Source organism: Mucilaginibacter gossypii (assembly GCF_900100945.1).
Taxonomy (GTDB): Bacteria; Bacteroidota; Bacteroidia; order Sphingobacteriales; family Sphingobacteriaceae; genus Mucilaginibacter; species Mucilaginibacter gossypii.
Genome location: NZ_FNCG01000001.1, coordinates 345,523 through 576,208, shown reverse-complemented (window position 1 = coordinate 576,208; position 230,686 = coordinate 345,523). Strand labels below are relative to the sequence as shown.

190 protein-coding genes and 1 other RNA gene (2 of these 191 running past the window's edge) are annotated in these 230,686 nt (G+C 42.5%); 101 read left to right on the top strand and 90 right to left on the bottom strand.

Annotated features, from left to right (window positions below):
* The 6 genes from BLS28_RS02510 to BLS28_RS02485 form a co-directional block, all read right to left on the bottom strand.
* Positions 1 to 1,886, bottom strand: partial view of an efflux RND transporter permease subunit gene (locus tag BLS28_RS02510; RefSeq protein WP_091162718.1) — the 5' portion only. The gene continues 1,285 nt to the left of window position 1, outside the view; the window shows 1,886 of its 3,171 coding nt (coding positions 1–1,886); the start codon lies at positions 1,884 to 1,886; the stop codon falls past the left edge of the window.
* A 51-nt stretch (positions 1,887 to 1,937) separates the two neighbouring features.
* Positions 1,938 to 3,110, bottom strand: a complete 1,173-nt coding sequence (locus BLS28_RS02505) for an efflux RND transporter periplasmic adaptor subunit (RefSeq protein WP_091162717.1) — start codon at positions 3,108 to 3,110, stop codon at positions 1,938 to 1,940.
* 102 nt (positions 3,111 to 3,212) lie between these two features.
* A complete protein-coding gene (locus BLS28_RS02500; protein ID WP_091162716.1) occupies positions 3,213 to 3,800 on the bottom strand; it encodes a TetR/AcrR family transcriptional regulator in 588 nt (195 codons plus the stop codon).
* Positions 3,801 to 4,257: 457 nt separating this feature from the next.
* Positions 4,258 to 5,157 (bottom strand): helix-turn-helix domain-containing protein, encoded by a 900-nt coding sequence (locus BLS28_RS02495; RefSeq protein ID WP_091162715.1) that lies wholly within the window; start codon positions 5,155 to 5,157, stop codon positions 4,258 to 4,260.
* 62 nt (positions 5,158 to 5,219) lie between these two features.
* Positions 5,220 to 6,563, bottom strand: coding sequence for a deoxyguanosinetriphosphate triphosphohydrolase (locus BLS28_RS02490; RefSeq protein ID WP_176844346.1), 1,344 nt, complete (start codon positions 6,561 to 6,563; stop codon positions 5,220 to 5,222).
* 59 nt (positions 6,564 to 6,622) lie between these two features.
* Positions 6,623 to 8,236, bottom strand: a complete 1,614-nt coding sequence (locus BLS28_RS02485; protein ID WP_176844345.1) for a Na+/H+ antiporter — start codon at positions 8,234 to 8,236, stop codon at positions 6,623 to 6,625.
* 251 nt (positions 8,237 to 8,487) lie between these two features.
* On the opposite strand from BLS28_RS02485, the gene BLS28_RS02480 reads away from it, so the two are divergent.
* From BLS28_RS02480 to BLS28_RS02455, 6 genes are all read left to right on the top strand, one after another.
* Positions 8,488 to 8,889, top strand: coding sequence for a hypothetical protein (locus tag BLS28_RS02480; RefSeq protein ID WP_091162714.1), 402 nt, complete (start codon positions 8,488 to 8,490; stop codon positions 8,887 to 8,889).
* 117 nt (positions 8,890 to 9,006) lie between these two features.
* A complete protein-coding gene (locus tag BLS28_RS02475; RefSeq protein ID WP_091162713.1) occupies positions 9,007 to 10,149 on the top strand; it encodes an efflux RND transporter periplasmic adaptor subunit in 1,143 nt (380 codons plus the stop codon).
* Between the two features lie 76 nt (positions 10,150 to 10,225).
* A complete protein-coding gene (locus BLS28_RS02470; RefSeq protein ID WP_091162712.1) occupies positions 10,226 to 13,390 on the top strand; it encodes an efflux RND transporter permease subunit in 3,165 nt (1,054 codons plus the stop codon).
* A 12-nt stretch (positions 13,391 to 13,402) separates the two neighbouring features.
* On the top strand, positions 13,403 to 14,848 hold the full coding sequence (locus BLS28_RS31295) for a TolC family protein (protein ID WP_091162711.1): 1,446 nt from the start codon (positions 13,403 to 13,405) through the stop codon (positions 14,846 to 14,848).
* A 640-nt stretch (positions 14,849 to 15,488) separates the two neighbouring features.
* On the top strand, positions 15,489 to 18,347 hold the full coding sequence (locus tag BLS28_RS02460; protein ID WP_091162710.1) for a M16 family metallopeptidase: 2,859 nt from the start codon (positions 15,489 to 15,491) through the stop codon (positions 18,345 to 18,347).
* 436 nt (positions 18,348 to 18,783) lie between these two features.
* The gene (locus tag BLS28_RS02455; protein WP_091162709.1) at positions 18,784 to 20,226 is read left to right on the top strand and encodes a DNA/RNA non-specific endonuclease; all 1,443 of its coding nucleotides are present in this window, start codon (positions 18,784 to 18,786) and stop codon (positions 20,224 to 20,226) included.
* Between the two features lie 860 nt (positions 20,227 to 21,086).
* Here BLS28_RS02455 and BLS28_RS02445 read toward each other — a convergent pair.
* A complete protein-coding gene (locus BLS28_RS02445) occupies positions 21,087 to 21,980 on the bottom strand; it encodes an SMP-30/gluconolactonase/LRE family protein (protein ID WP_091162707.1) in 894 nt (297 codons plus the stop codon).
* Between the two features lie 213 nt (positions 21,981 to 22,193).
* On the opposite strand from BLS28_RS02445, the gene lysS reads away from it, so the two are divergent.
* Both lysS and BLS28_RS02435 read left to right on the top strand, forming a co-directional pair.
* Positions 22,194 to 23,915: a lysine--tRNA ligase gene (gene lysS / locus BLS28_RS02440; RefSeq protein ID WP_091162706.1), complete on the top strand. Its 1,722-nt coding sequence runs from the start codon at positions 22,194 to 22,196 to the stop codon at positions 23,913 to 23,915.
* Between the two features lie 234 nt (positions 23,916 to 24,149).
* Positions 24,150 to 24,368, top strand: a complete 219-nt coding sequence (locus BLS28_RS02435; RefSeq protein ID WP_090527160.1) for a hypothetical protein — start codon at positions 24,150 to 24,152, stop codon at positions 24,366 to 24,368.
* A gap of 60 nt (positions 24,369 to 24,428) precedes the next feature.
* Here BLS28_RS02435 and BLS28_RS02430 read toward each other — a convergent pair whose 3' ends face one another.
* Positions 24,429 to 24,977, bottom strand: coding sequence for a hypothetical protein (locus tag BLS28_RS02430; RefSeq protein ID WP_091162705.1), 549 nt, complete (start codon positions 24,975 to 24,977; stop codon positions 24,429 to 24,431).
* Between the two features lie 71 nt (positions 24,978 to 25,048).
* On the opposite strand from BLS28_RS02430, the gene ung reads away from it, so the two are divergent.
* On the top strand, positions 25,049 to 25,726 hold the full coding sequence (gene ung, locus BLS28_RS02425; protein ID WP_091162704.1) for a uracil-DNA glycosylase: 678 nt from the start codon (positions 25,049 to 25,051) through the stop codon (positions 25,724 to 25,726).
* Positions 25,727 to 25,852: 126 nt separating this feature from the next.
* Here ung and BLS28_RS02420 read toward each other — a convergent pair whose 3' ends face one another.
* Positions 25,853 to 26,323, bottom strand: coding sequence for an Lrp/AsnC family transcriptional regulator (locus BLS28_RS02420; RefSeq protein ID WP_022832833.1), 471 nt, complete (start codon positions 26,321 to 26,323; stop codon positions 25,853 to 25,855).
* A 130-nt stretch (positions 26,324 to 26,453) separates the two neighbouring features.
* Here BLS28_RS02420 and BLS28_RS02415 point away from each other — a divergent pair, with 130 nt between their 5' ends.
* From BLS28_RS02415 to smpB, 3 genes are read left to right on the top strand one after another with little or no spacing between them, the layout of a single operon-like run.
* On the top strand, positions 26,454 to 27,104 hold the full coding sequence (locus BLS28_RS02415; protein ID WP_091162703.1) for a metal-dependent transcriptional regulator: 651 nt from the start codon (positions 26,454 to 26,456) through the stop codon (positions 27,102 to 27,104).
* On the top strand, positions 27,101 to 29,002 hold the full coding sequence (locus BLS28_RS02410) for an Nramp family divalent metal transporter (RefSeq protein WP_091162702.1): 1,902 nt from the start codon (positions 27,101 to 27,103) through the stop codon (positions 29,000 to 29,002). Before BLS28_RS02415 ends, BLS28_RS02410 begins: the two co-directional genes overlap by 4 nt.
* 26 nt (positions 29,003 to 29,028) lie before the next feature.
* Complete coding sequence (gene smpB / locus BLS28_RS02405) at positions 29,029 to 29,481, top strand: SsrA-binding protein SmpB (protein ID WP_090527145.1); 453 nt, start codon at positions 29,029 to 29,031, stop codon at positions 29,479 to 29,481.
* 97 nt (positions 29,482 to 29,578) lie between these two features.
* Here the strand turns inward: smpB and BLS28_RS02400 are convergent, their stop codons facing one another.
* The 4 genes from BLS28_RS02400 to BLS28_RS02385 form a co-directional block, all read right to left on the bottom strand.
* Entirely contained in the window at positions 29,579 to 30,238 is a 660-nt protein-coding gene (locus BLS28_RS02400; RefSeq protein ID WP_091162701.1) for a protein-L-isoaspartate(D-aspartate) O-methyltransferase, read from the bottom strand.
* Between the two features lie 202 nt (positions 30,239 to 30,440).
* Positions 30,441 to 31,985 (bottom strand): dihydrolipoamide acetyltransferase family protein, encoded by a 1,545-nt coding sequence (locus BLS28_RS02395; RefSeq protein WP_091162700.1) that lies wholly within the window; start codon positions 31,983 to 31,985, stop codon positions 30,441 to 30,443.
* A gap of 43 nt (positions 31,986 to 32,028) precedes the next feature.
* Entirely contained in the window at positions 32,029 to 33,276 is a 1,248-nt protein-coding gene (locus tag BLS28_RS02390; RefSeq protein ID WP_091162699.1) for a competence/damage-inducible protein A, read from the bottom strand.
* A gap of 7 nt (positions 33,277 to 33,283) precedes the next feature.
* A complete protein-coding gene (locus BLS28_RS02385) occupies positions 33,284 to 36,025 on the bottom strand; it encodes a putative LPS assembly protein LptD (protein WP_091162698.1) in 2,742 nt (913 codons plus the stop codon).
* Positions 36,026 to 36,077: 52 nt separating this feature from the next.
* On the opposite strand from BLS28_RS02385, the gene BLS28_RS02380 reads away from it, so the two are divergent.
* Together BLS28_RS02380 and BLS28_RS02375 are read left to right on the top strand one after the other, a co-directional pair.
* Positions 36,078 to 37,010, top strand: coding sequence for an N-acetylmuramoyl-L-alanine amidase family protein (locus BLS28_RS02380; protein ID WP_091162697.1), 933 nt, complete (start codon positions 36,078 to 36,080; stop codon positions 37,008 to 37,010).
* A gap of 111 nt (positions 37,011 to 37,121) precedes the next feature.
* Entirely contained in the window at positions 37,122 to 38,066 is a 945-nt protein-coding gene (locus tag BLS28_RS02375) for an MlaD family protein (RefSeq protein WP_090527134.1), read from the top strand.
* 47 nt (positions 38,067 to 38,113) lie between these two features.
* Here BLS28_RS02375 and BLS28_RS02370 read toward each other — a convergent pair whose 3' ends face one another.
* The 4 genes from BLS28_RS02370 to BLS28_RS02355 form a co-directional block, all read right to left on the bottom strand.
* Positions 38,114 to 39,028, bottom strand: a complete 915-nt coding sequence (locus tag BLS28_RS02370) for a ribonuclease Z (protein WP_091162696.1) — start codon at positions 39,026 to 39,028, stop codon at positions 38,114 to 38,116.
* A gap of 22 nt (positions 39,029 to 39,050) precedes the next feature.
* Positions 39,051 to 39,428 (bottom strand): STAS domain-containing protein, encoded by a 378-nt coding sequence (locus BLS28_RS02365; RefSeq protein WP_090527130.1) that lies wholly within the window; start codon positions 39,426 to 39,428, stop codon positions 39,051 to 39,053.
* A 50-nt stretch (positions 39,429 to 39,478) separates the two neighbouring features.
* The gene (locus tag BLS28_RS02360; RefSeq protein ID WP_091162695.1) at positions 39,479 to 40,423 is read right to left on the bottom strand and encodes a phosphoribosylaminoimidazolesuccinocarboxamide synthase; all 945 of its coding nucleotides are present in this window, start codon (positions 40,421 to 40,423) and stop codon (positions 39,479 to 39,481) included.
* A gap of 156 nt (positions 40,424 to 40,579) precedes the next feature.
* Positions 40,580 to 41,542 (bottom strand): PhoH family protein, encoded by a 963-nt coding sequence (locus BLS28_RS02355; RefSeq protein ID WP_091162694.1) that lies wholly within the window; start codon positions 41,540 to 41,542, stop codon positions 40,580 to 40,582.
* Between the two features lie 103 nt (positions 41,543 to 41,645).
* Between BLS28_RS02355 and BLS28_RS02350 the strand changes: the two genes are divergently transcribed.
* The 4 genes from BLS28_RS02350 to BLS28_RS02335 all read left to right on the top strand — a co-directional run bounded on the left by BLS28_RS02350 (position 41,646) and on the right by BLS28_RS02335 (position 46,391).
* Positions 41,646 to 42,422 carry an SAM hydrolase/SAM-dependent halogenase family protein gene (locus BLS28_RS02350; RefSeq protein ID WP_091162693.1) on the top strand — a complete coding sequence of 259 codons (777 nt, stop codon included), beginning with the start codon at positions 41,646 to 41,648 and terminating at the stop codon, positions 42,420 to 42,422.
* A 13-nt stretch (positions 42,423 to 42,435) separates the two neighbouring features.
* Entirely contained in the window at positions 42,436 to 42,963 is a 528-nt protein-coding gene (locus BLS28_RS02345) for a hypothetical protein (protein WP_256337322.1), read from the top strand.
* A 30-nt stretch (positions 42,964 to 42,993) separates the two neighbouring features.
* Positions 42,994 to 44,826 (top strand): ABC transporter ATP-binding protein, encoded by a 1,833-nt coding sequence (locus BLS28_RS02340; RefSeq protein ID WP_091162692.1) that lies wholly within the window; start codon positions 42,994 to 42,996, stop codon positions 44,824 to 44,826.
* Between the two features lie 164 nt (positions 44,827 to 44,990).
* The gene (locus BLS28_RS02335; protein ID WP_091162691.1) at positions 44,991 to 46,391 is read left to right on the top strand and encodes an MBL fold metallo-hydrolase; all 1,401 of its coding nucleotides are present in this window, start codon (positions 44,991 to 44,993) and stop codon (positions 46,389 to 46,391) included.
* A 195-nt stretch (positions 46,392 to 46,586) separates the two neighbouring features.
* Here the strand turns inward: BLS28_RS02335 and BLS28_RS02330 are convergent, their stop codons facing one another.
* The 8 genes from BLS28_RS02330 to dinB form a co-directional block, all read right to left on the bottom strand.
* Positions 46,587 to 47,540: a D-2-hydroxyacid dehydrogenase gene (locus BLS28_RS02330; RefSeq protein WP_176844344.1), complete on the bottom strand. Its 954-nt coding sequence runs from the start codon at positions 47,538 to 47,540 to the stop codon at positions 46,587 to 46,589.
* A 110-nt stretch (positions 47,541 to 47,650) separates the two neighbouring features.
* A complete protein-coding gene (gene serC, locus BLS28_RS02325) occupies positions 47,651 to 48,718 on the bottom strand; it encodes a 3-phosphoserine/phosphohydroxythreonine transaminase (RefSeq protein ID WP_091162690.1) in 1,068 nt (355 codons plus the stop codon).
* Between the two features lie 202 nt (positions 48,719 to 48,920).
* Positions 48,921 to 49,571, bottom strand: a complete 651-nt coding sequence (rpe, locus tag BLS28_RS02320) for a ribulose-phosphate 3-epimerase (RefSeq protein ID WP_091162689.1) — start codon at positions 49,569 to 49,571, stop codon at positions 48,921 to 48,923.
* Positions 49,572 to 50,043: 472 nt separating this feature from the next.
* A complete protein-coding gene (locus BLS28_RS02315) occupies positions 50,044 to 52,629 on the bottom strand; it encodes a BamA/TamA family outer membrane protein (protein WP_256337321.1) in 2,586 nt (861 codons plus the stop codon).
* Positions 52,630 to 53,093: 464 nt separating this feature from the next.
* Entirely contained in the window at positions 53,094 to 53,792 is a 699-nt protein-coding gene (locus tag BLS28_RS02310; protein ID WP_091162688.1) for a LytR/AlgR family response regulator transcription factor, read from the bottom strand.
* A gap of 3 nt (positions 53,793 to 53,795) precedes the next feature.
* The gene (locus tag BLS28_RS02305; protein ID WP_091162687.1) at positions 53,796 to 54,839 is read right to left on the bottom strand and encodes a sensor histidine kinase; all 1,044 of its coding nucleotides are present in this window, start codon (positions 54,837 to 54,839) and stop codon (positions 53,796 to 53,798) included.
* Between the two features lie 9 nt (positions 54,840 to 54,848).
* Positions 54,849 to 56,072 carry an acyltransferase family protein gene (locus BLS28_RS02300; RefSeq protein WP_091162686.1) on the bottom strand — a complete coding sequence of 408 codons (1,224 nt, stop codon included), beginning with the start codon at positions 56,070 to 56,072 and terminating at the stop codon, positions 54,849 to 54,851.
* A 313-nt stretch (positions 56,073 to 56,385) separates the two neighbouring features.
* Complete coding sequence (gene dinB, locus BLS28_RS02295; RefSeq protein ID WP_091162685.1) at positions 56,386 to 57,570, bottom strand: DNA polymerase IV; 1,185 nt, start codon at positions 57,568 to 57,570, stop codon at positions 56,386 to 56,388.
* Positions 57,571 to 57,645: 75 nt separating this feature from the next.
* Between dinB and BLS28_RS02290 the strand changes: the two genes are divergently transcribed.
* From BLS28_RS02290 to BLS28_RS02240, 11 genes are all read left to right on the top strand, one after another.
* On the top strand, positions 57,646 to 58,266 hold the full coding sequence (locus BLS28_RS02290) for a 2'-5' RNA ligase family protein (protein WP_091162684.1): 621 nt from the start codon (positions 57,646 to 57,648) through the stop codon (positions 58,264 to 58,266).
* 12 nt (positions 58,267 to 58,278) lie between these two features.
* Positions 58,279 to 58,908, top strand: coding sequence for a 2'-5' RNA ligase family protein (locus tag BLS28_RS02285; protein ID WP_091162683.1), 630 nt, complete (start codon positions 58,279 to 58,281; stop codon positions 58,906 to 58,908).
* A 44-nt stretch (positions 58,909 to 58,952) separates the two neighbouring features.
* Positions 58,953 to 59,051: signal recognition particle sRNA small type (ffs, locus tag BLS28_RS02280), an RNA gene on the top strand.
* An 86-nt stretch (positions 59,052 to 59,137) separates the two neighbouring features.
* A complete protein-coding gene (locus tag BLS28_RS02275; protein WP_091162682.1) occupies positions 59,138 to 60,094 on the top strand; it encodes a YpdA family putative bacillithiol disulfide reductase in 957 nt (318 codons plus the stop codon).
* A 432-nt stretch (positions 60,095 to 60,526) separates the two neighbouring features.
* Positions 60,527 to 61,171 (top strand): N-acetyltransferase, encoded by a 645-nt coding sequence (locus tag BLS28_RS02270; protein ID WP_090527097.1) that lies wholly within the window; start codon positions 60,527 to 60,529, stop codon positions 61,169 to 61,171.
* A 104-nt stretch (positions 61,172 to 61,275) separates the two neighbouring features.
* Positions 61,276 to 62,472, top strand: coding sequence for an argininosuccinate synthase (gene argG / locus BLS28_RS02265; RefSeq protein WP_091162681.1), 1,197 nt, complete (start codon positions 61,276 to 61,278; stop codon positions 62,470 to 62,472).
* Positions 62,465 to 62,818, top strand: coding sequence for a cupin domain-containing protein (locus BLS28_RS02260; RefSeq protein WP_091162680.1), 354 nt, complete (start codon positions 62,465 to 62,467; stop codon positions 62,816 to 62,818). Before argG ends, BLS28_RS02260 begins: the two co-directional genes overlap by 8 nt.
* Positions 62,796 to 63,794, top strand: a complete 999-nt coding sequence (gene argC / locus BLS28_RS02255) for an N-acetyl-gamma-glutamyl-phosphate reductase (RefSeq protein WP_091162679.1) — start codon at positions 62,796 to 62,798, stop codon at positions 63,792 to 63,794. The genes BLS28_RS02260 and argC overlap by 23 nt, the downstream gene beginning before the upstream one ends.
* 69 nt (positions 63,795 to 63,863) lie before the next feature.
* Positions 63,864 to 64,991, top strand: coding sequence for an aspartate aminotransferase family protein (locus BLS28_RS02250; protein WP_091162678.1), 1,128 nt, complete (start codon positions 63,864 to 63,866; stop codon positions 64,989 to 64,991).
* A gap of 79 nt (positions 64,992 to 65,070) precedes the next feature.
* Complete coding sequence (locus tag BLS28_RS02245) at positions 65,071 to 66,018, top strand: N-acetylornithine carbamoyltransferase (RefSeq protein ID WP_091162677.1); 948 nt, start codon at positions 65,071 to 65,073, stop codon at positions 66,016 to 66,018.
* 83 nt (positions 66,019 to 66,101) lie between these two features.
* Complete coding sequence (locus BLS28_RS02240; protein ID WP_091162676.1) at positions 66,102 to 66,710, top strand: FMN-binding negative transcriptional regulator; 609 nt, start codon at positions 66,102 to 66,104, stop codon at positions 66,708 to 66,710.
* Between the two features lie 42 nt (positions 66,711 to 66,752).
* Here the strand turns inward: BLS28_RS02240 and BLS28_RS02235 are convergent, their stop codons facing one another.
* Positions 66,753 to 68,000, bottom strand: coding sequence for a cation:proton antiporter (locus tag BLS28_RS02235; RefSeq protein ID WP_091162675.1), 1,248 nt, complete (start codon positions 67,998 to 68,000; stop codon positions 66,753 to 66,755).
* 42 nt (positions 68,001 to 68,042) lie between these two features.
* Positions 68,043 to 69,341 carry an NAD(P)/FAD-dependent oxidoreductase gene (locus tag BLS28_RS02230; RefSeq protein ID WP_143020676.1) on the bottom strand — a complete coding sequence of 433 codons (1,299 nt, stop codon included), beginning with the start codon at positions 69,339 to 69,341 and terminating at the stop codon, positions 68,043 to 68,045.
* 204 nt (positions 69,342 to 69,545) lie between these two features.
* Here BLS28_RS02230 and argB point away from each other — a divergent pair, with 204 nt between their 5' ends.
* The 4 genes from argB to BLS28_RS02210 all read left to right on the top strand — a co-directional run bounded on the left by argB (position 69,546) and on the right by BLS28_RS02210 (position 75,803).
* Entirely contained in the window at positions 69,546 to 70,391 is an 846-nt protein-coding gene (gene argB, locus BLS28_RS02225) for an acetylglutamate kinase (protein ID WP_091162674.1), read from the top strand.
* Positions 70,388 to 71,206 (top strand): pyrroline-5-carboxylate reductase, encoded by an 819-nt coding sequence (gene proC, locus BLS28_RS02220; RefSeq protein WP_090527080.1) that lies wholly within the window; start codon positions 70,388 to 70,390, stop codon positions 71,204 to 71,206. Before argB ends, proC begins: the two co-directional genes overlap by 4 nt.
* A gap of 195 nt (positions 71,207 to 71,401) precedes the next feature.
* On the top strand, positions 71,402 to 72,778 hold the full coding sequence (locus BLS28_RS02215; RefSeq protein WP_091162673.1) for an aspartate kinase: 1,377 nt from the start codon (positions 71,402 to 71,404) through the stop codon (positions 72,776 to 72,778).
* A gap of 214 nt (positions 72,779 to 72,992) precedes the next feature.
* A complete protein-coding gene (locus tag BLS28_RS02210; RefSeq protein ID WP_091162672.1) occupies positions 72,993 to 75,803 on the top strand; it encodes a S9 family peptidase in 2,811 nt (936 codons plus the stop codon).
* A 47-nt stretch (positions 75,804 to 75,850) separates the two neighbouring features.
* On the opposite strand, the gene BLS28_RS02205 is transcribed toward BLS28_RS02210, so the two are convergent.
* Both BLS28_RS02205 and BLS28_RS02200 read right to left on the bottom strand, forming a co-directional pair.
* Entirely contained in the window at positions 75,851 to 76,567 is a 717-nt protein-coding gene (locus BLS28_RS02205; protein ID WP_091162671.1) for a ZIP family metal transporter, read from the bottom strand.
* Positions 76,567 to 77,130, bottom strand: a complete 564-nt coding sequence (locus BLS28_RS02200) for a phosphatase PAP2 family protein (protein ID WP_091162670.1) — start codon at positions 77,128 to 77,130, stop codon at positions 76,567 to 76,569. The genes BLS28_RS02205 and BLS28_RS02200 overlap by 1 nt, the downstream gene beginning before the upstream one ends.
* Before the next feature lie 264 nt (positions 77,131 to 77,394).
* Here BLS28_RS02200 and glmM point away from each other — a divergent pair, with 264 nt between their 5' ends.
* Complete coding sequence (gene glmM / locus BLS28_RS02195) at positions 77,395 to 78,786, top strand: phosphoglucosamine mutase (RefSeq protein ID WP_090527070.1); 1,392 nt, start codon at positions 77,395 to 77,397, stop codon at positions 78,784 to 78,786.
* Positions 78,787 to 78,908: 122 nt separating this feature from the next.
* Positions 78,909 to 80,045: a cysteine desulfurase family protein gene (locus tag BLS28_RS02190; RefSeq protein ID WP_091162669.1), complete on the top strand. Its 1,137-nt coding sequence runs from the start codon at positions 78,909 to 78,911 to the stop codon at positions 80,043 to 80,045.
* A 309-nt stretch (positions 80,046 to 80,354) separates the two neighbouring features.
* Here the strand turns inward: BLS28_RS02190 and rpoN are convergent, their stop codons facing one another.
* On the bottom strand, positions 80,355 to 81,830 hold the full coding sequence (gene rpoN, locus BLS28_RS02185; protein WP_091162668.1) for an RNA polymerase factor sigma-54: 1,476 nt from the start codon (positions 81,828 to 81,830) through the stop codon (positions 80,355 to 80,357).
* A 176-nt stretch (positions 81,831 to 82,006) separates the two neighbouring features.
* On the opposite strand from rpoN, the gene mscL reads away from it, so the two are divergent.
* Entirely contained in the window at positions 82,007 to 82,411 is a 405-nt protein-coding gene (mscL, locus tag BLS28_RS02180; RefSeq protein WP_090527064.1) for a large-conductance mechanosensitive channel protein MscL, read from the top strand.
* 176 nt (positions 82,412 to 82,587) lie between these two features.
* Here the strand turns inward: mscL and BLS28_RS02175 are convergent, their stop codons facing one another.
* The gene (locus BLS28_RS02175; protein ID WP_091162667.1) at positions 82,588 to 83,466 is read right to left on the bottom strand and encodes a ChaN family lipoprotein; all 879 of its coding nucleotides are present in this window, start codon (positions 83,464 to 83,466) and stop codon (positions 82,588 to 82,590) included.
* A 384-nt stretch (positions 83,467 to 83,850) separates the two neighbouring features.
* On the opposite strand from BLS28_RS02175, the gene rpmH reads away from it, so the two are divergent.
* The 4 genes from rpmH (at position 83,851) to tsaB (ending at position 85,448) form a co-directional block, all read left to right on the top strand.
* Complete coding sequence (gene rpmH / locus BLS28_RS02170) at positions 83,851 to 84,009, top strand: 50S ribosomal protein L34 (RefSeq protein WP_083878950.1); 159 nt, start codon at positions 83,851 to 83,853, stop codon at positions 84,007 to 84,009.
* A gap of 76 nt (positions 84,010 to 84,085) precedes the next feature.
* The gene (locus BLS28_RS02165; protein ID WP_091162666.1) at positions 84,086 to 84,490 is read left to right on the top strand and encodes a ribonuclease P protein component; all 405 of its coding nucleotides are present in this window, start codon (positions 84,086 to 84,088) and stop codon (positions 84,488 to 84,490) included.
* Between the two features lie 13 nt (positions 84,491 to 84,503).
* Positions 84,504 to 84,746: a membrane protein insertion efficiency factor YidD gene (gene yidD / locus BLS28_RS02160; RefSeq protein WP_167516103.1), complete on the top strand. Its 243-nt coding sequence runs from the start codon at positions 84,504 to 84,506 to the stop codon at positions 84,744 to 84,746.
* A gap of 9 nt (positions 84,747 to 84,755) precedes the next feature.
* Positions 84,756 to 85,448, top strand: coding sequence for a tRNA (adenosine(37)-N6)-threonylcarbamoyltransferase complex dimerization subunit type 1 TsaB (gene tsaB / locus BLS28_RS02155; protein ID WP_091162664.1), 693 nt, complete (start codon positions 84,756 to 84,758; stop codon positions 85,446 to 85,448).
* On the opposite strand, the gene BLS28_RS02150 is transcribed toward tsaB, so the two are convergent.
* Positions 85,445 to 86,899, bottom strand: coding sequence for a DUF5723 family protein (locus BLS28_RS02150; RefSeq protein ID WP_091162663.1), 1,455 nt, complete (start codon positions 86,897 to 86,899; stop codon positions 85,445 to 85,447). The two genes, tsaB and BLS28_RS02150, sit on opposite strands and share 4 nt — an antisense overlap.
* 136 nt (positions 86,900 to 87,035) lie before the next feature.
* Entirely contained in the window at positions 87,036 to 88,625 is a 1,590-nt protein-coding gene (locus BLS28_RS02145; RefSeq protein ID WP_091162662.1) for a hypothetical protein, read from the bottom strand.
* A gap of 85 nt (positions 88,626 to 88,710) precedes the next feature.
* Between BLS28_RS02145 and BLS28_RS02140 the strand changes: the two genes are divergently transcribed.
* The 6 genes from BLS28_RS02140 (at position 88,711) to ctlX (ending at position 95,410) form a co-directional block, all read left to right on the top strand.
* A complete protein-coding gene (locus BLS28_RS02140; protein ID WP_090527050.1) occupies positions 88,711 to 89,100 on the top strand; it encodes a DUF423 domain-containing protein in 390 nt (129 codons plus the stop codon).
* Between the two features lie 6 nt (positions 89,101 to 89,106).
* Positions 89,107 to 91,596, top strand: coding sequence for a replication restart helicase PriA (gene priA / locus BLS28_RS02135; protein WP_091162661.1), 2,490 nt, complete (start codon positions 89,107 to 89,109; stop codon positions 91,594 to 91,596).
* A 61-nt stretch (positions 91,597 to 91,657) separates the two neighbouring features.
* The gene (locus BLS28_RS02130; RefSeq protein ID WP_091162660.1) at positions 91,658 to 92,431 is read left to right on the top strand and encodes a helix-turn-helix transcriptional regulator; all 774 of its coding nucleotides are present in this window, start codon (positions 91,658 to 91,660) and stop codon (positions 92,429 to 92,431) included.
* A 66-nt stretch (positions 92,432 to 92,497) separates the two neighbouring features.
* Positions 92,498 to 92,812 (top strand): hypothetical protein, encoded by a 315-nt coding sequence (locus BLS28_RS02125; protein WP_091162659.1) that lies wholly within the window; start codon positions 92,498 to 92,500, stop codon positions 92,810 to 92,812.
* A gap of 142 nt (positions 92,813 to 92,954) precedes the next feature.
* Positions 92,955 to 94,400, top strand: a complete 1,446-nt coding sequence (locus tag BLS28_RS02120; protein ID WP_091162658.1) for an arginine deiminase family protein — start codon at positions 92,955 to 92,957, stop codon at positions 94,398 to 94,400.
* A 92-nt stretch (positions 94,401 to 94,492) separates the two neighbouring features.
* The gene (gene ctlX / locus BLS28_RS02115; protein ID WP_256337320.1) at positions 94,493 to 95,410 is read left to right on the top strand and encodes a citrulline utilization hydrolase CtlX; all 918 of its coding nucleotides are present in this window, start codon (positions 94,493 to 94,495) and stop codon (positions 95,408 to 95,410) included.
* A 328-nt stretch (positions 95,411 to 95,738) separates the two neighbouring features.
* Here ctlX and BLS28_RS02110 read toward each other — a convergent pair whose 3' ends face one another.
* From BLS28_RS02110 to BLS28_RS02085, 6 genes are all read right to left on the bottom strand, one after another.
* Positions 95,739 to 96,260, bottom strand: coding sequence for a tetratricopeptide repeat protein (locus tag BLS28_RS02110; RefSeq protein ID WP_091162657.1), 522 nt, complete (start codon positions 96,258 to 96,260; stop codon positions 95,739 to 95,741).
* A 340-nt stretch (positions 96,261 to 96,600) separates the two neighbouring features.
* A complete protein-coding gene (locus BLS28_RS02105) occupies positions 96,601 to 96,846 on the bottom strand; it encodes a hypothetical protein (protein ID WP_091162656.1) in 246 nt (81 codons plus the stop codon).
* A 34-nt stretch (positions 96,847 to 96,880) separates the two neighbouring features.
* Positions 96,881 to 97,630 carry an ABC transporter ATP-binding protein gene (locus tag BLS28_RS02100; protein WP_091162655.1) on the bottom strand — a complete coding sequence of 250 codons (750 nt, stop codon included), beginning with the start codon at positions 97,628 to 97,630 and terminating at the stop codon, positions 96,881 to 96,883.
* Positions 97,627 to 98,496 (bottom strand): ABC transporter permease, encoded by an 870-nt coding sequence (locus tag BLS28_RS02095; RefSeq protein ID WP_091162654.1) that lies wholly within the window; start codon positions 98,494 to 98,496, stop codon positions 97,627 to 97,629. Before BLS28_RS02095 ends, BLS28_RS02100 begins: the two co-directional genes overlap by 4 nt.
* Entirely contained in the window at positions 98,497 to 99,471 is a 975-nt protein-coding gene (locus BLS28_RS02090) for an ABC transporter substrate-binding protein (protein ID WP_091162653.1), read from the bottom strand. It abuts the gene before it with no gap.
* Positions 99,472 to 99,700: 229 nt separating this feature from the next.
* Entirely contained in the window at positions 99,701 to 100,345 is a 645-nt protein-coding gene (locus tag BLS28_RS02085; RefSeq protein ID WP_091162652.1) for an HAD family hydrolase, read from the bottom strand.
* Between the two features lie 79 nt (positions 100,346 to 100,424).
* On the opposite strand from BLS28_RS02085, the gene BLS28_RS02080 reads away from it, so the two are divergent.
* The gene (locus BLS28_RS02080) at positions 100,425 to 100,925 is read left to right on the top strand and encodes a hypothetical protein (RefSeq protein WP_091162651.1); all 501 of its coding nucleotides are present in this window, start codon (positions 100,425 to 100,427) and stop codon (positions 100,923 to 100,925) included.
* A gap of 254 nt (positions 100,926 to 101,179) precedes the next feature.
* On the top strand, positions 101,180 to 101,482 hold the full coding sequence (locus BLS28_RS02075; protein WP_091162650.1) for a hypothetical protein: 303 nt from the start codon (positions 101,180 to 101,182) through the stop codon (positions 101,480 to 101,482).
* A gap of 74 nt (positions 101,483 to 101,556) precedes the next feature.
* Here the strand turns inward: BLS28_RS02075 and BLS28_RS30715 are convergent, their stop codons facing one another.
* From BLS28_RS30715 to BLS28_RS02055, 5 genes are all read right to left on the bottom strand, one after another.
* Positions 101,557 to 101,709 carry a hypothetical protein gene (locus BLS28_RS30715; RefSeq protein WP_167516102.1) on the bottom strand — a complete coding sequence of 51 codons (153 nt, stop codon included), beginning with the start codon at positions 101,707 to 101,709 and terminating at the stop codon, positions 101,557 to 101,559.
* Between the two features lie 165 nt (positions 101,710 to 101,874).
* Positions 101,875 to 102,282, bottom strand: a complete 408-nt coding sequence (locus tag BLS28_RS02070; protein WP_091162649.1) for a DUF983 domain-containing protein — start codon at positions 102,280 to 102,282, stop codon at positions 101,875 to 101,877.
* Between the two features lie 4 nt (positions 102,283 to 102,286).
* Complete coding sequence (locus BLS28_RS02065) at positions 102,287 to 103,171, bottom strand: helix-turn-helix domain-containing protein (RefSeq protein ID WP_091162648.1); 885 nt, start codon at positions 103,169 to 103,171, stop codon at positions 102,287 to 102,289.
* 90 nt (positions 103,172 to 103,261) lie between these two features.
* A complete protein-coding gene (locus BLS28_RS02060) occupies positions 103,262 to 105,019 on the bottom strand; it encodes an ATP-binding protein (protein WP_091162647.1) in 1,758 nt (585 codons plus the stop codon).
* Between the two features lie 275 nt (positions 105,020 to 105,294).
* Complete coding sequence (locus BLS28_RS02055; protein WP_091162646.1) at positions 105,295 to 106,245, bottom strand: aldo/keto reductase; 951 nt, start codon at positions 106,243 to 106,245, stop codon at positions 105,295 to 105,297.
* A gap of 183 nt (positions 106,246 to 106,428) precedes the next feature.
* On the opposite strand from BLS28_RS02055, the gene hscA reads away from it, so the two are divergent.
* The 3 genes from hscA (at position 106,429) to BLS28_RS02040 (ending at position 110,139) form a co-directional block, all read left to right on the top strand.
* The gene (gene hscA / locus BLS28_RS02050) at positions 106,429 to 108,285 is read left to right on the top strand and encodes a Fe-S protein assembly chaperone HscA (protein ID WP_091162645.1); all 1,857 of its coding nucleotides are present in this window, start codon (positions 106,429 to 106,431) and stop codon (positions 108,283 to 108,285) included.
* 37 nt (positions 108,286 to 108,322) lie between these two features.
* Positions 108,323 to 109,315, top strand: coding sequence for a hypothetical protein (locus BLS28_RS02045; RefSeq protein ID WP_090527015.1), 993 nt, complete (start codon positions 108,323 to 108,325; stop codon positions 109,313 to 109,315).
* A 233-nt stretch (positions 109,316 to 109,548) separates the two neighbouring features.
* Entirely contained in the window at positions 109,549 to 110,139 is a 591-nt protein-coding gene (locus tag BLS28_RS02040; RefSeq protein ID WP_176844343.1) for a hypothetical protein, read from the top strand.
* A 65-nt stretch (positions 110,140 to 110,204) separates the two neighbouring features.
* Here the strand turns inward: BLS28_RS02040 and BLS28_RS02035 are convergent, their stop codons facing one another.
* Positions 110,205 to 110,492 (bottom strand): hypothetical protein, encoded by a 288-nt coding sequence (locus BLS28_RS02035; protein WP_091162643.1) that lies wholly within the window; start codon positions 110,490 to 110,492, stop codon positions 110,205 to 110,207.
* A gap of 111 nt (positions 110,493 to 110,603) precedes the next feature.
* Between BLS28_RS02035 and BLS28_RS02030 the strand changes: the two genes are divergently transcribed.
* Positions 110,604 to 111,746, top strand: a complete 1,143-nt coding sequence (locus BLS28_RS02030) for a tetratricopeptide repeat protein (RefSeq protein ID WP_091162642.1) — start codon at positions 110,604 to 110,606, stop codon at positions 111,744 to 111,746.
* Here BLS28_RS02030 and BLS28_RS02025 read toward each other — a convergent pair.
* Entirely contained in the window at positions 111,743 to 112,327 is a 585-nt protein-coding gene (locus BLS28_RS02025; RefSeq protein ID WP_091162641.1) for a riboflavin synthase, read from the bottom strand. The two genes, BLS28_RS02030 and BLS28_RS02025, sit on opposite strands and share 4 nt — an antisense overlap.
* 86 nt (positions 112,328 to 112,413) lie before the next feature.
* Positions 112,414 to 112,911 carry an SRPBCC family protein gene (locus tag BLS28_RS02020; protein WP_175489979.1) on the bottom strand — a complete coding sequence of 166 codons (498 nt, stop codon included), beginning with the start codon at positions 112,909 to 112,911 and terminating at the stop codon, positions 112,414 to 112,416.
* An 86-nt stretch (positions 112,912 to 112,997) separates the two neighbouring features.
* On the opposite strand from BLS28_RS02020, the gene BLS28_RS02015 reads away from it, so the two are divergent.
* Positions 112,998 to 113,459: an NUDIX hydrolase gene (locus BLS28_RS02015; RefSeq protein WP_091162640.1), complete on the top strand. Its 462-nt coding sequence runs from the start codon at positions 112,998 to 113,000 to the stop codon at positions 113,457 to 113,459.
* Here BLS28_RS02015 and accC read toward each other — a convergent pair.
* The 5 genes from accC to BLS28_RS01990 form a co-directional block, all read right to left on the bottom strand.
* Positions 113,456 to 114,940 carry an acetyl-CoA carboxylase biotin carboxylase subunit gene (gene accC, locus BLS28_RS02010; protein WP_091162639.1) on the bottom strand — a complete coding sequence of 495 codons (1,485 nt, stop codon included), beginning with the start codon at positions 114,938 to 114,940 and terminating at the stop codon, positions 113,456 to 113,458. The genes BLS28_RS02015 and accC overlap by 4 nt on opposite strands.
* Before the next feature lie 598 nt (positions 114,941 to 115,538).
* The gene (locus BLS28_RS02005; RefSeq protein ID WP_091162920.1) at positions 115,539 to 116,024 is read right to left on the bottom strand and encodes a c-type cytochrome; all 486 of its coding nucleotides are present in this window, start codon (positions 116,022 to 116,024) and stop codon (positions 115,539 to 115,541) included.
* 253 nt (positions 116,025 to 116,277) lie between these two features.
* A complete protein-coding gene (locus BLS28_RS02000) occupies positions 116,278 to 117,270 on the bottom strand; it encodes a Hint domain-containing protein (RefSeq protein WP_143020674.1) in 993 nt (330 codons plus the stop codon).
* 118 nt (positions 117,271 to 117,388) lie between these two features.
* The gene (locus BLS28_RS01995; RefSeq protein WP_091162637.1) at positions 117,389 to 118,555 is read right to left on the bottom strand and encodes a pyridoxal phosphate-dependent aminotransferase; all 1,167 of its coding nucleotides are present in this window, start codon (positions 118,553 to 118,555) and stop codon (positions 117,389 to 117,391) included.
* A 32-nt stretch (positions 118,556 to 118,587) separates the two neighbouring features.
* Complete coding sequence (locus BLS28_RS01990; protein ID WP_218134330.1) at positions 118,588 to 120,171, bottom strand: flavin monoamine oxidase family protein; 1,584 nt, start codon at positions 120,169 to 120,171, stop codon at positions 118,588 to 118,590.
* A gap of 679 nt (positions 120,172 to 120,850) precedes the next feature.
* Between BLS28_RS01990 and BLS28_RS01985 the strand changes: the two genes are divergently transcribed.
* Together BLS28_RS01985 and BLS28_RS01980 are read left to right on the top strand one after the other, a co-directional pair.
* On the top strand, positions 120,851 to 121,207 hold the full coding sequence (locus BLS28_RS01985; protein ID WP_091162636.1) for a BlaI/MecI/CopY family transcriptional regulator: 357 nt from the start codon (positions 120,851 to 120,853) through the stop codon (positions 121,205 to 121,207).
* Between the two features lie 11 nt (positions 121,208 to 121,218).
* Positions 121,219 to 123,096 (top strand): M56 family metallopeptidase, encoded by a 1,878-nt coding sequence (locus tag BLS28_RS01980; RefSeq protein ID WP_091162635.1) that lies wholly within the window; start codon positions 121,219 to 121,221, stop codon positions 123,094 to 123,096.
* A gap of 95 nt (positions 123,097 to 123,191) precedes the next feature.
* On the opposite strand, the gene BLS28_RS01975 is transcribed toward BLS28_RS01980, so the two are convergent.
* The 6 genes from BLS28_RS01975 to BLS28_RS01950 form a co-directional block, all read right to left on the bottom strand.
* Positions 123,192 to 124,277 (bottom strand): DNA topoisomerase IB, encoded by a 1,086-nt coding sequence (locus BLS28_RS01975; protein ID WP_091162634.1) that lies wholly within the window; start codon positions 124,275 to 124,277, stop codon positions 123,192 to 123,194.
* Between the two features lie 490 nt (positions 124,278 to 124,767).
* Positions 124,768 to 127,044 (bottom strand): GH92 family glycosyl hydrolase, encoded by a 2,277-nt coding sequence (locus tag BLS28_RS01970; RefSeq protein ID WP_091162633.1) that lies wholly within the window; start codon positions 127,042 to 127,044, stop codon positions 124,768 to 124,770.
* Positions 127,045 to 127,111: 67 nt separating this feature from the next.
* Complete coding sequence (locus tag BLS28_RS01965) at positions 127,112 to 129,229, bottom strand: alpha-L-fucosidase (RefSeq protein ID WP_091162632.1); 2,118 nt, start codon at positions 129,227 to 129,229, stop codon at positions 127,112 to 127,114.
* Between the two features lie 16 nt (positions 129,230 to 129,245).
* Positions 129,246 to 131,540 carry a family 20 glycosylhydrolase gene (locus BLS28_RS01960; RefSeq protein ID WP_091162631.1) on the bottom strand — a complete coding sequence of 765 codons (2,295 nt, stop codon included), beginning with the start codon at positions 131,538 to 131,540 and terminating at the stop codon, positions 129,246 to 129,248.
* Between the two features lie 13 nt (positions 131,541 to 131,553).
* Entirely contained in the window at positions 131,554 to 134,226 is a 2,673-nt protein-coding gene (locus BLS28_RS01955) for a glycoside hydrolase family 2 protein (protein WP_091162630.1), read from the bottom strand.
* Positions 134,227 to 134,482: 256 nt separating this feature from the next.
* Positions 134,483 to 135,922, bottom strand: coding sequence for an alpha-L-fucosidase (locus BLS28_RS01950; RefSeq protein ID WP_091162629.1), 1,440 nt, complete (start codon positions 135,920 to 135,922; stop codon positions 134,483 to 134,485).
* 181 nt (positions 135,923 to 136,103) lie between these two features.
* On the opposite strand from BLS28_RS01950, the gene BLS28_RS01945 reads away from it, so the two are divergent.
* The 4 genes from BLS28_RS01945 to BLS28_RS01930 all read left to right on the top strand — a co-directional run bounded on the left by BLS28_RS01945 (position 136,104) and on the right by BLS28_RS01930 (position 143,589).
* A complete protein-coding gene (locus BLS28_RS01945; RefSeq protein ID WP_091162628.1) occupies positions 136,104 to 136,703 on the top strand; it encodes an RNA polymerase sigma-70 factor in 600 nt (199 codons plus the stop codon).
* 94 nt (positions 136,704 to 136,797) lie between these two features.
* Positions 136,798 to 137,895, top strand: coding sequence for a FecR family protein (locus tag BLS28_RS01940; protein WP_091162627.1), 1,098 nt, complete (start codon positions 136,798 to 136,800; stop codon positions 137,893 to 137,895).
* A 184-nt stretch (positions 137,896 to 138,079) separates the two neighbouring features.
* A complete protein-coding gene (locus BLS28_RS01935) occupies positions 138,080 to 141,400 on the top strand; it encodes a SusC/RagA family TonB-linked outer membrane protein (RefSeq protein WP_091162626.1) in 3,321 nt (1,106 codons plus the stop codon).
* Between the two features lie 11 nt (positions 141,401 to 141,411).
* A complete protein-coding gene (locus tag BLS28_RS01930; protein WP_256337319.1) occupies positions 141,412 to 143,589 on the top strand; it encodes a glycoside hydrolase family 3 protein in 2,178 nt (725 codons plus the stop codon).
* A 192-nt stretch (positions 143,590 to 143,781) separates the two neighbouring features.
* Here BLS28_RS01930 and BLS28_RS01925 read toward each other — a convergent pair whose 3' ends face one another.
* The 4 genes from BLS28_RS01925 to BLS28_RS01910 form a co-directional block, all read right to left on the bottom strand.
* Positions 143,782 to 144,249, bottom strand: a complete 468-nt coding sequence (locus BLS28_RS01925; protein WP_091162624.1) for a nuclear transport factor 2 family protein — start codon at positions 144,247 to 144,249, stop codon at positions 143,782 to 143,784.
* Positions 144,250 to 144,261: 12 nt separating this feature from the next.
* Complete coding sequence (locus BLS28_RS01920) at positions 144,262 to 145,380, bottom strand: serine hydrolase domain-containing protein (RefSeq protein WP_143020673.1); 1,119 nt, start codon at positions 145,378 to 145,380, stop codon at positions 144,262 to 144,264.
* Positions 145,381 to 145,658: 278 nt separating this feature from the next.
* Entirely contained in the window at positions 145,659 to 146,885 is a 1,227-nt protein-coding gene (locus tag BLS28_RS01915) for an RNA polymerase sigma factor (RefSeq protein ID WP_091162622.1), read from the bottom strand.
* Positions 146,886 to 146,925: 40 nt separating this feature from the next.
* The gene (locus BLS28_RS01910) at positions 146,926 to 147,276 is read right to left on the bottom strand and encodes a YciI family protein (protein WP_091162621.1); all 351 of its coding nucleotides are present in this window, start codon (positions 147,274 to 147,276) and stop codon (positions 146,926 to 146,928) included.
* A gap of 192 nt (positions 147,277 to 147,468) precedes the next feature.
* On the opposite strand from BLS28_RS01910, the gene BLS28_RS01905 reads away from it, so the two are divergent.
* Positions 147,469 to 148,455, top strand: coding sequence for an aldo/keto reductase (locus tag BLS28_RS01905; RefSeq protein ID WP_091162620.1), 987 nt, complete (start codon positions 147,469 to 147,471; stop codon positions 148,453 to 148,455).
* Positions 148,456 to 148,540: 85 nt separating this feature from the next.
* Complete coding sequence (locus BLS28_RS01900; RefSeq protein ID WP_091162619.1) at positions 148,541 to 148,891, top strand: TfoX/Sxy family protein; 351 nt, start codon at positions 148,541 to 148,543, stop codon at positions 148,889 to 148,891.
* 195 nt (positions 148,892 to 149,086) lie between these two features.
* Here BLS28_RS01900 and BLS28_RS01895 read toward each other — a convergent pair whose 3' ends face one another.
* From BLS28_RS01895 to fbaA, 3 genes are all read right to left on the bottom strand, one after another.
* The gene (locus tag BLS28_RS01895; RefSeq protein WP_091162618.1) at positions 149,087 to 149,512 is read right to left on the bottom strand and encodes a GNAT family N-acetyltransferase; all 426 of its coding nucleotides are present in this window, start codon (positions 149,510 to 149,512) and stop codon (positions 149,087 to 149,089) included.
* Complete coding sequence (locus tag BLS28_RS01890) at positions 149,469 to 149,987, bottom strand: low affinity iron permease family protein (protein ID WP_091162918.1); 519 nt, start codon at positions 149,985 to 149,987, stop codon at positions 149,469 to 149,471. Before BLS28_RS01890 ends, BLS28_RS01895 begins: the two co-directional genes overlap by 44 nt.
* 108 nt (positions 149,988 to 150,095) lie before the next feature.
* The gene (gene fbaA / locus BLS28_RS01885; RefSeq protein WP_091162617.1) at positions 150,096 to 151,175 is read right to left on the bottom strand and encodes a class II fructose-bisphosphate aldolase; all 1,080 of its coding nucleotides are present in this window, start codon (positions 151,173 to 151,175) and stop codon (positions 150,096 to 150,098) included.
* A gap of 268 nt (positions 151,176 to 151,443) precedes the next feature.
* Here fbaA and accD point away from each other — a divergent pair, with 268 nt between their 5' ends.
* The 3 genes from accD (at position 151,444) to BLS28_RS01870 (ending at position 155,458) form a co-directional block, all read left to right on the top strand.
* On the top strand, positions 151,444 to 152,289 hold the full coding sequence (gene accD / locus BLS28_RS01880) for an acetyl-CoA carboxylase, carboxyltransferase subunit beta (RefSeq protein WP_091162616.1): 846 nt from the start codon (positions 151,444 to 151,446) through the stop codon (positions 152,287 to 152,289).
* A 608-nt stretch (positions 152,290 to 152,897) separates the two neighbouring features.
* Entirely contained in the window at positions 152,898 to 154,781 is a 1,884-nt protein-coding gene (gene htpG / locus BLS28_RS01875; RefSeq protein WP_091162917.1) for a molecular chaperone HtpG, read from the top strand.
* A gap of 164 nt (positions 154,782 to 154,945) precedes the next feature.
* Positions 154,946 to 155,458 (top strand): DUF4251 domain-containing protein, encoded by a 513-nt coding sequence (locus tag BLS28_RS01870; RefSeq protein WP_176844341.1) that lies wholly within the window; start codon positions 154,946 to 154,948, stop codon positions 155,456 to 155,458.
* A 76-nt stretch (positions 155,459 to 155,534) separates the two neighbouring features.
* Here BLS28_RS01870 and eutC read toward each other — a convergent pair whose 3' ends face one another.
* The 14 genes from eutC to BLS28_RS01795 all read right to left on the bottom strand — a co-directional run bounded on the left by eutC (position 155,535) and on the right by BLS28_RS01795 (position 173,358).
* Complete coding sequence (gene eutC, locus BLS28_RS01865; protein ID WP_091162614.1) at positions 155,535 to 156,293, bottom strand: ethanolamine ammonia-lyase subunit EutC; 759 nt, start codon at positions 156,291 to 156,293, stop codon at positions 155,535 to 155,537.
* A gap of 213 nt (positions 156,294 to 156,506) precedes the next feature.
* The gene (locus BLS28_RS01860) at positions 156,507 to 157,874 is read right to left on the bottom strand and encodes an ethanolamine ammonia-lyase subunit EutB (protein ID WP_091162613.1); all 1,368 of its coding nucleotides are present in this window, start codon (positions 157,872 to 157,874) and stop codon (positions 156,507 to 156,509) included.
* A gap of 101 nt (positions 157,875 to 157,975) precedes the next feature.
* A complete protein-coding gene (gene eat / locus BLS28_RS01855) occupies positions 157,976 to 159,328 on the bottom strand; it encodes an ethanolamine permease (protein ID WP_091162612.1) in 1,353 nt (450 codons plus the stop codon).
* Between the two features lie 270 nt (positions 159,329 to 159,598).
* On the bottom strand, positions 159,599 to 160,528 hold the full coding sequence (locus BLS28_RS01850; protein WP_091162611.1) for a sugar phosphate isomerase/epimerase family protein: 930 nt from the start codon (positions 160,526 to 160,528) through the stop codon (positions 159,599 to 159,601).
* Between the two features lie 223 nt (positions 160,529 to 160,751).
* Positions 160,752 to 163,352 (bottom strand): MGH1-like glycoside hydrolase domain-containing protein, encoded by a 2,601-nt coding sequence (locus BLS28_RS01845; RefSeq protein ID WP_091162610.1) that lies wholly within the window; start codon positions 163,350 to 163,352, stop codon positions 160,752 to 160,754.
* Positions 163,353 to 163,744: 392 nt separating this feature from the next.
* Positions 163,745 to 164,815: a dipeptidase gene (locus tag BLS28_RS01840; protein WP_091162609.1), complete on the bottom strand. Its 1,071-nt coding sequence runs from the start codon at positions 164,813 to 164,815 to the stop codon at positions 163,745 to 163,747.
* A gap of 14 nt (positions 164,816 to 164,829) precedes the next feature.
* Positions 164,830 to 165,942, bottom strand: a complete 1,113-nt coding sequence (locus BLS28_RS01835; protein WP_091162608.1) for a D-TA family PLP-dependent enzyme — start codon at positions 165,940 to 165,942, stop codon at positions 164,830 to 164,832.
* 124 nt (positions 165,943 to 166,066) lie between these two features.
* Positions 166,067 to 166,570 (bottom strand): RidA family protein, encoded by a 504-nt coding sequence (locus BLS28_RS01830; RefSeq protein WP_223266270.1) that lies wholly within the window; start codon positions 166,568 to 166,570, stop codon positions 166,067 to 166,069.
* Positions 166,571 to 166,805: 235 nt separating this feature from the next.
* On the bottom strand, positions 166,806 to 167,882 hold the full coding sequence (locus tag BLS28_RS01820; protein WP_091162916.1) for a hypothetical protein: 1,077 nt from the start codon (positions 167,880 to 167,882) through the stop codon (positions 166,806 to 166,808).
* A gap of 93 nt (positions 167,883 to 167,975) precedes the next feature.
* Positions 167,976 to 169,082: a hypothetical protein gene (locus BLS28_RS01815; RefSeq protein ID WP_091162606.1), complete on the bottom strand. Its 1,107-nt coding sequence runs from the start codon at positions 169,080 to 169,082 to the stop codon at positions 167,976 to 167,978.
* A gap of 101 nt (positions 169,083 to 169,183) precedes the next feature.
* A complete protein-coding gene (locus tag BLS28_RS01810) occupies positions 169,184 to 169,999 on the bottom strand; it encodes a hypothetical protein (RefSeq protein WP_091162605.1) in 816 nt (271 codons plus the stop codon).
* Positions 170,000 to 170,028: 29 nt separating this feature from the next.
* The gene (locus tag BLS28_RS01805) at positions 170,029 to 171,585 is read right to left on the bottom strand and encodes a vanadium-dependent haloperoxidase (RefSeq protein ID WP_091162915.1); all 1,557 of its coding nucleotides are present in this window, start codon (positions 171,583 to 171,585) and stop codon (positions 170,029 to 170,031) included.
* A gap of 30 nt (positions 171,586 to 171,615) precedes the next feature.
* A complete protein-coding gene (locus BLS28_RS01800) occupies positions 171,616 to 172,548 on the bottom strand; it encodes a transporter (protein ID WP_208102495.1) in 933 nt (310 codons plus the stop codon).
* Between the two features lie 258 nt (positions 172,549 to 172,806).
* Positions 172,807 to 173,358 carry a hypothetical protein gene (locus BLS28_RS01795; protein ID WP_129571264.1) on the bottom strand — a complete coding sequence of 184 codons (552 nt, stop codon included), beginning with the start codon at positions 173,356 to 173,358 and terminating at the stop codon, positions 172,807 to 172,809.
* Between the two features lie 162 nt (positions 173,359 to 173,520).
* Here BLS28_RS01795 and BLS28_RS01790 point away from each other — a divergent pair, with 162 nt between their 5' ends.
* The 4 genes from BLS28_RS01790 (at position 173,521) to BLS28_RS01775 (ending at position 176,941) form a co-directional block, all read left to right on the top strand.
* Complete coding sequence (locus BLS28_RS01790) at positions 173,521 to 174,081, top strand: YeeE/YedE family protein (protein WP_091162603.1); 561 nt, start codon at positions 173,521 to 173,523, stop codon at positions 174,079 to 174,081.
* Between the two features lies 1 nt (position 174,082).
* Entirely contained in the window at positions 174,083 to 174,499 is a 417-nt protein-coding gene (locus BLS28_RS01785; protein WP_091162602.1) for a DUF6691 family protein, read from the top strand.
* A gap of 60 nt (positions 174,500 to 174,559) precedes the next feature.
* Positions 174,560 to 175,144 (top strand): TlpA family protein disulfide reductase, encoded by a 585-nt coding sequence (locus BLS28_RS01780; protein ID WP_176844340.1) that lies wholly within the window; start codon positions 174,560 to 174,562, stop codon positions 175,142 to 175,144.
* A gap of 246 nt (positions 175,145 to 175,390) precedes the next feature.
* Complete coding sequence (locus BLS28_RS01775; RefSeq protein ID WP_091162600.1) at positions 175,391 to 176,941, top strand: alpha-N-arabinofuranosidase; 1,551 nt, start codon at positions 175,391 to 175,393, stop codon at positions 176,939 to 176,941.
* Positions 176,942 to 177,249: 308 nt separating this feature from the next.
* Here the strand turns inward: BLS28_RS01775 and BLS28_RS01770 are convergent, their stop codons facing one another.
* Complete coding sequence (locus BLS28_RS01770) at positions 177,250 to 179,826, bottom strand: phosphoenolpyruvate carboxylase (RefSeq protein ID WP_091162599.1); 2,577 nt, start codon at positions 179,824 to 179,826, stop codon at positions 177,250 to 177,252.
* Between the two features lie 274 nt (positions 179,827 to 180,100).
* Here BLS28_RS01770 and BLS28_RS01765 point away from each other — a divergent pair, with 274 nt between their 5' ends.
* The 8 genes from BLS28_RS01765 to BLS28_RS01730 all read left to right on the top strand — a co-directional run bounded on the left by BLS28_RS01765 (position 180,101) and on the right by BLS28_RS01730 (position 194,079).
* Positions 180,101 to 182,257, top strand: coding sequence for an FUSC family membrane protein (locus tag BLS28_RS01765; RefSeq protein ID WP_091162598.1), 2,157 nt, complete (start codon positions 180,101 to 180,103; stop codon positions 182,255 to 182,257).
* Positions 182,258 to 182,453: 196 nt separating this feature from the next.
* The gene (locus BLS28_RS01760; RefSeq protein ID WP_091162597.1) at positions 182,454 to 183,599 is read left to right on the top strand and encodes a methionine aminotransferase; all 1,146 of its coding nucleotides are present in this window, start codon (positions 182,454 to 182,456) and stop codon (positions 183,597 to 183,599) included.
* A 176-nt stretch (positions 183,600 to 183,775) separates the two neighbouring features.
* Positions 183,776 to 184,561, top strand: a complete 786-nt coding sequence (locus BLS28_RS01755; protein ID WP_091162596.1) for a nitrilase family protein — start codon at positions 183,776 to 183,778, stop codon at positions 184,559 to 184,561.
* 173 nt (positions 184,562 to 184,734) lie between these two features.
* Positions 184,735 to 186,009, top strand: a complete 1,275-nt coding sequence (locus BLS28_RS01750) for a TolC family protein (protein ID WP_091162595.1) — start codon at positions 184,735 to 184,737, stop codon at positions 186,007 to 186,009.
* A 20-nt stretch (positions 186,010 to 186,029) separates the two neighbouring features.
* Complete coding sequence (locus BLS28_RS01745; RefSeq protein ID WP_223266271.1) at positions 186,030 to 187,133, top strand: efflux RND transporter periplasmic adaptor subunit; 1,104 nt, start codon at positions 186,030 to 186,032, stop codon at positions 187,131 to 187,133.
* A gap of 69 nt (positions 187,134 to 187,202) precedes the next feature.
* On the top strand, positions 187,203 to 190,340 hold the full coding sequence (locus BLS28_RS01740) for an efflux RND transporter permease subunit (RefSeq protein ID WP_091162593.1): 3,138 nt from the start codon (positions 187,203 to 187,205) through the stop codon (positions 190,338 to 190,340).
* Between the two features lie 208 nt (positions 190,341 to 190,548).
* Entirely contained in the window at positions 190,549 to 193,596 is a 3,048-nt protein-coding gene (locus BLS28_RS01735; RefSeq protein WP_091162592.1) for a GH92 family glycosyl hydrolase, read from the top strand.
* 231 nt (positions 193,597 to 193,827) lie between these two features.
* The gene (locus BLS28_RS01730) at positions 193,828 to 194,079 is read left to right on the top strand and encodes a hypothetical protein (RefSeq protein ID WP_501037390.1); all 252 of its coding nucleotides are present in this window, start codon (positions 193,828 to 193,830) and stop codon (positions 194,077 to 194,079) included.
* Between the two features lie 62 nt (positions 194,080 to 194,141).
* Here BLS28_RS01730 and BLS28_RS01725 read toward each other — a convergent pair whose 3' ends face one another.
* The gene (locus BLS28_RS01725) at positions 194,142 to 195,020 is read right to left on the bottom strand and encodes a polyphosphate kinase 2 family protein (RefSeq protein ID WP_091162913.1); all 879 of its coding nucleotides are present in this window, start codon (positions 195,018 to 195,020) and stop codon (positions 194,142 to 194,144) included.
* 251 nt (positions 195,021 to 195,271) lie between these two features.
* Between BLS28_RS01725 and BLS28_RS01720 the strand changes: the two genes are divergently transcribed.
* Positions 195,272 to 197,602: a penicillin-binding protein 1A gene (locus BLS28_RS01720; RefSeq protein ID WP_091162590.1), complete on the top strand. Its 2,331-nt coding sequence runs from the start codon at positions 195,272 to 195,274 to the stop codon at positions 197,600 to 197,602.
* A gap of 114 nt (positions 197,603 to 197,716) precedes the next feature.
* Positions 197,717 to 200,932: a DPP IV N-terminal domain-containing protein gene (locus tag BLS28_RS01715; RefSeq protein ID WP_091162589.1), complete on the top strand. Its 3,216-nt coding sequence runs from the start codon at positions 197,717 to 197,719 to the stop codon at positions 200,930 to 200,932.
* A 75-nt stretch (positions 200,933 to 201,007) separates the two neighbouring features.
* On the opposite strand, the gene BLS28_RS01710 is transcribed toward BLS28_RS01715, so the two are convergent.
* Entirely contained in the window at positions 201,008 to 202,009 is a 1,002-nt protein-coding gene (locus BLS28_RS01710) for a phosphotransferase enzyme family protein (RefSeq protein ID WP_091162588.1), read from the bottom strand.
* A 91-nt stretch (positions 202,010 to 202,100) separates the two neighbouring features.
* Here BLS28_RS01710 and BLS28_RS01705 point away from each other — a divergent pair, with 91 nt between their 5' ends.
* Together BLS28_RS01705 and msrB are read left to right on the top strand one after the other, a co-directional pair.
* Positions 202,101 to 202,661, top strand: coding sequence for a fasciclin domain-containing protein (locus BLS28_RS01705; RefSeq protein ID WP_091162587.1), 561 nt, complete (start codon positions 202,101 to 202,103; stop codon positions 202,659 to 202,661).
* Between the two features lie 122 nt (positions 202,662 to 202,783).
* The gene (msrB, locus tag BLS28_RS01700) at positions 202,784 to 203,263 is read left to right on the top strand and encodes a peptide-methionine (R)-S-oxide reductase MsrB (protein WP_091162586.1); all 480 of its coding nucleotides are present in this window, start codon (positions 202,784 to 202,786) and stop codon (positions 203,261 to 203,263) included.
* On the opposite strand, the gene BLS28_RS01695 is transcribed toward msrB, so the two are convergent.
* Complete coding sequence (locus BLS28_RS01695) at positions 203,250 to 203,606, bottom strand: GIY-YIG nuclease family protein (protein ID WP_091162585.1); 357 nt, start codon at positions 203,604 to 203,606, stop codon at positions 203,250 to 203,252. The two genes, msrB and BLS28_RS01695, sit on opposite strands and share 14 nt — an antisense overlap.
* A gap of 86 nt (positions 203,607 to 203,692) precedes the next feature.
* Here BLS28_RS01695 and BLS28_RS01690 point away from each other — a divergent pair, with 86 nt between their 5' ends.
* The 6 genes from BLS28_RS01690 to BLS28_RS01665 all read left to right on the top strand — a co-directional run bounded on the left by BLS28_RS01690 (position 203,693) and on the right by BLS28_RS01665 (position 208,014).
* Entirely contained in the window at positions 203,693 to 204,469 is a 777-nt protein-coding gene (locus tag BLS28_RS01690) for an XRE family transcriptional regulator (RefSeq protein WP_090527624.1), read from the top strand.
* 74 nt (positions 204,470 to 204,543) lie between these two features.
* Positions 204,544 to 204,903 (top strand): DUF4890 domain-containing protein, encoded by a 360-nt coding sequence (locus BLS28_RS01685; protein WP_091162584.1) that lies wholly within the window; start codon positions 204,544 to 204,546, stop codon positions 204,901 to 204,903.
* 65 nt (positions 204,904 to 204,968) lie between these two features.
* On the top strand, positions 204,969 to 206,102 hold the full coding sequence (locus tag BLS28_RS01680) for an aminotransferase class I/II-fold pyridoxal phosphate-dependent enzyme (RefSeq protein ID WP_091162583.1): 1,134 nt from the start codon (positions 204,969 to 204,971) through the stop codon (positions 206,100 to 206,102).
* Positions 206,095 to 206,712, top strand: coding sequence for a dethiobiotin synthase (bioD, locus tag BLS28_RS01675; protein WP_091162582.1), 618 nt, complete (start codon positions 206,095 to 206,097; stop codon positions 206,710 to 206,712). Before BLS28_RS01680 ends, bioD begins: the two co-directional genes overlap by 8 nt.
* Positions 206,713 to 206,763: 51 nt before the next feature.
* Positions 206,764 to 207,654 (top strand): 3-hydroxybutyryl-CoA dehydrogenase, encoded by an 891-nt coding sequence (locus BLS28_RS01670; RefSeq protein ID WP_091162581.1) that lies wholly within the window; start codon positions 206,764 to 206,766, stop codon positions 207,652 to 207,654.
* Between the two features lie 69 nt (positions 207,655 to 207,723).
* Complete coding sequence (locus BLS28_RS01665) at positions 207,724 to 208,014, top strand: YXWGXW repeat-containing protein (RefSeq protein WP_091162580.1); 291 nt, start codon at positions 207,724 to 207,726, stop codon at positions 208,012 to 208,014.
* A 118-nt stretch (positions 208,015 to 208,132) separates the two neighbouring features.
* On the opposite strand, the gene argS is transcribed toward BLS28_RS01665, so the two are convergent.
* The 3 genes from argS to BLS28_RS01650 all read right to left on the bottom strand — a co-directional run bounded on the left by argS (position 208,133) and on the right by BLS28_RS01650 (position 211,465).
* Positions 208,133 to 210,061, bottom strand: coding sequence for an arginine--tRNA ligase (gene argS, locus BLS28_RS01660; protein WP_091162579.1), 1,929 nt, complete (start codon positions 210,059 to 210,061; stop codon positions 208,133 to 208,135).
* A gap of 267 nt (positions 210,062 to 210,328) precedes the next feature.
* Positions 210,329 to 211,024, bottom strand: a complete 696-nt coding sequence (locus BLS28_RS01655; RefSeq protein WP_091162578.1) for an ankyrin repeat domain-containing protein — start codon at positions 211,022 to 211,024, stop codon at positions 210,329 to 210,331.
* A gap of 12 nt (positions 211,025 to 211,036) precedes the next feature.
* Positions 211,037 to 211,465, bottom strand: a complete 429-nt coding sequence (locus tag BLS28_RS01650) for a DUF1801 domain-containing protein (protein ID WP_091162577.1) — start codon at positions 211,463 to 211,465, stop codon at positions 211,037 to 211,039.
* A gap of 141 nt (positions 211,466 to 211,606) precedes the next feature.
* Between BLS28_RS01650 and BLS28_RS01645 the strand changes: the two genes are divergently transcribed.
* The 3 genes from BLS28_RS01645 to BLS28_RS01635 all read left to right on the top strand — a co-directional run bounded on the left by BLS28_RS01645 (position 211,607) and on the right by BLS28_RS01635 (position 213,959).
* Positions 211,607 to 212,017: a nuclear transport factor 2 family protein gene (locus BLS28_RS01645; RefSeq protein WP_091162576.1), complete on the top strand. Its 411-nt coding sequence runs from the start codon at positions 211,607 to 211,609 to the stop codon at positions 212,015 to 212,017.
* Between the two features lie 356 nt (positions 212,018 to 212,373).
* Complete coding sequence (locus BLS28_RS01640; protein ID WP_091162575.1) at positions 212,374 to 213,039, top strand: response regulator transcription factor; 666 nt, start codon at positions 212,374 to 212,376, stop codon at positions 213,037 to 213,039.
* 413 nt (positions 213,040 to 213,452) lie between these two features.
* Positions 213,453 to 213,959 (top strand): hypothetical protein, encoded by a 507-nt coding sequence (locus BLS28_RS01635; RefSeq protein ID WP_091162574.1) that lies wholly within the window; start codon positions 213,453 to 213,455, stop codon positions 213,957 to 213,959.
* Between the two features lie 126 nt (positions 213,960 to 214,085).
* Here BLS28_RS01635 and BLS28_RS01630 read toward each other — a convergent pair whose 3' ends face one another.
* The 3 genes from BLS28_RS01630 to BLS28_RS01620 form a co-directional block, all read right to left on the bottom strand.
* Positions 214,086 to 214,559: a hypothetical protein gene (locus BLS28_RS01630; RefSeq protein WP_091162573.1), complete on the bottom strand. Its 474-nt coding sequence runs from the start codon at positions 214,557 to 214,559 to the stop codon at positions 214,086 to 214,088.
* Positions 214,560 to 214,672: 113 nt separating this feature from the next.
* Positions 214,673 to 215,371: a head GIN domain-containing protein gene (locus tag BLS28_RS01625; RefSeq protein ID WP_143020672.1), complete on the bottom strand. Its 699-nt coding sequence runs from the start codon at positions 215,369 to 215,371 to the stop codon at positions 214,673 to 214,675.
* 90 nt (positions 215,372 to 215,461) lie between these two features.
* The gene (locus BLS28_RS01620) at positions 215,462 to 218,035 is read right to left on the bottom strand and encodes a BamA/TamA family outer membrane protein (RefSeq protein WP_091162571.1); all 2,574 of its coding nucleotides are present in this window, start codon (positions 218,033 to 218,035) and stop codon (positions 215,462 to 215,464) included.
* Positions 218,036 to 218,377: 342 nt separating this feature from the next.
* Here BLS28_RS01620 and BLS28_RS01615 point away from each other — a divergent pair, with 342 nt between their 5' ends.
* The 10 genes from BLS28_RS01615 (at position 218,378) to BLS28_RS01570 (ending at position 227,990) form a co-directional block, all read left to right on the top strand.
* Entirely contained in the window at positions 218,378 to 218,677 is a 300-nt protein-coding gene (locus tag BLS28_RS01615; protein WP_091162570.1) for a hypothetical protein, read from the top strand.
* Positions 218,678 to 219,309: 632 nt separating this feature from the next.
* The gene (locus tag BLS28_RS01610; protein WP_091162569.1) at positions 219,310 to 220,374 is read left to right on the top strand and encodes a UDP-N-acetyl glucosamine 2-epimerase; all 1,065 of its coding nucleotides are present in this window, start codon (positions 219,310 to 219,312) and stop codon (positions 220,372 to 220,374) included.
* 9 nt (positions 220,375 to 220,383) lie between these two features.
* Entirely contained in the window at positions 220,384 to 221,211 is an 828-nt protein-coding gene (locus tag BLS28_RS01605) for a cytidylyltransferase domain-containing protein (protein WP_256337318.1), read from the top strand.
* Between the two features lie 7 nt (positions 221,212 to 221,218).
* Positions 221,219 to 222,085 (top strand): transketolase, encoded by an 867-nt coding sequence (locus BLS28_RS01600; protein WP_091162568.1) that lies wholly within the window; start codon positions 221,219 to 221,221, stop codon positions 222,083 to 222,085.
* A 1-nt stretch (position 222,086) separates the two neighbouring features.
* Positions 222,087 to 223,025 carry a transketolase family protein gene (locus BLS28_RS01595; protein WP_091162567.1) on the top strand — a complete coding sequence of 313 codons (939 nt, stop codon included), beginning with the start codon at positions 222,087 to 222,089 and terminating at the stop codon, positions 223,023 to 223,025.
* A gap of 11 nt (positions 223,026 to 223,036) precedes the next feature.
* Complete coding sequence (locus BLS28_RS01590; RefSeq protein WP_091162566.1) at positions 223,037 to 224,377, top strand: aminotransferase class III-fold pyridoxal phosphate-dependent enzyme; 1,341 nt, start codon at positions 223,037 to 223,039, stop codon at positions 224,375 to 224,377.
* 3 nt (positions 224,378 to 224,380) lie between these two features.
* On the top strand, positions 224,381 to 225,184 hold the full coding sequence (locus BLS28_RS01585; RefSeq protein WP_091162565.1) for an SDR family oxidoreductase: 804 nt from the start codon (positions 224,381 to 224,383) through the stop codon (positions 225,182 to 225,184).
* 15 nt (positions 225,185 to 225,199) lie between these two features.
* The gene (locus BLS28_RS01580) at positions 225,200 to 226,639 is read left to right on the top strand and encodes an N-acetylneuraminate synthase family protein (RefSeq protein WP_091162564.1); all 1,440 of its coding nucleotides are present in this window, start codon (positions 225,200 to 225,202) and stop codon (positions 226,637 to 226,639) included.
* Positions 226,640 to 226,645: 6 nt separating this feature from the next.
* Positions 226,646 to 227,605: a sterol desaturase family protein gene (locus BLS28_RS01575; RefSeq protein WP_091162563.1), complete on the top strand. Its 960-nt coding sequence runs from the start codon at positions 226,646 to 226,648 to the stop codon at positions 227,603 to 227,605.
* 73 nt (positions 227,606 to 227,678) lie between these two features.
* On the top strand, positions 227,679 to 227,990 hold the full coding sequence (locus BLS28_RS01570) for a DMT family transporter (RefSeq protein ID WP_256337317.1): 312 nt from the start codon (positions 227,679 to 227,681) through the stop codon (positions 227,988 to 227,990).
* A 9-nt stretch (positions 227,991 to 227,999) separates the two neighbouring features.
* Here BLS28_RS01570 and BLS28_RS01565 read toward each other — a convergent pair whose 3' ends face one another.
* Positions 228,000 to 228,920 (bottom strand): PD40 domain-containing protein, encoded by a 921-nt coding sequence (locus BLS28_RS01565; protein ID WP_091162561.1) that lies wholly within the window; start codon positions 228,918 to 228,920, stop codon positions 228,000 to 228,002.
* Positions 228,921 to 229,102: 182 nt separating this feature from the next.
* On the opposite strand from BLS28_RS01565, the gene BLS28_RS01560 reads away from it, so the two are divergent.
* Together BLS28_RS01560 and BLS28_RS01555 are read left to right on the top strand one after the other, a co-directional pair.
* Entirely contained in the window at positions 229,103 to 229,531 is a 429-nt protein-coding gene (locus BLS28_RS01560) for a PepSY-like domain-containing protein (protein ID WP_091162560.1), read from the top strand.
* Between the two features lie 249 nt (positions 229,532 to 229,780).
* Positions 229,781 to 230,686 carry the 5' end (the start) of a DUF5686 and carboxypeptidase-like regulatory domain-containing protein gene (locus BLS28_RS01555; protein WP_176844339.1) on the top strand. It continues 1,632 nt past the right edge of the window, so only the first 906 of its 2,538 coding nucleotides appear in the window; it begins with the start codon at positions 229,781 to 229,783; the stop codon falls past the right edge of the window.

Below are 230,686 nucleotides of genomic sequence, written 5' to 3'. Positions count from 1 at the left end.
TTAACCATGATTAAGCCATATGAACCACCCGCGCCGCTCAGTATGCCCTGGCCGGCAACCCTGATAGTCGACTCCACTTCGGGCAGGGACCTTACCATACCTGATACCTTGTCGATAACCTCGGTAGTACGCTCCAGTGACGCGGCAGGCGGCAATGAGATATCGCCAATAATAAAACCCTGATCTTCATTAGGCACAAAGCCCGATGGCGTTGTTTTTAGCAGGAACCAAAATATCAACCCAAAAACCGCAATACCGGCAATCGAGAGCCATTTTTTGGCCGCAAGAAAGCTTACAGATTTTTTGTATTTGCGGGTAATTGTATCAAAACTGGTATTAAAGGCTGTATAAAATCTTTGTAACAGGCCTGTTTTATGATGCTCGCCTTCGGGATGCGGTTTCAATAACAGCGCGCACAATGCCGGGCTTAATGTTAAAGCGTTTACTGCAGATATAAAAATCGCGACAGCAAGCGTTAAACCAAACTGTTTATAAAACACCCCGGTTGAACCGGTAATGAATGTTACCGGGATAAACACGGCAGCCATTACCAAAGTGATGGATACTATAGCGCCGCTGATGTCATTCATGGCGCTGATTGTAGCCGCTTTTGCCGATTTAGCCCCATGATCAAGCTTAGCGTGTACGGCCTCAACCACCACAATGGCATCATCCACCACAATACCAATGGCCAGCACCATGGCAAATAGCGTAAGCAGGTTAATGGTAAAACCAAACAGTTGCAGAAAGAAAAAAGTACCCACAATAGCCACAGGCACCGCGATAGCCGGGATCAGCGTGGAACGGAAATCCTGAAGGAATACGAACACCACGATAAACACCAGTACAAATGCTTCAATCAGGGTGTGCACAACTTTTTCTATCGAGGCATCTAAAAAGTCATTAACACTAAAAAGGGAAGTATAACTAATGCCAGCGGGGAACGTTTTCGACGCGGCCTCAATAGTCTGCTCGCAGTTTTTAATTAACTCATGCGCGTTTGAACCAGCAGTTTGATAAATGGCTATAGCTACTGCAGGTTTGCCATTCATGGTAGTAGCATTGGCGTAACTTTGCGCGCCAAGCTCAACCCGCGCTATATCTTTCAGGCGCAACAGCTGCCCCTTGGTTGATGAGCGGATCACGATGTTTTCAAACTCGGGCACACTGGTAAGCCTGCCTTTATATTTCAATACATACTGGAATGACTGATTATCGTTCTCTCCTACTTTACCCGGCGCTGCTTCAATGTTCTGCTCGGCCAGGGCGCTGTTCACATCATCTGGTACAAGGCCGTAGGTGGCCATTACATCGGGCTTTAACCAAATACGCATGGAATAATCCTGTATGCCAAATGATGACGCGTCACCTACACCGCTGATACGCTTGATCTGCGGCAGCACGTTAATGTTGGCATAGTTCTGCAAAAATTTCTCGTCGTAGCTTTTATTATCGCTCGACAGGGAAAATACCACCACCATACTGCTTTGCCGTTTACTGGTGGTAACACCCGCCTTTGTAACTTCGGCCGGTAATAAACTGGTGGCTTTTGACACCCTGTTCTGCACGTTTACCGCCGCCAGGTCGGGGTCGGTACCTTGTTTAAAATAAACAGTGATAACAGCGCTGCCGTCATTACTTGCAGTAGAGGTCATGTAGGTCATGTTCTCCACGGCGTTAATTTGCTCTTCGAGCGGTACGATAACACTTTTCATTACCACTTCGGCATTAGCGCCCTGGTATGATGCGGATACCTGCACGGTAGGCGGTGCTATATCGGGGTATTCTGATATGGGCAAGGTTGTAAGGCCCAGGATACCCAGTATGACTATAATTACCGATATTACGGTAGATAGTACTGGTCGTTCAATGAATGTACGTAACATATTGTTTATGTTGATGCCGGGTAAAAAGGAATCCGGCTGGTGTTGTGAAAATTATTTTAGATCTTTATATACCACGGCGTTCTCCTGTACTTCCGGTTTGATAACCATACCGTCTTTTAAACTGCCTGCGCCATCGGTAACAATGGTATCACCTGCTTTAAGGCCTTCGGTAACTACATAATATTGGCCTGTGGTGAGGTCCATAACGCTCACTTCTGTATTTTTAACCGCTCCTTTGCCGTCAACCACGTAAACAAAATGCTTTCCCTGCAGCTCATAAGCGGCCTTTTGAGGGATCAGCACGGCATCTTTTACAGTCTGGGGGATCTGTATAGTAGCACTTCCGCCGCTGCGGATCAGGCCAACAGGGTTTGGGAATGCGGCCCGGTAACTTGCCGATCCGGTTTCGGTATTAATTAAACCGCTGATGGTTTCCACTTTACCTTTTTCGGCATAGGTGCTGCCATCCGGCAATACCAGTGAAACAGGCGGCGTGTTAGCCAGCTTTTCATTCATGGTTTTTCCTTTTACCGTTCTCGAAAAATCAAGCAGCTGCTTTTCATTCAGCGCGAAGTAGGCATACACTTTACCAATATTGGATACTGTTGTTAATGGCTGCGCTGTTGAACCGGTGATGAGGCTACCTAATTTATAAGGGATGGCCCCTACCACGCCATCAACCGGGCTGGTTATTACCGTATAACCTAAATTGGTTTTGGCGTTTGCTAAACTGGCTTTTGCCTGGGCAAGGGTGGCCTTGCGGGCTTTTAACGTGTACTCGGCCGATTCAAGCTCATAATGGCTGATGATATCTTTTTCAACCAACGGCCTGGTTTTGTTAACCTGCAGTTGAGCAGCGCTTACATCAGCTTCGGCACTGGCTATGGCCGCGGTCGCGGTGTTTACGTCCTGGGCGTATTGCGGCGCGCTGAGCTTAAAAAGCAGCTGGCCCTTTTTTACAACACTGCCCTCGTCAATGTAGATCTTATCAACATAACCATCAACTTTAGGACGGATCTCTATATTTTGCTGCCCCTGAAGCGTGGCAGGATATTCGTTGTTCAGCGTAGCGTCATGTAAACTAATCTTAAAAACCGGGTAGCTTTGCGGTGGCTGGGGAGCTCCCGCAGCCATGGCACCGCCCTGGTTTTGGCTGCCGCCGCATGACGACAGTAGAATTAAGGCGGCCCCAAAGCCAGTTAGCAGTTGAACTGTATTTTTCATAAATATTAACTTGTAGTTATTAGAGTGAATTGATATTGAAGACATTGTGATGTGTGTTAAATTATTTTGTTTGACGATTGCGTTAATCACCGGATAAATTTTTTACTGGAAAATCATTTTACAGATCATCTTCTTTCGCTCATTAATGAGGCAGGTATAACTTTCATTGCTCAGGTTAAACGCCTTTTTATATATTGGCCCCATGATAAGCGGGTATGACATCAGCGAAAACAGGTTCAGCACAAAATGCATGGGGTCCATCTGTTCAATATTACCTGCCTCCATTTCGGCGCTGATCTGCTCCATGAACTTATTGATATGGTGCGGCCTGGCCTCGTTTGTGTACTTACAGATGTTTGAATTGATCTCGGTGATCAGGAAAGTTTCCTGGTAAGGATAATTGTTGGCCTCAGTTAAAAACAATTCTATAAAGCTTTCAACCTTGCTTTTAAATGGCATGTCAGATGCCATAACAGCGTCGAGACGGGTTGTTAAAGCAAGCATTGCTTCCTTAAACACCTGTTCAATTAAAACGTCCTTAGTGCGGAAATAGTAATTTAACAAGGTGCGGCTTACACCGGCCGCGTCGGCGATATCCTGGGTATTGGCATGGAGCCGGCCCTCAGCAAAAAAAATGTTTTTAGCGGTGTCCTTAATTAATTGTTCGGCACCTGTGTCCCTTATCGGCATAAACAAACCTGGCGTTTAACCGGGCACACTATTACGCCCGGCTGCATCAACAACTGATGACAGGGCAAAAGTGGCTCAATTATCGTTTTTGCAGAATGTTTAAAGGATGGCGCAATATGTCAAAAAGTCGTTTTCACTAAAAACATTGTAATGGAATGGTAATAATAATTACAGCGTTGCAACGATACTTATCATTTGCAATTAAAAGTATAACAGCAAGGATTATTTGATGGATCTTTGAGATTGGGCGAAGAGAACTCCTCCGGAGAGCTACAATGTGCCCACAAGTTTTCATGTAAAAAAATGTCATTTCGAACGAGCCAGCGCAGGGAAAAGCCGGGCGCGAGGAGAAATCTTATCCGCCATGTATAACCGCAGCGACGCTCGTAGAAGATTTCTCCTCACCGCCGGTGCACGATCCCACCCAAGGCTCGTTCGAAATGACAATCGTTTATTATCAGGGCGTTTGACGGTATTTACTGGGACTGGTACCGCATTGTTTTTTGAAAAACTTGCTAAAAAAGAACTGATCGGCAAAGTTGAGATAGGTAGCAATCTGGGCTATGGTTAACGAGGGGTCGTTAAGGGCGACTTTAGCTTCCAGGATCACAATCTCGTCAATGAACTCGCCCGCGGTTTTGCCGGTTATTTCCTTTACAGTTTGCGAAAGGTATTTAGGGGTGATATTAAGCATGGCAGCATAAGCCTGTACGCTTCTTTCTTCCTTAAAATGCTGCGGAAGGATTTTTAGAAACCGAAAAGTCAGTTCCTCCTTTCGTGTACCCTTTACTTCCGCTATTTTTTGTTGCTTTTGATATAGCGCGCCTATCTCATAAATAAAACCGGTAAAAATGCTTAGCACAACTTCATCCTGGAATGCCAGATCATTACGATTATCCATTTTACTTTCAAGGATTTTCATAATTGATATAAGGTTATCGGCCGGCTCCTGATCAATAACCAGTAACGGATTTACCTGCGATGATAAAAAATCAAACGCTTCTACATTTTTTGTGTGGATACTGGTAGCAGATAGATAAGCCGAGGTAAATATGATCGAGGTAAGCCTGCAATCTGGCGAAACATTCAGAAACTGGCGAACGGTATTGGGAGCTACCATCAGGATATTGTTCTTTTTTAAGTTATACTCCAAAAGGTTGGCATTAATTGATAACTCACCTTCATGAACAAGCGTTAAAAAAAAATGGTCTGACCGGAAGGGGTGCAAAATAGGCACCTCAATATCCCCCGGATTAAACGACATAATATGCAGGCCTTTATACTGATTGGTAACACCAAGCGGAGCAAGCAATTGCTCCATAGTATGCATCTGTACAGGTCGGATCTCTTTCGGCATAGTAAGCAATAATAACTATTATTTGCACGAATTATTACGCCTCGTCCGGGCATTCGTGTATATCAGTTCATCGACGGGAACGAAATCCCCTTGATTTTTCTGAACAACTCAACCGCATACAGATCGGTCATGCCCGAAACAAAGTCAAGAACGGTCTGGATCTTTGAATAATCGTCGTTGGCTTTGGTTAAAAACTGTTTAGGGATCAGTTCGATCAGTTTCTCGTGGTATTTTGAATTATTTTTTAAATAAGCAGGGACAAACTCTTCCAATAAACCACCCATTACCTTATAACCGGCAACTTCCTTTTGCACTACCGGGCTATAGTTGTAGATCTTTTTTACAGAAACCTTTTCGATCGCTTTCATGGCAGACCGGAGTGGTTCTTCAATTGCATCCATCAGTGCCGAATTAAAATCACCATTCATGATCTCTTCCTGTTTGTCGTAAAACAGATTTGAACATTGATTTACCAGGGTATTTATTGCTATTGCCCTCAAATAGCCAACTTTGGCGTCTGTATCATCAAACTCTTCCAGTCGCTCTTCCATCCTGGGAATAGTACACAATGGCATTAGCAATGCTTTCACTTCCTCATAGGAGAGTATTTTAAGGCGATGGGCATCTTCCAGATCAACGACATTGTAGCAAATATCATCAGCCGCCTCAACAAGGTATACTAATGGATGCCTTTTGTAAATAAGTTCATCGTCCTCTACCCTGATCAAACCCAAATCATTGGCTATCTTTTCAAAGTCCTGTTGCTCGGAAGCAAAGAAACCATATTTCTTTCGGTAGATGATACCCTTTTTATGCCCGGCGACAGATGAACACGGGTATTTTGCAATAGAAGCGATGGTTGAATAAGTTAATGCCAAACTCCCCCGGCCTTTACCGGCAAACGGATGCGTCAATAATCTCAGGGCATTGGCGTTGCCTTCAAAATGAGTGAGATCTTCCCATTGCTGCGCAGTAACAGTGTCTTTATAATCCTTACCTGCTCCTTCTGCAAAATAATGTGAAATGGCTGATTCGCCTGAATGGCCAAAGGCGGGATTACCCAAATCATGGGCTAAACAGGCTGCAGCCACCATATTACCGATCTCACTGATAAGCGGATATTTCTTTTCTACATCCGGATCTTCTTTAAGCATCCTGTTAAAATGCATCCGCCCTAACGAGCGGCCCACACTGGCTACCTCCAAACTATGGGTAAGCCGGTTATGTACAAAAATGCTTCCGGGTAAAGGGAATACCTGGGTTTTGTTTTGCAACCTCCTGAAGGGTGATGAAAAAATTATCCGGTCGTAATCCCGCTGAAACTCCGATCGTGCATCGATATGGTTTGCAATATATTTATCTTCGTAACCCCAGCGTTTTGCCGATAACAGTTGATCCCAGTTCATTATAGTTTGATGTATATAGAGCGGCAAAAGTAGCCATTATGCATGAAAGAAATAATAGGCTACACCACCTCAAAATGCTGCCTTAATTTCTCTTCTTCCAAATCAAGCAGATCCAATTGCTGCTTTACAATATCATCGCTGATGTTTTCTTTTTTATTCAGTGTAAGTAACAAGGCCCGCTGCTGATCCATTACATCATTTAAAATTACGCGGTAGTCATGATAAAAATTATCGGCGCGTTGTTCACTGCCATCTTTTTCCCAGTCTTTCAGCAGTTCCATATCAGCACTCAATCTTAACCTAAATGCCTTGATCATATCGTTACCGTCTAATCTGTCCGCATATTTATCTTCAAGTATTTGTAATGCCAACTTCGATAACTTTTTCCTGACTAATTGCTTTTGCTGCTCGTGCGAACCTATGTAATCACGATCGGGCATATTTACAAACCTCACCAATAAGGGCAACGTAAGGCCCTGAACCACCAGGGTAAACATGATCACCACGAATGTGATAAACAAGATGAGGTTGCGTTGAGGAAAGGCGGCGCCCGACGGCAAAAGTTCGGGGATACTCAAGGCAGCGGCAAGTGAAACCACGCCCCGCATACCTGCCCAGCCCAGCAATAACGGCCCCTTCCAGCCCGGGCTCGGATCGGCTGTAGTGATGTAACGGCTAATGAATACGGTAAATACAGAGGCCCCAAAAGTACTGGCTAAACGGGCCAGTATCAGTACACCGGTTATAATGAGGCTATAATTTATCGCCGGTTTCAGGCCTTCGGGCCCAAGCGCCTTGATAATTACCGGAAACTCTAATCCTATCAGGATAAACACAAACCCGTTTAAAACAAAAGCTACTGTTTCCCAAACATTAACTCCCTGCAACCGGCTGCGGTAACTTAATATCACGTGCCGTTGTGACGACAGGAACAACCCGCCGCTTACTACAGCCAGCACTCCCGAAAAGTGGAACTCTTCGGCTGCCATATACATAGCATACGGTGTAATAAACGTAAGGATAATATCAATATTGGCCGTAGTTGGCAACCATCGGTGTATGGTGTAAAAAACCAAACCTACTGCCAATCCTATAACGATACCCATTACAATCACCAGTACAAAACTTAGCGTGGCTTGTCCTAATGCAAATTTCCCGGTAACCACCGCGGCAAGCGCAAACCTGAATATTACTAAACTTGATGCATCGTTCAATAAGCTTTCACCCTCAACAATAGCAATAAACCGCTTAGGCACTTTTATATTTTTCAGGATAGTACTTGCCGACACCGCGTCGGGTGGGGAAATTATCCCCCCGAGCAAAAAACCCAGGGGCAGGGTAAAACCCGCTATCAGGCTGTTTGACACAACCGCGATTAAACATGACGTTAAAATAACGATCAAAAATGCAAAGCTGGAGATCACCCTGCGCCATTTCCAGAAATCCTTCCAGGAAGTGTTCCACGCCGATTCATACAACAAAGGCGGTAGAAAAATAACAAAGATCAGATCGGGCTGTATTTCGATACCTTTCAGAAAAGGAACAAAACCAAGAGGTAAACCGACTAAAACCAATAGTATGGGATAAGCTATTTTGATTTTTTGCCCAAGCATTACCACAAAAAGGATAACTACCAACAGGCAGGCACATTGAATAATAACGTGATGCAGCATGTAGCTAAAATACAATTATTCGTTGAGTAAAGCTTGCAAGTTATATTACTAGGTAGTATTAAGTAAGCATGAACAAATAACCGTTTTTGCTGTTATGAAATCATTAAATAAAAACTACCGAAGTAAAAATTGAGTTATAAAAAGATAAAATCCTAAAAAACAGCAACAAAAAATAAAAATAAAGTCATTTTATATCAAAAAAAATACAAACCTATTTCGATAGCTTCAAATATTTTAGTATTTTCGCAATCATGGCGCCGACAATAAAAAAAATATTCTTCGCATTATTTTTTTTCCAGCTTGCAATAGCTGTAGCCCCTGCTAACGCCGAATCAATTTTAACCCATTACAAAAAATCCGGCCAGGCTGCCGATTTAATTTCCCGTACCCATCAAAGGATCATCGGTCAAATTCAGCAGCAGGAGGTTCAGGACGATTCACCCGATTCGGATACTAACGAAGCTCATCATAACCGTACCATCATACGCTTTTTACCCAGTCGGGTAAATTATTCATCGGCACTAATGCCTGGTCAGCAGGCCTCACTTGCCGATATTATATCATTAGTCGAAAAACGACAAAACCAGAATAAATCCATCAAAGGCTTTTTGCCTGCATATTACAATTTCCTTTTCAGGCTCAGCCCGTTCTGATCCCTTTTCCGTTTCAGATGCCCTTTGCGGCAAATCCATGTTTTTATAAATCAAATTTTAACATTGGCTAACAGTACGTGATTAGCACTGCTATGCCTATAATCTATCCGGAAAAAAATGAAAAGGATCATCATTTATATACCCTTGCTGGCCATGGCCGCCGGCATACTTGTCACGGGTTGCTCAACCAAAGCCAAAACCAATAACGAAGCTGCCGCTTCCGATACGCTTCAGCTGCCTGTACTTACGTTAAATACGCAGGATACCGTTCTTCAAAAATCATACGTTGCCGATATCCAGGCACAAAAAAATATCGAGATCCGTTCACGCGTTCGCGGCTTCCTCGAAAAAATATATATCGATGAGGGAAAGCAGGTTAAAAAAGGCCAGCTTTTATTTAAACTTAACGACCAGGAATTTAAAGTAAACCTGTCAAAAGCTAAAGCCGCGTTAAGTAATGCCGTGGCCGCTGCCAAAGCAACCGAACTTGAGGTAGCAAGGGTTAAACTACTGGTTGACAAGAAAGTAATATCCAAGTCTGAACTGGAAGTTGCCGAATCAAAAATGAGCGCAGATCGGGCAACCATTGAAGAAGCACGCTCTATGGTACAAAGCGCCGAAGACCAACTGGCTTACACTTACATCCATGCGCCGTTTGATGGCATCATCGATAGGATCCCGCTTAAATCGGGCAGTTTGATTGATGAAGGCACATTGCTTACCAGTCTGTCGGATATCAGCTCCATGTACGCTTATTTTAGCTTTCCGGAAAATGAATACCTGCAATATATCCGCAAAAAGGAATCAGCACCGGGCCAAACAAGTGATAAGGTTAAGCTGGTATTAGCAGATGGCCTGGACTTCCCCTACCAGGGCGAAATAGAAACGGTAGAAGCTGAAATTGAGCAAAAAACGGGCTCAATCAATTTCAGGGCAAAATTCCCTAATCCGAACAAGCTATTGAGGCATGGTGCTACCGGTAAGCTTTTCATATCTACCAAAGCCAATAACGTAGTCATGGTGCCGCAGCAGTCGGTGTTTGATATCCAGGATAAAAGTTACGTGTACATAGTTGATAAGGATAATAAACTGCACATGCAGGCCTTTTCGCCGCAAACCCGTTTTTCTACCTATTATATAGTAAAAGACGGTCTAAAAGCGGGCGACAGGATCTTGTACCAGGGAGCGCAGAACGTACGTGACGGCATGATCATTAAACCAAGGAAAATGGCAAAAGATTCATTGCTGGCAATGAAATAATTATCGCCAAGGTTTCCTTTTTCCGGCCGCGTAAAACGCGCGGCGCGGGTTTATTGTACACTTACCCTAACAAACTATGTTCGAAACTTTTATAAAGCGACCAGTGCTGTCGCTTGTTATCTCATTGATAATTACCATGCTGGGTGTGCTGGCGTTGATAACGCTGCCTGTTACCCAGTTTCCTGATATTGTACCGCCATCGGTAACAGTAACGGCCAACTACACCGGTGCCAATGCCGAGGTATGTGCCAAAGCCGTAGCAACTCCGTTGGAGCGTGCCATTAACGGTGTGCCGGGGATGACCTACATGTCGACCGTTTGCAGTAACGATGGCTTAACGGTGATCCAGATCTACTTTAACGTTGGGGTTGACCCCGACCAGGCCGCGGTGAACGTTCAAAACCGCGTAGCCACCATTATTGACGAAATGCCGGAAGAAGTGATCAAAGCCGGTGTTACTACAGAAAAAGAAGTAAACAGTATGCTGATGTACCTGAACATCATGAGCCAGGACACCAGCATGGACGAAAAATTTATTTATAACTTCACCGATATCAACGTTTTACAGGAACTTAAACGAATTGATGGTGTAGGCCGTGCCGAGATCATGGGCGCTAAAGAATACTCTATGCGCGTATGGCTTAAACCCGACAGAATGATGGCCTACAAGGTATCAACCGATGAGGTGATAGATGCCATCCGTGCCCAGAACGTAGAGGCCGCGCCGGGCAAAACCGGCCAAAGCTCGGATAAAACCCCGCAAATGCTGCAATATGTATTGCGCTACCCGGGCAAATTTTTTGAGCCTAAACAATATGAAAATATTGTGATCCGCGCCGAGGAAGACGGTTCGGTATTAAGATTGAAAGAAATTGCTGATGTTGAATTCGGTTCCCTAACCTACAGTATGGTTTCCAATACTGACGGCAAGCCTTCGGCATCAATCATGATAAAACAACGCCCCGGTTCTAATGCCCGCGAGGTGATCAATAACATTAAAACCCGCATGGCCGAGCTTAAGGAAAGCTCATTTCCGGCCGGGATGACCTTCAACGTAAACTATGATGTATCGCGCTTTTTGGATGCATCAATACATGAAGTATTACGTACGCTGGTTGAGGCTTTCATCCTGGTTTTCATTGTAGTATTCATTTTCCTGCAGGATTTCCGGTCGACACTGATCCCGGCTTTGGCGGTCCCGGTAGCCCTCATCGGTTCGCTGTTTTTTATGCAGATGCTGGGGTTCTCCATCAACCTGCTCACGCTCTTCGCATTGGTGTTAGCCATCGGTATTGTGGTGGATAACGCAATTGTAGTAGTGGAAGCCGTACACGTAAAAATGACCGAAAACCACATGAACGCCATGGATGCCACCGTAAGCGCCATGCGCGAGATCAGCGGTGCTATTGTGGCTATTACGCTGGTCATGTCGGCGGTGTTTGTGCCGGTTGCCTTTATGTCGGGGCCTGTTGGGGTATTTTACCGGCAGTTTTCGCTTACGCTGGCTATTTCCATTGTGATATCGGGCGTCAATGCTTTGACGCTTACCCCCGCCCTTTGTGCTATCATGCTGAAACATAGCCCTGCTTCAAAAAAGAAAAGTTTGATGCAGCGCTTTTTTGGCGGTTTCAATAAACGGTATGATGGATTACAGAACAGGTATTCAACCTTCATGACCTATCTGTCGCCGCGCAAGGGTATTACTTTGATATTGCTGGCGGGTTTCTTTATCCTCACCTGGGGAACCAGCGCTATTTTGCCAACGGGCTTTATCCCAACTGAAGACCAGGGTATGCTTTACGTGAACGTAACCACCCCGGCAGGTGCTACAGTTGAGCGTACCGAACAGGTGCTGAAAGAGATCGAAGCCAAAACCAAATCGATGAAATCTATCGAATCGGTTTCAACCCTTTCAGGTTACAGTTTGGTGAATGAGATTGCCGGTGCCTCCTACGGTATGGCCATGATCAACCTTAAACCATGGGATGAGCGCAGTGAATCATTGGATGATATTATTGCCGAACTAACCGCAAAAACCAAGAATATCGGCGATGCTTCTATCCAGTTCTTCCCCCCGCCTACCGTGCCGGGCTTTGGTAACGCCAGCGGTTTCGAGATAAGGGTACTTGATAAAAGCGGCCAGGGCGATTTGCAGAAAGCTGCCGATGTAACCAAAAACTTTGTAAATGCGCTTAACGCCTCACCGGAGATTGCCGGAGCATTCACCAGCTTTGACCCCAACTTCCCGCAGTATATGATCTCTGTCGATCAGCAAACAGCGGCTCAAAAGGGCATTACGATTGATAAAGCCATGTCGACCCTGCAAACATTGATGGGGAGTTTCTATGCTTCCAATTTTATCCGTTTCGGGCAGATGTATAAAGTGATGGTACAGGCCTCGCCCGAATACAGGTCGCGCCCCGAGGATGTTTTAAACCTGCAGGTTAAGAACGATAAAGGCGAAATGGTGCCGTTCTCCACATTCATTAAAATGGAGAAGGTTTTCGGCCCCGAACAGCTCACCCGCTATAATATGTATACATCGGCCATGGTTACCGGCGATGCAGACAAAGGCTTCAGCAGCGGCGATGCCATTAAAGCCATTGAACGTATTGCTGCCGAAAAACTGCCGAAAGGCTATGCCTTTGAATGGTCGGGTATGACGCGTGAGCAGATCCTATCCGGTAACCAGGCTATTTACATTTTTGTGATCTGTTTGATCTTTGTTTACCTGTTGCTGGCTGCCCAGTATGAAAGCTTTTTGCTGCCGCTTCCGGTTATCCTTTCATTGCCTACCGGTATTTTCGGCGCGTTTTTCTTTCTGAAAATCACGGGACTCGAAAACAACATTTATGCCCAGGTGGCACTGGTAATGCTTATCGGCTTGTTAGGTAAAAACGCCATCCTGATAGTTGAGTTTGCTATCCAGCGGCAAAAAGAAGGATTGAGCGTGCTAAAAGCCGCTATTGAAGGTGCAGTATCCCGTTTACGGCCAATCCTCATGACCTCGCTGGCATTCATTGCCGGTTTGATACCGCTTTGCGTAGCAAGTGGCGCCGGTGCAATGGGTAACCGGTCGATAGGTACCGCTGCTGCCGGAGGTATGCTGATGGGAACTATTTTCGGATTGATCCTTATTCCGGGTTTATATGTCATCTTCGCGGGTTTGGCCGAACGCAATAAAAAGCAAAAACCAGCCACAGAAGTAGCTCACCATGAGCTCGATATCGTTAATAATTAATCAAGATCTGCAATGCTAAAAAAAGCAATTTTCCATATACTCTATACGGCACTTTTGATGGTAATCATGGCCGGCTGTAAAAGCTACAAACCGGTCACGGGGCAGGAAGTGGCCGCTAATCTGCCGTCGTCATTCAATAACAGTACTGATACGGCAACCATTGCGGCCTTACCAATAGGCCAGTTTTTTGCCGATCAGAGGCTCGTTAACCTCATTGACACAGCCCTTAAAGCAAACCCCGATTTGTTAAGCGCCCTGCAAAGGGTTGAAGCCGCGCGGGCCAATCTACGGTTCAACGCCTCAAAGCTTTTACCTACCATAAACCTCGCCGCCAACGCAGGGGTTGAAAAATATGGTGATTATACCCAAAACGGCGTAGGTAATTACGATACCAATTTTTCAAACAACATCAATAGCGATCAGCATATCCCCAATCCTGTACCTAACTATTTCCTGGGCTTTCAAAGCTCATGGGAGGTTGACCTTTGGGGCAAGCTGAATAACCAGAAAAAGGCCGCCTTTGCCCGTTTCCTGGCCAGTCAAAGCGGATACCACCTGGTAACAACCGCACTTACAGCCCAAATTGCCGGGCTTTATTACCAGTTACTGGCTTACGATACCGAATTAGGCATCATCAAAAAGAATATTAAGCTACAGGAGCATGCCCTGGAAATCGTTAAAATCCAAAAACTGGGCGGCCGCGCTACGGAATTGGCTGTACAGCAGTTTGAGGCTCAGCTGGCCCGAACCAAAGGTTTGGAATACACTACCCGGCAGCAGATTACCGAGACTGAAAACCAGCTTCGTTTTTTAACAGGAAGTTATACCGGAACGGTAACACGGGACACTTCTATCATGAAAACGAAACTACCATTGGTTGTTGGTACAGGAGTTCCATCGCAAATGTTACTGAACCGCCCGGATATCCGAAGCGCGGAGCTGGAGCTTACCGCCATGAACGCGGATATCAAAGCGGCAAGGGCAAACTTTTTCCCCACTTTAACTTTAACTCCTTATGTTGGCTATAATAGCTTCAGGGCAAACCTCTTGTTTGATCCGGCTTCATTTACCTATGGTATTTTAGGGGGTATCACCGCTCCTATTTTCAACCGCAAGGCTATCAAAGCCGAATATGAGCGGACTATAGCTGAACAGAAAATAGCGGTTTACAACTATCAAAAAAGTATCCTTTCAGGTTTCCAGGAAGTGAAAAATAATTTGAGCGGGATAGAGAATTTTAACCGCGCTTTTGAATTTAAACAACAGGAGCTGCAATCGCTAAACAATGCCTTGTCCGTAGCTAACGATTTATACCTTGTTGGCCGGGCCAATTACCTTGAAATTATCACCGCGCAACGCAGCGTACTTGATGCCGAGCTTGAACTGGCCGGTATTAAGCGGGATATTTTCTTAAGCTCGGTTAATTTATACCAGGCTGTGGGCGGCGGCTGGAGATAAATAGATAGTTAATGTTAATAGAAAAAGGGTACTTATTTAGGTACCTTTTTTTGTTTCTATGGGTCATCAAAAGCGTGGAAATGTGCGATTCCCCTCTTGAGAGGTTGTAGGGCGTGTTTCAGCATTTTTGCTAAACACGCAGCAGAAACACCCTTGCCGTCGCTCTTTTCCTGCGCGCCGCCTCTCTGCCCACAAAATTGTTGCGTATAATCAGCAAGGCGTTTGTTTTGCCCCTCTGGGGCAAAGGATATTTCTATTTTTCAGCTACAAACCTTTTGCACCTCTGGTGCACCTGTTTTTAAGCGCGTCTAAAGTAATACCGGTCTGTTAAATAGTAAAAGTCCCCCAGAGGGGGAAAAGGTTTGTAGAATAGCATCCTACCCTTATCCGAACCCCAGAGGGGTTCAACTAACCTGATTACTAAATTGGCAACAGCTATTTGACCATTATTTTGCGGGTGAGCTTAAACTTTCAGGGAGGGAATTGAAAAATACACGCCACACCCGTCACAAATCCGTTACACAAATCAAATTACATCGCAATAATATTAACCAGTAGTATATATTGCTTAATATAGTGGTTCCGGTGTTTACCAAACGAAGCACCGGTTGACTGACTAATACTTAAACAATTAACACAAATGATCAAACTTTTAAAGCATGCATTGATCACTCCATCAATTGCTGTACTGGCGTTTAACGCGGTTGCCCAAACCGCCGCGCAACCAAAGCTTATTGAAAAGGTTACCCGTAAGGGAACCGAGCTGGTGATCCCCTATGAAAAATATGTATTACCTAATGGCCTTACGGTTATTTTGGCCGAAGACCACTCCGATCCGCTGGTTCATGTGGATATCACCTATCACGTAGGTTCGGCGCGTGAGGAGATCGGTAAATCGGGCTTCGCTCACTTTTTTGAGCACATGATGTTCCAGGGATCAGATCATGTAGCCAATGGCGATCATTTTAAGATCATTACCGAAGCAGGCGGTACCCTAAACGGTTCAACTAACCGCGACCGTACCAACTATTATGAAACCGTACCCGCCAATCAGCTGGAAAAAATGCTTTGGCTGGAATCGGACAGGATGGGCTTCCTGCTCGACGCTGTTACCCAGCAAAAATTTGAGGTGCAGCGTGCAACCGTAAAAAACGAACGCGGGCAAAACTACGATAACCGCCCATACGGTTTAGTTAGCCAGTATGCATCAAAAACACTTTATCCATACGGCCACCCCTATTCATGGCTTACCATTGGCTATATTGAGGAGCTGAATAAAGTAGGCGTAAACGATCTTAAAAACTTTTTCCTGAGATGGTACGGCCCTAATAATGCCACGCTAACCATTGGCGGCGATCTTAACCCAAAACAAACCCTTGCCTGGGTGAGCAAATATTTCGGCAGCATCCCAAGAGGTCCTGTGGTAAAGAATATGTATTTACCTGCACCTGTGTTAAAGGCCGACAGGTATGTATCCTACACGGATAATTACGCCAAGTTCCCCTTGTTATCTGTAAGTTATCCCGGCGTAAAGATCTATGATAAAGACATGTCGCCGCTTGATGCTTTATCGGCCATCATCGGGCAGGGCCGTAACTCTATCTTTTACAAAAACTTTGTAAAAACCCGTAAGGCGGCACAGGCCACCATGAGTTCATCCAATACTGAACTGGCCGGTGAGATCAGCATGCGGGTTATACCTTTCCCTGGTCAAACTTTGGCTGATGCCAAAAAACTGGTAGACGAATCATTAGCCGAGTTTGAGAAAAAAGGTGTAAGTGACGATGACCTGGCCCGCTTTAAAGCCACCGCCGAAGCCGATTACATCAACAGCTTATCGAGCGTAAGCGGTAAAGTATCTGAACTGGCACAGGCGCAAACTTTTACCGGTAACCCTAACCAGATCGGCCGCGAACTGGCTGCTATCCGGGCGGTAACCAAAGAGGATGTAATGCGCGTTTATAACCAGTACATTAAAGGTAAACCGGCGGTAATATTAAGCGTATTGCCTAAAGGCGGTAACCTGCAACCTGTAGCACCCGATAATTTTACTGTTGATACCACAGGTTACAAAGCACCGGATTATGGCTATAATGGTTTAACCTATCACAAGCCTAAAGATAGTTTTGATCGTGCCGCAAAACCGGGCGTTGGCCCTAACCCGGCCATTAAAGTTCCGGCTATATGGTCGGCCAATACACCAAATGGCATCAATATCATCGGTACTCAAAATAACGAGATCCCATCGGTATCTATGTCGATCTCTATTAAAGGCGGTGGTTTGTTTGCCATCAACAACCCATCAAAAGCGGGTTTGGCAGGTATTGTCGGCCGTATGATGAATGAAGAAACCCAGAAATACACTGCCGAAGATTTCAACTCCGAACTGGATAAACTGGGCAGCAGTATCACTTTTTATGCCAGTTTAGATCAGATTGATGCTGAGGTATCGTCGCTTACCAAAAACCTGGGCAAGACAATGTCCCTGCTCGAAGAAAGGTTATATCACCCGAAATTTACCCAGGACGCGCTCGACAGGATCAAGAAGCAAACTTTGGAAGGCTTTAAACAAGCTAAAACCCAACCTGCAGGCGTAGCCAGCACAGTTTACAGCAAAATCCTTTATGGTACCGATAACGTACGCACTTACGCCGCGGGCGGTAATGAAGAAACTGTTGCAGGTATAACATTGCAGGATGTTCAGGACTATTACGATAAAAACTTTTCGCCATCGTTAACCAAAATTGTTGTGGTAGGCGATGTTAGCGAGGCATCTGCAAAAAGCGCGCTCGCTTTCCTCAATACCTGGAAGGATAAAAAGGTGACCATCCCGGCTCCTGCTGAGGGTAAAACATTTGATAAAACCACTTTATACCTGGTTGATATCCCAGGCGCGGCACAATCTGAGATCCGTATTGGGTATCTGGATAAACTAAACTATGATGCAACAGACGATTATTATAAGCTGAACATAGCTAACTACATTTTAGGAGGCGCTTTCAACAGTCACATCAATCTTAACCTGCGTGAGAAAAAAGGCTGGACATATGGAGCCCGTTCATCTTTCAGTTCGGGTAAATATGGCGGCGACTTCACCGCTTCGGCCGGCGTATTGGCTACGGCTACCGATAGCTCGGTGGTTGAGTTTATGAAGGAGATCACCAACTACCAAAAAACCGGGATTACACCCGAAGAATTGAAGTTCACCCAAACTTCTATCGGCCAGAGTGATGCCCGTCGTTATGAAACCAACGCGCAAAAAGCGGCGTTTTTATCGCGCATCCAGGAGTACAGCCTTAAACCTACTTTTGTTGACGAGCAAAGCAAGATACTATCGACCATTACTCCCGCCGAGATCAATGGGCTTGCTTCCAAATACCTCAATCCCGACAACATGATCATTTTGGTTGTTGGCGATAAGGCAAGGATCTATCCGGGCCTGCAAAAACTGGGCTACCCGATTGTTGAACTTGATGCCGATGGCAAGCCAAAACAATAAATTAACCTAACAACTGGCGGATAAAACCCTTATACCTTAACCGGTATAAGGGTTTTTATTTTAAAAATCAATCCTTTACAATCAAGCACCAACCCGGCTGGTGTTGTTTGTACCGCTGCTTTGCAACTGAAAAGTTACTATTCAAAACCTATTTACTAACATTGATTTAACCTAAATTGAATACACAAAGTTCAATTTTGAAAAGTTGATATAGTGCTTATGGCAACTGCCAAATGCGGTGACGGTAATATTTAAGTTTTAACTATTAGTGTGCAAGCACTGCACCGGCCTTGTAAAGCCACAATAATATCTCAAGAGGAGCATGTGAATGCCTACTCCTGTTTCTTTTAGTTCCCCTAAATCTTTCCGGTTTAAAAATTTACGCAGCGTAAACGCATTTGCTATGCATTATCTATCTATCATAAAAAACAACATTATGAAAATTAACAACCTACTTATTGGCCTGGGTTTAGCTTTAACCCTTGCCGGATGTTCCAAAGACCTTAAAAACTCGCCTATCCCGCCCAAAACCGGCGATACTACAGCAAGCCCTCCTGCCCCGGTTCCTTATTCCATTACCGAAGGTTTTGAACAGGGCAGTAAAACCGCCTACGCAGCAGCCGATGTAACCCTAAGCACCGGAAGCTGGAATTTTAGCGATGCCCTGATAGGCAATCTCGCTGCCGACCTTAAAGATGGCAGTAAATCTGTAAGGCTGCGTACCGGGGATATCGCGATGAATTTTGATATCAAAGGCCTTACTACTTTATACATTAAACACGGTAAATATGGCAGCGATGCCACATCGACCTGGCAGTTGCTAATGTCGACAGACGGCGGGGCGAATTACACGCAGGTAGGTACCGATATTACTGAAACCAATACCACACTGGTAACCGACTCATTTAAAGTGAGCGTTACGGGTAAAGTTAGGTTTGAGATCAAAAAAGCTGGCACAACCCGCATCAATATTGACGATATTACCTTTAAGGGTACCGGCGATCCGGGCATCACCGTTGGCATACCCGATACAGGCGGCGGCGATACTACCGGCACATCAAACTCAGCAACACCAAGGGACGTTACTGCCGGCGCCGACGCCCCGCCTGCAAGCGGCGATAATAGCAACCTGCTTTTTGGCAACCCCTCAAATGCCCTTTCAACACTGGCATCTAAGGATAACTACCTGATAGACCAGAAGTATTACGTAGAATCATACAACGCCACCAAAGGCGAACCAAACTGGGTAAGCTGGCACCTTGACGCGACCAATACCACCAATGCGACTGGTCGTTTGGATAATTTTGCAGGTTGGAGCGGGATTCCTGCTGGTTGGTACCAGGTAGAAAGCAACAGCTATTCGGGCAGCGGGTTCGACAGGGGGCATAACTGTCCCTCGGCCGATCGTACCAGTTCAACCAACGCTAACTCATCAACCTTCCTGATGACCAATATGATACCGCAGGCGCCTCAAAATAACCAGCAAACCTGGGCCAATCTTGAAAATTACCTACGCGAACAAGTGGCGGCCGGTAACGAGGTTTACATAATTATGGGCAGCTATGGTACAGGGGGAACAGGCTCAAACGGGACTGCCAGTACCATCAATAATGGCCACGTAAATGTACCCAGCAACGTTTGGAAAGTCGCCCTGATCATCCCCAAAGGTGACGGCGACGTTGCGAGGGTTACCGCTTCAACCAGGGTTATCGCGATAAACACCCCTAATGTTAACACCATCAACTCCGACTGGACCAAGTACATAACAACTATCAAGGATATTGAAAGAGCAACAGGTTATACCCTGCTCTCAAGCCTGCCAACTGCGGTTAGAACAGCGCTTGAAGTTAAGGTAGATACCGGAGCCTCGGGAACATAAGAAATTGGTAATTGAAAAAGGAAGCCGGGGGTATATAATATTTCCGGCTTTTTTATTGGCTTTTTCGCGGGTGTTCAATTTTTGAAAAAAGGGGTGTTCAACTTTCAGAAGCTCAATATCATAACACATTGACTATCAGCACCAAGATGTTCAAATTCTCTTATTGGGCGTTTCTTTATATTTATAAAACATTGATTATCAGCGGTTAAAATTTAGACAAAAACAACAAGTGTTCACACTTTTAAAAATTGAACACCTGGTGTTTGTCTTGCTAAATATTTAAATCCTGTGAACTCCAAAGGTGAAATGACAAAAGAGGCCTGTCAGTCTGAACTTGTCGAAGACTCGCGCGCAGAGTCCCGCCCACCATGCTTCGACAAGCTACCCATGACATAATTAAATTAAGGATGCTCCCGTCAGCAGGTAAGCTTCGGGTGAAAGCGGGCAGAACAATGGTGGTCTTGAGTGCAGGAAGGGGCATAGCAAGTTTTTGCAGAAGCATTGGGAAAGCGCGAGCGTAGCGGGGCAAAATAATTGCAGCCCGTGGTTCTGCCCGTTTTGCAGGGCAAAGGCCCGCGCGACGGGCTGTGGAGTGGGTGAGCGCAAAGAAGCCTCCCTGCTGACTTGATTTTTTGGGTACTTTTGTATCAAGACAAAAGTACCTGGCCCCGCGCGGCTAAGAGCGCGACAATGCAAGTTCAATACCACTAAGCACCTTGTCTGCCGATAAAGGGATTGCTTCGTAACTCAGCAATGACGTGGAAGAGATGTCATTGCCTTCAGACTCCAGCGGATTTAAATCACTCAGGATGACCCTTACTTTATTTTGTCATGGGTATACTGATAGTATAGTGACCGGATCAATCCACTCCTTTTACATTCATTTTAAAGGTATAAACTGCCTTTGATGCGGTTATAAATAATACATCTTTGTTTTTTCCGCCAAAACAGATGTTGGCAGTCCACGGTTCATCGATATCTATGTGGCCAATCTTTTCGCCTTTAGGGTTAACTATGGTAACTCCTTTGCCGCACATATAAATATTGCCATGCTCATCTATTGTCATACCATCGCAGCCCATAGCGATAAACAGGGTGCGGTTGGTTAATGTACCATCTTTATTGATATCGTAACGATAGGTTTTGTTATCGCCGATATCGGCTACATACAAAGTCTTACCATCCGGAGTTCCGATGATGCCGTTAGGACGCACAAACTTATCATCAACCATAACAGCCGGTGCCTTGCCTTTGGCCAGGAAGTATAATTTTTGTCCGTCGAGGTCGGGTTGTTTACGGGTCCAGTAATCACGCTGATAGTAGGGATCGGTTATATAGATGCCCTCGTCCGGGCGCACCCAAACATCATTAGGGCCGTTAAACTTATGCCCCTGGTAATCTTTCAGCAAAATAGTAACCTTTCCTTTAGGGCTGATAGACCAAAGCTGATCATCGGCATCGGCACAACTAATGAGATTCCCTTTTTTATCAAAATACATCCCGTTTGAGCGGCCAGCACTATCCAGGAAAACAGAAAGCTTGCCATTGGTATCATATTTCCAGATCTTGTTGTTGGGCTGATCTGTAAAAAACACATTGCCTTTTTTATCGACAGCCGGCCCCTCGGTAAAGGAGAATTGTTTGGCAACCAGTTGGGGTTTTGTATTGGGGTCGTACAAATTGGCATCGGTTTGTGCAAACACTTTAACAGAGAGCGCCGATATCAATAAAATGAAAGTAGAGACTTTTTTCATGGTTTACGGAATGTTATAATGGTTTTGCTAAAGTAATATGTTTTTGAGACCGATTATTTTAAAGGAGTAAAATATTTGATACAAGTGGTAGTTTTGTAGGATTGAAGATAAACCCACCTGACTACGCTTACCAAACACATTTTTGATCGGTGTGATAGCGTGATAACTTAAAAAACCTTACTTTTGCACCTTTATTAAAATACCGTACATCACATGAGTATTGCATTATCCGAACAGGAGATCATTCGCCGCAAATCTTTACAGGAGCTACGTGCACTGGGAATTAACCCTTACCCTGCCGAAGCTTTTAATGTTAACGCCTGGGCACAGGATATAGCCGATAATTTTAAGGATAAACCCGAGGCCTACCAGGATGTTGTAATTGCCGGCCGCATCATGACCCGTCGTATTATGGGCAGCGCTTCTTTTGCCGAACTGCAGGATTCAACCGGTCGTGTGCAGATCTACCTGAAACGCGATGATATTTGCCCTGGCGAGGATAAGACCTTATATAATACTGTATTCAAAAAACTGCTGGACATTGGTGACTACGTTGGCGTAAAAGGCTATGTGTTCCTCACTCAAACGGGCGAGATCTCGGTTCACGTACGTGAGCTCGTTGTGCTTTCAAAATCTCTGAAACCGCTGCCAGTTGTTAAGCGCGAAGAGGACGGAACTATCCATGATGGTTTTACCGACCCTGAACTGCGTTACCGCCAGCGTTACGTGGATTTAACCGTTAACCCGGATTACAAACAGATCTTTATCAATCGCTCGAAAGTGATCAGCGCTATGCGCGATTACTTTAATACCCAGGGATGGATGGAAGTGGAAACCCCAATCCTGCAGCCTGTGCATGGTGGTGCAGCGGCCCGTCCGTTTGCAACGCACCATAACACGCTGGATATGCCCTTGTTTTTACGTATTGCCAACGAGCTTTACTTAAAAAGACTTATCGTTGCCGGTTTTGACGGTGTTTATGAGTTTGGCAAAATGTTCCGTAATGAGGGCATGGACCGCACCCACAACCCGGAGTTTACCGCCATGGAAATTTATGTAGCCTATAAAGACTATATATGGATGATGGCCATGGTTGAGGAATGCCTGGAAACTGTTGCCAAAGCAGTTCACGGAATCCCGGTTGTACAGGTTGGCAGCAATGAAATTAACTTTGCAGGTCCGTACGAAAAATTATCGATGTATGACTCGATCCTGAAATACACCGGTATTGACGTATCTGCAATGGACGAAGCAGGCTTACGCGATGTTTGCGAAGAACTAAAAATAGAAGTAAACCCAAGCATGGGCAAAGGCAAACTGATCGACGAGATTTTCAGCGCTAAAGTTGAGCATCACCTGATCCAGCCTACTTATATTACCGACTACCCTATCGAAATGACCCCTCTTGCCAAAAAGCACCGTACTAAAGAAGGTTTGGTTGAGCGTTTTGAGTTATTCGTAAATGGTAAAGAGATAGCAAATGCTTACTCGGAGCTGAATGACCCTATCGACCAGCGTGAGCGTTTGGAAGAGCAGCTGATCCTGGCCGGTCGCGGTGATGACGAAGCTATGGCCATGGATGACGATTTTTTACGTGCGCTTGAATATGGCATGCCGCCAACATCTGGTTTAGGTATCGGTATCGACAGGCTGGTAATGCTGATGACCAATCAAAGCACCATCCAGGAAGTATTGTTCTTCCCGCAAATGCGCCCGGAGAAAAAAGCTAAAGTAGCTACCGCCGATGATTTTATAAATATTGGCGTACGAGCTGAATGGGTACCGGTATTGAATAAAATGGGCTTTAATACCGTTGAAGAATTAAAAGCAGCTAACCCCAACAAGGTATTTAATGATCTTGGCGGGATGCGTAAAAAACTAAAACTCGATATTACCATGCCAACCAAAGAAGAGGTAATGGCTTGGTTTGAATAATTAAACCTTGATTTGTAGGATTTTCGGATTACCCTGATATTTAATAATGGCCTGCTTCGTGCAGGCCATTTTAGTTTATAATCAATCGTAAAATCTTTCAATCAAGAAAATCAACGCAATCAGCGTAATCCCTCCATTCAGCGGTTATAATTTCTTAACAAAAGCTTAAAAAAAATAATACTTTCATTTAAAAAGAGTTAGCTATTATTGTAATAAACATATATTACAAATATCATGACCAACTCAATATTAGAGATCACCGAAAACGAATACCTGATCAAACTTAACAGGAGCAATTTTAACCTGTCGTTCATCAGGAGTTTATTGAAGCTTGTTGAAGTGGCCAACCCGTCTGAAGAATCTGAATATTCATCATACACAGACAGCTACGTTCAGCCTTATCAAAACCATTCAGCTACGCCTGATTATTTCAGCGCCATTGAAGAAAAATAAAAGGGACGCGGTTTTCGCGTCCCTTTTATTTTTTATACCTTTTCCTATCTGTTCTTTTTCTTAGAACTGACGATATCCACCTCTTACTACTTGCTTATCCATCTGGGCTAATTGGCCTTTCATCATTTTGATCTGTTCGGTAAGCAACTTGTTCTTGTCATCTTTTGAAGCTTCTGACAAATACATTTGCGCCTCGCGCTTGTTACGCTTAGCCATTGAAATGCCGGCCAGGCTCAACTTCGCCAAAGCTATATTGTGCGACATTTTCATACCCAGCGACAGAGCTTTCTTAAAGTATTTCTCTGATTTCATTGGCGCCTTGCGTGATTCGATCAAACCGATCAGCAAGTTGTAGTAACCGTGCTGGTTTTTGTGCAGCTGTTTTTCGTAATCGGTAATTTTCAACAACCATACTTCTGACTTTTCAGAATTTTCCTTACGCAAAAAATACTGGGCGATGATCATATTCTCGTTAAAGAAGAAGCTAAGCAGTATAATACCGCCCATTAACAGAACAAAAATACCCCATCCCCAAAAACCGAATGCACAAAGGGCAACCGCCGCACCCATCACTACACAAGCAATAACTAACCGAACAATATTTGACATAATTTGTGATACTAATATTAGCGCAAATATCTGTTTATTTGTACGCTAAACCAACTTCTATATAAATATTTATGGCGATTGCATTACCACCATCATGGCTTGAGGTTTTACAACAGGAATTTGACAAACCTTACATGATAAAACTTAAACAATTTTTAAAAGAAGAGCAGCAATCAGGGCAAGTTGTTTATCCCAAAAACGGCGAAATTTTCAACGCTTTCAATACTACACCTTTTGATGATGTTAAAGTAGTTATATTAGGGCAGGACCCGTATCATGGCGCTCACCAGGCCCATGGTCTTTCCTTTTCAGTACAAAAGGGCATTGCTATTCCCCGATCATTAATAAACATTTACAAAGAGCTGCAAAACGATATTCCCGGATTTAAAATCCCCGCACATGGCAACCTCGAAGAATGGGCTAAACAAGGTGTGTTGTTACTGAACGCTACACTAACCGTTAGGGCAGGCAATGCAGGTTCGCACCAAAAAAGAGGATGGGAAGAATTTACCGATGAAGTAATCAAAACCATTTCCGATAAAAAAGAAGGTATCGTGTTTATACTGTGGGGAGCTTTTGCCCAATCAAAAGCGGTTTTGATTGACGAGAAGAAACATTTTATTATTCGCTCTCCGCACCCCTCGCCTTTCTCAGCCGATCGTGGTTTTTTTGGCAGCAAACCATTTTCAAAAACTAATGAGATATTGAAAAAGGAAGGGAAAGAAGAGATTGACTGGCAAATACATTGAGCGAGAGACAAGACGCCAAGAGTCAAGAAACAAGATTTAAAAAAGTCTGAAAATAAAAAGAGTCAAGAAATAAAAGATATTTAATCCTTCTTCTTGACTCTTGATTCTTATAGTCTTGACTCTTACCTAATACTCCAGCGGCACTATAGGCTCTTTTTTACTGGTAGACATGATCATCATTGTTTGGAAAGTTTTCACCACAGTAATACGGCTAATCTTTTCCATGATGAGTTGCTCGTATGATTTGATGTCGCGTACGTATACCTTTAACAGAAAATCACACTGGCCAGTTACGTGATGACACTCGGTTACCTCTTTAATATTCTTAATTTCATCCAAAAAAGTTTGAATGGTGTTTTTCTGATGAAAATCAAGGGAGATCTGGATAAAGGTTTTGATTCCTAATCCTAACTTCTCTTCATCTACCAGCGCATGATAGCTTTTAATGTATTCTGCGTTCTCAAGTTTACGCACGCGTTCAAGAGTAGGTGCTGGCGAAAGCCCTATCTCGTTAGACAACTGGAGGTTGGTTATCCTTCCGTTTTCCTGTAAAATCTTGAGTATTTGTAGGTCTATTTTATCTAATTCGGCGGCCATAGTTGTATGCAAATATAGTATTTTCCTTGCTTCGCAAAATTTAATTTTTCGTTAAAGTACTTCAACGAAAACATATTTCCTAACGTTTATTTTTTTAGATTAGTCTAAATTTTTTATTAGATTTGTTTAAATGAACACTTTAGCCGAGGAAAACTACTTAAAATCCATCTATCATCTCTCTGTAAATGATGGAAATGCGAGTACAAATCAGATCGCATCCTCGCTAAATACCAAAGCGTCTTCGGTTACCGACATGCTTAAAAAACTTGCAGATAAAGCGCTCATCAATTACACCCCCTACCAGGGAGTAAGCCTCACCCCTTCCGGCGAGAAAATAGCGATAAGCATTATCCGCAAACACCGGCTGTGGGAGTACTTTCTGGTAGAGAAACTCAATTTTAAATGGGACCAGGTTCATGACCTTGCCGAAGAGATGGAACATATCTCGTCTGAAGAGTTAATTGACCGCCTTGACAAGTTTATGGGTTATCCAAAACATGACCCACACGGCGACCCTATACCTGACTGTAACGGCCGTTTTAACACGCACGAGTTAAAACCGGTTTCGGCAGTAACAGTTAACCAAAGCGGTATAATTTCAGGCGTCCGTGACCATAGTTCATCCTTTTTACAATACCTCGATAAAAAACAGCTTACTATCGGCTGCAAAATAATGATAACTGATATTATTGAATATGACCATTCGGTAGTGGTACAAACCGGCAATAAAGAAGTGCATATCAGCCGCGAAGTAGCCAACAACTTGCTTATAGCCCTATGAACAATACACACAACGAATCTTTAGGCAATGTACACGGATCAGTAACCACCGAAAACAAAAGCGGCTGGCGTAAGCTGATGGCTTTCCTGGGCCCGGCTTACCTGGTGAGCGTGGGCTATATGGATCCGGGAAATTGGGCAACGGATATCGCAGGAGGCAGTGCTTTTGGATATAAGCTGATCTGGGTATTGTTTATATCCAACATGATTGCCCTTCTGCTGCAATCACTGGCAGCCCGATTGGGGATAGTGCGCGGGCTCGACCTTGCACAGGCCTCCAAAAATGCCTATCCCCGTTTTGTAAACTTTTGCCTGTATATACTGGCACAAATAGCCATTATAGCATGTGACCTGGCCGAAATTATTGGCATGGCCATTGGGTTAAAGCTACTGTTTCACCTTCCGTTAATCTGGGGTGTATCGCTTACCATCACCGATACTGTACTGATGCTCTACCTCATGAATAAGGGTATGCGCAAGCTCGAAGGTTTTATTATTTCGATGATCTTTATAGTCGGGCTCTCTTTTTTGGTCGAAATGTTTATTGTTAAGCCCGATGTAATAGAAGTAGCAAAGGGTTTTATTCCCGGCAATCTGTTTAAAGGTGATAAAATAAGCCAGCAAATGCTTTATATAGCTATAGGCATTATTGGCGCTACAGTAATGCCGCATAACTTATACCTGCATTCATCACTGGTGCAAACCCGCCAAATAACCCGTAGCGAAGAAGGCTTCAGGGCGGCGATTAAGTTTAATCTTTTTGATACTGTTGTAGCCCTAAATCTTGCTTTTTTTGTGAATGCGGCTATTTTGATATTAGCAGCAAGCGCCTTTTTCAGGAACGGTTATTTTGAAGTAGCGGAGATCCAGGATGCATTCAAGCTGCTGGAGCATATTTTCGGTGCAATAGCGCCTACTTTATTTGCCATTGCGCTTATTGCCTCGGGTCAAAGCTCAACCATTACCGGTACACTTGCCGGCCAAATCATTATGGAAGGGCATATTAACCTGCGGATAGAGCCCTGGTTACGCCGCCTGCTTACCCGTGTATTGGCTATTGTACCGGCAGTGTTCACCATACTTTTTTATGGCGAGGAAGGTTTAGGAAAACTCCTGATCTTAAGCCAGGTTGTATTAAGCCTTCAGTTGGGTTTTGCGGTAATCCCCCTCATCCATTTCACCTCCGACCGAAAAAGAATGGGCAAGTTTACCATCAATTTCCAAACAAGAGCATTGGCCTGGGCAAGTGCTTTATTAATCGTTGCATTAAACGCCAAACTGGTATATGAACAAATTGGCGATTGGGTAAACGGAACCCCATCACCGGTATGGATTTATGCCGTAGTGGTTCCCATTGTTATCGGCATAGCGCTATTACTGATCTACGTTTTTATACGGCCATTATTATTTAAACATCATGACAGGCCGGCTATTGTACCACATGGGATAGCCAATGCCATTACCGAGCTTGATGCGATAACTTACAGCCACATAGCCATAACCATAGATTTTTCAAAGAATGATACCGATTGCCTCCGGCATGCTATTATGCAGGGAGGTAAAAAAGCCGATTATACATTGATACACGTTGTTGAAACTGCTGGTGCGCGTTACTATGGCGGCCAGGTGCTGGATAATGAAACCCAAATTGATTTTAACAACCTCGATAAATATGTTTGCACATTAAAAAACCTTGGCTACAATGCCCAGGGACAAATTGGTTACGGCAATCCGGCCAGTGCCATAGCCGAAATTGTAAAGAATGAAAAAATTGATTTCATTGTCATGGGCTCGCACGGACACAAAGCTTTGAAAGACCTCATATTTGGCACCACTGTAAACTCTGTAAGGCACAAGGTTAATGTGCCGGTACTAGTGGTAAAGCCACAGTCAAACTAATTTTGTAAGTTTGCGGCTGAATAATTATGAGCCAGGATAACATCTATATAAAAAATAAAAAAGCCTACTTTGAGTATCATATACTTGATAAGTATGTGGCAGGCATACAGTTGCTCGGCACCGAGATCAAGTCGATAAGGCAGGGGAAGGCTAACATTAATGACGCTTTTTGTACATTCATTAATAACCAGTTATATGTACGCAACCTGCATATCTCTGAATATTCATTCGGCTCGTTCTATAACCATGAGGCCAAGCGCGACCGCATCCTGCTGTTAAATAAAAAAGAGCTAAAAAAACTCCAGACCCGTGGCGAAGAACGGGGGTTGACCATAGTCCCCCTGGCGTTATTTATCAGCGAACGGGGATTTGCCAAACTTGAAATTGGCCTTGCACAAGGTAAAAAGACATACGATAAACGCGAAACCATGAAGGAACGCGATACCAAGATTGAACTGGACAGAGTGATGAAAAGGTAAATTGATTTCGGAATTGGGAATTTCGATTTAGGATTTATTTAAATGAAATCATGATAATTCTTAATTCCGAAATCGAAAATTCGAAATCCGAAATCTCCTACCAAGCCTTATCCCCTACCAATGGTACAAACCTAAAGGTGTCCAGCACAATCTTTTCATAATCGTTATCTCCCACTTTTAGTATTGTAACCATCTTTTGGGTTTCTTCATCCCCAACCGGGATAACCAGGATGCCGCCTATTTTTAGTTGCTTTAACAGCACTTCGGGCACGGTGGGTGCTCCGGCGGTAACAATGATCTTATCATAAGGTGCGTGTTCGGCTATTCCAACAGAGCCATCTCCCAGGAAAAAACGGGCATTGTAACCCATTTCATTTGGCAATACGTATTTGGTGCGGTGATAGAGCTTTTCCTGGCGTTCAATAGTGTAAACATTAGCTCCAAGTTCAAGCAGGACACAGGTTTGATATCCCGAGCCTGTGCCTATTTCAAGTACTTTATCTCCTTTTCGGATATGCAATAGCTCGGTCTGATAGGCCACAGTATAGGGCTGCGATATGGTTTGTCCTTCGCCTATCGGGAACGCAATATCCCTGTAAGCCTGGTTCCAGAAAGTTTCATCAAAAAAGCAATGACGTTTTACCTTGCCAATAGCCTCTAAAACGTGTTCGTCGCCAATCCCCTTCTTTCTCAAAACATCCACAAGCCTTTTACGGGCACCCTGTTCGCGGTAATTATCAGTATACTTGTAAGCCATTTTCAAAGGCAAAGTTAATACGAATTTTCACACAATTTACCCAATAAGCATCATTTACGGGGTTTTGGACCCTGGTGGTTATTTATGTGCTTCATTAGTACAAATTTAAAATTCAATTTTGTCAATAATGAAACGCATGGTCTAAAAACACGACACGCCGAACAGTTTGCCCGGCGTGTCATGTTTTTATGTAATTAAGAACCTATACCTCCCTGTTACTGTCCCACTTCTCTAAATAATCGGCCACACGCCTTACAAACGAGCCACCCAAAGCTCCATCTACAACGCGGTGATCATATGATAATGAAAGGAACATCATGTGGCGTATAGCGATCATATCGCCTTCTTTTGTTTCAATAACAGCAGGTTTTTTCTTGATAGCGCCAACAGCTAAAATGGCAACCTGCGGCTGGTTGATTATAGGTGTACCCATTACGTTACCAAATGAGCCAACGTTGGTAATCGTAAATGTGCCTTCTTTTACATCATCGGGCAATAACTTGCCATTGCGTGCACGGTTCGCAAGGTCATTAACGGCCTTTGTTAAACCAACAAGGTTAAGCTCATCTGCTTTTTTAATTACCGGTACAATCAGGTTACCGTTTGGTAAAGCCGTAGCCATGCTGATGTTGATTGCCGCTTTTTTTATGATCTGAGTACCGTTAACAGATACATTGATCATTGGAAAATCCTTGATCGCTTTCGCTACTGCCTCAATAAATATAGGCGTAAAGGTTATTTTTTCGCCTTCACGTTTTTCAAAGCTGTTCTTTACTTTTTCGCGCCATAACACCAGGTTAGTGACATCGGCTTCAACAAATGAGGTAACATGCGGCGATGTTTGTTTGCTCATCACCATATGATCGGCAATCAAACGGCGCATCCTGTCCATCTCTATGATCTCATCACTGCCGGTTACAGAAACAGCCGGAGCAGGCTGCTGCTCAACAGGGGCAGCTTTTGGCGTTTCCGTTTTTGCAGGTCCAGGAGCCGCAGTAATTATTGGTTGCGGCGCTGGTTCAGCAGCCGGTCGTGCTTCTTTAGCAGGCTCAACTGTTTTTACAGGTTGCCCGGCAGTTTGAGTAGTAAACGACTCAACATGAGCTAACTGATGCGTATTTTGAACTGATGGAGTTTTTGCCTGCAGATAGTTCAGCAGGTCATCTTTGGTTAAACGGCCATCCGACCCCGTCCCGGGGATGCTATCCAACTCCCCAATAGTGATACCTTCCTGTGTGGCAATATTTCTTACAAGGGGCGAATAAAAACGGCCTTCGGATTTAAATACCGAAGCAGCAGGCGAGCTTTTTTGCTCAAGCTGATCTATCCCGGGAATACCCGATAAATCTGAAGATTGAATTTCGTTTATTCCGGCTTCAGGAACTTTTTCGGCTTCATTTAACTGAACAGCTTCCTGGTATGTTGTTTCCGTTATTTGGGGTTCTTCGGCTGATTGAGGAACTGGAGTTTCTTCCGGCTGAACACTTATCTGGGCAGTTTCGGCTTCTTCAGTTTCAATGATCGCTATAACTGCGCCAACCTGTACCACATCGTTTTCCTGATACAGTTGTTCAACTAACTTACCGGCTACAGGCGAAGGCACATCCGAGTCAACTTTATCGGTAGCGATTTCCATTACAGCATCGTCGGCATTCACCTTATCACCCGGCTTTTTTATCCATTTGATAACGGTTGCTTCAGCAACACTTTCCCCCATTTTTGGCAATAACAGCTGGTATTTGGCCATACAGTAGAATATAGTTTAACTCCAAAATTAGGTATTTAAATCTTTACTTTTTAATTTGAGTAAGCAAAGTATTCAACATTGACAGGGCCATCACAGCACTTCGCTCAATGTTTTGCCTGCGTTTACTGCCAAATGTATATTTTTTTATTAATGATTTCTCTTTTGAGGCAACTGCAATCCACACAGTACCAACGGGTTTATCTTCCGTACCGCCCCCCGGGCCGGCAACGCCGGTTATAGCTACGGCCAAATCCGATTTGAAATTCAACAGTGCCCCCTCTACCATTTCTTTTACAGTTTCTTCACTAACGGCTCCATGTTGCCACAAAGTTTCGTTCTTTACTCCCAAAATACTTTCCTTTAACTCGTACGAATAAGAAACCGCGCCGCCTAAAAACACCTGCGATGACCCCGGATGTTGGGTAAACAAGTGCGAAAGATAACCGCCGGTACAGCTTTCGGCTACTGATAAAGTAAGGCCGTTACTTTCCATCAAATCAAGGATGGCTTTTTCAAGCGGGATGTCCTGATCAATAACAAACGGTGAACCTATGCGCTCAATAAACCTGGTGGCAAATGCATCAACTTCTTTTTGCAAAGCAGCTTCATCTTCGCCAAAAGCGCTTAATCGTAAACGCACCTGTCCTAACTTTGGCAGGTAGGCTAGTTTAATATGCGATGGCAAATCATTTTCGATATCTGCAATCCGTTCGGCCAAAAATGATTCACCCTCACCAACGGTTAGCAGCGTTTTATGAATGATCACGGGAAGCTTCAGGGTAGCCTTAATTTTAGGCAATACCTGCCCTTCCATCATGTACATCATCTCAAATGGCACACCTGGCATCGACATGTAGATAACTCCATTGTGATTAAACCACATACCCGGAGCAGTGCCGTTTTCATTAAGCACAACTTCGCAATTGGCAGGAACAAGCGCTTGTTGCCTGTTGATCTCCAGTAACGGGCGGTTATATTTGGCAAAAATGCGTTCTACATTAGCAAATGCATCCTCGTTTTCAACAAGTTCAACACCAAAGTATTCGGCTAATGTTTTTTTGGTGATATCATCTTTTGTAGGGCCAAGTCCACCGGTAATAAAAATGATACTGGCCCGGCTTGCAGCTTCGGCTAATGCCTTCAGGATATGTTCTTTATCGTCGCTTATTGATGAGATCTGCTTTACCCTTATCCCTATCTTGTTAAGTTCGGTGGCCATCCAGGCCGAATTGGTATCAACAATTTGTCCGATAAGTATCTCGTCGCCGATGGTAATTATTTCTGCCAGCATTATTATATTAATAAAAAGATGATTGTGGATTGTAATCGCTTTTCTTGCTTAGTTTCAAATCCTGCAAAATAGAAGCCTTCACTTTTAAAGTTACGTTATACATTTTGTATACACCGAAGGGGATCCATTGAAAGGCCAGATCCCAGCAATGCAGATCGCGGTATATTGAAAACGAGGTAGCGCTTGCAAATTTAGCCGCCTTTATATCATACGTAGTAGAATATTGGATCTTCCACTTTTGCGTAAGGTTCACATCGCCCGAAATCTGGAGCGTATTACTGGTTGTTTTGTTGTTTAAGTAGTTTTGATAGCTAAAACTGTAGTTGAGCGAGATATTCCACGGTACGTTAAAGTCAACATATGCGTTCGGATCGCTGTTTACCAGGGCCAATCTCTGAGCCTGGGTAGGATTCATGGTTGCAATAGTATTCAGGGCGGCATTTCCCGGAGTTGCTTTAGTTGAATTCAAGCTCCCACCCATAGAAATGTTTAAACCTGATAAAGTTGGAAATTTGCCGTCCTGCCAGGCATACCTGTTTATATAACGGCTTGTTCTTACAATCTGATTATTGGAGATTGAATCGCTTACCTTGGTTACATATGGGCTAAACACTCCCGAAAAACTGATACTTAATTTTTGATTAAAAATAGCGGTATGCCCCGAAAATGAGATATCCGAAAGTTTCATTGAGTCGGCTGCGAAATTATAAAAGGTGGAGAACGACAAACCTTGTAAAATCATGATTTTTCGGTCGGTGCCGGATGTATCCGTGCTTTTCGCTTTTACCTTAGCTTCTATCGTGTTATCTACCGAGAAATTTAAACCCGCCTGCTTACCCGCTGAGGGGCCGCCGTAAACTCCGTTCTGGAAAATAGAATATTTTTGATAGGTATACGGATAAGGTACCGTGGCTGTACTAACAGCTGTTTTGTAATAGCCAAAGCTTGGGTCGCTGAAGTCGGGACGATAGCTAAAACTTATTGACGGTGTAGCCACGTGCCTGATTGCTTTCAGGTTACCATGTTTAAAGTTTATGGTACCGTACAATTTAGTTGATATACCTGTACTGATACTATACTCGCCGGCACGCTTAAAACCAGGTATAGTATCAATAATTAATTGATTTGAACCGGCAATGCTTCCCCTTTCAAATCTTTCATTAATGCTTTGAAAATACCAGCGTTCGGTATAGTTAACACTGTTATTAAACTGAAAGTACTTTAATACGTTTAAGCCCAAACTAACCGGGATGGTATGCTGAAAACCATTTTGTAACCGTTTTGATAAAGTTTCGCCTTTAAATAACTGGGACTCGGGGATATCGTTAAGCTTGTTGGTACCTACCAAATTATAGCTCACGGTAATTTTTTGATACCATTTTTGTTCGCCAACCCTGTTTTTAGAGTCGAATGGGTTTATTGACGACATACCGAAGGCAATAGTCGGCAATTCGATATTCACCGTTTTACGGGCTATATCCTGGCTATGCGAAATGCCTACACTTAAGTTAAACGGTGTACCTGCCCAGGTTTTACCATAAGCGATACTTGAGCGTAAACTACTTTGGGCAATGGAGTTAACATTATAGTTACTTGCCGATGGCGTATTCCGGAAGAAACCGGAAGTACCTGCATCAACCGAAGCACTGAAAGTTGAACCTGGGTTAGCATTGGCATCCTGCACATGCGACCAGTAAATATGAGCGTCTTTAGTGGCCGGGTCGCCCTCAAGGCCATAGTTATGCGAGCCAAAGCTTAGCGTAACGTTGCCCGTATATTTATAACGTTTAAGATATCGTGCCGTGCTGCTTAGTTCATACGAGCCCTTTGAGTAGATAGACCCGGTGGTAGTCAAATCAACATAATCACTTATACCAATATAGTATCCAAGCCCTTTTAAATAGAACCCCAAGGTGTTGTCCTCACCAAAAGTTGGCAAAATAACACCTGATGTCCTGGTATCCGGCTTAGGGAAAAAACCGAACGGAATGGCAAGCGGTAAAGGGACCCCTTCAATCTCCAGGTAAGCGGGCCCGGATATAATACGTTTCTTTTCGCCGATGCCACGGGTAATCACTATACCAAAGTGGGTATCGGGATAAGGCAAATCGCAGGTACTAAAAATAACGTTACGGTATGCAACCTCATCATCATTGAGTTTTTTTGCCTGCCCGCCCGAAATAAAGTTGCCTTCCTGTTCGGATGCAGGATTATAGATCTTTACTTTTTTTGTTTGATAATTAAAAATCAGCGAATCGGATGCTACGGGCTTATCCGTTTTTTGCTTCATGATAGGCCTGCGGATATATTGGTGCGTACGAGGATCAATGCTTCCCCGAGCAAATATGAGGTGGTTTTTATCATCAACCCTGATATAATCTGCATCAAGCTCGAAATCTTCATAGGTTACACGGGCCTTGCCGTAAAAATAGGTAACCTGGTGCTCCCGGTCTGAGTGGGTCGAGTCCTCGGCAGTTGCCTTTACTTCTGATTGCAGGCCACCTTTATTCTTTTTAGTGGTATCATTTGCAGGTAAAGAATTTACAGGCTTACCGTTTCGTAGCGGCGTTATTGAGCCGGATTGTTTACCTTTAAGAAGTTTCTTATCACGAAGCGAATCAAGTTTGATAATAGTATCAGTTAAAGGCCTCCTGCCATGGCTGTTATTTAAAACAGTGCCGGCATTAGCAGCAAGTCCGTTTACTATTAATATAATTGCAAGCAGAAAAAAAAAGGTTATGAATTTCAAAATTGATTATGAATAGTATTTTTGCAGATATAGTTAACAGCGTTCAAAAATAATGAAAAATAAGGCATTGAAAAGATTGATTTATAGTTTGTGGGTGTTGCTGGTTCTCCTTTCATTTTTTCCTTTTAAATCATACAGTTCTGTTTTAACCAATAGTCTTCCCCGTCAAACCGACACTGTTGTCAACAGTACCGGTTTTAAGATCAAAACCATTATTATCGACCCCGGGCATGGCGGCAAACCATCAGCCTCTACAGGTCATTATTCACACGGTGCATCGGGCTCTTATTCGTCAGAAAGGAATGTAACGCTGGCTATTGGCTTTAAATTGCAAGCCGCTATAGAAAAAGAATTAAGCGGCGTGAAAGCTGTAATGACCCGTACTACCGAAGATGATGTTTCGTTTGAACGGAGGGCTGAAATAGCCAATGAAAACAAAGGGCAGCTCTTCATTTCCCTGCATTGCAATTCGCTATCCGACAGAACAATTCGCGAAAAGGTTGGTACCAAACGTCATAAAGCGGTGTACCGTACCGTTCGGGTACCGGACAGGTCGGGCAAAGGCGTACTGATTTTGGTTTATGGTTTACACCGTACCCGCGAAGAGGAAAACGCCATTCAAAAAAACCAGGTTGGCGAAGAGACCGAACTCGACGGCGGCGCACTGGACCCGAACGACCCCATGACCATTATTTTAACAAACGAGTACAAAAGAAAGTTCAGGCAGCAGAGTATCAAGCTGGCTACTTTAATTAACGGCGAGTTTGTTGATACCGATGGAAGGCGTAGCGAAGGGATCAGGGAGCAGGGCATTTACGTACTTTGCCACAGCGCAATGCCATCAGTATTGGTTGAAACCGGCTATATCAATAACCCCGACGATGAAAAGTACCTTAACTCGGAAGAAGGACAAAATGAGATTGTAGCTTCAATTATCCGTGCATTAACAACCTATAAAAAAGAAATGGAACAGATTTCTCAATAATTATAAAAGCCAGACTGTTACTTCCTGGCAAATAAAACGTACATCATAAAACATATAAGCCTGGTTGCAGGTTTATAGCCTTAAACACAATTAACGCATAAACTCTACTTAATGAAAATCTCTAACGAAACCAAAATTGGTGCACTTACGGCAATAGCAATTACCATACTCATATTAGGTTACAGTTATTTACGCGGTAATGATGTTTTTTCAGGATCAAATAAATACTATGCTATTTATAACAGCGTTGAAGGTTTAACCGTTTCAAAACCAGTATTGGTAAACGGTTACCAGATAGGCCGCATCTCTAAAATGAAGCTTCAGCCAGACGGGCGTACCGTGGTTGAATTTAAAATTGAGCCAGATGTGGTTGTGCCTAAAAACACCCTCGCCAAGCTCGAAAGTACCGATCTGCTGGGCAGTAAAGCCATTGTTTTTGAGTTAGGTAACAGCAATGTGCCCGCCGAAGACCAGGATACACTTAAAGCCGATATCCAGGGCAGCCTTGCGGAAAGCCTGCAGCCCATACAAAAAAAGGCAGAGATGCTGATGTCTAAACTCGATTCGTCACTGAGCGCTGTTAACAAGATCCTGAATCCTAACTTTCAGAAAAACATTGACCGCAGTTTCATGAGCATTGCGAACTCATTGCAAACGCTTGAAGGCACTACCAAAAAAATAGACCACCTGGTAGGTTCACAAACCGGACATATCGACGCCATACTTACCAATGCCGAGGAAGTATCAGGCAGCTTAAAGACAAGCACAGCACACCTAAACGGAATGACAGCTAACTTTGAAAAAGTAAGTAACGACGTTGCTGCTGCTAACCTGAAACAAACACTTGATAATGCAAATAAAGCTATGGCCGATTTGCAGGCAACTATTGCCAAAATCAACTCCGGTCAGGGTTCTTTGGGCCTTTTGCTTAATGACGATAAAATGTACAAAAACCTTACAGATGCATCAAACAATCTCAATAACCTGTTTATTGATCTGAAGGCACATCCAAAACGTTATGTGAGCTTCTCTGTTTTTGGTGGTAAGAAGGATTAAGGAAAGCTAAAAGCCTGCTTTTGGCTTTCTGCCTTAAGCTTTTAGCTTTATTCTATAAAAAAGGTTTTCCCCTCAATTGCAAGTTCAGTTGAGGGGAAATTTATTTTAGCCTCATCCAGTAACTCATTCAGGGTTTTATAACGGGCCGAAAAATGGCCTATGAGCAGTTTTTTGGCGTTGGTTTTCAGGGCTATCTCTCCGGCTTGTAACGCTGTGGTGTGATGGGTTATAGCTGCCCGGTCAAGCATATCGTTTAAAAAAGTAGCCTCGTGATAAAGCAACGTGGCGTTGGCGATTTGGCCAAAATAGTTTTCATTATACATCGTATCGGAGCAGTAGGCATAGGTTTTAGGCTCGGCCGAATCGATAGTTAGCTCCTCATTTTTGTAAACTTTGCCTTTTTCATCAGTATAATCCCCCCCCTTTTTCAATACCGAATAATAGGCAACCGGGATGTCGAGACTTTCTATTTTCTCCTTAATAAATTTACGAAGTCTTTTCTTTTCCTTAAACAAAAAGCCGGTACAGGCAATGCGGTGATCAAGCGGTATCGTTTCAACTACAACATCACTATTATTGATCACCACTTCACTTTGTTGGGCATTGGTAAATATATATTCAACAGGGAATTGCAGTTCGGTATCTGAATATCTTAATTGCAGATCAATTATTTCTTTCAACTGCACAGGGCATACCAGTTTAAGCGCCTTTTTACGACCGTTAAGATGCATGGATGATAATAAACCAACCAGGCCTAAATAATGATCGCCGTGAAGATGACTTATAAAAATATGATCAATGCGACTGGCTTTGATATCAAAACGGAGCATTTGTTGCTGAGTGCCTTCGCCGCAGTCTATTAAATACAGGCGCTCATTGATATTGAGCACCTGTGAAGTAGGATTTCTGTTAAAGATGGGGGTTGCGGAGCTGCTGCCAAGTATTGTTACCTCAAATTTCATAATAGGTAAACAATCAAATGGTTTATCTTGCTTCCTTTTTTAATTCTTTTTCAATCTCTTCCATAAAAATAAGATCGACACCCTCTTCGGCGGTTGGGACAATGGTTAATACATTATCCAATTGTGATATGGTTATTAAACGCGCAACCGCGTCATTTAAACCCGCCAAAATAAATGAACCCGTAGCATTTTTACACAAGCGATGACCAACCAGCAAACTGCTTAAGCCTGATGAATCGGCATATTTCACCTGCGACAAGTCGAGAATGATGTTGCGCTGCCCCTCTGTATTGATCAAAATCAGTTCTGATTTTAACTGAGGCGTTACTATTGAATTTAATTTTGATTCATTAAGTTTCAATAATATATATTTCTCATGTTTATCTACAGTAAATTTCATTCTTATTAAATTTAATAAGCTAAGATAAATATTTTATGGATATTTTAAAATTACATAACGCTCAACGCGTTATTAATTGCCGTTTCAACGCGGGCTAATACATTCCCTTCGGCAGGCTTAACAAATGCCTCGCCGATAATCTTTTCGTAAAGCTCTATATAACGCTCAGATATCGAATTAACAATCTCTTCGGTCATAACCGGCACTACTTGCCCCTCTTTACCCTGGAAGCCATTTTCGATAAGCCATTTGCGCACAAACTCTTTAGAAAGCTGTTTCTGCGGCTCACCTTTTTGCTGACGTTCCTCGTACCCTTCTTTATAAAAATATCTCGAAGAATCAGGCGTGTGGATCTCGTCGATCAGGTAAATCTGACCATCAACTTTACCAAACTCATATTTGGTATCTACCAATATTAAGCCTTGTTTGGCTGCAATCTCGGTACCACGTTTAAATAGCGCCTGGGTATAGGCCTCAAGCTTTACATAATCTTCTTCCGATACAATGCCTCTTGACAGGATCTCCTCGCGTGAAATATCTTCGTCATGTCCTACCGACGCCTTGGTTGTCGGCGTAATGATAGGCTCAGGCAATATGTCATTCTCCTTTAAGCCTTCAGGCAAAGCCACTCCACATACATGATGCCTGCCTGCGCTGTATTCGCGGGCAGCATGGCCGGCCAGGTAGCCGCGGATCACCATCTCTACCTTAAACGGCTCGCAAATACGACCAATGGTAACACTTGGGTCCGGAACAGAAATAACCCAGTTCGGAACAATATCGGTTGTAGCCTTTAAAAAACGGGCTGCTATCTGGTTAAGCACCTGTCCTTTAAACGGAATAGCTTCAGGTAATACAACATCAAAAGCCGAAATCCGGTCGGTAACAACCATGGCCAGGTATTTATTATCTATCGTATAAACATCGCGTACTTTCCCCTTGTAAAAAGCCGTTTGCCCCGGAAAGCTGAAATGTGTTTCTTTTATTGAGTTCATTGTTTTTAGTGATTAGAGATTGGAGGTTAGAGATTAGGATTTGCAAGTTTGCTTCCCTTTCAATAGCCTCAAATCACTTTATATTGAAGACTAAAGGTTGTTAGTTAGACATGAGCTTTGCAACTAATCTCTAACCACCAACCTCTAATCAACTAATTACTGTATATCCCCGTAAGCTTCTAATATCTTACGTACTAATTTGTGCCTTACTACGTCTTCGCCGCTTAAGTATACTATCTCGATACCTTTGATATCGGTCAGGATCCTTAAAGCAGTGTGCAGGCCGGATTGTTGTTTTTTTGGCAAATCAATCTGTGTTACGTCGCCGGTTACAATAAATTTAGCTGATGGCCCCATACGGGTCAGGAACATTTTGAGCTGCATATCCGTAGCGTTCTGGGCTTCATCCAAAATAACAAAACAGTTATCAAGGGTACGGCCACGCATAAAGGCAAGCGGTGCAATCTCAATGGTGCGGTTCTCCAGGTAAACCTTCAGTTTTTCGGCCGGGATCATATCATCAAGCGCATCATATAACGGCCTCAGGTATGGGTCGATCTTTTCTTTAAGGTCGCCGGGTAAAAAACCAAGGTTCTCCCCTGCTTCAACCGCCGGGCGGGTTAGTATAATGCGTTTAATCTCTTTGTTTTTAAGTGCCCTTACGGCCAATGCCACCGCGGTATACGTTTTACCGGTACCCGCAGGCCCGATTGCAAAAAGGATATCGCTTTTGTTAATACTATCAACCATGCGGCGCTGATTGGTGGTACGCGCCTTAACCATTACGCCGTTAGGCCCAAACACAATCACTTCACCACTCGCAAATTTATCTGCAGCAGCGGGTTCGGATGTGGTTGCATTATTAACCTTCGAACCAAGGATCCGCTCGAGATCAGTTATGTTGAGATTTTCAAATTTCTCAACATGATTTATCAGATGGGAAAATTTTTCCTGGAAAATATTCAGTTCGTTATCATCGCCCAAAACCTTCACTTCACTGCCGCGGGCAACTATTTTAAGCTTGGGGTATTGTTTCTTAATGATCTCAAAATGATCATTATTAGGCCCCCACAGTACTGCAGGGTTTACGTTTTCAATTGATAGCTTAAGTTCGTTCAATACTAATTTGATTTTTTTAGTTACGGATTTTTATGAATTAAAAATTGAATATTTGTAGCTTCAAATGCTACTACAAGATTAGCAATAAATATTTATAAAATTAATGGCAATTATAACATTAACTACTGATTTAGGCGATAAAGATATTTACCAGGCTGCGTTAAAAGGCAGTATCTACAAATTGTTGCCTACAGTAAATATTGTTGATATTACCAACAGTGTTGCAGCCTTTAATGTACAGCAGGCCGCTTTTATACTTAAAAACAGTTTTCATTATTTCCCTGAAGATACCGTACACCTTATCGGTATTGATACCGTTTATAATGACCATACCAAATACCTCGCTATCCGCTACAAAAAGCACTACTTTGTGGGGGCTGATAACGGTATTTTTTCGCTGATGTTTGACCAGGAGCCTGAAGAGATAGTTGAGATCAACATTATGCAGGACCTTAAATTCCTCCACTTCCCCCTGGCCGATATCTTTGTTAAAACGGCCTGCCATTTAGCCAAAGGCGGCAAGCTGGATGAAATAGGCCTGCCGGTGAGCGATATTGAAAACAAAATGAATTTGCAGCCTGTTATTGAAAAAAACATGATCAAAGGTGTTGTAATTTATATCGATTCATTTCAGAATGTGATAACCAATATAACCAAGGAGTTTTTTAACAGCGTGCAGCAAGGCAGGCGTTTTGTGCTCAATTTTAAGCGCAATGAAACCATAAACCATTTAAGCTGGCATTATAATGAAGTACCCGTTGGCGAAAAACTTTGTTTGTTTGGTATCAGTGACCATTTGGAAATTGCCATAAATAAAGGCAATGCAAGTGGCCTTCTGGGCCTGAACCTGAATGATAAGGTGATCATTGAATTTCAATAAGGTATTTATATAAATGAAAAAAACTGTACTGATTTTTTTATTTTGCTTGATAACAATCGGTTGGGCATCGGCCCAAATCCCCGTTAACTCCGATTCTGTAGCTTACCAGCTTCAGCGTAAAAAAATAAATAATATGCTGGCGGCCCGTAAACAAAAATTCGGGCAATATGACCAAAGCCTGGGCCAGCATACCGGCATTTTCGGCTTTCAAACCAAAGGTGATGTCCGACGTTCGGCCGGCATCCTGATGGATATCGCCAAAACAGACGATGCTATTTTTAAAGAGCTCAAGATCCTGCTTGAATACCGTGATTTTCAGCAAAGGCAGATCCAAAGTCACAGCAAGGAGGCAGAAACTACAGCTGCCGGTTATATACAGGTAATTAACAGGTTAAAGCAACAAAATGCGCATCTTAAACAACAGTTAAACAATTCAGAAGAGCACTTCAAAACCCGGCAAAACATATTTGTGTTAGTGATACTTTTCATGATTGCGTCAATTTTATTTCTGCTTGTTAAAAAGAACCGTGTTAAAGCGTAAATTCGCGGCTTATAACATTCAAACGCATACATGGCAAGAGGACGACTGAACAGTGGCAGCAAGGCCGAAGCAGAATTACCTAAAGCAAAAATAAACAGGAGCAGCCTGCGCAACGTAGCTAAACTGCTCACTTACTTAAAACCTTACCGGGTTAAATTCATAGCCGGATTAGTTTTCCTGTTTCTGTCAAGCCTGGTAGGCTTGGCATTCCCCGCCATTCTGGGCGCATTGATTGATGCAGCACAAGGCATTTATAAATACAAGTACCTGCCGCATGGCTTAAATGCCATTGCCATCATGGGTTTTATTATATTATTTGCACAGGCTTTTGTGTCGTTTTTCAGGGTGGTTTGGTTTGTACAGGTGGCCGAAAAATCTTTAGCCGATATCAGGCGTGATACCTATTTTAAGCTTATTACCTTGCCCATGAACTTTTTTGCCAATCGTAGGGTTGGTGAATTGAACAGCCGTATTTCTGCCGATCTTTCCCAAATCCAGGATACGTTGACCACCACTTTTGCCGAAATGATCCGCCAGTTGGTGATCATGATAGGCAGCACTACCTTACTGGCCATCGTGTCTATCAAACTTACACTTGCGCTATTAGCTATATTGCCATTCCTGGTTGCATTCGCTGTATTCTTTGGGCGATTTATCCGTAAGCTATCACGTGAGGCGCAGGACAAATTAGCCGAATCAAACACCATAGTTGAGGAAACACTGCAAGGCATTGCCAATGTAAAGGCATTTGTTAACGAGGCCTACGAAGCTAATCGGTACGACAAGATTTTACGCAAAGTGGTGAACATCGCCGTTCGCGGTGCAAAATTCAGGGGTACCTTTGCCTCATTCATCGTATTTTGCTTGTTTGGCACATTTGTAGGCGTAATTTGGTATGGCTCGGTGCTGGTAGCTAATCATGAAATATATGTAGGCGACCTTACTACTTTTATAATGTACTCGATATTTGTAGGCGCCGCTATGGGTAGCTTTCCAGATCTGTACGCCAATTTGCAAAAAGCGGTTGGCGCCAGCGAACGTGTACTGGAAATCCTTCACGAACAGGGCGAAGATATTTCGATTATTGAAAGCGAAAATGGCATTAAACAACCCATTAAAGGCGACCTTGCTTTTGACAATGTGGTATTCGCCTACCCATCCCGCCAGGAAATTACCGTTTTAAAAGGCATCTCTTTTAGTGCAGATGCCGGGCAGCGTGTAGCTATTGTTGGGCCAAGTGGTTCCGGTAAATCTACCATGGCATCATTGATCTTACAATTTTATCACCCACAAAACGGAAATATCTTATTTGATGGCAAGCCAGCCGACAATTACACCCTTACTGATATCCGTAACCAGGTAGCTATTGTTCCGCAGGATGTATTATTGTTTGGAGGCACCATAATGGAAAACATTGCCTACGGCAGGCTCAATGCATCAAAAGAGGATATCATACAAGCCGCCAAACGTGCCAACGCGCATCAATTTATCTCGTCCTTCCCCGAAGGTTATGAAACTATTGTTGGCGAGCGTGGTGTTAAATTATCAGGCGGACAAAGACAGCGGATTGCCATTGCAAGGGCGCTCCTTAAAAACCCATCTATACTGATACTTGATGAGGCTACATCTTCATTAGATTCAGAGTCAGAACGCCTGGTACAGGAGGCGCTGGAAGAGTTAATGAAAGACCGTACATCTATCATCATAGCCCACCGTCTGTCAACCATTCGCGAAGCAGATAAGATCATCGTACTTGAAAAAGGCCATATAGTTGAAAGCGGTAGCCACGTCGAACTCATTGGCAATGAACAAGGTCTTTATAAATACTTAAGCCAGCTCCAGTTTGAAAGCAATCAGGCTTAGCAACACTCCTTAAAACTTATTGGTTTATAACTAAACTTATAAAGCATTAATACGTTTACACTCGCAATAAAGCGGGTGTAAACCGTTATATTCACAAACTGAAGATTACTTACAACGTAATATAATTATCGATACCCGCTTTAGCACAGGTATCACTTATAAAAATGAAACTAACTATACACGGGGCGGCCCGGCAGGTAACCGGGAGCATGCATTTGCTCGAGGTTGGACAATATAAAATTTTAGTGGATTGCGGACTTGATTATGAAAAGGACCGCAGTATCATATCTAACGAAAACTTTCCTTTTCGGCCCGAAGACATTGACGTGGTAGTACTTACCCACGCTCATATCGACCATTCGGGCAACCTGCCTACCCTGATCCGCTTAGGTTTTGAGGGGCAGATCTTATGCACCCCTCCCACGGCAGACCTGACTGAATTATTGCTGCTCGATTCTGTAAACATATTCATGCGCAAAGCGGCAAGTAAGGGCGGTCACCACAAACGTGGCAGAGGCAAATTCAATACGCATGCCCAACCACTATACATGCAAAAGCATGTGATGGACACGGTTGAGCGCTTTGTTACCATAGGATTTAACAAACCGTTTAGGATTACCGGCGATATTGAGCTAACTTTTGTACCGGTAGGCCACCTGTTGGGCGCAGCAGCAGCTGTATTTAAAGTAAATGATAAAGGCGAAGAAAAATCCATCGCTTTTACCGGCGATATTGGCAGGAAGAATTACCCTGTTTTGAATGATCCGCAGCCCCTCCCTCCTGTTGATTTCCTGGTTTCGGAAGCAACTTATGGCGGCCGCTACCACAGTAAGGACAAATCCGTTGAGCAAACCCTGATAGAAGTTATTGAAAAAGCCTGTATTAAAGAGCAGGGCCGTTTAATTATCCCGGCATTCAGCATCGGGCGTACACAATCTTTGGTTTATACGTTGAACAAGATCTTTAGCACTGGTTTACTGCCGCCGGTTAAAGTTTTTGTTGATAGTCCGATGGCTACACAGGCTACCGAGGTATTCAGAAAATACCATAATCAGGTTAACCAGGAAGCACAGGAGTTTTACCAAAAACGTGGCGACGAATTTGAGTTTGATAACCTCACTTACGTAGAAACACTAAAGGATAGCCGGCAGATCTCCAATTATTGGGAACCCTGCATCATTATCTCATCTGCAGGAATGCTTGAAGGCGGCCGCATCCAGGACCATCTTTTTTATAACATCCAAAATTACTACGCCACCATCCTGTTCATTGGCTACTGCGCCAAAGGAACATTAGGCCATCGTTTGTTACGGGGAGATTCTATCGTCCACATTAAAGACCGTGAACTGGCCGTTTATGCCACCATCAAACAAACCGACGTACTAAGCGCCCACGGTGACCATGACGACCTGATGAATACCGTAAAAGCCATTGATAAAGCAAAGCTCAAACACATATTCCTGGTACATGGTGAAGGTGAAAGTATGCAGCTATTAGCCAATGACCTTGAAAAAGAAGGCTACGGAGTTACTTTGCCGGAGAAAGGTGTTAGTTATATAATTTAAATACATAATATTCGATGTCATTGCGAGAAACGAAGCAATCGCACGGAAGCATAGCTGCCCTGTAAAGCATGCGATTGCCACGCTACGCTCCTAATGACATAAGATATAAAACAAACGGCACGAATTGATGAAATTCGTGCTGTTTGTTTTATAGTTTGTATTCGTGTAATTCGCTCTAATTAGAGCAAATTCGTGTTATGCTTTTTTGAAATGCTCGATAATTAAGCTTGCAAGCTCTACACCGATCCTTTCCTGAGCCTCATTGGTAGCAGCACCAATGTGTGGGGTTAAGGAAATTTTTGGATGGGTTAAGATTTCAGCGCGAGGGGCTGGCTCATTGTCGAACACGTCAAGTGCTGCAAATGAAACCTGGCCGCTGTTTAGAGCGTCAACCAAAGCAAGTTCATCAATTAAACCACCGCGTGAGATGTTTACCAGGCCAACACCTTTTTTAGTTTTAGCCAATTCCTCAGCACCAAAAAGGGCTTTGTCGATAAATGGAGTATGTAGGGTAATGAAATCTGCAGTAGTGATGATTTCATCAAGAGTAGCTTTTTTAACAGATGCTTTAACAGTGATACCACCGCCTAAAACAAGATCCAGCTCGGGGTTAAAATCAAAAAGATCATAAGCTAAAACATCCATACCAACACCGATAGCTATTTTAGCTACTTCCCTGCCGATACGACCAAAACCTACGATACCTAAAGTTTTACCGCGAAGCTCAACGCCTTTAGCATAAGCTTTTTTCAGGTCGTTAAATTTGGTACCGCCATCAACAGGCATTTTACGGTTGCTATCAGGTAAAAAGCGTACAGCGCCAAATAAGCTGGCGAACACCAACTCAGCAACTGATAATGAAGAAGATGCTGGCGTGTTGTAAACACCAATGCCTTTTTCTTTGGCATAATCAACATCAATATTATCAACACCTACACCACCACGACCAATCAGTTTAAGATTAGGGGTAGCGTCGATCAATGCCTTACGTACTTTAGTAGCGCTACGTACGGTAATAGCATCATAGTTTTTCAATTTTTCAGGAAGCTCGTCCTGTGGGATATTGTTGGTATCAACGAAAAAGCCGGCATCTTCCAGCATTTTCTTACCTATCGGGTCGATACCGTCATTAGCTAATATTTTGATCATGTCTAAAGTTTTGCCCCCCGGCCCCCTAAAGGGGGAGTGATTATTCCATATCTTTAAGGGCCGGGGGTAATTATTTAAAATTGTTGTTCCCCCTTTAGGGGGTTAGGGGGCTACTTATTCTTTTCAGCAAATTCCTGCATTACGTCAATCAGCACATAGATGCTGCTTATTGGCAATGCGTTGTAAATTGAGGCGCGGAAACCACCTACGCTCCTGTGGCCTTTGATACCTACTATACCGCGTTCTTCGGCAAGTTTCAGGAATGGTTTTTCCAACTCAGGGTTTTCCATTACGAAGCATACATTCATTTTTGAACGGTCTTCAACGGCGGCCACTGCTTTGAACAATGGGTTGCGGTCAATTTCTTCGTAAAGTACACGTGCTTTGGTAATGTTTTCCTGCTCAATTGCCGGTACACCGCCTTTTGCTTTTAGCCACTTAAGGGTAAGCATTGATACGTAGATAGCAAATACCGGTGGGGTATTATACATTGAACCACCTTCAATTTGAGTTTGGTAGTTGAACATTGCGGGGATTTTGCGACCGGTTTTACCCAGCAGGTCGTCCTTAACAATAACCAAAGTAACACCTGCAGGACCCATGTTTTTCTGAGCACCGGCATAAATCAAACCAAAATCGGCAACGTTAACCACGCGGCTGAAAATATCTGACGACATATCGCAAACCACCGGAATTGGCGATTTAAAGAACTCCTGTAACTGCGTACCGTAAATGGTATTGTTAGAAGTAATGTGAATATAAGCAGCATCAGCCGGGATTTCAAAATCCTTAGGGATGTAAGTAAAGTTGGCCTCTTTTGATGAAGCTACAATTTGTACTTCGCCAAAATACTTGGCTTCTTTTAAAGCTTTGTTAGCCCAAACACCGGTTTCCACATAAGCAGCTTTGCCGCCTTCTGGTAACAGGTTGTAAGGAGCTAAAGCAAATTGGGTGCTGGCACCGCCTTGCAGAAACAATACCGAATAACCTTCAGGAACGTTGAACAATTCTTTTACCAGGGTAACAGCTTCGTCTAAAACGGCCTCAAACTCTTTTGATCGGTGCGAAATTTCAAGCAAAGAGAGTCCAGTACCATTAAAATCAATAACTGCTTCTGAAGCTTGCTTTAAAACTTCGTGTGGTAGAATGCCAGGTCCGGCACCAAAATTATGTTTCATAATATTAACGAATTGTAGGTTCTAAATACACTATTAGGAAGTTTGTATTTTGTTGGGCCGAAGTTAATTAATTTGACAAAATATATAGACATTATTTACATTTTTTGAAAAAATATACAATTAATCAACAAACGGGCCTTTGATTGCAAATAATTAAACCAACCCTACAGGGCTGGTTTAATTATTATCATTATAATAACTTTTAGGGATGTTTGAGTTTTGAAATTGCGGCCACCTGGTTGGCCGACGAGAACACTGAAGTGCCTGCAACAAACACATTTGCTCCTGCTTCTATCAGTTTGGTGATATTGTTGGCATCCACCCCACCGTCAATCTCAATTAACAGACCGGGATTTTTTTTGGCACTTAGTGTCCTGAGTTCTTTGATCTTTTTATAGGTATTTTCAATAAAATGCTGTCCGCCGAAGCCGGGGTTAACCGACATGATCAAAACCATGTCCAAATCCGCAAGGATATCTTCCAAAGTAGATACAGGTGTGGCCGGATTAATAGCCACGGCGGCTTTGCAACCTAATTGCTTAATAGCCTGAATGGTGCGGTGCAAATGCGGACAGGTTTCCTGGTGAACAGTAATACTATCGGCACCGGCATCTTTAAATGCCTTAAGATAACGATCGGGGTCAACTATCATCAGGTGAACATCGAGCGGTTTGGAAGCGTGTTTTTTTACTGCGCTTACAACCGGGAAGCCAAAAGAGATATTTGGAACAAACATGCCATCCATAATATCAACGTGGATCCAGTCGGCTTCGCTGTTATTGATCATTTCAATATCGCGTTGCAGGTTGGCAAAATCGGCCGCTAAGATAGATGGTGCTATGAGGTGATTCATATGCAAATATATAAAAGCAGGTAATCTATGGGACTGATAGTGTAATTATTTTTATGATATAATTGTAAAAAAGTGCCTGTCCCAAAATCGCCGTTCTCCATAAAAAAATGAAATCATGCAGACTCCGTTTTTTAACTGTTCCATTTTTTGAGTGTAAAAACATGAAACACATTGAAAATTAAACACACTGATAATCAATAATTTAATATTCCACCCGAAACACCACTAATAGCTGATAATCAAAGAATAAAACTTTTGAGAATAAAAACATGCGTTTCAAAAAGCACTTTCTTTACCCCCGCTTTTGGGTGATTTTTTGGTTGTTTTTCTGATTTTTTTCCTAAAACTTAAAATTGACCGAAAGGTGCTGACAGAACGCCGCCACCAAAAAATGCGGTTAATTTAGCTAAAGCTGAAGGCTTTTAACATACTCAACCACCGGTTACGCTGCGCTAAACCCGCGGCAGCTATTTTAAAATCTAAACCCAATAGATATATAAGGCAACGAGCCTTCTTTTGAAAAGCCCATTACGGCTTCAATCAGCACCAATTGCGCTGGAATAATATACAAACCGCCGCCATACCCATCGTGCCACCTGTCCGATGATTCGCCGGGGACCCATACCCTGCCTATATCATTAAAACCGATTAAACCCAATGAGCCCGGCAACAGGTATGAAGTAAAATCCAATACTTTTAACCGCATCTCCAGGTTGTTATAGGCTATAGTACGACCGGTAAACCTGTTGGTATGAAAGCCGCGGAAGTTTTGCGCCCCGCCTAATTTCATCTGCTGAAAATATGCTGCATTACCTACCGTAGTACCTAACCCGGTGCGGTTAGCAATTACCAATACCGAGTCCTTGTCGGGATTTAAATAGAAACTAAACTCCGATAACACCTGGCCGTAAGTATTGTGACTTCCCGAGCCGCCGCCGCTAAAGCCGCTTACAGTGGTTGTCCATAAAATGCCTTGTGTTGGGATGATCAGTTTATTCCGCGTATCAACCGTTGCATTAGCTGTTAAGCCGCCGTAGACCTTAGTGCCAAATACCTTCTCATCCGGAAACGCGGCATTATAGCCATTCAAAAATCTTTCGGTGTTGTTGGAGGCTTTGCTGTTGTAAAACTGCCCTGCAACGCCGGCGCTCACGTGTAGGTTTCCAAAACTGCGGTGCAGGGAAACGTCGCCGGTAACATAGTCGTAGCGATTACGATAATAGGAGATCTTCCTGTCGTCCTTATTCTCAAAAACAGTGTTATTTCCTATTCCGAAAAAATTGCTGAGGTTGCTTGGCCCGCGCGAAAGCAGGTTAATCTTCAGGTCGTTTTCACCGACGGCTTTTTTCCAGTCGGCGGTATAGGTAAACAAAAATGATTTACGCCCCAGTGAATAATTGGTCAAAAATTCTTCGCGGAAAGCATAGGGTTCCTTGCGAAACCCGTGCCGCTCGTATGAGAAACCTCCAATCAACAAAATGCCAATATCATTACTGTAATTAGCCAGGATAATAGGCTCAAACCTGTCGAACTTAAAGGCAGTTTTATCATAGCTATTTACCGCCGTGTCTGTTGATGTACGGTTTTTAGCCAGCGATGAAGGAGGAAGTACATTTTTTTGATCCGAACGATCATAAATATAGGTTTTGCCTTTATTATTTAAACTGCTGTCTACAGCAAACGTATCCATGCCCTGCCCCCCTATCATCCGCACAGTTATGGGTGATGGCGTTGAGCCCGTCACCTTAAATAAATCATCGCCATCAAAACCATACATCCTGATCTCTTTGGTAACATCGGGTTTAAAAGTACGCTGGTAGGTAACCTTATCAACGCTGCCGTCTTTCTTTATCTTATTTATAGTAAGCGTGATGTCACCATTAGTTTCATGAGCCACAGTAAATTTGTCCGTTTTATCACTCGCTGGTACATCTACATATGTGGAGATGAATTTATAATATTCGAGTGCCTGTTTTTGCAGGATGTTGCGCCTCGCTATCATTTTGCTGATGATCTCAGGCCCCGAAAGTTTGTAGATGGTATCGGGCATTAAATGCACCGCTTTTTTGATCAGGTCATCGGTCAGTTTGTTTTGTACATAGGCTATCTGTTCTTTCCAGTCGTCTTCGCTCAACTGGTTCAGGAAATAGCGGTCGAAATAGCGGGCATTGAAATTCCATCCATTGATATCCCTGATCTCGTCACTATAACCCTGAAATTTTGATTTAAGCCATTGATGTGCTACTATCCAGGGCAATACGCCCGAAGTTTTATAGTACACCTGGTCACGGTCGCGCGGAACGGGTTCATATACGGTTTCATGTTTTCCATCTATTTTTTCCCAGCGCCATTGGTCTTCGTGCCTGTCCCAATCGCCCAAAAGCATATCAAGCAAGCGGGCACGCAGCACAATCTTTTGGTCAACACGGTTATCATTGTCATCCTGCAGTTTGCGTTGTACCTTTTCGGTATTATCCGTTTTTTCGGCATCGAGCGGCTCACGCTCTTCAAATAAAAACACCTGATTAGCAAAATCCTTTTGATACTCACCAAAAGCAGGATCATCGGGTACATAAAAAATTTTAGGATTAGAATGCGGAACCCCAAGCGCTTCGGCCAGCGGCGGTACTGTGAGTGCCGAGAATGGATGTGCGGCCGATACCTGATCTTGCAGGATATCTTTGGCTACCGTTGGCCGCAGATCAACAGGCAGACCTTTTTCAGGATACTTTTGAATGGTGCGCAGTACCCATTGCTGGCCGGTAGGATCCTGCAGGCGTAATGATTTTGTTTGCTTCCCCCCGCCTCTTTGCAGTATTTTAAGTCCACCCTTTTCGGCGGTAAGGTGAAATACCGGCAAGGTGACGGGTGCCGCCCAAAGCTTGCGGTAATTATCGCCTAAAAAAAATTGGTGGGTACCGCTTACATTATTATAAGATGGCTCAATGGCCAGTTTAATACTATCGGCAGGGGTTTGAGCATATGAAATATTGCCGGCTAAGCACAAGCCTGCCGTTAAAAAAAAGGATAAAGCGTTGAACAGTTTTTTGCCGCCCATGAGGTTTTGTAAGTAATGCGTCAGTAGAATAATGCATATTACAAAATAGTTTTAATTATACACAGGGAAATTACTTTAAAATGCATGGTGAGCAGCTGTTTAAAAAAACAGAATATTCATTGCCGTTGGTTTTAACCAACGGAATAAAAAGCTAAAAAGTCTTGGCTTCAGCCTAATTATGCAAGCGAATTTGGGCTGAAGCCCTCATGTTGCTACTCATTATTCCGTTGGTTAAAACCAACGGCAATGAAGTTTTATCTACCTCTAAACGATATTCTTCAAGCTTTGACAGTTTCTAAGAAGAATCGAACAAATAAAAACTCCCGCACTATTTTTCCGAATTAACCTAATTACACTAATTTCAAATTTACGCCATTGAAAAATTCGTGTAATTCGATTAATTGAGACAAGTATGAAAAACAATTCGCGTAGAAATTTCTGATCCTATTGTTAAAACTTGATTACTATCTGCCCTGATTAATCAACGCATGCATCACCTGCTCTTTAAGCTGCCTGCTGATTGGCACCTCAAATGTGCCTATATGCAGCATATTTCCTTCTATCGATGTAATTTTATTATTGGCTACAATGTATGACTTATGGGTTTGCATGAATTTACGTGGAGGCAGTTTTTCGGCAAAGGCCCGCAGGGTACTGTGGGTTATAATCTTACGCGCCGGGGTATAAACCTCAACATAGTTTTCCATGCCTTTAATGAACAACACTTCGTCAAAAATTATCTTCTCGAGCTTACCATTGCTTTTAACAAACAGATAATCTACACTATCTGTATTGTTCCTCAAATCAAAGTAATCCTTAGCTTTAAAGGCTGCCTTCATAAAACGCTCAAAAGGTATAGGTTTAAGGAGATAGTCGAGCACATCCAGGTCGAAACCATCAGTAGCATATTCTTTAAAAGCAGTAGTGAAAATCACTTTTGGCGGGTTGGGCAGCGAACGAATAAATTCAACGCCGGTTAAATGCGGCATCTGGATATCCAGGAACAGCAGGTCTACAGGTTGCTGCGCTAACAACGCTCCTAATTCCATAGCATCTTCACATTGCGCTTTCAGGTCGAAAAAGCCAGCTTTTTTAACATAGCCTTCCAGGCCCTTACGGGCAAAGGGTTCATCGTCGGTAATAATGCAGCTGATTAATGCCATCTTCTAAATATTCAATTCAAGTATTGCTGTATAATGATCTTCTTCGCGGCCAGCAGTTAGTTTATGTTTATCCGGATAAAGCAATTGCAGCCTGCGGCTTAAGTTTTCCAAACCAATACCGCTGTAATTATCGGGGGCTTTCATATTCGCGGGTACATCATTATAAACTTTAAAAACAAATCTATTGTCAATAATGCAGCCTTCAATGGCTATTTTATATTCACCACCTATATATTTAAAGGCGTTTTCAACCAGTGGAAGCAAAAGCAGCGGAAAGATGAGCTGATCCGTTAAACATCCTTCAAAATTAACACTGAGCTGCATTTTGCTGCTCGCCCTGATCTGCTGCAGGCGGATATAATTTTCAAGATACTCCAGCTCCTGCTTAACGGGCACTTGCTGGTGTTGGTCATAAAGCTGATAGCGCAACAGGCTCGATAGTAACTCGGTACTCTTTTTTGCGCCGGGCACATCTTCATCCATCTGGAAATAAATAGTATTCAGGGCATTAAATAAAAAATGCGGATGATATTGAGCTTTTAGAAACTTCAATTCAGTTTCCAGCTGGTCGTTGGTTAACTTTTCCAGTTGCATCTTATTATTTACATAAGCCTTTAGCCAGGTACTGCTACGTGCAATTCCATAATAAACAATAGCGTACAAAGTGGGGATCATGTTAATATCAGCCACATCTGCCCAGGGTATTAGCTCATCTATGCCCTGGCTTACGTGCAGAGCCATGACCATCGGAACAAATACGACGTTCACTAATATCAAATTTGCTCCCACCAATATGGCCAACTCCCTAACTACAGCCCCGTAGGATAGCTGTACCGTCCGGTGCCTGTCATAGTACTTAAAAAGCCGTTCAAAAATATAGATTGCCAAATAGCCAACCAATATTGAACAGGCCATTTCAATGCCATTAACATAAAAATCTCTTTCCCAAAAATGCTGACCAATGTCAGTATCATGCAATAGCCTGATGGTAAAATAAACCAGTAGGCCATACAGTGCCGGAAAAATGTACTTCCTGAAAAATTTCATATCAGCAAATTACAAATTTAAGGCAGAAAGAATAGGTTCGGGTTTTGTCTCTACTATCTCCCGGATCGGCACAGTTTTGAGTTTTTCCTTTGGTTTCATACCGAATAAAAACCGGGTTAAAGCATAAGGGCGTACTAACAAATGATAGGTAAGCACCGTTACAAAAAAGGTAATACCCACCGTATAAATATATTTTGATAGGATGCTTTCATTTTGCGTTTGCACAATATAATAGGCAATTAATACAATAACGGTTTGGTGCAATATGTAAAACGGATATACCGCCTGGTTTAAATAATTGAGCGCGTTATGAGGCTTATTTAAATAATGTTTGCCATAGCCAACCAGCGCCAACACCCATCCCCAGGCAATAATTGGGCGCAATGCGGTAAAAGCATAGGAGAATGCGATATTTTGAAAAGGCCAGTGGGGATGCAAGGGTTCGATACCGTTCCAGCGCATTACTTCCCATGTCATCAGGCTTAAAAAACCGATGGTTAAAGCAAAACGGCGGTTGCGCTCAAGGCTATCCATCAGTTTAGATTGAAGGATACAGATAAAACCTGCCAGGAGGAACAATAACCAGTAAACAAAGTAACTGCCATCATGGATCAGGTCGTTGGTTTCGGGCAGGTCCCAACTGGTGAAGGTAAACCAAAGGATTCCGGGCAGCATTAATAGGTAAACCCATTTCCCCCGGGCCAAAATGGCAAGCTTTTGTTTAAAACCATTGCTTTTGGGCGAGATCATCCAGGCAAATAAAGGCGCGAAGATGAGGTCATAAAGAAACAGATAGGCAATAAACCAAAGATGGTGCCAGCTGAAATTGCCTTTGGGATATGGCTGAAAGTTAAATGTACTGGGATAAAAATCCAGGAATGAGCCTTTGTAGCCATTGGCCAATCGTTCCATGTAAATTTGCGGTGGCACAATGATGAACATGCCCACCAAAAGCGGAATAAAAAGACGGCGGAAACGCAAACCGATGAAACTGAGTGTAGAGCGCCGCTGCATCATGTAGTAACTCACGGTACCTGAAATAAAAAAGAGCAGCGGCATGCGAAAAAGGTGCAAAAAGTGATTTGATTCCATCATCAGGTTGCTGGTTTCGTGGTTTTTGATGTGCCAGCCATCCTCAGCAACAAAAGGCATTGCCGAATGAAAAAATAACACCCCCAATATGGATAAGATCCTCAACCAATCGAGGTAGGTTTGACGTTGTGTGGTTTCCATGATTTCTTTTTTTATCAAAAGAAGTCACAACCTACCGCCCCATAAAATTACTTTGACCAATGGTAAAAAGCCTTTGACCATTGGTTGAAAACAAGAACATTTCCCACGGCGGCCAGAGGCCGCGTGATAGTTGCCACCCGGCTGGAGCCGAGCGGCGGCGGAGTTTATCCGCTATTTCAAAGGAACAAGCGAGGCGATGAAACCCCTCCCTACACCCTCCCAAGGGAGGGAATCGCACAATCCGGCGCTTTTTCAAATAATCAACTCGTCACAAAAAGATCAACGTAATCAACGCAATCAAAACAGTCAACGGTCAGCCGCGCATAAACGGATTAAAATTCCTTGTACCAATTTCCATCCCTGCCGCCCGGCAGATGGTTTTATCGCCGAACTTGAAATTGATCTGGTCCATGGCCTGGTAAAGTTTGATGCGTTCCTCATTATCCTCAAACAGGTTGATCTGGTAACTGCCCGTACAAAGATCACTCAACCGCACACCTATCAACCTGATGGGCCGGTGCTGGTCCCAGGCCATTTTAAGCAGGTTTTTTACACCGGGAATCAGGATGTGTTCTGCCGCCGTAAGTGCTATTTTTTGCTGTTGGGTATGGGTTTCAAAATTACCGTATCGCAACTTAATAGCCATGCATGATGAAAGCTTATTTTCCCGTCGTAGTTTGGATGACAGCTCTTCGGTCATGGATACTAAAGTAGTTTCAAGTGTGCGGTGATCAGACACATTAGTATGGAAAGTATGCTCGGTGCTGATGGATTTCCTGTCGGAATGCGGAACGATTTCGCTATGATCGATACCATTGGCTTTTTCCCAAAGCGAATGCCCGTATTTACCAAAAACTGTTTCCAGGAAACGGATATTGGTACGTTGCAGATCACCTATTTTTTCGATGCCGTATTGATATAACTTATTGCGGGTACTTTCGCCCAGGCCGGGTATCTTACCAATGTTAAGCGGCGCCAGGAACTTCAGCTCATCACCATGCTTTACAAACATTTGTCCGTTAGGCTTGGCCTGGTTAGTGGCCATTTTGGCTATCGTTTTACCCGATGCCATACCGAAGGATATAGGCAGGCCCGTTTCTTTAATTACTTTCTGCCTAAGTTTGGTGGCTTCATGGTAACAATCAAAAAAACGGTCCATACCGGTGTAATCAATGTAAAACTCATCAACCGATGTTTTTTGATACAGGGGTACCGTATCGTGAATGATCTGCGTAACCTCGCGTGAGGCTTCGCCATAGCGCCCGTGCGAACCGCGAATAAGAATGGCATGCGGACAAAGCTTTAAAGCTTGCCGGGTAGGCATAGCCGAATGCACACCAAAAGCCCTCGCCTCATAACTGCAGGAAGCCACAACTCCCCTTTCGGCCGAGCCCCCTATGATCACAGGCTTACCGATCAGTTCAGGATGAAACTTCCGCTCTACTGAAACGAAGAACGAATCAAGATCGATATGAACAATATAACGTTTAGCTTCCACATACCAAAAATGCTAACATTTTTTGTATTTTGCTAATTTTATTAGCATATTTGACATATAGAAATTGTGAAGCAAATGAGTATATATGAAGACTACCTGCTGTTATTATCGCCTCCCGACACGGTGAAGCATGAGATTGCGCGTTACAAAAAGGCATCGGCGAGGCTTATTGGCAGTTACCAAAGCATGGATTCGCCTGCTCATATCTCTATACAACACCTGGAGAGGCAAAAGCCCTTTATGGCCGATAAAAACCTGGAATTGATGGAACAGGCCCTGAATACCATGCCACCGGTATTGCTGCATATGGATGGTTTTTATCATTTTACCCACTTGCACAGCCGCATGACCATTTATGCCAACATCCGCGCAACACCCGCTACCGACGAATGGTTTAACACCTTAAAAAAGAAGCTGCGCATTAAAAAAAATCTTATCCCACATGTAACGGTTGTGCGTGATATTGCCGAAAAAGATTTCGACACACTTTGGCCGCATTTTAAGCATAAAAAATTGGTGGAGCCTTTTTGGATCAAAGAACTTACCATATTGAAACGCGATACACTTGACGCCTTTGCCAAATGGGATAAGTTTAAAACTTTTGAATTTAAAAACATGACCGGCCCCGGCTATACCCGCGATGAACTGGAACTACTTAAAGCCGGCGACCCTGATCAGATCAATTTATTCATTTAAAATTTAACAATCATGGACTACGCATTTTATCATTTTATCCTCCCGATACCTGATCATGTAGATGTTATGATCCGGAAATTAAAAAGCGAAGCAAAACGTGTTATCGGTAATTATCCCAGCATGCATGCCCGGTCGCATATCACCATAAACAATTATCCGCGCAAACCGCTTGATGTAGACGTTCAGGGCTTCTCGTTTTTGAGCCGTAAACTTAGTTTGCTGCCTCCCGTTGTTTTTGAAACAGATGGATTTGATTGCTTTAATGAGAGTAATGACTATAACAAAACCATTTTTGCCAGGCTTAAGCTCACCGAACAAAATAAATATTGGATTAAACTATTGAAGGGTATTGTTGGCGATAGCAGTACCATACCTCATATTACCATAGCAAGGGCCATAACGCCCGAACAATTTAACCTGCTTTGGCCCTATTTTCAAAAAAGGGAAATGAAGGTAAAATTTGTTGTGAACCGGCTTACTATTTTAAAAAATTTGTTGCTTGATCTCGACCAACATGCCAAAACTTATCGGGAATTTGAATTTCGGGGAGATGAAAACGTGTTAACGAAGTATGATAACCTGGCAATAGCAAGGCAAATTAAAAATTATCCATCTATAAATCAACAGATAAGCCTTTTTTAACATTTTCTTAACCATAAACGCTACCTTTTTCTATATTTGCGCCGGGGTAAGTCTTTTACGGCCAGCTCCTCTTGAACTCCCCCAGGGTGGGAACACAGCAAGGGTAGAGAGTTGAGCGGCGCGATAAAAGTAGCTTACCCTTTTTTATTTTCTTATTTTTGCCGCACCGGCAAAAATGCCCCGAACCTGCACAGGTTCATGATTTCTTAAATTTCATAAAGTACATCAAATGCTTGATATATTTATTATTGGCGGTGGCCCGATAGGTTTAGCTTGCGGACTTGCTGCTCAAAAAGCCGGTTTAAGTTTCGTAATTGTCGAAAAAGGCACGCTTGTAAATTCATTGTACAACTATCCCGCTACCATGACGTTTTTCTCCACATCTGAGAAATTGGAGATCGGCGGCGTTCCCTTTGTTACTGTACATAACAAGCCTACCCGCAATGATGCTTTGGAATATTATCGCCGCGTAGCACTTTCAAATAACTTGCCCATTCATCTTTTTGAAGAAGTTACTGAAGTAAAGCCGGAAAATGGCTTTTACACCATCACCACAAAAAAGGCAACCTACCAGGCTAAAAACGTGATCCTTTCAACCGGCTTTTATGATATCGCGGTAAATCTTGATATCCCCGGCGAAAACCTTCCCAAAGTAAAACACTACTACCAAGACCCTCATTATTATACCCTGCAAAAAGTGGTGGTAGTTGGCTCAAGCAACTCGGCCATTGATGTGGCCCTGGAAACCTACCGTAAAGGTGCCGAGGTAACACTGGTGATCCGCGGCAGCGAGGTAAGCAACCGGGTTAAATATTGGGTAAGGCCGGATATTATTAACCGCATCAAAGAAGGAAGCATTAAAGCCTATTTCAATTCAAACCTCGAAGCCATCCGCGAAAATGAAGTCGATATTCAAACCCCGGAAGGCTTGATCACCATTCCCAACGATTTTGTAATGGCGATGACGGGCTACAAGCCCAATTTTGAGTTCCTGAAAAAGCTCGGTATTATTCTTTCTGAAGATAAATTTATTCCGCAATACAACCCCGAAACCATGGAAACAAATATGCCTGGTTTATACCTTGCAGGTGTGGTTTGCGGCGGCCTTGATACCCATCTTTGGTTCATCGAAAACTCGCGCATTCACGCTGATATGATCATCAATGATATTGTTGAAAAGAAATGAATGGTTGATTGGGTTGATTAGGTGAATGGTTATTGCTGTAAATCTGCGAGTTACAACAACAAACCAACCACTCGTTCAATAAACTTAATCAACCATTCACCAACCAACAAATAATCACATTTTTTTCTTGTATAAATAAAATTTTATAGCCTAATTTGCAGCAAATTAAAAACACAGTAATTCAACAAAAAAATGAATACACCAAGCTTAAATAAGCCCGCTACAAGAGCAAATTTTGCTCCGGTTGCTGCTGCCTTGGGTTCAACTGTTTTTTTAAACTGCCCTCTCCGACGAAGGACCTACATGCCACGGGTTTGAATTAATTTTTCTCCTGTCCACACAAAAAGAGTTTTTTAAACGTCTTTTTAAAAAAACCATCTAATTATTTAAGGCTTATAAAGCCAATTAATTTCACGGTAATTATCTATTTAAATGACAATACAAGATTTTGATATTCAGGTTGCTACTGCACAGCATGTAGATTATGCCACTATGATTTGCGATGAGATGGCCGAATCGGCCAAGGCGCGCGGAACTGGTATAGCTACACGCTCGCCCGAATACGTTGCTAATAAAATGCTGGAAGGCAAGGCTGTTATAGCCCTGCATAAAGACGGTACCTGGGCCGGTTTCTGCTATATTGAAACCTGGAGCCATGGCGACTTTGTTGCTAACTCGGGACTTATTGTTAATCCGCAGTTCCGTAAGGCGGGATTGGCAAAAGCCATCAAACACCGAATTTTCCAGTTATCGCGTACCAAATACCCTAATGCCAAAATATTTGGGTTAACAACCGGTTTGGCGGTAATGAAGATCAACTCGGAGCTTGGTTACGAGCCCGTTACCTATTCAGAACTAACCCAGGACGAAAACTTTTGGGCCGGCTGCAAAAGCTGCGTAAACTTTGACATTTTAACCAGCAAAAACCGCAAAAACTGCATGTGCACCGCCATGCTTTTTGATCCTGCCGAAAAACAAAAGGAATACGAGGAGAAAATGCAGCGCATTACGCACAAAGCGACTTTGCTTGAGCGTATTGAGAACGCCATAAAGAAACGTATAAAACATGATGTTTAGGATTTAGGTAAAAGGTTAACACCTGTAAATTAATAAAACAGATCACCATAATTGATAAGTAAAGCTTTAAGCCTTGTGCCTTTAGCTTTAAGCTCACCAAAAACATGAAGAAAAAAGTAGTATTAGCTTATAGCGGAGGTTTAGATACCTCTTTTTGCTGTATTTATTTAACACAGGACCTTGGTTATGAGGTTCACTCGGTTATTGTAAATACCGGCGGTTTTAGCGAGGAAGAGTTAAAAGGCGTTGAAGAACGCGCTTATAAAATGGGCGTTACTTCTCACCATGTGGTTGATGAAACCGAAAACTTTTACAATACCTGCGTACGCTTTTTAATTTACGGCAATGTATTAAAAAACAACACCTATCCGCTATCGGTAAGCGCCGAGCGCGTAAGCCAGGCTACAGCTATTGCTAACTACGCTAAAGAAATTGGTGCTGAATTTGTTGCCCATGGCAGTACAGGCGCAGGTAATGACCAGGTGCGTTTCGACATGATCTTTAACATCCTTGTACCTGAAGTAAAGATCATCACCCCTATCCGCGACCTGAAACTAAGCCGCGAAGAAGAGATAGAATACCTGAAAAAACATGGTGTTGATATGAACTTCGAGAAAGCCAAATACTCTATCAACAAAGGGATCTGGGGTACATCAGTAGGTGGTAAAGAAACTTTGACTTCAAACCTTGGCCTGCCAGAAGAAGCATGGCCTACACAGGTAACTGCTTCTGAAGTAAAAGATCTTGTGCTTACTTTTGAAAAAGGCGAGTTGGTAGCCATCGGTGATGAAAAATACGATCATCCAACAAAAGCTATCCAGGCCTTACAGGCTATTGCTCAGCCTTATGGCATTGGCAGGGATATTCACGTTGGTGATACCATTATCGGTATTAAAGGCCGTGTAGGCTTTGAGGCCGCCGCTCCTATGGTGATTATTAAAGCTCACCATACTTTAGAGAAACATGTGCTAACCAAATGGCAGCTTTCATGGAAAGATCAGTTATCATCTTTCTATGGCAACTGGCTGCATGAAGGTCAGTTTCATGACCCGATCATGCGCAATATCGAGGCCTTTTTAACCGATACTCAGAAAAACGTTACAGGTAAAGTATTTGTTCAGTTGCACCCATATCGCTTCCAGGTGGTAGGCATTGAATCACCATACGATCTGATGTCGAACAAGTTTGGCAGCTACGGCGAAATGAACAACGCCTGGAGCGGCGAAGACGTTAAAGGGTTCTCCAAAATATTTGGTAACCAGGTAATGATCTATCATAAAGTAAACAGCCAAAATGATTAATACGGCGTTTTCAAAAGGTGACTGCTTAAAGCACTATAACTGGGGCGATGATTGTCATGGCTGGACTTTCATTGATACAGACGCGTTATCTGTTAAACAGGAGTTAATGCCACCAGACACTGCCGAACAATTGCATTACCACGAGAAAGCCACGCAGGTATTTTTTATTTTAAAGGGCCGTGCTACATTTTCGATAGACGGCGAGGTTACGGTATTGAAGCCCGAACAGGGTATCGAGATCCATCCGGGTCAAAAGCATTTCATCAGCAATAACGACCGGAGCGACCTCGAGTTTATTTTATATTCATATCCATCTACAAATAATGACAGAATTGAAATCAAATAAGGTGCGTGCAGGCATAATTGGCGGAGCAGGGTACACCGGTGGCGAAATGCTCCGGATCCTGATCAACCATCCTCACGTGGAGATAGCTTTTGTTCATAGCAACAGCAACTCGGGTAACTATGTTTACCAGGTACATACCGACCTGTTTGGTGATACCGATCTGAAATTCGCTGCCGAATTATCTACAGATATTGACGTGTTATTCCTTTGCGTTGGTCACGGTGACGCCAAAAAGTTCCTGGAAGCAAACGTTATCCCCGATTCGGTTAAGATCATTGACTTAAGCCAGGATTTCAGGCTGAACCAAAACTCAACATTAAACGGTAAAAGCTTTGTTTACGGCTTGCCGGAGTTAAACCGTGAGGCTATTAAAACAGCCTCTAATATTGCTAACCCCGGTTGCTTTGCTACCTGTTTGCAATTGGGTTTACTTCCACTGGCTTCAAAAGGTTTGCTAAACAACGAAGTACACGTTACTGCTACAACAGGTTCAACCGGTGCAGGACAAAGTTTATCGCCGACCTCACACTTTACCTGGCGTAATGATAACCTTTCTGTTTACAAAGCATTCAGTCACCAGCATTTAAATGAGATCGGTCAGTCGTTAAGGCAGTTGCAAGCCGGTTTTGATAAGGCTATCAACTTTATTCCTTACCGTGGCGACTTTACCCGAGGCATTATTGCTTCAATTTATACTGAGAGCGATTTGAGCGAGGAAGAAGCATTAGCACTTTACCAAAGCTGCTACGATGGGCATCCTTTTACGCATGTCACCAATCGCAATATTGATTTAAAGCAAATTGTAAACACCAATAAATGCTTTATCCAGGTAAAAAAACACGACAACAAAATATTCATTATCAGCATAATGGACAACTTACTTAAGGGCGCTTCCGGCCAGGCAGTACAGAACATGAACTTATTGTTCGGGCTGGACGAACGCGCAGGCTTACGACTTAAGGCGATCGGCTTTTAGAAGAGCTGCTCGCCGAATTCTGAAAGTTCTGTTATTAATTAAGTACTAAATTTTTATACCATTTAAGAAATGAAATTATTTGATGTTTATCCTATAAATCCAATTAATATAGTTAGGGGCCAGGGCAGTTTAGTTTATGACGCTCACGATACTGAATACCTTGACATGTATGGTGGCCACGCCGTAATTTCTATCGGTCATACCCATCCAAACTACGTAAAACGTTTAGAAGATCAATTGCATAAACTTGGCTTTTATTCTAATTCTATCGAGATTCCTATTCAAAAAGAGTTAGCTCAAAAGTTGGGAAAAGTTTCAGGCAAGGAAGATTACCAGTTATTTCTGTGCAACTCCGGTGCCGAGGCTAATGAGAATGCTTTAAAACTGGCTTCTTTTTACAATGGAAAAAAGAAAGTAATTGCATTCAGCAAATCGTTCCACGGCCGTACCTCATTGGCTGTGGCGGTTACTGACAACCCGAAGATCGTCGCTCCTATCAACGAAACTGATAACGTGATTTTTTTGCCATGGGCCGATGAAGCAGCGCTGGAAGAAGCATTCAAAAACAACGAAATCACTTCAGTAATTATCGAAGGTATTCAGGGTGTTGGTGGTATCCAGGTTGCACCAGAGGGCTTCCTGCAAAAGATTCGCTCACTGTGCGATGAATATAATGCAGTATTCATTGCCGATTCTGTACAATGCGGTTACGGCCGTACAGGTAAATTCTTTTCGCATGATTTTGCCGGTGTTAATGCTGATATCTACAGTATGGCTAAAGGCATGGGTAATGGTTTCCCTGTGGGAGGTATCATCATTTCGCCTAAAATACAGCCGGTATATGGCATGTTAGGTACTACTTTTGGTGGGAACCATCTGGCTTGCGCTGCAGGTTTAGCCGTTCTTGAAACTATGGAACAGGATAACCTGTTGCAAAATGCTGCTGAAGTTGGCGGCTACTTAATAAAGGAGCTTAACAAGCTGGAACAGGTTAAAGAAGTTCGTGGCCGTGGTTTAATGATCGGTATAGAATTGCCCGAAGAATTGGCCCATGCCCGTAAAGAACTGTTAAACAAGCACCATATATTTACTGGTGAAGCTAAACCAAACGTGATCAGGTTATTACCTGCTTTGAACTTAACTAAAGCTCATGCCGATAGGTTCCTGGAAGCTTTTGTAAATGTATTGAATCAATAGACGCCCCTCTAAATCTCCCCTAAAGGGGAGACTTAAAAAAAATAGATGACAGAAAACACACCAATTAATTGTAAAGTTCATGAAACTATTCTCTTCTGTTAATGATGTTGCTGATGTTAACGCACTTGTAAAAGAGGCATTGGCGCTTAAGCAGGATCCCTTTGCCCACCAAAAGCTTGGTAAAAATAAAACACTTGCATTAGTGTTTTTAAATCCAAGTTTACGTACCCGAATGAGTACACAAAAAGCTGCTATCAATTTGGGCATGAATGTAATGGTGCTCAATATCGATAAAGAAGGCTGGGCACTTGAACTGCGCGACGGCGTGATCATGGATGGCACTACTGTTGAGCATATCCGTGAAGCCGCAGGCGTTATGGGCCAATACGCTGATATTATTGGCGTTCGTTCGTTCCCTGGCTTAAGGAACCGTGAGGAAGATTACAGCGAAATGATTTTCAATAAGTTTGTTGAATTTTGCAAAGTGCCGGTTGTGAGCCTGGAATCAGCTACCCGCCACCCGCTGCAAAGTTTGGCCGACTTGATCACTATTGAAGAGCTGAAAACAACAGCGCGTCCTAAAGTGGTTTTAACCTGGGCGCCGCATATCAAACCTTTGCCGCAGGCTGTTCCTAACTCATTCTCGGAGTGGATGTGCAAGGCGGATGTCGACTTTACTATCGTGCAGCCTAAAGGATATGAGCTTTGTACCGATTTTACCCAGGGTGCAAATATCTCTTATGATCAGGATGAGGCTTTAGCCGGCGCGGATTTCATCTACGTAAAAAACTGGTCGGCGTATGAGCCTTATGGCAATATATTAGGCAAACACGAAGAGTGGATGCTTACTAACAAAAAGCTGGAGCAAACCAACAATGCCAAAGTAATGCATTGCTTACCGGTGCGCCGTAACCTGGAGCTCTCTGACGAAATATTAGACGGGCCAAACTCAATCGTTGTACACGAAGCCGGCAACCGTGTTTGGGCTGCGCAAGCTGTGCTCAAACAGATGCTGGAAAGTTTGTAAGTAATTGTTGTTCATATAAAAGCAAGAATCAAAGCAAATCTGTCTTGGTTCTTGCTTCTTCTCGTCTTAAATCTTTCCTCCCGATGTATACGCCAAAACATTTCCAGTTAACGAATGAGCAGGAAGCAATCAGCTTTATGCAGCGCTATAGCTTTGCAACAATTGTAACAGCTACTGATAACGTTCCGTTTGCTACGCATCTTCCCTTCCTGGTAAGCAAACGCGATGATAAAATTGTTTTGTCGTCTCATTTCGCCAAGGCCAACCCGCAGGCTGCTGAAATTATTGGAAAGGAAATATTGGTGATCTTTACTGAGCCTCACGCTTATATCTCACCCAAACATTACGAAAAGGGAACCAACGTACCTACCTGGAATTATATCGCGGTACACGCTTACGGCAAAGCAACAATCCTGCCTGAAGGCGAACAAACAGCCAAGCTGTTAGCACAGATGATCGGTAATTATGAGGCCGATTATCTTACCCAATGGAACAATTTACCAGACGAATATAAGCAACGGATGATGAAAGGTCTAGTAGCCTTCGAAATCATAGTTGACGACCTGCAAGGCAAACAAAAACTTAGTCAAAACCGTAGCGAAACGGAACGGGAAAACATCATCAATGCATTAGGCAAAAGTACGGACACTACTGAAGCGGAGATTGGCAAATACATGTCGCGTCTTAAATAATATCCTACCGGGTTACGCTGCACCAAACCCGCGCAGCATGGTTTATTCTTCTATCTTTTTAGAAGCGCTGTTTATCATTCTGTTCAACGTCAATCCCTGAACTATTACCGAAAATATCACAATAAAATAACTGCCGGACAAAATCAGGTGCCGGTATGGCGTATTGGGTAAAGACAACGCAAGGGCTATAGATATAGCCCCGCGCAGACCGGCCCAGGTCATAATGTTGATATTGCTATAGTTCACTTTAAGAGTATGCCTTAAAAACGTTAGCGGCAGCATAATACTCAGCCAACGGGCTATTAAAACTGTAACTATAGAAAGGCTTCCCGTTACCCAGTAATTATTTACAAAAGGCAGGTTAACCAGTTGCAAGCCAATCATTACAAATAAAATGGTGTTCAGTATCTCATCAACCAGCTTCCAGAATTTCTCCAGCGCCTCGTGCGAACGTTCTTTATTATCCTGGTTAATAGATTGGCTCCCGGCAAACAGTCCAGCTGTAACAACTGATAATGGAATTGAAAAATCAAGCAAAACGGCCAATACGGATAAACCCATTACTAAGGCCAGCGAGATCAATACGATAGTTTGAAAATCCTTAACCGAGCGCATCAACCGGTGAGCGACATAACCTAAAATTCCCCCGGCTACTATCCCGCCAATAATTTCTTTAACAATAAGCGCTACAACCTTAGCCAGTTCAATTTTCTCTTCTCCTACCCGCGCCACCTCCAGGATGATCACAAACAGGATCAGCCCTATCCCATCATTAAAAAGCGATTCGCCCGAAATAATGGTTTCAAGATTGGCAGGTAACTTTGAATTACGGATAATGGCTGCAACCGCCACCGGATCGGTGGGTGAAATCAAAGCGCCGAACAACAGGCAATAGATCAGCGGCATATGGATATGAAAAAACGGGGCTACATAAAATAACAGGCATCCAAACACCGCAGTCGAAATAACAACCCCCAATGTGCTTAGTACAAATACGGGGCGCATTTCTCTCTTCAGCTTCCGGCCATCTAAGTTAAATGAGCTTGAAAAAAGCAGGAAACCAAGCAGCACATTCAATACCGCTTTTGAAAAGTTGATATTTTTGGCAAGTGTACCCAGGTAATCCGCTATCGACGAATCAATCTTATCTACAATAAGTATGGTGATAGAAGTAATGGTTGCCAGCAGCACAATGCCAATAGTGCCCGGCAGCTTAATAAAGCGGGCGTTAAGGTACGAAAATATCGCGCTGACAATAACCAGCAAAGCTATTACAACAAACAGATCCATAAATACTTACAAGTAAGGATTTAAAAGGATTATTGTTTGTTTTTATCTCGATTCGGGATCCGTCATTCGGGTTTCGGTATCAAAATAGCGTACGATGAGTCGGTTGTCGCTATTTTTGGTAAAATAGTTGATGGCCCAGCTAAAAAATATGATACCCTTATTGGTAAAGCCTGCAAGCGACATGATGTGTACAAATCCCCACACCAGCCAGGCAAAAAATCCCTGGAAATGAATTTTCCCCAAGTCGGCCACCGCTTTATTTCGGCCTATGGTTGCAAGCGAACCCTTGTCCTTGTATTTAAATGGCACCAACGGTTTACGGTCAAACATTCGGTACACGTTCTCACCCAGATTTTGTCCCTGCTGGATAGCTACCGGTGCAACACCCGGATGCCCGTTTGGATATTCATCCGTAATCATGGCAGCTACATCACCTATTGCATAAATATTTTCGTAACCTTTTACCTTGTTAAATTCATCAACCAGGATGCGGTTACCCCGCGCTATATTATCGGCAGAAATACCTTCAGGAAATTCCCCCTTTACTCCTGCCGCCCAAAGTACATTACGGGTTAACAGCGATGTGCCGTTATCTATCTTGAGTTCATAGCCATTATAGCTTTCCACGTGTGCGCTGTTATAAATGGTTACGTCCATATCCTGCAAAAACCTTTTCGCCTTGGCCCTCGCCCCCGGCGAAAACGCGGCCAGCAGTTCCGCTTTACCCTCAACAAGGTAAACACTCATGCTGTGTTTGCGCAAACCATGATAATCCTTCATTAATATCAGCTCGCGCATTTCGGCGAGTGCACCAGATAGCTCCACGCCGGTTGGCCCTCCTCCTACAACCACAAAGGTCATTAGCGCCGCTTTTTCTTCCGGATCTTTAGATACGAGCGACATTTCGAGGTTTTGCAGGATCAGGCTCCTTAAGTTTAATGCCTCAGGGATATTCTTCATCGGCATAGCAAAATGCTCTATCTCTTTGTTACCAAAAAAGTTGGTATTGGAGCCGGTAGCTATAGCAAGGTAATCGTAATAAATGGTACCGATGTCAGTATCAAGCGTATTAGTTTCGGGGTTGATCTTTTGCACCTCAGCAAGTGCGAATCGAAAATTCTTTTGCCTGGTAAAGATCCGGCGCAATGGAAAGCCAATTGAATCGGCAGCTATGGAGCCTCCTGCTACCTGGTACAACAAAGGCTGAAACGTGTGATAATTATGCTTGTCAATCATCAGTACATCAACGGGCGCATCTTTTAGTTTTTTAGCTAAATGGATCCCGCCAAATCCTCCGCCTATAATTGCCACCCGCGGCCTGGTATTCTTTTTTTGCTCCATAGATAGTTATAAGCAAGGATAATGCCTTAAAGTTTTCCAATATTACTAATTCTTTCATAATCAAATTGTAAACTTAAACTGCAAGTCCCATTATTCATTTTTAAATCAATTTTTGAAAAAACACGCTATATTTTCGTAATTTTAACAGTTTTCCGCTTAAAAAAGTGGAAATTTGGCACTAAAAGAGTTATATTAACAGCTGGAATGAATAAAATTGATACAGATCATATCAAAACGGGTAAATTACCATCAAAGAAGAGCCTTTATATAATCAAAATAGGTGGAAACGTTATTGATAACTCTGAAAACCTATATCATTTTTTAAAGGACTTTGAAGCGCTCGACGGCCTGAAGATCCTGGTACACGGCGGTGGAAAAGTGGCCACACAAATGGCCGAAGATTTAGGTATTGAATCGAAAATGGTTGATGGCAGGCGCATCACTGATATTGAAACGCTGAGGGTGGTCACCATGGTTTATGGAGGCCTCATCAATAAAAATATTGTAGCCCAGTTGCAGCGTTTTGGCAACAACGCCATAGGCCTGACCGGTGCCGATGGCAACTTTATTAAAGCGGTTAAACGGCCGGTAAAAACTATTGACTATGGTTTTGTGGGCGATATTGTTAAAGACTCTATCAACCCCGAAAATATAAGCCGGTTGATGGAAGCAGGCTTTACCCCCGTTTTCTGTGCTATAACGCATGACGGCGAAGGGCAGCTGCTAAATACAAATGCAGATACCATTGCTTCGGCATTGGCGGTATCGTTATCGGGATTATATGAAACCACCCTCATATACTGCTTTGAAAAAAAGGGTGTGCTAAAGGATATTAATGACGAAGAATCGCTGATCAGGGAAATTAACCCGCAGCACTACGAGGAACTAAAAGTGGAAAGGATAATACACAGTGGTATGCTACCTAAACTTGACAACGCTTTTACCGCAATTGCTTGTGGTGTGAAGGCAGTAATTATTGGCAAATCAGATGATCTGGGCCAATTGAAAGATAACAAACCATTTGGAACACGTTTAACAAAAAGCGCATGAACGCACAACAGCACATTTCAATATTAGGCTCCGGTAACATAGGGCTTTCATTAGCCAAAGGTTTGGTTAAAAAGGGTATTTGTAAACCCCAGCAAATATCATTAACCCGTCGTAACGTAGCTGCGCTGGCTCAATATGCCGAGCAGGGGTACCATGTGTCAGACAATAACCTGCGTGCCGTGCGCAAAGCCGATATTATTGTGCTGGCCGTACTGCCGCAACAACTCAATAAACTGTTAGACGAAATCAAACCTTCGTTAAAGCCGGATAAGCAATTATTGATCTCAGTTATCTCTGGCGTTAGCTGTGCCGATATCCGCCAGCACCTTGACCTAAATGTACAGGTGATCAGGGCAATGCCGAACACCGCGATTGCGATAGGCCACTCCATGACCTGTATCGCTACAGATAACGGCACCAATAAAAATATCAACATGACCAAATCATTGTTTGATACGGTTGGTGTAACTATCCAGATCAATGAAGAATTGATGACCTCGGCCACAGCTCTTTGTGCCTGTGGTATCGCTTTCTTTTTAAGGTCGATCCGCGCTGCTTCACAAGGCGGAACAGAGATTGGCTTTCATGCGCATGACGCCTTAAAGATGGCAGCCCAAACAGCCAAGGGAGCGGCCGACTTGTTACTACAACTGGCATCGCACCCCGAGCAGGAAATTGATAAGGTAACCTCGCCAAGCGGCTGTACTATTGCCGGCTTAAATGAAATGGAGCACCACGGTTTCAGTTCGGCCATGATCAAAGGCATCCGTCTGTCGGCCGAAAAAGCAGGTGATTTGTATAAAAAGGACAGTTAGTTTAAGCAGAAAGCTTAATGCCGAAGGTTTAAAGCTTTTAATCATTATATTTCAATCGTTTTGATAGCGTATATCAAAATGAGTTATTTTAAAAAAAGCAGTTCAGATACAAGCTATTTACATTCAACCAATTAATAAATAGCTACAACAATTGATATGGTTATGGTATTTGACTGCTGATCTTTTCAATATAAAATGTTAACAGTAGAAAAAATTGGCGGTACATCCATGACCGCTTTGGGTGATGTGATAAAAAACATTATCCTGTTTGAACGCAGCGGGGAACAACTTTACAACCGCATATTTGTAGTATCGGCATTTTCGGGGGTAACCAACCTCCTGCTCGAAAACAAAAAGACAGGCGCGCCGGGCGTATATCACAAGCTTGCCAATTATAAGGACTTCCATACGCCGTTAAAACAATTAATTACGCGTTTAAAGCAGATCAATAAAACTTATGAAGCCCTTGGCTTGAATATAGCCGAAGCCGATAAGTACATTGAAACAAGGATCAACGATGCTCAAACCTATCTGGAGAACCTGGCTAATATTCTGGCATCAGGGTATGTAGGTAAAGAAGGCATTTTACAGGCTGCGAGAGAGATCCTGGCATCTATAGGTGAAAGCCATTCGGCATTTAACTTTACCAATATCCTGCAAAATATGGGTATCAATGCTACTTTGGTTGACCTGAGCGGTTTTCATGACCACCGTGCATTAACCATTGATCAACGCATTAAGAAAGACCTTGCCCATATTGATTTTTCAAAAACCATTACCGTTGTTACCGGCTACGCCAAAGGCACGGAAGGTATTATGCGCGAGTTCGACCGCGGCTATTCGGAAGTTACTTTCAGTAAAATTGCCGTGGCTGTACAACCACAGGAAGCCATCATCCATAAAGAATACCACCTTTGCACTGCCGACCCTCAACTGGTTGGCGTTGAAAACTGTTTTCCGGTAGGTAACACCAACTATGATGTTGCCGATCAGCTGGCCGACGTGGGCATGGAAGCTATCCACCCAAAAGCGTCAAAACCGCTGGAAATAAATGATATCGACCTGCGGATCAAAAACACCTTTCAACCGGAACACCCGGGTACTCTGATTACCCGCGAATATATTTGTGATAAAAAGCGTGTTGAGGTTATCACCGGCACCGATAAGGTGATCATGATCGATATTTACGATCCCTCAATGGTTGGTAACGTAGGTACCGATTTTCATATCATGCAGTTGTTTTACAAGTTTGGCGTTAGCTATAGCTTCAAAGCCACCAGCGCTAACAGCATTTCTATAGTGATATGGGAGAAGGACTACAATAAAAAACTGATTGGCGAACTGGAAGATAATTACGAAAAAGTTGCTGTTGAAAAAATGGCGATGGTTTGCCTGATAGGCTCCAACATGGATCAGCCGGGTTTACTTGCCAAATCCGCAACAGCATTGGCCCAAAAAGGGATCAATATCAAAAGCTGTGGCTTTGCACTAAGAATGGTCAATATCCAGTTTTTGATAGCCCGCGAAGATTTCGATGAGGCGATCCGCGCTTTGAATAAAGCAATGTGCTAATTTTTGAGGTGTTTTTGAGGTGAAAGGCGAAAGCTAAAAGGCCAAAGGTTGTTTTTGGTTATTTAACATAATTCCTTTCACCTTTCACCTTTCACCTTTCACCTTTCACCTTTCACCTTTCACCTTTCACCTTTCACCTCAATTGTAACTTTACAGTAACTAATTTCTTTTAACCATAAGTTTTCAGCATATTTAGGTTTGACATCTTTCCTGTATGCGTAAACTTTTACTATCAGCCTGCCTGTTATTAGCTATTGGGTTTCATGTATCTGCTCAAAAAACAGCTAAAAAACCTTTAGATCATACTGTGTTTGACGGATGGCAAAGTATAGCAGGGCAACGCATCAGCAATGATGGTAAATGGATAGGTTATGTCATAAAGCCGCAGCAGGGCGATGCTGAACTGATTATAAAAGACGCCAGGAACGCTACTTTGGTAAAAATTCCGAGAGCTGACACAATTAAGATAAGCAGCGATTCAAAATTTGCTGTATGCCTTATCCGTCCGTTTTATAAGGATACCAGGCAGGCCAAAATAAAGAAGAAAAAACAATCGGATTTCCCTAAAGATACTTTAGGTATAATTACTTTAGGATCATCATCCGTAAGGAAAGTCCCGGCCATCCGTTCATTTAAAATAGCCGAAGATGCGGCTATTATTGCTTACCTCGCAACAGCCGATACGCTTAAAAAACCTGCATCAGGCGATACCACAAAAAAAGCGGTAGCTGCAACTGTAGCCCCGCCTACACATGAAGGTGCAGATTTAACTATTAAAAAGTTAAAAACCGCCGCCGAACGCTCTTTTAAATATGTTACCGAATACCAGGTCAGTAAAAATGGAAAATGGATTGCGTTTGCTGTAACAGCGCCGGCTAAACAAAAAGAGACTGTATCTGGTCTGTATTTATTTGATTCGGAAAAAAACACGGTTAAACAATTAAGCACCGGCAGGGGTAATTACCGTAACATCAGCATTGATGATGCCGGGCGCCAGGTAGCTTTTACTGCCGAAAAAAATCCGGAAAAGGCACTGGTAAAACCTTTTAAGCTTTATTACTACAACACGGCAAAAGATAGCGCGGAAGTTATTGCCGCTGCCGGAACTGCAGGCATATCCAATAACTGGGCGGTAAGTGGCGATGGCAAAGTGAGCTTTAGCAAAAGCGGCAATAGCCTTTTCTTTGGCACTGCGCCTATCCCCAAACCTGCCGATACCACCCTGGTTGATTTTGAGGTAGCCAAACTGGATATCTGGAACTACAAAGATGATTATCTGCAACCCCAGCAGCTCAAAAACCTGCAAACCGACCTAAAGCGTAGCTATCTTGCTGTGATAAAACCTGAAGAAACGAACGCCAAAACTGTTCAATTAGGTAACAAGGCCATCCCAGAAATATTAACTGCCGAAAATAAAGATGCCCGCTATGTTTTAGGACTTACGGATACCGGCGCACGCGTATCGGCCCAGTGGGAAGGAAGTACCCGGCAACAAGCCATTTTAATTGATACCCGGAGCGGCAATCACAGGTTTATTAATGCCTCTTTGGGCCGTTATTATGTCTCTCCGCAGGGCAATTATGTGCTGTGGTTTGATGTTAAAGATCAGGCATGGTACTGTTATACCATTGCAACAGGGCAAAAAATAAACCTGAGCAAAGCAACCGGCACCAAAATGGGCGACGAACTGAACGATGTGCCAGGGTATGCTTCGGCCTATGGTATGGCCGGCTGGTTAGCAGGAGACAAGGCGGTATTTATTTATGACCGGTACGACATATGGCGTTTTGACCCGGCAACGGGCGACGCGTTTAACTTTACCAAAGGCATCGGGCGCAAAAACAAACTGATCATGAGGTATGATCAAACTGACCCGGAGCAAAAATTCATCCCACTGAAAGAGCCGATGTGGCTGTTAACCCAAAACGAAGAAACCAAACAATGGGGATATTTCAGGAAGTTTCCTGAGGCTAACAACCTGCCTGAGAAAGTGACCATGGCCCCAATGAGTTATGATAACCTGCTGAAAGCTAAAAACGCCGATGCTTACATCTACACCAAGGCAAGCTATAAACAATCGCCTGACTTATACTTTTCATACGATTTAAAAAAGGAGATCAAGCTAAGCAATATCAACCCGCAGCAAAGTGAATATAACTGGGGCACTGCCGAGCTTGTGAGGTGGACGACACCTAAAGGCTATCAGTCGCAAGGCATCTTGTATAAGCCTGAAGACTTTGACCCGGCCAAAAAGTACCCGATGATAGTTTATTTTTATGAGAGACTTTCGGACGGGCTTTTTAACTATATAGCACCTGCTCCTACCCCTTCCCGCCTGCCTATCTCATTTTTTGTGAGCAACGGTTATCTTGTGTTCGCACCTGATATCAGCTATCAAACCGGCCATCCGGGGGCATCTGCGGTCGAGTTTGTAAATTCGGGTGTTGAGGCTTTAAAGAAACACACATGGGTTGATGCTGCACATATTGGCTTACAAGGCCAAAGCTGGGGCGGTTACCAGGTGGCTTACCTCATTACCCAAACCAATATGTATGCCGCAGCCTGGGCAGGCGCGCCTGTTGCCAACATGACTTCGGCCTATGGGGGGATCCGCTGGGAATCGGGCCTGAACAGGCAGTTTCAGTACGAAAAATCACAAAGCCGCATTGGCGCCACGCTTTGGGAAAAGCCTGAGCTGTATATCGAAAACTCGCCCTTGTTCCAGTTGCCCAAAGTAAAAACACCGGTAATGATCATGAGTAACGATGCCGATGGCGCTGTGCCCTGGTACCAGGGGATTGAAATGTTTACAGCTTTACGCCGTTTAGGTAAACCTGTTTGGTTACTGCAATACAATGGCGAGGCTCATAACCTGGTACTGCGCCAAAACCGCAAAGACATTACTATACGTGAGCAGCAATTCTTCGATCACTTTTTAAAAGGCGCGCCAATGCCGGTTTGGATGGATAAGGGAGTACCTGCAGTTGATAAAGGGAAAGACTGGGGCCTGGAGCTGGAAAAATAAAAACTTTATATAGAAATTATTTTACATAAAGTAATAGGATTAATAATCTACAACTCCTTCAAAAAACCCAGCAGCGCAATGGCTACACCAGCTAATACTGCCATCATTTTACGCATATTGAAACGGTGATCAGCACTCGATTCAAAGAGGATGGTAGTGGAGATATGCAGGAAGATGCCGATAACAACCCCCATGATCCTGTTAAAATAATGCTGCAGGTTACCAATGTTTCCGCTGCTTAACGCATCGCTGAAAAAATAACCTGCCGGCGCCATTACCGCGAATACCGCCACAAAAAGTATGGTTTTGTTTTTACCTTGTTTGTTAGTGAGCAACACTGTAGCCAACGCGAAGGCTGCCGGGATATGGTGTAAGGCAATGCCGTAAGCTAATTGATCCTGATTGCCCTGGGCAAGCGGCATTCCCTCCAAAAAAGCGTGCAGGCAAAGGCTTGCCATGATACCAATCGGGAAAACGGCCAGATCATGCGGGTGTTTGTGCATGTGGCCGTGCTCAATCCCGTCCGAAAATTGTTCAAGCACAATCTGGAACAGGAAGCCGACCAAGATGAATACGCCAACATAGTTATCATTACCATGATAGGCATCAGGAATCAGGTGCAAAACGGTAATACCAAACAGGTAAGCTCCACTAAACGACAGTACCAGTTTCAGCGTTTTATGGTTATCGCCCTTAAATAAAAATACAGAAGTACCGCCAAAAAAGGCGGCAAAAAAAAGCAGCAGAATTTTCCAATATCCCATTAAAAGGCAGGTTGTAATTTTTTAAACAATAATGAAAACAGCCATCCAACAAAGGCCCCATATAAAGCGCCGCACAATACATCTACCGGGAAATGAACCCCCACGTATACCTGTGCAAAGCAAATGCTGCCTGCCCAAAGTATCGCCCAAAGCCATACCCACCTCCATTTTCTGAAAAACACAAAGCCAAGGAATATCGCCATGGCAAAATGATCGGTGGCGTGGGTTGATGGAAAACTGTACCCGCTACCACAAGGCACACGGCTGATATCAGTTGCAGATACAACCGGATCACGGCAAGGGCGAAGCCGCTGAATATTGTGCTTGATAATAACTCCACTGGTGAAATCAGCAACGCCTGCCGATGCCGCCAGCAGCATTATAATAATAGCGCCTGTTTTTTTATATCGCCATAAACAAAAAACAATGATGAAAATATACAGCGGGATCCAGAATTTGGGGTTACGTAACAAGGGCATGATCCAGTCGAAAAACGAATTGGACAAGTCATGATTAATGAAATAAAATAAATGCCGGTCGAGGTTTAAAAGATAGTCGGGCATTGTTTTTTACTATAGGTGTTTGTTTGCTGTAATTTCCAAAGTTATCAAATAGCTTAAAAAAACCTTCAAATTTTAATACTTAGCAGCAGCATTATCCCGTTAAGCATAAAATAATGCGCAGGGATGACAATTAAAACCACCCTGCACCGTATTAAAAACAATAAATTAACCGTAACCTTATATGCAAGCGTTTGCGTAAATCCTTAAAACAATATCATTTGTAGCTTATATTTTTTACTTTTACCACACCAAAAACTTCGCATTTTGACATTAATAAAATCTATTTCAGGAATACGCGGCACCATAGGCGGTGCTGTTGGCGATGGTTTAACACCGCTTGATATTGTAAAATTCACTTCGGCCTACGGATCATGGGCTGTAAAAAAATCGGGGATTAAAAAGATTGTAGTAGGCCGTGATGCCCGTTTATCGGGTGCTATGGTGAACAATCTTGTTATTGGCACACTGCAGGGTTTGGGGATTGATGTTATTGATCTTGGTTTATCAACTACACCGACTGTTGAGGTTGCCGTTACGGGTGAGCAGGCAGCAGGTGGAATCATCCTAACCGCGAGCCACAACCCAAAACAATGGAACGCCCTTAAACTGCTCAATGCAAACGGCGAGTTCATCAGTGATGCCGATGGCAAGGAAGTGCTAACAATTGCCGAATACAGCGACTTTAATTATGCCGATGTAAACGATTTGGGTAAAGTTACTCATGATGATACCTGGCTTCAAAAACACATCGACCTTGTACTGGCCTTGCCGCTGGTTGATGTTGAGGCTATAAAGAAAGCCAACTTTAAAGTGGTAATAGATTGTGTTAACTCAACAGGCGGTATTTTTGTACCGGCCTTGCTGAAAGCTTTAGGCGTTGAAACCGTTCACGAACTGTATTGTGAGCCGGATGGCAATTTTCCGCATAATCCCGAGCCGCTTCCTGAAAACCTGATAGCTTTATCAAAAGAGGTTGTGGGTAAACGTGCCGATTTGGGTATTGCTGTTGATCCGGATGTAGACCGCCTTTGCTTTGTTTGCGAAGATGGTAACATGTTTGGCGAAGAATATACGCTGGTTGCCGTAGCCGATTATGTTTTGAAAAACAATGTGGGCAATACAGTATCTAACCTGTCATCAACCCGTGCGCTGCGCGACGTAACTGAAAAAGCAGGCGGCGAATACCATGCGGCTGCGGTTGGGGAGGTTAACGTGGTTAACAAAATGAAAGAAGTTAACGCTGTTATTGGCGGCGAAGGTAATGGCGGGGTTATTTACCCTGAGTTACATTATGGCCGTGACGCTTTAGTCGGTATCGCGTTGTTTTTAACTCATCTGGCTAAATATGGTAAATCGGTTTCGAGTTTGCGTGCGTCATATCCGGGTTATTTTATTTCAAAAAATAAGATAACGTTAACACCCGAAATGGACATAGACGCCCTTTTGGCGAAAGTTGAAGAAAAATACATCAAGCAGCCCCACTCAACAATTGATGGCCTGAAAATAGAATTTGATAAAGAATGGGTACATTTGCGGAGGTCAAACACCGAACCCATTATCAGGATCTACTCTGAAGGTAATTCTGAAACCGTGGCAAACGGTTTGGCCAATAAGATCATCATCGATATTAAGGAGATCTTACAACTGAAAGGTTAATTTTACTGGTATTAAAAATAGCAGGCAACCGGCGGTAAATACCGTTGGTTGCTTGCTTATATATAATTACCGGGCATGTGTTTTTGAAGTTACTGATCCATTAATTTATAAATTTAAAAAAAATGCGCGTTTATTTTGATAATGCCGCCACTACGCCGCTTGATCCGGATGTGATGAAGGAGATGTATAAGGTGATGGAAAGCCAGTTTGGTAATCCGTCGTCAATACATGCCCACGGCCGGGAAGCCCGTACTTTAATTGAGCGTTCGCGGAAAACGATTGCCGGTTTACTGCACACCTCGCCCGCCGAAATCTTTTTTACATCAAGCGGTACGGAGGCCGATAACACGGCTATCAGGTGTGGGATCATTGATCACAAAATTACCCATGCTATCACCAGCCCCACCGAGCATCACGCAGTGCTCCACACGCTGGAAGCAATGGAAAAATCGGGCATTATTAAATTGAGCCTGGTAAATATAGACAGCAAGGGTGTTATTGATTATGATCATCTGGAAACATTATTGAAAGAAAATGAACGCAGTTTTGTTTCATTAATGCATGCCAATAACGAAATAGGCACCCTATCGGACATGGAACGTATTGGTGACCTGTGCGAAGCATACAATGCCATTTATCATTGTGATACTGTGCAAACCATGGGCCATTACCAGCATGACCTGAGCAAGCTTAAAGCTCATTTTGTGGTATGTGCCGGCCATAAATTGCATGGGCCTAAGGGAGTGGGTTTCCTGCATATCAATCATAAAATCAAAATAAAACCTTTTATTTACGGTGGTGCCCAGGAACGCAATATGCGTGGCGGTACCGAAAATATTTACGGCATAGTTGGTTTGGCCAAAGCGCTTGAACTTGCTTACGGCGAAATGGAACAGCACCAAAACCACATTCAGGGCTTAAAATCATACATGATGGAGCAACTGATAGCCAACGTACCGGGCGTAAATTTTAACGGAGAAACCGCCCCTGACAAAAGTTTATATACAGTATTGAACGTGGCCTTCCCTGAGATGGAAATGAGCGATATGTTGCTGTTTAACCTTGATATTGCCGGGATCTCCGCTTCGGGTGGCAGCGCCTGCAGTTCGGGTAGCGATATTGGTTCGCACGTGTTAACTGCTATCGGAGCCAGCTCTTCACGGCCATCGGTACGTTTCTCGTTCTCAAAGTATAATACAAAAGAAGAAGTTGATTTTGTAGTAGCCAAAGTTCGTGAGCTTTGTGCTGTGAATGTATAAGCTTGAAAATACGCTAATATAAACGCCTTAAGAACTTGGTTCTTAAGGCGTTTTACTTTGGCAGGGGCATGCTAAGTAACTTAAATCCGGGGCCTCTGAAGGTGAAATAACAAAGAGGGCCTGTCAGTCTGAGCCTGTCGAAGACTCGTGCGCAGAGGCCCGCCCGCCATACTTCGACGGGCTCAGTATGACACCCCTTTTTTAAGTTGTCATGGGTAATTTGTTTCAGCGCCTCATACGCTAAGCACACTGCCAAGCAAATCTGATTTGCAACTAATCTCTAATCTCCGACCTCTAATCTCTAAAAAGCTACAACTCCTTCCTCAACCTTGCCACCGGGATGTTCATTTGTTCGCGGTATTTGGCTACGGTACGGCGGGCTATGTTGTAGCCGGCGTCTTTGAGTATTTCGGTCAATTTTTCATCAGCAAGCGGGTGACGTTTATCTTCTTTGCCGATATGCTCTTCCAAAATCTTTTTAACCTCTTTATTGGATACTTCCTCACCGCTTTCGGTTTGGATGGCTTCGGAGAAGAAAGATTTCAGCAGAAAGGTACCAAACTCGGTTTGTACATACTTGGAGTTGGCTACCCGGGATACCGTTGAAATATCCATTCCAATCCTGTCGGCAATGTCTTTCAGGATCATCGGCTTCAGGTTTTTATCATCACCGGTAAGAAAAAACTCATACTGGTACTGCATAATGGCATTCATGGTTTTAAGCAGCGTTTGCTGGCGCTGTTTAATAGCATCAATAAACCACTTGGCCGAATCAAGCTTTTGCTTTACAAACTGCACTGCTTCCTTCAGCTTTTTATCCTTTTGGGAAGCCTTGTCATAATGCTGAAACATTTCCTGGTATGAGCGGCTTACCCTAAGTTCGGGGGCGTTTTTTGAATTGAGGGTAAGGATGAGCACGCCATCATTGTTAGTGATATGAAAATCAGGGATCACCTGCATTTGCTTGGTGTTGATCTCGTTTGAATCGCCGGGTTTGGGATTGAGTTTTAAGATCTCATTGACCACCGCACGCAACTCAACGGAGTTCATATTCAATGATTTTTCAAGCTTATCGTAATGTTTACGGGTAAACTCATCCAAATAATGTTCAACAACCTGTATGGCTTTTTTTACGATCGGGTCGCTTGCATCTTTTTTGCGAAGCTGGATCAGCAGGCATTCCTGTAAGCTGCGCGCGCCTACCCCAGGGGGGTCAAAGCCCTGGATTACCTTGAGCATCTCTTCTACTTCGTCATCCTCAGCCAATACATTTTGTGAAAATGCAAGGTCGTCGGTTAGCGACATGATGGGGCGGCGCAGATAGCCGTCGTCATCAAGGCTGCCTATGATTTGCTTGCCGATCATGAAATCTTTATCACTTAGGGGAAGCAGGTCTAACTGGGCTTGCAGACTTTCAAAAAATGAGCTTTGCACAGCAATAGGGATCTCTTTACGCTCATCCTCATCGTCACCATTTTGATCATAGCGAGATCCGTAATCGTTTACGTTATCTTCCTGCAGGTAGTCGTCAATATTAAATTCATCCATCTCGCCCTTTTCCTCATCGTTGTTATAATTATCTTCGTCGGGGTCGCGGTCGGGATATTGTTCTTCGGGTTCGTTTAGGTTGGTAAGGCTCAGATCTTCAAGCGCGGGGTTTTCTTCCAGTTCTTCTTTTATCCGGGTATCAAGCGAAACAGTAGGCACCTGCAGCAATTTTATAAATTGTATTTGCTGGGGCGAAAGTTTTTGTAAAAGTTTTTGTTGAAGGTTCTGTTTAAGCATAATTAAGATGTAGCCAAAAATACATCAAATTAATATCAACTAAAAATTACTTGAGGTATCTGCTTTAAAGTTGTTAAATGTTTTAGGCATACCAATTGTTTTAGCGCTATCAAAAAAACTATATGAATTGATAGTTTATGTAATATTATTAACTTTAAGTAACCAAACTTTAATTTATGGCAATAGTAAAAGAGTTTAAAGAATTTGCAATGCGGGGCAACGTGGTTGACCTTGCTGTGGGTGTTATCATTGGCGCTGCTTTTGGTAAAATTGTTACCTCGCTGGTTGCAGATATTATTATGCCACCTATTGGCATGGCAACCGGGGGTATTGATTTTAAAGATTTAAAGTACGTACTTAAACCGGCTGTTGATAAAACACCCGAAACCGCGATTAATTACGGTTTATTTATCAATAATGTAATTGATTTTTTAATCGTTGCTTTTTGTATCTTTTTAATTGTTAAGGGTATCAACTCTTTGAAGAAAAAAGAAGAAGCAGCCCCGGCAGCGCCACCTGAACCAACTAAAGAAGAAGTTTTACTTACCGAAATCCGCGATTTACTGGCTAAGAAAGCTTAATGGAATTTAGTTCATAGTTGATGGTTCATAGTTCATAGCTATAAGAAAAACCGCGAACCATAAAATTTGGTAACCATGATTGATAGTTAGGAAATAGTTAATGGTTCATATATAGCCATATAGCACAAAAACCATGAACTATGGTCCATCGACTATGAACTATCAACCATGAACTATCAAAAAGTTTTCGGCAGCTTAGGATCAGTTAAAATGATATAGTCGGCCATGCCGGCTAATTTGCTCCAGTCGGGCTTGTCAAAACTATCATCCATGTAGGTTGATATGTTAAGCACGCGTAATTTGGGTGCGTATTTTTTAAGTTGGGCTACCGCGCCCAGTTTTTCTTCACTGTGAAAGCCGCCGTTAAGCTGCAATACTTTAAAGCCGGAGTGGTTTTTCAGGAATTTCGCTATCGACCAGCCCATGGTAGCATCCCAAAGGTTTTGCGATTGGTAAATCTGCATGCCCGGCATTGAGGCATGACCTCCCATTATTTTAGCAAATTTATCATAATAGGCCCCGGTAGCAGTATCGATAGGCAGCGGCGCAAGATAGCTTTTAGCCTGCGCATCAAGCTGCTTTAAAGCATCAAGGCCCCCGCGTGTAACCATGTTGGTATAGCGGGTTGGAGCGTTGGCTGCTATTACCGGCAGATGATTGGATTTGGCAAGTTCAACAAGCGGTTTGTAATCCTTATAGTTAGGCCAGGTACGTGCATCTGTTACCAGATTTTTTTCGCGAATAAGCCCCGCGAGATATTCATTCAGCACCAGCTGACAGTCAGTTTGAAACATCTCCATGGAAAGCGCCGTTTTCTGCGGATATTTTTCCGAAAGCTTTTTGAACAAGCTAAACTCCAGATAGTGCGCCGTTGAATCATTATGCTCTTCGCCAAAAAAAAGCGCATCAGCATTGGCCATGTCATTAACAATATCATCGGGCGTGATGATCTTTTGTGCCGATGTGCTGTAAATTTTATAATGTGTTGCAGGTAGTTCCTGCGCTATGGTAACAGCCGATAAGGAAATAAAAAGTATGGAGAGGATTAATTTCATTTGTTAGGACAACCTGTTGAATTTACACTTTGTTAATGATTCGGAACTATTTATTCAGCTTTTTTTAGCAAATGCCGTAGTTCGCGATTGCACATTGTTGCAAAATTGAATCTGTAACAAATAATTAATGTTAAATTTAACTTTTTATTTAATATGATTTGTAATGATAGCTTAGCGCTGTTATTTAGTTCAGACAATGAACAGGATTTCGAATTTAATTATTGCGTATACAATTAGTTTTCCGGAAAAAGTGCCACTGATTTGCAGCCACCGGGCGGCAGCACACATGTTATTATAAATAAGAAAAATAGTGTTTGAATTATTAAATAAAATAACTACATTTGCGCTCTTGTTTTAAAAAGACGAATAGAATAAAATATAGCCATGAAAAGAACGTTTCAGCCTTCTCAAAGAAAAAGAAGAAATAAACACGGTTTCCGTGAACGCATGTCAACTGCTAACGGTAGAAGAGTATTAGCAGCCAGAAGAGCTAAAGGCAGAAAAAGGTTAACTGTTTCTGACGAAGGCAGGCACAAAGCATAATTGAGGTTGCCCTACCCTATTTATAAGGGTTTGGAACCGCTTATCTGCTTTATCCTTCGGTTCAAAAATGGCAACTATGTATACTTTTAAAAAAGAAGAACGGTTATGTAACAAAAGGCTTATTGACAAGCTTTTTCATAACGGTTCTTCTTTTTTATGTTATCCCTTCCGGGTATCCTGGCTTGTCAATCCCGAGCCACAGCCCTATCCTGCGCAAATTCTTTTTTCCGTTCCTAAAAAGCGTTATAAACACGCCGTTGACCGTAATTTGGTAAAACGACTGATGCGCGAAGCGTACAGGCTCCACAAACAGCAGCATCTTTATGATATTCTGCAGCAAGCGGATAAAAAGATAATTATTTCGGTAGGCTATGTAGGCAAACAAATTGAACCATACCTTTTCATCGAAAAAAAAATGCTGAGGATGCTTGCCCAGCTTTCAGGTGAGTTAACTGCTGCAATACCAGTCACGGCTAATTAACATGAATGGGCTTATGGATACAATCACCAGGTTTTTAAAAGCAATAGTTGGGGGAGTTTTCATCATCCTTATCAAATTTTACCAATATTTTATATCGCCGCTTTCAGCTGCATCATGCCGGTATACACCCACCTGCTCGCAGTACGGTGTTGAAGCCATCAGGAAGTATGGCGCTTTTAAAGGTGGTTGGTTAACCATAAAGCGCATTGCCAGTTGTAATCCCTGGGGTGGTCATGGGCATGATCCGGTACCATAAATTTATAATATGAGCCTTATACTTCAAATAGAAACAGCAACAACATCCTGCTCGGTAGCACTTGCCCGCGATGGCAAGGTTTTGGACTTTAAACAAATAAATGTCCGTAATATCCATGCTGAAGTTATTACTTTATATATCGATGAATTGCTGAATAAATCGGGAGTAACTTATAACGAGCTTGATGCTATTGCTGTGAGCAGCGGTCCGGGGTCATACACCGGTTTACGAATAGGTGTATCTACCGCCAAAGGATTGTGCTTCGCCCTTGATAAACCTTTGATAGCGGTTGAAACACTTGAGGCTATGGCTTATGGCGTTATTAACAGCCTGGGGGATGCTGCTGATGGAAATATGCTGTTATGCCCGATGATAGATGCCCGCCGAATGGAGGTTTACACAGCATTATTTGATGCTGCCGGCAACAGAGTGCGTGAAACAGCTGCTGATATTATAGAAGGAAACAGTTTTGCCAACTATTTGAAAGACCATCAGATCCTGTTTTTGGGTGATGGTGCCGAAAAGTGCAAAGGTGTTTTAAGTGAAAGCCCAAATGCCTTGTTTTTGGATGATTTTGTAAACTCGGCAACATATCTTACCCAAAAAGCAGCTCAAAAATTTACTGATGGCGCATTTGAAGATGTAGCTTATTACGAGCCTTACTACCTTAAGGATTTTATAGCCGGGAAAAAAGCGCTTTAATTATTGGTTTTAAAAATACGGCCAAACAAACGGCCCAAAAATCCTTTTTCGCCCATAGGGATATAGCTGGAGTTCATGGGATGTTCAATTACCCGTCCAAATTTCAATGAAAAGCCCAGGAAGATATCCGCCCCGCTATAGTTGCCTACCCTATTTATTTGATTGGTATTATTTAAAGCGGCCAGAGTAAGGTGGCCCGTATTTAGTAAGCGTTCGGAACCTATAAAAAATTCGACATTAGGGGATTTTACCATAATTTGTGCGCCGAGATTAAATAATTTATAATCGTCATAAGTGGCCGTTAAGGTAGCTATCAGGTTGTTTTTCTGTACCGAGTTAACCATTGCTCCGGTAAAACCGGAAAAGAACATTTCTTTTTGGGCTACAACCGTTGGGAAATATCTGTATGTTTTTTCATCATCAAGCCAGTAGCTTTTGGATACGCTCAATTCGGCTTTGGCATTTGTTTTTGTGTTAAATGAGGTAACCATTCCGTTACCCCTGACCAATTCATATACAGCATTATATATATTCTCATCACGATGCTTGGATGTAATATCTGTTATATTTGTTGTGTTATTAAAATCAGTAATGGTTGAGCGCTTGTTCCAGTGAATAAAGCCAAGGTCTTTTATATTACCTTGTATCAGGATCCCATCCTCTGTTCGGTAAGTTGCACCCATTGATATCGCCGCACCTGGGTTGCGAAACGTTGGTAAAAAGTCACGCCCATCCAGTCTGCCGGGCACATAGCTCCTGTAATACCGTCCCCTCATATAAACGTCGGCATTGTCATTGTCAGGATTTGCCGGGACCCGGTTAATCTGCAGGCTCGACTCCTCCACATCTATTTTGTTATATTGAACACCAGACAGGTAGCTCAGCTTAAAACCTAAGGAGAGTTGTTTATTAACCTGCTCCCGGTAGATATAACTTAACTGGTCATACATCTGCATCCTATAATGGTTGTTGAATATATTATCATAATTATCACGCGCAAAATTTGACGGTCCATCAAGAAAAGCTATAGACTCATCGGTAACCAGGCCTTTACCTTCCACTTTGGTTTGGGCCGAAAAGCCCATTTCAACATTGCCGTTTAAGCTGGTGAAAAGTTTAACCATTACCGCATATGAATTGGCGTTTACATTGAAATGATTTAAAGCATTTCGGCCGATGCGCAATGATGAGGTATTATAATAAGAAGGGCTTGCAAATGCGCGGCTTTTCAGCGGCCGTTGTATATTGCCGGTTACATAAAAATTAGCATCGAAATTCGGGATGAAAAAATTGAATGCTACCCCCCGGCTCGAATCGGGGATAAAGGCTCTTTGTGAAGGATTTTCAAATGAATCGTAAAGCGTGCCGGTATTATATTGCGAAAACTGTTGAGCCGATACGGATAAAGAACAAAAAATAAAGAAAAGAATAGTAAAGAAGATTTTATTCATAATTGGCTCACATATCTTGCCCCGAATCTACTTAAAGAAAAGAACTCAAAGCTGATTGTCTGTAAATTTTTTACAAATTGCTATTTGTAATGTTTTACGAAATTTGGCGGGTATTGTTGTGTAAACGTAAATAAATTTATTTTTTAACTGCACTTGTATCCGGAACATTTAGGCGCATACAAAAATTGGTATAAAAGTTTCTGTCGGATGCAGTGAGTTGGAAGGCAGCACCATAATAATTTTTCCAACCGGGGTCGCTGTTTTCAAAAGCATCGTAAAAAGGCCTTTTTAAATCGCGTTTTAATAAAGGCTGCATGTTTTTAAAGTTAATAAAGAAGGCCACATTGCTCCTTTCGGCCAGCAAATTATCAAACTGGGTATACTGATCGGTTTTTCCTATGAATTTGCGGTTGAAGTAGGTGTCGTTATAACTTTCTAACTCGGATACCGAAGTGGCAAGTATGAGATAATTATCAATGATCATAAAGTAAGGTTTCCGGAAAATGCTGAATGCATCGCCCAATAAAAAGAAAGGCAATTTTTCATAATTAAACTGGCCAACTTTATCGGTAACCATATTACTGATGTTCATCATCACCGGAAAAAGCTTTGAGCCATCCTTAACAGAAATGATGGCAAATTTTTCAAAGTACCGCGTGGTAACTATCGCGAACTCGTTACCGAGCAGCTTTTCAAACTCGGGTTTTACAAACAGCCCTGCTTCTGATTTTACCTTATTCAAAAGTTCATTCTTTTCCTTGCCCACTCCCGCTTTATCATGCCACTGTGAAAGGTCGGTTTCAAACTTTTTAGGATCTGAAACGGCGAAGCTTGTGCTGTAGGCAGTTGTGGCCGGGAAAATATCTTTTAAATGATTCTCGACAGGTTGCTGGGCCGAAAAAATGTTTAAATAACTGGTTGCATTATTTCGTTTAGTGGTGAACCCGTTAAACATCAAAGCATCGCTTTTGTAATTTAAGTTTAATGCCGCATAGGCCGGCAGCATTCTAAAGCTCTTAAAAAGATCGGTAGTTTTATTAAGGAAGAGCTGATCAAAAAACTGATTAAGCTGGTTGTAATTAATATAAAGATTGGCAAGTGAATTGGCGTTTTGCTGCTCAGGCAACGGTACAAAGCCATTATGGCCTTTATCCTGCTGGTAGATGGCGCTATGATCAACCAAATCTTTTGAAAAACTGCCCGAAAATATATTGTCGCCGGTTTTAATGAGGTAAAAATGTTTATTGAGCGGCTTAACATATATATTATAACCCTGGCTTGCCGCTATTTGCATAGGCGCTATTTGTAAAGCGCTTTTGGCATTGCCTGTTAAATGATTAAACATAGTTGCCGAAAAAGCTTTTGATGCCGAGGTGGTTACGAGCAAATCTATATTATCATTATTTGTAGGATGAAGGGAAACGAAAATGTTTTGGCCTGTAAAAAATTGATCAAGCTGTGGAGAGGCAATAAGCAACTTGCGTAAGGTGTCAAGTTCATGTAATTTGCCGGGGCCAACAAAAGTGCTCAAGAGCTGGTTGCCGGCAAAAATATCATAAAATCCCTTTTCATTACCAAACTCAAATACTGCCACCGCATTATCAGGAATAGCGCGCATAACCTGCCCGGTACGCACTCCCGGCGGACTTAAATTTTTAAAATATAACACCGTTACCAACACGGTAGCTATAATCAAAAATATAGTGGTTACTATCAGTCGTTTCATAGCAGGGGCGTGCAGCAAATATAGAATTTTACCCCACGGCGTTAAAGTAATACTTTCAATTGGTTAACTTAGCTTTTTATATCGCATGAACAAACAAATAATTATTACCGCTTCGTTTTTAGGTATGCTGGCCGTTATCACCGGCGCTTTTGGAGCCCACGGTTTAAAAGCGTTGCTTGCCCCCGCCCAGCTTGAGGTTTGGCATACTGCTGTACAATACAACTTCTATCATGTATTTGCCCTGCTTTTTTTAGCAGTTTTTGCGCGCGAAAAGAGCGGGGGCTTAATATCGGCAGCTTACTACCTGTTCACTTTCGGCATTATATTCTTTTCAGGTTCGCTGTACCTGTTATCATGCCGCGATCTGCTTGGCTGGAACTGGCTTATAGCCATGGGGCCAATTACACCCATTGGTGGTTTGTTGTTCATTTTGGGCTGGCTGATGCTGGCATTAGCTGCTATCCGCAACAAATAATAAACGATGTTAGAGTTTGCCGAAATTGAACATACCGACCGTGAAACACTTTTTGCCGAAGTGATTTTGCCATTGGCTATTTCAAAAAACTACACCTACCGGGTTCCTTATGAGCAAAATGATGCTGTTGCCATTGGCAAAAGAGTGGTGGTGCAGTTCGGCAAAAGCAAGCTTTATACAGCCATTGTTAAAGAGATAGGGAAACTGGCGCCCGAAAAGTACGAAGCAAAATATATCATCGAGATCCTGGATGACCGCCCGGTTGTAACTCCTAAGCAGCTCGAATTTTGGCAGTGGCTGGCAGATTACTATATGTGCAACATAGGCGAAGTTATGAACGCCGCGCTGCCATCGGCACTGAAGCTGGCCAGCGAAACCCGCATCATGCTTAACCGGGAATATGAGATAGATAAAGCCACGCTTCACGATAAAGAGTTTTTAATTGTTGAAGCCCTCGAAATTCAGCTGGAGCTTACCATAAGCGATATTACCAAGCTTTTGGGACAGAAAACTGTAATGCCGATATTGAAGCTGATGTTTGAAAAAAACATCATCAACATATCCGAAGAAGTAAACGAACGTTATAAGCCCCGCAAACGCACTTTTATTACACTTAACCCGGTTTATAACAACCAGGATAATCTGCGGGAGCTATTCCCGATATTAGAAAAGCGCGCGCCTAAACAGGCCGATGCCCTATTAGCTTACATCAAGCTTTCCCGTCATCAAAAAAACATCACCAAAAACGAACTTATTGAAGAGAGCGGTGCAGGTGAATCAAGCATTAAATCGCTCATTGAAAAAGAGATCTTCTTTTCGGAGGACAGAAACGTTAGCCGCCTGCATTTTGAGGAAGAAGGAGAAGAAGGCAACAACTTTGAATTGAGCGAACAGCAAACGGAGGTACTTCAAAGCATCCGCGGGCAGTTTAAAGAAAAAGAAGTAACGTTGTTGCATGGCGTAACCTCATCAGGCAAAACACAATTATATGTAAGGCTGATAGAAGAGATTGTACGCAGCGGGAAACAGGTACTTTACCTTTTGCCTGAAATAGCCCTAACAACACATATTATTGAAAGGTTACGGACGTATTTTGGTGCGGATATCGGTGTTTATCATTCGCGTTTTAATGACAATGAGCGGGTTGAGGTTTGGCAGAAAGTTTTAAGCGGAGAGTATAAGATTGTGCTCGGCGCGCGGTCATCCGTGTTTTTACCTTTTGCCGATCTGGGATTGATCATTGTTGATGAAGAGCACGAAACATCATACAAGCAATTTGATCCGGCGCCGCGCTACAACGCACGCGACACCTCGATTTTTTTGGCTAACATGCACCAGGGTAAAGTGCTTTTGGGTTCGGCCACGCCATCCTTTGAAAGCTACTATAATGCCCGTACTCACAAATACGGTTTTGCAGAGCTCACTGAACGCTTTGGCGGCGTTGAGCTGCCCGATGTGCAGGTAGTAAGCATCGCTCATGAAACCAAACAAAAAACTATCCAGTCGCACTTTACCAGTGTGCTGATGGAGGGCATCAAGCAGGCACTTGAAAATAAAGAGCAGGTAATTTTATTCCAAAACCGCCGCGGATATGCCCCCATCCTGATGTGCAAAGTATGTGCTTATACTCCCAAATGTATCAACTGCGATGTAAGCCTTACTTATCATAAAAGCAGCGGCAAGCTGCATTGCCACTACTGCGGTTACAAGGAAGATACGCCATCCATTTGCCCCGCCTGCGGATCTACCCACCTGGAATATAAAGGCTTCGGTACCGAAAAAATTGAAGATGAACTGAGCGTTTTATTGCCCGAAGCCCGGATTGCCCGGATGGACCTTGATACTACACGATCACGGAATTCCCTGCAAACTATCCTCAACGATCTGGAAGAGAAAAGGATAGATATATTGGTTGGCACCCAGATGGTGGCCAAAGGGCTTGATTTTTCAGATGTGACACTGATTGGTATTATTAATGCTGATAGCCTGCTGAAATTCCCTGACTATAGGGCAAACGAGCGTGGTTATCAACTACTTGCACAGGTAAGCGGCAGGGCCGGCCGCCGGGGTAAGCAGGGCAAAGTAGTTGTGCAAACCTATGATATTTATCACAGGGTGTTAAAGCAGGTGATTGATAACAACTACGCCGATCTTTATTTTACCGAGATGGAAGAGCGGAAAAGCTTTAAATACCCTCCCTTCTACCGGATCATTAACCTCGATATCAAGCATAAAAATCCCGATGTGCTCCATAATCAGGCAGAGTACCTCGGCGCGCGGCTCCGGGAGCATTTTGGCGAGCGGGTGATTGGCCCGGAGCAACCGCTCATCAGCAGGATCCGCAATTATTACATTAAAAGCATTATGCTCAAATTTGAGAAGGATGGGATCTCTATCATAAAAGCAAAAACTGTTTTAAGGGATGTGATCACTCAATATTATACAACCAAACTTAGCACGGGCAGTATTGTACAGCCCGACGTTGATCCGTATTAATACGATCTTGAGTCGCGTCGGACGGGAATTTTCTGATTAACAAATTCTGTATCTTAGTTAAATGCATATTGAACGCTTTACGCCCGGCGAAATACTAAAGCCTTTTATACGGCAATACGTTTTTATCGAGACTGCAAATGATCTGGTTAATCGTATTTTGCCTGATACATCGCTGGTAATGGCGTTCAGATACGGTGGCAAGATTAGCGATATTACCGAGGCACATAGCGGTAAGCTCCCCTCCTCTTTAATCACCGGCTTAAAAAAATCGCCCAGGCTAATTAATTATGCACCGGGCACGGACAATATGTTGGTTTTATTTAAAGCAGCCGGCGCGGCAGCGTTGTTCAAAAATCCGCTTCATGAATTATTTGAGGCAACTCTGCCGCTTGATAACTTTATTGACCTGCGTGAATTATCCTTAACTGAAGAACAACTGGCAGAAGCACCCAATAATCAGCAACGGGTAATCATCACCGAACAATTTCTGCTTAAACATATTGAAAGCCACAAACGGGACCAGCTGATCATATCTGCCCTGCAAAAGATCCGCTTATCAAAAGGCATGATCAAAATTAAGGACCTTGCCGATACTCATTATATAAGCCAGGATGCATTTGAAAAACGCTTCAGGCGAGTGGTTGGTACTTCGCCAAAGCAGTTTTCCAATATTATTAAGATCAGGTCGATAGTTGATAGTAAACCTAAAAACGGTTCGCTCAGCCAGGTAGCTTTAGAAGCCGGGTACTTTGACCAGCCGCATTTCAATAAGGAATTTAAACTGTTTACCGGGTTAAATCCTACCGATTTCTTTAAAATACCGCAAGCCTGGTAAATCAATGATTTTTTACAAGTATTGAGCTTCCATTATCCCGATTTTTGAAAAAAAACAAGGATAATCATGAAACAGATATTTATAGATCAATTCATTGTTCCCGCAACAGCTCAACATGAATTTAAAGGACGTATGAAAGTCAACCGCGACTTTATAAAAAAGCTCGACGGATTTATTGAAGACCGTGCCTTTGAGCGCGATGATGACCAAGGCAACCTCATTTGCATTACAACCGCCATTTGGCAAAACGAAGATGTTTTACAAAAAGCTAAAGAGGCAGTGCAGCAGCTATATCAGCAACAGGGCTTTGATATGAAGGCTATGTTGCAAAGGCTAAACGTAAGCATGGAAAGGAACACTTACCGGGAGATTGCCGATTAGAAAGCAGCAACATATAATCGACACATAAAACGTTTTATATTGAATTAAAAGAACAGGCAAATATTACCCGGCCTAATTTTGCCGGGTAAGCCCGTTTTGTAATTTAATTTCTGATAGATTTGTGTTACGATTATAGTGTTTTATGACAATAACCAACTCCGATTTTAAAATAGATGTAACCTCCGAAATTGGCACACTCCGCACATTGCTTATTCATAGTCCGGATAGCGGTTTAGGCAAAGTTGTGCCTTCAAAGGCGCAGGACTGGCTTTTTGAAGATATAATTCACCTGGATACCGTGCGCCGGAATGAATACGATTATTATGTAAAGCTCCTGCTCTATTTTCTTGACCCCGACAAAATAAAAGGCAAGCTTAATCAAATTGATGATGAAGCAACCCGCCGTTCATTTTTTAAACCTGATAATCCAGGCTTCCATTCGTCAGATAAAGTTATCGAGATCCAAACCCTGCTGGCTGATATTTTACAGCAGCCGGATATCCGCAAAAAACTGGTAGCTGCAGTTTGTGCCGTTGAAAGCTGCAACTATCGCTTGCAGCAGCAACTTACAGACACGGATCCGGTTGAGCTGGCTAAAATCTTTATTTCGGGCTCGTTAACAACCGAAGAAATGATCTTTGCCCCTATCCCCAATCTTATTTTTTCGAGGGATTTGGGTATAGCGGTTAATAATCATATGCTGCTCAATAAGCCGGCAAAGAAAGCCCGTTTCCGCGAAACTTTGCTGATGCGTTACATATTTTTCAATCATCCGCTGTTTGAAGCTTATCGCGATAATATTTTGGAGATCCCTGAAACCGCGCAGCATTTTTTACGTCCGGGCGAAGACGCTGAAGGCCGCACAACTTTAGAAGGCGGCGATGTGATGATGGTAAGTCCTGATCATTTAGTGATTGGCTGCAGCGAGCGGACATCTGTCAGCGGTGCTAATGAAGCTATCAGGCTGTTGTTTGAATACGATGTTGTGAAGAAGGTAACCATCGTAAAAATTCCAAACAAGCGTGATTATATGCATATCGATACTGTTTTTACGCAGGTAAAGCGCGATACCTGGGTACTACTCCGCTCGCTTGCGGTGGCCGAAGCCCCTATTGAGGAGCGGGAGCCGATATCATGGTTTGCTGATAAAAAACAAAAAGAACGGGCGGAAATTGTTCAGTTTGAAAAAGATGAAAAACCAAGGCTATTTGGTTGTATTGAGGACCTGCTTTCCGACATCAGCGAGAACGACCTCAAAAGCGGTGTAAAAACCAAGTTTATTTACTCGGGCAACAACACCTTCCCCTTTGATGCCCGTGAACAGTGGACAGACTCCTGCAACCTGCTGGCCCTAAAAGAAGGCGTTGTTGTTGGATACGATCGGAATGATAAAACTGTAGAGGCTTTTAAAGAAGGTGGTTATAATGTGATCCGGGTAGCCGAACTGCTTCAAAAATTTGAAAATAATGAACTTGATCCACAAAGTTTAACTGATACGCTGATATTAATGCCGTCGGCCGAACTTTCCCGTGCCCGCGGTGGTTTCCATTGCATGAGCATGCCGGTATTCAGGGACACTGTAATTTAATTTGTCATTGAGTCGTCTGGTCATTAAGTCATTGCTTTGCATGATTTATTAAAAAAATGACTCAATGACTCAATGAAATAATGACAAAAATCATGAGTCAATCAACATCACATATATTAATGATCCGCCCGGTTAATTTCGGGTTTAATGAAGAAACTGCTACAAGTAACGCTTTTCAAAACGCTAATGCCGAAAAAAATGGTGTACAGGAAAGGGCCTTGAGTGAGTTTAATAGTATGGTTAACATTTTGCGCCATAATAGTGTAGATGTTACTGTTATAGATGACACCCTACAGCCTTATACGCCCGATTCGATATTTCCGAATAACTGGATATCGTTTCATAATGACGGTGGCGTTTTCCTTTACCCTATGCAGGCCGAAAACCGCAGGCTTGAGCGCAGGGAAGATATCATAACCGATTTGGAGGATAAATTTAAAGTTGCCCATGTAATTGACCTGAGCCGCTTTGAACATGACCATCGCTTTTTAGAAGGCACCGGCAGTATGGTGCTTGACAGGGATAATAAAATAGCTTACGCCTGCCTCTCGCCCCGTACAGATAAAGAGGTGCTTAACTATTTCTGTGAACAAGCTGGTTATCAACCGATCAGTTTTGAGGCCGTTGATGAAAAAGGGAAAGCCATTTACCATACCAATGTACTGATGTGCATTGGAACTGAATTTGCAGTAATCTGTTTGGATAGCATCCCCAACCCACATGAAAGGATAACTGTTATAGATTCATTGAAATCTTCGCACAAAGAAATTATTGAAATCACTTTTGAGCAGATGAACCAGTTTGCCGGTAATATGCTTGAAGTGAAAAACAAAGCGGGCGAAACGTTGATCGTGATGTCGCAAAACGCTTTCAGCGCTTTGAGTGAAGCACAGCGTTCCGCTTTACAACAGTATGGAAAGCTGGTTTATGCCGATATCAATACCATTGAAACTAATGGCGGCGGCAGTGCAAGGTGTATGATGGCTGAGGTGCATTTACCGGCTATTTAAATTCATCTGTTAACAGCGTACAACGCTATCAGATACTTGAAGAGGAAAACAATTACAGCTATAACTGCGAGTAATAACAATTGCTTAACTAAATATTTAGGCATGGCTAAATCATGATTAAGATATAAAGAGGACAATTTAATTATTACAATGCAATTTATAGCCTCTGCACATTTTTCACAAAAATTGTGTCTTTATTGTATAACAGCAACTTACGACAATAGCTTATCTTTAAACATACGTTATTAATTATGATTTTTTTACTAACGAATAAGCCCCTTTATTAGGGGCTTGTTCGTTAAGTATCCACTTGAACAGCTATTCAAGTTTATTCGGTAATGAAATAGAGGTAAGCCTGTTTTTGCTTCATTTTTGAGCGTACGCGTTTAAAACTATCTTCAATATCTTTACGCTCGTCTTTTTCAGTCACTTCCATAAAGGCTTCCTGGTAATAACCTAAGGATTTATTCCAGTCCTTTTGTTTTTCATAAAACAAGCCAAGCAGCTCAAAGGTGCGGGCCTTGTTCACCCCCGGTGTGGTTAAAGCCTGGGCCGAAATGGTTGAAACCAGCTTATCCATTCCCAGGAATACTACCAGGTCAAGATAATGGGTGTAATTATCCGGAAACGATGGCTCCAGCTCCATACAGGTTTTAAAATGATAACCTGCGGTTTGGTAATCCTGGATCTTGTAATAGTAGATCATCCCCAACTGGTAATGCGCCCTTGCAAAAAAGGGCTCATCCGTAATGATCTGGTTTAATATGTTTAAGCCCTTAGGTGTTTCTCCGAACGATAGTTCATCAACAGCCCGGAGGTACTTTTCTTCTATTGAATAATAATTGTCCATATAAAATTTCAAATTCAATTAAGCTTACGTTTAAGTAATGCTTAATGTTAAACTAATGTGGTAAATGTAGGATCGGTTTGGGTGCTTCGAAACCGCTATACCGGAGTTGAGAAGAGAATTATCGATGCAAAACCCTTCTGCTGCGGCACCATGGGCCACATTACTATTGAGCAGAATGATTTATTAAACAACATCGGTTTGTACTTTATATGTGCAAACCTACAATTATTGGATGAGAAAAGCAAGAAATGAAATTGCTGCACAACGTAAACAGCACTGTGTATGAGGTTTATTGCCGTTACATGACGTAACGGCGCCAAATAAAAATAGCAGCTTGAAATTAAGCTGCTATTGCGTTTTGTTTAACTGCCTCAATAAGGAAGTTATTTTTTAATTCCTTTTCAGATATCATTACGCTGAAATCATCAAACTTAACGCCGTGTTCAAGCGGATAAAGTACGTAACCACGCTTTAGCGCATCATATGCGCCAAGTTCAAATATTTCGTCGTGCTTTTTGCCTTTTATTTTCGCACCGCTTACTAACTGGTAAGCGTCGGATATGGTTTCAAAATTATTGTTTTTCATAGTGCAGGTAACTATACAATTACTTTGCCAATTTTTATGCAAACCAGTCGAACAAGTCATTTTGTTTTAAAGAAGCTTTGTCAGTACCCGATAAGTCGTTAATAATCAACCCCTCGCCCATTTGTATTATTCTTGTGCCATAATTAAAAGCATCCTTCAAATTATGCGTAATGAATACCGCCGTTAAATTAAATTCGCGGATCAGTGTATCAGCTGTCCGCATTACCACGTCGGCCGAGCGTGGGTCGAGGGCCGCGGTAGGTTCGTCCAGCAATAAAACTTTACAACTATCCATCACACTCATCAGCAGGGTAAGCGCCTGCCGCTGCCCGCCCGACAAAGTACCCATCGGCTGGTCTATCTTATCCTGCAAACCCATGCCAAGGCCGGCTACTTTTTCCTGAACCTGTTTTTTAAAAGCATCATTTACCCCAACGGATAAACCTTTTCTTTTTGTGCGGATAGATGCCAGCCGGAAATTATCTAATATGCTCAAATCGGGCGCAGTGCCACTCAATGGGTTTTGAAATACCCTTGCAATCCACCGGCTGCGTTTGTAATCAGGCATGTTGGTTACATCGTTTCCGTCGATACTTATAGTGCCATTATCGGGCGATACGCTGCCGGCAATTAAATTAAGCAAGGTGGTCTTGCCTGAGCCATTCGAACCAACTATCACCAAAAACTCACCGTCTTTGATCTCCAGTGTAATGCCATTAACCGCGTTTACCTGGTTGGCTTTACCTTTATTAAATGTTTTATGCACGTCGGTTATCGTTATCATGATGATCTTAATAAGGATAAACGCGGCAGGCTTACAATTACCAGCACAAAACCGGCGGTAACTATTTTAAGTAATTTAGGGTCGACACCAACTGAGAGTGTAAACGCCAAAACCAGCTGAAATATCACTGCCCCTGCTAATACCAATACCAGACTTAACCATACCGAGGTAAGCTTAAACCAGTTAATTAATGTTTCTGCAATGATCACCGATCCTAACCCTACTATCACAATCCCAATGCCCATGCTGATATCTGCAAAACCCTGGAACTGGGCTACCAGGTAACCGCTCAAAGCCGTGAGCGCATTGGCCAGTGCCAGCCCGGTAATTTTCATCCTGTCAGTATTTACGCCTAATGAACGGATCATGGATTCACTGTTACCAGTAGCCCGCATGGCTATGCCAAAATCGGTTTTGAGCAGATGGCCGATCAGAAAAGTGATCACGATAACAAAAATGGCAAGGATCCAGAATGTATTTTGATTAAGGTCGCTCACAACACTTACTATAGTAAATAACGAAGGCAAATTGATAAGCGGTAAATTTGAGCGGCCTAAAATAGTAAGGTTAACCGAGTAAAGCGCCGTCATGACCAGGATGCCGGCCAGCAGTGCATTGATCTTTAATTTGGTATGAATAATACCGGTAAGCGCCCCCGCTGCTGCGCCTGCCAAAATCACAGCAGGTAAAATAACATAGGTGGGCTGATGATTGGTCAGCAATACTGCCGTAACCACGCCGCCCAGTGTATAACTGCCATCGGTTGTGATATCCGGAATATTGAAGATTTTCATGGATATATAAATCCCCAGCGCTATGGCCGAAAAGCATAGGCCCTGTAGTAAAGCGGTAAGGTAAAAATCCATTTATTTTACAGGCTCAAAATTTGGCGGAATGGTAATATTATATTTTTTTGCAGCAGCAGGGTTATATACCCTCTTCCTTATCTTTACCATTTCGGGTTGCAGGCCATCGGTTTTATGAGTTTTAAGAAATTGGGCTGCCTGCTCGCCGGCCTGGTACCCCCATTGATAAATATCAGCCCCAAAAGCAGCGACGGCTCCACGCTGTACCAAACCTGCTTCGCTTGTAAAAATCGGGATGTTTTTTTGATTACAGTTTTTTAGGATGGTTTCAAAAGATGCAAAAACGGTATTGTCCGGATTAGCAAAAAAGGCGTCGATGTTTTTATTTAGCAGCGACTGCGTAACCAGCTGCGCATCGGCCGAGGTATTTAACGGAAGTGCTACAATATCAACGTTTAGCCCTGCGGCCAATGATTTAATACGGTTTAAGGCATCGGCCGATTGCGGCTCCGACTGATTATAGATCATCCCGATAACCAGTTTTGCGCCCTTAGGCTTAAGCAGTTTGGGAATAATGCTGAACGAAGTATCAATATAGTTTAACTCTTCTACTGCGCCGAAAAGGTTGGCGGGCGCTTTCCCGTTGGCATCAGTTACCTTCATGCGTTCGGCAGTTGGGGATACCATGGCAAAAACGGGGATATATTTTGTTTTTTGAAGCGCTGTTACTGTTGATAATGTTGTACAAGTTGCCAGCAGGTTTACACTATCAGTAACAAAGTGGTTAACGATTTGCGTAAGCGTTGGGATATCGCCCTGGGCATTGCTGTATTCAATTTGCACCGTCTTTTTTTCTTCGCTGAAACCATTTTTGTTCAAGGCATCAGTAAAACCTTTGCGGGCCTGTGATATGGTGGCATCTTCAAAAGCATCAACAAAACCAACTACAGGCACCTGCATTGATTTGGTTTTGGGTTTACAGGATACGAAAAAAACAAGTACTATAGCTACCGGCAGATATTTGATAAACTTCATTTTACTAAATTAACTTTTTAGCCGTAAAGCTGAAAGTACAATGGCAAAACCCGAAAATTGTTTTACAATAAGATTATCATTATACGAAAGCTTAAAGCAGAACACACAAAGCCAAACCGGCAAGCCAATTACAAAGTCGTTTAATTATGTATAATAATTTACTGCATTACCTTTCCAGGCAACGAGCTTAACAACTATTCAACCCTAATATGATTAAAACACAATTAGTTTAAAGCAGCTCTTTAAGCCCGGCAAAATTACTGATGGTTGCTACCATGCCATCAGGCACAACGCCAAAACCATAATTTGCAAAAATAAAAGGTACACCGGCTTGTTTGGCGGCATTATAATCGCCCATGGTATCACCTACGTAAACCGGGGCTTTCAATTGGTGATCATTAACCACATCTTTGATATTATCGGCCTTAGGGTTCCCTTTTGTGCCGAAACACTGGTGTCCAAGAAAATGGCCATGCAATTGGTTCAGATCCAAAAACAGTTCGATATAACCGTTTTGACAATTGCTCACTATATAAAGTTTGTAATTTGCAGCAAGGTATTTAAGGGTATCTTCCAGTTGAGGGTAAAGTTCGCCCCCTTTGGTGAACAGGATCTCCAATTCACTTACGGCACAAAGAGCCTGCACTTCTTTGCGTTGCTCTGCATTAAGATCAGGGAATAACTTATCAAAAATTGCATCGTAGGTCATGCCGGTAATAGAACGCACGCGTTCCTGCGTCATTTCCTCGTTAATATATTCTACCTTACTGATTGCCGCCTGCCATGCAAGGGCAACATTAGCGGTACTATCCCAAAGGGTACCATCAAGGTCAAAAATTATGCTGTCGTATTTATTTTTAAGCGAATCATTCATATCGCCGGCAAAAGTAAAAGTTTATTAGCCGCCTTGCATAATGATGTTAATTTATTTGCTACTTTAACTGAATAAAACCATGATCACAATTAAAACGGTTTCTTTAAGCCCTGATGAAAAGGCTGAATTGGAAAAGGCTTTACGCAAATTCGCAGCGAAGCGTGAAACTAATTTCGATTTTATATCATCAGAAGTATCTATGGGAGCAGATAAAATCTTTTTAGGTTATGAAGGCAATCGCAACATACATTTTACCCGCCCACGCACGTTTATAGATCGCTATCTCCCAAAGCTGATTATCAACCTACCCCGTAACACAACTGATTTATTTTACAGGTTAAGGCTGAGTAACATGAGTACTGCAGTGTTAGTATTGCTGGTAATTGGGATTGCAGCCGGTATTATTTCCGCATCCATCGGCGAGGGTACGATTGAGGCTTTGATTTACCCGCCTGGTTTTCTTTTTATGTTTGCTTTGGGTACTTTACTGGAGTATAAACTTTCTGCTTTAAAAGTTAAAAAGGCTATATCAAAATATCGGCTGTTAAAACACCGGTATATTGAGGAAGAAAGTTTGTAATATGTTCATATCAAAAATAGTGCCCAGGCCAACTCTTACCAACAGCCTGGCATAATTTTTTTAAAGAATTTGTAACATAATGGATTTTTTATTTGTACATTTAAATATTCGCCGTCATCTATTAAAAATTGCGTAAAACTACGTACGCAAAACGGTGAAATCCCTGATTACTTTTTATATAGCGTTGGTTATTTTTGGAGCATAATATGTTTCTGAACATCCGGAGGCATCTTTTAAAGACTTATACCTTGCTTATGAAATTATTTTACCATTTTCTTGTTTTGGTTGGGACATCTCTCATTTTGGTAGCTTGTGCCAATATGTTTTCCTCAACACCCGAAAAAAAAATCGATAAACCTGCGCAACGCAGCGGCATCTACTTAGGCAAAGATTCATTGTATAATTCAGAAACAAACACCCGGCTCACATTCTCGGATTCTTATTACCGTGATGTTTTAAACCGGTATACAAGCGGCAACCACCAGGCCTGGCACAAAATCAATAACAATTTATTTATTGCCGCAAATTACCTGGGCCTTAACCCAATAGAAAAATAATTTAGTTTAATAGTTAGTTAGTTAGGAACAGTTGTAAACAGTCGCAGCAGAACGCTCCGACTGTTTTTTTATGATCAGAATTTGGGAAATGAACCCAGGCCAAAAAATATCGCGAATAAAGGGATAGCCAACAAAAAGTATGCTTTTGCCAATTGTCTGTCATCGGCATTCCCAACTACAAATACATTATATAGATCGGCTTTCAGTGATTTAAGTTTCGCTTTCATGATAATAGATTTTAAGCAATTATAAACAGCTTAATTTCAAATACTTATTTAATTTATATAAATCAAGCTTGTTATTATTATGACTGTAGCGGCGGATTTTGGTTTAAATGAAAATGCCCTTAATTTTTTAATCAAGGGCATCTGTATGTATTTCAGTCAATTAAATTATTTCGTTTTATCCTCGCTCATCTCCGGATGATAATGTAAGCCCGGTGTAAGCCAGTGCAAAAGCATCACCCTTGAATACCTGAAATTAAATGGCGCTAAAACTACCGCTACTCCTAAAATAATAGTTACATACAACCAGGGGTTACTGCTGCCTGTTAAAACGCTGATAGCAACTGCTAGTGTAACCATCTCAGCAACGTTAAGCGCATAACTGGCAAACATGGCTACATAAAAATAACCGGGTTCACGCTCATACACCAGGCCGCAGTGTGAACATGTTTTATGCATCTCCTGTCCTTTAAATTCATACATACCGGTAGCAAACAGGTCGCCGCGCCTGCAACGCGGACATTTGGCGTTTACAAAGGCAGACCAGGCGGATAATTTATATTTAGGGGTTTCCATAACGTTATGATTTATTGTTTAAGGTTTTTTTTCTGAATTCTTCGGGGGTAATGCCCTCAATTTTTTTAAAGAACTTGGTAAAATAGGAGTTATCACTAAAATTTAGGTTAAAAGCTATCTCACTTATATTAAGTCGCGGATTGGTCAATAGCCTTTTTGCTTCAAGCAAAGTTCTGTTACGGATCACCTCTCCTGCCGACAGGCCAAGCACATCTTTACATACCGCGTTTAAATGATTGGGGGTAATATAAAGCAGTTCTGCATAATCTTTAGGGAGCTTTACATCGATATAATGCTGTTCAATCAGCTTCTGAAAGTTACGGATCAGCGTTTGATTATAGCCCTGTTTGCCAAAGCTATCGCCTTTGCCCTGGCAACGATTTATTAGAATGAAAAGCTGAAGCATAAGCACCCTTACCATATCGCTACCCAAAACTGCAGGCTTTTCAACTTCAGATACAATCCTTTCAAAAAGGGTAATGATTTCGGGTAACTGGTTGGCAGGTAAGTCAACCACCTCATCCTTTGGATTGCCGTTCAAAAAGTTAAAATTGTCAAAGTAGCCTGAGCGTAATAAAAACGACTGGATAAACGAGCTTGAGAAATTGATAATATAACCGTCAGTAAAACCTTCAAAAGCCCATGAATGCACCTGCCCGGGAATCATAAAGTAAATCTGCCCCGGCCTTACCTCAAAGCTTTCAAAGTCAATGGTATGTGATCCTCCGCCATCAGTAAACAATACCAGGTGGTAAAACGAGTGGCGGTGCGGGAAGAAAAGGTTTTTATGAGCATCCAGATAAGACGCAAACCTGCTGATCAGGATGTCGTCCTGTTTAATATCATCGGCAAGTGTGCAAATATCAATTGTGGGAATGCTTTGTAACATGACACAAAACTACACACAATAGCTTTGCCCTTAATGGTACTATTTTTATTTTGTATGGTACTAATCAACGATTGACAATTTTTTAATAAATCACGTCCATTTTTGGATGATATCTTCCAGCCGTTCAAAAGTAAAAGGTTTACTTACAAAATCTTTCATACCGGCCTGGGTGCATTCACGCTCATTTTCGCTAAGCACGTTGGCTGTCATGGCAATAATAGGCGGAGCGCCTTTACCATGCTTTGTTAATATATGGCGGGTAGCCTGTAAACCATCCATTTCGGGCATTTGAATGTCCATGAATATCAGATCGTAGTTACACTGCTCAACCATATTTACCGCGGCCAATCCATTTTCGGCAATATCAATATTATAACCAACCTTTTTAAAAATCTTACTGGCTATTAACTGGTTCATTTTATTATCCTCGGCTAATAAAATGCGTAACGGCCGGTACTGAAAAGCTTCCTTTTCATCCGGTTGCATCTCCGGTTCAATAATGCCATAGGTAACATGTAAAGGCAAGGTAAAGCTAAACAATGAGCCCTGGGCTTCCTTACTTTCTACCCAGATTCTGCCGTGCATCATCTCCACAAGTTTTTTGCAAATGGATAAGCCCAGCCCCGTACCGCCATATTTGCGCAAGGCGGTAGTATTTACCTGTGTAAATGGTTTAAATAACTGTGCTAATGCCTCTTCACTTATGCCAATCCCGTCATCTTTGATGCTAAAGGTTATGTCCTGGACGTTGTTCCTGATCTCAGATGCTGTGACGCGTAAACTTACCGAACCTTCGTCGGTAAACTTAATGGCATTTCCGATCAAATTAACCAGGATTTGCTGAAGCCTGCCCTCATCTGCTATTACATAGTTTGCCACATTAGCATCAACATCATAGGTTAAGCTTAGGGGTTTGTGAAGGGATGTAATGGCCGGTTCAGTAATTTCAATAACTGTTTTTATGCAGTTACGCAAATGCGTTGAAACCGGGTGAAGGACCAGTTTATCTGCTTCGATTTTTGAAATATCAAGAATATCACTGATGATGTTAATCAATAAATTACTGCTCGATTGTAAAGTTTGAAGCAGTTCCTGCTGCTCGGGCTGTAAATTAGTACGTGATAGCAATTGGGCGGTACCGATGATACCGTTAAGTGGCGTGCGAATTTCGTGGCTCATATTGGCCAGAAAGTTCGATTTGGCAAACGTGGCCGCCTCAGCCTGGTCACGTGAGGCCGAAAGTTCAATTTGAGAAGCTTGCAGCTCTTCACCCTTACGAATCAGGTCGCGCTTATCGGTTTCGTGGCTTTTTTTAATAAAACCTACCAGCAGCCCAACAGTCAATATGTTTACCACAGCCGAAGTGATGAGGTCAGATTCTTTTGACGCGGTACTATCATAAGGCTGTACTAAACCAGGAAAATGTTTTTCGATAAAGTAGCATCCTAAAAATATAGCTATTAGCGCGCCGATAAAAATATAATGATATCGTTTTTTTACAAGCAGGGTTATAAGTACAATAAAAAAGACTCCCGAAAGCGTTGTTGATCCGGAGATACCGCCATTGTAAAACCAGCCCGGAATAATTGCAAACAGCCCTAAGCAAATGTAAATGAGGGTTGCATCCTCTTTATACTTTACGAACCTGCTCCTGTAAAAAGCCCAGCCCGACATCAGTATCACAAAAAGCTCAACAAGCTCAAGCTTATAACTTAAGCCTAAAAACAAATTGCAGATTAGCGAAAAAACGCTGCTGGCACAAATGAATAATGAGAGCGCATTAAACAGCTTATTCTCCAGCGACAAATCAGGCATCCCGTAGCCAATAATCCGCTTCAGCTTTTCCATTTAAAATAAAAAATTAATTAGAGAGAACTCTTTATACTCAAAAACAGGGAGTTCGGTTTAGTAAATAAACTATTTTTTAGGAAATATTTAAAACTTTAGTGTTTAAAAAAGTAAAAAACAGGATATTATTGTTTAATAATTAATTTAAAAAATCAATGTAATTATTAAGTAATCCAAAGTAAGTGATTGGAATGCTAATCAGGTAACTAAAAGCAAACAGCGCAGCTTTCATTTAAAAAGCGCGCTGTTATATATAGTGAAATATAAATTAATATTTAATAAACACTGGCGATATTCAGCATTTCAATAGCTTCATTATTTAATTTCAAAGCGGCTGATACAACAAGATCATTAAGCTGCTCCAAACTGGTGGCACTAACAATGGGTGCTGTAATACCGGGCCTCGCAATTAACCACGCCAGTGCAATTGCCGACTGACTGGTTTGATACTGCCCGGCAAGGTCGTCCAGGGCTTTTAATATCCTGTAGCCTCTTTGGTTAAGATATTTCTTAACCATCCCCGCGCGGCTGCTTCCCTTCAGGTCGGCTTCCGAACGGTATTTGCCGCTTAAAAAACCGCTGGCCAACGAAAAATAACTGATCACCCCAAGGTTTTGCTCTTTAATAAAGGGCTCGTAAGTGGTTTCATATTTTTCCCTGTCGAACAGGTTATATTCGGGCTGAAGCGTTTGATAAGCTATCAGGCCTTCTTCAATACTCGTTTTGAGCGACTCATGCAAACGTTCGACAGACATATTGGAAGTACCTATAGCCCTCACCTTACCATCCTGCACCAGTTGATCATAAGCACGCAGGGTTTCTTCAACCGGGGTTGAGGGATCGTCGTAATGGGTTTGATACAAATCAATGTAATCGGTTTGCAAGCGCTTTAATGAAGCCTCGGCCGATTTAATAATGTAATCCTTTTTAAGCCCTTTGCTGCCCGAATCCATTTCGGCGCCTACTTTAGTGGCTATAACTACTTTATCGCGTTTGCCGCTTTGCCTAAGCCAGTTACCAATTTCGGTTTCCGACTCGCCGCCTTTATTGCCCTCAACCCAGCGCGAGTAAACATCAGCAGTATCGATAGTATTAAACCCGGCATCCACAAATGCATCCAGTAAAAGGCCCGTATCTTTACCTTTAACAGTCCACCCAAACACATTGCCGCCAAAAACCAATGGCGCTGTTGATATGCCGGATGCTCCTAATTCACGATTTTTCATAATAATTTATTTAGGGTATTACAGGGATAAAGCGGTGTTAAGCGTATTTGTTTGACAGTATAATGAAATAAAGGCTCAACCTGCGATGATGTTACAAAACGCACAAAACTTAACAAATTAGAGATTGAGAAGACATATCCTCAACCAAAACTAAGTACATTTGCGCTTTGTTAACTTAATATAATGGCTAAAGTTTCTATCAACCTGGCAACAGGCTCATTGCAAAAAGAAGAGATCATTGTAGGCATCGATCTGGGTACCACTAACTCGCTGGTAGCATTCATCAACCCTGGTAAAAACCCGCAGGTAATTAATGATGCAGGCAAAGGTGTATTGGTGCCCTCTGTAGTTCATTTTGGTGATGCAGGCGATGTGCTGGTTGGTAATGAGGCAAAAGAGTTCCTGATAACCGATCCACAAAATACAATATTTTCGGTTAAACGCTTGCTTGGCCGCAGTTACCACGATATTGAAAACTACAAAGACTTTTTTAGCTATAAAGTAATTGACGACGATACCGAAAGCCTGGTAAAGATCAAAGTAGGCGATAAATTTTACACCCCTATCGAGCTATCGGCCCAGATATTGAAAGAGCTTAAGGCCCGTGCCGAGCATGCCCTTAAAACCCCGGTTAACCGTGCTGTGATCACTGTTCCGGCATATTTTAATGATTCGCAGCGCCAGGCCACCCGTGATGCTGGTAAACTTGCAGGGCTTGATGTGTTGCGGATAGTTAACGAACCTACCGCGGCAAGTTTGGCTTATGGGATAGGCCTAAACCCCGAAGAAACTAAAACTATAGCAGTTTATGACCTTGGCGGCGGCACCTTTGATGTGTCCATATTGCAAATACAAAACGGCATTTTTGAAGTACTATCTACCAATGGCGATACATTTTTAGGCGGCGACGATTTCGACCGTATTATTGTTGATTACTGGATTGAGAAAAACCAGCTTAATAAAGCCGAAGTGCTTGCCAATACCGAACTGGCCCAGCAACTGCGCCTAAAGGCCGAAGAAGCCAAAAAAGCCTTCGCACACCAAAGCTTGGTTAATGATAAAATCGGCGAGATCTGGTGTACACTTGACCGCACTACTTTTGAAGAACTGATATTACCAAAAGTACAGCAAACCATCACCAGTTGCCAAAACGCGCTTAAGGATGCAAAACTAACTATCGATCAAATTGATGAAGTGGTTATGGTTGGCGGCTCAACCCGTACGGCATTGGTTAAACGTATGGTTGCTGAGTTTTTTGGTCGCCCGGTGCATGATGATGTGAACCCTGATGAAGTAGTTGCTTTAGGCGCCGCCATACAGGCCGATATTTTAGCAGGCAACCGTAAAGATATTTTACTATTAGATGTTACCCCCCTGTCCTTAGGTATTGAAACCATGGGCGGCCTGATGGATGTTATTATTCCCCGTAATTCCAAGGTGCCAACCAAGGGAGGCAGGCAATATACGACATCAATAGACGGACAGGTAAACATGAAAATTGCCGTTTACCAGGGCGAGCGCGATCTGATCAAAGAAAACCGTAAACTCGCCGAGTTTGATTTAAAAGGCATCCCTTCCATGCCTGCAGGTTTCCCTAAAGTTGATATTAACTTTTTATTAAATGCCGACGGTATCCTAACCATACAGGCCATCGAACTACGTTCGGGCGTAAAGCAGGAGGTTGAAGTAAAACCAACCTATGGCATTACCGACGAACAGGTGGAACAAATGCTGATGGACAGCATTACCCACGCCAAAGATGATGTAAATCAGCGGATGCTTATTGAGGCGCGCACTGAAGGCGAACAAATGGTTTATACCGTTGAACGCTTCCTGCAAAAAAATGCTGATTATGTTTCGGTTACAGAAATTGCCGATACTACCAAACTTGTTCAGAAACTGAAAGAGGCCCTCACCAGCGACGATAAAGACCTGATTTTAAAAACGATTGATGAGGTTAACGAGTTCACTCGTCCGTTTGCCGAACGCTTAATGGATCAGGCAATAAGTACAGCTATGAAGGGCAAAAGTATAGAATAGGCACAGATATTGCTCATTAAGTCAAAAATCTTAAAATTTGAAAAGGACAATTTCTGCTTTAGCCCTGTTTATTTTTATTGCCGTTGCTAATACGGCCTGTTCTACAACCCGCAAACATTTCCGCGATACGTCGGCAAGGTCATCCATGCTGGATACTTTAAAGTACGATTCGCTGATGAAAAAACTGGCCAATGGCGATAAAAGTGGTCGCTGGCCGGTAAAAACCAAAGAATATCCGCTTCCCGGAGCTATTTTACCATTTAACCGCATTGTAGCGTTTTATGGTAACCTCTATTCAAAAAACATGGGCGTGCTGGGCCAATACCCACGCAAAACCATGCTCAATAAATTAAAGGAAGAGGTAAAGAACTGGGAAAAGGCTGATACAGCTACTAACGTGGTACCGGCCTTACATTATATCTGCGTAACGGCCCAGGCTGATGCCGGCCGTAATGGTCTGCATAACTTACGGATGCCCTTTAGCCAGATTGATACCGTGATTAGCTGGGCAAAAAGCATCAATGCACTTGTGTTTTTAGATATCCAGGTTGGCTTCAGCACAGTACAAACCGAATTGCCTTTATTAGAGAAATACATGAAGATGCCAAACGTTCATTTAGGCATCGACCCGGAATTTTCTATGAAGGAAGGCAGTGTGCCCGGCAAACGCATAGGTACCTTTGATGCCGATGATATTAACTACGTAACCGGCTACCTGGCCAAACTGGCAAAAAAGAATGACCTCCCACCTAAAATATTTGTTGTACACCGCTTTACCAAACGCATGGTAACCAACTACAAGGATATTAAATTACGTCCCGAAGTACAGGTAGTGATGGATATGGATGGCTGGGGTGGTCCGGAACTTAAAAAAGGCACTTACAAATATTTTATTTCAGAAGAGCCTGTACAGTTCACCGGCTTTAAACTTTTTTATAAAAACGACTTAAAAAACGAACCACACAGGATGCTTACGCCTAAGGAAGTGTTAAGTCTGAAGCCTGCCCCTATTTATATTCAGTACCAGTAGTGATGAACTATAAGACTTACGAAGCTTTAAAAGCTTCGTAAGTTATAAGTTATTTAGTATTGGTAAAAGTTAACATTTCGGTTAAACTGGTTTCATATATTTAACCCATCTAAGCTTTATATATGAAACTTTTATTAAAGTATGTTTCTCTTTTTTCCTTTGTTATTTTAGGAAAATGTGCCTCTGCTCAAAACGGATTGCCCGCTGTTAACAATACATTTAACACGCAAAACATGGACTCACAAATGGATCGACAGACGCCTCTCGCTATGTGGGACTTTTGGAGTGATCACAACAAGAGTACCAACAACCCAGAGTATACTTTCCTGGTAACGATGCGCAACGGATCTAAAAAAGAAGTTAAGTCCAGAATTTACGTAGATGCCTATGTACACAAAAGTTACCTGCTGTTTGTTGATCAGTCACTATCTAAAGCGGATACAAACAGGGAACAAGTGATATATCCTGAACAAACTATTGAAATAGCCCGAAACCTTACACCTCCATCAGCTGAAAAAAATGCCAATACTTTGGCCCCCCATTATTATGCAGGCATCGCTAATGATAGCTGCTGGATGTTTAAATTTATAAGCGGCCCCATTAATGCATACTCGCTTTTAAGTGACCCCGAAGGGAAAATGTTCAATCCAAAATCCATCGTTGCTATACAGCTCAACAACGGGCCTATTATCCAATATAACGAAGAAAATCTACGGGTTATGGTTGGTGACGATCTTGACGCTATTGAAAGCATCCAATGGAAAAATTATCTCCAGGCCATAAAAAGATATAACCGGAATAGTGGAAAAATCAACAAGAAATAATGGTGCTTTAGTATTACCACGACTATAAAAATAAAATCCCCGAGAACGGGGATTTTATTTTTAACTTATTTTCCTAATGCTTCCTGCTCTTTCAGGGCGGCTATATTGTTGCTGTCGCTATAGCTTGCGGTTTGATTAGCAAAATCCTCAAGGATGGCTGCAATAGTATCCAGGTTTTCTGATACACGCTGGTGCATATCGGGCAGATCTTTTTCAAGGCGTTTATCACCAAGTTCGATATTATCAACTTCTATTTTAGTTAACTTAGCAATAATAGCCTGCTGGCTGTTTTTCAGGTCTTCCAGTTCATGGACAATTTTTTCCATCAGTCCAAATTTCTTTAACTTATCCATAATGTGTGGTTTTAAGTATCACTTTATATTTTAACCACACCAATAAAAAATTGTTTCAGATTTGGAATTAACACTTATAACTAATAACTTAGTTCAACTAAATATTTAGTTATGAAAAACCTATTTATAACCCTATTCCTTATCTTATCAGTATTGCAACTACACGCTCAGCAAACCGTTAATGATTCGCTCCTGCTTGATTATTATCAAAACCAGCGTTTTGCCGACGCGGCAGATTACCTCAAAAAAATATATCACGAGCCCGTTATCGATGTTAAAGTGTTAGCTAAACTCGCCTACACCTCAAAAATGGCATCCCGCCTGCCCGATGCCGAAAATTATTACCAGCGCATTTACGCTACGGATACCACCAGCCTCATTAATCTATATAACATGAGCGAGATCATTAAAAGGCGCGGTAATAATAAAAAAGCGATCGTATATGTAAAGAAGATCCTGTTGAAAGATACCACCAACTTTGATGTGTATAAGCAACTGGCAGACCTGTCGCAAAATTTAGGCGATATAGAGGGGAGCATTGTATATCTGCAAAAAGCTAATAAGATCAATCCGCTTAACCCTGATGTAGCCTATGACCTGTCGTCCTTCTTCATCAACCTTAAACTATATGGCAATGCTGAAAATATTATCGACAAAGCACTTGTTGCCGATACTGCCAATTTGCTGCTCCTGAAAGGCAAGGCCCAGGCCTCGTACGCATTAAAAAGGTATCCAGTAACTATCGCCATTACCAAAAAACTAATAGACGCGGGCGAGCAGGCCGGCAGCATTGTATCCATGCTGGCCACTTCTTATTACATGACCGGCAACTATCCGGATTGTATTAAAACTTTCAAAACATTGGAGGACGGTAATACCGGCACAGAAGCTTCATATTATTATACAGCCATGAGCTACAAAGCCCTGCACAACGACTCAAAAGCGATAACTTACCTGGATAAGGCCATTGAAGAAGCAATATCTACAGGGGTGAGCTCCTATTACAATGAAAAAGGTGATTCGTACGACAGGCTGCACCAGCTTAAAAATGCAGTTCAAGCTTACCAGAAAAGCTTGCTTTATAAACCCGACCCTATTACCTATTATGCACTTGCAACCCTGTATGATACCGAACTGAAGAATAAGGCAACAGCTATTAAGTACTATAAAAAGTACCTGGCAAGTAAACCAAAGGAGACACAAAAAACTTATATAGCGTACTCCAGGGAGCGCATTAAATCTTTGGGAATTTAGCGTTGCATTAAGCGGGCAACGTATTTGCCTATGATATCAAACTCGAGGTTAACCTGGCTGCCAACCCGCACATTGTGCAGGTTGGTATGCTCAAATGTATACGGAATAATAGCTACAGAAAAACTATTGGCATGCGAATTAACCACGGTTAGGCTGATACCATTTACACAGATAGATCCTTTTTCTACGGTTACATTGCCGCTTGCTGCATCATATTCAAAGGTATATTCCCAACTGCCGTCAAGTTCTTTAAACGCGGTGCAAACAGCCACCTGGTCAACATGGCCCTGAACAATGTGGCCATCGAGCCTGGCATTCATTTGCATGCAGCGTTCCAGGTTTACCGGGTCGCCAACTTTGAGCTGCGAAAGATTGGTTTTATTTAATGTTTCTTCAATCGCGGTTACCACGTGCAAGCCATCGGCTAAAGCTACCACAGTAAGGCATACACCATTGTGCGCTACCGATTGATCGATCTTGAGCTCGTGCGATATAGCCGATTCTACTGTAATATTAAGGTTGCCTTTTTCCTGCTGCAGATCGGTGATCTTCCCTAAAGTTTCTATAATTCCTGTAAACATATGCTTCCCGGCCCGTTGAAAGGGGCTATTTTGATTGACCCAAAGCTAAAATATTTTGCACTATGGTTTGTCAGCAGTAAATGAAATTATTTGAAACTCGAGAACAAATCCTTACGCTTATTGCGAAGATCTTTGCCGCCCTCCAGCACCGATTTCAGGTTGGCCAGATAAAATGTCCAGCCAAGTTGGCATTGCACATAAAGATTTTTTTCGGGGTCGGCTTCTTCGGGGATGTTTTCCTGCACCAGTTCAACAATAACAACGCCCAGTTTAGCAGTGATAGATACACTCACTATACTGCCGCCTGTAAAAGTAAATTTTATAAAATCGGCGCCGTTGGCTTCCAGCACCTGTCCGTTTTCGGAAATGGTATCATCAAACCCATGCCAATGCCAGGTATAAGTATCCTCTTTTTTTATAAACTCCTGCGGTTCGCGTTGACGGCCTGCTATGGCAAAAAAATCAGCCTTACGCAAAAACCAGGTTTCCAGGCCTTCGGGAGTAGCCCAGGCTTCATACATACTGCGTACGTCCGTATCAACATCAGCAGTTACTTTAAATTTGCTCCATCTGTTGTCTGCCATAATAATTGTATATCGGTTTGGGGCGTTTGTATCAAAAATAACAATTATAATTAAGCCTTTCATTAACTTGCCTTTAAATCTTAAACATGCCAAAGCAAAGCGCAGGGATCTTATTATACCGTAAAGCAGCTCATGGTTTGCAGGTGTTTCTTGTACATCCGGGCGGGCCGTTCTTTAAAAACAAGGATGAAGGCTCGTGGTCGGTACCCAAAGGTGAATATCTTCCCGACGAAGATCCCCTCAAGGCAGCAAAGCGTGAATTTCGGGAAGAAACCGGGCATGAAATAACCGGGGATTTTATAGCGTTGAACTTTATAAAACAAAAGGGGGGTAAAACAGTACTGGCCTGGGCTGTTGAAGGCAATATTGATCCGGGAAATATCAAAAGCAATACCTTTGAAATAGAATGGCCGCCTCGCTCAGGAAAAAAACAAACTTTTGATGAAATTGATCGTGCCGAATGGTTTGATATGGCGACAGCAAAAATAAAGATCAACCCTGCTCAGGCAGCTTTGATAGATGAACTGGCCGCGATCAACAATTATTAAATCTGCTTCCTGTTCTTGATCCAGTTGCTTGAGTTAGCTACCTCTACCGGGGCAGCAATTGAAACCCTTTTTTTGCTCAAGAGCTGTTCCATTACTATTGCTGCTACAATAGCTTCATCCTCGCGACTTTCCAGCAGCACCTCGGGCGAAAAATATTTTTTTACAAAATGGGTATCAAAATTGCCAGAGGTAAAAGCTTCGTGCTGCATTACAAAACGGCCGAAACCGAGGGTGGTAGTAATACCGGTGATTTGATATTCATCTATAGCCCTTATCATCCGCTCAATTGCTTCAGCGCGGGTATCCGCAAAGGTTATCAGCTTGGCTATCATCGGGTCGTAATAAATGGGAATCTCCATGCCTTGCTCAAACCCATCGTCAACCCGTACGCCAGGCCCTTTTGGGGTTATATAGGTTTGCAGCGTGCCGATATCCGGTAAAAAATTATTGGCCGGATCTTCGGCATAAACACGCAGTTCAATGGCATGACCATGAATCTTCAAATCTTCCCGTTTAAAACTGATAGCCTCGCCCCTTGCAATTTTAATTTGCTCCTTTACCAGGTCAATACCGGTTATCAGTTCTGTAACAGGGTGCTCAACCTGTAAACGGGTATTCATTTCCAGAAAGTAAAAATTCAACCCTTCATCCATGATAAATTCAACCGTACCTGCACCCGTATAATTTACAGACCGGGCTACATCAACCGCACAACGCCCCATCTTTTCCCTGATCTCGGGTGTTAATATTGCCGATGGCGCCTCCTCAACTACTTTTTGATGGCGGCGCTGTACCGAACAATCCCGCTCAAACAGGTGCACAATATTACCATGCGTATCGCTAAGTACCTGGATCTCGATGTGTTTGGGAGATGATACATAGCGCTCAATGAAAACAGAGCCGTCGCCAAAAGCTGAGGTAGCTTCGGATACAGCCAATTGCATTTGCTCTTCAAAGTCTGCCGGGCCTTCAACAATGCGCATCCCCTTACCCCCGCCGCCCGCGGCTGCTTTGATCAATATTGGAAAACCTACCTCAATAGCCCGTTTCTTAGCCTCGTTAACATCAGTAATGGCTTCTTCCGTTCCGGGTACCATCGGAATATTATACCTGAGTGCCGCAGCTTTGGCCGATAACTTGTTACCCATTACTTCCATGGCCTCGGGAGATGGGCCAATAAGAATAAGTCCCGAATCCTTAACCAGCCTGGCAAAACCGGCATTTTCGCTTAAAAATCCATATCCAGGGTGAATGCCTTCAGCCCCGGTTTGCTTACATGCAGCTATGATCTTTTCTCCAATAAGATAGGATTGACTGGATGGAGCTTCCCCGATATTTACAGCCTCATCAGCATAGCGCACGTGCAGGGCGTCCCGATCAGCATGTGAATAAACCGCAACGGTTTTAATACCCATTTCGCGCGCCGAGCGCATAATTCGTAAAGCTATTTCACCACGGTTGGCAATCAGTATTTTCTGCATAAAACAAATGTAATTGATTTACACAAAAAGATACTATATGCCCAATGCTATAAAAACGATTGAAGTATTATTTGGGGGCCCACCTGTAGGTTTTACGGGAGCACTTATAACAGATGTATTTTTTAAAGGGTAAACCCAACAATAAAAATTTTGCCAGGCTGCTCCGTTTGATACGGCTCAACCGGTTTTTGCAATTCCGGCAAAATAAATCGCTGGAATTTGTTGAGATATTAGCTTGCTCCTGTGGCTTAATCTGAAACTCAGCAGTCATTTATTAATTATGATAATATTAAAGGTTACAATAATTAGTCCCCGGTTTCATAAATCAACATTGCAAATTTGATCATAAATCAACTAGCAATTCTCTAAATAAAACCAACGAACCTCTATGGTGTATAAAGATCGTTACCAAGCATGAATTTTTCATGAATACAGTTTGAAGCTATCTGTCAAAAATTATAAATATTCAACAGTTAAATAACAAAATCCTTAACCTAATTTTTACTTTGCAGGTAAACACAGCTGATAATAACCACTATAAAACAAAAATGCCCCTGGGGTTACCAAAGGCATTTAATTATACTAATACACTTGTTAATTATGGCTTAGTTGGCGCAGGGCTGCCCGGAGCAGGACCAGCAGACGGCGGACCAGGCTGACCACCCGGACCTTTTCCGTCAGGTACCATAACCTCTGGATGAGCTGTACCACGGTGACAGGTATTGCAGTTAACACCACTTTGCATGATCATGCCTAAAGAATCCTTTTTTGCATGAAAATACTTCTGGTTAATTTTGTTCATCATTTTATACATATCGCGCGCCATTGCTTTTTCAGGCTTGGCATCGCTTGCCCAATCCATCTTTTTAGTTTCTTCATTACGGGCATGGCAAAAGTTGCAATGTACACCTAATGAATGCTCCCACTCTTCCATAACCTTGTGCAGGTTCTCGCCCGAAATGTTTTTAGGCAAAACTTTAAGGTTTTTAAAACCTTCGTCCTGCGGTTTACTTGTAGTCATAGCGCCAAACACTACTATGGATAGCAGACCTAGCGTAACTAATAATTTTTTGTTAACAAGCATAATTGTCATATTTAAGTCATCTAAATTAACTTATAGATTTTAATGTTGCAACATTTTGATGCAAATGATTGAATTATTCATGGTAACTTCATTATTACAAAAGCATGTTTCCCTACAGTTTATGCTTCGCAGGACTACGCATTGTTGCCGACATTGTTAAGAAGCTGGTATTTTATGAATATCTCAGGGGTCCCCAACAGAGACCCCGAGGGAGACACTAAGTTTGATTAAAGCAGAAAAAGGGAACACGAAATTACTTCTGCATCACCATTACACCGTTCATGAGCAGGGTACTGCCGCCATCGGCTACAATGTTATATACTCTTTGTACACCGCCCGCGTGTTCTGTTTTTTGCAATACGGTGAAAGTTTCATATTTGCCGGTTTGCTCGTTCAGGCAAAGTACTTCCTGGCCGGTTGCTACCGCTCCAATTTTAATGTTACCCTGTTTGGTTAACATAGGGTGATTAGGAGTTGCCTGTAACACTTTGCTATTCAGTTTTACCTGCCTGCCTTCGGCTGTGTTTTTTGTTTGGGCCGATACCAGTACCAGTTGCGTTAAAGCGTAGTTTTTGGCCTCATGTATGGTAAGTTCTTTTACCTTTACAGCGGTACTTTTTTTAGTCAACGGATCAACCGTTATTACCTCATCGCCACTTTTCACAGCTTTAAGCATCTTTTTATCGCCATTGGCCATGGTAACCAGTTCTTCGCCCGGGAAACAGATGTCATTGCCATAGGTAGCGGCCTCTTCCTTCAAATCCTTGCCGGCGTTAAGCACCTTATATTGTTGAAAGCTGACTTCCTTTGACAGCACGTACGACAACTTCAGGATAAAGTTTTGCTCCACTTTATTGATATTATCAATATCCTGGAAATACTGCTCCCAAACCTTGGCATCGGCAGTAAAATCGGGCACAAGGGCTTTGTAAAGCTTGCCTTTTTCGTTGGTATAAAATACCATGAGGCCTATTTCTTGCATACCTTCTTTGGCAACCAGTTTATACAGGTCGATACGTTTTTTTAACCCGTCGGCCCCGGTTATAAAATAGGGTTTACGGCTTTCGTACCGGTCAAGCACATAGGTATTTTCAAATTTAATGTAGGTATCATTATCCAAATTAACAATGGTGAATGATTGTGCCTTTTTATACTCATCCATAGTAAGCGGACGAGGGTTTACAGTTTGCGCCTGGGCAAAATAAAGTGATGAACTTAGTAGTAGTGTTAATGTGAGGTTTCTCATTTTAGAGATTGGAGGTTAGAGATTAGAGGTTGGTTGTGTTAAAGATTGGAGATCAGAGATTATAGGCTAATGGATAAAAACGACTCCTAACCTCTAATCTCCAACCTCTAATCACCACTTAAGATAACTGTTTAAACGCATCGGCAAAGGCTTCCATTTCGTCCATACGGCCAATGCTTACTCGGCACCAGTCTTTGCCGTTAAATTGCCAGTTGCGGACACCTACGCCGCGTTTCATCATTTCGCTTACAAACTTTTTACCGTCCATTTTAAGCGGGAACATCACAAAGTTTGCCGATGAAGGGATATATTCATAACCCTCTTTTTTAAGTACCGAATACAGGTATTCTTTTGAGGCCAGCGTTTTTTGGAGTGCATCCTTTAAAAATTCCTCTTCGCGATACGCCGCAATTGCGCCTGCAATAGTAGTTGCTGCAAGCGAAAAGCCTGTAGTATACATCGATAAAGTTTTAATAGTATCGGGCTGGGCAATCACATAACCGCAACGCAAACCGGCAAAACCATACAATTTTGAAAAGGTACGGGCAACAATAACATTGCTTCCGGCTTTCACGGTGCTGATCATGGTGCTGGCTTGTGGATCGGGCAGGTAATCGATATAAGCCTCGTCAACAAATACTGTTGTTTTTTTAGATACGCGTTCACAAAAGGCTTTCAATTTAGCAGTATCCAATATAGTTGCAGTTGGGTTGTTGGGATTGCAGACATATACCAGACCGGTATTATCATCAACCTTTGCCTCCATCGCGTCAAGATCAAGTTTATAGTCTGCAGTTAGGGGCACCTTGATCCATTTGCCTTCCAATTGTTGCGCATGTGAAGGCAGATCATCATACGATGGATCACCGGTAATGATGCTTTTACCGCCTTTACTGTAATGGATCGCCGCTGCCAACAACAATGGCGATGAGCCAGACTCCATTAAAATGTTGTTGTAGTTTATACCCTCATACTGGGCTATTTTATTGTACAGGGTGCCCTGGGTCATGAAAGGATACTGATAACTTTTATCAATAGCATCCTGGATAGCTTTTTTTGCTGCTGCCGACGGGCCAAAAGGGTTCTCATTGGCTAATAATCTTGCTTTCAATTCAAAGCCGGCATTGGTAACGGCTTCCTGATCGGTTAATACCCGGCTTTGTAATTTAAATACGCGGGCCGGCATGGCTGCCAGCTTACCAATTGTTCCTGAAAAAAAGGCCAGTCCTCCGGCCATAAATGCGCTGGATTTAATCCAGTTTCTGCGGTTAATTGTACTTGACATGGTGGTGGTATTTAATGTTTTGTAACGTCGTTTTATTTTTGAGCCGGATATTGGGTACGCTGGCCTGTAACCCTTGCATGTACGGCGGCAACCGTGCTCCTGGCCGATTCAAAGGCACCGGCCATCCAGGCATTCAGGTATGTCAAATGCTCGCCTGCAAAATATACCTGCTTATCGGGCTTTAACAGTACCGGGTATTGTGTTTTGCGGGTTTCGGTAGTATACACCGCCCATCCGCCTAAATTATATTTGGTTTTATGCCAGCTTACCGAAAACGAGTTTTCAAACTCCTTGTCATACTGCGGGTGGATCAGCTTGCCTTTTTCAAGCGCGAACTTCTCCCTTTCGGCGTAGCCTAAAGCGCCGATCTTTTGCGCTTTTTCGTTAAAGTTATAATATCCAATCAAGATACCCTTTTTTCCCAAATAATCATAACTCGGGTAAAATATTTGCGTTAAATCATTGTTAGTGTGCGTTATACCACCGTAAATATGCTCATCCTCCTCCCAAAAGCGGCGCTTAAACTGCAGGCCTATCTTTCCGGTCTGGTTATAGCTGATATAGTCAATAGCCCGGCTAACATCGCCGCTAAAATTATTGCTGATATTGCTTAGCACGGGTAACGGAATGGTACAGATACACAGGTCGCCATTTAAGATATGCTCCCCTGTAGCGTCTTTATAAGTTATCTTAACGCCATCAGGCACATTATTAATGGCAGTAACCTCCGCTCCCATTTTTATGGATGGCGCTACTTTCTTCTCCATCGCTTTAGCTATCTGATCCATACCGCCCACGGCCTGAAACATGGTCATCTGCAGTTCATAGGTATATTCGGCCACATTATAGAAATCTGGATCCATCAAACCCGAATGCAGCAGATCGGCCAGTTTATGCGGATCAGCGATTTTGCCAGGCTTATCGCCTGCACCAGGTGATTCCGTATAGCCGCGGCGAGCAGACGCTTTGTACAATTTATCAATATCCAGTCCACCTTCGGCTTGCAGGTATTCGATGATCTTTTCGCCATCCTCTTTGGTAAAGCTGCTATCGAGACCGCCGTGGTCAATGCTTTTGGCAAGCATTTCGGTCATATAACCGCGAATGTCGTTATGCACCTCCCGTACCTTTATTTTTTTATTAGATAAAGGCCCCTTACCTTCGGCAAAATAATAGGCGCCCTCGTTTACATTGTTATAAACCTGGATGGGTACACCCAACTCTTTGCAGTAATGCAACGTGAGCTCATGATTGTGGGGAATGCGCGATGGGCCTGCATTAAAATATTGACCTTCATCAAAACGGGCTGTAGCCGTAGGTTTATCAATTTCGGTATTGGTACTTCCATTACGAATACTAAAACAGCGACCGCCTGTACGTTGCCGCGCCTCCAAAATGGTACATTGATATCCAAGCTTGCCAAGCTCATAGGCACAGGTCATACCGGCCAAACCGGCTCCTAAAATAATAATGTGTTTGCCTTTGCCGCTGCCTTCCAGGTTAAAAGCATGCGCGGGTGCGGATTTAAGTAAGCCAAGGGCAAGCATAGCGGGATAAGCTCCGCCAGCCAGCATAGCACCTTTACTTAAAAAGTCTCTGCGGGTAATAGTTTTCAATAAGCGCGTATTTATGTTTTACAATCAACTCAGGCTTAAATATAGTTTTTTGTTTGTTTTTATATTAAGTTAAGATCAACTTTTGTTGTGGTTTTTATGAAATTAACAGGGTTGATTTGGTGATTGATAGATTTATGTTAAGATATGGTTGGCGGAAATTAGAGATCAGAGGCTGGAGATTAGAGGTTAGGCTGTTAGCAAGCTTGCATTAGTTTTACTGATGGGTTGGTGGGCTTTAGTTATCGTCGCAGTAATATCAAATATTGATTGGTTATTTATCTGAACGGAAATTACTTAGAATTAAAGAATTTATAGAATGACAAGAAAGCTCAATAAGTCGTCTGAAATTTGTTTAATCCTGACTCAGCAGCATCCTGCCAATCTATTAATCCTAAAATCATGGTTCAAATTACGGGCGTTGCCTCAGGCCCGGGCTATCCGCTCATACTGCACAGGCCTTAGTCACAGGCCGGTATCCGCTCCTATCACTAACGCAGATTTGAGGGTGAGTAGTGAATAGGTAAAGGAAAATAGTTACCTCTCTTCAATCCTATATCCCCCTAACCTCTGATCTCCAACCACTAACCTTTTAAACCAAACGTTAAATTCTGTTAAAAACTGAAAATAAATTTGCTTTACTACGAATAGTTCGTAGATTTACGAAACAATCGTAAATACAATGGAAAAACTATCGCAACAAGAGGAAGAAGCAATGCAGGCTGTGTGGCAATCGGGCCCGGGATTTATCAAAGATTTTTTAGATCAACTGGCCGAACCAAAGCCCCCTTACACTACCCTTGCCTCTACCATAAAGAACCTGGAGCGCAAAGGATTTTTAAAAAGCGAAAAAATGGGCAACTCGTTCCGTTACCTGCCCGTGATACAGGAAGAAGAATATAAAAAGCGCTTTATGAGTGGTTTTGTGAGCGACTATTTTCAAAACTCCTATAAAGACCTGGTAACGTTTTTCGCCAACGAAAAGAAGATCAGCGCTACCGACCTGAAAGAGATCATTAAACTCATTGAAAAACAATAAACCTTACAACCATGCCGGCAACATTTGTTTTTTTACTGAAAGTGAACATAGCCTTGTTACTATTTTGCGCGGGCTATTACCTGGTGTTAAGACCCTTAACCTTTTATACGCTTAACCGCATCTATTTACTTGCAGCCATCCTGTTTGCCAGTATTTACCCGCAAATCAATTTTTCGGCCTTTGTGCAGCGGCACGAAGAACTGGCTAAACCTATGGAGCAAATAGCCATTAACTGGCAGTCGCCGGCTCAACTGGTAAGCCAGCCGGTTCAAACATTTGATTATTGGTACTGGCTGAGTGTTATTTTCTGGACGGGTGCCGGCTTGCTGCTCATCCGCCTGGCCTTGCAGCTTTTTTCCCTTTTACGATTGTATAAAAACTCCAAACCTCAATACATAGGCGACCATTTAGTTAGGGTGATGGACAAAGACGCCGCCCCGTTTTCCTTTTGGCGAAGCATTTATGTTAACCCAGCCAAACATGAACCCGCCGATCTGAAATCAATCCTGCTGCATGAGCAGGTACACGTAAACCAGTGGCATACTGCCGATATTTTGTTGGCTGAGCTAAGCAGCATCTTTTATTGGTTTAACCCCGGCATCTGGCTTATTAAGCGGGCGGTAAGGGAAAACATCGAGTTTATTACCGACCGCAAGATCCTTAAAAATGGTATCGATAGTAAAACCTACCAATATAGTTTGGTTAATGTGAGCTTTAATAATACCCAACCCAGCATTGTAAACCATTTCAATATTTCAACTATAAAAAAACGGATAATCATGATGAACGCGAAAAGATCGTCGAAACTTAACCTCACCCGCTACGTTTTTGTAGTGCCGGCCGTTATGGCCCTGTTGCTGGTATTCAGCATTTCAAAAGCTGACTTTGCCAAACCGGTGAGGATCACCCTTGCCGCCGCGGTACAACCCCTGGCCAGGATCATTAACATCAACCCCGAAGAGGTTGTTAAACAGGATGCCAAACCTGCGAAAGCTTCAAAACCTGTATCGAAAGCAAGAACTTCTAAAGCTGCAATTCCTGCCTCTCCGGTGGTACTGCCTAAAGTTGCATTAAGTCCGCTTGTGGCCGTAGCTCCTTTGGCAATCCAGCTCGACACCAACAAAAAGTACAGAATAACAGGAGATCAGAAAAAAGATTCGCTCATACTTATGGTGAATGGCGCGATATCAACTGGTAAAAACCTCGATGCAACGAAAATTGACAATGTGTATATTCTTGCTGGTGATAGAGTTCGGAAATTTGCGAAAATTGAAGATGACAAACCTGTTAAGGTAGTCTACGTAATTACCAAAGATGCACCAAATAAAGAAGAGCTTGAAAAGGAAGTAGCCAAAACAAGGGGGATCAGTAAAGTTGTCACTACCAATGCGAGTGGCGATGTACTTTTAGACGATGACAACAACAATGTAAATGTCAACACCTTAACTATCGTACCTGATAACAAAAACGTAGATGTAAAAAGACTTAAAAACGTTGTTGTAGTTAAAGGGTTAAGCAGATCAACAAGTGCAAGCAGTAGCAGTACAGTAACTGTAAACGGCGTAAAAGCCAAACCGGTTGCGCTCTCCTATAGTATAACTTCAGATGATAATGTCGCAGTAGCAGGAGGTGGTGATGTAGTTGTTACCGGTTATGGTAAAAAAGCAAACGTTAAGGCACTAAAGGTTAACGGAATGAACATCATGATCGACGGTAAGAAAGATCCGTTGGTAATTATCGATGGAAAAACCAGTACATTGGATGCTTTTAAAAAAATGGATATAAATACGATAGATAGTATAGCAGTAATGAAAAGCGACGAGGGCACAAAAAAATATGGCGATAAAGCTAAAAACGGTGTAGTAATGATCAGTACACGCAAAAAATAATTGGTTGATTTGAGCCTGGGTTTTACAGAGATCAGTTAATAGTTAAACCGTTCTTTATACCGCTCTAAAATCAACCCGGTAAACATACTCAACCTTCAACTGGCCTCGGCCAGTTTTTCCGTTTCAAGCAGGTTGAGTAATGCTTTCTCAGCAATATTAAGTTCGGCGGCTTTTACATCTTCGCGTTCATCAAGCTGGCTGATATACTTAAAAATGGTGCCTTCTTCATAACTTTTAATAACCGATGGGTGCACGTAGTACTTTTTACAAACAGTACGCGTGTTCCCAAGGTTTATCGCTACTTCATCCAAAACACTCACAATCTTCTTTTTACATTCTGTTACGCTATTGAACTCCCCGGCTTCTTTAAAGGCGTATAGCGCACTCACACTGCCGGCCCAGGTACGGAAATCCTTGGCTGTAAAATCCTCGCCGGTTATTTCGCGCAGATAGTTATTGACATCGCCTGAACCAACACTGCACTTTGTTCCATCCTCATTATAATATTGAAAGAGTTCTTTTCCCGGAATATCCCGGCATTGCTTTACTAAACGGGCCAGCTTACGGCTCTGGAGCGATACCTTATGAAACACACCTTTTTTGCCTTTAAACTCAAATCGTAAATTAGAACCTTCAACCTTTACATGCCTGTTTTGTAAGGTTGTTAAACCAAATGATCCATACAACTTTTTGTACGACTCATTCCCTACCCTGATACTTGTCAATTCCATTAACCTTACCACCAGTGCTACCACCTTTTCATGATCAAAGTTGCGCCTTGCCAAATCTTTATCTACCTGCTCCCGAATTTCCGGTAAATGCGCGGCAAAAGTTTGCATCCGGTAATATTTGGATTGGTTGCGGATCTGGTTCCAATAGGTGTGATAACGGTATTGTTTGCGCCCTGCGGCATCTGTACCTGTAAATTGCAAGTGACCGTTTTCATAAGGCGAGATCCAAACGTTGGTATAAGCCGGGGGGATCACCAGCTTGTTAAACCTTGCTATCAGCTCCTTGTCCTTTATAAGGTTACCATCCGCATCATAATAGCTCCAACCCTTGCCCGATTTTTTGCGGGTATAACCTGATGATGAATCAGAAACATAACGCAGGCCGACTGCCTTTGCAGTAATCTTAGGATCGCGGCCAATTTTTTCGAGCTTTTTGAGGAGACGGTTCATGTTGAGATAACATGTCAAGGCAAGATTAAGTTTTAATTAGGGATTTATCTTATGGAGATATTTCCTAAAGGCTCAAGTGTAACAACACCGACCGTAAGCTGAATATTTTGGAAATCTTTCGTGCAACCCCTTCTGTCTTTTAATCATATGATTATCAATTATATAAACAATATCAGTCAAAATTATGTTAACCCTTTTAACCCCCTCCTGCTGTCTATGTTATCATGTTATCGCATAATTTGATAAATGCTGTTTGATTGAAAAAGATAAGCGGCCAGGCGTGCGATAATAACACCGACCGCACCTAAAACATTCCCACTGTCATTGCGACGAGTGAAGCCCGGCAAAAAGAAAGGGCGAGGAGAAATCCTATACGTTCGATATGCAAATTTGCTTAGTTGCACGTATAGGATTTCTCCTCGCCCTAATGCTCTCCCCTGCCCGTTGCTCGTCGAAATGACAGGGGGGGGAATAATAATATTGTTTGTATTTACTTCAACACCGAAACCGCTTTATTAGCTTCACCAACGCCCCAAACTGTACCGGGCTTATCGCCCATAGTAATCACCAATTCTCCACCCTGCATAACATCTGTGTGTTTGATATAAGTTTTGGTATAGTTGGCACCGTTAAGCGTCATGGCCTGGATGTATTTGTTTTTAGGGCCGTTATTCTTAACCACTACATGGAATTTCTTATTGCCTTGCAATTGTAGCGTAGCTTCATTTACCACCGGGCTACCGAATACATACAGACCGTTAGCCGGGTTAACCGGGTAAAAACCAACTGCGGATAACACGTACCAGGCCGACATCTGGCCAACATCTTCGTTACCAATAATGCCATCTGGTTTATCAGTATAAAAATCGTCAAGGATGAACCTTACCTTTTCGGCTGTTTTCCATGGTTTGCCAGAATAAGCGTAATAGTAGCTCATAGGGTGGCTTGGCTCGTTGCCATGCGCATACTGACCAATCAAACCCGAAACATCCGGCGATTTAAATTTGCCCATATCGCCTTGCGCAATAAACAATGAATCGAGCTTGGTATTGAATTTATCAACGCCGCCGAGCATATCAATTAAGCCTTCCACATCCTGCGGAACAAGGAAAGTGTATTGCCAACCGTTGCCTTCGGTAAAGTCGCCGGTTTCATGGATAGAAATGAACGGACTATAAGGTGTACGCCATGCATCCTGCGACAAACGGCCGCGCATGAAGCCTGCTTTGGCGTCATAGTAGTTTTTGTAATAAGCACCACGTTTGCTGAAGTAAGCATAATCTTCAGTTTTACCCAGCTTTTTTGCTACCTGCGCCAGGCTCCAATCGTCAATGGCATATTCAAGACCCATTGAAACTGATTCCCGGCTGCTATCTGCCGGGATATAGCCATATTTTTTCACATATTTGATACCACGGTCGTCGCCCATGGCGGTGGTTTTCATGGCCTCGTAAGCTAAATTGGCATCAAAGCCTTTGTAACCTTTTAACAAAGCATCGGCAACAACAGGCACTGCGCTGTAGCCCACCATACAATTGGTTTCATTAGCCATTAAATGCCAAACCGGCAAGCTTCCCTGCTGCTGATAAATAGCCAGCATAGAGTTGATCATATCGTTCACATGCTCTGGGTGGATAATGGTTGACAACGGGTTGTTGGAGCGATAAGTATCCCATAAAGAAAAGGTGGTTACATTATTGAAACCTTCGTTTTTGTGCACTTTTTTATCAGTTCCCCAGTATTCGCCGTTCACATCGTTAAAGATAGATGGCGCTATCATAGTATGATAAAAAGCGGTATAAAACTTCTTCATCTGAGATAATGAATCGGCCTTGATCACAATTTTCTGAAACTGTTTATTCCAGGCTGCATCAGCATCGGTAACTACCTTATTAAAATCCCAGCCCGGTATTTCGGCCTTAATGTTCAACATGGCATTTTCGGCGCTCACCGGCGAGACGCCCACTTTAGCATAAACTACTTCGCCTTTGGTAGTGGTGAAACTGATAACACCTTTTACCTTTTCCCCTTTTAACTCAGTACCTTTAACGTTGGCCGTACTGTCATAAACCGCGAAAGTTTTAATGGGCTTTGAAAACACAGCTGTAAAGTAAATACGCTGATCCTCTGCCCAGCCTTTTGAAAAACGATAGCCGCAGATCGTGTTTTTATCTACCTGTTTGATATAGGTTTCCATTGGCCTGTCCCAGCCTATGCCTTCCTGCAAATCAATAAGGATGTGAGCATCTTTTGTTGCCGGGAAAGTGTACTTATGCATACCAACACGGGTACTGGCGGTAAGCTCAACGCCTATATCGTATTTTTTAAGTTTCACCTTATAATAGCCTGGTTTTACAACCTCGTCCTTATGGCTGAACAACGACACATAACCAGCTTTAAGATTTTTGTTGCTGCCTTTATATACGTTAATTGGCCCGGTTGTAGGCATAAAAGAAATATCACCCAGATCACCGATACCGGTGCCGCTCAAATGCGTGTGCTGGAAGCCGATGATGGTAGAATCAGAAATGTGATAGCCGGAGCACCAGTCCCAGCCTTCAGAAATGTTGGTTGGGCCTAACTGCACGGCACCAAAGGGAACGTTTGCGCCCACAAAAACGTGACCGTGGAAACCGGTACCGATGTACGGATCGACATATTGCGTTAAACCGCCGGCCTTTTTCATGGGCTGCGATTGGTGCCTTTGTGCCTGCGAGCTTAAATTAACAAGTGCCAGTAAACCGGCCAAAACGAGTTGCTTTTTCATTCTTTACTTAAATGGTAGTATTGAGGTTTATATTGCTGCCAATTAAACCCCAATACTTAATAGATTATTAATAAACGCTTAATTCGGCAACAGTAATACCATTGCCTGCAATTACATGCGCGGCTTCAAATTTAAAATATCTGGCTTTTACTTCCTGCTTTAATGCTACAGGTTGTTCAATAGGATTCGATTTGATATTTGAGAACTCGCCCGAAGCTACTTTTTCCCAGGTTTTACCGTCGTTACTGATATAAAACACATAGCTATCAACTATACCATCAGCTTGTTTATCCTGCCTTGGCAAATAGCCAAATGCTTTTATCTTTTGCTCTTTTCCTAAATCAACGCTGATCTGCTGCGGGAATTGCGCGCTTTCTTTTTTTAGCGTGCTGTAAAGACTCCCGGTATTTTCATCAAAGGCATTCTCTGCACGTCCCCAATCCTCATTAGGCGCTGTGGCATCCAATACTTTCCAATCGGTTTTAGCATAGCCGAATGATGCATAAGCGCATTCACTTTGTTGACCTTTACCTTCAAAGCTCCGGGCTTTTACTACTCCGCCCTCATTAAGCACAAACGGCTTAGTATAAACCGGCGAGCTCGATGTTGGCTCGTGCCCGTCAAGCGTATAGCGGATTGCGCTTACCGGTGCTTCGGTAATAATGCTTACTTCACCTTTTTTATTGCGTGACACTTTTGGCGCAGTTAAATGTACAGGCTCTTTATAAATCCCGAAATCACTCAATGCAATAGCCACCGGCGAAGCGGTAACCCTCAGTCTCAATTTGCTTGCTGTGATATTTTGCGTTAAACGGATCAACCTATTACCGCCAATGCTGGTAGCCTCACCTATTTGCTCCCATTTGCCATCTACGTAAGCATCTACGGCAACGGCCTCAATACGCTGCCCAAGCTTAATATTTTCGCGCAGGCGGATCACGTTAAATGTTTTTGGCGAATGCAGATCAATAGTTAAAGTTGGCGTAGTTACTTTATCGTCAGTTGCCCAATAGCTGTAACGGTTGTCATCTACTAAAAACTGCGGACCGAATTTGGCTTTGTTACCACCACGCACATTACTGGCTGTTAGTGTTGCGCCTTTTGCCAAATTAACTGCGAAAGTTTGTTTAACCAGGTTACCAAACTCGGTTAATGATTTAACATCGATCTCGTTAATAATACCACGCGGATCAGGAGATAAACCTAAATCAAGCGCTGCACCACGGCCTACACTTTTGTAATAAAGATCAAGCAAGGTGTAAGGTGATTTCACCCCCTCATCCTGTGCTTTGTGATAAAACCATCCGGGACGCAACGATACATCACATTCGGCCGGCATCCAGTATTCGCCGTTACGGGTACCTTCGGTGCCTTCATAATCTTTTACATAACCATTAGCAGGAATCTTGCCTTCATCAGGAGCATGTGGTGTATAAGTTGCCCAGCAGGTTTCGCCCGCATGACCTTCCTCATTACCTACCCAACGCACATCCGGACCAACATCGCCAAATAAAACAGCATTTGGTTGCAATTTGCGGGTTATAGCCCAGGTAGTATCCCAGCCATAATAAGTTGAACGGTCAATTTTTCTTACTTCGCGTTTGCCACCGTAATAACCATCACCGCCATTAGCACCGTCATGCCATGAAATAAACAACGGACCGTAATTGGTATACAACTCTTTCAATTGCGCACGATAAGTCTTAACATATTCGGCAGTGCCATAGTTGGGGTTGTTCCTGTCCCATGGCGAGCAGTATACACCCAGTTTCATGCCGAGTTTATCGCAAGCTTCGCGATATTCTTTCAGCATATCGCCCTTGCCATTTTTATATGGGCTTTTGGTGATATTGTGCTCCGTAGTTTTAGTTGGCCAAATACAAAAACCATCGTGGTGTTTGGCAACCACAACTACACCCTTAAAACCGCCGGCTTTTGCAGCTGCCACAATCTGCAGTGCACTAAACTGCGATGGGTTAAAAATCTTTGGGTCTTCATCGCCAAAGCCCCACTCCTTGTTGGTATAAGTATCAACGCCGTAATGGATAATGCAATACATCCCGGTTTCCTGCCAGTTAAGCTGCCCTTGTGTAGGCAATACGCCATAAGGTTTAGGAGCAGTTTGGCCGAAACCGTTTAAACCGGCCGTAAGTAATAATAAGGCAATGCCTGTAAACTTCTTCATAATTGGTATCAGATAATTAGTTTTTGAACCATGATGACGGCACATCCTGTGGGGCCGAGCCATTAACACTATATTTCAGCAACAGCTTAAAGCCGCCACCGCCTTCAATAAAATCAAGCTTAAACGGATGTGCACCCATTTTTAGGGCAACCTGGCCGCTACGTTCCTGCGCTGAGTGGTTGCCATCGTTATCCACGACGGTTTTATCGCCAATGTAAAGTACGCCACCATCATCGCAGGTTAAATAAAAGCTGTAAATACCATCAGTTGGCACATCAATGTAACCTTTGTAAGTGATACCAAATGACGGAGCTTTAACCGTAGCAGGTACTTCTATTTTATCAGTACTAAACGTGCTGTCAACCTTTGCATTTTGCATTAACGCAGTCTTTTTAAAGAAAGCCTTATAATAAGTAGCTGTAAGCCCGGGTTTAGGTGGAGCAATTTTTACCGGACCAAGCATTTGCTGTTGTGTGTAGTTCAAATTATAAACATCACCACGTGTCCTGGTTGGTGTAAACGCGGCAACCCTTACCAATTCCGACTTTGAAATAGTTAATGGAGATGGCAATACAGGTGATTTAGCATTTGGCAAAGTACCATCGGTAGTGTAGCGGATAGTAAGGCTTGGCAATGGAGACGCTATGCTTAGCTTGCCTTCGTCGGTGAAAACATACTGGTTAAGCAGGTTAGGCAGATCGGGCAAACGATAGTTGATCTTCATCGCGTCCATCCTTTTGTATTGCTGAGTTAAGCGCTGCAGGTATGAATCGTATTCACTTTCCTTATGCGTCCACAGCATTTCAGATAATGCAGTTAGGCGCGGCATGTACATATAATCGGCACGTTTTTCTGACGGGATCATTTCTGACCAGAGGTTAGCCTGAGCGCCAATGATTGATTTCGCTTCTTCGGCATTCAATACCTTTGGTACCGGGTTAAAGTGATATACCTTGCTAACAGAATACTGATCGGGCTGGTTATCAAAGTAAAGCGGTTCGCCTGGCGTCATGATCACGGTATTGCCATTCTTCACAGCTTTAACCGGTGCATCAGGAACCCATGTGCGCCAGTACATAATAATAGCTGTTGGGCTAATGCCACCTTCAATTACCTCGTCCCAGCCTATCAATTTGCGGCCTTTGGAGTTGAAGAATTTCTCCATGCGGTTGATGAAGTAGCTATGCAATCCGGCCAAGTCTTTAATACCTTCTTTGGCCATTAAAGCTCTACAGGCATCTGATTTACCCCAGTTGGTACGGTCAACCTCATCACCACCAATGTGGATGTATTTTGACGGGAAGATTTGCATGATCTCGGTAAATACATTTTCAGCAAATTCAAAAGTACTTTCGTTACATGGGCAGATAGGTTTGGTGAACAATTCGCCCCATTTATTTTCGCCATCACAGGTTAAAAAAGGATATGAATTAATGGCAGCCATCATGTGCCCCGGCATATCTATTTCCGGAACGATATCGATATGCCTTGCTGCTGCGTAAGCTACCACGCCTTTCATTTCCTCCTGCGTATAAAAACCGCCGTATAATGTTTTACCATTTTTTTGGATGATATGCTCTTTATCGATCACAAAATCAGGATTATCCTTAGCCTTTTTCATACAGGCCGAATCCTGGTTATTGAACGTACGCCATGCGCCGGCTTCAGTAAGCAGCGGGTATTTTTTTATTTCGATGCGCCAGCCCTGATCATCGGTTAAGTGCAGGTGCAGCTTATTCATTTTGTACAAAGCCATCCGGTCGATAAACTTTTTCAGGTAGCTCACTGAGAAAAAATGCCTCGATACATCCAAATGCATACCGCGCCATCCGTAAACAGGTGCATCTTCAATAGCTACAACCGGCAGTGTCAGTTGCTTTTGAGCAACACCAGCTTCTATACCAACAGGCAATAACTGGCGAATGGTTTCTACAGCGTGAAATACCCCTGCCGGGTCTTTTGCGCGGATAACTACCTGCTCTTTAGTAACACTCATGCGATAAGCTTCGGGAGTAGTTATGCTTGCATCATAAACAAGATTTATGGCGCGGGCCTTCTTTATCTTGCTCACTTCAACAGGCGTGCCTAAACCTTTGCGTAACAAATCCTTCAAGGCATAGGCTTCGGTATTAAAAGCGCCGGCATTTACAATGGCCGTTTTAGAGGTGATAGTAAATGATCCCTCTCCCGCAGTTAATTGAGCAGGATAAGGTATCAACGGAAATTTTGCTGCTGTTTCCTGGGCGCTAACAGCACCGGTACAGATAAGGGCCAATGCCGCTGCCGACAAATATTTTGAAATAGTCTTCATTGTCTTCTTTTTGTTATTTGTCGATAGATATAGTACGTTCTGCTATGTTCCAGCCTCCAATAGTTACTGCAAGGTTTTTATCTGCACCTGGGTTATGATCGATAACAACTTTTTTAGTTTGACCCGGTAGCACCGTTACATAGTTATCGCTGTAAAAGGCCGGTAGAATGCGTTGTTTGGTCTCAGCATTAACTAAAGACAGGCGGTTGAAAAATGCCAGCGCACCATCACCCTCGTTAGTCAGCGTTACTTCTACTTTACCATTCTTTAAATATTTAGCAGACGCGCCTAAAGTACCTTTCGGCATTTTTTGTAAGCCGGAAAAATCACCGTTAGCATCGGGCAACCAGTAAATATTTTCGCTGATCACTTCCTTATCCGATTTAAGCAGTTGCAGGCAAAGGAAAACACCTTTGTCTTTTGCCTCTTTTTCAATCTCATGCTTAAGTGATAAATAGCGTTTGGTAGTAGTTGGCGTTACATCAGCAAAAACCTTTGTTAACACTTTCTCTTTGCCATCCATATCATAGGTTTTAGCTACCAGCAGCATATTGCTATGCGTTTTAAAAGTATTGTTGGCTACCATTACCATACCATCTGTTTGGTTATACATGATATGTAAAGGTTCGCTGCCATTATGCAAGCCGTAAAGACAAGCATTAGGATCAAGGTAATAATCATACATCTGGCCGCGCATGGCTGTCCATGGGTTTTGGGTTTTCCAGATGATAGTACCGGTATACCAATCCCACATATGAGAGCTAAAACCTTCCATGAGGGCACGATACTGATCATAATTTACCAACTGTGCTTTAGTTGCGAAGTCTTCAACATTTTTGGCTTTTCCGTATTTATCAACAAAACCGTCGTAGCCAATATATTTATGATATTCCCAAACCGGGTCTGTTTTAGTTTTGCCGGTAGATGCATCAAACTCAGGCACAACCATATTTTCGGCAGGAATAAAGCGTTTTAATGACTCATAATCGCTAACACCAACCGACCCTACTTCCGAATTGAACGGATAAGTTTGGTGATCCCAGAAAGTTGTAAGGCTTTGGATGCCGTAAGGCCCATCGCCGTTTCCGCCCTGTACATTGCGCGACATTTCTTCGGAGTTTGAATACGGGATAAACCAACGGGTATTATCGAGCTTAGGCATAATGGTATCACGCAGGGCCGCAAAAATATCTTCGGGCGGAGTGATCTCATTACCACCGCACCAGATTGCCAGCGAGGGGAAGTTACGTACCAGTTTAACCTGATCGGCAACTGATTTTAAATAAAGGTCATGATCATCCGGATATTTACGACGGGTCCATTGGTCATCAGCTTTCATTGGATCTATCCAGCGACCATTGCAATCGCCCGATCCCCACATATCCTGGAAAACCAGCATACCGTATTTATCGCAAGCCTCATAAAACTCAGGGCGCTCAATCAGTGCGCCACCCCAAACCCTGATCAGGTTCAGGTTCATATCACGATGAAAACGAACTTCCGCATCATAACGGACATCGCTGAAACGCAACATCTGATCCGATATGATCCAGTTACCGCCTTTAATAAATACTTTTTGGCCGTTCACATTAACCTGGCGGCTTTCGGTTTTACTGTTCCATTCGGTAGTGATCTGGCGTACACCAACTTCAATATTTTTTTGGTCGGATACTTTGCCACCTGCCACAAACTGCAAATTAAGCTTATACAAATTTTGCGGACCGTAGCCATTAGGCCACCAAAGCTTAGGGTTTTTAAGGCTGTAGTCAGCCAGTTTAACTTCCTGTTTTGAATTTGCTTTTAGTGTAACCGGCTGTGATACCAACTTGCCATCTAAATTATATTGTAAAGTACCGCTCACTGCAGCGCCTGTAGCATTTTCAACCTCGGCAGACACCTGTACAATAGCCGGCTGCTGCGCACCTTCCGGCTGACGAACACCCGGAACAAGGGTAACCACATGCGGATCTTTAATAACCACAGCACCCGTATGCTCAATGGTTACTTTATCCCAAATGCCGGTATTGCGGTCGCGGATGGGCTGGATCCAGTCCCACCCTGCCGTATATTGAATGCCTACGCCACGCGCTATAGTACCATCACCGCCCTGACCGCCGTTGGGATTACCAACAGCATCCGGAGGATACACGATAACCGCCAAACGATTATTGCCGTTTTTGCTCAACCATTTGGTAATGTTATAGCTCTGGCGTAAAAACATGCCTTTATGCAGCTTGCTGTTAAGCTTATGCCCGTTAAGGAAAACGTCGCAGCTATAATTTACACCACGAAAGTTAAGATAGGTTTGATTACTGCCGGCTGGTACGGCTTCTTTAAAATCATTGGCAAACCAATAGGTATAGTAATCGCGGCCTACCTTGTATATATCAGGGATCTTTTCATTATTCATCCCGTAAAATGGATCAGGTACCTGTTTGTTGGCTACCTGGGTTGTAAGCACCGTTCCAGGCACAACTGCAGGATTCCATGCAGCCAGATCATAATTGGCTTGGGATATAATAGTGCCATTATCTTTAACACTATTTATTGACGTACATTTCCAGCCGCTATTAAGCTCGTAGCTGGTTTGCGCCCCTGCGTTTTGATAAACGCCAGAAGCAAGGACGGATAACACTAATGAAAATTTAAACAATGCAGATCTGCCTGCCGAACGGGTTGTTGTCATTTATTTGGGTTGGATGGATGATCAAAATTAAGAACTGCCAAATCATTTTAGCTGTAAAAACTTGGCTATATAATATGGGATTTTGTCGGTATAATTGTCATTTAGACGAGTATACAGGGCATTTTTGGTAGTAATCAGGAGAAATCTTGTACACCCTGGAAATTTGCCCGTCTCTTGTACAAGATTTCTCCTCACCTTTTTTAGCCCTACCCTGATCGTCGAAATGACATTGTGGTTATTTGGTTGTTATGAAATATTAATAAACTATTTTAAAACCGGCCGCTTCATTAAGCCCGCTGGCTTTTTGTAATTTTGCCGGGATATTGATATCGATACCATCGGCCACCTGTTTCCATTTAAGGCTTTGAGCGCTGCCAAGCAGGGTAACTTTCTTTACCTTTTTAATGTCTTTCAATTTTACAGATACAGTAGCAGGCAAAACCACTTTTTCCTGATCGCTCAAGGCAAAGGCATAAATGGTATTGCTGTTCTTAGCTTTAGTATAGTATATATTACCTGTTGAATATGGTGCAACCGACTGGCTGGCATAAATACCTTCACCGTTGATTTTCATCCATCGGCTGATACCTTGCAGGCGTTCGTAAGCAACCGGGTCCCAGTCACCATCCGGGCCGGGGCCAATGTTCATGAGCAGGTTGCCACCGCGCGATACGATTTTTACCAATAGCTGCACTATTTGCTGTACCGATTTATAATGATCGCCCGGAACATAGCTCCATGAATTACCTATGGTTATGCAGCTCTCCCATGGATGGTCAAGTGGCACTTCGGGTACTTCCTGCTCGGGAGTAGTGTAGTTTTCATATTTGCCGGCTACGGTACGGTCGACCACTATTAATCCTGGTTGCTTTTGCCTGCCCATTGCGGCTATCTTCGGCATATCGATATCCTGGTCAAATTTAATTCCGCGTTGCCAGTCTATAGTAGTATCAACACTGCTTTTAGGGCGCACCCATCCTCCATCAAGCCATAAAATATCAACCTTGCCATAATCGCTCATCAGTTCGCTGATCTGGTTGTAGGTAAAGTCTTTAAATTTCTGCCAGCGATCAGGGTATTTTTTCGGATCGTAATTTACGTTACGATCTTTTGGCGGGAAGTATGGCCACCAGTAATTTTCGGTGTGCCAGTCGGGTTTTGAAAAATAAGCACCCACCATAAAGTTGTCCTTGCGGAAAGCGTTGAAGATCTCTTTAGTTACATTGCTCCTCGGGTTGCTTGAAAAAGGTGTTTTGCTGCTTGTAATCTTATAATCGGTTTCTTTGGTATCAAACATGCAAAAGCCATCGTGGTGTTTGGTGGTAAAAATTACGTATTTCATACCGGCATCTTTAGCAGCCTTCGCCCATTTTTCGGGATTGAATTTGGTTGGGTTAAAAGTGGTTTGCAAATTTTCGTAAGCTGCTTTATAACCATTATAAGTTGCGCCATACGGGCCGCGACGTTGTGTCCAGCCTTCATCTTCGGGGCAAATACTCCAGCTTTCAACTACCCCCCACTGGCTGTAGGTACCCCAGTGCATAAACAAACCAAACTTAAGATCTTGCCAATTTGCAATTTTTTGCTCAACTGCAGGGTCGCCTGCAGGGACATATTGCTTTGACATATTGTGCTGCTGTCCAAACACCTCAAAGCAGCCGAAAACCAAAAGAAATACTGTAAATAATCGTTTCATCAAGCTATTATTTTATTAATTACTGACAATTTTATATGGTGTATTGCTTACACACTTTTTAAAATTTTTTAAAAAACATTGCAACTTACATCAATTAATTTCATTTTTCGATTTTAATATGTTATTATTGTTACACCATTATTAAGTTTAAATTTAGTTGATTAATTAAAAATCCTTCGGTTTGAGAGACAGAAAAGTTGATACGCTAAAATTATGGAAACTCATTTGCAACAATGATGACGAGAACGCTTTTGAGTTGTTTTTCCATGTCCTTAACAACTCGCTCATTAAATTTTGTGTACTATATGTACATCAACGGGAGATTGCCGAAGAAATAGTTTCTGATGTATTTGTAAAATGCTGGCTTAACCGTAAAAACCTTACCGAAATTCAAAACCCTGAAACCTATTTATTTGTAGCGGTAAAAAACCAATCGCTAAACCACATCAAAAAATACTCAACTATTCACGTTGTACAAATTGAAGAAACCAATTCGGTAGAATTTGTAAACACTTATAACCCTCAAAAGGAAATTGAAAACAAAGAGCTTATTTTTAGGATGGACCAGGCCATAGCCGGTTTACCGCAACAATGCCGCATCGTTTTCAGACTGATAAAAGAGGACGGTATGAAGTATAAGGAAGTGGCCGAAATTCTTAATATTTCGCCCCGCACGGTACAAACGCAACTTTTCAGAGCGATCAAGAAGCTTAGTGTTGTTTTGACACAATACAACAAGCACCACGAAGCTGTATTAAAACCAATACAATCAACATTTTAGGAAGCACAATTGTAATTTTCAATTATTTTTTTTAACCTTGTAAGTAATTAACCTAAATAAGTTGTCCTATCATAAATAAGGATGCAATTATACGATGGGCAATGATAAATTTATAGAGCTGGTGGGCAAAAAACTGTCGAATGAAATCAGCTCTGATGAAAATAATGAATTTCAGCGTTGCTTAGCTAATGATGCTTCCCTTCGTGAACAATACGAAGCCCTTTCTGCTTACTGGAAACATAGCGATGCCCAATATGCTGACAATGCCCTCGCCTTTCAAAAAATAAAGTCAAAAATTAAAGCACAGGAAGTTATTGAACCTGCAACGGCCATTAACCCCGTTAAAAAGGGCACGATGCATTATCTTTGGCGTGCTGCGGCCGCTGTTGTTCTAATAGCAGGTTGCGCGTACCTTTTTTATTCAAAAACAGTTACTTTGGGCCACGGAATTGCAAGCGCAACATCCGGCGCCTGGCAAAATAAAAACACTTCTGCCCGCGATAAATCAACCATTGTATTAACCGACGGTACGCGTATCACCCTTAATTCGCTAAGTTCGTTAAGATATCCAACAAACTTCACAGGCAAAACCCGCGAAGTTTATTTAAGCGGCGAAGCCTTTTTTGATGTACATAAAGATCATGAACATCCGTTCATTATCCATACCGAAAAAATGAATATTAAGGTGCTGGGTACCGCTTTTAACGTTAAATCATACCCCGATGATCCGTCAAGTGAAACAACCCTGATCAGGGGCGCCATTGAAGTTACCCTTGACGACCGGCCATCGGACAGGATCATTTTAAAACCAAGTGAAAAACTGATTGTTAAAAAGGGCTCGTTTACTACTGTACGTAAAAACCAGGCTAAGCTTTCACCACCTACCGACAGCAGTGCCGGTACGCAATATGTCTTAACCAGTTTTACCCGTCTTCATCAGGACGACAGTGCCATTTTAGAAACCTCCTGGACACAGAATAAACTCATTTTCAGGGATGAAAGCTTTGCCGACCTCGCCATGCGCATGGAACGCTGGTATGGTGTTGAGATCAAATTTAAAAATGATGAAATGAAAAAGTACCGTTTCAGCGGCACTTATGAAAAAGAATCCATTACTCAGGCTCTTGACGCATTACGCATTACCGAAGATTTTCATTATAAAATTAAAAATGCCGCCATTTATATCTATTAACTGATAATTCTACAGTTAGTTATCAGTACATTTGTTCCCACCAATTGGCTGTGGCTTTACAATATTCGTAATTGTTACCTACCAATTCGGTCATTTTACACTATTACCTGTGCTAATTATAAAATTTATGTAAATTTAGGCATCCCCAATGGATGTCGGCGACAGGTTTAGGTTATCAGTATAAATGAAAATACGGTTTACGTTAATATTATTCTTCAATTTACTGGCTATATTAACTGTATATTCACAAACCCGCGTCACTATCAATTTAAAATCGGCCGATTTTAAAAAGGTGATCTCAGCCATCGAACATCAAAGCATTTATCATTTTGTTTATAGTGAAAGAAAAATCCCTGCTTTAAACAAAGTTGACATAGATTCTGATAATGAAGATGTTAAAAGTATTTTAGATAAAATTTTGGCCAATTCGGGCTTCGCTTATACCGAGCTTGCCAATCACCTGATAGTAATTGCCCCGATTGATGAAATAGTTAATGTAGTTAAAGTAACGGGCGTTGTTGTTGATGAGAATGGCGCGCCGCTTGCAGGCGCTACAGTTAGGGTAAGAGGTTCAACCATGGGCTCACTCACCGACGCGAAGGGGGCGTTTTTGCTTGAAGTACCCTCCGGGTCAACATTGATAGTGAGTTTCGTAGGCTACGTTACAAAAGAGGTAAAACTTATTGGCGCTGTACCGGTAACTATTTCGCTTACGGTAAGTAACGTGCTAAACGAAGTGGTTGTAACGGCACTTGGCATTAACAAGGAACAAAAAAAGGTGGGTTATTCAGTAACTACTATTAGTGGTGAGGTGCTTGATAAAGCCAAGGAATCAAATGTAGCATACTCGTTGGAGGGGCGCGTAGCAGGTTTAAGTATCAATGGCATAAACGGCGGACCAGGATCTTCTGCGCGTATTTTACTAAGAGGCGTTACAAGTTTTGGTGCAAGCGCGCCACTCTTTATCATTAATGGGGTACCCATGGATAATACCCAAAGGGGATCAGCCAATGAATGGGGCGGGGCCGACTTTGGCGACGGCATCAGCAATATAAATCCCGACGATGTTGAAAATATGACCGTTTTAAAGGGCCAGGCGGCATCGGCACTTTACGGAGCGAGAGCGGCCAATGGCGTAATTTTAATAACTACCAAAACAGGAAAAAAAAACACTCCATTTGGTGTTGAGTTTAATACCAATTACCAAACTGATAAGGCAATTAATACCTTTGATTATCAAACACAATACGGCCAGGGTTTGTATGGGATAAGGCCGACTACCGTAACCAATGCAATATCCTCAGGCAACTATGGCTGGGGTGAAAAACTGGATGGTAAACCCACAATTCAGTTTGATGGCGAATATTACCCCTACTCCGCCGTAAAAAATAATATCAGTAAGTTTTACCGGCAAGGTTATACTTTTACCAACACTGCTGCATTTAGCGGCGGTAACGACAATGGTAATTTCCGGTTGTCGTTATCAAACCTTAGCAACGGCTCAATAGTGCGTAACAGTGATCTCAATCGCAAAACGTTCAACTTATCGGCAAGTCAAAATGTTACCCAAAAACTGAATATTAATGTTGTAGCTAATTTTATCAACGAAACTTCTAATTTGAAACCCAACCTGAGCGATGGGCCTTTTAATGTAAATAACATTCAATACCTGGCAGCCAACGAAGATCAGGCTATCCTTGCGCCGGGTTATGCCCCAGATGGCAGTGAAATAAGATGGAATAGCGACACCTTTACTACAAACCCTTATTTTACTGTTAATCGGTTTATTAATGATGTAAACCGTAACCGCTTAATAGCCGCATTATCGGGTAAATACAATTTCAATAATTGGATGTATGCACAGTTGAGGTTAGGTAACGACATCCTTTACGATAAACGAAAAACGGTTACCCCAACCGGAACCGCTTATTACGCCGGCGGAATGGGAGGACTTGATGAACAGTCAAACACGCGACGATCTGAACTAAACAGTGACCTGCTAATAGGTGCCAAACATGACATTATTGCTAAAGTGCTGAGTTTTGACATATCTGCAGGGACTAACCTACGTAAAAACACATACGAGTACACGAAGCTTTTTGGAGGCCCATTCATTATACCATATTTTTATAGCTATAATAATTTGAACATCAAAAACAGCAATTACAACTATAATAGTACCGAAACGCATTCAAGCTATTATGCTGTTGATTTTTCATTAAGAGACTATTTAACAATAACTACTACCGGCCGCTACGATACCTACTCCACGTTGCCAAGTGATAACCGGAGTATCTTTACGCCTTCGGTATCGGCAAGTCTTTTATTTTCCGATCTCGTTCATATCCCCAGCCTTGACTTCGGAAAATTAAGGTTATCGTATGCGCAAACGAGCGGCGAGCCAACTGATGCATATGTAACAACCCAATACTACACAACAAATTATTCAATAAACGGTGTTGCCATCGGGAGTTTCAGCGACAGCCTGCCCAATTTATTTCTTAAGCCTTACACGCTTACCGAAATGGAAGCCGGTACCGAGCTTAAATTTTTAAACGGCAGGCTTGGAATTGATGTAGCCTATTTTCACCGTAAAACAAAAAATGAGATCATTAAAGGCGACCTTGATCTGGCAACCGGTTTTGCACGGCGGTTTATCCCTACGGGCTCAACCCAAAACAACGGCATTGAAATTGAGCTAAGCGGCACTCCTGTTAAAGCAACCGGTTTTACCTGGTCGCCATCGTTTAATTTTACTTATGTACAAAACAAGATCCTTCAAACAGACGGCACTCCCGAGTCGGCTAACATAAGCTTCGGTACTTACCGCCCGCTAAACGCTGCTACGGCACTGGTTAAAGGCTTGCCAGGGCCTCAGATTATGGCCAACGATTACCTAAAAAATGATAAAGGACAGATCATTTTTGACGAAAATGGTTTACCCATGGCCGGCCCGCGTGTACCTATGGGTAGCGTGGTACCTAATATATACGGTGGATTAAACAACAATTTTGCATTTGGCAAACTAAGCCTCTCATTTTTGATCGATTACCGTTTTGGTAATAAGATATTATCGGCTACAAATTATAATAGTATTTACAGGGGCTTTAACCAGCTTACCCTTGCAGGCAGGGAAAACGGCGTTGTTGGCAATGGAGTAAACGCCAATGGTGAAAAGAATACCATTGCTGTACCTGCGCAGAACTATTACCAGGCGCTGGCCCAAAATGTATCTGCATTAAATGTGCTTGACGGCAGGTTTATTAAATTACGGCAGGTTACTTTTGGCTATACTTTTTCAAAGGGCTTTCTTAATAAAACACTATTTGAAGGCATAACCTTTTCACTGGTAGGCAGAAACTTGTGGACAATTATGAAGCGCTCGGCCAATATCGATCCGGAATCTGGATTTTCGCCGGATATAAAATATGCAGGAATTGAAGGAGCAAGCCTGCCGCCAACCCATACTTACGGAATAAATATTAACTTTAAACTCAAAAAATAAATCATCTAAAAATGGCTTCCACCATAAAACACAAACTCCTATGTTGTTTGGTAATGCTTGCGGCATTACTAAAGTTTTCTACCGCAAATGCGCAGGTTCCTTTTTATAAAGATGCTTCGCAATCGATTGATTCACGCGTAAAAGATCTTTTATCGAAATTAACCATCGACGAAAAAATCTCCTTATTAGGCTACCGCAGCCAGGCAGTGCCCCGTTTAGGCATCCCTGCCTATAACTGGTGGAATGAGGCTTTGCATGGCGTAGCCCGCGCCGGGGAAGCAACCATATTTCCGCAGGCTATCGGTATGTCGGCTACATTTAACGAAGATCTGTTAAAGCAGGTATCAACGGCTATATCAACTGAGGCCCGCGCCAAATACAACCTGGCCATTGCACAAGACAGGCACCTGCAATACATGGGCCTCACCTTTTGGGCACCCAACATCAATATTTTCCGCGACCCGCGCTGGGGACGTGGACAGGAAACTTATGGCGAAGACCCATTCCTGACCGGCCGTATGGGCTCAGCCTTTGTTAAAGGTTTGCAGGGCGATGATCCTAAATACCTGAAAACATCTGCCACGGCCAAACACTTTGCCGTACACAGCGGCCCCGAAGCCACCCGCGATAAATTTGACGCCAAGGTTGATGAAAAAGACCTTCGCGAAACCTACCTGTATGCCTTTCACGAACTGGTCAAAAACCACGTTGAATCGGTAATGAGCGCCTACAACCGCGTTAACGGTGTACCAAACTCTATAAATAAAATGCTGCTTACCGACATATTACGGAAAGAATGGGGCTTTAGCGGCCACGTGGTAACTGATTGTGGTGCCTTGGACGATGTATACCTTACCCACAAAACGCTACCAACTGCGGTTGAAGTAGCAGCGGCTGCCATTAAGGCTGGTGTTGACCTGGATTGCTCGTCCATTTTGCAGAACGATGGTATTAAAGCTATTAAACAAGGCCTGCTTACCGAAAAAGATATTGACCAGGCCCTGGGCGCTATCTTACGCACCGAATTTAAACTGGGCTTTTATGACGACCCGGCCGCTAATCCTTATCATGGTTACGGCGCCGACAGTGTTCACAATGAACAACATTTGGCTTTGGCCCGTAAAGTGGCCCAGCAAAGCATGGTATTGTTAAAGAATAACAACAATGTTTTGCCATTCAAAAAAAGCAGCTACTCCAGCATTATGGTGGTTGGGCCAAACGCGGCCTCGCTCGATGCTATGATAGCTAATTACCACGGCACCAGCAGTAAGGTAATTAACTTTGTTGAAGGTATAACCGGCGCGGTTGACAAAGCTACCCGTGTTGAATACGATTTGGGTTGCGACTATAAAGACACCACCCATTTTGGCGGCACCTGGGCCGCGGGCAATGCTGATGCTACCGTTGCTGTGATAGGCCTATCCCCCGTTTTGGAAGGCGAAGCAGGCGACGCTTTCCTGTCTGAAAGCGGCGGCGATAAAAAAAACCTGAGCCTGCCTGCCAGTGAAATTGCCTTTATGAAAGAGCTGCGCAAAAGTGTAAAAAACAAACCTCTTATTGCTGTAATTACCGCAGGCAGCGATGTTGACATATCCGCTATTGAGCCTTATGCCGATGCCATTATATTTGCCTGGTACCCCGGCGAGCAAGGCGGTAACGCTTTAGCTGATATTATTTTTGGCGAAGTTTCGCCATCTGGTCACCTGCCGCTTACTTTTTATAAAGGTATGAGCGATTTGCCCGATTACAGCGATTACAACATGAAAAACCGCACTTACCGTTATTATACCGGTCCGGTGCAATATCCTTTTGGTTTTGGTTTAAGTTATACGTCGTTCAGCTACACCCTAGGCAGTAAATTAAAAACTACCTACAAAAAAACCGATACCGTTACGGTAACAGTAAACGTTAAAAACACCGGTAAATTTAATGGTGATGAAGTAGTGCAGGCGTATATTAAATATCCCAACATCGACAGGATGCCTGTTAAAGAATTAAAAAGCTTTAAACGCATAAGCCTGGAGCAGGATAAAGAAGGTACCGTTACTTTGAAAATCCCTGTTCAGGATTTACAGAAATGGGACCTTGCCACACGCAAATGGAAGCTTTATCCCGGCAGCTACAAAATAGTACTGGGCAGCAGCTCGGCCGATGAAAAGTTGGTAGCTGATTTTAAAGTGGCTAATTAAGACACTGTCAGAAAACGGTTTTATAGAAATAGACATAAAAGCCTCATTGCAAGGCACCTTTAGATTAGTAGCCAAAATAAAAACTTTATGGTTTACGAATAAGCTGAAACGAACGCGAGATATTAGCAATGTTACTCCCTGATGCGTTAGTTTACCAAAATGGCATGGCTGCTTTTAAGCAACCATGTCATTTTAGTGACCGTAGGTGATTTCCCGGGTTACTTTCCAAATGCCGTCTTTCTTTTGCCAGATCTGCATAAACTTATACGTAAACACCTGCAATTTGCCGTTTTCAACATGAGAAAAGGTGTGCATTCCGGTCTCGATAGCACCATAATCTTTAATTGGATATACTTCCATTGACCCAGGAATCAATTTCCGATTCAATACATAACTCATTTTAAACAGTCCACCGAAGGCTTGTTTTGTTTGATCAAAGTTTCGTACGCCGGTGTTGTCCTGGTAAAGTTCCAGACTATTATCGAAGTGATTCATTAGCTGATCAAGATTGCGGCTATTGAAGTCCCTGAATTGAAGCGAATCCTGTTGTGCTATCTCATTGAACAATGGCCCGGATGTTTGTGCCTCTGCACCAGTACAGGTAAAAAAAATTGAAGCGACTAAAAGCGCAGTAGTAAAAAAATTGTTCATTGTTTTCATATTATAGTTTTGTTAATTTTTCATTTCGGTAGCAATTATAGCATTGCCCTGTTCTTTCAAAAAGATCTTAACCAGATCGGTATATATTTGAGGGCCATTATCTGAATTAGTGAAGATCAATAAAGCGCGACTGGTTTTTGGTAAAATAAAGACGATTGTATTTACGCCCGGATCAATGCCACTGTGCGATAAGCAAAATTCTCGTCCCAAATCTGGATAAACGGCCCAACCTAAGCCCATGAACTTATTCTCTTTTATCATAGACAGCGGGCTGGTCATTTGCCGATAAAGCGCCTTTGATAAACCACCCCCTTTTATTATCCAAATCAGGAATTTGCTGTAATCCGCTACAGTTGTTTTTAGTTGGTCGGCCGCACTGGGACTGCTATTTTTTATGATCTCTAATGGCTCTCCATTGCTATTATGCGCAACAGCAAAATGATCTAACATCCTATCATTCCAAATAAAATGCGTATCGTTCATATGTAGGGGTTTGAAAATCAGGGAATCAGCCAATTGTTCCAACGACCGGTGAAATTTACTTTCAAGTGCGTGCCGCAAATATTCCATCCCTTCGCCGGAATACTGGAACTTTAAACCGGGCTCAAACTCAAAGGCCAACTTTTTTGAAGGCGTCATCCATCGCCAGTTTGGAAACCCACTTTGGTGCGTCAGGATATGTTTAGTAGTGAGCTTTTTACTCCTCGGATCAGCTGCAACATCAGGATCAGTCCAGTAATGATAGATTGGTTCGTCCAGATCCCAGTCACCAGAGTTAACCAGACACAGTGTTACCATTGTTGTTACTGTTTTGGTGATTGAGGCGACATTAAATAATGTATTAGCAGGCGCAGAAACTCCCGTGTTAAGTTCGCCGTACACTTTTGAGAAGAAGATTTCGCCTTTATCAACAAAGGCCAATCCCAATGTGGGAATATGCTTATCCTTCATCAACCGGACAATAGTAGAATCTGCTACTTGCGCATTTACAGCTGGCGCATAAAAGAAAGTTAATAATAATAGCGTTTTAATCTTAGGTAATATTCGGTTCATTGGGGGTGAAATTATATAATTATGATTTAAACCTGAGAAACCATCGTCATGCCACTCATGTAATTGATTGATAGGCAATACATTATTATTACCATGATTGAGATTTATGTATCGTAAACGAACGATCAGCGTCCGTTTACAGATGAAGGTTGCCCCATCAATCAACACTATATAACAGCTTGCTTCTTCTGACCGAGACAGAACAGGAAATCATGTGAGGGAAGTGCAGATTTTTCAAAATAATGATTAGAAAAAAACTTTTGTAAAAGTCTTAGAATACGAAGCAATCCCAACTGTTCGATGAGGACATTGTTTAGTGCCTTGCAATTAGGCTTTTTTAAACACGGCAATTTATTTCATAATAAAGCCTTTAAATCCTTCGTAATTCTACTTTTATCGGTAGTGGTCTTAGCCAGTTTCAGGGCAGTTTGCAAATGCAATACTGCCTTTTTACGATCTACCCCTGTATACAAGTAACCAAGCAGTACATGGTACAAATGATTAGTATCCAGTTTTAACTTTTCGGCCTCAATAATGGCTTTCTCCTTTCCTTTTACCTTTGCCAAAGCATAAGCCCTGTTCAACGCAGCCGCAGGCGAATAAGCAGTAATAAGTAACCTATTGTAGAGCATTAATATATTTTCCCATTTTTCGGTAGTATCAGTTTTAATCGTATGCCAATAAGCTATAGCAGCTTCAATATGATATTTACCGGCGCCGTTTCCTTTCTTTGAGGCAAGGTTTAGATAGTATCGTCCTTTTACTATCAAATCATCATTCCAAAGCATTCTGTCCTGGTCATCATAGCGAATCATTTCGCCATGTTCATCTACCCTGGCATCAAACCTTGAAGCATGAAAACACATCAATGATAACAAGGCATTCGCCTCGGGCAGGTTGGTTTGTTTGTTTTCTATAAGGAGATAGTTAAGCCGCATGGCTTCTAAACACAAATCTTTTCGCAATGTAGTGCTCTGGCAGCTGGAGTAATAGCCCTCATTAAACAGCAGGTATAAAGTTTTCAGTACGATGTCCAGCCGGTTAACAATATCAGCCGGTTCAGGAAAAACGATCTTTACTTTTTGTTCCCGAAGCTTTTCCTTAGCCCTGAACAGGCGTTTATTAATGGTTTCTTTATTCGATAAAAAAGCCTCGGCAATTTCATCAATTCCGAAACCGCAAAGGATACGTAATGCAAGGCCAATCTGTGCCTCGGCCGGCAATACCGGGTGACAAATAGCAAACATCATTTGCAGCTGGCTGTCGCTAATATTTTGGTCAGAAAGATCGATCTCTGCCCCGTAATTATCCTCTGCAACAATCCCTTCGGCTATTTTTTGCTTAAACCTGGAGCCACGCCTTACATAATCGGTTGCTTTATTGCGGGCCACTGTATATAACCACGCTTTAGGGTTATCCGGCAACCCCTTGATCCCCCATGTTTCGGCAGCTGTGAGAAAAGTATCACTGGCAATATCTTCGGCGGCTTCTATACGTTCAAAGCCGAAATAATGGCATAATACCGCGATTATCTTTTGATATTCGGAGCGGAACAAATGTGGTAGAAGCTGATCTTGCTGCATAAAACAAGCAGCCTCCCGTATATGGGAGGCTGCAAATCAATTATACTTCCATTGGGATGATAGGACGCACCTCAACACTTCCCCCTACCGACAGGATCGGGCAGCCCTTTGATAACTCCGCGGCTTCTTCCAGCGACGACGCTTTGATAATGCTGTAACCGCCTATAGCTTCCTTAACTTCAACATAAGGGCCGTCTGTTACCACATTGTCGGGTTTTACTACGCTGCCGGAGGTATCCAACCTATTGCCTACGGCCACCAGTTTGTTTTGTGCGGCAATCCCGCCAATCCATTCGCGCCAGTAATTCATCATGGTTTGCATCTGTTCGGGCGACCGCTGCGCTGCAGTGGCTTCTGCGTCTCTTCTGAAGATCAATAAGAACTCGTTCATGTTTTTTGAATTTAATGGTTAAAAACCAAAAGACGATCAGGTTTAGATGAATTGGACAACCACTCGATTTTTTTTTCAAATTAACCAGAAAAAGTTAATCTGCAATGTATAACCTTACATAATACTTATAAATGGAGGTTGATGTGCTTTTGTTATTTCGCGTACTTTGATAGTAAAAAATACTACCACATTATGAAATACAGAAAATTAGGAAACACCGGAATTGAGCTTTCGGCTATTGGACTGGGATGTATGGGCATGAACCATGCTTACGGCCAGCCGGATGACGATGAATCAATAGCAACACTTGAAAAATCAATAGAAATAGGCATTAACTTTTGGGATACGGCTGATGTTTATGCTAACGGCCGAAATGAGGAGCTGGTATCAAAAGTATTAGTACCAAATCGCGATAAGATTTTCATTGCCACCAAATTTGGATTTAAAGCAGGTGCCGATGGCAGGCTAACAGAATTTGATGGCTCACCCGCCTATATCAAAACTGCTGTTGAGCAAAGTTTAAAACGCTTAAAAACAGATGTGATTGATCTTTACTATGCTCACCGCATCGATCCAAATGTGCCCGTAGAGGACATGGTTGGTGCCATGGCCGACCTGGTAAAAGAAGGTAAAGTAAAATACCTGGGCCTGTCTGAAGCTTCGGCAAACTCTGTCCGTCGTGCACACGCGGTGCATCCAATCAGTGCCTTGCAAAGTGAATATTCTTTATTAACCCGCGATGTTGAGGCCGAGATTTTGCCGGTTTGCAAAGAGCTTGGGATTTCATTTGTGCCATTCAGTCCGCTGGTGCGTGGTTTGGTTACTAATGCGTTGGATGTAACCAAACTGGCTGATAATGATTTCAGGAAAAGCCTGCCCCGTTATCAGGATGCCAACGCCGAAAATAATATGGGCCTGGCTCATGAGTTTGCACAACTTGCGGCTCAAAAAAACTGCACACCTGCCCAGTTAGCCCTTGCCTGGGTGCTGGCACAAGGCGATAACATTATCCCTATTCCAGGAACAAAGAGGAGAAAATACCTTCTGGACAATGCCTGCTCGGTTGATGTGGAATTAACCGCCAATGATTTACGGGATATTGAAACCGTTTTAGCTAAATACCCGGATACCGGCGACAGGTATAATGAGGCTAATTACAAATTTGTTGATAAGAATTAATTGTAATTTTATTTCACGAAGGCGCTGAGACGCCGGATTTCCGCTTGCTGTCTTAGCGCCTCTGCGTGAAAAAATATAAACCCTTATGGCATATAACGAACGAATGGCCGATCGTATTCGCGAAGCATTAATGGACCTTCCGGTGGTGGAAGAAAAGAAAATGTTCCAGGGAGTTTGTTTTATGGTAGATGATAAGTTATGTGTTTGCGTACGCGACAATAGCATTTTGTGCCGCATTGGCGAACAACAAGCGGCTATTGAACTTGAGAAAGGAAACTGTAACCAAATGGTAAGCGGCGAAAGAGTAATGAAAGGCTATGTTTATGTTGAAGATTTCACCCTGCAAACCACCGCCCAGCTGAATTACTGGATCAACCTGTGCCTTGCATTTAATCCGCTGGCAGAGGCATCTAAAAAGAGGAAAAGAAGTAAATAACAGTAGCCCTGCCTATAATATTTATCTCTTTCGATTCAAATACAACAAGATGTCATTTCGAAACAAGGAACGAGTGAGAAATCTTATTAGCTATGCTCAACGAATTTTATAAAGCGGCTTACTTGGTGTAGAAGATTTCTCCTCTCCTCCAACGCACGTACCTTAACCCAGTTTCGTCGAAATGACAAAGTTTTTTTACTTCTTCACCATTTTATAATGTTTGATCCCGGCTTCTTCAAACTCCGGCCCTGATGCTTCAAAGCCCAGTTTTTCATAAAAAGGCACAGCATGGGTTTGCGAATTAAGATAAACATAATCCGCATCGGCCGGCAAATCAGTTAACACCGCTTTCACCAGCTCTCCTCCTATCCCAAATCCTCTGAACCTTTTCAATACGGCAAACCGCTCAAGCTTATAACCATTTTCGGTTTTACGCCAGCGGCAGGCACCGGCCGGTTCTCCATCAACGGTAGCTAAAAAATGATGAGATACATCTTCATGCTCATATTCCAGTTCGGGCGGGCAATTTTGTTCAACAACAAACACTTCCCTCCTTATGGCATGTACGATATCAAGATCAGCTTGTTCCGTTACTTTTTTTACTATGGTTTTTGCGGGCATCGATATAATGCGGTTTTGTTTTGAAATGATTGAGTTTTGTGGTATGGTTTTCCCTCGCGGCATCAATAGAGTGTGTACAGGTGATATCACTTTCCTCTTCGGCAAGTCCGGCCAGTTCCACATAAAATTTATGCAATTGATCGAGCTCCTTTTCGGTAATATCTTCAATATCAACCATCCGGTTACTTGCCCCCTGATGCGAGGCAAGCAGCTCATTCAGTTTCAAATGTATAGCTTTCGAATCTTTATTTTGTGATTTCTGAATCAAAAAAACCATCAGAAAAGTAACTACAGTAGTACCGGTATTGATAACCAACTGCCAGGTATCCGAATAATGGAATAATGGTCCGGTTATTCCCCAAACAATGATGATACCAAAAGCCGTGATAAATGCTCCCGAACTACCCGTGGCCATAGTGGCCCAGTTGGCAAAGCGTTCAAATAAATTCTTTTTCTTCTTATTAATTTCAACCATATAGCAGCCTTTATCTTTTTGGGGGGCGAATCGCCTGCTGCCTGTAAACAACAAAGCGCCTGTACAACAAATGTACAGGCGCTTTTGTTAGTTAGTTTATAATGAATATTATAATTTGCTGTGTACGTCGATACAGTTAAGATCTTCGAAAGCAGCAGAAAGCCTTTTAACAAAGGTTTCCTCGCCTTTGCGTAACCAAACGCGCGGGTCATAATATTTTTTGTTTGGAGAATCCTCACCATCCGGGCTGCCGATCTGGCTTTGCAAATAGCCTTCTTTTGATTTATAGTAATCTTTAATGCCCTCCCAGAAAGCCCACTGCATATCAGTATCAATATTCATTTTGATAGCACCATATGAAATAGCTTCACGTATCTCTTCCTGGCTTGAACCAGAACCACCATGGAATACAAAGTTGATCGGTTTTTCGGCAGTTAAACCAAATTTTTGTTTAACATACTCCTGTGAGTTATGCAGGATAACCGGTTGTAACTTAACATTACCTGGTTTGTACACACCATGAACGTTACCAAAAGCAGCAGCTACAGTAAAACGGGGGCTTACTTTTAAAAGGTGCTCATATGAATAAGAAACCTCTTCTGGCTGGGTATATAAACGTGAACTGTCAACGTCAGAGTTGTCAACACCATCTTCTTCCCCGCCGGTTACACCCAACTCAATTTCAAGGGTCATGCCCATTTTAGCCATACGCTCAAGGTATTTAGCCGAAATTTCGATATTCTCTTCAATAGGCTCTTCTGAAAGGTCGAGCATGTGCGATGAAAATAAAGGCTTACCTGTTTCGGCAAAAAATTTCTCGCCATGATCCAGCAGGCCATCAATCCACGGTAACAATTTCTTGGCAGCATGGTCTGTATGCAGGATAACCGCAACGCCATAATGCTCAGCCAACAGGTGAACATGCTTTGCAGCAGATACACCACCTAAAATACAGGCCTGAAGTTTTGAATTATCCAATGATTTGCCGGCGTAAAACTGTGCACCGCCATTTGACAGCTGAATAATAACCGGTGAGTTAACAGCTTTAGCTGTTTCCATAACTGCATTGATAGTATTAGTACCAATAACATTTACTGCCGGTAAAGCAAACTGGTGCTTTTTTGCTGCTTCAAATAGTTCCTGCACCTGATCGCCGTGCAGAACACCTCTATAATTTTTTAAATCCATTAGCGTTTATTTGGGGCTCGAAGTTATAAAATTTATTGAATTCGGATAAGCAATCTTAAAAGTATATTAAAACGGTAGTAAAAATAGGGTTAATTTAAAAATATGATATAATCAATTAACAATCCGATCCTTTTATTACAAAAATAGCATTAAATAAGCAATTAAACTTTCAAGCAAACATTTGCCCTCTATAACTTTTTATATACCGGCACCACATGTTTAATATTTTTTGTTTCTTTGTACCCAATTGAAAGAGTTAGACACAGATATGGCATGGTTTAAACGAGAGTTGAAAGGGATAATTACGACTACTGAGGAAAAAAAGGAAGCCCCCGATGGCATCTGGAATAAATGCCCTAATTGTAAAAAACCTTTACACTATTCTGAGCAGGTAGAAAATCAATATGTGTGCCATTACTGTGGCTTCCACCTGCGCATAGGTTCAAAAGAATATTTTTCGGTACTATTTGATAATAACGAATTTACAGAACTTTTCCCTGAACTTACTTCCGGCGATCCGCTTCATTTTGAAGATACCAAAAAGTATACCGACCGACTTAAGGAAACTCAGCACAAAACAGGCTTGAAAGATGCAATAAGGGCGGGTGCAGGTAAAATTGACGGTCAGGACCTTGTTATTGCCTGTATGGATTTTAACTTCATTGGGGGATCAATGGGATCGGTAGTTGGTGAAAAGATAGCCCGCTCTATTGATTACTGTATCCAGCATAAAGTTCCGTTCCTGATGATCTCAAAATCGGGTGGTGCGCGCATGATGGAAGCGGCATTTTCATTGATGCAAATGGCTAAAACATCGGCTAAGCTTGCCTTGCTTTCACAGACAAAAATCCCTTATATATCTTTACTTACCGATCCAACCACCGGTGGCGTAACAGCGTCATACGCCATGTTAGGCGATATTAATATTGCTGAGCCAGGTGCATTAATCGGCTTTGCAGGCCCAAGGGTAATTAAAGAAACCATTAAAAAAGATCTTCCTAAAGGTTTCCAAACTGCCGAGTTTGTGCAGGAGCACGGTTTCCTTGATTTCATTGTCGACAGGAGAGAAATGAAAGAAAAATTAGCCTCGTTTATTAAAATGATGGCCAATTAAGATATCTTAATCAACCTTGATATAGTAAGGGATAAGCTTAATGTTTATCCCTTATTTTTTTCTATCGCCTCTGGAAAATCGTCATTGCGAGGAGGAACGACGAAGCAATCGCGAACTCTGCAGGGGCACTTGCATAGCCGCTTGTAAAATTGGGGATTATTAATAATTATAATTTGTTTTTTATAGGTATTAATGAGCTCCCTTCGGTCGGTTGTCTTTGTACCTTATAATGACATTGTCGTAAGTTATTGATTATTAAGTATATTTATTAAACCCATTTTGTGATATGGGCGTTGCCTGCGGCCAGGCTATCCGCTACAAGTCCTCGCCTTTCCTGCCCGCAAACCCAACCCGCGCTGTGGGCTTTTCGCTGCTATCCTTAACGCGCCCCCGCACAATATCCTTAAAACATAGTTTATACGTTATTATATTTTTTTTGGGGTTCTGACCTGATGGTTCCTCGCAATGACGGGTGGATAGGCCTTACCTCCACAACCAATCTGACTAAATCCTCCCTCACCTGCCATTTTGACAATACATTAACAATTGGAACATTCATTGATAACACAATTGCGACAAACATTAAATCAACCATATTAAATATAGTTATGCAAGAAAAAGGCAGCATTTCGATCCACACCGAGAACATTTTCCCGATCATTAAGAAGTTCTTATACTCTGATAATGAGATATTTTTGCGCGAGCTGGTATCAAACGCGGTAGATGCTACCCAAAAAATTAAACGTTTGGCTTCATTAGGCCAGTACACCGGCGAACTTGGTGACCTCCGTGTTGAGGTTGCTTTTGATGCAGACAAAAAGACCATCACCATTAGCGATAATGGTATCGGTATGACCGCTGAAGAGATCAAAAAATACATCAACCAGATCGCTTTCTCAGGCGCCACCGAATTCATGGAGAAATTCAAGGAGGCTAAGGATGCCAACGAGATCATCGGCCGCTTTGGTTTAGGTTTTTATTCGGCTTTCATGGTGGCCGATAAGGTAGAGATCCAAACCCTGTCGTACCAGGAAGGTGCAGAACCTGCTTTCTGGGTGTGCGACGGTAGCACCGAATTTGAAATTGGCGAAGGTATTTTAGAAGAGCGTGGCACCGAAATTACACTGTACATCAACGATGAATCGGCTGAATTTTTAAGTCAATACAAACTTCAAGAGATCCTTGATAAATATTGCAAATTTTTGCCGGTGCCTATCAAATTCGGCACCAAAACAGAATCTGTTGAAGATGGCGTTGATGAAGAAGGTAAACCAAAATACACTTCAGTTGAAGTTGATAACATCGTCAACACCACTAACCCTATCTGGACAAAGGCACCATCTGAACTAAAAGATGAGGATTACCTCGACTTTTACAAACAACTTTATCCTTTCAGTGAAGACCCATTATTCTGGATCCACCTTAACGTAGACTATCCTTTCAACCTGACAGGTGTACTATACTTCCCTAAACTGAAAAACGATTTTGAATTCCAGAAAAACAAGATCAAATTATTTAGTCGCCAGGTATTTATTACCGACGAGGTAAAAGACATTGTTCCTGAATTTTTGATGCTGTTACATGGCGTTATCGATTCACCCGATATCCCGCTTAACGTATCACGCAGCTTTTTACAGGCCGATAGCAACGTTAAAAAGATCAACAGCTATATCACCAAAAAAGTAGCTGATAAATTGGCAGACCTTTTCAAAGCCGACCGCAAAGCTTACGAAGAAAAATGGACAGATATTGGCCTCTTTGTAAAATACGGTATGGTGAGCGAAGACAAGTTTTATGACAAAGCAAAAGACTTTGTTTTGGTTACCAACACCGAAAAACAAAACTTCACCCTGCCTGAGTATAAAGACAAAGTTGAAGCAAACCAAACAGATAAAGACGGTCAGTTGGTTTACATCTACACCAATGATCCGGCAAAACAGGATTCATTTATCCAATCGGCCAATAAAAAAGGCTATGATGTATTGGTGATGAACTCTCCTATCGACAACCACTTTATTAGCCAGTTGGAGCAAAAATTAGAGAAAACATCATTAAAACGTGTTGACGCTGATGTTGCTGATAAACTGATTAAAAAGGATGACGCGCTTGAAACTGTACTTACCGAAGAACAGAGCACCCAGGTAAAAAGCATTTTCGACAAAGCCATCAACAGGCCAGCTTACAACGTTCAGATAGAAAGCCTTAACCCCGACGAGTTACCGGTTACCGTAACTATGGATGAGTTTATGCGCCGCATGAAAGATATGGCAGCTATGGGTGGTGGTATGAGCTTTTATGGCAACATGCCTGATAATTACAAGGTGATTGTAAACGGTAATCACAAACTGGTAAGCCGTATTTTGCAGGAAGAAGACGAAACTGTACAGGCCCAGCTTTCAAAACAAGCTTTTGACTTAGCATTGTTATCACAAGGTTTATTGACAGGTGCCGATTTAACCGAGTTTGTTAAACGCAGCGTGAGCTTAATATAATTTTTCGAGTCGCTTCTTGAGGAATTGCACAAGCCACCCTTTTTTATATTTTTCTTTCAAAAGCCACCCGAAACGGGTGGCTTTTTTGTTTAAAGATTGCTTAAATTTGAATGTACTTAAACCTAAATAACTCTTTACTGTCTAACCACTTAAACATTTATATCATGAAAACCTTAAACAAAATAGCCCTTTTGGCTGCTTTCATATTTATTGGGGTTAACGTAAGCTTTGCTCAAACCAAAGCTGAGAAAAAGGCAGCGAAGCAGGCTGAAATCAAAAAGATGGTAGAGGACCAAAACTTTGTATTTAAGGCAAATTATGCTTTACCGATGCGGGGCGGTACCAGGCCGCTTACCTCTGATTATGACATGACGATAAGTAAAGATACCATTGTATCATTTTTACCTTATTTTGGCCGGGCTTATGTAGCGCCTCCTCCGGGAACAACAGATGGCGGTATTAAAGTTAACACGACAAAGTTTACGTACTCGTCGACCCCAAAAGGCAAAGGCTGGAACATCACCATTAAACCCAAAGAAAAAAACATAGCCGACTGGCGCGATGTGCAAACATTTAACCTAAGTATTTCGCAGGATGGATACGGCTCCCTGCAAGTGATCAGCAGTAACCGCGACCCAATATCATTTAATGGTTACATTGAAGCGAGGAGGAAATAAGTAGGAAAAGCTTAAAGCTTAAAAAATTGGCCCGGAGCATAATGCTTTGGGCTTTTTGCTTTCAGCGTTTAGCTCATTAACCTTCAGCTATCAATCCCGCATTATCCTTCAGCTCCACTCCCGACAGTTTCCGTTTAAACGCCTCATTAATTAAATAGAAGATCTTTTTTGCTGCCTTTTTATAGGTTAAACCTTTGGGGCGGATATTAGAAACACAGTTTCGTGATTCGTCTGTCAAACCGGGTTTGGGATTATAGGTAAGATATGCACCAAGACTATCCGCGGCACTTAGACCAGGGCGCTCACCAATCAAGATCAAAGACAGTTTAGCCTTCAGGCCATACCCAATATCATCGCCAATAGCTACCCTGCCTTGTTCAACCAGACTTATTGGCGCAAGCTTTAAACTATCGGCAACCAACAAAGGAATTAGCGCATCGAGCAAACCAATTGTATTTTCATTTACCGCCGTTGCAGAGAGACCATCAACTATCATAATAGCCACATCACTTTCAATACTGTAGCCGTTTAACTCATTCAATGAGGCCTCATTAAGTTTACGCCCAAGATCGGGCCGTTGCAGGTATTGCCGCCGGTCTGTTACCTGGCTATGCAGGTGCAGGATAGGCTGTTCAAAGTGTTTAAGGGAATTAGTTAGTTTGCCTGAATTTAATTCAGAGTATACAGCATCACGTGCATGCGCATGTGCCAGTTTAAACTCAAGCGACTGTTTTAAGGGGATACTCGTTCCCACCCGGCCAATAGCTATCCTTGCAGAAGTAAACTCTTGCAAGGCTTTCAAAGGTTCAATTTCATGTGGGATGTTTCGTTTCATTTTTATATATCGCCTTAGTCGCTCGGCTCCAGCCGAGTGACAACTATTAAAAGGCCTCCGGCCTGCGTATCATAAGGTTTCACGTCGGCCAGAGGCCGTAAGATAGCTGACACTCGGCCGGAGCCGAGCGACGGCGGAGGATGATACCGTATTTTTTATTTTTCGTCAGTTCAAAAAACCTTTTACCTTTCGCCTTTACCCTTTTGCCTTCAATCAAAAACCTTTCAACAACCCATGCTCCCTAACAGGCAGCATATAGCCTTTATCATCAACAATCCCCTGCTTTATCAACCACCCCTCAAACTCGGGGGCTGGTTTCAAACCTAATACTTTGCGCAGGTAAAGGGCATCATGAAACGATGTTGACTGGTAATTAAGCATAATATCATCCGAGCCCGGAATACCCATCACGAAGTTGCAACCCGCTACACCAAGCAACGTAAGCAGGTTATCCATATCGTCCTGATCGGCTTCCGCATGATTGGTATAACAAACGTCAACTCCCATGGGCAAGCCAAGCAGTTTTCCGCAAAAATGATCTTCAAGCGCGGCACGAATAATCTGTTTGCCATCATACAAATATTCGGGGCCAATAAAACCAACTACAGTATTCACCAGCAAAGGATTAAACTTACGGGCGACGGCATAGGCCCGCACCTCGCAGGTTTGCTGATCAACACAGAAATTGGCATTGGCCGATAAGGCGCTACCCTGTCCGGTTTCAAAATACATTACATTATTACCAACAGTACCCCGCTTTAACGATAGTGTGGCCTGGTAAGCTTCCTCAATCAAGCTTAAATTAACCCCGAAACTGGCGTTGGCCTTCTCTGTACCGGCTATGGATTGAAAACACAGATCTACAGGAGCACCTTCGTTAACCAATTGTAATGTGGTAGTTATGTGGCTTAGCACGCAGGTTTGTGTAGGGATATCGAAACGGTGCCGTAACTCATCCATCAACGTCAATAAACTGCTCACCGCCGCCGGACTGTCAGTCGCCGGGTTAATGCCTATAACAGCATCGCCGCTACCAAATAATAAGCCGTCGATGATGCTGGCCGCTACTCCCCGCGGATCATCAGTTGGGTGATTGGGCTGTAAACGCGTACTGAAATGTCCCTTTAAGCCTATGGTATTACGAAAGCGGGTAACCACCTGGCATTTATTGGCCATAGCAATCAGGTCTTGGTTGCGCATCAGTTTGGATACTGCAGCAACCATTTCGGGTGTCAAGCCGGGAGCTATAGTTGTTAAAATAGCACAGTCGGTTTCGTCACTTAATAACCAGTCACGTAATTCGCCAACGGTTAAATGGCCAATGTGACTAAAGGCAGCCTTATCATGATCGTCAATGATCAGGCGGGTAATTTCATCGTCCTCATAAGGGATTACCGCTTCATTTAAAAAGTTTTTAAGCGGCACATCGGCCAGGGTAATTTGTGCAGCCACTCGTTCCTCATACCCGCCGGCGCAAAGCCCGGCCAGTTCATCGCCCGAGCGGTAGGGTGACGCCTTGCCCAGCAATGTTTTCAGGTCGGGAAACTTATAAACCCGGTGATGTATGTTGTGGCGGTACATTTCTTTATATCATTATTTCACTGGTCATTGGATCATTTTTTTTCAATCATTATGTCATCGGTTCATTAATCAAAAAGCGAACAAGCAAATGATTTGATGACTCAATGATTAATGACCTCCTCATCCATTGGTGCGCTCATCATATCTTCTGTTAAAGCCACTTTATGCTTGCCCATCACTATAAAAATCAGTAAAACAATTACTAATCCACCTGCAAAAATGAGGCTCATATCTGGGTTAAAATAGATTGTTGCTATTAAACATATCACACAAATAACCAAAGCTATTGCCGGGAAAACCGGGTACACCGGGGCCAAGAAGGGTCGGCTTAAACGGGGCTCCTTTTTTCGCAGTATAAACAGGCTCAGCATACTCATGATATACATAACCACTGCACCAAGTACCGAGAGCATGATGATCTGATCCGTCTTAAACTTATAAATGAAGATGGAGCTTACTACACCACTTACAACAAGCGCCCAGTGAGGCGTTTTAAACCTGTGGTTAATATCGGATAGCATCCGGGGCAAATAACCACTGCGGGCCATAGCAAACACCTGCCGCGAAGAGGCAAGAATAATACCATGCAGCGATGCTATCAGCCCAAACAAACCTATACTGGCAAATATTTTGGTTAAGCCGTTACCCTTACCCAATACTATCCCGATAGCCTCGGGCAAGGGGTAATCTAAATGGCTTAGCTTGCGCCAGTCGGTCAATCCGCCGGTTATGATCATTACACCCAGCGCTAACACTACCAGCGTTATAATAGCCGATATATAGCCGCGGGGAATATTCCTTTTGGGGTTCTCCACTTCTTCGGCCACCATCGCAACACCTTCAATGGCCAGGTAAAACCAAACCGCAAAAGGCAGGGCTGCAAACACACCAGCCCAGCCAAAGGGCATAGGATTGGTGAGGTAGTTTACCATTTTAAAATGTGGCGATACAATACCAAGGTAAAGCAGCAGCTCAATTACGGCAAGTACAGTAATGAACACCGAAAACGTAGCCGATTCCTTTACCCCAAGCATATTTAAAAGGATAAAAAGAACATTAAAGCCCATAGCGGCCTCTGCTATTGGGATAGCCGGGTATAAAAAATGCAGGTAGCTTCCTAAAGAAACTGCTACAGCAGGCGTAGCCACCAGGAAATCAACAAGGGTAGCGTAACCGGCAATTAACCCGCCAAACGGTCCCATAGCCCGATACGCATAAGCAAAAGCGCCTCCCGCATGAGGTATGGAGGCGGTGAGTTCGGTATAGCTAAAAATAAATGTAATATACATCAAGGTGATAACCAGGGTGGCTATGAGCAAACCTATAGTGCCGGATACAGCCCATCCCAAATTCCACCCGAAATATTCGCCCGAAATAACCAGACCTACGGCTATGGCCCATAAATGGATAGGTTTCAAAACCCTTTTTAAATGTTCTGTAGATGTTTCTGCCATGCGCCGCCGTTATAAATAATATTTTATCGCCTTAAATTACTCAACAGGCAGGTTAAATCAAAATTACGGTACATTATGGAATTGTTAAGCCATACTTTTCCGAAAAATACAACAAGTTCCGGCGTCTTCTTTTACAAAAAAGCTCATAAACTAAAATAAGAGGCAAACAACAATCGTTAGCAAACAAAACAGCCGATAAAACTTAATTTATCGGCTGCAATTCTATTATAAAACAATTAATAGTTAACGATTAGGATATCACTCCCCTATTTACACCATCAGCTTATCCTTCAAATATCCCATACTGGCTGTAATACTTGCAAAGGCATCTTTAGGCATATCATGCTCTACAAAAAAGTGTTGCATACCTGCTGATTTAGCCGCTGCAAAAATTGGTTTAAAATCAATAGTGCCGCCTCCTACAGGTTGTATATTCTGCCTGCCTGCATCCAAATCTTTCACATGCCAAAGCGGGAAACGACCGGGATGTTCCTTAAACATTTCTACCGGATTTTTACCTGCCTTAACAGCCCAGGCCAAATCAAGCTCCATTTTTACATTACCTGCATCTGTTTCGCTTAATAATAAATCATAAGGCACTTTACCATCAACCGCGTGGAACTCCATATCGTGATTATGATATGCAAACTGGATGCCGGCTTTTTTAGCAGCTTCTCCCGTTTTGTTCAGCACCTCAATGGTCGATTTTATTTCATCAAGCGTAGCCGTAGGCGAATTGGCACAAACCAGGTATTGAACGCCGCCTTCAGCAACCTCGTCAATCACCTGCTGCATATTATCGCGCAGGTTCAATACAGGAGGCAATACCATCGGCTTACCATCTGCACCTGCAGGCATTTTTGCTCCCGGTGGCAGTTTAAACGGAGCGCCAAGAACATGGTGCGAGGTCCAGCTCATACCCAGGTCATTCACCATAGCTTTAAATTCTTTAGGCTTCATACCATAATAGCCGCCTTTTTTACTAAAAGCCGATTCCAATTCCTTGTATCCTATAGCCGCAATTTTGCTCAGCGTGCCCTTTACATCTTCGTCAATAACGCCGAAAAAAGTAAACAACTGCAGTCCTACAGGATGATGCTCCATGTTACTCAAAAAACTTGCTGCTTTACCCGATAAAGCCATGCCGCCAAGCACCAATGCACCGGTGCCTTTAATAAAATTTCTTCTGCTGTAAATCATGCTTGATAATGGTTAATAATTAACTGGTACAGTAAAGCTAATTAATTAATAATAAGCCAGGAAATTTTATTGTGTCTTTTTTACACAATAATTCATATCAAGCTAAAAGTATCATGCTGAAAGTTGATTGACAGACGGAAGCTTTAATATTTATCTGCAGCAATCCCACCACGACACAATGTTGATTTATAGCGCTGCGCCGGGTTTATCATATACATAAACGCTACTCCAGGTACAAACAATTGGCTATCAAGCCCGTCCAGCCGGTTTGATGTGCGGCACCTAAACCAAGACCTGTATCGCCATCAAAAAATTCATAAAACAAAATGTGATCTTTAAAATGCGGATCGGTTTGCTGTTTTGGATTTTTGCCGTAAACTGGTCGTTCACCATTTTCGTTTTTCATAAACAGTTTGGAAACCCGGGCATATAGTTCGTTGGCTACCTCTTTCAGGTTCATAAAGTTGCCAGATCCGGTCGGGCATTCTATTTTAAACTCATTTCCATAAAACATATGGAACCGGTGCAAACTATCAATGATCAGGTAATTGATAGGCATCCAGATAGGGCCGCGCCAGTTACTGTTGCCACCAAATAAACCGCTGTCACTCTCGCCCGGCACATAGGATATGCCAAATTCAACTCCATTTACCGAAACGTAATAAGGATGTTTAAGATGATACTTTGAAAGTGAACGGATCCCATAATCGCTCAAAAACTCGTTTTCATCCAACATGTATTTGAGCAATGATTTCATCCTATAGCCGCGCAGCAAACTAATCAGGTGTTTACCGTTGCTTCCCTTCTCGTTCCAGCGCGAAACCAGCGAGGCAAGATCGGGCCGGTTTTCGGCAAACCATTTCATACGATCTTTAAATACCGGGCTCTCCATAATATCTTTCTCGTCCAGCACTTCAGTAGCAAACAGAGGAATCAATCCTACTATACTTCGTACCCGCATTTTTACAGAACCATCATCAGGAAAACGGATCTGGTCATAAAAAAAGCCATCGTCATCATCCCAAAGGCCTTCATTGTTTTCGCCCAGGTTTGACATGGCCCCTATAATATAAATAAAATGCTCAAAAAACTTTGAAGCAATATCAGCGTAAGCTTTGTCGGTTTCGGTAAGCTCGGTGGCAATACGCAGCAAATTAAGCGAATACATGGCCATCCAACTGGTACCATCGGCCTGTTCCAAATGCTGCCCGGATGGTAAATGCATATTACGGTCGAAAACACCGATATTATCCATGCCCAGGAAACCACCCTCAAAAATATTATTCCCCGATTGGTCCTTACGATTAACCCACCAGGTAAAATTTAGCATGAGTTTGTGAAAAACCCGCTCCAGGAAATAGGTATCCCCTTTACCGTTATTGTTTTCTTTATCGGTTTTATAAACGTTCCATACAGCCATGGCATGTACCGGAGGGTTAACATCACCAAAGTCCCATTCATAGGCCGGCAACTGGCCGTTAGGGTGCATATACCAATCGCGGGTAAGCAAAATCAACTGATTTTTGGCAAAGGCCATATCAATGGTTGCCAGCGGCAGGCAGTGAAAAGCAAGGTCCCAGGCGGCAAACCAGGGATATTCCCACTTATCGGGCATTGAAACAATATCGCGGGTATTAAGATGCGTCCATTTACTGTTTCGGGCTTTTTGCCTTTGCGCAGGCGGGCGGGGCATCCCCTTATCACCGCTAAGCCAATGGCGGATATCTGAATAGTAAAACTGCTTGTTCCATAACATGCCGGCAAAAGCCTGCCGCTGAATAAGGCGGCGATCGGGGTTCATGGTAGCGCCATGAATATCGTTATAAAACTGGTCGGCCTCTGTTTGGCGAACAGCAAAAACTTCGTCAAAATCCTCAAAACTATAATTTGCGTCTTCAGACAGTCGCAAGCGTATGGTTACGCTTCGCCGCGCCGGGATATTTAAATCGTAGTTTATAGCTGCTTTGGTACCCATGTTTTTAGGATTTACAGTATCGGCAGCATGAATAATGTAATCGTTTATACCATCCTTATAATACTTTCGGCCATCGTCATAATTATAAAGCCTGCGCGAGTTAGTTTCATTATCACAGAACAGGAGTTGAGCTTGCCCTTCGACGTGCAGCCACATCTGCCCAAGGTCTTTATGAAAAATGCTGATCACTTTATCCGAAGAAGCACAAAGATCTGGTTTGCGCGAATCATATCCCCAAGCCCAGGTATTGCGGAACCATAAAGTAGGCATTACATTAAGCGGGGCATCCTCTTCACTCCGGTTATGAATAGTTATTTTAATGAGGATATCTTCCTGCGCGCTTTTGGCATATTCGGTAAAAACATCAAAATATTCGTTGCGATCAAATATCTCCGTGTCCATCAGTTCAAATTCTGGATCCTGGCGGCCGCGGTGTTTGTTCTCATCAACTAACCATTTGTACGGAAACTCGTTTTGCGGATATTTATACAACGTTTTCATGTACGAGTGTGTAGGTGTACTATCCAGATAGTAGTACATCTCTTTCACATCCTCGCCATGATTACCTTCGGGGTTGCTTAAACCAAAATATCGTTCTTTAATTATAGGGTCTTTCTTATTCCACAATGCTATTGCAAAACACAGATATTGCTGCCTGTCGCAGATACCGGCTATACCTTCCTCGCCCCAGCGATAAGCTTTGCTGCGGGCCATATCATGGGTTATGTAGTTCCAGGCATCACCATTTGCACTGTAATCCTCCCTCACGGTACCCCACTGCCTATCACTTACATAAGGCCCCCATTTTTTCCAGCCTGTATCCTTTAACCTTGATTGTTCTGCATTCATAGTATAGATGACAATTTACACTATCCCTAATTTAAGGTAAGTGTTTCGCAAAGTAGATTTAATTAAGGAAAGTTACAGATATAAAAGGCAGGTTTTACTGTTTAATGAAGAAAGCGAAGGATTTGGAGCGTGGTATTTTTAAAATCGCTTTTTGTTGTCTGGTCGAAGTTTAGCGGTAGCTTAACTTCGACCCAAAATAAGTTAAGCTTTCAGCTTAACTACGATACCCTATGCTACGATTTCATAAATTAGCTTACAAGCTCCGCTACAGAAGCAGAATGCTTCCATAGTTATAGATCTAAGTTACGCTACCGCTAAACTTCCACCATTGTCCAATCGATGCAGCCTTTTTCGGAGAACAACCCACTGCAAACTAAAAACTGCCAACTGATTTATGCCAAGGCATTCCTTAAAAACCTGAGCCAGTTGCCATGCATCATATTTTGGATATCCGCATCCGTATAGCCACGTTTTTTTAACAGATCCGGTACTTTTTGCAAATCGGCAATTGTTTCCAGGTCATAAGGGCACTGCTCCCTGCCAAAAGCGCCGTCAAGATCGGTACCCATGCCTACGTGCAGGGCATTACCGGCTATCTGGCAAATATGATCGATATGATCAACCATAACTTCCATATTACAATTCATACCTTTTGGGGTAGATACGCCCCTTACCCATCCGGGCACCATCATCCAGGCATCAAGGGCCGCGCCTATAACTGCTCCGCGATCAATCAATGCTTTGATCATCTCATCGCTGTACTGGCGGTTATGATTTACCAGTGCCCGGCAATTGTTATGACTTGCCCAAACGTGCCCGCTAAAATGATCGAGTGCTTCCCAAAAACTATCATCACAAAGATGGGTAGCGTCTAAAATAATATTCAGGCGTTCCATTTCTCTAAGCAGTTCATGACCTTTAGGCCCCATATAGCCAGTAGCATCAGTACCCTGGGCATACCTGCCGTGGCCATAATGCGCAGGGCCAACAGCCCGCAAGCCATAATTATAAGCGCGCTCCAAATGCTTCACGGTCACTATCGAATCGGCACCTTCCAAACTCAAAATATACCCAACCGGCTTTTTTTCTGACGGGGTACCATCATTCCAAAGTTCTAAATGTTTGTCAAGCGATGGCAGATCGTTCACCTGCACCATTTCGCCGGCATCTTCCATAGCCTTGTACCAGGCTACCTGTCCCTGGGTTTGCGCCCAGGCCTGCTCGGGCGAGTGCCAGCCGGGCAACGGGTTACCAGGTGCTACATAACGCCCAATCTGGGTAGCTACTACCAGGCCAATATTCCCTTTACGCAATTCGGGCAGGGTAACAACAGCATTGGCACGATCTGGCTTGTCGGTTAAGCCTTCTTCGCGTTGGTTTACTTCAACAAGCGGGCGCGTAAGGTCGCGGTTCCACTCCAGGGCGTTCATGCTTAAATCTAAATGGGCATCTATAACAAACATGGTATCAGGGGTATTTAAATGGTAATTTTGCGGTCGCGGGCCTTGTTAAGCCACTCACCGGTAACATTTTCGTTTTCGATAGTATAAACGCGCTCGTACAGCGCTACAGTAGGACAAACATGATGCGGAATACCATAAAGTATATCACCCACCTGATATTGGTGGTTAGCCCCTGCTTCAACTACCAGATGCTCCTCACTTTGGCTTAACGGGTAAAGTCCGGGTGCATTTAAAAAGTAAATGCGTTTACTCAATTCATTCTCGGCTGATATCGACTTATGACCCACATCCAGACAAAGCTTTGTTGGGCCAGGCAGAGAAATTACCCGCGTAATAACCAGTGCCGCGGGTAAAAAACCTTGCTCGGGCATACCCACCTGGTAACCTTTATCCCAGTAAACAAACGTGCCAGGACTACATTCAACATAATGACGTTTGGCATGGATAGGAAAGGTTGGTGAACCTCCGGCTACGATGACCGGTTCGGGATAGCCTTTACTTTTTACAGTTTGCTGCAACTTAAGCACAGGATCAAATGCAAAGTTACAGCGTTCGGCCCGTTTCTGCAGGTCTACATCGTGAATGTGACCATCATAAGCATGCAAACCCACGGGGCTAATGCCTGGCAGTACACGGCAATCCATATAAAGTTGAAGGGCTTCAAAACCTGGCGTTATGCCTGTGCGGTTCATACCTACGTTCAAATCCAGATATACGTCGATATTAGCATTAAATCTTACCGCTTCGTCAGAGATTTCCTTTGCCGACGCGGAGTTATCAACCAAACATGAAAAACGCGTTTGCGGATAAGCATGGATCAACCTGATGAACCGGTGCAGCTTAGGACCCTGGGGTTGATAAGCCAGCAAAACATCAGGAGCTTTGCTCATGGCCAGCAGTTCGGCCTCGGCAATGGTGGCACATTTGAACTTACTGATGCCTGCCTCCAGCAGCAAAGCGGTAACTTCGGCATTTTTATAGGTTTTAACATGTGGGCGCAAACGCTTAATATCATCAATCATGCCGGTAAGCATGGCTATGTTTGTTTTAACCCTGTCGGGATAAACCACCAGTGCCGGGGTATCCAGCTTATCAAGATCCTGTATATTATACCAGTTGGGGGTCATGGATTAAGTATTTTTTCATGTAGAGGCGCATAATTGCGACTCCGAACATCCAAAGCCGTCTGCATAGTGCCCTTGCAAAAGGGAGACGCAATTATGCGTCTCTACAGAATGGAAATTGTAGATTTTATTCTAATTCAAACAGAGCTTCAATCTCAACAGGGATATTATCAGGTAATGAGCCCATACCCACCGCGCTGCGTACGCCTATGCCGTTCTCCTCGCCCCAAATTTTGGCAAAAAGTTCGCTGGCGCCATTTATGATAAATGGGTGCTTTTCAAATTCGGGTGTACAGTTAACCATACCCAGCACTTTTATAACACGTTTTATCTTATTGAAACTGCCGATGTTGGCTTTAATGGTAGCAAGCATAGTTAAACCAACCTGTTGCGCGGCAAGCTTGCCATCTTCCTGGCTTACTGTTTCACCAATGCGGCCAATAATCAGTGAAGCATCATCCTGTACCGGACCATGGCCCGACAGGTATAAATATTTGCCATCAACTAAACATGGTTTATAAACGCCAAGTGGTTTTGGTGCAGGCGGCAGGTTTAATCCCAGCGCTGCAAAGTTTTCTTCGGGAGTGTTCATGAACGTAAAACTATTGTTTTTAAGTAAAAAAGTGTCCATAAAAAATAATTTTACGCGAATGCTGCCTACAGGACAGAATTTATTCGAATTACACGAATTAAAAGAGCTAAAAATAATTCGCACAATTAATTTATTCGGAAATTCGAATTCAAAGTTTGTTCTGCAAATAGCAGATTTTAGGTAATTCGATCTGATTCGGAAAATTAGTACTAAATAAAAAAGCCGGGGATCTCACTCCCGGCTTCACCAAATCAACTAAGTAGTATATATAATCTCAAAATTTAAACGACACTCCAAAATTGATAGCATAATCGGCAAATGCAGCGTCGCCGATAACGTATTTACCGGTGGCTATCGAGTTTTCTTTATCAGTAACACTTTGTGTGCGGTCGCGCTTCAGGGCGATGGGCACGCTGGCAAAGATATTTACCCTTTTAAATGCGTAGCTCAGGGCAGGCTCTGCAGAAATGATATAACCCGGACGGCGGAAAGCGTCGCTTTTACCTATCAGGTCATGAACGGGGATCCCCTCAATACGGCCACCAGCTGATATAGTGAACACATGCGCTATGGTATAATTAACACCTAAACGGGCCAGGTACTGATCGGGCACACTTGAAATAGCTTCGTTGGCCAGTGTTGCGCTCAAAGTTTCACGATAAGTGCGGGTACCGTTGGTATTGCGCGGGTTGCTCATATAATACAGGTTACTATACCCGCTAAAGCCGCTGCCAAAACCCAGGTAACCGTTTGCTTCGGCAATGATACCCAAACCGCCATCCCCTAACTGAATGGATTGATCAACAGGGCGCTCGGAAGGGATGACGTTGTAAAAATGTGATTTATAATTAAAATCACCGGTAGGCAACTTGATACCTAAACCAACCTGGATATTTCCCCTCGTTTTACGGCTATCAAACAACCACCTGTTAACAACGATGCGGGCATCGCCAATACCCTGCGAGTATGAATTATGGCGCTCTTTACCGCCGTGCTCATATAATGAAGAGCGGGTATTAACAAGATAAGGTACACCAACAGATACTGACCAATACTGGTTAAAATTACGGGTAAGATTTAGATCAAAAGTATGTTGATGGTTGATCACCTCGTTACCTATCACCAGGCGTTGCTTCTGCTCGTCACTACCTTTAAAGTGGCGAAACGATTTAAAATAACGCCATGAAGCGGTAAGCTCCCAACCTTTGTATGAAGTATCCTGCGTAGTATGTTCCATGTTACTGAATGGGCCATCTCCTTTAATAGCAACGCAGCCTTGCGCGTGTACACGGTTATAGGTAAGCAGCAGGCACGTCGCTACGCAAAAGAGAAATTGTAAAGTATGTTTCATAATATGTTGTTTAAGTGTAATTGCAACTTGTAAGCAGTGGTTGAATAAAGCCGGGGTCTCAATGCCGGCTTTAAAATCAACCAAAACAATTTTCTATTTAATTCTAAAAGTTATCCCCACGTTGATGGCATAATCGGCAAATGCGGCATCGCCCTGAGTATAAGTTCCTGTTAAGTTGGTTGTAATTTTATCCGGTACGCTTTGCGTGCGGTCGCGTTTTAATGCTACAGGTACAAAAGCGTAAATTGAAAATGATTTAACACGGTAAGTAACACCCGGCTCGGCAGAGATGATATATCCGGGCCTGCGGAAGCCATTGCTCCCTCCTACAAGGTCATGCACGGGCAAACATTCATAACGTACACCGGCCGAAAAATCAAACTTGCTGACGCCGTAGCTTGCACCGCCGCGGATCATTACCTGGTCGGGCACGCTCATAACATCACTGCCGTTGGCAACCGCTTTGGCACTTGGTGCACCGCCACGGGCCGATGATACACCATTTTGCTCCCTTGGACTGATGAGATAGTAAAACCCGCCGTATAGGCCAAACCTGTGTGTAAAATTGTAATAAGTATTGATCTCAGTGGTGATACCTGTGCCACCATCACCCAATTGGATAGATTGATCAACAGGACCAAGCGTTTTGCCATCGTTGGCAGCAGTATGGTAAAAATAATCCTGGTAATTGTAGTTTCCGGTTGGCAGCTTGATACCCAGGCCAACCTGGATATTGCCACGGCGGGCCTTTACAGGGTTTAATAACCAGGCATATGCTGTTAAACGTACATCGCCCAAACCAAAGGAATGTGTTTCCAAACGCTCCTTACCTCCATGCTCATATAATGATGAACGGCTGTTATCAACTATAGGTAAATCAACAGCAAACGACCACCGATTATTAAATATGCGGGTTAAAGTTAAATCCTGCGTATAGGAATGATTAATAACATTGGTTCCTTGTTGAATTCGTTGTTTTTGCTCCTTGGTACCAACAAAGTGTTTATACGAGCGAAAGTAACGGTTATTGCTGTTTAACAACCAGCTGCCATTGTTGGAAACACTATCGGGATGTTCATCCATAGTGCATAAACCGCCTGTGCTTCTAATAGCGACACAACCTTGCGCATTTACCTTGGCAAAGGTTGTAAATAGGATAACCGTTGTAACGCCAATAAATTTCAGTACCAGTTTTTTCATAGTATTATTAAAAGTGTTTTTGTGCAATTGTTTAGTTAATATGTTTGCAAAGCAGGGTAACTTTTTACCCTGTTCAATAAGCTTTTTTATGTTTTGATGGATTAACTTGCTCTTAAATGTGATGTATGTTTAAAAGGCCAGAGAATATAACCAGCCGGTGCTTTTTTAACCGCAAACCACAAGGCCAGCAATACACCATAGCTCCCGCCGCGTTCTACCCACTCAAACATTTCGTATTTTGGATAAAAGAGCTCGCTGGATATTTTCCATATAATAAAAACGAGGAGTATATTTTTAAAGGGACGAATAAGCACTGTTAACGCAGCCAGCACCTCAAACAAGCCAACAAACTGGGCCGTTTTAGCCGGTTCAGCAAAACCAAGCGTATGGTATTGACTTAATAAACCTTGCTTTTGGATAAGGTTGAGCCAGCCATGGCCTATTAGCAGCAAAAATGCAAATACCCTTAACCAGGTAATAACTTTAGCCAGGGTTTCGGCATTGATACTAACATTATCATCCATACGGGCAAGCCATTGTTTTTTACCTAATGGGAACCCTCCCTGTACCAACAGTAAAGCAAACGGTGCACCGTAGTTGCCGGCACGTTCAATGAACTCGGCAAAAGGTTCGCCCGACAGTGGGCGCATAGATGCAGTAGCCAGTCCCCAAACCACCAGCCATGCAGCTATGGCACGGGTTGGATAAACCAGCATAGAAATGCCCATTAATATGTCCACGGTACCTACATAAGGCATCAGTGTATAGGCCATTTCTTTACCTATGCCGACAACACCAAAGTAGTTACACCAAATTTGTTTGGTTATAATACCAAAGCAACCGTGCCCTATAAAGCACATAGCTACCGCGAGCCGAAGCGTGTGATATATTTTCTGATCGTTTGTTAAGCTGCGCATTGTTTATTCGTCCTCAATTCAACATCCTGTTATTTTGCGTCTGCCCCATCAGCCTTACCTCTGTTAACTGCATACTGGCCAACTTTATTTCCGGTTACCAAACCAACTTCGCAGTCGCTCCGATAGTGAATAGCCCCGTACAACCTTGACATAGCCGCCGCATGCGCCATATCGGTGAACTTACTCCCCCTATCGGGCAGCAAATAGGTTAGTACAGTAGCAGCCGAACCGCTAAAGTTAGAGTGACCTGACGTATACGCCGGAAAATTTGGCACCCCAGTTAATGTTTTGATATTTGGGTTAGCCTGCGACGGGCGCTGGTTAAAGTAAAAATATTTAGTATCCCAACATACAATAGCGGCATCCATTTGGGCCATGTTCAACAACGCAAAGTTACGTGCCCAGCGTACTTCGCTGTAATTTTGTTTTACAAATTCATCAGCTGCAATAGCATTCCAGTGACCTGTAGGCGTATAAGTACCGGCACCATCGGCCCAGAAAGCAACCAGCTCTTCATGATCGCGGCTATGGTCTTTACTGAATGACAATACTTCTTCTGTTTCTTTTTTAAACTCGGCCGAATTTGTTGCGTATGGAGCCGGGGGCCTGATTGCAGCTACAGTAGTTGAATCGAACAAGAAAGGCGTAACTTTTGAAAACAACGGCAGCATTGGTGGCCTTTTGGGGGTTTCCAGGCTCACCCAAAATTGCTCGCCTTTTGCAGCGGTGATGGTTTCAAAGTTTTTCCAGATAGCGGGAGAACCGCCGGCTTTGCCTGCACCGTCATTACGGGCGCGGGTAGCAAATATGGCGGCTACCTGCCTGCCTAACGATTCGCCGGCAGCAAATTCGCCACGGGTATTAGCTCCTGATGCCATCCTGTATAATCTTTCTTCATCAACCTTTTGTTGTATAAAGGCTACATCCGCAGGAAATAATAATTTCATGATCTCAGATGTCGCACCAGATACTACCGCGTCCTCGCTTGGGTACGAAGGCAGTTCGGATGCCGGGATCAGTGCTTTAACACCTGAGTCGTTTTTATATGGCGCCGTACGTTTATAAACGTTTTTGAAATGCCATGCAGCTATCAGCGCATCATATTGTGCAGCACTTACATAAGCGTAGGCACGTGCAGCATAAGGAGGGTTTGAAAACGGAAATTCAGGGTAATTAAAAGGATTGGTAGAACTTGGAGCCGGATAAGTACCATCAGGGTTCTGGTATGGTGGTATATTATGTTTGGCTACAAGCTCGCGCAAAATCTCATTCCATCTTAATACAGAGCCCGCGCTCCAATATTGGATCTTTGACTGCTGATCACTGGTTAGATTTTTCTGTAATCCTTTAATCTCGTTCAGATCGGCTACATAGGCCGGTGATGTAACAGCATCAGGCGCGGCTACGTTCAACACACTAAAATCTTTAACCAGCACCGGGTTCCAGGTATCGGCAGTAAGGTCAAGATTTGAGGGTTTAAGCGCCGGGTATAACGCAGTGCGGTCTAAAATATCTTTCCTGCACGAACTAAACGTTGCCGCTGCCAACGCTGTAATTGTAAATATATTAAGTATCGTTTTTTTCATTTCATTGATCATTGATTATCCAACTGCTAATTACTTCTCCTTTTTGGTGCTAAACACATAGTACACACCTGCAAATCCCGACCGGGTTTGGCCTACATTACGTCCGTTTAAAACATAGTTACCGCCTGCAGTAAACTCAAGTCCGCTGATAGACTGGAAACTGTATTTCAATATTAAACCAACAGCTGTGCTATTCATGCGGTTACTTGGAAAAGGCATATCGTTTTTACGGATATCAAAGCCGCTTGTACTTGTAATCTTTGTAAAAGTGGCCTCGGCATTAAATTTGAGGCTGCGGTAGCCACTGCTAAACATAAAGTTGGTAGCGTTTGGTAACTGCACCTCATTGGTGTAATGCATTTCGGTAGTGTAGTATGAATTTCTGTCGATAGTAATATTATCGCGGCGAATGTACTGACCTGAGCCTGCCACAAAGAATCTGCCTGTTTGATAGTTAAGCAAGGCGCGTAAGGCTACGCTTTTGCTATGCAAGCCTACAGATAAAGGCAAAAAATCGGCTTGATAATTGGCTAAAGGCAATGAACCCGTAGCTATGGCATGAACGCTAAATAAACCACTGCCTATCTCCTCTTTTACGGCCATCCATTTAAACGAAACCATAAGGTCCTGAAATGACTTTTCGCCTCTTAAAGTACCGGCCGAAGCGTTGGTAGTTACATAAGGAACCATGAATAGCAGGTTGATCCGGTTTGAAAGACCGTAATTACCACCCAGGCTGTAAACATTTGTACTCACGGTACCCAAATTTGGATTATCCCGTTTAAAAGTACCTTCCCAGTAATGGTCCCAACTCCCATGGGTATATACTGCGGCGGCACAAAAATAATTTTTAGGGATCATCAATGCATCAGCATCGGTTTGGGCTTTGGCACATTGTGCAACAGCCAATAAAAAAGAAACTACAATACAACATCTGTAAAAATACAGCGACATAAATTTCATTACGTTTAAATAAAGGGTATAACTAAATTGGTAAAACAAAAGCCGGATCAACATTATCAACTGAAATCGCTTAACCACCGATTTGTTGATAATACATCAGCATTAGTGAGCATGATCAAAGCCGTAAATGAAATTGTTGTATCTAAAATTAGCAGCACAGGTGATGTGCAGATTCAAACAACAAAATGATAAAAAACCTTTGCGTCCCTTAAAGTACAGGCACACAAATTAATTTAACTCATAATTTACAGGCAATAATCAGCAGGCAATGTTTGGAGGTTTGCCGGGCGACTCGATGAAGGGTGAATTTACATGGTAGGCTATAGGGCGTGGTTTTACCTTTAATGTCCTTCCGTAAGATAAGAATTGATAATGCATAACCTGGAAGCTGTATTCGCCCCCGGCGTTTATCTTTTTTTGCGATGAATCGTGTCCCTTTTTACTTAAGGGCACATCGCTTATTTCTTTGGCAATAATGAGGTTTGCATTAACCAAACGGGTTTTAACGCTATTGGCTATACAAATAAATGACATAGTGTCCTGTGTAACTTTATACCGCAGGTAATTGTAGTATACCCCTTTTAGCTGCAATTGCCCCTGATCACGAACATACCCACTCCAACTGTGGATTTTTGGAAGATGTACAGGAATCTTGATCTCTACAAGTTTGGTAGCGTCAACCTTATTTTCATAGATCTGCTTAACAATTTGCACTTCGGACCGGTGAATAAAATACTCAAATACTAAACTGTATCCGCCCAAATTGAACAGATGTACGTTTAATAAAAGTATCGCTATAAGCTTCTTCACCAAAATAAATTTTGTTAGGGTATATAATTGCCAGTAAATATATGTAACAATATTGTTAAAACAAATAAAAAGTAAAATTGTATCAATTACAATTAAAAGCCAGCCTGATTAGGATTTTGCCAATTCACATTAGATATATTTGCGGTTATTAACCCGTAAACTATGGATCTGATAACTCAACCCTGGCCCTGGTATGTATCCGGTCCGCTAATAGGCCTTATTGTACCAGCCCTACTTATTATCGGGAATAAAACTTTTGGTATCTCGTCATCACTGAAGCACATCTGTGCGGCATGTATTCCAGCCAATATATCCTTTTTTAAGTATGATTGGAAAAAAGAAAACTGGAACATGTTTTTTGTAGTCGGCATTGTTTTGGGCGGCTTTCTGGCTGCACAATATCTTTCTGCTAATCATCCGGTTAATATCAATCCGCAAACCCATGCATTGCTGCAACAACAGGGAGTTAAAGATTTTAATGGTTTATTACCAAAGGATATCTTCAGTTTTGGTGAACTGCTTACCTTAAGGGGTTTTATTTTTATGGTGGCAGGGGGCTTTTTAGTGGGCTTTGGCACCAGGTATGCCAACGGCTGCACATCCGGCCACGCCATCATGGGAATCTCGAACCTGCAATGGCCATCGCTGGTGGCAACCTGCTGTTTTATGGCAGGAGGTTTCATCATGAGCTGGTTTATTTTACCTTACCTTTTACGTTTATAATATGCAAAACATTAAATATTTGTTTGCAGGCCTGCTTTTTGGCATATTGCTGGTAAAATCGGAGGTGATCTCCTGGTTCAGGATCCAGGAAATGTTCAGGCTGCAATCGTTTCATATGTATGGTATCATTGGCAGCGCTATTATTGTAGGGATGATCTCCGTTATGATTATTAAACATTTTAAGATCAAAACCCTTACCGGCGACGCTATTGTTATTCCCGACAAAAAATTTAGCTGGGGCAATGTATATGGCGGGCTGATATTTGGCTTAGGCTGGGCAATTACAGGCGCCTGCCCTGGTCCGCTGTTTGCGCAGATTGTAAGTGGAAGTGGCTTTGCAGTTACTGCGGTTACGCTTTTAAGCGCTATTTTGGGGACATGGGTTTATGGCTTGCTCAGAGAAAAATTACCACATTAAATTAAGTTCATGCAAAGGCGCGAAGCAGCGAAATATTTACAGACCCTTAAATATCACTTTATGATCCAACAAAAAAAGATCCCGGTTTCAAATATTTTCAGCATCCTCATTATGGCATTGGCGTTGTTGGTAATTTTTAATCCAAATGCAAAAGGTTATCTGATCAGGGGCCTCATGTCGCTGGATTTTTTCCAGCCCGATCCCGGAGGGTACGTTAAGCATCACGAAAACTTTACCAACGTACCGGATATCCAGTTTAAAGATGCAGGCGGTAATACCATATCGTTAGGCACCCTAAAATCTAAAGTGGTATTTATAAACTATTGGGCTACCTGGTGCCCTCCCTGCATCGCAGAAATGCCTAAGGTAAATGAACTCTACAAAAAATTCAGGAACGATCCAAAAGTAGCCTTTCTTTTGGTTGATGTAGATAACGATCTGCCTAAAGCCAAAGCTTTTATGCTTAAAAACGAGTATGACCTACCTTTATATACACAGGAGAGCAATGTACCCGGCACTTTATTAGATGGAACTATCCCTACTACCCTCGTATTTGATAAAGAGGGCAAGCTTATTTATAAGCACTCCGGCGCGGCAGATTATAGCAATGAAAAGTTTGAAGAGTTTATAAGGAACAACCGTTGATTAATTTAATTTCACTGATTCCGTTGATTTTTCCTTGAATACATCAATCAGGTTTTAAGGGCTAAATATCCAAGATCATTCTTCTAAAATAACACGCTGTCAATCCCAAAAACGTTGGCCAGTCCTGCAGCGCATCAGCGAAATCCATGCAATCAAAACATCAACGGTAATTTTTATTGTTATTTTAACACTTATTAACAAATTTTTCTTTTCTTTACTGCACAATCAGTTAAATCCTAAGTTTCAATGAAAAAGAACCCGTTTTTACAACTCGGCGTTATCGCTTTGTCTTTATTGAGCTCGGCATCCTTCGGGCAAACAGGTACACTTAATATCAGTACCGATTCAAAAACAACCATTAGCAAGCACATTTACGGCCAGTTTGCCGAGCACCTCGGTCATGGCATTTATGGAGGTTTTTGGGTTGATAAAACCCTACCTGTAAAAAAGCAGGACCGCATCAGGCTTGACATTGTTGATGCCCTTAAAAAGATAAAGGTCCCTAACCTGCGCTGGCCCGGCGGATGCTTTGCCGACGAGTATCACTGGCGCGATGGCATCGGCCCCGCAACTGCACGCCCGCGTATGGTAAATACCAACTGGGGCGGCATTACCGAAGATAACAGCTTTGGTACACATGAATTCCTGGAACTTTGCGACTTGTTGGGCTGTGAGCCTTATATAGCAGGTAACGTAGGCAGCGGTACGGTTGATGAAATGTCGAAGTGGATTGAATACTTAAACTCAAATAGCAGCAGTACTGTAGTGCAATTGCGTAAAAAGAACGGACACCCGGCACCCTACAAAGTAACTTATTGGGGTGTGGGCAACGAGAGCTGGGGCTGTGGCGGTAATATGACACCTGAATATTACTCCGACCTGTTTAAACGCTATGCATCATTTGCCAAGGATTACCCAGGTGCTAAACTGAAAAAAATAGCCAGCGGGCCAAACTCTGATGATTACCGTTGGACAGAAGTTTGTATGAAAAACATCTCGAGCGGTATGATGGCAGGTTTATCGTTGCATTATTATACCATACCAACAGGTAATTGGGGCAAAAAAGGTTCGGCAACTAACTTTGACGAAAAAGAATACTTCAGCACTATGGTAAACTGCCTTAAAATGGAGGAGCTGGTTACCAAACATTCGGCCATTATGGACAAATATGACCCTGAAAAAAAAGTGGCCCTTGTTGTTGATGAGTGGGGTGTTTGGACTGATCCTGAACCAGGAACAAACCCTGGTTTTCTTTACCAACAAAACAGCTTGCGCGACGCTTTAATAGCGGGCACAACGCTAAACATATTTAACAACCATAGCGACCGTGTTAAAATGGCCGCACTTGCACAAACCATTAATGTGCTGCAGGCTTTGATATTAACTGATAAAGAAAAAATGGTGCTCACCCCTACTTACCATGTGTTTGATATGTACAAGGTGCACCAGGATGCCAAATACCTGCCCATTAAGTTGAGCGCGCCTGATTATGAAGTTGACGGCAAAAAAATTGAAGCTGTAAATGCATCTGCTTCGCAGGATGCGGCCGGCAAGGTACACATCTCATTAGTTAACCTTGATCCGCACAATACTATTACCATTACAACCGGCCTTAGCGATATAAAATGGCAAACCGTTAGCGGTCAGGTATTAACCTCGGCTAAGTTAACTGATGTTAATACATTTAAAGATGCCGATAAAATCCACCTGAACACTTTTACCGGAGCTAAAAAAGACGGTGACAAACTGGTAGTAAGTCTGCCTGCAAAATCAATCGTAACACTCGAATTGCAATAAATCCTTTCCCCTAAATACAAAAGAGGCCGCATCAAATACAAATGATGCGGTTTTTTTTATTACATATAAAGCAATTGAACAAACACGAATAATCAACCTATTGGTTTTAAGCTATACGTATTCTGCTTTTAACTTTATAATAGCTCACGGTTTTTTCTTAAAGTTTAAGTGCAGAGGCTTTTCAGACTAAATGTCAAAAACCTTTGAAAGCTTTTGACACAGCCCATCATGATCATACAATTAAATCAAAAAAATCCACCTGCTATTGCTAACAGGTGGATGGGGATATAAATTAAAACAATAAACTCTTAAGCCAAATTGCGCCCGGCATTTACAATACCGTAAACCGTACGGATCACCAGCTTGTTATAAACATCATTAAGCTCGGTATCCTTTTCATAATTGATACATTGCAGGGCGTAGTGCTGAATGATCACCAGCGGTAACACTATTTTTTCGCGAATAGCAATAGAACGACGTTCAACCGGATATTCTTCCATCAGTACGGTGCTGCCGGTTAGTTCAAGCAACATTTCGCGGGTAAGAATAAACTCATCGCGAAGCATTTTCCAGAAAGCGCCAAATTTTTCATCCTGTTCCAGGTACGCTGTAACCCTGAAGTCCGACTTCGACATCGACATCATACAGTTATCCAGCATAGTTTTAAAGAAACCCGAAGTTTGATAAAGCTCTTTAATCTCGTCCCAACCGCCAGTTTCTTTAACCTGTTTAAGTGCTGTACCCACACCATAAAAACCGGGGATACTTTGTTTTAACTGACTCCATGAAGTTACAAAGCTGATAGCCCTAAGGTCTTCCAGTTTCAATTGAGCCCCTGCATTACGTTTAGTTGGGCGGCTGCTGATATTAATCCTTGATAATAATTTCAGTGGACTGAATTTTTCGAGGTATTCAACAAACAGCGGATGTGCACGCAGATCAATAAACAGCTTATAGCTTACATCGGCCATTTGCTGAATGAGTTCCTTATGACGGTTATCCAGCAGATCGTTACGGTTAGGGTGCAAAGCTGAGATAATACCTGCGTTGATCAGTTGCTCCATATTAAATTGGGCAGTTTCAACCGAACCATATTGCGAACTAACGGTTTGCCCCTGTATAGTTAACTGGATATGCTCGTTAGCAATTTCTTTACCCATCGATGCATAAAAACGGTGTGTTTTACCACCACCGCGGGCAGGTGGCCCTCCCCTGCCATCAAAAAACGCCAGCTGGATGCCGTATTTGCGGGCCATCGCGGTAAGCTCAACTTTAGCTTTATATATTGACCAGTTAGCCATCAGGTAACCGCCATCCTTAGTACTATCCGAAAAGCCAAGCATAATAGTTTGCTGGCTCCCCCTGTTTTTCAGGTGCTCGGCATAAAACGGATGGGTATATAATTGTTCCATGATGCTTGCAGCATGTTCCAGATCGTTCACGGTTTCAAACAGCGGCATAAAATCGATACTTAAGCTGTCTTTTTTCCACCCACTCCATAAAAACAGGTTAATCAACTGCAAAATATCCGAAGCGCGCTGACAGTTACTGATAATGAAACGCTGGCACGCCCTTTCACCATTACCCTGTTGAATTTGCTTAACCAACCTGATGGTATCCAGTGTATCGTGGATCATAGCATCTTTTTCCTCTTTAGGGCAAACAAAATCGGCCTCTTTAAAAGTGATGCTCTTTATTTTATCTTCTTCGCTTAGTTCCGAATAACCTTCCGCTACGCCTGTGTCAATATTTTGGGTTCCATATTCAAACACTTTACGTAAAATACGGCTGTCCTGCCTGATATCAAGTGTTGCAAAATAACATCCAAAAAGGCGTACCTTCTGGATCATGTCCTCAACAATATTCACAAACAAACCATCGTGATCCCGAAGGATAACTTCTTTTATAGAAAGCAGCAGCTCCAACAGTTCGCCTTGAAGATCAACCGGGGTTAATTGTTCGTTAGCGTTTTTGTAAAACAGCGTTTCCAGTTTAGTCATGGCTTCCTCAACACCGCGGAAAGTAATTCGGCGTTTAAGTACCCTGAAATCGCGGTAGTAACACCTGAACAGGCGCTGCCTTAAAAAGCTGGCAACTTCTTTAGTGGTTTGAGTTGTTACGTTAGGATTACCATCACGGTCGCCGCCCGGCCAAAAACCAAGCTCCAATATCTGGCGGCTTGCAGCGTCAATATCAAACTCCTCTTCCAGTTTTGACTGGATCCCAGATACGGCATGATAAAATATATTTTCCAGGAACCAGGAAAGGCTGATAGCCTCATCAACCGGTGTCGGCGATGTTTTATTAAAGAATGGCGTTTTACCTAATTGCTGCAGCAATACATCAATATTATTAATATCGTTGGTTTTTACAGCTTCAATTAAATCCGTCATGATGCCAAGCACCGTACCTGGATAAAACTGCGTAGGGTGAGCAGTAAGCACCAGGCGTAACGAAAAATCTTTTAATTTTTCACTGATATCCTGCCGGCTTTCATCACTGATGGCTGCATGCTGCAACAAGCTTTGCAGGGTACCACTGTCATCAAACTTACCTATTTTATTAAATGACGAATCTTCAATGGCGTCAAATAAAACCACCTGCCGTTCAATGTACTGAATAAACCTGAACATGCGGTTAATCTGCTCGCGATGATCGATATCCGGTACATACTTTTCAAAAAACGACTCGATAATATCTGTCGGCGAATCATGGGTGATAGCGCCTTTCTCACAATGTGAACTAAAAAACGGTAATAAGATCCCTGTATCCTTTACCTGGTAAAACGGAAGTGTTTGAAACAAACTGTTATATAACTCAAATCGGGTAACAACCTCGTTATTGAAGGCTGCTTCTCTTTGGCTGAGTTTTAACGTTGGCGACATAGTAAAAAATTAAATTGAGGTAAAATTGATTGGTTTAGCTTTTGGCCTTTTCCGGGGGGTGAATTTACTGATCTTTAATTTAATTTCATCAAAAAGTAAATATTTATTAACACAAATCTTCAATTAATGCCATTTTTATCAAAAACAGATACATAAATTAAAATTATGTAAATTTGAAACGTCATTTTAGGCCAATAAATTATATTTAATAAAAACAGGCCGAACAAACAAAATTGCTTATAATAGTTCTGTTATTTACAAAGCTACTGCTACCATGTCTATAAACACCAGGGAAATAAAAAGTTTCTTTTACAGTCAATATTTTTCTGATGGGATCCGCATTTGTATAGGCATTTTACTGCCCTCCCTCCTGCTAATGCAGTTTGATAAGTTTGATCTGGGCCTTACACTTTCACTGGGTGCATTGTGTATCTGCGTTATAGATACTCCCGGCCCGGTGTCGCACAAGCGTAATGCTATGGCGGCCGGCAACCTGTGTTTGTTTTTGGTTGCTGCTATTACCGGTTTTGCCCGGCTCAATGTATTTACGCTTGGCTTCGAGATCACCTTCTTCGCTTTTTTGTTTTCCATGTTTACAGTTTATGGCAACAGGGCAGCATCCGTAGGCACTTCATCTTTACTGATCATGATCTTTATGATGGATAAGGCATTGGCAGCTCCCGAGGTATTGGGTTACAGTGCAACTATCTTAGCGGGTGGCGTTTGGTATATGATCTTCAGTTTATTGTTTTTCGGTATCCGCCCTTACCGCGCGGCACAGCAGGCCCTTGGCGAAAATGTTACCGATATAGCTCGTTTTTTACGCATCAAAGCCGATTTTTATTTGTCGGATACCGATATTGATGAAAACTACCGCAAGCTGGTTTCCAAACAGATCCAGGTGAGCCAGCACCAGGATGCCGTGCGCGAACTGCTTTTTAAAAGCCGCATCATGGCCCGCGAATCAACAGCTCCAAGCAGAATCCTGGTGCTTACTTTTGTGGACCTTGTTGATATTTACGAACAGATCATGGCCACACACTATGATTACAGCCACATTCGCGAAAAATTTAAAGACACTGGTGTACTTACCGAAATAGCCCGTATTATCCATAACATGGCCGATGAGCTTGATGATATAGCCTACATTATATTATCAAATACGCGTCGCCGCCATCTCACTGATTTTAATATCGAACTGGAAAAACTAAAAATAAAAATCGACTCCATCGGAAAAAACAACCAGGAAACCAGCAATCTGGTGCTTAAAAAGGTGCTGGTAAACCTGCGTTCACTTAGCGAGGGGATCAACAATATCTATAAGTACTATAGTTCAAAAGCCGCCGAATCATTAAACGAGCCCAAGGGCGATGTAGAGTATTCGGCTTTTGTTACCCACCAGGATTTTGCACCGCATATTTTCTTCGACAACTTTACGCTGGCATCCGGCGCATTCAAACATGCCCTGCGTGTAGCATTGGTGTGTTTGATAGGCTTTATCACGGCTAAATTAGTATCATTAGGCCATCACAGCTATTGGGTGCTGCTTACCATTATTGTAATATTGAAGCCAGGGTTCAGTCTTTCAAAACAGCGTAACTACCAGCGTTTAATAGGTACCATTGGCGGGGGCGTTATTGGGATAGCCATACTTACCTTTATCCCTAACGTCACCGTGCAGTTTATTTTCCTGGTGATTTTTATGATGGGTGCCTACAGCTTTCAACGCCTTAATTATGTAGTGAGCGTAATTTTCATGACGCCTTATGTACTTATATTGTTCAAGTTCCTGGGCGTTGGATTGCTCAATGTAGCCCAGGAAAGAATTTTGGATACCGTCATAGGTTCAACTATCGCGTTGGTGGCCAGTTACCTGATATTCCCTACCTGGGAATTTGAACAGATTCAGGAAGCACTTAGGGATGTGTTAGTGGCCAACATAAATTACCTGGTTACCATTGCCGAAAGTATATCGGGTAAAATGATCAGTATTACCAGTTACAAACTGGCGCGTAAAGAGGTTTATGTAAAATCGGCCAACCTTTCGGCCGCATTTGAGCGCATGACATCAGAACCTAAAAGCAAACAGCGCAAAATTAAGGATGTACATAAATTTGTGGTGCTTAACCATATCCTTTCCTCGTACATCGCTACCATTGCATCGGCACAAAGCAAAAAGGAAATCCCGGTTGCACACCCTGAAGCCATGAAGCTCATCAAAAAAAGTATAACCGTTTTGAACGATACCGGTCAAAAATTACATGCTGAAAATATTGAATTTAATATAGGTAAAATTCTACCTGTTAACCCCGAAGCCCAGAAGCCGGTACCCCAACCCGAAGATGCTTTGATGAAAGAACAATTGGGTTTTATCAATAAAATCAGCTACGATATAGCTAAGATTACCGACAGCATCCTCATTGAACCATGATTTTTAGGATTTAAGGATGGATAAGATTGACTTTGTTGGGTAATCTTCCCGATTCGAAAAATCCTGTTAATCTTCCAATCCTAAAAATCACGGCACAGTAATATGTTTAAACCTATAAATTAAAATATTTCCAAATACAAAAAATACCCGGTTATGGGGATAAGTTCATAATGATTTTTCCCTACTTTAGCCGTTGATGATACCTGTTGTTTCAAAATTACCCCAAACCGGAACTACCATATTTACCGTCATGTCGGCCCTGGCCAGCGAGTTGGGTGCAATAAATCTATCGCAGGGTTTTCCTGATTATGACTGTTCACCTGAGCTGATAGAGCTTGTAAATAAGGCCATGAAAGAGGGTCATAATCAATATGCGCCCATGGCTGGTGTTATGGCTTTAAGAGAACGTATTGCCGAAAAAACCGAAAAAATTTACGGCGCGGTTTATAACCCCGAAACCGAGATCACCATCACTGCCGGTGGTACACAGGCCATTTTTACAGCTATAAGCGCTGTAATTCACCCCAACGATGAGGTGATTATATTCGAGCCAGCTTTTGATTGTTATGCCCCTGCCATAAAACTGATGGGCGGCGTTGTAAAATCGCTTGCCCTTGAGCCTCCTAATTACCGCATTGCATGGGACATGGTTAAGCGGTTGATCAACCAAAAAACAAAAATGATCATCCTTAACTCGCCTCATAACCCAACCGCAACCATTTTGCATAAGGAGGATATTGACGAGTTGAGCGCGCTGGTAAAAAACCAGGATATCCTGATCCTTAGCGATGAGGTATATGAACACCTGATTTATGATGGCGAAACCCACCACAGCATGGCCCGCTACCCTGATCTGCAGCAGCGCAGCTTCATCGTAGCATCGTTTGGCAAGCCTTTTCATGCTACGGGCTGGAAGGTGGGCTATTGCATGGCGCCTGCTTATTTGATGAATGAGTTCAGGAAAATTCACCAGTTTTTGGTATTCGCCGTAAACACTCCTATTCAGTATGCAATCGCCGAGCATTTAAAAAACGAAGAAAATTATCTTGGCCTGGCCGAATTTTTCAGGGAAAAACGCGACCACTTCAGAAAAGGCCTTGAACAAAGCCGTTTTAAGCTTTTGCCATGTTCAGGATCATACTTTCAGTCTGTAAGTTACCGCGCTATTACCGACGAAAAAGATGCCGACTTTTCTATCCGTGTGGCGAAGGAATTTGGGGTAGCGTCCATACCTGTTTCGGCCTTTTACAGCAAGGGGATTGATCACCATGTGTTAAGGTTTTGTTTCGCCAAAAGGCAAGAAACTTTAGATAAAGCCGTTGATAGGTTAATTCGAGTTTAATTTTTGGTTAATGGCCTATAGTTCATGGATCATAGCCAGATCATAAGTTTGATTTTGGATCATGGTCTATAATTCATGGATCATAGCCAAATTGTATAAGTTTTATCCGAATGGATCAACCAACCATCATGCATTTTTGCCATGATACATGATCCATCAACTATGAACCAAATATTATGGAGAATCTTAAAATTACTGTTTTTCAAGGCTACCTTTTTTGGGAAAATACCGATAAAAATCTTCAGAATATTACCCTCAGGTTATCGGGAGGGATCCGCGAAAAAACAGATCTCATCATACTGCCCGAAATGTTCAGTACGGGTTTTACCATGAACGCCGCCGAATTGGCTGAGCCTATGAATGGCAAAACCATGCAATGGATGGAAAAAATAGCCAAACAATATGATTGTGTGATAACCGGGACCATTATTATTAAAGAAGGTGGCAAGTACTACAACCGGTTAATCTGGATGCGCCCTGACGGCAGTCATGAACATTACGACAAACGTCACCTCTTTGCACTTGGCCAGGAACATAATACCTACACCGCCGGCACCAAAAAGCTTTTCGTTGAACTTAACGGCTGGAAAATTTGCCCGGTAATCTGTTATGACCTGCGTTTCCCGGTGTGGCTGCGTAATATAGAAGCTAATCCTTACGATCTGCTCATTGTGGTTGCTAACTGGCCCGAGCGCAGGGCTGCGCACTGGCGTACCCTGATACCTGCCCGTGCGGTTGAAAACCAGTCGTACGTGATAGCAGTTAACCGCGTAGGCCACGATGGAAACGAAATTTACCATAGCGGCGATTCCACCTGTATCGATCCTAACGGTAAGGTAGTTTACTATAAACGTGATGAAGAAGACCTTTACACTTTCAGTATCATAGGTGATGAGGTTGAAAAAGTTCGCCGTGCACTACCGTTTTTAAAAGATGCGGATGATTTTGAAATCAATATCTAACCCTGATTCATAGGATTTAAGGATTTTTTGATTTAATAAGATTTTTACATCCTCTATCCAAGGCAATCCTTAAATCCTACCAATCAAGGTTCCTCTACCATTAGTTTTCCTTCACTTCATACAAAATTCATAACCGTTTTGAATTTTTGTACTGTAGAATTGAAGAAGGAAACATGCGTACTATAAAATCCCTGCTATTTATATCACCGTTATTTTTTAGTTTATTAACACAAAAGGCCGAAGCACAAACAGATACGTTAAAGATCACTTTCCCTGATGCTGAAAAACAGTTCATTGAAAATAACCTAAGCCTGCTTGCCCAAAAGTATAATGTTGATGCCTCAAAGGCGCTCATTCAACAAGCCAAACTATGGGACAACCCTGTGTTAAGCACCGACCAGAATATCCATGACGGTAGCACCAATAAATTTTTCAACCACTCAAACGGAGGCGGACAAATATTTGTCCAGTTAAACCAGGTGTTTGCCACTGCCGGCAAACGCGGCAAACAGGTAAAAGTAGCCGAAGACGATGCTAAAGTTCAGGAAGCCGCCTTTAATGACTTGATGCGTAACCTGCGTTATAATCTGCAGCTTGATTTTAGCCAGTTAGGTTCCTTGAATGCGCAACAATTAGTTTATCAAAATGAAATTAAATCGGCCACTGAACTGGTTAATGCTATTCAAAAATCATTTGATGTAGGTAATACCTCAATGAAGGACCTCATCCGTTTGAAAGCCCTTTTGTTCGGTTTGCAAAATGATATGGTTGAAAATAACCGCCAGATCAACGATCTGCAAACAGAGCTTAAAACATTGTTGCAAACAAAGGAAACCACATTTGTTCAACCTGTCATAAATGACAAGCCGGTTGAAACTGTTGATCTTGATGTGCAATCGCTCATTAGCCAAGCCATGACCAACAGGCCCGATTATTTATCGAACCAGTATCAATTAAATTCGGCTACCCATAATCTTGCTTATCAAAAAGCCCTTGCCGTGCCTGACGTAACTTTAGGTGTATCATACGATCAAAACAGTAGTTATGCCCGTCATTACTATGGCTTACAAGTTGGTTTTCCGATACCGTTGTTTAACCGCAACCAGGGCAATATCAAGTCGGCACAATACAATATCAAAAGCCAGGAGAGCACCCTGAAACAAAATGAATTCCAGCTTAAAAATGATGTAGTTGCAGCTGTTAACCAGTATAAGCTAAACGTGCAGCTGTTCTCAACTCAGCAAATCGCCTTTAATGAACAGTACGATAAACTGTTTGGCGCAATGCTCAAGAGCTTCCAGCAGCGCCAGATAAGCCTTGTGGAGTTTGTAGACTTTTTTGACACCTATAAGGACACCAAATTAAAAATATTGCAACAACAATTCAACCTGCAAAAAGCAATTGCCGACCTCAATTTTGCTGTTGGCACTACCGTAATAAAATCCTGACTAACATTTTAAGACTTACTATGATGAAAAGAGAAACGCTGTTTTCCGGCATCTCAGCTTTGCTACTACTTGCCGCTTGCAAAGGCAAGACACCTCCTGCTGTTGAAAACAAACAGGTAACTGTTAGTGATTCAATGGCTAAAATTATCACAATCGATACTGCCAGGATCGCTACCATAAAAAATGAGCTTACACTTTCGGGCGAGGTATCATATGATGACAACACCGTTGTTAAAGTATTTCCTTTTTCAAGCGGGCAGGTGTTGGATGTAAAAGTTTCACTGGGCGATAAAGTGAGCAAAGGTCAAACTCTCGCCATCGTACGCAGTGCCGATGTTGCAGGTAATTATACCGACCTTAGCTCGTCAAAATCCGACCTTGCTATTTACAAACGTCAGCTTGAACAGGCCGAATATCTGTACAAAAACGGCATCTCAAGCGAGCGCGATTATACTGAGGCTAAAGAAAATTTCAACAAAGCCGAAGCTGCCTACAACAAAGTAAAAGAGCAGATTGCAATCAACGGCGGTGGTAATACCAGCCCCGGCGGTACATTGGTAATCAAAGCGCCTGAAAGCGGTTTTGTGGTTGAAAAAAATATTACAGCAGGCGGCTATATCCGTCCGGATAATAACAACAGCATGTTTACAATATCCAACATGAAAGATGTTTGGATTTGGGCCAACGTGTTTGAGTCAGACATTAGCCGTGTTAAAGTAGGTTATACAGCCAAAGTTACTACGATTGCCTACCCCGATAAAGTTTTTACCGGCAAGGTTGACGCCGTTAGTTCTGTGCTCGATCCGGACAACAAAGTATTGAAGATTAAAATCGTATTGCCCAACGATGGCATGCTGCTTAAGCCGGAGATGTTCACCAGTGTGGTAATAGCCAACAGTGAAAAAGCGCAGTCGGTTGCTATACCAGCAAAAGCCGTTGTTTATGACAACAGCAAAAACTTTGTAGTGGTTTATAACAGTAAAGACGATTTGAAGGTACGCCAGGTAGCGGTTATCAAAACCGTTGAAGACACCACCTATATATCGTCAGGTTTGCAAGCCGGTGATAAGATCATCTCAAAAAACCAGCTGCTTTTTTATGATGCCATTGCCGGCAACAACTAACAGGTGGGTAAACCAAAAATTGCCAGGTTTTAACCAGGGCATTTACGTTTTTAAAATACAAAGACTACAATGAACAAGTTCATCAAAAATATAATATACTTCTCGCTCAGGCACCGTTACTTTGTGTTTTTTATGACACTTGTATTGGTAGCATTGGGTGTGTGGAGTTACACCAACACCCCTATCGAGACTTTTCCCGACGTTACCAATACACAGATCATAATTATAGCCCAATGGCCGGGGCGCAGTGCCGAAGAGATGGAAAAAATGGTTACCATACCAATGGAAACCGTTTTAAACTCGGTGCAAAAAAAGGCTAACCTCCGTACCACATCGTCTTTTGGTTTATCATACATCCGTATTATTTTTGATGATGATGTTGATGATGCGTTTGCCCGCCAACAGGTATTAAGCCGACTTGGCAATGCCGATTTGCCCGATGGGGTTAAACCCGAGGTTGAACCGCCATACGGCCCAACAGGTGAAATTTTCCGTTACACCCTAAAAAGCCACACCAAATCTTTACATGACCTTACCGCTATACAGGATTGGGTGCTTGACCGCCAGTTTAAATCAATCCCCGGTGTAGCTGATGTGAACAGCTTTGGCGGCGAGGAAAAAACTTATGAAGTGAGTGTAAACCCTTCGCTGTTACAAAAATACGGTCTTACCTCGCTTGATGTTTACACGGCCCTTAACCGTAGTAACATTAACGTAGGTGGTGATATCATCGAAAAAAACGACCAGGCTTATGTAGTACGTGGTATTGGCTTAATCAATAATATCGAAGAAATTCAGAATATTATTATCAAAAACGTTAATAACGTTCCGATTTTGGCCCGTGATATTGCCGAGATTAAAGAAGGCGGTTTACCGCGTTTAGGCCAGGTGGGCCGGGATAAAAACAACGACGTTATTGAAGGTATTGTGGTAATGCGTAAAGGTGAAAACCCTGCCGAGGTATTAAAGCTCATTAACCAGAAGGTTGTCGACCTCAACAAAAGCGTGTTACCTGCCGATGTAAAGATCTCCACCTTTTATGATCGTACCAACCTGATGGATTTTTGTACCGAAACGGTGATCCATAATTTATGCGAGGGTATCATATTGGTAACCGTTATAGTATTCTTGTTTATGGCCGATTGGCGCACAACGCTCATTGTTGCGATCATTATACCGCTGGCATTATTGTTTGCTTTCATCTGTTTACGATTAAAGGGAATGAGCGCCAACCTGCTCTCTATGGGTGCAGTCGATTTTGGTATCATCATAGATGGGGCGGTGGTGATGGTTGAAGGGATCTTTGTGGCGCTGGATCACCGGGCTAAGGAAGTAGGGATGCAAAAATTCAACGGGTTGGCTAAACTTGGCCTATTCAAAAATGTCGGCGCCGAGATGGGTAAAGCTATCTTTTTCTCCAAGCTTATCATCCTCACCTGCTTGGTACCAATTTTCGCTTTCCAAAAGGTTGAAGGCAAAATGTTCTCTCCGCTGGCTTACACTTTGGGTTTTGCTTTGCTTGGCGCATTAATCTTTACACTCACGCTGGTACCAGCTTTGTCAAGCATCTTGCTTAACAAAAATGTAAGGGAAAAACATAACCCGGTAGTAATATTCTTTGAAAACGGTATCCGCCGTATGTTTAGTTACACATACCGTAATCAAAAGCTGAGCCTGATAGTAGCGGTAGCGTTTATGTCGGTTACCTTCTTTTCGGCTAAATTTTTAGGCTCGGAATTCCTTCCGCAGCTTAACGAGGGCGCCCTGTGGGTAACCGCGCAGCTGCCAATGAGTACCTCGCTGGAAAGTTCGGTTAAGGTAACTGATAAAATGAGGCAGATCCTGTCAACCTTCCCCGAGGTGAAACAAACCCTGTCGCAAGTGGGCCGTACCAACGACGGTACCGACCCGAAAGGTTTTTTTAACGTGCAGATCCAGGTTGACCTGCTGCCTAAAAAGGAATGGAAACGAAGCATCAGCCAGGAAGAGCTGATAGCCGAAATGGATAAAAAGCTGAGCCAGTTTCCGGGTATTGTATTTAACTATTCGCAGCCTATTATCGATAACGTAGCTGAGGCTGTTGCAGGTGTACCTGCATCTATGGCAGTAAAAATATTCGGGCCCGATTTCCAGGTGCTTGATCAGAAGGCCGACTCGGTAATGGCTGTGCTCAAGAAGATCCACGGTGTTGAAGACCTTGGTATTTTACGAAACCTCGGTCAGCCGGAGTTCCGCATCGAGCTTGATCAGCGCAAGATGGCACTTTACGGAGTGTCTACTGCCGATGCCAACTCGGTTATTGAGATGGCCATAGGCGGTAAAGCGGCCTCACAGCTTTATGAAGGCGAACGTAAATTTGATATCCGGATCCGTTACCAAAAACAATTCAGGGATACTCAAAGCAAAATTGAGAACCTGATGGTACCTACATTAAACGGTTCAAAAATTGCGATTAAAGAGATTTCTAAAATCACCACATTAACCGGCCCTGCATTTATTTACCGGGATAATAACATGCGTTACATCGCTGTGAAATTCTCGGTGCGTGGCCGCGACTTAGGTAGCACTATAGCCGAAGCGCAGGAAAAAGTAGGCGCCGCCGTAAAACTTGACCAGGGATATTCATTTACCTGGAACGGTGAGTTTGAAAACCAGATCAGGGCATCAAATACGTTAGCGCACGTAGTGCCTGTGTGTTTACTGGTGATATTCCTGATCCTGTTCATCACCTTCGGTAACGCTAAAGATGCAGTGTTGGTTATCCTGAACGTGCCGTTTGCGTTGATAGGCGGTATTTTAGCATTACATATTACTAATACAAATTTTAGTATATCAGCAGGTATTGGTTTCATTGCCTTGTTTGGTGTATGTATACAGAACGGTGTGATCCTGATCTCGGTGTTCAAGAAAAACATTGAAGAAAAAATGCACCTCGATGAGGCCATTATGCAAGGCGTGATATCACGTGTGCGCCCGGTAGTGATGACCGCGCTGATGGCTGCCATTGGTTTAATGCCGGCAGCTATCTCAACCGGTATTGGTTCGGAAACTCAGAAACCGTTGGCTATAGTAGTTATAGGTGGGCTTGTGACATCTACCATCCTAACCTTATTGATATTACCTATTATTTACGCAATCGTGTACCGTTTAATACACCGTCGTGAAAACCGTAAACTGCTGAAAAAAGTAGGTATGATAAAAGGATAAAACTGAACACTAATTATTTCGAATTAAATCGAATTTCACGAATTAGTTATTCTAAAACAAATAGCGATGGGGATATGCCCGTCGCTATTTGTTTTTAGTGACCATTTATTATACTAATAATAAAATAGGGAACTTTCCTGTTAGTAAATATTCGTGGTAATTAGTGTAATTTGTGCACACTCAAATCATATAATTGGTTTTAAATAATATGTCATTGATCAAACCCGTATTCCGCTCTGCTTTGCCGGTCACCCTGTTGCTTGTTCTGCCTTTTTTATCATCGGCACAAAAGAAAAAAGAGAAGGAAAAAGACTACGCCCAACTGGTTGATCCATTTATAGGTACTGGCGGACATGGGCATACTTATCCCGGTGCGGTGATGCCTTTCGGCATGGTACAGCTTAGTCCGGATACCCGGTTGGAGGGTTGGGATGGCTGTTCCGGTTATCATTATACCGATAGCCTGGTATATGGTTTCTCGCACACGCACCTGAGCGGTGCCGGTGTCCCTGATTACTGTGATGTATTGTTTATGCCAACCACCGGCGATCCTAAATTTAAAAACACAGATTATCGGTCGCACTTTAGCAAAAAAAATGAGAGTGCTACACCAGGTTATTATAAAACACTGCTCGATAAATATAATATTGGCGTTGAGCTAACTGCAACTACCCGTGTAGGCATGCATCGCTACACTTACCCGTCAACCGATAAGGCAAATATTATTATCGATCTGCAGCACCGCGATGAGGTTTTGGATTCATGGATAGAAGTAGTAAATGATCATGAATTACGTGGTTTCCGTATGTCGAAATCATGGGCCGACAAACAGCAGGTATATTTTTACGCTAAGTTTTCAAAGCCTTTTAAAACTTACGGTATTGCTTTAAATAACGAGGTACAAAATGGCCAAAGCAAAGCACAGGGCAAAAATGTAAAGTTGTTTTTGCAGTTTAATAATCCCGGCGAAGTAATCAGCAAGGTGGGTATCTCGTCGGTAAGCACCGAAGGTGCTTTAAAAAACCTGGATGCAGAAATACCTGATTTCGACTTTAAAAAAATTCAGAAAGATGCCAAAATAGCCTGGAACCATGAATTGAATAAAATTCAGGTTGAGGGCGGCGCACCGGCCCCGGCAACCCAAACCCAACCCGTAGGCGGAACAAGCCCATACAGTTATGCTCCTCCTGCTAAAAAAGTGGTGCAGCCCGATTATGCTAAAATCAAACAAACCATATTTTATACCGCCTTATACCATAGCATGGTTGCCCCCAATATTTACAGTGATGTGGATGGGCAATACCGTGGTATGGATCAACAGGTACATACAGCTCAGGGATTTGATTACTACACCGTGTTTTCCTTATGGGATACCTACCGGGCCGAGAACCCGCTGCTTACGCTGATAGACCGCAAGCGCACGCTCGATTTTATCAAGAGTTTTATGGCGATGTATGATCAGGGCGGCTTATTACCGATATGGCCGCTTGCGAGTACCGAAACTTATTGCATGATCGGCAATCATTCAATCCCGGTCATTGTGGATGCTTACGCGAAGGGCATTCGTGATTTTGATGCCGAGAAAGCTTTTATCGCCATGAAAGCCGCCGTAAACCGTAACCAGTTTGGGCTGGATAATTATCGCAAAAACGGAGCAGTTCAATCAGACGAAGAAGATGCGTCTGTGTCTAAAACATTGGAGTATGCTTATGACCATTGGTGTATAGCTCAAATGGCAAAAATGCTCAATAAAACCGACGACTATACCCAATACATTCAGCGGGCACAATACTGGAAAAATGTTTTCAACAACCAGAATACTTTTATGCAGGCACGTGCTAACGGCGGCTGGTTTGAGCCTTTCGACCCTGCAGAGATCAACAGCAATTATACCGAGGGCAACTCCTGGCAGTATTCGTTCCTGGTACCCCACGATGTAGAAACACTGATTGATAAAATGGGAGGCAAACAGGCATTTGAAAACAAGCTCGATGAATTGTTCAGTACACAATCAAAACTTAGCGGCAGTGACATTCCCGATGTAAGCGGATTGATAGGCCAATACGCACATGGCAACGAACCAAGTCATCACATGGCGTACTTATATAATTTTACCGACTCGCCGGATAAAACCCAGTTTTATGTGAGCCGTATTTTGCGGGAAGAATACAGCAACAAACCTGATGGTTTAGCCGGTAATGAGGATTGCGGGCAAATGTCGGCCTGGTATGTGATGAGTTCTTTAGGAATTTACAACATTGCACCCGGTCAGCAGGATTTTCAGATTGGTATCCCGCAGTTTGATAAGGCAGTGATCAATTTGGAGAACGGCAAAAAATTCAGCATTATCAACCCCGGCGCCGGCATTACCCGCAGCAATATCTATCTGCAAGGCATGAACCTTGATAAAAAGGTATACAGTAAGCTTTTTATCAACTACGATGATATTACCAAAGGCGGGGATTTTGAAGTGTTTACCGGCAGGCTGGCTAATAAGATCTTTACCCAGGACCCGGAAAAACCTGTTTCAAAAATTACGGATAACCTGATTATTTCTAACCCATATATCATTGCACCTGCTAAATCATTCAAACAGCCTTTCAGCCTTGAAATCAAAGATCAGGATACCGATGCAAAAACCTATTACACACTCGATGGCTCTGCTCCTACTGCATCGTCAACGCCTTATACACAGCCAATTACTATTAGCGATAATATCACGGTAAAAGCTATCGCGATAAAGGAGGGCAAAAGCAGCTTTGTTGATGAGGCAAGTTTCATCAAACTCCGCAACGATATTAAGCTAACTATACTGAATAAATACCTGCCTAATTACGCAGCAAAAGGCGATGAATCATTAATTGATGGACAGCACGGCACTACCAACTGGCGTTTAGGCAATTGGCAGGGTTACCAGGGAAAGGATTTTATAGCCATTGTTGATATGAGCGCCGTTAAACCCATCAAACAAATCAGCGTCAGTACCTTGCAGGATAGCCGCGCCTGGATTGTGTTCCCTAAATATGTACAGTTCTGGACATCAAATGATGGCAAAACTTACAAACTGGCGACCACCGTTAACACCAAAGTTGATATTAAAGATACCAACGTGCAAACCCAGGAATTTACCGCGCCGTTAAACACCAATGCCCGTTATATTAAACTGATAGCCAAGCAATACGGCCCGCTTCCAGATTGGCATGAGAATAAAGGCAGCCAGTCCTACATTTTTGCTGATGAGATAACCGTGGAGTGATTTTAGATGTGTGTATATGCAAATGATTGAAGTTTTGCCATAGCTAATCATTTAAAAATGAATAAAACTATTTCATTTTTAAACGGTTAGCTTTATACAAAAAACTTTACCACACATGGAAAATTACAAACCTACCTCTGACGACGGAAGACCGCCGGCATCATTAGTTATTTTACACTTATCGGGTGGCTTATTGCCTATTTTGCATTATAAACCAACAATAAAACACCGCTGGCAGCCTACCAGATGAGACAAACACTATTGTTTCACCTGGTTTCAATCGTAATTTCATGGCTTGCCGGTTTTATTATAGGCATGGCCTTTGTAACATCAGGAATATTCATAGGTGCGTCAATCCTTTGGATTATACGTTTAGGCTTACTGATCATATGGGTTATCGGCTTAATTGGTGCTGTTAATGGCGAAAGAAAACCGATGCCGCTTATTGGAGAGCCCGCACAAAATATGTTTTCGGGTATTTAAGATTCAGAATGCCATCGCAGACTTACGAAGTTTCAAAAACTTCGTAAGTCTTAAGATTTCCGTTATTGCTTTTCTAACAAATGTTTAGCCTCCTGTAGTTTTTCCATTTCGTCTTTAGGCAAAACAGGGAACTCCAGCCTCAACTTTTTCAAGGTATCCCTAATTATAGTTGATATCGCGATGCGCGTAAACCATTTCTTATCAGCCGGGATAACATACCAGGGGCAATCATCTGTAGCGGTTTCGTTAATGGCTTTTTCATAAGCTTTCATATACTCATCCCAATGCTCCCGTTCCGCAATATCGCCGGCCTGGAACTTCCAATTTTTTTTGGGGTTATCTATTCGCTTTAAAAACCGCCTCTTTTGCTCCTGTTTTGAAACATTCAGGAAAAATTTGATCACAACAGTGCCGCTGTTACAGATATGCTTTTCAAAATTGCGGATGCTCTCATATCGTTGCTCCCAAAACTGCTTGTCAATATCCTTTACTTGCTTTATCGTTGGATTATTTTCCTTTAAAACAAGTTCGGGATGGACTTTAACGACAAGCACATTTTCATAGTGCGACCTGTTATGGATACCAATACGCCCTCTTTCGGGCAGGGCTTTGTAATGCCGCCACAAAAAGTCGTGATCATAGTCTTCTGAACTGGGTTGTTTAAAGCTGTAAACCTGGCACCCCTGAGGATTTATGCCCGACATGGTGTGCGCTATAGCGCTGTCTTTTCCGGCAGCATCCATCGCTTGAAAAATAATAAGCAATGAATAACTATTTGAGGCATACAGTTGTGCCTCCAATTTAGACGTTTCAGCTATCAGTTCATCCAAAACAGACCCGGCATCTTCTTTTTCGTAACCATAGCTAAATGCAGGATCATGATCACTCAGCGAAAATTTGGTATTACTTGGTACCTTAAATTGCTCTGTCAAACTTTTCATATAAATAGATATCCATACAAAGTACAAAAACAACATTAAAGTTTTAGCAACTTGATTTCAAATATACGTTGCAACCTTCAACAGGCGATTTTTTTTATCCAAACAGCTTTTGATTTATTTATTGTGTACTTTGCACATCATAAATATGTATTATGCCAGCGTTAACCTAAAATTTACCTGTCTATTTTACGTTGTTTATATTTGTTAAACTGCACTATGATATAGTGTCATAATTTTACATTTTTTACCCAATGTTCAGACGTATACGCAACCGGTTTCTGAGATATTTTGTCATATTCATTTACTTCGTAATTATTTTCTTTTGTTCTATTGAGCTTAATTTCCTTTGGCTTTTCGGATACTCACCTGACATGCAGGACATTAAAAGCCCGGTACTTTCGGTAGGATCGGAAGTTTACACTGCAGATGGCAAACTTATAGGCCAGTATTACAAGGAGAACCGCTCACCAATTGAATTTAAAGAGATCTCCCCCAACCTCATAAACGCCCTTGTGGCAACTGAGGATGTGCGGTTTTACAGTCATGGCGGAGTAGATTTTTACTCCTTTTTTACCAGTGTGCTCTCAACAGCCAAAGGCGACCGCCGCGGCGGCAGTACCATAACCCAGCAGTTAGCCAAAAACCTTTTTGAAACGCGTAAAAAGAAATCGCAGGGCGTCATTAAGCATATCCCGGTGCTGCACACTATTGTTTATAAATGCAAGGAGTGGCTTACCGCTTTTAAAATTGAGCACGTTTACAACAAGCAGCAAATATTGACGTTATACTTCAATACCGTGCCCTTCGGCAATAATTCGTACGGTATTAAAACAGCATCGTTAAAGTATTTTAATAAGCAGCCAGGCACCTTAAATCCTTCCGAATCAGCCCTACTTATTGGCATGCTGAAAGCCACATCGAGCTACAATCCCATTAAAAATCCGCAGCGTGCTACCGAAAGGCGCAATACGGTATTGGGACAGATGGAAAAATACAAGTTCCTCACTGCCGACCAGTATAAAAGTAACGTCGCGTTACCCCTCGGGCTCGACCTGAGTTATGTTGAAGACGACTCCCACGGCGATTCGTACCTGCGCCGCGCCGTTGAGAAATGGCTGGACAAATGGTGTAAGGAAAATGATTATAACCTTTATGAGGATGGTCTGAAGATCTACACCACCATCGACTCAAAGATGCAGCAATATGCCGAAGAAGCTGTTACCGAAAAAATGAAGATGCTACAAAAACGCTTCTATAACCTTTGGGGAAACAAAAATCCGTGGCGCGATTCAAAAGGCGTTGAGATCAAAGATTTCATTCTCAAAAACGAACAAAGGCTTCCTATTTACAAGCTACTTGAAAAAAAATACGGCGGTGATACGATAAAGATCCAGGGTTACTTTAAAACGAAAAAGCGGATGACTGTGTTTACCTGGCACGGAGAACAGGACACTACTTTTTCTACTATAGATTCTATAAAATATTACGCTAAGATCCTGAACACCGGCATGATGACACTGGAGCCATCAACCGGTAAAATAAAAGTTTGGATTGGTGGTATCGATCATCGTTTCTTTAATTACGATCACGTAAACCAAAGCCGCAGACAGGCAGGCTCCACCTTTAAGCCATTTGCCTATTTAACAGCGCTTGATAATGGCTTTACCCCTTGCGATAAGTTTACCGACAAGCCGGTATCCATCAAGTACAAAGACAATGGCGAGGACAAAGTTTGGGAGCCTAACAATGCCGACTTCCATTTCTCCTATCGTGAAATGTCACTGCGCTGGGCTATGGGTAAATCTGTAAATTCCATTACAGCACAACTAACCGAAAAAGTGGGCTGGGATAAAATTGTGGAATATGCTCACCGCTGCGGCATCGAAAGCCCTTTGAAGTCAGTTCCGTCGGTATCATTGGGTTCAAATGATGTTTCGGTTTATGAAATGGTTAGAGCTTACAGTACGTTTCTTAACAAAGGCGAAAAATTGGATCCGTTGCTGGTCACTAAAATCACCGATCAGCAAGGCAATGTGATACAGGAGTTTAAGCTTAAAACCGAGAAAGTGTTAAGCGAGGAAACTGCCTGGCTGATGCTTTACATGTTCCGTGGGGGGATGGAAGAACCCGGCGGAACCTCACAGGCGCTGTGGGAATACAACGGCCTTTGGAAAAAAGACAACCAGATAGGCGGCAAAACCGGTACATCATCCGATTATGTGGATGGCTGGTATATGGGTATCACCAAAGATCTGGTAACAGGCATTTGGGTTGGTGCTGATGACCGGTCAGTACACTTTACCACATCCGAAACCGGCGAAGGCTCACATACGGCGTTGCCTATCTTCGGCAGGTTTATGGAAAAAGTATATGCCGATCAGTCGTTAGGTTATACTTACGGACCATTCCCCAAACCATGGACCAAGATCACCAAAACTTATAATTGCCCATCGCCGCATATTGAAGAAGATACAACTTCAACTGATAGCATAAGCAACCCTATTGATACAACGGGCGTAACACCTGTACAGGAAAACAATCCGGAAAACCCGGAAAGCACACCGCCTAATAACCAACGGTAAACAGGTAGAGGCGTTTTTTTTCATACTGTGAAGAGAAAATGAATAAGGTTGTTTTTTGAACTAAGAACAACCTTATTTTATTAAATTAGCCATATCTATTTAGTTAAATAATATATGAATAAAGTTTACTCACTTTTCAATAGAGTTAAAAAGCACACTATTATATTCATTTGTTTTGTCGGCTCGCTGTTGATAAGCATCAATGCCAGGGCGCAATATTTTGGCCAAAACAAGGTGAGGTACAAAAACCTTAAATTTAACGTTTATAAAACCCCTCACTTCGAGATTTACTATTACCTGAAAAATGATAGTATGGTAAAACGCTTTGCCCAGGAAAGTGAACTTTGGTATACGCTCCATCAACAGGTTTTCAGGGACACATTTAAGCATGCCAATCCAATAATACTATATGCCAACCATCCCGATTTTCAGCAAACAACCGCTATTGATGGCGAGATCGGTGTAGGTACCGGCGGTGTTACCGAAGGCCTTAAAAATCGGGTGGTAATGCCGGTGATGGAAACTAACCAAACCACGAGGCACGTTATCGGGCACGAGTTGGTACACGCTTTCCAGTACCGTTTATTGCTGGGGCATGATTCGTCCGAATATGAAAATATAAACAACATTCCGCTTTGGATGATAGAGGGTATGGCCGAGTACCTGTCCTTAGGTAAAAAGGACAGCTATACAGCCATGTGGATGCGTGACGCATATTTGAACCATGATATCCCTACCGTTCGTGATCTTACCGAAAGCAGCAAATACTTCCCTTATCGTTATGGCGAGGCATTCTGGTCGTTCATAGGCTCAACTTATGGTGATACGGTTATAATACCCTTCTTTAAAAACGCGGCTAAATTTGGTTTAGAGTATGGCATCAGGCGTACGTTTGGTTATGATGACCGAACCCTTTCCCGCCTTTGGAAAAATTCTATTGAGGCTACCTATAAACCCTTTTTAAAGGATACCACTCAAACACCTAAAGGCATCAAACTGGTTGACAGTAAAAACGGTGGCGACCTTGTGGTTGCCCCGTCCGTTAGTCCCGATGGTAAATATGTTGCCTTTCTATCGGCCAAAAGTTTATTCAGTATTGATCTTTATTTGGCCGATGCTAAATCGGGGCGCATATTACGAAAACTCACGAGTAAGGTATCCAACACCCATATTGATGAGTTTAACTTCATCGAATCGGCAGGTGCATGGTCGCCCGATGGAACTAAATTCGCATTTAGTGTATTTAGCAAAGGGCGTAACAGGCTCGATGTAGTTGACCTGAAAAGCGGCAATGTAATTGACGATATTTCGATGGAGCAGGTAGGTCAGTTCAGTAACGTTTCATGGTCGCCCAATGGCAAGGATATTGTTTTCCAGGGATTGGTTGAAGGGCAGAGCGATTTGTATTCTTATAACTTCGATACCAAAAAGATTACGCAGCTTACTAACGATAAGTTTTCTGATTACCAACCAAGCTATTCGCCGGATGGTAAAAAGATCATTTTTTCAAGCGATAGGACCACCTATGACCAAAGCCTTGAACAGGACATCCCTTTCAACCTTGCCGAACTTGATCTGGCAACGGGAAAGGTAACCGACATAAAAATTTTTAACGGCGCTAACAACCTGAACCCGCAATACTCAGCCGATGGCAAGCAGATCTACTTCCTGTCAAACCGTGATGGCTTCCGTAACCTTTACCGCTATACTATCGCGTCGGGTCAGATAGAACAAATGACAAACCTGTTCACGGGCATCTCTGGCATTACGGAATATTCACCAGCATTAAGTATTTCCAATCATGATGACGTGGTTTACTCTTACTATCGTGCGCAAAAATATTCCATTTATAACGCCAAAGCGTCCGACTTTACTCCTGTTGTTGTGCAGCCGGGTGAAGTCAACTTTGCAGCAGGCACGCTGCCGCCAAACCGCTCCGTTGGCGTCGACCTGATCAACTCTAACCTGAACAACTTTTTGGCCTATCGTAAAATCCCGACTGATTCGGTTAAGGCTATTCCGTTTCGCTCAAAATTCAAGCTCGATTACCTTGCAGGAAGCGGCATTGGTGTTGGTGTAAGTAACTTCTATGGCACAAGTCTTTCAAGCGGGATCCAGGGCGTATTTAGTGATATTTTGGGCCGCAACCAGATCTTTGCAGCAGCATCGGTGAACGGGCAGATCTATGATTCAGGCGCTGCGGTAACTTATGTAAACCAAACCGGCCGCTGGAACCTTGGTGTGGGCGTTTCTCACATCCCTTACCAGTTCGGCTTCAATACAACCACCTACCCGGTAAGGAATGTGGGCGGTAAAAATCAAACCGTTTATTCTGATAACATTGACATTATCCGCAATTTTGAGGATGCGGGCAGGGTGTTTACCTCATACCCTATTTCCAGGACAACACGCTTTGAAGTGAGCGGAGCAGCCTCACACAACTATTACCGTGTTGACCGTTACAGCGATTATTACCTGCTTGATACTGCAGTAGTAAATGGCAAACAGCAAATCGGCATAGGTAATTATATTACGTCTGACAGGAAAAAAATCCCTAACGAAGAAGAGTCTGCAACCCTTAATCAAAACTACGGTTCCACTTATTTCTATAACTTAAAATCATATTCCATTTTAACGCTTTCAACCGCGCTAATTGGCGACAACTCATTTTTTGGTGTTACAGCACCGTTAAATGGTTTCAGGTACAGGCTGGAAGCCGGTTATAATTTCGGCACCTATAAGTTCTTTGCACCAACAATTGATGTAAGGAAATACGTACGTACCGCACCGGTAACCTTTGCGGCCAGGTTCTTTGCTACAGGCCGTTTCGGCGATGATAAAGGGCTTTATCCATTATTTGTGGGTTATCCTTTTTATATCAGGGGTTACGAAGGGCAAACATTTTATAATAACGGTAAGGCTACAACCAACGGCTTTACTATCGACCAATTATCAGGCAGTCGTTTGGCTGTATTTAACTTTGAGGTGCGCTTGCCATTTACCGGTCCCGAAAAATTGGCTGCTATTAAATCCAAATTCCTGTTTACCGATCTTAACTTGTTTTTTGATGCAGGTTTAGCCTGGAATTCTGGTGATCATATCTATTTTCAGAAAGATCCGCCGGTGATTGGTCAGCAGGACTTTATAAATTCTGACGGCACTACTACAACACAAAACATTTACGGTCGGGTACCGGCATTGAGTGCCGGTATTTCCCTGCGAATTAACGTATTTGGTGCTTTTATATTAGAGCCTTACCTGGCTGTTCCATTTAACCGCAGCGATGTTAAAAAACCGTTGTTTGGTTTAGGTTTTACACCAGGTTGGTAATAGTACTTATTACGATGATAAAACAGAAGAGCGGCTATGCAGCCGCTTTTCTGTTTTATATTGCCTAACAATAAGCTATGACAATAAAAGATGAGCTGTCTCCATCCATTTTTTAATTAGCGCGACCCTATCCTTTAAAAATTTTGGCCCGAAAAAGAAATTTGACCAGTCATCAAAGTTTTCATACTGGAAACCAAGATAAAATACCCAAAAGCCGAATCCTAAATATGGAATGGCATTAATTTCTTTATCTGATAATGGCCTAACTTTACGGTAATTTGCAATGAAGGCTTTGAATGCATCGCGTCCCTGTTGTTCTGTAATTTTTCCGTAGGTAACCTCCATAAAATAGTGAATAAAAAAAGAGGTGATATCGTAAGCTAATAATCCTTTCCCTGCAAAATCGAAATCAAAAAAAGTGATCTCACCTGCGTTGGTAAAATGAAAGTTCTTAGGGAGAAAATCAAAATGACAATATCCACAGCTGAACTCCCCGTCAAATTGGTTGTATTGGCCGATTACATCGAGAGCAGTATTTCTCAGATATTCATACTCGTTTTCAAGTCCGGCAAATGCAGGTTCAATAACTTTGATGGGATCAATTATAACCGTATTCATTGAGTATGCTTTACGCTGATGGCTAAGTTCAATTGAAGAGGCAATGTTATGTATGGCTGCCATCTCCATACCTATTACTTCAAGATGTTGCTCACTAAGAGCAGAAACAACACCTCCCTGTGCCCACGAAAACAACACGCCATAACGAATCCCTTCGGCAGCATTGAAAACCTGCAACATTTCGCCACATATATCAGAAATTGGCCTTGATACTTTGGCGCCCTTTTCAAACAGGATAGTTAACAGCTCTACCTCGCCCTTGATCTCTTCCAGCTTTCGGTGCGCATCCCTGTAAATCTTAAAAATGTACTTTTCGGCTGTATTTTCTATAATATAAGTGTCGCTCACATTGCGTATCAATAACCGGCATGTTGTATGGCTTAAACCATAACTTTCCTGAAGTTTTATATTTAGTGCTTTTGATGATAAGGTTGAGTATTGCGTAGGGAAGATTTCCATAGGTTAACAAAGGTAGCTTATAATCTACAAGCTGGCTATCCATTTTAAAACCTATTTATATTTTGTATGTTTAACCTATAACCTACACACTATGAAAAAGTTACTGCTGTTAATATCCATTGTATTTTGCCCGGCATTATTGCTGGCCCAAACCGGCAGCAAAAGCAGTAATACAACAACAATGATTCCTGCCAATGATATTGTAAAAAACATATCTGTAGCGCCCAATACGCATACATTTTATTTTTTCATTCAAAAAACAAACCTCGCACTCACTTACACAAGCCGCGGGCCTATCACCGTATTTGTACCGGTTGATGGCGGGTTTAGCGACATGCCTACCGGTAAGTTCGACTCCCTTGCCAAACCTGCGCATATTTGGGAACTTACAGATTTAGTAGCCTATCACGCCATTGCCGGGCAGCTAAAGGCAAGAGACATTCAGAAAAAGATCAATAAAGGAAAAGGCATAGCCACATTTACCACACTTTCGGGCGGTAAATTATTCGCTAAAATAGATAGCAACAGCAATATCGTTTTGATTGATGGCAATGGAGGTAAAAGTACGATCAGTCAGTTTGATATTAAACAAAACAACGGCATAGTACATCTGGTAAATAAAGTACTGGTACCTAAAAAGAAGCTCATATAAACAGACTGCCAAATGACAATCCTCATATAATAAAATTACGTATTTGAGTTATAGCATATAGTAGTTTCCGACAATAAAAAGGCAGCATCTATAATTAAGATAACATCAAAACATAATGGGTTATGAAAACACTCATCTTAACAGTGATAGCTTTAAGCATCCTTACGGCCTTAGGATGCCAAAATACCAATGGACAGGATACTAAACGCAAACTGAGCAAACCTGCCGCTGAATGGAAAAAAGTACTTACATCCAACCAATATCACATTATGGTTGAAAGCGGCACCGAGCCACCCTATCAGAACGAGTATTGGAACAATCATGAAAAAGGTGTTTACGTAAGTGCCGCAACCGGCGACACGCTATTCACCTCCGACGACAAATTTGATAGCGGTACGGGCTGGCCAAGTTTTGTTAAACCTGTCGACTCGGAAAAAGTAGCAATAATTACTGATAACAGCTACGGCATGAGCCGTGATGAAGTTATTGAAAAAAGTACAGGCTTACACCTTGGCCACGTATTTAATGACGGGCCTGCCAACCGCGGCGGCAAAAGGTACTGCATGAACTCAGGGGCTTTAAAATTTATTAAAAAGCCATAACCCTGCGGTTCGCATTTAATGACGGGCGTAGCTGCGGCCTTACACGTAAGCCCTGCTCATATTTTAACCCAATGGTCAAATCTATCCAGTCGGCATTAACAGATCTGATCATTTTTTCTTTTTGCGGACGGGTATAAGTGCTCACCACTTTAAAACGTTCCATAGCCTGTTCTTCGGTATTGATCTCCTCAAAGTAAACCAAACGGTTAAGATGTTGCGCATTATCGAAAAACAAAGTTGGCATTTCGCTGTAAAACTGGATGGTTTTCATCAGGTCTGAACATAAGCCTACATGCAGATTTTTACGGTTTCTGTCGGTAATGATATAAACAAAACGTTTCATTTTATGATAAAAAATTTGGTGAACAGATAATTATTACTAACTTTATGAGCATAAAATTACTAATAAATTTAGCAAATCCAAATTTTATGTCAATAATTTCACAAAATATTAAGTTTCTCCGCAAAAAGAAGGGTTTAACGCAGCAGCAATTTGCGGACGAATTAGGTATAAAACGTTCATTAGTAGGCGCATACGAAGAAGACCGGGCCGACCCTAAATACGACTTACTAAAAACATTAGCAACCTATTTTGATGTTACTATTGATGACTTCATCAACGAAACCATCAACGAAAAATGGCAGCCAAAACCAAAAGGCAACCCTGCTAACCTGCGAATCCTGAGTATTTCTGTTGATAAGGAAGAAAATGAAAATATAGAAATGGTACCTGTAAAGGCCAGCGCCGGTTACCTTAATGGTTATGCCGATCCTGAATACGTGGCACAGCTTCCGAAGTTTTACCTGCCTATGTTTAAACAGGGTACTTACCGAGCTTTTGAGATCAAAGGCGACTCCATGCTTCCGCTTGTATCGGGCACTATTATAATAGGTGAATACGTAGAAAACTGGGGCGATGTAAAAAGCGGCGAAACCTATGTAGTAATATCTAAAAATGACGGCGTGGTTTACAAACGCATTGGCAATAAATTTAAAGAGAACAAAAAGCTAAAGCTTATTTCTGATAACCCCGTTTACGAACCTTATGAAATATCGGGCGAGGATGTACTGGAACTGTGGAAAGCAAAAGGTTATATCTCCACCCAATTGCCATCACCGTCACCGGAGCCTACCATGGAAAGCCTTACAGCAATGATGGCCCAGATGCAACGATCTATATCTAACTTACAGCAAGGCAACAATTAAGTTACATCGGCTTTTTTAAACCATTACGATCTATCTTTATCATACTGATAAAACGTAAATTAAATTAAAAAGCTATGAAAAAATTATTGTTAATGTGCTGCTTCCTTTTAGGAATTTCAGCAGCCAGCTACGCACAGGGTGGCATGAGAAGAAGCCCGGAAGAAAGAGCAAAAGAATTGCAAACCCAGCTTAAATTAACGGATGATCAAACAACCAAGATCACTGCGGTTTACAAAGAGCAGGCAACTAAAATGGATAGCGTACGTACTGCGGCCAATGGCGACAGGGATGCGATGCGCTCTGCGATGCGCCCAATGATGGAAGCAACCAACACCAAAATCAAAGCTATTTTAACAGCCGAACAAGCTGCGGCTTACGATAAGGCAATGAAAGAAAGAATGGACCGTATGCGCCAGGGCGGCGGTGGCCAGTAAACATTATCACATAGAAAAAAGCGACCAATGGTCGCTTTTTTTATTTTTGCACAAAACGAAGCACATTGAACCCAGCCGAAGATTTTTTAAAACGCAAACTGCAGGAGCGACAACAAGCTGGCAACTACCGTGAACTGAAACCCGAAAACAGTAGGGCTGACTTTTGTTCAAACGATTATCTCGGTTTTGCCCGTTCGTTAGTTTTAAAGCAAAGCATCGCTCAGGAAGTAAACACCAATCCGCTTAGCTTAAACGGTGCAGCCGGGTCAAGACTGCTATCGGGCAACATCCGATATGCCGAAGACCTGGAAAATCAAATAGCTGACTATCACCAAAGTGAAGCGGGCCTGCTTTTTAATTCGGGCTATGATGCTAACCTGGGACTACTGTCATCGCTTGCCCAGCGTGTCGATACCATAATTTTAGATGAGTTAGTGCATGCGTCAATCATCGATGGCGCAAGATTAAGCTATGCCAATCGCTATAGCTTCCGGCATAATGACCTGGAGAGTTTAGAAGCTAAATTAAAATTGGCCAAGGGCAATTGCTATGTGGTTATTGAAAGCGTGTATTCTATGGACGGAGATACTCCTCCCCTTGTTGAAATCCTCAGCCTCACTGAAAAATATAATGCCGCCCTCATAGTTGATGAGGCACATGCTGTAGGTCTTTATCCCAAAGGGTTGGTTTGCGAACTTGGTTTACAACAAAGGATTTTTGCCCGTATAATAACATTTGGCAAGGCACTGGGCAGTCACGGGGCTGTAGTGCTCGGTAGTAATACCTTACGAAAATATCTAATCAATTTTGCTCGTTCCTTTATTTATACTACTGCAGCACCTTTCCACCAGCTGGCAGCTATAAAAATGGCCTATCAGCTATTAGAAGATTCCCGCGAAGCTACCATCAGCCTGAAAAAGAATATTGACCTGTTTAAACAGCAAGTAAACACGGGCAAAAATTTCACTTTACTAAATAGTGATAGCGCTATTCAATGTATCGTACTCAAAAGCAATGAAATGGCAAGGGAAGCGGCTAAACAACTGCAAATGAACAACTTTGATGTGCGGCCCATCTTAAGCCCTACGGTTGCACAGGGCACCGAGCGGATCAGGATTTGCCTGCACAGCTTTAATACGGAAAATGAAGTAACTTTGCTGGCTGTAACTCTTAACAAATTTATATTACTACATGCTTGATACGCAACCGATATTTATTACCGGTATTGATACCGGAATAGGTAAAACCCTGGTTTCGGCTATTTTAACTGAAAAACTAAACGCAGACTATTGGAAGCCCATACAATCGGGCGACCTTGATAACAGCGATACACTGAAAGTTAAAAACCTTATCTCAAATCCGGTTACCCAGTTTTTCCCGGAGGCCTATGCTTTAACTCAGCCATTCTCCCCTCATAAATCTGCCGCCCTTGATAAAGTGACTATCGACCTGGAAAACATCGTTCTGCCTAAAACTGATAACCAGCTAATTATTGAGGGCGCCGGTGGCCTTATGGTACCGTTGAATGATAACTTTCTTATTATCGACCTTATTAAACAGCTTAATGCAAAGGTAATACTGGTAAGTAAACACTATTTAGGCAGTATTAATCATACCCTGCTTTCCTTACATGCATTAAAAAAATATGGCATTCCTGTTATGGGGGTAATTTTTAACGGTGATAAGGATATCTATTCAAAAAGCTATATCCTCGATTATTCAGAAGTTGCCGATCTGGGACAGATCCCTGAGTTTAAAACTATCAACAAAAAAACTGTTAAAGAGGCCGGTAAGTTTATTACCTTGTAATACCGGCAGATTATATAAACCGATGTTTTGCCGGTTTCGTAAACAAATACTATGAAAAACATTACTGTAATTGGCTCCGGCACTATGGGCAACGGCATTGCCCACACCTTCGCGCAATATGGCTTTGAAGTATCATTGGTGGATATCAGCGACGATGCCCTGAGCAAGGCTTTACAAACCATCAGCAACAATCTCGACAGGCAAGTAAAAAAAGGCACCATCACCGAAGGGGCGAAAACAGAAACGATGAACCGTATCCGTGTTTTTACAGATTTGGCCGAAGGCACTCAAAATGCCGGCCTTGTAATTGAAGCTGCTACCGAAAACCAGGAAATAAAACTAAAACTGTTTAAACAGCTCAGCGAAATTTGCAATGAAAACGTAATACTGGCATCCAATACCTCATCTATCTCTATTACTAAAATTGCTTCGGTTACCAGGCATCCAGGCAACGTAATTGGCATGCATTTCATGAACCCGGTGCCGGTTATGAAGCTCGTTGAGGTAATACGGGGATATGCCACTACTGATGCCGTTACCGAAACCATTATGGAACTTTCGCGCACTTTGGGCAAAGATCCGGTTGAGGTTAATGACTATCCAGGCTTTGTAGCCAACCGCATTTTAATGCCGATGATAAATGAGTCTGTTTATACCTTATACGAAGGCGTTGCCGGCGTACAGGAAATTGATACAGTGATGAAACTCGGCATGGCACACCCAATGGGACCACTGCAATTAGCCGATTTCATCGGGCTGGATGTTTGCCTTGCTATTTTGAAGGTATTGCATGATGGTTTTGGCAATCCCAAATATGCTCCATGCCCACTACTGGTAAATATGGTAACCGCAGGGCACTTGGGAGCTAAAACAGGCAGTGGATTTTATAAATACACCGCAGGCAGCAAAGATTTGGTTGTAGCCGATAAATTCATGGCCTAAGCGCCGTTAAACTTTCGATGTTGGATGTTGTCAATAGTTATTATACTGAACAACTAAAAACATCTAAAAATGAAAACCATTGCTAAATTAGGAATAGTACTTGCCTTAACAGGCTCATTATTTGCATCATGCTCAAGTCAGGCCTACGTAACAGAGCAGCCGGTTGAACCGGTGTATGTTCGTCCGGTAGCACCCTACCCTAATGCTGTCTGGGTACCCGGCGAATGGGTTTGGCGCGGTAACCATTACGTTTACCGCCAGGGCTTTTATGCAAGGCCAAGATATAACCGGGTATATGTTCAGGGACATTGGCAACCAACCAATCGGGGATATGTTTGGGTAAGGGGATATTGGAGATAATCTCCGCCCCCGGCCCCCTAAAAGGAGAGTTTTAAAACAGAAAAGCCTTTAGCAATTTTATCTGCTAAAGGCTTTTCTTTTAACCGCGCTCGTTCCCCCTTTAGGGAGTTAGGGGCAATTACATCCTCTCAGGCACTTCAATCCCCAAAAGCTTCATACCTTTGCTGATCACCTTGGCTGATGATGCAGATAGAGCCAAACGGAATTGTTTTGAATCCTCATCTTCGGCCTGTAAGATCGACTTTTCATGATAGAACTTGTTATATGTTTTAGCAAGTTCATATATATAGTTGGCTATTACTGCCGGGCTATAACCTTTTGCAGCTTCCTTAACCGTTTCGGGGTATTTATCAAGCAATACAATTAAGTCGCGTTCAACACCTGCCAGCTCAGTTACTATGGGTTTAAGCTCAGCATTATAATCGGCCCTGCTTAATACCGATTTAATACGGGCGTGGGTATATTGAATAAACGGTCCGGTATGTCCCTGAAAATCTACCGATTCGTTAGGATCAAACAGCAAACGTTTTTTTGGATCGACTTTTAACAGGAAGTATTTAAGTGCGCCCATACCAATGGTATGATATAATGCAATCTTATCTTCTTCGTTAAACGCATCAACCTTGCCCATGGCTTCGGTTTGCTCTTTAGCGGTTGCTTCCATCTCGGCCATCAAGTCATCAGCATCAACCACTGTGCCTTCACGCGATTTCATTTTGCCAGATGGAAGATCAACCATACCATATGATAGATGAAACAATCCATCTGCACCTGTTTTTCCCAACTTCTGCAATATCAGGAACAGCACCTTGAAGTGATAATCCTGCTCGTTGCCTACCACATAGATAGACTTATCCATCTGGTAATCATTATACTTTAACTGTGCGGTACCCATATCCTGGGTAATGTAAACCGATGTACCATCTCCACGAAGCACCAGTTTTTCGTCAAGGCCTTCTGAGGTAAGGTCTATCCAAACCGAGTTATCTGCTTTTTTAAAGAATACGCCTTTTGCAAGACCTTCTTCAATAATATCCTTACCTAACAGGTAAGTGTTAGACTCGTAGTAGTATTTATCAAAATCAACACCCAGTTGCTTGTAGGTTTCGGCAAAGCCAGCGTACACCCAACCGTTCATGGTTCTCCACAAGTTCATTACCTCTTCATCACCTGCTTCCCATTTTTGCAGCATCTGCTGGGTTTCGATCATGATAGGAGTAGCATTTTTGGCTATCTCTTTGATCTTGTCTTCTTCGCCGGCAATTTTATCGTCCAGTTCGCCAATAAGCTTCTGATTTACCTCGTCGGTTTGAGCACGTTTTTCTTTAACCTTTGCTATGGTAGCTAACGAGTCCTCTATTTTGGTCTTCTGATTTTCTTTAAAGGCCGAAAGGTCATGCTTCTCGTAAACTTGACTCAAAACAGGTTTAAGCTGTTCCCTCAGTTCTTTATCAAACAGCACATAATATTTACCTACCAGGTGATCGCCCTTCATGCCTGATGATTCAGGTGTTTCATCATTGCCGAACTTTTGCCAGGCCAGCATAGATTTACAGATATGGATTCCGCGGTCGTTAACCAGATTGGTTTTGATCACCTCGTAACCATCAGCAGCCAGTATCTCAGCAACTGAATAACCCAACAGGTTGTTGCGGATATGACCAAGGTGCAGTGGTTTGTTGGTATTTGGAGATGAATACTCTACCATTACCTTTTGTCCGTTGGGCTTTGCTACCGCAAAATCATCGGCAGTAATGTTGTTATATAAACGACCGATCCAGTATTCGTCGGTTATAGAAAGATTAAGGAAGCCTTTAATCACATTAAAGGAGTCAACTTCCTTCAATTCGTGTTTAAGATACTCCCCTATTTCGGTACCGGTTTGTTCAGGGCCTTTGCGCGAAAATTTGGTAAACGGAAAGGTTACAATGGTTACTTGTCCTTCAAACTCCTTACGGGTTTCCTGTATGCTAACGGCAGCCAGTTCAATGTCAGTTTGGTATAGTTGTTTGACTGCTTTTACGGCCGCTTCTATGATAAAATCCATTCGGCAAAATTAAATAAAATGGGCAGATTGCGAATACTAAAATGGCGATGTTTACACGTAGATTAGGAGCCACCTACAGAATCAACAGCAATTTATAATGGGCGCTAAAAACAGGACACAGCTATGGAGTACTGAGATTCAAATATTGTTATGAGCCACATGCTTAAAAACATGCCTATAATCATTTCTTACCCGATTATTGCAATTAAAAAAAGCCCCGGGTCAACACTACTTTTTAGACATTCATTATAAGAATAATTATTCAACTCAAGACGTAAACAACTTCAAAACCCCGGTCTGATTATTTTTTTCTGCCAATTTCTTAGCTGATATCCCCTGTTTATTCTCTATATTATAGTCGGAGCCATATTTCAGCAACAACCTGATCTGATCCAGTTTGTACTTTCGTTTCACCGCATAAAAAAGTGCAGTATTCCCGTATTTATCGGAAAAATTCACATCGGCACCATTGCTTAAAAACCATTCGGCCACTTCAAAGCGTTTCCAGTTGAATGCGGCCATAAACGGGCTGTCATCTCCAGCACCCGGGTCTGTTTGTGCACCATAGCTTTTAAACAGACCGGCGGCTTCCACATCATTATACCAGGCTATGGCATACATGCAATGCTCGGGATTGGCGCCATTAGCCAGCAAATATTCATATAACAGCTTATTTCTTCCGCGGGTATAAGCATACCAAAGCGGGCTGGCCGGAAAAAAGCTGCATTCCTCTTTTATCCGGTGGTTTGAATTGATATCCATGCCTTTTGACAGCAATAGCTTAAGCATGATCAAACTTTCTTCGGCTTTTGCAGGACGTTTTGCGATTTCAATACCACACAGGTAATGAAGTGCGTTTTTACCGCTATCTTCAGCCCAGGTAAGCCAGCCGTGATCTTTTTCGATCATCACTTTAACAGCTCCAACGTTAAGTTCTTTTATGTGCTGAATAAATTTGATCATAGCTCTCTCCTTTTATTTATCCAGCAAAGTCAACCAGGTTTTTACAACGTTTCGCAAAGCTTCTTCTTTTGCCTTAACTTCTTCCATATTGTGAAAAAAAGCCAACCGGCGGCCGTCGGCATAATCGCCGGAAAGCAAACCGGATGTATCATTGATCTTTGCCCCTGAGGGGAATACCAGTCTGATACAATCTTTTTGGTACACGTTCGAAACGATAATATATCTTTTATACTCTTTAGGATCAAAGGGTTTCATTTCCCCGATATATAAAAAGCTCGGTGCATTCCATTTGATATGCTCGCCAATTTCATCGTCAATAGCCAGGATAATTTTTCTCAGCGCTCCTAACACCTCCTTCAATGGATGATCAAGCTTTTGCATGTAACTGTCTACCCCTGCCGAGTCGGCAAGGACAACTGGTTTGGTACTTTTGGCTTTCATGATTAACAGGTAATAAATTGGTTAAGAGGGGCTATTTAAATTTAAAAAAAGAAAACATAATACCAAAGGAACGTTGAATAGTACCATTAAATAACCCCGCATCGTCTTAACTTTGATATATCAAATCAGATTATTACCATCATGGAACAAAAGCTGCCATTACCGCCATTTAACTTTGAAACAGCCACCCAAAAAGTGCAATTAGCCGAAGACGCCTGGAACAGCCAAGACCCGGCAAGGGTTTCTTTAGCATATACCATTGACACCGAATGGCGCAACCGCTCGGAATTTGTAAACGGGCGCCAACAGGTAGTGGAATTTTTAACCCGCAAATGGGAAAAAGAATTCGATTATAAATTAAAAAAAGAACTGTGGGCCTTTACAGATAACCGTATTGCAGTACGTTTTGAGTACGAATATCATAATGCTGAAGGCCAATGGTTTCGTGCTTATGGAAACGAGAACTGGGAGTTTGACAAAAACGGCCTGATGCAAAAGCGCTATGCCAGCATCAATGACCTGCCCATCAAAGAAGAAGACAGGCGGCTGTAAAAAGAAATAGCCCATTACCAAAGCCGATGGCTCTTATAATGGGCTAAATATCCATATTAAATAATTGAGAAAAAAGGTTTAGGGCTTCCTTAAATTCAGTTAATATAGTTTTGAACTGTAATTTCAATATGCCAACGCCTCTTCGAAGCACTTGAATATTTATTTTATCAGCAGTGCAAATTAAAAGTCGGGCATATTTCTTTCAACAACCCAAATCTCGCTTGACAATTAAGAACTAAAAAGGGTGAAACCACCCTTTTTTGCTTTAAACGGCATGGTAAAATGAAATATAAGTTCATTATTTTTTTTACTTTGGCAATATGATTAACATCAGTTAACATATACACCTAATATTAATGCACACTTCAACATTTACCGGGCCTGTACAAATTGCCATAATTGATAATCATACCTTATTTAGACAGGGAATGATCAGCTTACTGGGCGATTTTAAAGAGATCAATATCCTTTTCGACGCCGAAAATGGAGAGGATATGATCAGCAAGCTAAAAAAAACCTCCTTACCTGATATTATATTGATGGATATAACTATGCCGGTAATGGATGGTTACGCGGCTACCGCCTGGTTACGTGAAAATCACCCTACAGTAAAAGTGCTGGCGTTAAGCATGTCTGACGATGATAAACCTATTATAAACATGCTTAAGAACGGAGCTGTTGGCTATATGCTTAAGGAATCGAAGATAAGAGACGTAGTTTATGCGATGCAAACTATCCAAAAGCACGGCTTTTATCTAAATGAACTGGTAAGCGGCAAATTGCTTTATACCATGCAAAATAAAAACACACCCGTCGATAAATCCAAAGAGCTTACCTCCAATGAACTTACATTTCTGAAACTAAGCTGTTCTGAACTTACCTACAGGCAAATTGCCGACGAAATGAACCTGAGCCCGCATACTATTGATAATTATCGCGAATCGTTATTTCAAAAGTTTGGGCTTAAATCAAGAACAGGCATGGTACTTTTTGCCATCAAAAATCAGATCATAACCGTTTAAAAAACGAAGGACAAACAATAATGTTAGCAGGTTAACCCCCTGAATCAAACACAAGGGGATAATTGTAAATGCCTTCCAATACTTGACATTTTCTCCTTTCTTCGTCCTTTCCTGCGTAACGGCATCAACCCAGATCTTATAATAAATGCTCAACATTTGTTTCAGATTTAGCATGCAACTATTTTAACTAACCTTAACGCCGCAGATAAGTTTGTTTTACTGTTTTATAACTCACAATTGCTGTATTCCGTTAGTAATGGCAAATCGTGACGAGATTTCGTCATTTCAAAGTCAAACAGATTACAAACAACTTATTATCAATAATATAACAAAAAGGCATAAGTATTGATAAATCCTGTTTATTCTTAAGCAAATCACTTTTAAAAATATTATTAACCTTAAAAATCACTGTTATGCCAAATCATTTATCAACATTAGGAGTTATTCATACAGCCATAAGTCTTGTGGGAGTTGCCATTGGTTTTATTGCATTGTTTCAGGACGGGAAAATCGCCCCTAAAACAAAAAACGGCAGGCTTTACGGTGTTTTTACCGTGCTGGCCTGTTTATCCTCATTTTTGGTTATGAAAACCGGTCACCTGAGCAGTGCCCACAACCTCTCGTTTCTTATTTTAATATTACTGCCTGTTGTTTACTATGCGCCCTACCTACGCATTTTTGGCAGCAAGGCCGATTGTGTACAAACTATAGGCATGACAGCCACCTTATTTTTCTCATTAGTACCTGCCGTAGTTGAAACGCTCACCAGGCTCCCAGTTGAACAACCACTGGCTGAAGGGCCTGACTCTCCTGTAGTAAAAATGGGGCTTTTGATCATGCTGGTATTATTTATTGTAATTATGATATACCAGGCGATTAAACTAAAGGGCCAAGGCAAAGGGTTTACCCCGGCCATGTGAATTGATATTTGCCGGTACTTATCTATGGAGTCATGTATCCGCTCGGCGTACCGGGTGTCAGGCGAAATTGATAAAGTATAAAACAAATAAACACCCCGACCGGGGTGCCTAAAAAACAAAACTAAATCAAATAACTTTATCCTGAAGTACCATTGAAAAAATACTTTTCATAGCAGCCCCGGTATTGTCTTTATAGTTTATGGTCAATTTATAATTGTCTACAACAAATGCCGAATTGGTATAAAATTGAGCATTAGAAGGATCGGTACTGATAACATTACTACCTTCACTTACCATTTTTTTTGCGATAACAATGTTTAATCCATCCCCTTTAGTATGAAATTTCCCGGTGTACTGAACCGTTGTTGAATTACCATTTTTATAAGTTACATCGGCCAAAATAAAAGTACTATCCGACGAGAATACTAAATAACGCGCTTGTTCCCCTTCTTTAACCGGAATATACCACTGGCCAAAAAGGGATGTATTTTTTTGGACGGGTTGCTGCGCCTTGTCTTTTTTACAGGCGCCAAGAGAAAACAAAACCGATAGCAACAGGCAAACAGTTAAATTCTTAAATATCAATACAGGCTTAATCATAAAGTGAAGGTTTTACCTATCAATACGATAAATACTTTTAATTCGATACACCAATGACAAAAAAAAGACCGCTCTGAAGAAGCAGTCTTTCTATATAGTAAGTTAACCAGGTTTTAATCAGCTTTGCTAACCCTGCCTGATCCCGCGTAACGGGTTGTACCAATTGTTGCGGTACCGGAATATACAACACTTCCTGAACCAGAAATACGCGCAGAAACTGTTTTACTGGCAATCAAATTGATATTTCCTGAACCTGCAATTGAAGCTTCAACAGTTTCCGTCCTCAATGATTTACCGTTAATCTCTCCCGAGCCTGAAATACGACAGTCGGCCATACCGGTACTACCTTTAACATCAATTGAACCCGATCCGCTGATTTTCAGGTCCAAAGTACCTGATTTAACAGCAGTTTTTATATTTCCCGAACCGCTTAACGCAATTTTGGCATTTTCGGCAGTCATCGTACCATCAACAGTTGCATTTCCTGAACCGCTGTTAGCAAGGTATCCAAGGCTTTTGGCGGTGATGTAGATATTGGCTCGCTGCATATTGCGATGATTTTTCCAGTGATCTTTAAATTCAACGTTTAATATGCCGTTTTCTACTTCAGTTTTAATATCATCAACTACATTGGCGTCAACATCAAGTTTCAGGCTTTCGGTTCCATCAATTTTAATAAATACGTTAAACGGGCCACCACAGGCAATACCGTTATAACCGGATACATTGCGGGTTACAGTTTGCGCGGAAGCATTAAAAGCTATCGAAACCGTTAGTAACGAAGCCATAAGTGAGAAGATTAGTTTTTTCATGATCGCGTGTTTAAGAATATGACGCTTTTTCAAAAAAAACGTTGCAATTTTTTTGTTTTTTTTACCTCTGCCAACTTCCACAAAGATTCATTACAACCTGAAGTTGAGCGATATGTAAGGATACCATCCTTCGCTTGAATGACCGGCCAGCAATTGCAATACTGTTAAACTTGCCGGTGCAAAATATAACCCGCCGCCGGTACCGGTATGCCACTTATCCGAATGCTCATTTTGTATCCAAACACGACCCGTATCATAAAAGCCTACCAATCCCAACTGGCCCGGTAAAATATAACTGGCTATATCAGCAAGTTTAACCCTTGCCTGTAAATTATTGAACACCATATGCTTGCCTGCAAACCGGTTTTGCAGATACCCCAACAGGTTGCCTTGCCCGCCCAAAAACATTGATTGATAAAAGGCCGGCTTTCCAAAACTTACACCGCCACCAACACGATCAGATAATACAATAGCACCGCCAGGGGTTAGTTTTTGATAGAAAGTAAACTCTGGCTTGATCTGTACAAAAGATTTGGAATAACTGTTAAGTCCTTCATAACCTTGTACCGTTACAGTAAAATAGTAGCCCTTGGTAGGCAGGATATTATTATCACGTTGGTTTGTGGTATAATTTATCAGCGCGCCAAGATGTGCTTTATCTTTTCCAACCGTTAAGCTATCGTAAGAATTGATAAGCGATGTTTGGTTAATGAACCGCCCGGTATTTTGTGAAAGATCAAGATGATAAAACTGAAACGAAGGACCAACACTGATATCGCTGTTCTTGCCCGTATGCCAGCGTAAAGCCGGATCAAACTGATAAATATCATACCGTGTACGGTAGTAAGTACGATAACCAGGAAATTTATTTAACGGGCTTTCATTACCCAGGCCAAAAAAGTTCACCGTATTATCAGGCGACTGGATGTTGGCCTGGATCGTGAAATCGGCTTTACCAATGGCATCTATCCATTCCCCCCGGTATTTGATCCTGAAAGCATCCGTAGCAAACGAATGGGTGATCATTACCTGCTGTAATGTTGAATAAGGCAATTTCCTGAAACCATCATGACCGGTATATTGAAAACCCAGGCCAAGTAAAAAGCCATCATCCTTATTTAATGCTGCAGTGGCAAGCGGCATCCACACATTGTATAAATTGGTGGGTAAAAACTGAGTATTTGAGGTATCATTTGAAAGATGCTTATTTAATTGGCCGACGTTGCCGGTAAAATTGGTGCTATCTCGCCGACCATAAAACTTTATCGCTTGTGCAGATTGCTTAACCTCAACAGTTTTACTACCCACACTATCAATCAATCTTAACTTAATGGGCGAATTGGCATTATTAATAACTATGCGGTCATCTCCGGCAGAAACATACAATCTTATTTCTTTAGTAATCTCCGGTTTGTACATCATATCCATAAACTGATCTTTGGTTTCACCATCTTTATTCAGCTTATTAATTGTTATACGCAAAGCTTTGTCGGGAGCATCGGCAACGGTGATCAGTTCGCTTTTATCAGTAGCGCGGATATCCACTATCCTATTAGTGAATTTATAATACTCACTCATAGCTGCCGGTATATTATCCCGGCGTTGTTTTAATATGGCAAGCAACTCTTTATGCCTCAATTTATAGCTTTCTGCAGGCAGGCGTCTTAAACTTTCTTCAAGCACCGCATCAGTTTCGGCTTTAACAAATTCATTGGCAATCTGCATCCATCTTTCGTAGCTTATTTGTGCATCCGGATACTGCTTCATGAACCTTGTTTTAAAAAGAGAATATTTCACATGCGGAATATCCCCTGTAAAATCTTCAAGTAAGGGATCTATCCAGGGTAGCGCAGCAATACTCGGAAACACACCCTGTGTAACATGAAATACCTGGTCACGGTCACGTGGTACAGCAACATAGGTTTTACCTTTACCATTTTTAGTATCAGCCCAGCGCCATTGATCTTCGTGCCTGTCCCAATCGCCCATTAAAAGATCAAGCATACGGGCACGCAAAAAGCCTTCTCCATCCAACCTGTTATCATAGCTTTTAAGCAGTTGCCCTTCCATTTTAAGGGTATTATCTGATGAACCAACTGGCTCCCTTTCCTCTATCAAACATACGGTACCAACAAATAACTTACTATATTGTCCAAGTGCGGGATCTTCGGCCACAACACCTATAACCGGGTTAGCATGCGGCACACGCGCCGCTTCAGCAAGAGGCGGCACAATCAAGGCCGAATATGGGTGCTGGCCACTAAACTCGTCGCCGACCCAATCAACAGCAAAGGTACCCTGCAAATTTTCGGGCAACAGTTTATCCGGTGTTTTTTCAACACTGCGCAATACCCACTCGCGGCCGGTTTTATCTTCCAAACGTAATGACTTTGATTCCATACCACCACCCTGTTTAATAGGTGATAGCCCGCCATTTATTTGCGATAGTTTTATAACGGGAAGCTTCACTTTCATGGCCCAGTCCTTACGATAGTTTTCGCCGAACAGCCAACGGTGAATCCCGCTTACATCATCATATGAGGCGTGAACACTTACAACAGTGCTATCCGGAAATTTTTGCCAGGCCGATGGCGCAATAGCCTGGGCATTAGCATACAATGCCGAGCCCGTAAGAAATAAAATAGTAAGTATCCTTTTTGTCATGAGGTGATGTGTTTAAGATGCAGGACTTAAAATACAATAAACTAACTGTTAACAAGAGACATACCAAACACACAAGTATCTAAAATACAGACACTTAATAAAAATCAACACAAAAACAAGTGGCGATATATCGTTATTTTAAAAGGTAATTCTGAATAACACAACAATATGGCTGTTATCTTAATAGTTTTTTAAACTCTTGCACAGGTATAAAAATAATCAATCTGTAATCATTTTACACCTCAGGCAGGCGGTTATGTTATTACCGTTCTGATATTGACCGACAAAGATTTTGAAAGCAAACAGTCTCTACATATTAAATTTTATTAGTTTTATGATTGTATGACCCGCAACGATAAATCGCCACACATCCTTAACGCAGCATCAAATTTACTGGGCTTGTGCTTTGTGGTGCTTACCTCATTAAAATTCCTGAAAATGTCCGACCGGACCTATATTGACGAAACAGTAACCATAGCACTTGTTTTCTTTATGCTAAGCTGTATACTGTCTTTTCTGTCTATCCGGGGAAATATAAAACCCGGTGGACGTTCGGAAGCCGTGGCCGATTACCTTTTCCTGGCTGGGATGATCGTATTATTTCTTACCGCCATCTTAATCATATTTAAGGTAATGGTTTAGCCACACCTAATTATATAGGCTAAACTTTCATATGATCACCAATCACAAAAGTTCTGCAATATTTAATGCACCTAAAAACGGGCTGAGCCTCTGGCAATGCTTTTATTATTACATTCCCCTAAAAAAACCAGTTAAATTAGGAATTATAATATCTATTTACTGTTTGTAAGAAAAATTTTGCAATAGTGTAAATTGATTGTAACTTGTAATTCAATTAACCTTACTGCATTTTACGTTTTTTAGTTCTATCTCCTGCACTATAACACTCTGTTTAAAGCAATTAACAGAGCGGCGCGTTTGTTAATAAATAATTTACTGAGAAATACGGCTTAACGATTTGATAACTTTGGGTTTTCATTATTTAAAAACTACCCTCCTACATTTATCAAATCATAAGTTTTAGCCGGATATGGCAGCTTCTTATTTAAATTCTGAATCAGGATTTTGTAAAGAATTAGCCATGCAACATTTTGAAATTTGATATGACAACTACTCAACCTAACAATATTACTATGTTATCCGGCCAATTTCTTTTCACAACGGCTAACTACAGAATCTATACAAAATCGGTCTATACCTTAATGCCTTTCACAATTAAAATTTCGGGAATTAAAGCTAATTGAAATAAAAGGATGAAGAAAATATTATTCATTACCGGTTCAATTAACCAAACCACTCAAATGCACCAGATAGCTAATGAGCTGCCTGAGTTTGACTGCTGGTTTAGCCAGTTGTTTACTGATAATACTACCTTAAATACTATTATTAATAAGACCGCCCTGCTTAGTGGCACTGTACTCTCTACCAAATTCAGGCTTATTTCTGAAGAGTACCTTCAAAAACATGCTTTACAAATTGATTTCAGGGCACAAAAAAACAAATATGACCTTGTTGTATTCTGTACCGATTTGATTGTGCCCCCGCGCATGCGTAATATTAAAACCATTTGGGTGCAGGAAGGTATGATTGATCGTTACACTCCGTGGAGCAGTGTTGTTAAAGCCCTAAAGCTACCCCCCACGCTTTGCGGCAACACCTCGTTAAACGGTTCGTCAAACATATGTGATGTCTATTGTGCCGCATCAGAAGGTTACAAACAGTACTTTACAGGTAAAGGTACCAGCGAACGCAAAATTGTGGTAACAGGCATGCCAAACTATGATAACCTGGTTCAGCACGTTAATAATGATTTTCCGCACCATAACTATGTAATGGTGGCCACCACAGATATGCGCGAAACCTTTCGTATTGAAAACAGGATTGCCTTTATTAAAAAAGCGGTAAAAATTGCAGACGGCCGCCCATTACTTTTTAAGCTTCATCCGAATGAGAATGTCGAGCGTGCGGAAAAAGAAATCTACGCCAATACGCCGGCCGGTACATTGGTATACAGCAAAGGCAATACTAACCACATGATAGCTAATTGTTGTGAGCTTATAACCCAATACTCAACCGTAGTTTATACTGGTATTGCCTTAGGTAAAAAAGTTCATTCGCTTTTTGATGTTAATGAGCTTAAAAGGCTTGCACCGATACAAAATGATGGCGTATCGGCAAGAAATATCGCTGCCATTTGCCGCGGTTTTTTAAACCACGATGGCGATAAAAAAAGCTTTGACCCGCACGCGGCTATGGATAAATACCAGGTTAATAAGCCAGAGACGCAATTAACCGAAGAACTAATAGCTAACTGGTAATCATTTACCGTGAAACAGAAAATATTAATTGTAGTACAGGCCCGCATGGCTTCGAGCCGTTTACCGGGTAAGGTAATGCTGCCTATATTGGGTAAAAGCCTGCTGGCAAGGATGATTGAGCGGCTTAAAATGATCAGTCACGAGGCTGAAGTGATCATCGCCACATCCGAAACGCCGGCTGATGATATCATCATCAATGAAGCTATCAACATAAGTGTCCCTTATTATCGCGGCAGTCTGAATAACCTGCTCGACAGGCATTACCAGGCAGCGAAATTGCGTAATGCAGATATTGTATTAAAGATCCCCTCTGATTGCCCGCTCATTGATCCGCGTATTGTGGACCATGTACTGGATTACTTTTTTGCCAACCAAAACAGCTTTGATTTTGTAAGCAATCTGCACCCGGCTACATATCCCGATGGCAACGATGTGGAGATCATGACCATGGATTGCCTCACCAAAGCTTGGGAACAAGCAAGCCGGGAGCTGGAACTGGAGCATACCACTCCTTATATATGGGAAAATCCTCAATTATTCAGGCTTGGTAACGTAACCTGGCCTGCCGATTTGGATTATTCCATGTCGCACCGGTTTACGATTGACTATGCAGAAGACTATTATTTTATAGAACGGGTATTCCGCGAATTATATGCAGATAACAATAATTTCTCGTGCGATGATATCCTTAACCTGCTAACTCAAAAACCCGAGATCTATAATATCAATGCACAATATGCCGGGGTAAACTGGTACAGGCACCATGTAGATGAGCTAAAAACCATTACATCTGCCCAAACCAAACAGGCACCCACAAAAAACTTACAGGAATTATAACAAGCGAATGATAACAGTGGAGAACAACAATTACCAGGAATTAACAGGCACCGCTCTGAAGGTACGGGAGCACATCATCCGCATGTCTACCGATGGCGGGTGTTTTACAGGTGCATCGCTATCGGCGGTGGACCTTATTGTTTATTTATATAGCCGCTTTTTAAACATTAAAAAGGATAATCTTGATGATCCAAACCGCGATTACCTTTTTCTGTCAAAAGGCCACGATGTACCCGCCCTGTACGGCACCTTTGCCGAGCTGGGTTTATTGGAAAAAGAACGTTTAAAAAACCACCTGCTACTTAATGATCATATTTACTGGCACCCCAACACCAAAATCCCGGGTATTGAATTTCACTCAGGTTCTTTAGGTCATTTGCCTTCGGTAGCTATTGGCGTTGCTATGGATTTGAAAATCAGCGGCGGCACAAACAAAGTTGTTTGCATTTTGGGCGATGGCGAGTTGAACGAAGGCACCTGCTGGGAAGCCATGCTGGTAGCCAACGCTTATAAACTGGATAACCTGCTATTCGTGGTTGACCGCAACCACTTCCAGGCCAATATGCGTACGGAAGACCTGATTCCGCTGGAGCCGCTTGCCGATAAGTTTGAAGCCTTTGGCGCAGCCGTTAAAAGAATAAACGGACACAGTTTTGCCGAGCTTGACGAAGCTTTCGGCGCGTTCCCTTTCCATGACGGGAAACTGAATGTAATTATTGCCGATACCCTACGCGGCAAAGGCCTGCCAAGCATACAGGAACGCGCCGACAGGTGGTTTTGTAATTTCAATGCAGACGAGATTCAGCAACTTTTATTAGAGCTGCACGGCGAACATCAAACAACATTAACATCAGAAACTTTAGTGGTGCGATAAGATGAGTTACGAAGAACTTTTAACCCAAACAGCCCTTGCCAACGAGCAGGTGATTGTAATGACCGCCGAAAACCGCGCGCTGGTACGTAACCTGCCCGGTATATTAGGCAAACGTTTTATTGATACCGGTATTACCGAGCAAACCATGATTGGTGCGGCGGCCGGCTTAGCCTTACGTGGCCGCACGCCTGTTGTACATGCCCTTGCCGCTTTTTTAACCATGCGGGCTTTTGAGTTTGTACGCACCGATGTTGGAATCGCCAATTTGCCGGTTAAACTAAGCTCATTCATACCTGGTTTTTTATCAGACGGTAACGGCCCTACCCACCAGGCTATTGAAGATATCTCTATCATGCGTGGTATCCCCAACGTAACCGTTTTTGCCCCTGCCGATGAAGACGACCTGGTAAAAATGCTGCCACAGATATGGGAAAGCAAAAACCCTGCCTATACCCGAATTAATACCCGCAAAACCGCCTATGTGCACGAGCCTTTTACCATAGGCAAAGCCGAAGTGATAGCTGAGGGCAGCGATGTAACCATTTTAACCTACGGCTTATTATTTGAGCAGGCACTGATCGCAGTTGAAATACTGAAAAGCGAAGGCCTTTCTGTTGGTTTGATCAACATGCGCAGCCTTAAACCTGTTGATGAGCAGGCTATATTAAAAGCATCGGCACAAAGCAAACTGGTAGTTACGCTTGAAGACCATTTTTTAACCGGTGGTCTTTACACCATTGTGGCCGAGGTTTTATTAAAACATCGCACAACCGCCAATGTACTGCCTATGGCATTGAACGAAAAATGGTTCAGGCCAACTTTACTTCCTTCGGTATTGGAGCATGAAGGCTTTACAGGTAAACAAATTGCCGAGAAAATACTGGGGTATCAAACAACACACAACCAACCACAAATTTTAACACCTGAATTTTCAGAATAAAAATATTGATCATGGCTAATAAAATTGAGCTAAACAACGATTATCCGAACATCACCGAATCGGATAAATTATATGAACGCGCTTTAAAAGTTCAGAAACCGGTTACCCAAACCCTGGCTAAAGGCCCGGGGCAGTTTACCAAAGGTGTAGCGCCAAAATACCTTGTAAGAGGTAAAGGATCGCACGTATGGGATGTTGATGGTAACGAATACATCGACTTAAATTCGGCTATCGGCCCAATCTCTTTGGGTTACGCCTACCCTGCTGTTGACGAGGCTATCCGTCAGCAATTAAACGACGGTATTACCTTTTCATTGATGCACCCTTTAGAGGTTGAACTTTCTGAGCTGGTGCAGCAGGTTGTGCCTAATGCCGAAGCTGTAAAGATCTCTAAAACGGGTGCAGATGTTTGTTCGGCTGCTATCCGCGTAGCACGTGCATTTACCGGCAGGGATAAAGTATTTTGCTGTGGCTACCATGGCTGGCATGATTGGTATATCGGCATAACCAGCCGTAACTCAGGCGTTCCTGAAGCTATCCAGGATTTAACTTACACTTTTGAATATAATGACATTGAATCAGTAAAAGCCGCTTTAGATGAAACTGTTGCTGCGCTGATACTGGAGCCTTTCATTTTTGAGGCACCAAAACCGGGCTACCTGCAGGAACTTGCCGAGGTTTGTAAAGCAAACGGCACCCTGCTCATTTTTGATGAAATGTGGACAGGATTCCGTGTAGCCGTTGGTGGCGCGCAGGAATATTTCAATGTTAAAGCCGATCTGGCTGTGTTTTCAAAAGCATGTGCCAACGGTATGCCTATTGCTTTATTAACCGGTCGTGCTGATGTGATGGAGCTTTTCAACTCCGAAGTATTTAGCTATACCACATTTGGTGGCGAAGCTTTATCATTAGCAGCATGTATTGCTACCATCAATGAACTCCGTGATAAAAAGGTACCACAATACCTTGATGAGCACGGTGCTTTATTAAAAGATGGTTACAACAGCCTTGCCATTGAGTTAGGCATTGATAAATACACCCGTTGTGTAGGCTTTAACTGCCGCAGCATGGTAACTTTTACTCCCGATGCCGGCAACGGACTGGAAGTAAAAACCTTTATGCAGCAGGAAATGATAAAACGCGGTGTGCTTTGGGCCGGCTTCCACAACATGTGCTATAGCCACACTACCGAGGATATCGATTATATCCTTGCGGCTTACCGTGATGTGTTACCGTTGTTAAAGGCGGCTATCGAAAGCGGTAATATCAAAGATCAACTAAAAGGCGAAGTGTTAGAGGCAGTTTTCCGCAAGGTAAGCAATTACAACATTAAACCTAAAAGCATAGCCTAAATCATGGATCTGTTTTCATTAAAAGGGAAAACCGCCGTAGTAACGGGTGCTTTAGGCCTCATTGGCCGTAAACATTGCGAAGCTCTTGCAGCAGCTGGCGCAAACGTAATAGTTGCTGACATTAATGCCGAAGAAACCAAAGCATTTGCGGCGCAGCTTGGCGACAACCACTTAGGTTTGGGCGTAGATGTTACCAGCAAGGATTCATTGATTGACGCACTCAACGCAACGCTTGATAAATATGATGCTGTTGATATACTGGTAAACAACGCCGCCATTAACGATAAATTTGAGAACCCGGCCATGGCCAAGGAGCTATCAGCGTTTGAAAACTATCCGTTAGAGGCTTTCCAGCAATCGCTTAATGTAAATATTACCGGTGTATTTTTATGCTCGCAGGTATTTGGTACACAAATGGCCCTGCACCGTAGCGGCAGTATAATCAACATAGCTTCGACCTATGGTATGGTTGGGCCCGATCAAAGTATCTACCGCGATTCAAGAGGCCAGCAAACTTTTTACAAGTCGGCAGCTTACCCGGTAACCAAGGGCGCTATTATCAATTTCACCCGTTTTTTGGCCGCCTATTGGGGGCATACCGGCGTGAGGGTAAATACCCTTTCGCCTGGTGGTGTTGAGGCCGGCCAAACGGAAGATTTTATCGGCAATTATTCGGCAAAAACTTTACTGGGCCGCATGGCCAAAGCGTCAGACTATCAGGGCGCACTTATATTCCTGGCCAGCGAAGCATCGGCATATATGACCGGCGCAAACCTGGTTGTTGACGGAGGATGGACAGCTATTTAATTTAAACTTACTATTATGAACGAGATTTTGAAACAAAAAGCGGCTGGCATTAAACTATTGCTAACCGACAATGATGGGGTTTTAACAGATGCCGGAGTATACTACAATCACGATGGCGAGCTTTTAAAAAAATTTAGCATGCGCGATGGTATGGGGGTTGAACGCCTTCGCAAATTTGCTGACGTAAATACAGGTATCATTACCGGCGAAAACTCGCCTTCATTAATTAAAAGGGCTGAGAAATTACATATCACCGAACTTCATTTAGGTATAAAAGACAAAGCCACCGTTTTCAAAGAAATCTGCATCCGCTTAAATGTGCAACCAAATGAAGTTGCTTTTATAGGCGACGATTACAACGACCTGGAAATAATGAAGCTGGCCGGCCTTACCGCCTCTCCTGCCGATGCCTTACCGCATGTTAAAGCACAGGTAGATTTTGTAAGTTCATTAAACGGTGGTCATGGTTGTTTCCGTGAGTTTGCCGAGCTGATCATCGAAGCCAAAAGCGACAAATATTTAGCAGGTACCAGGAACGGCAGCATTACTTTGCAAAATGGCCGGGTAATTGGCAAAGGACAGCCAAGTTATATCATTGCCGAAATTGGCATTAACCACAACGGCTCGCTCGAAATTTGCAAAAAGTTAATTGACGAAGCTGTAGCTGCCAAAGCCGACGCCGTTAAATTTCAAAAACGCACACCTGAAATTTGTGTGCCGCGCGATCAATGGGAAATCATGCGTGATACCCCATGGGGCCGTATCACTTATATCGACTACAAACGTAAAACCGAATTTGGCATAGCCGAATATGCAACCATCGACCAATATTGCAAAAAAGTGGGTATCGACTGGTTTGTATCTGCATGGGACGCACCGTCTGTTGATTTTATGGAGCAGTTTGATACCATCCTTTATAAATTAGCATCGGCATCGTTAACAGATTTCGCTTTGATCCAGCGCATCCTGGAAACCGGCAAACCGTTAATGCTCTCAACCGGTATGTCGACAATGAAAGAGATCGAAACAACTATGGACTATATCAATGCTTTTGATGAAAACTATCCGTTGTTTATCGCTCATTCAACTTCGGCTTATCCATGCCCTCCGCAGGAGCTTAACCTTAAAATGATCCAAACGCTGGAAAACAAATATCCGGGCATCCCTATCGGTTATTCGGGCCACGAAACAGGTTTGGCAACTACAGTAGGTGCAGTAGCAATGGGCGCAACCTTTGTTGAACGCCACTTTACACTTGATCGTGCTATGTGGGGATCTGACCACGCTGCTTCTGTTGAGCCTCAGGGCTTACAACGTTTGGTACGCGATATCAGGGACGTTGAAACTGCAGCCGGTGACGGCGAAAAACGCGTTTATGAATCAGAACTTGCGCCGATGAAACGTTTAAGGGTAAACATCAGCGACGAATACAAAGAAAAACCAAGCGTTAAATAATATATAATGTCTCCGGAAAAATTAACTACCATAATTACATCCATTATCCTTTTTTGCTGGATAGGATTCATCATTGCCTGGGAACGAATATCGCCTTACAGAAAAGGCCTTAAATTTTTCAGGGAAGGATTTTGGATTGATTTGGTATGGTATACGCTGATACAAAGCTACTTTTTAAAGATTATCATTTTCGATTATATCATTACGCCCCTAAAAGCGCATTTTGATCTATCGCATTTTCAATTTGTAAGCAGCTGGCCGGTGATGTTACAGGTATTATTCTTCCTGTTTACACATGACCTTTATATTTACCTGTTTCATCGCTTTCAGCATTCCAATAAATTTTTCTGGCGCATTCATGAGGCGCACCACTCAGGCAAGGAGGTTGACTTTTTGGCCGGTTCACGTTCGCACATCATGGAGATCATCATCAACCAAACTATTGAGTTTGCACCTATCATTTTGTTAGGTGCAGACCCAATAGTTATACCGATAAAAGCCATGTTAGATGCCATGTTTGGCATGTTTATACACGGCAATATCAAGGTAAATATGGGCAAGCTTAAGTATATTATTAACTCGCCCGAACTGCATTTATGGCACCATGCCAATTACCAGGAAGTTTTTCATGCCAACTTTGCAACCAAGTTCTCTTTTTGGGATTACCTGTTCGGTACCGCATATAACCCAGGTCACGCACCCGGCAACAAACCCGAAAACTGGGGACTTTATTATGATTACCCTAAAGATTACTTTTTACAGCATGCCTTCAGCGTAAAGCGCTTTGATGAAAAAACACTGCTCAAATACCGCTGGTTTAATCGGTATTACCACCTGCGACCACGGTTTATGAATTGGATGAAAACTTTACTTCCTGCTAAAATAAACAATGCGCATCAATTGGATACTGAGCAACAACCCGTTACCTTAGTATCCGAACAAAAAAACGTACTACAACAAAACTAATAACATATTGGCCTGGCTATATATTTTAATCGCAGCCGCATTTGAAGCGGCTTGGACATTCTCGCTAAAATTCATGAAATTCAGCGATCTGAAGGCACTCCGTCTTAATTCTGTTTTAAGTCTGCAACATGGCCTGCCAGTATGGTTACCCTTTGTAGGTTATATCGTTTTTGGTATAGGTAATATCTACTTCTTTTCGCTGGCAATAAAACTGGTGCCAACAGCCGTAGCATATGCTGTATGGACGGCCGTAACCCTTATCCTGATCAAATTAGTAGAGGTTTCGTTTTTAAATCAGCGCCTCTCCTACATGGAAATATTTTTCATGTTGCTGATCATGACGGGCGTTTTAGGTTTGAAATTTTATGGACCGGAAATAAAATAAGAATAGACATTATCTGCCCAAAGCCTCCTTTTTTAGTTTAGCCTTCAAAGTATCAAACCGTACCCAGTAAAGGCAACAATCCTTTTCACCGGTGCCCTTGGTATAAATCAGGTATTTACCGTCGGGGGTAACATATTCGCCCCAACGGTGGGCATCTCCATCATTAATCAGCGGACCGAGGTTTAACGGCGCTGTCCAGCTATGATGATCAGGCTTACGAAAAGTGATCCCGAGCTCACACTCGTAATCCGGCTTCTCCTTATAGCTGATGATCATATATGACTCATCGGGCGCTACATAGAAATCACCGTCGAATGCCGGTGTATTGATAACCGGTCCTAAGCTTTTGATAACTATATCTGTTTTGAATATGGTGAGCTTGCAAAAATCGTAAGTGCTGTAATCTTTCACACTTCCCGCGTTGGCGTTGCTGCCAGCATAAAAAGTTCCGCTGTTGGTTGGCATAAAATTGTAAAGGCCATAATCTTTTTTTAGGAAGACTACAGGATCTGTCCAACCGGCTTTATTACGATGTGATATCCAAACGTAGGAATGTTTACCATCACCTTTACCTGCAAAGTACATGCTCCTGCCATCAACAGAAAAAGTTGGTGTGCTATAATCATAGTTAAGTACAAAAGGGCCTTGCCACCCATTACGCTCATATTTAAAATAACGGATCTTATTGCCTTTTGCATTAAACCAATGCATAGAGTTGCCGTAATAAAACTCCTTACCATCTGCCGAAAAGGCCGACCGCCCCATGGCTATACCACTATCGGGCACCAACATTTGTTTCGCAAAAACACGGGGAGTATCGTTAGGCGGACTTTGCCCAAGATAAGCGTTTTTGCTATTGAAAAAATTGCTTTGAGCGCTTACACCGCTATAAAAGCAGCACAACACAAGCAGGAAAGTTAAAATTCTCATGGTAAAATGGTTAAGTGTATATTATTGGATTCACTATCTGCAAAACAAAGTTAGCGGTGGCAATTACAAACACCGGTTCAAACCCATTCAAGTTTGTTTCAATTAAAATCAAGCTGTTTTGCATGTACCATATTCCTCCAGATTGCTCCCTTACATTAGTGTAAATCAAAATAAGAGCACTTATGAAAAAGACCATTTTATTATCCGCTACTGCCTGCCTGTTCAGTATCGGAATTGCTGCAAAAGCAGCCAACGCATTAGATGTTCCGGCAGCTGTGAAACAAAGCCTCGCCAAAAAATACCCTAATGCAACCAAAGTTACCTGGGAAAAAGAAAAAGGAAATTATGAAGCCAATTGGGGAGGCAAATCGGGCGAGGATACCTCAGTGACTTTTACCCCGAAAGGTGAGTTTGTAGAAGAAGTAGACGCCATACCGGTTAATCAATTGCCTCCTGCCGTTTTTGATTACATTAAAACCAACTACAAGGGTGCAAAAGTTAAGGAAGCCGGGCGTGTGACCGATGCTGCAGGCAAAAAGATGTTTGAGGCGGAGATCAAAGGGAAAGACCTTTTATTTGATGAAAAGGGGAAATTTTTGAAAGTTGATTAATTATTCAACGTCATATTCCTGTTAATCTTAAAATAATACATTCTTCAGAGACAATTCAAATTTAATTTGTACGTTTAGGAAAATTGAAGGCATATTCCGGGCTCAAACCCGGAATATGAATAAAACTGAACCCTTTTTGTATTTTTAATCTACCACAATTTGTTATCTTCTTTTGAGATTTCTTCCCAAACGTCAAACTCAATAAGACGCCTATCTCCTTATATTTCAACTTTATTACTCTTTTTGGTATTGCTTCCGATATGCGGCTTAGCACAGCAACCTGATAGCGTAAAAAAAACTTCAACGCCATTAATCACAACTGTCCGCGGGCAGGTGGTAGATGACGCATCCGGGCAACCGCTACCGGGTATTAATGTTAAACTTGTAGGCGGCAGGTACGGAACCATTGCCGACCCGGATGGAAAATTTGAGTTAAACGCTCCCGGAACTTTTACGCATGTGTCCTTTTCGTACATCGGTTATCAAACTATTATCAAAGTAATTAAACCCGGACAGGTTAATGTGCTTCATATAAGATTGCATGGCAGCCAAACCCAATTGAAAGAAGTTACTGTAGTTTCGGGCAAGAAACAACGGTACCGCAATAAAGGGAACCCGGCAGTTGAGCTCATTCAGCAGGTTATTGACCATAAAAAGCAAAACCGGATGGAAAGCGCCGATTATTTGCAATATGACCAGTATGAGCGGATCAATCTATCATTTATTGATGTTCCTGCCAAAATGATGAACAGCCGTTATTTTAAAATGTACCAGTTTATGCTTGATACAGTGAAAAATAACGGGCAAACCCAGGTGCTGCTCCCCACCTATCTCAGCGAAAAACAATATCAAAATTACTACCGCAAAGAGCCATCTAAATCTATCCGGATCCTTAAGGCGCAAAAAGAGGCTAATATTCTTAAATTTATTGATACTGCCGGTTTGGATGTATACATGAACCGTCTTTACGGTAATATCATTGATATTTATGATAACAACGTTTTTATCATAACCAACCAGTTCCTTAGCCCCATTGCCGATCACTCGCCAAATTATTACAAATTCTTTATTACGGATACCATACAAACAGCTAAAGAAAAACTGATTGAACTAAGCTTCACACCACGCACCAAAGGCGACCTGCTTTTTGAAGGT

Coding starts and splice junctions, on each gene's coding strand:
- BLS28_RS02505 (WP_091162717.1), bottom strand. CDS start 3,110: ATGAAAAATACAGTTCAACTGCTAACTGGCTTTGGGGCCGCCTTAATT.
- BLS28_RS02500 (WP_091162716.1), bottom strand. CDS start 3,800: ATGCCGATAAGGGACACAGGTGCCGAACAATTAATTAAGGACACCGCT.
- BLS28_RS02495 (WP_091162715.1), bottom strand. CDS start 5,157: ATGCCGAAAGAGATCCGACCTGTACAGATGCATACTATGGAGCAATTG.
- BLS28_RS02490 (WP_176844346.1), bottom strand. CDS start 6,563: ATGAACTGGGATCAACTGTTATCGGCAAAACGCTGGGGTTACGAAGAT.
- BLS28_RS02485 (WP_176844345.1), bottom strand. CDS start 8,236: ATGCTGCATCACGTTATTATTCAATGTGCCTGCCTGTTGGTAGTTATC.
- BLS28_RS02480 (WP_091162714.1), top strand. CDS start 8,488: ATGGCGCCGACAATAAAAAAAATATTCTTCGCATTATTTTTTTTCCAG.
- BLS28_RS02475 (WP_091162713.1), top strand. CDS start 9,007: ATGAAAAGGATCATCATTTATATACCCTTGCTGGCCATGGCCGCCGGC.
- BLS28_RS02470 (WP_091162712.1), top strand. CDS start 10,226: ATGTTCGAAACTTTTATAAAGCGACCAGTGCTGTCGCTTGTTATCTCA.
- BLS28_RS31295 (WP_091162711.1), top strand. CDS start 13,403: ATGCTAAAAAAAGCAATTTTCCATATACTCTATACGGCACTTTTGATG.
- BLS28_RS02460 (WP_091162710.1), top strand. CDS start 15,489: ATGATCAAACTTTTAAAGCATGCATTGATCACTCCATCAATTGCTGTA.
- BLS28_RS02455 (WP_091162709.1), top strand. CDS start 18,784: ATGAAAATTAACAACCTACTTATTGGCCTGGGTTTAGCTTTAACCCTT.
- BLS28_RS02445 (WP_091162707.1), bottom strand. CDS start 21,980: ATGAAAAAAGTCTCTACTTTCATTTTATTGATATCGGCGCTCTCTGTT.
- lysS (WP_091162706.1), top strand. CDS start 22,194: ATGAGTATTGCATTATCCGAACAGGAGATCATTCGCCGCAAATCTTTA.
- BLS28_RS02435 (WP_090527160.1), top strand. CDS start 24,150: ATGACCAACTCAATATTAGAGATCACCGAAAACGAATACCTGATCAAA.
- BLS28_RS02430 (WP_091162705.1), bottom strand. CDS start 24,977: ATGTCAAATATTGTTCGGTTAGTTATTGCTTGTGTAGTGATGGGTGCG.
- ung (WP_091162704.1), top strand. CDS start 25,049: ATGGCGATTGCATTACCACCATCATGGCTTGAGGTTTTACAACAGGAA.
- BLS28_RS02420 (WP_022832833.1), bottom strand. CDS start 26,323: ATGGCCGCCGAATTAGATAAAATAGACCTACAAATACTCAAGATTTTA.
- BLS28_RS02415 (WP_091162703.1), top strand. CDS start 26,454: ATGAACACTTTAGCCGAGGAAAACTACTTAAAATCCATCTATCATCTC.
- BLS28_RS02410 (WP_091162702.1), top strand. CDS start 27,101: ATGAACAATACACACAACGAATCTTTAGGCAATGTACACGGATCAGTA.
- smpB (WP_090527145.1), top strand. CDS start 29,029: ATGAGCCAGGATAACATCTATATAAAAAATAAAAAAGCCTACTTTGAG.
- BLS28_RS02400 (WP_091162701.1), bottom strand. CDS start 30,238: ATGGCTTACAAGTATACTGATAATTACCGCGAACAGGGTGCCCGTAAA.
- BLS28_RS02395 (WP_091162700.1), bottom strand. CDS start 31,985: ATGGCCAAATACCAGCTGTTATTGCCAAAAATGGGGGAAAGTGTTGCT.
- BLS28_RS02390 (WP_091162699.1), bottom strand. CDS start 33,276: ATGCTGGCAGAAATAATTACCATCGGCGACGAGATACTTATCGGACAA.
- BLS28_RS02380 (WP_091162697.1), top strand. CDS start 36,078: ATGAAAAATAAGGCATTGAAAAGATTGATTTATAGTTTGTGGGTGTTG.
- BLS28_RS02375 (WP_090527134.1), top strand. CDS start 37,122: ATGAAAATCTCTAACGAAACCAAAATTGGTGCACTTACGGCAATAGCA.
- BLS28_RS02370 (WP_091162696.1), bottom strand. CDS start 39,028: ATGAAATTTGAGGTAACAATACTTGGCAGCAGCTCCGCAACCCCCATC.
- BLS28_RS02365 (WP_090527130.1), bottom strand. CDS start 39,428: ATGAAATTTACTGTAGATAAACATGAGAAATATATATTATTGAAACTT.
- BLS28_RS02360 (WP_091162695.1), bottom strand. CDS start 40,423: ATGAACTCAATAAAAGAAACACATTTCAGCTTTCCGGGGCAAACGGCT.
- BLS28_RS02350 (WP_091162693.1), top strand. CDS start 41,646: ATGGCAATTATAACATTAACTACTGATTTAGGCGATAAAGATATTTAC.
- BLS28_RS02345 (WP_256337322.1), top strand. CDS start 42,436: ATGAAAAAAACTGTACTGATTTTTTTATTTTGCTTGATAACAATCGGT.
- BLS28_RS02340 (WP_091162692.1), top strand. CDS start 42,994: ATGGCAAGAGGACGACTGAACAGTGGCAGCAAGGCCGAAGCAGAATTA.
- BLS28_RS02335 (WP_091162691.1), top strand. CDS start 44,991: ATGAAACTAACTATACACGGGGCGGCCCGGCAGGTAACCGGGAGCATG.
- BLS28_RS02330 (WP_176844344.1), bottom strand. CDS start 47,540: ATGATCAAAATATTAGCTAATGACGGTATCGACCCGATAGGTAAGAAA.
- serC (WP_091162690.1), bottom strand. CDS start 48,718: ATGAAACATAATTTTGGTGCCGGACCTGGCATTCTACCACACGAAGTT.
- rpe (WP_091162689.1), bottom strand. CDS start 49,571: ATGAATCACCTCATAGCACCATCTATCTTAGCGGCCGATTTTGCCAAC.
- BLS28_RS02315 (WP_256337321.1), bottom strand. CDS start 52,629: ATGGGCGGCAAAAAACTGTTCAACGCTTTATCCTTTTTTTTAACGGCA.
- BLS28_RS02310 (WP_091162688.1), bottom strand. CDS start 53,792: ATGGCATTAATCAGCTGCATTATTACCGACGATGAACCCTTTGCCCGT.
- BLS28_RS02305 (WP_091162687.1), bottom strand. CDS start 54,839: ATGAAATTTTTCAGGAAGTACATTTTTCCGGCACTGTATGGCCTACTG.
- BLS28_RS02300 (WP_091162686.1), bottom strand. CDS start 56,072: ATGGAAACCACACAACGTCAAACCTACCTCGATTGGTTGAGGATCTTA.
- BLS28_RS02290 (WP_091162684.1), top strand. CDS start 57,646: ATGAGTATATATGAAGACTACCTGCTGTTATTATCGCCTCCCGACACG.
- BLS28_RS02285 (WP_091162683.1), top strand. CDS start 58,279: ATGGACTACGCATTTTATCATTTTATCCTCCCGATACCTGATCATGTA.
- BLS28_RS02275 (WP_091162682.1), top strand. CDS start 59,138: ATGCTTGATATATTTATTATTGGCGGTGGCCCGATAGGTTTAGCTTGC.
- BLS28_RS02270 (WP_090527097.1), top strand. CDS start 60,527: ATGACAATACAAGATTTTGATATTCAGGTTGCTACTGCACAGCATGTA.
- argG (WP_091162681.1), top strand. CDS start 61,276: ATGAAGAAAAAAGTAGTATTAGCTTATAGCGGAGGTTTAGATACCTCT.
- BLS28_RS02260 (WP_091162680.1), top strand. CDS start 62,465: ATGATTAATACGGCGTTTTCAAAAGGTGACTGCTTAAAGCACTATAAC.
- argC (WP_091162679.1), top strand. CDS start 62,796: ATGACAGAATTGAAATCAAATAAGGTGCGTGCAGGCATAATTGGCGGA.
- BLS28_RS02250 (WP_091162678.1), top strand. CDS start 63,864: ATGAAATTATTTGATGTTTATCCTATAAATCCAATTAATATAGTTAGG.
- BLS28_RS02245 (WP_091162677.1), top strand. CDS start 65,071: ATGAAACTATTCTCTTCTGTTAATGATGTTGCTGATGTTAACGCACTT.
- BLS28_RS02240 (WP_091162676.1), top strand. CDS start 66,102: ATGTATACGCCAAAACATTTCCAGTTAACGAATGAGCAGGAAGCAATC.
- BLS28_RS02235 (WP_091162675.1), bottom strand. CDS start 68,000: ATGGATCTGTTTGTTGTAATAGCTTTGCTGGTTATTGTCAGCGCGATA.
- BLS28_RS02230 (WP_143020676.1), bottom strand. CDS start 69,341: ATGGAGCAAAAAAAGAATACCAGGCCGCGGGTGGCAATTATAGGCGGA.
- argB (WP_091162674.1), top strand. CDS start 69,546: ATGAATAAAATTGATACAGATCATATCAAAACGGGTAAATTACCATCA.
- proC (WP_090527080.1), top strand. CDS start 70,388: ATGAACGCACAACAGCACATTTCAATATTAGGCTCCGGTAACATAGGG.
- BLS28_RS02215 (WP_091162673.1), top strand. CDS start 71,402: ATGTTAACAGTAGAAAAAATTGGCGGTACATCCATGACCGCTTTGGGT.
- BLS28_RS02210 (WP_091162672.1), top strand. CDS start 72,993: ATGCGTAAACTTTTACTATCAGCCTGCCTGTTATTAGCTATTGGGTTT.
- BLS28_RS02205 (WP_091162671.1), bottom strand. CDS start 76,567: ATGGGATATTGGAAAATTCTGCTGCTTTTTTTTGCCGCCTTTTTTGGC.
- BLS28_RS02200 (WP_091162670.1), bottom strand. CDS start 77,130: ATGCCCGACTATCTTTTAAACCTCGACCGGCATTTATTTTATTTCATT.
- BLS28_RS02190 (WP_091162669.1), top strand. CDS start 78,909: ATGCGCGTTTATTTTGATAATGCCGCCACTACGCCGCTTGATCCGGAT.
- rpoN (WP_091162668.1), bottom strand. CDS start 81,830: ATGCTTAAACAGAACCTTCAACAAAAACTTTTACAAAAACTTTCGCCC.
- mscL (WP_090527064.1), top strand. CDS start 82,007: ATGGCAATAGTAAAAGAGTTTAAAGAATTTGCAATGCGGGGCAACGTG.
- BLS28_RS02175 (WP_091162667.1), bottom strand. CDS start 83,466: ATGAAATTAATCCTCTCCATACTTTTTATTTCCTTATCGGCTGTTACC.
- rpmH (WP_083878950.1), top strand. CDS start 83,851: ATGAAAAGAACGTTTCAGCCTTCTCAAAGAAAAAGAAGAAATAAACAC.
- BLS28_RS02165 (WP_091162666.1), top strand. CDS start 84,086: ATGTATACTTTTAAAAAAGAAGAACGGTTATGTAACAAAAGGCTTATT.
- yidD (WP_167516103.1), top strand. CDS start 84,504: ATGGATACAATCACCAGGTTTTTAAAAGCAATAGTTGGGGGAGTTTTC.
- tsaB (WP_091162664.1), top strand. CDS start 84,756: ATGAGCCTTATACTTCAAATAGAAACAGCAACAACATCCTGCTCGGTA.
- BLS28_RS02150 (WP_091162663.1), bottom strand. CDS start 86,899: ATGAATAAAATCTTCTTTACTATTCTTTTCTTTATTTTTTGTTCTTTA.
- BLS28_RS02145 (WP_091162662.1), bottom strand. CDS start 88,625: ATGAAACGACTGATAGTAACCACTATATTTTTGATTATAGCTACCGTG.
- BLS28_RS02140 (WP_090527050.1), top strand. CDS start 88,711: ATGAACAAACAAATAATTATTACCGCTTCGTTTTTAGGTATGCTGGCC.
- priA (WP_091162661.1), top strand. CDS start 89,107: ATGTTAGAGTTTGCCGAAATTGAACATACCGACCGTGAAACACTTTTT.
- BLS28_RS02130 (WP_091162660.1), top strand. CDS start 91,658: ATGCATATTGAACGCTTTACGCCCGGCGAAATACTAAAGCCTTTTATA.
- BLS28_RS02125 (WP_091162659.1), top strand. CDS start 92,498: ATGAAACAGATATTTATAGATCAATTCATTGTTCCCGCAACAGCTCAA.
- BLS28_RS02120 (WP_091162658.1), top strand. CDS start 92,955: ATGACAATAACCAACTCCGATTTTAAAATAGATGTAACCTCCGAAATT.
- ctlX (WP_256337320.1), top strand. CDS start 94,493: ATGAGTCAATCAACATCACATATATTAATGATCCGCCCGGTTAATTTC.
- BLS28_RS02110 (WP_091162657.1), bottom strand. CDS start 96,260: ATGGACAATTATTATTCAATAGAAGAAAAGTACCTCCGGGCTGTTGAT.
- BLS28_RS02105 (WP_091162656.1), bottom strand. CDS start 96,846: ATGAAAAACAATAATTTTGAAACCATATCCGACGCTTACCAGTTAGTA.
- BLS28_RS02100 (WP_091162655.1), bottom strand. CDS start 97,630: ATGATAACGATAACCGACGTGCATAAAACATTTAATAAAGGTAAAGCC.
- BLS28_RS02095 (WP_091162654.1), bottom strand. CDS start 98,496: ATGGATTTTTACCTTACCGCTTTACTACAGGGCCTATGCTTTTCGGCC.
- BLS28_RS02090 (WP_091162653.1), bottom strand. CDS start 99,471: ATGAAGTTTATCAAATATCTGCCGGTAGCTATAGTACTTGTTTTTTTC.
- BLS28_RS02085 (WP_091162652.1), bottom strand. CDS start 100,345: ATGAATGATTCGCTTAAAAATAAATACGACAGCATAATTTTTGACCTT.
- BLS28_RS02080 (WP_091162651.1), top strand. CDS start 100,425: ATGATCACAATTAAAACGGTTTCTTTAAGCCCTGATGAAAAGGCTGAA.
- BLS28_RS02075 (WP_091162650.1), top strand. CDS start 101,180: ATGAAATTATTTTACCATTTTCTTGTTTTGGTTGGGACATCTCTCATT.
- BLS28_RS30715 (WP_167516102.1), bottom strand. CDS start 101,709: ATGAAAGCGAAACTTAAATCACTGAAAGCCGATCTATATAATGTATTT.
- BLS28_RS02070 (WP_091162649.1), bottom strand. CDS start 102,282: ATGGAAACCCCTAAATATAAATTATCCGCCTGGTCTGCCTTTGTAAAC.
- BLS28_RS02065 (WP_091162648.1), bottom strand. CDS start 103,171: ATGTTACAAAGCATTCCCACAATTGATATTTGCACACTTGCCGATGAT.
- BLS28_RS02060 (WP_091162647.1), bottom strand. CDS start 105,019: ATGGAAAAGCTGAAGCGGATTATTGGCTACGGGATGCCTGATTTGTCG.
- BLS28_RS02055 (WP_091162646.1), bottom strand. CDS start 106,245: ATGAAAAATCGTGAATTAGGAGCATCCGGCATATCAACAGCGCCATTG.
- hscA (WP_091162645.1), top strand. CDS start 106,429: ATGGCTAAAGTTTCTATCAACCTGGCAACAGGCTCATTGCAAAAAGAA.
- BLS28_RS02040 (WP_176844343.1), top strand. CDS start 109,549: ATGGACTCACAAATGGATCGACAGACGCCTCTCGCTATGTGGGACTTT.
- BLS28_RS02035 (WP_091162643.1), bottom strand. CDS start 110,492: ATGGATAAGTTAAAGAAATTTGGACTGATGGAAAAAATTGTCCATGAA.
- BLS28_RS02030 (WP_091162642.1), top strand. CDS start 110,604: ATGAAAAACCTATTTATAACCCTATTCCTTATCTTATCAGTATTGCAA.
- BLS28_RS02025 (WP_091162641.1), bottom strand. CDS start 112,327: ATGTTTACAGGAATTATAGAAACTTTAGGGAAGATCACCGATCTGCAG.
- BLS28_RS02020 (WP_175489979.1), bottom strand. CDS start 112,911: ATGGCAGACAACAGATGGAGCAAATTTAAAGTAACTGCTGATGTTGAT.
- BLS28_RS02015 (WP_091162640.1), top strand. CDS start 112,998: ATGCCAAAGCAAAGCGCAGGGATCTTATTATACCGTAAAGCAGCTCAT.
- accC (WP_091162639.1), bottom strand. CDS start 114,940: ATGCAGAAAATACTGATTGCCAACCGTGGTGAAATAGCTTTACGAATT.
- BLS28_RS02005 (WP_091162920.1), bottom strand. CDS start 116,024: ATGCTTGTTAACAAAAAATTATTAGTTACGCTAGGTCTGCTATCCATA.
- BLS28_RS02000 (WP_143020674.1), bottom strand. CDS start 117,270: ATGAGAAACCTCACATTAACACTACTACTAAGTTCATCACTTTATTTT.
- BLS28_RS01995 (WP_091162637.1), bottom strand. CDS start 118,555: ATGTCAAGTACAATTAACCGCAGAAACTGGATTAAATCCAGCGCATTT.
- BLS28_RS01985 (WP_091162636.1), top strand. CDS start 120,851: ATGGAAAAACTATCGCAACAAGAGGAAGAAGCAATGCAGGCTGTGTGG.
- BLS28_RS01980 (WP_091162635.1), top strand. CDS start 121,219: ATGCCGGCAACATTTGTTTTTTTACTGAAAGTGAACATAGCCTTGTTA.
- BLS28_RS01975 (WP_091162634.1), bottom strand. CDS start 124,277: ATGAACCGTCTCCTCAAAAAGCTCGAAAAAATTGGCCGCGATCCTAAG.
- BLS28_RS01970 (WP_091162633.1), bottom strand. CDS start 127,044: ATGAAAAAGCAACTCGTTTTGGCCGGTTTACTGGCACTTGTTAATTTA.
- BLS28_RS01965 (WP_091162632.1), bottom strand. CDS start 129,229: ATGAAGAAGTTTACAGGCATTGCCTTATTATTACTTACGGCCGGTTTA.
- BLS28_RS01960 (WP_091162631.1), bottom strand. CDS start 131,540: ATGAAGACTATTTCAAAATATTTGTCGGCAGCGGCATTGGCCCTTATC.
- BLS28_RS01955 (WP_091162630.1), bottom strand. CDS start 134,226: ATGACAACAACCCGTTCGGCAGGCAGATCTGCATTGTTTAAATTTTCA.
- BLS28_RS01950 (WP_091162629.1), bottom strand. CDS start 135,922: ATGAAACGATTATTTACAGTATTTCTTTTGGTTTTCGGCTGCTTTGAG.
- BLS28_RS01940 (WP_091162627.1), top strand. CDS start 136,798: ATGGGCAATGATAAATTTATAGAGCTGGTGGGCAAAAAACTGTCGAAT.
- BLS28_RS01935 (WP_091162626.1), top strand. CDS start 138,080: ATGAAAATACGGTTTACGTTAATATTATTCTTCAATTTACTGGCTATA.
- BLS28_RS01930 (WP_256337319.1), top strand. CDS start 141,412: ATGGCTTCCACCATAAAACACAAACTCCTATGTTGTTTGGTAATGCTT.
- BLS28_RS01925 (WP_091162624.1), bottom strand. CDS start 144,249: ATGAAAACAATGAACAATTTTTTTACTACTGCGCTTTTAGTCGCTTCA.
- BLS28_RS01915 (WP_091162622.1), bottom strand. CDS start 146,885: ATGCAGCAAGATCAGCTTCTACCACATTTGTTCCGCTCCGAATATCAA.
- BLS28_RS01910 (WP_091162621.1), bottom strand. CDS start 147,276: ATGAACGAGTTCTTATTGATCTTCAGAAGAGACGCAGAAGCCACTGCA.
- BLS28_RS01905 (WP_091162620.1), top strand. CDS start 147,469: ATGAAATACAGAAAATTAGGAAACACCGGAATTGAGCTTTCGGCTATT.
- BLS28_RS01900 (WP_091162619.1), top strand. CDS start 148,541: ATGGCATATAACGAACGAATGGCCGATCGTATTCGCGAAGCATTAATG.
- BLS28_RS01895 (WP_091162618.1), bottom strand. CDS start 149,512: ATGCCCGCAAAAACCATAGTAAAAAAAGTAACGGAACAAGCTGATCTT.
- BLS28_RS01890 (WP_091162918.1), bottom strand. CDS start 149,987: ATGGTTGAAATTAATAAGAAGAAAAAGAATTTATTTGAACGCTTTGCC.
- fbaA (WP_091162617.1), bottom strand. CDS start 151,175: ATGGATTTAAAAAATTATAGAGGTGTTCTGCACGGCGATCAGGTGCAG.
- accD (WP_091162616.1), top strand. CDS start 151,444: ATGGCATGGTTTAAACGAGAGTTGAAAGGGATAATTACGACTACTGAG.
- htpG (WP_091162917.1), top strand. CDS start 152,898: ATGCAAGAAAAAGGCAGCATTTCGATCCACACCGAGAACATTTTCCCG.
- BLS28_RS01870 (WP_176844341.1), top strand. CDS start 154,946: ATGAAAACCTTAAACAAAATAGCCCTTTTGGCTGCTTTCATATTTATT.
- eutC (WP_091162614.1), bottom strand. CDS start 156,293: ATGAAACGAAACATCCCACATGAAATTGAACCTTTGAAAGCCTTGCAA.
- BLS28_RS01860 (WP_091162613.1), bottom strand. CDS start 157,874: ATGTACCGCCACAACATACATCACCGGGTTTATAAGTTTCCCGACCTG.
- eat (WP_091162612.1), bottom strand. CDS start 159,328: ATGGCAGAAACATCTACAGAACATTTAAAAAGGGTTTTGAAACCTATC.
- BLS28_RS01850 (WP_091162611.1), bottom strand. CDS start 160,528: ATGATTTACAGCAGAAGAAATTTTATTAAAGGCACCGGTGCATTGGTG.
- BLS28_RS01845 (WP_091162610.1), bottom strand. CDS start 163,352: ATGAATGCAGAACAATCAAGGTTAAAGGATACAGGCTGGAAAAAATGG.
- BLS28_RS01840 (WP_091162609.1), bottom strand. CDS start 164,815: ATGTTTGTTATAGATGCCCATTTAGATTTAAGCATGAACGCCCTGGAG.
- BLS28_RS01835 (WP_091162608.1), bottom strand. CDS start 165,942: ATGACCCCCAACTGGTATAATATACAGGATCTTGATAAGCTGGATACC.
- BLS28_RS01830 (WP_223266270.1), bottom strand. CDS start 166,570: ATGGACACTTTTTTACTTAAAAACAATAGTTTTACGTTCATGAACACT.
- BLS28_RS01820 (WP_091162916.1), bottom strand. CDS start 167,882: ATGAAACATACTTTACAATTTCTCTTTTGCGTAGCGACGTGCCTGCTG.
- BLS28_RS01815 (WP_091162606.1), bottom strand. CDS start 169,082: ATGAAAAAACTGGTACTGAAATTTATTGGCGTTACAACGGTTATCCTA.
- BLS28_RS01810 (WP_091162605.1), bottom strand. CDS start 169,999: ATGCGCAGCTTAACAAACGATCAGAAAATATATCACACGCTTCGGCTC.
- BLS28_RS01805 (WP_091162915.1), bottom strand. CDS start 171,585: ATGAAAAAAACGATACTTAATATATTTACAATTACAGCGTTGGCAGCG.
- BLS28_RS01800 (WP_208102495.1), bottom strand. CDS start 172,548: ATGAAATTTATGTCGCTGTATTTTTACAGATGTTGTATTGTAGTTTCT.
- BLS28_RS01790 (WP_091162603.1), top strand. CDS start 173,521: ATGGATCTGATAACTCAACCCTGGCCCTGGTATGTATCCGGTCCGCTA.
- BLS28_RS01785 (WP_091162602.1), top strand. CDS start 174,083: ATGCAAAACATTAAATATTTGTTTGCAGGCCTGCTTTTTGGCATATTG.
- BLS28_RS01780 (WP_176844340.1), top strand. CDS start 174,560: ATGATCCAACAAAAAAAGATCCCGGTTTCAAATATTTTCAGCATCCTC.
- BLS28_RS01775 (WP_091162600.1), top strand. CDS start 175,391: ATGAAAAAGAACCCGTTTTTACAACTCGGCGTTATCGCTTTGTCTTTA.
- BLS28_RS01770 (WP_091162599.1), bottom strand. CDS start 179,826: ATGTCGCCAACGTTAAAACTCAGCCAAAGAGAAGCAGCCTTCAATAAC.
- BLS28_RS01765 (WP_091162598.1), top strand. CDS start 180,101: ATGTCTATAAACACCAGGGAAATAAAAAGTTTCTTTTACAGTCAATAT.
- BLS28_RS01760 (WP_091162597.1), top strand. CDS start 182,454: ATGATACCTGTTGTTTCAAAATTACCCCAAACCGGAACTACCATATTT.
- BLS28_RS01755 (WP_091162596.1), top strand. CDS start 183,776: ATGGAGAATCTTAAAATTACTGTTTTTCAAGGCTACCTTTTTTGGGAA.
- BLS28_RS01750 (WP_091162595.1), top strand. CDS start 184,735: ATGCGTACTATAAAATCCCTGCTATTTATATCACCGTTATTTTTTAGT.
- BLS28_RS01745 (WP_223266271.1), top strand. CDS start 186,030: ATGATGAAAAGAGAAACGCTGTTTTCCGGCATCTCAGCTTTGCTACTA.
- BLS28_RS01740 (WP_091162593.1), top strand. CDS start 187,203: ATGAACAAGTTCATCAAAAATATAATATACTTCTCGCTCAGGCACCGT.
- BLS28_RS01735 (WP_091162592.1), top strand. CDS start 190,549: ATGTCATTGATCAAACCCGTATTCCGCTCTGCTTTGCCGGTCACCCTG.
- BLS28_RS01725 (WP_091162913.1), bottom strand. CDS start 195,020: ATGAAAAGTTTGACAGAGCAATTTAAGGTACCAAGTAATACCAAATTT.
- BLS28_RS01720 (WP_091162590.1), top strand. CDS start 195,272: ATGTTCAGACGTATACGCAACCGGTTTCTGAGATATTTTGTCATATTC.
- BLS28_RS01715 (WP_091162589.1), top strand. CDS start 197,717: ATGAATAAAGTTTACTCACTTTTCAATAGAGTTAAAAAGCACACTATT.
- BLS28_RS01710 (WP_091162588.1), bottom strand. CDS start 202,009: ATGGAAATCTTCCCTACGCAATACTCAACCTTATCATCAAAAGCACTA.
- BLS28_RS01705 (WP_091162587.1), top strand. CDS start 202,101: ATGAAAAAGTTACTGCTGTTAATATCCATTGTATTTTGCCCGGCATTA.
- msrB (WP_091162586.1), top strand. CDS start 202,784: ATGAAAACACTCATCTTAACAGTGATAGCTTTAAGCATCCTTACGGCC.
- BLS28_RS01695 (WP_091162585.1), bottom strand. CDS start 203,606: ATGAAACGTTTTGTTTATATCATTACCGACAGAAACCGTAAAAATCTG.
- BLS28_RS01690 (WP_090527624.1), top strand. CDS start 203,693: ATGTCAATAATTTCACAAAATATTAAGTTTCTCCGCAAAAAGAAGGGT.
- BLS28_RS01685 (WP_091162584.1), top strand. CDS start 204,544: ATGAAAAAATTATTGTTAATGTGCTGCTTCCTTTTAGGAATTTCAGCA.
- bioD (WP_091162582.1), top strand. CDS start 206,095: ATGCTTGATACGCAACCGATATTTATTACCGGTATTGATACCGGAATA.
- BLS28_RS01670 (WP_091162581.1), top strand. CDS start 206,764: ATGAAAAACATTACTGTAATTGGCTCCGGCACTATGGGCAACGGCATT.
- BLS28_RS01665 (WP_091162580.1), top strand. CDS start 207,724: ATGAAAACCATTGCTAAATTAGGAATAGTACTTGCCTTAACAGGCTCA.
- argS (WP_091162579.1), bottom strand. CDS start 210,061: ATGGATTTTATCATAGAAGCGGCCGTAAAAGCAGTCAAACAACTATAC.
- BLS28_RS01655 (WP_091162578.1), bottom strand. CDS start 211,024: ATGATCAAATTTATTCAGCACATAAAAGAACTTAACGTTGGAGCTGTT.
- BLS28_RS01650 (WP_091162577.1), bottom strand. CDS start 211,465: ATGAAAGCCAAAAGTACCAAACCAGTTGTCCTTGCCGACTCGGCAGGG.
- BLS28_RS01645 (WP_091162576.1), top strand. CDS start 211,607: ATGGAACAAAAGCTGCCATTACCGCCATTTAACTTTGAAACAGCCACC.
- BLS28_RS01640 (WP_091162575.1), top strand. CDS start 212,374: ATGCACACTTCAACATTTACCGGGCCTGTACAAATTGCCATAATTGAT.
- BLS28_RS01635 (WP_091162574.1), top strand. CDS start 213,453: ATGCCAAATCATTTATCAACATTAGGAGTTATTCATACAGCCATAAGT.
- BLS28_RS01630 (WP_091162573.1), bottom strand. CDS start 214,559: ATGATTAAGCCTGTATTGATATTTAAGAATTTAACTGTTTGCCTGTTG.
- BLS28_RS01625 (WP_143020672.1), bottom strand. CDS start 215,371: ATGAAAAAACTAATCTTCTCACTTATGGCTTCGTTACTAACGGTTTCG.
- BLS28_RS01620 (WP_091162571.1), bottom strand. CDS start 218,035: ATGACAAAAAGGATACTTACTATTTTATTTCTTACGGGCTCGGCATTG.
- BLS28_RS01615 (WP_091162570.1), top strand. CDS start 218,378: ATGACCCGCAACGATAAATCGCCACACATCCTTAACGCAGCATCAAAT.
- BLS28_RS01610 (WP_091162569.1), top strand. CDS start 219,310: ATGAAGAAAATATTATTCATTACCGGTTCAATTAACCAAACCACTCAA.
- BLS28_RS01600 (WP_091162568.1), top strand. CDS start 221,219: ATGATAACAGTGGAGAACAACAATTACCAGGAATTAACAGGCACCGCT.
- BLS28_RS01595 (WP_091162567.1), top strand. CDS start 222,087: ATGAGTTACGAAGAACTTTTAACCCAAACAGCCCTTGCCAACGAGCAG.
- BLS28_RS01590 (WP_091162566.1), top strand. CDS start 223,037: ATGGCTAATAAAATTGAGCTAAACAACGATTATCCGAACATCACCGAA.
- BLS28_RS01585 (WP_091162565.1), top strand. CDS start 224,381: ATGGATCTGTTTTCATTAAAAGGGAAAACCGCCGTAGTAACGGGTGCT.
- BLS28_RS01580 (WP_091162564.1), top strand. CDS start 225,200: ATGAACGAGATTTTGAAACAAAAAGCGGCTGGCATTAAACTATTGCTA.
- BLS28_RS01575 (WP_091162563.1), top strand. CDS start 226,646: ATGTCTCCGGAAAAATTAACTACCATAATTACATCCATTATCCTTTTT.
- BLS28_RS01570 (WP_256337317.1), top strand. CDS start 227,679: ATGAAATTCAGCGATCTGAAGGCACTCCGTCTTAATTCTGTTTTAAGT.
- BLS28_RS01565 (WP_091162561.1), bottom strand. CDS start 228,920: ATGAGAATTTTAACTTTCCTGCTTGTGTTGTGCTGCTTTTATAGCGGT.
- BLS28_RS01560 (WP_091162560.1), top strand. CDS start 229,103: ATGAAAAAGACCATTTTATTATCCGCTACTGCCTGCCTGTTCAGTATC.